Here is a 230,686-nt window from a genome sequence, read left to right on the forward strand (position 1 = left end):
TTGTTTTTTAGCTTCAAGTTCTTTTTTTCTTGCTTCTCTATCTGCTAATTTTTTTTGTCTTCTTTCTTCTAAAATTTGCTCTCTTGTTTTAGGAGTTTCTTGTTGCTTAGTGCTTTCGTTTTCATCAAAAGAAACTGGCTGTTCATCTTCCTCCTTATTACCTTTATTTCTTTCTTTTAATTTTTCTTCTCTAGCTTTTGCTCGCTCTTCCAATATCTTTGCTCTTCTTTCCGCAGCTTCTTTCTTCTTAGCTTCTCTAGCATCTAAAATTTCTTTTTTTCTAGCTTCGGTTGCAGCTGCTCTTTCTGCTTTTTTATCGTCTAATGCCTTTTGACGTGCTTCTTGTTCTTCATTTATCTCAACAACTACGTCTTCTTCTTTGGCTTTTTTACGTTCTGATTTGTTTTTTGCTTGATTACGTTTAGACGCTCTTGATATGGTTCTAATCACTTGGTCACTCATATCAAATCGCTCTGCAGAATATAACATCACGACATCTGCTGATTTGTCAAAAACAAAATCATATTTTTTGGCTTTAGCAATATCTTGTACTGCTTGAAAAATTTGATCTTGAACAGGTTGCATTAATTGCCTTTTCTGAATCATTAAATCTCCATTAGGACCAAAGCGTTTTTGTTGGTAATCTAATATTTCTTTTTCTTCAAAAATGATATCTTCTTCTCGCTCTTCTATTAACTCTTTAGTTAATAGCGCCTTTTCATTATTTAATGCTTCACGTTTTAACTTGACATCATTAAGTTTACCTTCTATCTCATTTTTCCATTTTTGAACCTTACTTTCTAGTTGGTTTGTAGCTTCTGTATATTCTGGAATGTTTTCTAAAATATATTCTGTGTCTATGTAACCAATTCTAACTCCACGTTGGGCATTAGCAGTAAAGCCTGCTGCAAGCATCACCAATACAATAAGAACTTTTAATTTCATTTTGGAATTTGTTATATTATTTCTTGATTATAAACTCAAATTACTGTTAAACATTGCATTATTGAGTTAGTATTTTCAAAATAACGAATTTTAATCTTAAAAATTTTAATTCTTTAATCAAATCCTTGAAATGTTATTAGAAAATATCGTGCCAAAAATAAAAAAATATAGAAACTAAAGGGATTAATTATTGATTTTATTGGGCTGAACCGTTATTAATTAAAACTGTTGTCCTATTATAAAATGCGTTTCCCAACCATTTTTAACAGAAGCTCCTGGTAAAGCATCGAAACCGTGTCCAAAATCTATTCCTAACAGCCCAAACGCTGGCATAAAGATTCTAATACCAAAACCTGCAGATCTTTTTAACGCAAAAGGATCATAATCTCTGAAGTTATTGTAAGATGCTCCAGCTTCCATAAACCCTAAAGCATAAATCTTAGCAGATTGCTTTAATGTAATTGGGTAACGTAATTCCAAAGAAAATTTATTAAAAATAGTTCCACCATCTTGAGTAGATAATCCTTGATTTGGATATCCTCTTAATGCTACTGCTTCTCTACCATCCAAACTTAAAGCTCCCAAACCATCTCCTCCAACAAAGAAACGCTCAAAAGGAATAATACCTCTATCTTGGTTATATGCACCTAGAAAACCGAATTCGACACTAGGTCTTAATACTAATTTGTCTACTAGTCTTGTATACCAATCTCCTCTAAATTTAATTTTATAAAATTCTAACCAGTTGAATCGTTGTTGGTCTATTTCACTTATTCTATCTGATGCTGCTGTTCTAACAATAACGTTAGCACTAGCATCATTAACTATTGCTTGATTTTGTGCTCTTTCATCGCTTAAAGCAGAATAGTCTACATCATTAAATAATGAATATGGTAAAGAGAATTTTGCTGTAGCTGTAAAATTAGATCCTCCCATTGGGAATATTGGATCATTAAACGTATTGTTTCTACTTAATCCTAAGGTATAAGACAGGTTATTTGAGTACCCATCTCCAAACGTAAATAATCCTGTGTTATAGTTTTTTAAATCATAATGCTGAAAACTAATAGCTTGTGATAATGTAAAATAATCATCTGGTACAGATAATCGTTTAGCTAAACCAACGGTAACACCAGTAATATTGAAGCGTCTATCTTTATCTGCATTCCTTGTCTGCGCATTGAATAAAAATTGCTTAGTATGAGAAATAGAGGTCGAAAATTGTACTGGTTTTTTACCACCTAACCAAGGTTCTGAGAATGAAAAACTATAGGTCTGAAAAAAACGACTGGCTTGTAAACGTAACGATAATCTTTGACCATCTCCCATTGGAATTGGTTTATAAGCGTCTTTTTTGAAGATATCTTTAATAGAGAAGTTATTAAAAGACAATCCTAATGTCCCAATAAATCCACCACCACCATAACCTCCTTGAAGTTCAATCTGACTTGATCCTGCTTCTACTAAAGCATACTCCATGTCAATAGTCCCTTCTTCTGGGTTAGGGTTTTTAAAGTTAGGGGTTAGTTGCTCTGCATCAAAAAATCCTAATTGACTTAATTCTCTAATGGTTCTAACAACATTTTCCTTACTGTATAAATCTCCTGGTCTTGTTCTAATCTCTCTGTAGATGACATGATCATTAGTTTTTTCATTTCCAGTAGCTGTTACTTTGTTGAAGTATACTGGTTTACCTTCGGTAATTCTAATTTCCATATCAATGACATTACCATCTGCATTAACTTCTACTGGATTGATTGTAGAAAACAAATATCCATTATTTTGATATAAATTGGTTAAATCGTTGGCGTCAGGTTTTGTATTATCAGCAATTCGTTTTTGCAGCTCTACACCATTATAAGTATCTCCTTTATTAATACGTAATAATCGTTTTAAAGCTTCATCTGTATATACAGTGTTTCCTATAAAAGTGATATCTCCAAAAGTATATTTTTCACCTTCTTCAACTTCTATTTGTAGTGATACTGTTTTGTTATTATTAATGATTAATGTATCTGATACAATTCTAGCGTCTCTATACCCAACTTCTTTATACTTGTCTACTATAGTCGATAAATCCGTTTTATAATCTGCTTCTATAAATTTGGAACGCTTTAAAAGTCTTATTGGATTTATCTGCTTGGTATTTTTCATAGCTTTTCTAAGTTTTTTATCACTTAAAACACTATTACCTTCAAAGTCTATAGATTTTACTTTTACTTTTTCTCCTTTGTCAATGTTAACCGTCATGTTAACTAAAGGCTTACTAATAGAGTCAGTAACTACTTCTGTTGTATTTACTTTAACTTTAGCATTTAAAAACCCGTTTTTCTTATACTTATTCTCTAAGTAATTTTTAGTAGTGGTAACTAAGTTTTCTGTTACTTTAGCACCTTTTAAAAGCTTGTTTTCTTTAATAATAGTTTCTTGCTTTCCTTTTTTTACACCAGTAATAGTCACATCTTTTAACTCTGGCAAATCTGCTAATCTTATTTCTAGATAAGCACTATCACCTTCAGTTTTTAATAAGTATACTTCGATGTCGCTAAACAAATTAGATTTCCAAAGTTTTTTTATGGCATTACTAATCTCTTCACCAGGAATCATAATTTCATCTCCTTTTCTTAGCCCAGAATAGGTAATTATGGTTTGTTCACTAAAGTTTGTGTTTCCTTTAACTGTAATTTCGGCAAGATTATATTTTTTACCGTCTTCGTAGCTTAAATCCTGCGCATTTATTGTCAATGCACTAAAAAACGTGATTGCTATTAAGCTGTATTGTAATACTTTTTTCAATGGTAATTGTTTAGCTAATTTGTTCACTGGTTTTCCCAAATCGTCGTTCTCTTTTTTGATATTCTATAATAGCTTCACTTAAGTGTTGCTTTGTAAAGTCTGGCCAAAGAACAGGTGTAAAGTATAATTCTGCATAAGCTATTTGCCACAACAAAAAATTGCTTATACGTTGCTCTCCACTAGTTCTTATAAGTAAATCTACATCTGGTAAACTCTGCGTGTAAAGATGTGCATTAAATACCGATTCGTCAATACTTTCTGTAGAAATTATATTATTTTTAACTTTAGTACTAATTTCTTTAACAGCATTTAATAGTTCCTCTCTGGATCCATAACTTAGTGCTAAAGTCAAGTCCATATGCGTGTTTTCCTTGGTTAAGTCTATAACTTCCTGCAATTCTCTGTACACTTTTTTAGGCAATGATGTTAAATTTCCTATTGCATTTAACCTGATGTTATTATCTAAAAGTGTGTTAATTTCTTTTTTAAGAGATGAGACTAAAAGCTTCATTAACGTATCCACCTCTAATTTGGGACGCTTCCAATTTTCTGTTGAAAAGGCGTATAAAGTAAGATGCTTGATTCCGATTTCGGCACAAGCCTCTACGGTTTGTCTTACAGATTTTGTTCCACTCTCATGACCAAAAGCACGCATCATACCTTTTTGTTTAGCCCAACGACCATTACCATCCATAATAATGGCTATATGTTTAGGTAGATGCTGTTTTTGTATGTGATTCTGTGTCTTCAAATTAAAATCCGCAATAACATGGGTTTTTCCCAAAAGTGTAAGTTAAGGTAACACCTGTAAAAGTGTACCAATCGTCATTATTTAAGTTTCCAAAACTTCTGCTTGCTAGCTCTTCTGCGTCTGGAACACTACCATCTATTTCATCTGTAAAAGTATAACGTGCGCCAACTTCAAAAGCCAAAATAATTTCTGGTGTTATAGATGTTTTAAATCCAATGACCATCGGAATACCCCAAGCAATGCTTGACGTATCTTCTTTTACTAGTGTACCAGCATTATTTAAATAAAAATTATCGTGCTGGGTAGCGCTAATACCTGTATATAGGTATGGTGTAGATACAAATCCGCCTTGATGTAAATTAAAATCGAAAAAAGTAAATTCTACACCAGCAGATAATTCTATAATTTGATTATTAAACTCTAAGCCTCTAATTTGTCTACTTGGATCGTCAGAATTTTTATCAATCCCTTCTAATTCGGTAAAAATTAAAGAAATCCTGTAAGAGTGTCTTGGGCTTCTATTCCATTTATAAATAGCACCTAAAGCTAATTGCTTTGGTGCAATATAGTCTGTAGCACCAACATCTCCAATAAAATTAGAACCACCTAAATACAACCCAAATTCGTTGATTTGTGCTGTACTAAATTGTAGGCTTAAACATGTTAGTATTACTAGTGTTAACTGCTTCATAAATCTTCAAAGTTTGCAAATATAATAAATAAGATTAGCCTATAACAATTTGATTGAAATAGTTACACTTTTAAACAGATTTACCTGCAAATTATTGTCTAATTACGTTTGTCTTCTCCCCAAAGTAGTTTTTTTCGGAGTGTATCTAGAAAAGTTTCGTTGTTTAGCACAATCATTTTAATTGTAAATGGTGCTTTTTTTATAGTAATTGTTGTTTTATTGGACAAGGTTGCAATTCTAGAATCCAAAGACACTAAATGCTTTTTTTCTCTACCACTTACCTTTAAGGTAATAATAGTAGAATCTTCAATTACCAAAGGTCTTGCACTTAAATTATGTGGAGCAATTGGTGTTAATACTAAGCTTGACGCATTAGGTGTTATAACTGGTCCACCACAACTTAAAGAATACCCTGTAGACCCAGTTGGTGTGGATATAATTAATCCATCACTCCAATAAGATGTTAAATACTCACCATTTAACTCGGTTTCAACCGTTATCATAGAGGTCGTATTTTTTCGGCTTACTGCTATTTCATTTAATGCAAAATTACAGCTTTCTATTTCTGCGTTTTTTTCTGAACTTTCAATGGTTAATAAACTACGTTCTGAAATAGTATATTTTTTATCAAGTATAGAATGAATAGCAGCCTCAATATCTTCATGTTGTATAGTTGCTAAAAACCCTAAACGTCCTGTATTAATACCAACTATTGGAATATTTAAATCTCTAACCAAAGTTATAGCTCTTAATATTGTACCATCACCACCAATACTAACTAAAAAATCATAAGTACTATCTAGCTTTGAGAAAGTGGCATATTCTTTTTTTATTTTTGAAGCAATGCCTTTATAAAAATCAGCTTCAATAACAACATCTATATTTTGTTTTTTAAGCACATCCAGAAGAACCTCTAAGGAGGCTAATGGTTTTTTCTTTTGAAACTGACTAAAAACAGCGACTTTTACCATTATATATCAAGATATTTTTTTAGATAGTCAGAGCGTTCTTTTAATCCATCAATATAGCTATCTTCCTCGTGACCAGACACGATATTATAACTGTAACGTCTAAAAGTCTGCATAATATCACTTAACCCAGAATTACCTATCTTAATTGTAATCTGAGCGACATCATTTTCAATTTTAGAAATAAAAGCACCTAAAAGCTTACCATCATTACTTTCAACTATTTGACTAACTTCACTAAAAGAGTAGTCCTGCAATCCTTTTTCTACTATCAAAATCGCACCATTTTCTGAAAAGAAAGGGGTTTCATTAAATAATCCAATAACATCATTAAGTTCATAATACCCAAGATATTTATTGGATACATTTAAAACAGGCATGATGTTAGCCGAATTTTGTGCAAAAGCCTCTAAAACGTCTAACCAATTGGTATTGTCTCTAACAAAAAATCCTTCACCAGCATGTCTGTAATCTTGCAGTGGCTTATTGGCATCAAAACAATGTGCATCTGTTTCAGAAATACAACCTAAATATGTTCCATGTTCATCTTTTACAGGAATATGTGAGTACGTTAATTGATTAAACATCAATTGTAAATCACTAACCAAATCTGTGTTTAACAAAGGTTTTATATCGTTTATGATATATTCTGAAAGATTCATAATATTAAAACTTAAGTTTATGCAAATTAACCAAAAATTAGTACAATAAAGGGGTTCTACTTTGTATTTTTGTGTTTTTAATAACCGATTGATATGACAAAATTAAGCGTAAATATTAATAAAATTGCCACATTAAGAAACTCTCGTGGTGGTGATATACCAAATGTTGTACAATTTGCAAAAGATGTACAGCGTTTTGGTGCAGAAGGTGTAACGATACACCCAAGACCAGACGAAAGACATATTAGATACCAAGATGCCTACGATTTAAAACCTGTGGTTTATACCGAATATAATATTGAAGGTAACCCTATCCCAAAATTTATGGATATGGTACTAGAGATACAGCCAACACAAGTCACTCTAGTACCAGATAGTATTGATACTTTAACAAGCAATGCAGGATGGGACACCATAAAACATAAAGAGTTTTTAGTAGATGTTATCAAACAAGTTAAAGACAAAGGAATCCGAACCTCAATTTTTGTTGACCCAGATTTAAAGCAAATTGAAGGTGCTAAAGCAACAGGAACCGATAGAATAGAATTATATACTGAAGCATTTGCGCATCAATTCAGTTTAGGAAATAAGAATGCTATAAAACCATATACAGAATGCGCTGAACTTGCAAATAACATTGGGTTAGGTGTTAATGCTGGACATGATTTATCACTAGAAAATATTCAGTTTTTTAAGCAAAATATACCTGGTTTATTAGAAGTATCAATAGGTCATGCCTTGATTGCAGAAAGTTTATATTTAGGTATAGAAAATGTAGTGAATATGTATAAAAATAAACTAAAATAAACTACATGTTATTACACTCTCAAATATTGGGTAAAGGTCAACCACTGGTCATTTTGCATGGTTTTTTAGGGATGAGTGATAATTGGAAGACTTTAGGCAATCAATTTGCAGAACATTTTGAAGTGCATTTAGTAGACCAACGTAATCATGGTCGAAGTTTTCATAGTGATGATTTTTATTATGATGTGTTAGCTGAAGACATAAAACACTATTTTGAAGCACATCATATAAAAGAAGCCATTTTATTAGGACATTCCATGGGTGGAAAAACAGCCATGTTGTTTGCTTCAAAATATCCAGAATTAGTTAACAAATTAGTTGTAGCAGATATTTCGCCACGTTTTTATCCTGTCCATCACGATACGATTTTAACTGGATTAAACAGTTTAGATTTTAATATTTTAAAAAGTAGAGGTCAAGCCGATAAACAACTAGCTAACTATGTATCTGATTTTGGTACACGTCAGTTTTTACTAAAAAACTTGTATTGGGTAGAAAAAGGAAAGTTAGCTATTCGAATTAATTTAGAAACACTTACTGAACATGTCAGCGAAGTTGGTGAAGCCTTACCATTGCATGCTAAATACGAAGGAGATACTTTATTTTTAAGAGGTGATAAAAGCGAATACATTGGCAGTCAAGATGAGGCGATTATAAAAAATCATTTCCCAAAAGCAGACATTGTAACCATTGTTAATGCAGGACATTGGTTACATGCAGAAAATCCTTTAGATTTTTATGATGCTGTAACAAATTTTGTAAATTAATGTCTTATAACTAAACACTTAACTTATGAATTTAATTATTAGATTACTACTTAACGCCATTGCTGTGTTTTTTTTAGCAGAAGTCTTAAAAGGTGTATATGTAGATAATTATATCACCTCAATAATAGTTGCAATTGTACTATCTATATTAAACTTATTAATTAAGCCTATTTTAGTTATTCTAACTTTACCTATAACTATTTTAACCCTAGGACTGTTCTTATTTGTTATCAATGGATTAATTATTTTACTAGCAGATAAATTTATTGATGGTTTTGCTGTTTCTAGTATTTGGACTGCAATTTTGTTTAGTATTTTACTATCCATATTACAGTGGTTATTCCAATCTTTCTTAAAGTCGGATTCAAAACAAAAGTAAATAGTAAAAATCTCTGTAATTCAAGACGTTAAAAAATTTGTTGTCGTCTAAAAAAGTAGTACTTTTGCACTCCTTTAAAATTAAAAAAACTAGTGTTAAATGCCTATTTAGGGCTTTATATCATTTATAATGAATATTACAAGAGAAAACATTGATGCATTAAATGCTGTCGTAAAAGTAGACATCGCTAAAGACGATTATAGCGATAAAGTTGAAAAAATCTTAACAGATTACCGCAAAACAGCAAACATTCCAGGATTTAGAAAAGGTCATGTACCAATGGGAATGGTAAAAAAACAATACGGAAAAGCTGTACTTGTAGATGAAGTAAACAAATTACTTCAAGATGCATTAAACAAGTATTTAACTGAAGAAAAATTAGATGTTTTAGGTCAACCATTACCAAAACAACAAGACGATATTAATTGGGATGCAGACTCTTTTACTTTTGAATTTGAATTAGGATTAGCTCCAGAATTTAAAGTAGATTTAAAAAGTAAAAAAGCTATTACACATTATAACATCATTGCTGATGATAAAATGATTAACGAGCAAATTGAACGTATCCAAAAGCAATACGGTAAAATTGTCTCTGAAAAAGAAGTAAAAAAAGATAGCGAAATTACTGGAACCTTTAAAAATGAAGACAAAGAGATAGATAATACAACAACTATCACTTTAGATAAGTTTAAAGGTAAAGCAACCGAGAAAAAGTTTATTGGTGCTAAAGTTGGTGACGTTATTACTTTAAAGACTAAAGGATTATTTGCTGATGACCATGAGCTTTCGAATGCTTTAAAAGTACCTCATGATGATGCACATGGATTAGATATTGAAGTTACGTTTACAGTTACCGAAATTAATAGTCGTGAGTTAGCAGATCTTGATCAAGAATTATTTGATAAGTTGTTTGGAAAAGATGTTGTAAAATCTGCTACCGAATTAAAAGCGAAGATTAAAGAAGATGCAGAAAAACAATTTGTACAACAATCTGACCAAAAGTTATTAAACGATGTAACAGAGTACTTGGTAGACAATACTAAATTTGATTTACCAACAGAATTTTTAACTAAATGGATGCAAGTTGCAGGTGAAACTGAAATGGATGAAGCCCAAGCTAAGGAAGAATACGAAAAATCTGAAAAAAGTTTACGTTACCAACTTATTGAAGGTAAGTTAATGGAAGAAAACGGACTGAAGGTAGACTTTGAAGACGTTAAAAACAATGCCAAAAACATGATTAAAATGCAAATGGCACAGTTTGGACAAATGAATCCTACAGATAAAGAATTAGACGATATTGCTGCACGTGTATTAGGAAATCAAGATGAAGTAAGACGTATATCAGAGCAAGTAGTAAGTCAAAAATTATTAAACTTATACAAAGAAAAAGCTAACATTAAGACAAAAGAATTGTCTTATGATGCTTTTGTAAAAGAAGTTTACGGAGATAAATAACTAGTTTTCAATTAGTTTTAAGTTAAGCTCTCAAAAATCTATTAGGATAGGTTTAACAAAATAATCATTATCTTTAGGCGTTGTTTAGCAAGACTAAACAACGCCTAATTTTTTCAATTAAAAGCATATTAAATCAAACTATGGATTACGGAAAAGAATTCGAAAAATTCGCTATAAAAGATCAAGGTATAAGCAGTACATATTACAACAAAATAATTAGTAGTATGTATCCAACCAACTTAACACCAAACATTATAGAAGAACGTCAAATGAACATTGCTATATTTGATGTATTCTCGCGTTTAATGATGGACCGTATTATTTTTTTAGGAACAGGAATAAACGATCAAGTTGCAAATATTATTCAAGCACAGCTGTTATTTTTATCTAGTGTGGATGCTTCAAAAGATATTCAAATATATATTAACTCTCCAGGAGGAAGTGTATATGCTGGTTTAGGTATATACGATACGATGCAATTTATAAAGCCAGATGTAGCCACAATATGTACAGGTATGGCAGCCTCAATGGGAGCTGTATTATTATGTGCAGGAGAAAAAGGAAAACGTAGTGGATTAGAACACTCCAGAGTGATGATACATCAACCTTTAGGTGGTGCGCAAGGTCAAGCTAGTGATATAGAAATTACTGCACGCGAAATATTAATTCTTAAAGAAGAATTATATAAAATTATTAGTAAGCACTCAGGTCAAGATTACGACAAAGTCTATGAAGATAGTGATAGAGATTATTGGATGAAAGCTGATAAAGCTAAAGAATACGGAATGATTGACGAGATATTAACTCGTGATTAAATCAATTAAAATTAAAGAAATCTTTATTAGTGAAACTTGGTAAAGTTTTTCACTTCTAAATATTCAAATTAAATAAAACAGATGGCAAAGGAAGAGTTAGAATGTTCATTTTGTGGAAGAAAAAAACCTGAAACCAATTTATTAATTGCAGGTTTAGATGCGCACATTTGTGACAGATGTATTCAACAAGCGCATGGTATTGTGGTTGAAGAATCTAAAGAAGAAGATTCTAAAGATCTGTCTGCCGAATTAATGCTGAAAAAGCCTCTAAAAATAAAGTCTTTTTTAGATGAATATATTATAGGTCAAGAACACACTAAAAAAGTGATGTCGGTTGCAGTCTACAATCATTATAAACGTTTATTACAACCACCAACAAATGATGATATTGAAATTCAAAAATCAAACATCATTATGGTAGGACAAACAGGAACTGGAAAAACATTAATGGCAAAAACTATTGCTAGAATGTTAAACGTTCCTTTAGCAATTGTAGATGCTACAGTACTTACAGAAGCAGGATACGTTGGTGAGGATGTAGAAAGTATTTTAACACGTTTATTACAGGCAGCAGATTATAATCTTGACAAAGCAGAAAAGGGAATTGTTTTTATAGATGAAATTGATAAAATAGCACGTAAAAGCGATAATCCTTCTATAACCAGAGATGTATCTGGAGAGGGTGTTCAACAGGCTTTACTTAAACTCTTAGAGGGTACCGTAGTTAACGTTCCACCAAAAGGTGGACGTAAGCATCCCGATCAAAAATTCATCGAGGTAAATACAGAAAACATCCTGTTTATTGCTGGTGGAGCGTTTGATGGTATAGAACGTGTAATCTCTAAGCGTTTAAATATGCAAGCAATTGGTTACAGTGCTTCTATTAAAGAAGATGTTGTAGACCACGATAATTTGTTACAATACATTATCCCAAAAGATTTAAAAGATTTTGGTTTAATACCAGAAATAATTGGTCGTTTACCTGTTCTTACTTATATGGATCCATTAGATGCTAATACGTTAAGAGCTATTTTAACAGAACCTAAAAACGCTATTATCAAACAATACAAAAAGTTGTTTGAAATGGATGACATCGAGTTAAACATTACAGATGGAGCACTAGAGTACATTGTCCAAAAAGCAATAGAATATAAACTTGGCGCACGTGGCTTAAGAAGTCTTTGTGAAGAAATTTTAACAGATGCAATGTTTGATTTGCCTGGAAGTGACACAAAAAAATTAAGTGTAACTAAAGCTTATGCAGAGCAAAAATTGAGTAAGACGACTCTTAAAAAACTGAAAGCCGTTTCTTAATAAGCACTATAAAATCTATAAACAATAAAAAACCACTTTGTACAGATTGTATAAAGTGGTTTTCTTTGATTAATTTCAATGTGACTTTCCCTTAAGTCAGATTAATAGCTTGACTAATATATGTAATATTTGTCTGACTTCCAAACAATTAGCTGTTTTTTATTCCATTATTACAAACTCAACTCGTCTGTTTGCTTGATGTTGTTCTTCAGTACATTTAGATTTACAATCAAATAATGGTTGAGTTTCTCCATATCCATTAGATAATAATCGGTTTTTGTCAACACCTTTAGAGATTAAATAATTCATAGCAGATGCAGCACGTTGTTTAGATAATCTTAGGTTATAGGCATTATTCCCTCTGTTATCTGTGTGTGCATTAATTTGAATTTTCATTTCTGGATGCTCTCTTAAAACTACAGCTATACTGTTAAGAGAAATTTGAGATTCGTCCTTAATTGAAGCCTTGTTGTAATCAAAATAGATATTGTTAACCACAATCATCTTCTTTTCTTCAACATCAGCAATGACTGCTTTTTCTGCAACTAGTTCTAAATCTTCATTGTATTCTGTTTGATTTACTTTGTCTGCTATAAAAGAGACTTTATTGTCTTCAAATCCATCTTTAGTAGCTGTTATTGTATAATTCTCAAATGGTAAGATTTCAAAATTATATTTAGCTTCATCATCAGAATTTACAACAGCTACTGGCTCTCCTTCATCATTAAATAAAGTAATTTTAGCATTTGGTAATGGTATTTTAGTTTCGCTATCAACGATGACTCCTTTTAATTGCTGAGGCACCAATTCCATATTAAATTTATAAATGTCATGTCTTCCTTTTCCTAAAGATTTGTCAGAAGATAAATAACCTCTTGTTCTAGACGCTAAAAAGAATGCAACCTCATCATACTGTGTATTAATAGTACTACCTAAGTTAACAGGTTGACTGTAACCTGATCTTCTAATTCTACTAGTAAATACATCAAAACCTCCTATATTAGCATGTCCTTTAGACGAAAAGTAAATTTGCTTTCCATCTTTAGATATAGATGGATACTTATCATCTTCTGCTGTGTTAATTTGGTCACCCAAATTTACAGCGTCATATAAAGTTCCATCAGGTCTAATTCTAGCTACGTACAAATCAAAACCTCCAAAGCCTCCAGGTTTGTTTGAAGAAAAGTATAATTTGTCTCCATTTGGATTTACAAAAGGGTTCTCTATAGAATAACCATCAACATTAATATCTAATAATTGCTGCTCTATCCAATTTCCTTTTGAGTTTTTCTCTAAAGTAGTTTTATATAATTTATAGATTGCAGAACCATCTTCTGTACTTCTTGTATAATACATAGTCTGACCATCTGGTAAAAAACTAACTTGATCTTCGTTATCTAACGTATTTATTAACCTTGAAAATAAAATTGGATTATCTAATGTACCATCTTTATTAATATCAACACAAAATAAATTACGGTAACCTTCGTCAGTTGATTTGTCTGTTTTTGCTAATCCACCTAGTTTTTTAGCAGAAACCATAATAAATTTATTCATAAAAAATCCAGAACCAAATTCTGAATATTTAGTATTGATACCTGTATCTAAGGTCACAAAGCTGTAACCATTGTTACCAATGACTTCAACATTAGAATCTGTTATATTAGAATCCTCTATATATTCGGCTGTATCTTGAGAAAAAGATAGTTGTGTTATAAAAAACACTACACACACATACAATGACTTCATAATTAAGGGCTTTAAAATGAATTAATACATTGTAAATATATACCAATGACTTATTTACAGCATAAGAATTAGATGAATTGCCATAATAATCGATATGGACAATGCATTTTGTCGAAAACTACTATAAAACAACTATTTAATAGTAATTGTTTAATAAATACTATAAAAATTAAGCGTATTATAAATTATTTGCAGTAAAAATTTAGATTTAATGAAGATTTTATTTTAGTATTAAAAGCTATTTTACACTTAGCTATTGAATTAGCTTTTTATCGGTAATTAAGTAAAGTATTGAATAAAATAAATCCGATAAACGGTAAATCATTATTTATTTAAAGCCAATAAATCATCAAGATATTGTCTAGTATTTGATAATCTTGGCACTTTGTGTTGACCTCCAAGTTTATCATTTAACTTTAACCAATCGTAAAATAGTTGTTCTCTAGCCACATTAATTTTTGGTTTATTAAGTGTCATATTATTGTAGCGTTTAGCTTCGTAATCTGAATTTAAGCTTTTTAACGCGTTATCAAATAGTTCATTAAAATAATTCAAGTCTTTTGGAGGAGTTTTAAATTCTATTAACCATTCATGAGCGCCTTTTTCTTTACCTTCCATAAATATTGGTGCTGCTGTATAATCTACAATTTCGGATTTTGTTTTTTTACATACCTTTTTTAAAGCATCTTCAGCATTTTCAATAATTAACTCTTCTCCAAAGACATTAATATGGTGTTTGGTACGACCAGATACTTTTATTCTATAAGGACTTATTGATACAAATCTTACAGTATCTCCTATTTTATATCGCCAGAGTCCAGCGTTGGTAGTTATGACTACAGCATAGTTTTTATTAAGTTCTACTTCACTAAGCGGAATAATTTTCTGATCTTTTGTTCCATATGCATCCATTGGGATAAACTCGTAAAAAATACCATAATCCAACATTAATAATAAGTCTCCAGAATAGTTTTGATCTTGTATGGCAAAAAACCCTTCTGAAGCATTATACGTTTCGTAATATTTAAATTCTTTTTTTGGTAAAATATTTCTGTATTGTTCTATGTAAGGATTAAAACTTACGCCTCCATGAAAATAAACTTCTAGATTTGGCCAAACATCAAACAAGTTTGTTTTTTCGGTTTTATCCAATATATTATTTAATAAAACCAACATCCAACTTGGTACACCTGCTAGACTGGTAACATTTTCATTTATAGTCTCATTAACTATCGCAGCCATTTTTGTTTCCCACTCACTCATTAAAGACACTTTACTACTAGGTGTACTACTAAATTCTGCCCAAAAAGGCATATTATCTATTAATATAGCGCTTAAATCTCCAAAGACGGTTCCGTTTTCTTTGTAAAGCTCCTTACTTCCACCTAAGCGTAAGCTTTTACCAGTAAATAGCTGCGAATCTTGATTATTATTTAAATACATACATAATAAATCTTTACTAGCTGCATAATGGCAATCTTCTAAACTATCAATACTTACAGGAATAAATTTACTTTTGGCACTTGTGGTTCCGCTAGATTTTGCAAACCACTTAATAGGTTTAGGCCAAAAAATATTATTTTCACCTTGTCTACTTCGTTCTATACTATCTTGAAAATCTTCATAGGTAGTTATTGGTACTCGCTCTGCAAATGTTGCATAATTTTTTATTGAAGAAAACTCGTAAGACCTTCCCATTTCTGTGTCTTTAGCGGTATCTAATAAACTAAATAATAACTCTTGTTGCACCTCGTTTGGGTACTTTAAAAACAACTCTATTTGATGAAATCGCTTCTTTAAAAACCAAGATGCAATAGAATTAACAAGAGGAATTGGCATAGTTATTTGTATCTTTAAGTTTTAAAAATAATACTTTTTTTTATGACCTACCAAGGTGTTTTAACAAAAATGCAAACCGAATTTTTAGAGCCTATTTCTTATTATCTAGTCTTTAAAAACGATTTTATAAATCTTAACCAATTATTAAACAAAACATTACAGTTTACTTTTATAGGTCATGAGTGTTTAAACTGCCATTTAAACAAACCTATATACCGTCAAGGATTTTGCAAAAGCTGCTTTTTTGACATTCCACAAGCTGCAGATTGGATTATGAATCCTGAGTTAAGTCAGGCGCATTTAGATATAGAAGACAGAGATTTAGCTTACGAAAAACAAGTGCAACTACAACCACATATTGTATATCTTGCCAACTCTAGTAATGTAAAAGTTGGTGTTACTAGAAAAAGTCAAGTCCCTACACGATGGATAGATCAAGGTGCACATGAAGCTATAGAAATTGTTGAAGTTCCTAACCGTTATTTAGCAGGCATTACAGAAGTTGCTTTAAAAAATCATATTGGTGATAAAACCAATTGGAGAACCATGCTAAAAAATGATATTGTTGATGAAAATCTAGTAGAATGGCGAGATAAGCTGAAGCAATACATTCCTGACGAAGCTAAACCATATTTTATTGAGGATAATCAAGAAACTAACATCCAGTTTCCAGTCTTAAACTATCCTAAAAAACCTAAGTCATTAAACTTTGAAAAAGCGCAACACTATAAAGGTATATTAAAAGGAATAAAAGGTCAATACCTAATTTTTGAAGATGATACAGTTTGCAACATTAGAAGTAATGAAGGACTTGTGGTTAAAATTGATGTTTTATAATTTTATTAACAGCACAAACGACTGATTATAAGTAAATTGAAATAAAAATTTACTATGAAAATTCCTGTTATGTTTTGGGTAGCTATTACGACGCTACTATTAGTTACAGTTATCATAATGGTAGCTATGGATATGGCTTTTAATTGGGTGTTTTACTTGACTGTTTTAGGACAAGTTTTAGTTGGCGTAATGGTCTATAAAGTTCTTAAAGACAATTATTTTACCGATAAAACTTTTGAAAATTTTTACGAGGACAGACCTATAAATTATCGTAAGTAATATTATTTACTATTTAAACCAGCTAGAGTATTTAATGTAATTTTCTGCAATTCTGTTAATTTCTCCATGGATTAGCTCTTTACTTATATCCTTTACTTTTTTGGCTGGGACACCTGCATAAATACTTCCAGATTCTACAACTGTATTCTGTGTCACTACTGCTCCTGCTGCTACAATGCTATTACTTTCTACTACACAATTATCCATGATAATACTTCCCATACCTATCAACACATTGTCTTGTATAGTACAACCGTGGACTATGGCATTATGACCTATTGAGACGTTATTTCCAATATTTGTTGGATATTTTTGATACGTACAGTGTACTACTGCTCCATCTTGGACATTTACTTTGTCTCCTAATTTTATATAATGCACATCACCACGTAAGACTGCATTAAACCAAATACTACAGTGTTTACCAAATTGCACATCGCCAACTATGGTAGCGTTTTCTGCTATATAACAATCTTCTGGAATTTGAGGTGATTTACCGTTTACGGATTTTATAATTGGCATGATTTATATTTAAGGTTTTTATTAATTTATTAAGTTAACTATCAATTAAAATAAGACAGTAAATCAGATTTTTTGGAGGCTGAAACCATAATTTCTTTACCATTACTTAATATTACGCTTCCTCCTTTTCCTTTAATGTACTTAACAACTTCGCCAACATTTACAAGATAGCTTTTATGTACACGTGCAAATCCTGAAGGCGTTAAAGCATCTTCAAAATATTTAAGTGTCTTACTAACTAACTTCTTTTTGTTATTTTTTAAATAAATCTCGGTATAATTGTCATCTGCTTTACAATACAATATATCCTTAGTATTTAAAACCTCAAAACCATCTTGTTGCGGTATTGTTATTTTACCTTCTACATTGTTGGTTTTTGGGATAAGCACCTGATCTTGTAACGCATCTTCTTTAGTTCTTATTTCCATGACGTAATCTACAGCTTTGATAAGCTCGTCAATATCAATAGGCTTCATTAAATAATAAGAAGCGTGTGCATTGAGTGCATCCATTGCGTAATTATTGTAGGCAGTAACAAATACAGTCTCAAAATCACGATCACCTACTTTGTCTAACAAATCAAATGCATTGCCATAAGGCATCTCTACATCTAGAAATACAAGATCTAAATCTAAGTTTCTTATTAGCTCTAATCCTTCGTTAATATTGGAAGCTTCTCCTAAAATGTTAACATTAGGACAATATTTAGCTAGATAATTTTTTAAAATTAATCTACTGTTTTCTTCGTCTTCTACTAGTATTGCATTTAGTTTCATAATCAATTTCCTGCGTAGGCAGAAATTTTTTAGTTATTTACTTTGTCTCTAAAATTGTAATCTCTTAATCTTTTTTCAAAGTCACCACAACCTTGGTCCCAACATCACCTTGGTTTCCATTATCATCAATAAAGACATCTACTTTATCCTTATACATTTCGTTTAAAATAGACACCCGTTTTTTAATGTTTCCTAACCCTTTAGAGTTATGTTTTTGTTGATTTTCGGTCTTTAAACTTTTTGACTTTTTACGTCCTATTCCGTTATCTGCAATTGTAATTTCAATTTCTCCAATACGTTTTTTGGAGATTGAAATAGCTAATACACCTTTTTCTTCTTTGTAGCGCAATCCATGCCATACAGCATTTTCTATATATGGCTGCAGTAACATTGGTGGAATTTTGTAGGCTTCTACATCTATAGTATTATCAACCTTAATGGTATAGTCAAATTTATCTTTAAATCTAAAATGCTCTAATTTTGTATACAACTCAATAAGCTCAATTTCTTTTTCTAACGGAATAAAATCTTCTTCAGAATTTTCTAAAACTGCTCGCATTAGCTTAGAAAAATCTGATAGATATTTGTTAGCTGTTCGCTCATCATTAGTGGCAATAAAACTGTTAACCGAGTTTAATGCGTTGAAGATAAAATGCGGATTCATCTGACTGCGCAAAGATTTTAAAGCCAATAAATTATTAGCTAACTTTTGTTGCTTAATATATTTATACATTAAGTAAGCGGTTAATGCTAATAGAAGTAAACCTCCAATTAAGGAATAAATTATTAATTGTTGGCGCTTGTTTTTCTCATCAGACAACTCGACTTGACTCAAGGTCAATTTTCTGTCCGTTTCTAAAGTATTTATGCGGTTTTGTTTTTCTACAATACGCTTATTAAATCTGGCTGCTTGAGCTATTTCTTGCTCTTTTTTAATGTATAACTCATCAACCGTTTTTGTGTATTCTTCAAATGCCAAACGTGCTTTATCAATATTTCCTGCTTCCAAATACACATCAGATATTTTTTTTGTAGCATCTTTTTTTACTATTAAATCTTCACGTTTATCTGCTTCAGCAATACTTTTTTCTAAATACGGAATGGCTTCCTCGTAATCTTTTTGAAGAAAATAAGCATTCCCAATTTTATAGTTTTGCTTTTGTTTGGTTATTGCGCTTTCGTTATCAATAATAGAATCTTTTTCTATTGCATCAATATCTTTAATAATTTCTTTTCTGGTCTGTATTTCCGCATCATAAGAGCGGTTTACATTCTGAAAATCTGCAAATTTAACCTTCTGCTCTACTTCTCTGGTTTTATTTTCTTTAGCAGCTAAAACTACTGAGTTTTCAAGTAAGTCTTCAGCCATTTCTTTTTCTCCTTCTTCATTATACACTTCACCTAATTTAGAGTTTAAGTCCGTTATTTTTGACTGTATGTTGTTTTCGGACGCTACTTTCAATCCGTCTTTATATGCGGTTGTTGCCTTTTTATTGTCCTTAGTTTTAACATACACATCACCTAACCCTTCTTGCCTCAATACATGTTGCCAGTTAGATAAATTTTCTGGCTTTAAACTGTTGTAAATAGCTAAACTCTCTTGATAATTTTTATTATTAAAATAAGCTTTAGCCAGTTTTAAACTAACGTCGTTAGACTTTACGTTATTTAAACTTATTCTATAATTGGTTACCGCTAAATCAAATTGTTTCCAATGCATGTAGACATCTGCTAACACTTCAAAAGCTTCTGCGTTTTGTTTAACTGAAGTGCTTTTTGGAATGCTCTCTGTAATAAATTGAATACTTTTTTCAGCAGATTTTTTCTTATAGAATATTGCCGAATCTATTGCACTTTCAAAACTGTTATCTTTTATTTTATTTTTATAAATGTATGATCTATCAATAACAGGTTCTACTTCAACCCTAATATCATCATCAGATTTCACTTTATAATAAATAGTTTCAAAGTCCTTATGACTTATCATAATTTCGTCACCCATTTGGACATCAATTCTAAATTCTCCACCAATATTTGTACTTGTGTAAGAGCCACCATTTACTTGGATGTTAACATCTGAAATTGGATCGTTATTATTACTTTCTCTTACCAAACCTTTAACGGTAAATGTTTCTCTTTTAGAATCATTTAATTGGTCTTGTGCGTACAAAGATTGCTGTACTATAAGACATAAAAAAAGAGGAATAATTAAATGTAGGTGTTTCATCAATAAAATTCTAAAACATAAACTTACGCACTTTAAATCATTTAATAAAATGTGATTTTCCTGTTTAAGAGTTAAAAGGAGAGTAAAAAGAAGGCTTTACTCATTTGTAAACTAACCTCACTCATTTATACAATGAGTTCCCTCATTTTGAATTTTGTTTTAATTAATATGCTTCTAGGTTTACCAAAACAAAATTTAAATAATTATGAAATACACAACATTCGCTTATCTATTACTTTTACTTTCATTTAGTGCTCAAGCACAACATAAAGGCAATTACAATGAAGGCATTTCTAGGCAAAATATTGCTACAGGCAATGCAGTAGTTTATGGACATTCACCTAAACATATGACTCCTAATTTAAATCCAAGCAGCACCATTATTATAGATGTTAGAGCATTGCAAAATGTAAAAGCCAATTCTTACACAGCTATTTTTAATGTCTCACAAATTGGCAAAACAGCTGATTCAACCAACCTATTAATGAATAATCGTATAAATAATATTAAAAGAGAATTAGCACAATACGGAATTTTTGAAAAAGACATTGCAATTGACGTCATTTCGTTTGTTCCAGTTTATGAAGTTGAAGTCACTAAAAAACTATTTAGCAAAACCTATACAGAAGTCCCTAAAGGATTTGAATTACAACAGAATATCCATATCCAATTTACCAAAACACAACAGTTTGAAAATATTTTAACTGCTTGTGCAAAAAATGAAATTTACAATTTAGTAAAAGTGGATTACTTTATTGAAAACATAGCAGAAGTCTACAAAAATTTACAAACCAAATTATTAGCCCTTATCGCAGATAAAAAAGAGTATTATTCTATTTTAGGTTTTGATTTAAAAGACTATAATTCTATAATGGCTGATCAAAAATATTGCTATTTCCCAAAAGATTTTTATCAAAATTATCAAGCTTATAATAGTATCTCGTTTCAAGCTTTAAAGCAAGACAAAGGTGTGACAGAAGCTAAAAAGCAAACGTCTTATTACTATCAACCTTTATCCTACGAAAATTATGATATAGTAGTCAATCCATCTATTTTAGAACCTGTAGTACAAATAGGTATGGAAATAAAATTACACTTTACACCAAAACCTAAAGAGCAAGAAGTAAAACCAGAGGTTAAAACTGAAATTAAACACAAATACTATGTAATTTCTCCAGACGGAAGCATAGATGTCAAAGAGTTAAAAACAGATAATTAAAAATTATAACTTAACCCATAAAAAAAGCCTCGCGATTGCGAGGCTTTTTTTATATCTTTTTTTGTGTTTAGTTAACTGCTGGACAGTTACAGCTATATCTTGCTCTACCACAATTAAAGTTATAACCTAACGTTAATTGATGAAATCCACCATTATTAAAAACCACCGAATTAGCTTGGTAACTATAAGTATAAGCAAATACAAAGTTATTAACTTCTACACCCAGTATTGGCGTTATATATTGTAATTTTTGACTACTTACTCCTGCGCCATCAACAAACTCAGCTCCATCTAAAGATCGTCTGTAAGACAATCCACCCCAAATTTTACCAAAATCAACAGTCTTATAAGCTTTCAAATTGATATCAAAAGAAGCTTCTTCAGTAGCATCTCTATACATGAACATTGCAGAAGGCTCGAAGCTCCAATCACTTCCGTAACTACCAAAAGTATTACCAACAGACAATAAATAAGTTCTTAAGTTGTCATAACTTAAACCTTGCTCATTAAAATTAATACCATCATTTTTAAGTAAGTTTTTTACCGTAGCATGTGCATAAAAATTATACAGAAAGTAAGAAAATCCTAAATCGACATTAAAATTTGTTGCAGATTGTTCGATACCAGCAATTATTGGGTCAAATCCATCTGCCAAGAAACTAGTTTCATCTAATTTATACTGTATAGCACCAGCACTTAAACCAAAAGATAATTGATTTAAATCTGTTTCACTTCTAGAAAACATAAGGTGATGCGCATAAGTTAGGTAAGCTCCTGTTTGAGAGTGGTACCCATTTTTATCACTATATACAATAGCTCCAATACCAGATTGTGAGTCGCCTATCCTTCCATTAATACTTGCAGTTATTAGTTTGGGGGCATTATCATCTCCAAACCATTGTTGCCTACCAGTAATTCTGAGTTTGGCGCAGTTTGCTGCACCAGCCATAGAGGGATGTATCAAATATAAATTATCCGATAAGTAATCTGAATAAATAGGTAATCCTTCTTGGGCTTTAGAAAATTGAGCACTAAATAAGGCTACAATTACTATTAAAAATATGTTCTTTAATCTCATAATCTCTTATTTCGAGGTAGATTGGTCTAAAAATAGCTAGGCTATCAGGTTAATAACTCTTTTTTTAGTTAAAAATTATAACCAAATTTCAAATATATAAATTTACAACTTATAAATTCAATCCTAAAAGTTAAAGCTTCCAAGATAAAAATGTTTTATCAGAAAAACTAAAATAAATCAAAATTGAAGCTTTTATAATGTTCAAATATAATAGATATCTATACTTTTCTTTAGTATTTTTGCAAAAAAATAGTAAGATGAGTAATTTCAAAGTTTCCATACAAGAGACCTCCAACCCAAGCATAATTAAATTTGAACTCAATCAATTTATAACCAAACATCAAAGTTTTGAGTTCAACAATATAGATGAGGCTAAAGATTCACCTTTAGCTCAACAATTATTTTATTTACCTTTTGTGAAAAAGGTCTATATTTCTAGTAACTTTATTGCTATAGAACGCTATAATATTGTTGAATGGAACGATGTTAAAACTGAAGTTGCAGAGCAAATCGAATCTTATTTAAACGAAGGTAATTCTGTTGTAAACGATACTGCAAAATCCAATAAAATTGCTGTTACTGTTTATACAGAAAGTACACCAAACCCTTCCGTTTTAAAGTTTGTAGCTAACAAAAAATTGGTTACATCTTCCTATGAATTTACGTCTATTGAAACCGCAAAACCATCTCCAATGGCGACTGCTTTATTTCATTTTCCATTTGTAAAAAGTATCTTTTTTGATGAAAATTACGTGTCAATAACTAAATATGATATTGCTGAATGGAATGATATTTCATTAGAATTAAGAGAATTTATTAGAACTTACATCGAAAATGGTAAAGAGATTGTATCTCCAAATGCTCCTGAAGTTGTTGAGAAATCAATAGAAAAAGTTGAAGCTCATTTTGAAACACTTGATGACACCTCAAAACAAATTGTAAATATTTTAGAGGAATACGTCAAACCAGCTGTTGCGAGTGATGGTGGAAATATTCAATTTGAATCTTATGATGAAACTTCTAAAACTGTAAAAGTTATTTTACAAGGTGCTTGTAGTGGTTGTCCATCTTCAACATTTACACTAAAAAACGGTATTGAAAACATGCTGAAAGAAATGCTAGCGGGTAAAGTAAATTCTGTTGTAGCCATCAATGGTTAATTTCAGCTTTTAAAAGTGACACTTTATCTATTTTAATACTGTATTAGAAGTTAGAATGCTTCAATTATTACTTTAATATTCGTAATTTTAGAAAAAGAAACATTAATTAAAAACCAATATTATGGCAGTATTAAAAGTAATTGAAGTTTTATCTAACTCTGATAAGAGTTGGGAAGACGCAACAAAAAAAGCAGTAAAACAAGCCTCTAAGAGTGTAAATAACATACGTTCTGTATATGTACAAGAGCAAAGCGCTATTGTTAAAGATGATGATGTTACTGAGTTTAGAGTAAATCTAAAACTTACTTTTGAAGTAAAGTAATTTTAGTTCTTAATGGTATTAAAAAAGCCTGAACGAGATGTTCAGGCTTTTTTATGTTTATGTTTTTAAGCAATCTTATCGTTTTAAAGTAAAGTGTGCTTTAAATTGTTTTTGCTGTGTTAAATCACTTGGTTCTTTATAGTCTATTGTAAACCAATAGTCACTGGTTGGCATTGGGTTACCATTAAAGGTTCCATCCCATCCTGGACTGGTTGGACTTAACTGCTTTAACAACTTACCATAACGGTCAAAGATGTAGATGACTGCATCTGGCTGGTTTTGGATTCCGTAAATATTCCAAGTGTCATTAAAGCCATCATCATTTGGTGTAAAGAAGTGTGGGTAGTCCATTACGGTTACTGGCACACTGGTTTCTCCACATCCATTGATGTCTCTTACCGTTATTATATGATCGCCTCCTGCAACATCTGTAAAGGTATAAGTGTAGCTGCCATCTGTATTTAATACACCTAATTCCCATACACCATCATCTAAGCTAAACTCGTAAGCTGAGACTCCGCTTCCTGTGGCTGTGACTAATATATTATGGACGTCTGCAAACGCTTCGGTGGTAACCTCTGCGTCTACCACTGGTGGTTCGCTTTCTTCTACAATAGTGGTATCTGAGTTTTGACACATCGTAACACTACTTGTGGTCACATCTGTAACAATCACAGTATAGTTTCCGCCTTGTGTTGGTGTTAAACTACTTCCGGTTTCTCCTGCAAGGGTAACACCTTCTAATAACCACTCAAAGGTATAGTCTGTAGTGTTTAATCCTGTTTCTATTACTGGTGGATTAACCACTTCTGTTCCGTTAGTATTGATACATAGCAAATAGCTATCGTCTATATCAAACTCTGGTAATGGGTTGACTTGCAAGGTGATTTCTGCAGTTTCATAACAAATAGAACTGTCTATCATGGTTCCGGTTCCTGTACCGTCATCTACCATCGTGTCGTTATCCACACGTACATAAATGACTTGTGGGTTGGTCGTATTTTCATACAAGAATGGTATTGGATTGGTACCTGCATCTGCATCTGCTTGTGTCGCATAGTAGCTAACAATGTAGTTGGCTGGATCTTGTCCATCTAACACGTCTGGGTTTTGAGTTAGTAAATCAAACTGAGCACTGTCGTTAGTCGTATCTCCATCAGTCTCCATATTATCATCACAAATCTCATATACGATTGGTACCATATCTGGATTGGCTTGTGCGGCTTCTTGAACTTCTATATTGAAGCTGGTCGTCGTGTCACAACCCGTTAGCGTATTGGTAATATTTACATAAATGGTTTGTGGGTTACTGGTATTGGTATACGGACTGCTTAATGCATTCATCGCTGTGTCTGCTTCACCTTGTGTTTCATGGTAGGTTACCGTGAATATACTTGGGTCTTGTCCATTTAATATCTCGTCTGTTTTACTTTCTAAATCAAATCCGTATTGTCCATCGTTAAATAGTTCGCAATAGATATAATCTTCTATTGGACTTACTACTGGTAATGGATTGACAATTACATCAAAACTAACAATGGTATAACATCCTGTTCCGCTTGTTCCTGTTGCATCTGTCCCGTTTGTAACACGTACATAGATGGTTTGTGGATTGATGGCTACGCCTGGATTGGCTGGATCCTCATTGGTATGCATCGTTGGATCTGCTATTTGATTGGTTCCTGATAAGGCGTCATTTAAATCTGTATAGTAGCTTGCGCTTACTCCTGCTTCGCCATTAATGGTTGCCACTTCATTGGTAGTTAAATCAAAGATTTCTATTAAATCGTTTGGACCAACGACGTTAACATCATCACACAACTCTAAATTATCTGGATTTGGTGTTGGTGTTGGGTTTGGTAACACACGAATAGTAAGTGTGGTAAAACTGAAGCATCCTGTGTCTTCATCTGTAACTCTAACATATACCGTCTGTGGATTGGCTGGATTGCCATTAACCATCATATTGGTATACATGGTTGGGTCTACTATAGCGTTGGTGTCTGCTTGTGCATCTGCTTGGGTTTCGTAATAGGTAACAATCCAACTGACGTTTCCTGCGGTGATTTCGTCATTCTTAACCGTTAAATCAAAGACTGCCATGTCATCATTATTTTCATAATAGTTAGCGTCTAGCTCATCACAAATGGCTAATGGTGTTGGTTGCACAATTACTGGTGGGAACTCTACACGTATAATAAACTGTCCTGTACTTACACATCCATTGGTATTACTAACTAGTCTGATATAAATAGTTTGTGGATTGGTAGCATTGGTATAGTTGCCTGTATTGACAATTGGACTGGTACCATTCTCTGCGTTTAATTGTGTAGTGTGATAGGTTAATGTAAAATCTGCTGGGTTTTGAGCTCCTAAGATTTGCGGTGTCATGACCGTATCAAAATCAAATTGATTGAAGCCATCACTATTATCATCACACACAATATAATCGTCTAAAGCTACTGGTACTACTGGTGAAGGTTGTACTTCTAGTGGTAATACAACAACGGTAATACAGCCTGTTAGATCGTTTTCTGCTCTAACATATATCATTTGATTGTTGGCTACAATATTGGTGTATGGACTGGTTAATGGGTTTAAGTCATTGGTCGCATCTGCTTGGGTTTCGTGGTAGCTAATGCTAACGTCTGGCTCGCCATTTAATATGGTTGCTGTTTGACTGTCTAAATCAAAGCTGGTAAACCCATCGTTATCGTCATCACATTCTACTAGTGCTGTTGGATTGGCTACTGGTGACGGGATAGGATTGACTCTTAAATCTAAGGTTATAGTACTAACACAGCCTGTTACATTATCTTCTGCACGTATATAAATTGTTTGTGGGTTTGCTGACGTTGCTGGAGCAACTATGGTATTGGTATAAGGGCTAAAAATCTGATTTGCTGCGATTGCATTGTCTGCTCCTGCTTGTGTGTCGTAATACGTTAATGTAATTCCCGTTTGTCCGTTTAATATTTGTGCATTAGCATCTTCTAAATTAAAAGCTTCTACCTCATCTCCTGGATTATTGTAATCGCATAACTCTAATGGGTCTGGTTGTACTAATACTGGTAATGGATTGACTATTAAATCCATAGTGGTTATGGTAGAACACCCATTAGTATTATCATCTACACGCACCCAAACGGTTTGCATGTCTGGTGTAGTATTGGTGTAGGCATTAGGTGTGGCTATAGCGTTTTGCGGTACTGCTGCATTGGCTGCAGTCTCATAAAACGTGATGGTATAGTCTGCTGCTGCTAGATCGTTAGTCGCATCTGTATCTAATTGGTTTAAAATCTCTGCATTGTTTAATTCTAAATCAAATATTGCTATACCATCTGCATCGTTATCACAAACTTCTAATGGGCTTGGGTCTGTAATCTGAGGTGTTGGGTTTACTATTAATACTAAATCGACAAAGCTAGCACAAGCTGTCGCTATTGTTGAACTTTCTACGCGTACATAAATGGTTTGCATGTCTACCACAATATTATTGTATGGACTAGCTAGTGCATTGACGTTGTTTTGGGCATCACTTGGTGTTTCGTGATAAGTAACCGTTAAGCCTGGTGCGCCTCCTGTGATTTCCGCTTCGGCATCACTTAATGTAAATACGCCAAAACCATCACTGTCTGGATCACAAAACTCTAAAGGGGTTGGTGTAAAGGCTACTGGTGCTTGCTCGACATCTAATTGTAAGGTTGTAGTTGTGTAACAGCTTGTATTAACATCCTCAACTCGTACAAAAATCACTTGTGGATTACTAATATTTGTGTAGGGAATTGGTAATGGATTAACTTCCATATCTGCATCCATTTGCGTTAGATAATACGTCACTGCATAGGCTGGATTACCTCCACTAATCTCATTGTTTTTTATGCTTAAGTCTATAGATGTGAATCCGTCTGGAATAGCATCATCACAAACTTCTAAGGGTGTGGGTGGTACTACAGTTGGTAATGAATTTACAACCAAATTAAACTGCGTAGAACCATAACATGTAGGATTAATATTGTCGTTTACTCTAACATAAATGGTTTGCTGCGGAGATGTCATATTTTGATATGCTCCAGGATTTAAGATTGGATTAGTCTCAGTAGCAACATCTGCCATGTTTTCATAAAAAGAGACTGTAAAGTTCATCGGATCTTGAGCTCCTAAAATAGTAGCTTCTTGACTAGTTAAATCAAAGATTTCAAATCCATCATTTGATATGTCATCACAAACAATCATATCCATAGGCTGATTAGCTGTAGCATTAGGATTTACAATAAGCGTAAAGCCACCATGCGGTAATTGGTTAGCAGAATAACAACTTGGGTCTATAGTACTTTCAACTCTAACAAAAATATATTCGTTATTGCTACCATTGTACGGACTTATTAATGGGTTGTTATCTGTATCTGCATCAGCAAATGAGTTGTGATAAGTTACAGTGTATTCTGATGGTAATTGAGTCCCTAAAATTGTTAGTGTTTGAGATTCTAAATCAAATAACTCAAACCCATCATTGGATGCATCATCACAAACTTCAATATTAGGAGCTTGATTTATAACTGACATAATTACATCTAAATTAAAAGGACTGATATCTGAACAAGTTTCAGATAAAGCATCTTCTATTCTAACATAAATAACTTCTGGATAAGTCCCAGAACCTACATAGTTAGCAGGATCTAAAATAGGGTTTACATCATTTTGAGCATCGTCTAACCTATTATGATAACTCACATTTACATCTGCTGCATTTTGGGTACCAATAACTTCCGTATCATTAACGGTTAAATCAAATATTTCAGGTCCAGCTGAGTTGAAGCATGCAAAAACATCAATAGTATTTTCTACCATAGGACCTGCAATAAATTCTATTAAAATAGAATCTGTAGCCTGACAGGTAGTAGAAAATACAACATCTACACTATAAACACCTGGTGAGGTAGCGTCTAAAGTAGAACCTGTTTCACCAGGAATAACATTTCCATCTAAATACCATGTATGTGTAGCAGTAGGCAAATTGGTATCCAATGGAATTATTCCTCCACTACAAATAGCGTTTCCTTGCGCGATAGTAATGTCATCGCCTAATTCTCCACCTAAATTAAAAGTTCCTGCTCCTAAAAATACTGCAGCATTATATGCTGTATCAAATGCATCTGCAATTACTAATTTTATATTATAAGTATTATTAGGTATTACGTTTGAAAATGCAGTCATTGATCTAGTGTACCCTCTAAAGTTGATAGGAGCATTAGCAACAGGTAAACCTGTAGCGCCATAATAAGAATCAAAAAACTGTGGATTAACTGATGCACAACTTGCGTTGTAAGTATCATCTCTTACCGTAAACACAGAAACTACGTCTGTAGTCCCAGGAACTATTGCTAAATTTGTTACGGTTCCTGTTGTTAGGTCTGTTAACAAAAAAGCAAAAGCATCTGTAAAACTACATTGAAATGTACCATACTCTTCAGAAGCAAATAAAAAGTCAAAACTTATGCTATTAGCTATTGGCACAAAATCGAATTCAATAAAAGAAGCATCATTTGAATCTCCTAAATTTAAGGTGGGAATAGCATTTTCTAAATCTGCATCACCAGGCCAACCTCCACTACTTTGTGTACCAGTTTCTGGACCCTCTGCTTCCATCGCATCTCCAGAATTTAGGACAATACCAGCTTCAAAAGGAAAAGCTCCAGGAACTGCTGAAAAGTATCCAATTCCATTTTCTTGACCAAAATTTGAGCCTGTACTCCAATTAATATTGGATACAGCTGCACACGGACTGTCAATCAAGACATCCTCAACCAATTCTGGGACGGTATAAGTTGTTTGATCTACATCTATATATGGACTCAAGACTTCTATTTGAATCGTGGTAGACTCTGAACATCCTGTTGGATTAGTATCAGTAACAGTTAAAGTAGCTGTAAACGTACCAATATTATTGTAGGTGTGATTTACTGTTTGACCTGAACCTGTAGTTGCATCGCCAAAGTTCCAAGAGTAGACAGCACCTGTCCCATCATCTTCGAAAGTAGCACTACCATTAAAGATTACATTACCACCTAAAGGGATTTGAACAACTCCAGCATTAGCTGCTGGGTCTGTAGAATCTATACTTGGTGTTATGGTTTGACAAGATTGAAGACAAGATATATTTGCTGCCCAACCTAATGTATTTGCACTTCCGTCTGATACAAACTGGATGGTTAAACATCCTGTTGAGCTTGTTGAAGAGGCTGAAACCGTCCCAGGGTTGTTAGCAGCTCCACCACCAGAATATACTCCAATTACTGCTGCTGTAGTATCATCACCATCATAAATCGTTAATTCATCAAGACCAATTTGGGTACTAAATAAAGTGAATTGTAATTGAACAAATTGATCTGGTCCGTCTGGACAAATTGTTACAACAAAATTTTCTCCATCTGCATAATTATTTGCATTACCTCCAGAATCGTAAAACACTCCAGAACATTGATTAAATGTTCCGTTTTGCATATTTATATCTTGAGAATAGACATTAATTAATGATCCTAAAAATGCTATAGTGAGTAGAAATTTTTTCATTTCTTTTTTTATAAGAGGGTTTAATAATGGATTAATTTACAATTATACTAAAATATCGCCTAATAAATCTGCTCATTTAACCATAAAACTCGTTGAAAAATACAAATCCAATAAAGGTTAAATATGAACAGCCAAACAGAAGTTTTAAGATTTCAATATTAGTATATCTAATATAACATCTCTGGTTTAATTTTTCCTACCCTAAATTATTAGTTGATTAGATATGTATATATTTGTATCAACAAATAATTTCAAATGGATTTACAACAATGGATTAATAGAGGTGTGGAGATTATGCTTGAATTTGGACCTAAATTATTAGCAGCTATTTTAATATGGATTATAGGTAGTATTATAATTAAACAAATATCAAGAGCCTTAAAAAGATTGATGTTGTCCAGAAACTATGATGTTAGTCTTCAAAAATTTCTATTAAATTTAATAAACTGGATTTTAAAAATTGTTCTTATAATAGTTGTTTTAGGCACTCTAGGTGTTGAAACAACATCTTTTGCTGCTATTATTGCAGCTGCAGGTTTAGCTATTGGCCTAGCCTTACAAGGCTCATTAGGTAATTTTGCTGGTGGTGTTTTAATTATGCTGTTTAAACCCTTTAAAATTGGTGACCTAATTGAAGCCCAAGGTGAAATGGGTGTGGTTAAAGAAATTCAGATATTTACAACTAAGATTACTGGGTTATCAAACCGAGAAATCATTATTCCAAATGGAGCTTTATCTAATGGAAATATTATTAATTATACCACTGAAGGAACTAGACGTGTGGATTTAATTTTTGGCGTTGGTTATGATTCTGATATTAAACAAACTAAAGACGTCTTAATGAAAGTCTTAACCTCTAACCCAAAAGTACTCCAAGAACCAGCACCAACAGTAAATGTAATAGAGTTAGCAGATAGCTCTGTTAATTTTGCTGTTAGACCTTGGTGTAAAGCTGAAGATTATTGGGCTGTTTATTTTGAGACGACAGAAAATACTAAAGACGCTTTAGATGCTGCAGGTATAGAAATACCTTATCCACATGCAGTAGAAATAAAAAAGAAGGATAATTTTATTTAGCTTTTGTACCAACAAAATCTTTTAAATAAAACGGTTCAAAATAAGCGACATCTTCCATGTCGTTTGTCTTGTATTTATCATAAGACAATGCACTCATTTGGTTTGCTGATGGCAACTTAGATTCAACAAAAATAGCATTTGTGCTTTTAATTAATGTTTTTGTTTTTTCTACACCGTTACCAATGAAATAGACCTTATTTACTTTTAACTCGTTACTAAAAGAATTATCGTCTAATATTTGCGCTTCGATTGCTCTAACAGATTTATAGTTAGCATCAAATATTGCAGAATATACTTCCATACGTCTTGCATCTAACATTGGTATTATCAACCCTTCTTCAATATGTACTTGATGTGCTAAAGCTTCTAATGTAGATACTGCAATTAAAGGTTTGTTTAACGCATAGCATAAGCCTTTTGCAGCAGATACACCAATGCGTAAACCTGTGTAAGAACCTGGACCTTTGCTAACAGCAATTGCATCTAGTTGATTAGCTTCTATTTTTGCCTCCTTTAAAACAGCTTCAATATAAACATGTAGTTTTTCTGCATGAGAAAAGCCATTACCATAATCTTCTTTTAAAACCAAAGTCTCTCCTTTGTTAGAAAGAGAGACTGAGCAGTTTGTTGTAGCTGTTTCTATATTTAATATAAATGCCAATTTTACTGAGTTATTGGTTTATCAAGATAAAAGTCTAAAACTTTAGTTTTGAATATAAAATCATACTTGGCATTAATCAAAGAGGATTCTGCGTTTACTAACCTAAGCCTAGTTTGCTCCAAATCGAAAGCATTCATTGCTCCAATATTATAACGCTCTTGAGAATTTTGAAATGCAATTTCTTGAGCTTCTAAACTAACTTTAGCAGCTTCATAAGACAAATATGCAGCTTTAGCATCGGTAAATGCACGCTGTACATTTGCCTCCACATTGAGTTTAGTTTGCTCTAAGTTTAAAGATGCATTTTCTTCTTGAATTTTAGATCTTGCAACATTTGTTTTATTTTGAAATTGAGAAAAAATAGGAATATTTACATTGACACTAAAACGATGTCCCTTTTGTTGATTTAATTGATCAAAGAATGATGCTTCAGTATCAAATAAGTTTGTGAAAAACACATTAGATCCAAACCCATAATTTAAAGAAACTATTGGTAAAAATCCACTCTTAGATATTTCAGTATTTAATTCTGCGTTTTCAATATTTTTTTCTGCAACCTTTACTTCATATCTGTTATCCAATGCATAATTTACTATTGGTTTAGCATTGTCATACATTAGCTCTGCAGTAGGACTATCAATTTCAATCACTTCTATTTGAAATCCCTCATATGGTAATTGTAGTAATTGAGATAAAGTTAACAACGCTAAATCATAATTATTTTGAGCTACAGTTACGCTTTGTAAATCTCTACTTAACGTTGCTTTTGTATCAAATATATTTGCTGCAGGTTGTACTCCTGCATCGACTAAATCTTCTACTTGCTTTAGCTGTTTTTTGGTAAACTCGTATTGTGCTTTGGCTATATCTAAATTTTCGATATTAAATAATACATTAAGATATGCGTTTACTACGTTTAAAGATATATCATCTTTAATTCTATTTAACTCTAACTGATTGGTCTCCAAATTTAATTGAGACTGTTTATATAGGTTTGTTAAACGGAAACCATTAAATACAGTTTGATTAGCGCTTATACTAACGCTAGTACTATTATCTGTTCTATCCACAAACTGACCTGGGAATAATTCTCTGTTTCCTAAAGATAAACTATGTCCTAAATTGGCGTTTACACTAGGTAAAAATTGTCCTTTAGATGCGATAACATCTTGCTCGTTAGACATTAAAGTATTTTGACCTTGTAGTACAGTAATATTATTTTCTAATGCATGTGCAACACACTCTTGCAACGTCCATTTTTTATCTTGTGCTGAAGCAGAACATACTACAAACAGCATTATTGTGCATAAAATCTGTTTCATATTAATTGTCGTCTTCATCGTTATCTTCTTTAGATGCTTTATTCCAAACTTTAATTTTGTCTCCTTCTTTAACACCTTCAGTAATTTCTACGTTAATTCCATCAGACAATCCTAGCTCTACATTTTGCTTTTCAAATTTCCCTTCCTCTTTTTCGATTTCAACAAATGGTTTCTCTGTAATTCTGTTAAACTGTAGTAAGGATTCTTTAATCACTAAAGTACTATCTCTACTTTCCATTTCAATTTCAGCATTTGCACTGTAACCAGCTCTAATTTTTGTTGATGGTTCAACATCTACGTCTGCTTTAATTGTAAATTGTACTGCTCCATTTTCTTCCATACCTTTAGGCGCAACAAATGTTAATTTTGCTGGGAATTCTTTTTCGTTAATAGCTCCTAAAATGACTTTTATCTCTTTTCCTTCTTCTAGTTTACCAACTTCAGCTTCATCTACTTTTCCTTCAAAAATCATTTTGCTCATATCAGCAATAGTTGCAATGGTTGTTCCTGCATTAAAGTTATTACTTTCAATAACTTGATCACCTTCACGTACAGGAATTTCTAAAATAGTACCAGGAATTAGTGCCACAATATTGGTGTTAGCAGAGCCACCACCAGATAGTGATCCACGTTTTATAATTTGATAATTGTTTTGAGCTTGGTTTAATGTCTCTTTGGCTTGATTTAAAGCCAACTCACTGTTTTCAAAATCTTGTCTTGAAATTACACCTTTATCAAATAGTTTTTTATTCCTATCGTATAATGTCTTTGCATTGTTATAAGATAATTTAGCTGTAGAAATTTGCCCACTAGCACCAACTAAGCTTTGCTCGTTAGGCACCACTCTAATTTTAGCAATAACGTCACCTTTTTTCACGATATCACCTTCTTCTACTAAAATCTTATCTATAATACCAGAGATTTGAGGTTTTAACTCTACTTCTTCTTCTGGGTTAAGTTTCCCAGTAGCTACTGTTTTTGTATTAATTGAGGTGTAAAAAGGCTCAGCTGTTTTAAAATCTTCAACAGATTTTTCATTTGAATCTTTAAAATATTTTAACACCCAAACTAGTGCTAAAATTAAGACAACTACGATAATTATTTTTATTATTTTTTTCATTTGGTTGTGGTTTATACTTTACTTGTACGATTATTAAATTTATTTTGATTGATTTTTTATTCTTCTCTTAACGCGTCTATTGGCTTTACGCTAGTAGCTTTAAACGCTGGTATTAGACCTATTAATGTTCCTAAAACAACTAATATTATTAATGCTATAAATACAACAGAAATGGATACAGACGCATTAACTAGAACTGCTTCTGGACCTTGCCCAAAAAAGGTGTCGACAAAAATAAGTAATAATCCACCACTAATAATCCCTAGTAATCCAGCTATTAATGTGATAAACACAGCCTCTAAGATAACTTGTCTTTTAATTTCAAAAGGTGTCGCACCTAAGGCTCTTCGTACACCTATTTCTTTGGTACGTTCTCTTACTGTAATAAGTAGAATGTTACCAATTGCAAATACACCAGCTATTAAAGTGGCTATTCCAACAAACCAAGTTAAAAACTGCATTCCTGTTAAAAATCCAGTGATTTTTGCGAACTCTTTACCTAAATTAAAGCTACCAAATGCACGATTATCTTCAGGATGTACTTGATTTAAATTTCTTAAAATTAGTTTAGCATCCAACTCTATTTGAGAAATGTCATATTCTGGCTTACCAGTAATCATCATCCAACCAATATTTTCTCCCATATTATAGATTTGCTGAAAAGTAGTGAATGGTATATGAATATCACTTGTCGGTCCCATATTAGCATTACCTGTTTCAAACATACCAACAACTTTAAAATTCATTCCGTTTAATTGAATGTATTCGCCAATCATTTCGGCATCTTTTTCAAAGAGCTGCTTATAGATTTCCTCAGAAATAACAACGACTTTTCGGTTTAGGTCAATGTCTGTTTGATTGATAAATCGTCCTTTAATCATTTTCTTTTTTTGAACCTGATCTAACAATGGATAATCACCATTAACACTAAAATTACCTGATAAAAAATTATGAATAACTAATGCAGAACTTTGATTACGTGGTACAACAAATTCGATACCTTCTACATTCTCTTCAATTTTTTTAGCATCACTAATTTTAAGTGGTACTTGACGACCTTCTTGAAACCCTTTAAATGGTTTGCTTGTACTTTGCGACCATACAAATACACTGTTTGTAGCAAAGCTACCAAACAGTCTATTAAACGAGTTTTCTATACCTCGAGCAGATCCTAATAATGCAATAAGTAGTAAAATTCCCCACCACACACCAACCATGGTGAGTGCTGTACGGAGTTTATTTTTCCCTAAGCTATCAAAAACCTCTTGCCACGTATCTCTTTCTAGTAAAAATCGCATAGTTAATCGTTTCTAAGTGCTACAATTGGTTTAATTCTTGATGCTTTTTTTGCAGGTAAATATCCTGCTAGTCCGCCTGCTATAATTAAGGTTATTGTGGCTCCAATAACTAAATTTAAACTTACGTAAGGGTCTTTAATAAAATATTGTTCTAAGCTAGGTCCTACTAATTCTAATATTCCCATACCAAGTAATAGTCCAACAAAACCTGCAATAATGGTAATTAAAATGGACTCCATTAAAATGATTAATACAATAGATTTTGGAGAAGCTCCAAGTGCTTTTCTAATACCAATCTCTTTGGTACGTTCTTTTACAATAAATATCATAATATTGCTAATACCAACAATTCCTGCAATTAAAGTTCCAAATCCTATAATAAGTACTAAAATACCTAAAACAAAAGTCATTTGATCTACTGCTTTAGACTCGTTTGCCAAATTACGTACTCTAATAGCGCGTTGATCGTTTTGAGAGACCATAAAACGGTCTTTAAGTTTTTTTGTTAATACGTTACTAAAACTTATTGCCGAGTCAAAATCCATATCTGGATTATACGTTAAATTGATTTGATCGATATGATCGTTATTACCATAGATTTGTTGCGCAGTAGATACTGGCATATAAATCATACGCTCTTCATTATCTCCACCATCATCAATGAAAGTACCAACAACCTTGTATTGAATTCCGTTAAGGTTTAAATATTTTCCAATAGCAGTGGTTTTTAAAAATAAATCTTCTTCGACTAAACGACCAATTACAACAACTTTAGTTTTATTTTTTATATCAGATTCATTAATATATCTACCATAGGTAACTTTAGTGTTTTCTAAGAATTGATGATCTGGATTTACAGCTCTTACTGAGTAGCTGTTTTTTTCGTTTTTATATATTGCTGTTACGTTTAGATAGATTCTAGAAGTAATGTACTGGACTTTATCTCCAAATTCTTCTTCTATCCATTCTTGGTCTTTGTTTTCAAATTGTATTTGTCGTCCTGCTTGCAATCCGTTACTAGCTTTAGAGGTTCTACCTGAAAAGACAAAAATTGAATTTTTTGCATCATCTACAAATGCAGAATCAAAAGTGTTAAGCAAACCATTGGTTATACCAAAAAGCAAAGCAAATAATAAAATAGCAAAAGACACTGTAAAACCTGACAGTAAGGTTCTGGTTTTATTTTTATTAATACTCTGAAATATTTCTCGCCAAAGGTCTTTATCAAACATGTGCTGAGGCTCTAACTTGATTTACAAATACATCTTCCATAATAACACCATCTTTTAATCTAACAATACGTTTACACATATTTGCGATGTCTTCTTCATGTGTTACCATAAGTATAGTTTTACCTTCATCATTTAAAGATTGGATAAAATCCATAATCTCATAAGACGTTGTGGTATCTAAAGCTCCTGTTGGCTCATCTGCCAATAATAATTTTGGGTTTGCAGCTAATGCACGTGCAATAGCCACACGTTGTTTTTGTCCACCAGACAACTCATTTGGTAAATGGTCTGCCCAATCTTTAAGGCCTACTTTACCTAAATGAAACATGGCTTTCTCAATACGATCTTTACGTTTTAAACCTTGATAATACAATGGTAAAGCAACGTTATCTAATGCATTTTTGTAATTAATAAGGTTAAAGGATTGAAAAATAAATCCTAAAAATTTATTACGATAGATGGCTGCTTTTTTCTCTGTTAAGTTTTTAATAGGTACACCATCCAATATGTACTCACCTTCATCAGCCTCGTCTAACATCCCAATAATATTAAGTAACGTTGATTTTCCTGATCCAGAAGATCCCATGATGGCTACCATTTCGCCTTCTTCGACAGATAAATCAATCCCTTTTAATACATGAAGACTAGAATCGCCAATTGGGTAAGACTTGTGTAGTTTACTTATTTTGAGCATAATTGGTGGTTTTTTTGATTGATGATTAACTCAATATCAATTAGACTACAAAGGACAGTATTTGTTACAATTTTTATTAAAAAATTTTGTTAAAAGAAAAATCAAATGTATTTCTACCCTTTTCTAGTCTTAAAGTATTTCCAATATATAAAAAAACCCAAACCAAAGACAATTATATACGGAATAGACATTAAATATACGATTCCATCATTTATTCCTTTTGCTGCTGCTTGCCCTTCTTCGTTTTCTAAAACTGCACGACACATAGCACATTGTGCATTTGCTTGTACAAATGATAAGATTAAAAATAGAAATAAAAAAACTTTAGTTTTCATACTTATAAGATTCTTCGCTACGTTCTGAACGACAATTACACATAGTAAGGCGAAATCATTAAATATACAACAACACCTGTTATGGCTACATATAGCCATAACGGAAATGTGATTTTAGCTATCTTTTTATGACGCTCAAAATTATTAGTGATAGCTCTGACATAGGTGATTAATACAAACGGAATAACTGCTATTGACAATACAATATGTGTAATTAATATAAAATAATACACATATTTTATAGCACCTTCTCCTCCAAATTTGGTAGAATCGCTAGTCATATGATAAGCAATGTACATTAATAAAAATGACACTGATAAAGCGATAGCTAACTTCATTAAATTTTCATGCTGTTTCCTTTTTCCTTTTTTAATAGACCATACTGCAACAAGTAATACTAATGCTGTCAATGCATTTATGCTAGCATAAATAGGAGGTAAAAAAGTTAAAGGTTGTACGTCAAAACCTAATCTTTTAAGATTGACTCCAAATAAAGCAGCTACTGCTAATGGTATAATTATGGAAAGTGCAACAATCCATTTATTATATTTCTTTTCGTTTTGTAGGTTTTCTGTGTTCATTCTAAATTATTATGAGATCCTGAAACAAGTTCAGAATGACGCATTATTTATTGATTTAATAGCTTTGCAATGTCTTCTTTTAGCATGGTTATTTCTTGCTCAATACCATCTTCATCTACTTTTTCTTGTTCGCTGACAACACCTTTATAAAAGATTTTTGGATTACCAAAATCATCTTTTCTAGAACGTAAATAGCCTTCTTTATCCACTAAAGCAAAGTCACCTGAATGTTCAAAATTTTCTGTATCTACAAAGATGTTAAACCCAATGTTTGATAATTTGTAAATGTCTTCTTTGGGTCCAGTCATTAGATGCCAATTAGGATTGGTTACACCATAGTTGTCAGCATATTCTTTTAACACTTCTGGTGTGTCATTATCTGGCATGATGCTAAACGAAGCAATTCCAAAATCTGGATTGTTTTTAAACGTATTTTGGATAGTAACTAAGTTACTACTCATCCTTGGACAAATGGTTGGGCAAGTTGTAAAAAAGAAATCGACTACATATACTTTACCTAAATAATCTTTATTAGTTATAGTGTTTCCGTTTTGGTCTGTAAAACTGAATTCAGGTACTTTTTTTCGTTCGCCATTTATAACTAGATATTCTAAATCAGATGTATTTGTCTTAGACTTTTGGTCGTTTACAACAATTCCCTTACTTCTGCTTTCGTCTGTACGGTTAATATCTTTATTGGTGATTCGATTAACTATCTTAGGAATAAAAATAATACCAAACAATAGTATAATAAACGAAATACCTATGTATGAATAATTTGGTTTTTTGCTCATAATATTTTTTAAAAGACACTTAAACTTGGCTTAGTGTGACATTATATTTGCAATTTAGTTAATTGGTTTGCTCTCCTTTTAAGTCGTCTGCACGTCGTGTTGTCGAGTTAAATTCGCCCTTACGCTTTTGTCTATATTCTGTAAACAGCACACGCAAATCGTCTGCTCCCATTTTATTTTTTAGTTCTGAAACTTCTTTACAATTGTAAGCTGTTAGCGGGAAAGCCTCTATCTTTTTTTCTATTTCTTTTTTAGTTCTGTCGTCCAAACGTCCTCGTTGATTGAGCTCTTTATCAACAATAAAGACTTTACTTGTAGCTAAGTTAAAATCTAGAACTTCGCTTGTTCTTAAACTATTAAATAGTTTTTTGGTGTCGGAATCATTAACTAGTACAAACTTCCAATACTTAAGCTCGCCATATTTAGTTAGCTCTTTTTTTAGTCTATCTGTCGCTTCTTCTGCACCTTCTGAGACCATCATGACTACCTGAAACTTTTTAAACCCTTGAAATTTATCATAGATTAACTCTTTTAAATTAGAGGTTTCTACAATTTTTGATTCTGGGTCTTTTCCTAAAAAACCTAAAACGGTTATGTGATCTGCTAGTTTTACCTCTGTAGTTGCTGAGGCTAAATTTTGAATATCCAATACCTCTGCTTTTACAACTTCAAGTGGATTGTAATTATTGGTAGATGGATATAAAAACAATAAAAATATTACAGGCAAGAAAAATAAAGCACTTAAAACTACTCCTTTTTTTACATTCTTTTTATCCATAATATCTCCTTCGTTTTTGGTTTTACAAAAATAAAAAAGGTGGCTTTAATAAACCACCTTTTAACTATATTTTATGTCTAATTCAATGTTAGAAATCTCTTTTAATAAATCCGTCTTTGTAGACATCAAATACATATCCACCTTCTTGTAGTAGTATAAAGATTAAGTAGCAAATTAAAAATACTGCTGTCCATACTACTGCACGTCTTAATCCTGCTGTTTCATCACGCATGTGCATAAAATCCCATGTAATGTAGTAGGCTTTAACTAAGGTAAGAATAATAAAAATCCAGTTCAATATTTTCATACCAAAAAATGACTTCATTGTCGATTCTGGTTTGTAGATACCTAAAACAACTTCAATAGCTGTTATGATAGATAATAGAATTAATACTCCCCAAATTTTTTGAGTGTTAGATTTAAACTTAATTAATCCTCTAAATATTTCTAATTTATGTGCGTCTGCTGCCATTTTAAATGTGTTCTATTTTAATTAAACTAAGTAGAAGAAAGTAAATACAAATACCCAAACTAAATCTACAAAGTGCCAGTATAATCCAACTTTCTCTACCATTTCATAGTTTTTACGTCTTTCATAAGTACCTAGAATAACATTAAAGAAAATAATGATGTTAATGACTACTCCAGAGAATACGTGAAATCCGTGAAATCCAGTAATAAAGAAAAAGAAATCTGCAAATAATGGTGAACCGTACTCATTAACCGTTAGGTTTGCACCTTGTACCACTAGTCTACCATTTTCTTTAATTTGCTGTAATGACTCCTCTCTTGATAATACCGTTTTTTCTCCTTCTTCGTTTATAATTTGTGTTCTCACTAAAATATTAGGGTTAGCTTCCATCCCTTTAACTATATCGCTAACTTGATAAGCAGGTAATGAAGCCTCTTCAACAAACCATAATCCAACGTCACGACCGTGTTGTACTCTTTCTGTTGGTGAAGCTACAGCAAAATCTGTAATAGACAAACGCTTAAATTTTTGTTCACCATCAACTGTTGCATATTCTCCAAACTGAAGGATATTACCACCTTTAGTTTGCACAGCTCCATAATCTCCTTTAATAAAAGTTGCCCATTCCCACGCTTGAGAACCAACGAAAATTAAACCACCAATAATGGTTAAAAACATGTACCAAGTTACCTTTTTCTTGTTCATGTGGTGACCAGCATCTACAGCTAATACCATAGTTACAGAAGACATAATTAAAACAAACGTCATAAACGCTACATAAATCATTGGGTAGTTACCATGGAAAAATGGTACGTGCGTAAATACCTCGTCTGCAATTGGCCAAGCGTCTATAAATTTGAATCTTGAAAAACCATAGGCTGCTAAAAATCCTGAGAATGTTAAAGCATCTGATACGATAAAAAACCACATCATCATCTTACCATAACTCGCCTTTAATGGTTGATTACCACCTTCCCAAGTTTTTCCTTCTGTATCAGTAGTTGCAACTGTAGTGTTCATATTGTTGAATTAGTTGTTTAAATGTGGCACAAAAATAATCATTTTATTCAGTTAAAAAAATAGCAAACTCTAAATTTTATAGTGTCTAAATAAGGTTTATTGACTTATTGGATTGATACTTTTTAATTTAGAAAAAAGTACAAGAAAAAAAACAGGTAAATCCAAAGCAAATCTACAAAGTGCCAAAAGGTTTCTGCTAGTTCAAATCCTACGATGTTTTCTGTTGAATATTTTCCTCTTAAATGGTTGATTAACACCACTAACACAGGAATTAGACCGACTACAACATGTACAATATGTACAACTGCAATTAAGTAGATATACGTTACTGTAACATTACTGGTTGGTCCTGTAAAATTGTATCCTAAGTCTATAATTTGATTAAAACCTTTAAATTGATTGTAAATAAAAAACAATCCTAATACAAACGTCAATCCTAACATTGCAGTGGTTAAACTGTTATTACCTTGTTTTAATGCTTTTTTGGCTATTATGAAGGTAATACTACTAACAATCATAATAATGATGCTAATCCAAAACGGTTGAGGCATTTCAAAATTTTGTAGCCAATCTGGTCTGCTACTGCTTACAATAAAAGCACTAGTCCAACCTGCAAACGACATAATTAACGATGCAATACCAAAGTACAACATCATTTTTCTTGCACGTCCATTTTTCTCTTCTATGGTTCCTTGGGTTAAATCCATTTTATCTTATAAATTTATCAATTACATATACAATTTGTACCAATGTGATATACAATACACTTGATAACATCAATTGTTTCGCTGCTTTTTCAGTCATTTTTTTATACAATAAAATCGCATAATACAACATGACTAGTCCCAAACCAAATACAATAATTGCAGCAACAATGGATAATTTTAATTGTCCTGTGACTCCAAAAACTGGAACTATGGATACTAAAATAGTCCAGATGGTATATAATATGGTTTGAACAGCTGTTCCTTTATCCTGTTTTCCTGTCGGTAGCATAAAAAAGCCTCCACGCTTATAGTCTTCGTATAAAAACCAACCAATAGCCCAAAAATGTGGAAATTGCCAGAAAAACTGTAAGGCGAACAACGTTCCTGGTTCTATCCCAAAATCGTTTGTTGCAGCTACCCATCCTAACATAAATGGTATAGCTCCTGGAATAGCACCAACAAACACAGATAAAGGTGTTTTTGTTTTTAAAGGCGTGTAAACACTTGTATATAAAAATATGGAAATCGCGCCAAACATGGCAGTTTGCGGATTAATTGTATACAGTATAATGATCCCTAAAACAGTAAATATACAAGCAATCATAAATGCTGTATTTACTGTCATACGTCCAGAAGCAACAGGTCTGTTTCTGGTACGATGCATTAAAGCATCTAAATCTTTTTCGATAATTTGGTTAAAAGCGTTACTAGCACCAACCATAAAATAACCACCTAAAGCCAGCAATAAAACGATTTTAAAACTGATGGTATCTGCTCCTAAAAAATAACCAGCAACAGACGAAAACACGACGCTTAGTGACAAGCGCATTTTTGTGATTTCTTTAAAATCTGATAGTGCTGTGTGTTTTATTGTAGGTGTTGCTGTTGTACTCAAACCAACGTCTTTTTTTGCTGGTGCAAAGATACTGCTAAAAAGGAATTTAGCATAAAAAAACCACAAGGTTTTTAGCTTATGGTTTTAATAAACGGTTGAGTCAATATTTATTTTGAATAGGTTGATTCAAATTATTACTATTTATTTGTTTTACGTTTTTATATTTTCCATTTCACTACCATTATCAAAATTATTTAATATGATATATTGGAGTATAATAGCGACAACAAATTGCCATATTTTAAAACTAAAATCTGAATGAATGTCATATGAATAAATAATTATCAAAGCCAAAGAGATAACAATAACTCCAATTAAGATTTTTCTCAAGTTATTGAAAAAGCTAATTTTCTTTATGAATAATGAATTTATATAAAAAAACAGCATTGGAGATATAATACCAACAACAAATAAATACGAAATATCTACAATGCGAAATTTTCCTATTTGAAATCTTTTTTCAAGGACTAGCTCTAATAAATTTCCTATTAAAGAGTAAACTAATATTCCAAGAATAAAACTAATATATGATGCAACAAAAAAATTAATAGCAGTTTTAAAATTAAATTCTTTTAGATTGCATAATGTAATTACCAAACAAAAAATTAATGGTATAATCCAAAAGTTCACAAAACTCAATGACAATACACAAAGTATAGGGACAATAATTATTTTAGCAATTTTAATCACAATTAATTTCTTCTATTATTTTAGATTAAAGCAAACTAGAAATTATTATCCTACAAATCAAAATACCAATTAAATAAGTCTGTTCGTATTCCAAAATTAATCCAAGCAGTACTATTATTAAATACAGAAAGCGTCTGCGCTTCTGGATTAAAATTACGATAGCTTACATTTATAAATGCTTTTAAGTTGGACGCTGGATTAACTAAATAACCCAATTGCGCACTGGCATTTACAGACGTTGTTTTAATACCTTGACCAATGGTTATTCCTGTATCTGATGGTCTATCACGCTCGTCACCAAAAATATCTCCTCCGTAAAAAAAGTTATCTGTACCATCGTTCACATCAAACCCTCTAACTCCTGTAATTACTTTTGCTTCTCCAAACCATCGGTCCTTTTGGTAACGTCCAATAAGAACCAACTCTCTAAAATTGGCTCCCCAAAGATGCGCCATAGGCTGATTGTTGTGGGCATAATTTAATACAATAGTATTGTGTGAATACGTGTAAGGTCGAACTTGGTTATATTCTGCTTGAAGCATTAAATTTTTAACTTTAAAGGCATCGTACCATTTTGCTCCTAACTGAAACCCAAATTTGTTTTTCCAACTTTTGTCTCCACCTGTAACATCACTTAGTGAAAATTCATCTAAAATAAATTGTCCGTAAACATTGACATTATCGCTATACTTGTATTTAGCTGATGCTCCTAAAATAGCATTTCCTGCGCCTTGACCAGTTTCAAACTCGATTGCTCTAAAAAATATTAATGGATTAAGGTAGTTGATATCAAAACCTCTGTCGTTAGTGTTTTCCCAAACTACAGACTCAAATAATCCTAAGTTAAATCGTTTAGATACATTCCAACTTAGGTAATGGTTGGCAATGTATTTTGTTCTAAAGGCTTTATCTACTGTTGCTTCGTCACGCACATCTTTTAACCAAGTCCATGTATTGGTATATTTTATTTTCCAAAATTTAGTATTGAGTTTTAAAAATGGATATGGACTAGCCACATCACTTTGCAGTAAACTTCTGTAACCATCACCAATAAATTGTTTTCCATGTCCAAATTGGATATTCATAAATTTGGTTGGCGAATACGATAAATAGGCTTCTGCAACTGGATAATCATAAGCATCTTCTTTGAAACGTTTAGCAATACCACGTCCAGGAATAATTGCTGGATCTGGTCCAAATGCTTTTAAGCTCTCGGCATATTGATTAAAATATTGTGCAAAACGTCCTTGGTTTTCATATACCGAAGCTGAAAAACTAAGCTTTCTACCTAAGCCTCCTTGTACATATAATCCACGTGTGTTATTGTAAGTGCTTCCAAAATCTGCATCTGTATCTTTTCCTAATTGTAAATCAAAAATGGGATCAATGGTAAACCAATAGTCTTTGCCTTGTAATTGCACTAAATGCTCATTCCATAATTTGCGTCCTGCCCAAGTTTGAGTGTCCTTTTTTAATGCATCGTTTTCAGCTGAAAAATCGTAGTAATTAGAAACATCTTCATACATATATGGTTTTGATGCTGTATGGCTATTAGTGCCCACTCGATTAATATCTTGATCAAACCTAAAATAGTTTTCATGTGAAAACGGAATATTAACTTGACTGGAATACGCTTTATTAGTGTACTTTAACATAGATTGTTGTACGCTATCAAACTCTTGTTTTGCTTTTTGTTGTAAAACTGTGAGTTGTTCAATCTCGTTTGATTTTTCAACATTTTCATTTTCTGTACTTGCTGTAATGGTAGGCAGATTAGTAGGTTTGTTTTTTTCATTTAATGGAAAATACAATACCATACTGTATTGTTTAAATGTTGGATTACCATTATATGTCGCTGGTTCTATTTTTGGGAATGCTGAAAATACCCTAATGGTTTCTTCTTTTAATGCTGCAGATTGAGCATCTACATAAATAGTTTTAAACTCTCCTTCTTTAGTGACTTCAAATACAATAGAGACTTCGCCTTTATAGTCTGCTTTAGTAGCTTCTGGAAGTTTAAATTCTGAATAGATTATATTATAAACTTCTTGATTAAAACAATTATGTAGTTGGTTGTTATCGGTCTCTTTACAATTTTCGAAACGAGGTGGTACTTGGTAAATAGTTGTGTCTTGTGCGTAGGTAAAAACAGAACAAGTTAATACTAATCCTAAAATGAAAGTCTTCATATTTAGTTTGAGGTTTAAATTTTGCTGAAAGATACTGCTTTTTTTTAAACGCTTTATAATAGAAAAAGTCGCTATCTTAAAAGATAACGACTTTAATTACTCTATATTTTATGTTAGTATTTAACTTGAAATACAATAGGTAGTGAATATAAAACCGACACTGGTTGTCCACCTTGTCTTCCCGGTTTCATTTGCGGTACTTTATCTACAACCCGATTTGCTTCTTTTTCTAAATCTTTGTGTGGTGCTCTTGTATTAATGATTTCGACATCTCCATTTTTATTAATTCTAAAATTCACATATATACGTTGGATTCCTTCTTTCAAACCTAGCTGTTCTCCTAAATCTCTGTCAAATTTATTTTTAACCAATTTGGCTAATTTATCTGACATACATTTTCTACGTTGGTCATTGTTTTTAGCCTTTTCACAACCAGGATAAATTGGTACCATCTCTACAAAATTTACATGTACTTCTTCATCCGGTTTTTTAATATCTAAATCTCCTTCATTTACTGGAGGCTTCTTGCCCTCTGGTTTTGTTGGTTGAACGATATCTGATACTAAATCATCTTTATTTACTTTAGTATCTGGAGTATCATCTGGAACTATAGTCGGATTGTCTGGTCGTACTGGTTGTTTCTGTAAAGGTTCTTTAGTAGTAACCGCATCAGGTTCTACTTTAAAAACTGGTGCAAACATATAATCCTTTTCTGGGTCGTCTATAATCCTTTCAGAAAGATTATACGTTTTATCTTCAAAACGCATTTCTAATGACCCATAGGTAGCCAGTAAACACATAATTAACCCAATCTGGAAGTAAAGCGATGAGTTTTTTCGTAAATTTACATCGTGTTTTTGTGATTTTTGCACGTTTTTCTCATTTTGGCGAGTGAGATTGTGCAATTCCTTGGAATTTTTCATAATATCTATAGTTTAAATGTTAATGTTATGAAGAAATCACAATAAACGTACCAAAAACAAAAATCCCGCTACTTAATTGTAACGGGATTTTTAATCTATATGGAATTGTAATTATTCTACTTTGAAAGTAATAGGTAATCCGTAAGGTACATTTACTGCTTTACCACGCTGTCTACCAGGTTTCATTTTTGGTAGTTTAGCTATAACACGTTTAGCTTCTGCCTCTAATTTTGGGTGTGGTGCTCTAGCTTGAATACCAACGATGTTTCCGTTTTTATCAATTTTAAAACCAACATTGATACGTTTAATACCACTATCTAAACCTAAATCTTGTGCTAAGTTAGAGTTGAAATTTTTTCTAACAAACTTTCCGATTTTTTCAGACATACATTTTTTCTTAGCATCATTGTTACCTGCATTTTCACATCCTGGATATACTGGCACGTTTTCAATAATAGAGAAAGGTACATCAATATCTTCTTCTACTTCTTCTACTTCTACATCTGCTACTTCTACTTCTACAACTTCTTCTTGTGTAGTTTCAGTTGACTCTATAATAGTTTCTTCTACATCCTCTTCGTCTTCTACTACCTCAATAACCTCTGGAGCTGCTGGAGGTGGTGGAGGTGGTGGAGGTGTATTTAATATTTCTGTGATTGGTACATCATCATCATCATCGTCGTCAAAAACTAATTGTCCTATATCAATATCAGACTTTTCTGTAGTTGTATAGTTAAGACCTGTGTAGGTTAAAAATAGCATTAAAGCTAAACCTACTGCGACGTATAGCGAACTGTTACGTCCTACATCTGCTTTTGAATTTTTTTTAGATTCCATATCTGTAAATATTAACTGAATGCTAAAATAACCATTTATTTGTCAAAAAAACAAAGTATTAATAGTTTTTAACTTTCATTTTTATAATTAAATTAATAACCAACACTGCTACAAGGGTACCAATAATATTAGCAATAACATCTTTAAAATCTGCTTCTCGACTTTGTGTTGCTGTGTGTTGTAATACTTCAATAATTATACCAAATACTAAAGAAATAATTATTGAAATAATTTGCGATTGTTTTACACTTTTATTGTAATAATAATGTAAAGTATAAAACCATAAACCTGTTAAGATTACATGTGCTAAAATATGCATAACCTTATCCGAATCGTTAGGAAAATCAGCTACACTTTTTACACTAATAAGGCTTAATACTAGTATAGTTATTGAATACCCAAAACTTAATATAGGTAAAAGTTTACGCACCAATTAGCGCTTTATAATCCTCTGCAGATAGTAAATTATCTAATTGAGAAGCATCAGAGACTTTAACCTTTACCATCCAACCGTCTCCATAAGGATCTGTATTAACTTTTTCTGGCTCGTCTTCTAAACTTTCGTTAAACGCAACAATCTCTCCAGATACTGGTAAAAATAAGTCTGAGACCGTCTTAACTGCTTCTACAGTTCCAAAAACTTCTTCAGCTTCAAGGGTTTCATCTAAAGTTTCAACCTCAACATAAACAATATCACCTAATTCGCTTTGCGCAAAATCTGTAATACCTACTGTTATTTGGTCACCTTCTATTTTAATCCACTCGTGATCTTTAGTATATTTTAAATCTGATGGTATGTTCATTTTATAATTTTTAAGTGAGTTACAAATGTATCTAAATGAACATTAATTTCAAACAATGCCCAATTAATTTCCGAAATTATATCTTAAGGTCAATCCTGAGCGAATAGTTGTTTGAGGAAATGCGGTAGATATTGCATATTCTGAGAAGGTATAATCAAAATAGAAAATACCTGTTAGGTTTTTGCTAAACGCATATTCTGCATTATACTTAAGTCCCCAAATAGTTTGACCATTAGTAATTTGATTATTATCTAAATCTAGGTATCTAATAATAGTTTTATTATCTCTTACAGATAAATCTGCAGACATAATTAAATCCGATACTATAGACTTTTTTGGACCTGCTAATTTAGATTTTATACGGACATCTTTAAGACGATATCCTAAACCAACAACATATTCGTTTCCTGCAATTTCTGTCATTAAGTTATTATCGAAACTTAATGAGAGCATACGGTCTTTTCTCATTTCTAGCAATACTCTAACCGAGTTTTTCATTTCCATATCAAAACGGAATAATGGACTAAACATTTCTGTTAAAGTTACACTACTGTATAGTTTTTCGCTTTTAAAATTTCCTGCTTGGTCTAAATCTTCATTAGGTTGCGCATCGTAGTCTAAACTATAGTCTATCCCATCAAAATCAAGATTTGTTCTAAATTGACCTATACTATAACTAGAACGGTAACCATGTGTTAATGAAAAACGTTTAAAATTCTTCTTAAACCATTTCATTTTCATGAAACCAGAATACTTGATATCCCAATTTGGTATTGGCATACTTCTTAAAGCTCCTAATTTAGTTTTACTAGCATTTTGACCAGTATAAGCACTAACAAATGCTGGTAACAAGACTTGTTGACTTGTTTTACCAAAACCTTTAGGGAAACCGTCTGCATCAACATCATTTGGATCTGCACCATTTTGTACTGCCAATCGTCTTGCAATTTCTAATCTATTAGCTCTAAAATTTTCAAATGCTTCAGATCCTGACTCATCACTTTTACCAAATGCAGTTGGTAATGTAAATGACGAAATACTAAAGTTTCCGAAAGTATTTGGTGTTAATGATAGATATTCACCATTTTCGACTCTATAGTTTTCAGTATAGTTTTCTGCGTAAGTCCTAAATCCAACTAAGTCTATTTTAAAGTCATTAATTGGCTCTAGATTTGCCGATAAATCTAACTGCTTAGTCTGGTTGGTTGTGTATTGCTGATTAAAATCAGGAAACGCAGTCAGCCATCCGTTTCTGGCAGCTAATTCTCTGACATCACTCTGGCTTCCAAACGTGTAACCTATAGTAGGTTTTGCTGTCCCTAAAAACCCTGGAGTTTGTAAATATCCTGGTAAGAATGTACCATTTGTTTCACTGTAAACAGCTTGTATACGCTTAATAGATGTTAATAGTCCTATACCAAAGTTTCCAATTTTTGAGCCAATACCATCTCCTTTCTTTTTAACTTTTGAAGCGTTTTCTTTTTTGGGTGTTGTTGGTGGCGCAGTTCTTCTGGATCCTCTTGCAACTTTATTCCCTCTTCTGTTAGTTTTTGAAGTTATACCTAAATATCGATACAACTTATTCATATCTAAAGTTGAATTGATATTGTGTGTATTACCATTAGAAATAGTGTTACCTAGATTGTAGGTATTACCATCATTACCAACTAAATTTCCAAATAAATCAGACCCTTTTTGCCACTGGAATAGTCCTGAGTAAGAATATGTTGCTTGTAGAAAACTTAGTGTTGGTATTTTATTTAAAGGTAATTCATAATTAATACCTATTTGTTGTTGTTGTCGGTTTGGATCTCCTAAATCAAAAAAACCATCCCAAACATCTAATAAAGGATCAGGTTCGCCATTTATAATATTGTCTTTAAAATAGTTTCTAACTATATTGTTGTTAGACGAAGAATAATTAACTTGAAGGGACTTTGATAAATTCCAATTTAGGTTATATTGATAATCAAAAGTATAGTTACGCCTGTACAATTCTTCTAATCCAATATTGTTACCTGTTAGGTCTAAATCTCTAAATTTTTGACGATTAAATTGTCTGTTTAAATCTGTATTAACTGTAAAGCTTGCTGGAAGTACATTAAAATTAAGTTCCTTTAAGAATTTCCAATATTTACCAGTAAATAGCGAATCGTTTTTCTTGAATGGTTCAATAATTTTTGGCTCAAAGTTATAAGCGTAATTAACACCTGCTCTGACTTGCTTGTCAACCGATCTTTCGATTTCGAAATCACGGTGTTCCATTTTGTTGTAAGAATAGTTTAGTGTTAAATTCTCAACATCATAAAATTGTGGTTTGCTATCTCCTGTTCTATTCTTTTTAACACCTATAAAGTTGATGCTTTTTCGTTTGGTGTATTCTTCAGATTGTTCTAAAATTTGATCGCGTTCTAAATCACTTGCAGCCTCATCTAGACGCGTGTCAAGCTCGATATCTTCATACTGCTGATCAAATTTAGGTGTAATAACCTCAACACCTTGACCATAATTAAATGGCATTTGAATACCCCATTTTTTTGGTAATAACTGTCCAACATTAACATTAGTAATAACATCGTATTGTTTACTGTCTTCTAAACTACGTTCACTAGGACCTTGGTTAACACTTCCAAAACCTGCTGTACTCATTCGTCCTGTTGCACTAACACTTGCAAAATCTGCTAATTGGGTATCTACAGTAACGATTGCAGCCCAACCACCTTCATTTTCTAATTCTGATAAACGCAACTCATTAAACCAAACTTCTCCACATTGTAGTAAGTTTGTTCCGTTTTTTACACCGACCATCAACGTTCTAACATCTCCAAAATTTGGATTACCTTTTATAGCTACACGTTGTTGTCCTGCAACATAGCCAGAAAACTCATCGGCTACAGGAACTAAATCGTTTCCAACGACATCATAAAAATTAGCTGTTCCATCGGTTAATGTTTGGTTAGCAATACCTAAAGATTTTATACGTTGTAAAATTTCCAACTCTAAATTAATCTCATTAGCTGCTGGCCAATAGGCTTCTGGTGTCGCACCACCAGTAAAAACTTGTAATGGCACTTCTATTTGATAATAATTCTGTGTCAAATCATTACCCATTCTAATAAAACCAACTAAATCGTTATCTGCCAAACCAGGAGTTTCTCCATCTCTGGCGTGCATAAACATTCTTAACTTTTTATATTGACGCATGTCAACACTAATATTTTTAAACACAGCACGTGAGTCTTTAGCTTTTAAATCACATACGTCTACTACTAAAGATTGCTCGTTTTGCCTAACGATAGTATTGTTATTGTTTAATCGCTCTGGCACGACACTAGGAGGTGATACATAACTACCATCGTTTTCTTGTGTACTAACTGCTCCAACTGTAAATGCTGTATCGTCAAAATCTAAAGGTGTTGGTCCTCCATCTAAAGCCAATTGAAAACGTCTCCAATCACTACGCACTAACTCTAAAGTACCAAATCGTAATGTTGTGTTTTGTTGGAAGTCGTTTAGATATAATCTTGTAAATCTAATAGAACGTAAATCTGTGATTCCGTTAACGACAAATTCATCATCTGTCCGAATTGGAATTCTAAATTGATACCATTTAGGAAATGCGGTGTCACCATTTGGTAAGACTCTTGGGTTGTTATTATCTGTTACGTTTTTAGTGTCGACAATATATTCATTATTAATGTTTAACGTTGCAGGTGTAATTTCTACTTCGTATTCAAAATAACTATCAATCGTATTCATGGTGTTATCACGATTGACATCCTCTACATCAGGTTGTGTAGTTGATCCTCTGTTGGTATCACTAAAGGCATCTGGAGAATTTCCATCAACACCATTATATAACTTATATCTATCAAAAATACTTCCCTCTGTATTTAGGTAATAATTGTAATTATCTTGAGCAGGATCTGTTAAACCAGAAAATCCTGGTGGAAAGTTTGCTGCTTCTTCACCATCGTCATAACCATCTAAACCAACATCTTGATTAGTTCTTTCTTGTCCAGTTGTATCAAACGCATAAATTAAGGCTTGGTTTTGTGGTACAACAGATTGAAACACGGTTTGTGGTAATAAACTAATATTACCATCTTGCGGTAGACCGTTTTCGTATTGCTTACGTCCATCCTTGAGGACATCTTCAGAAATATTTCCTAAGTTAATATAAAGTTTTCCGCCTGGATTACTTGGATCTTCTTGAAATGGGTCTTGTAACCAAAACTCTATGTATTCTACATTAGCTTGTTCAAAATCTGTAGAAGTGATTTGTCTTGTGATTCCTGCCCAACTGTCTTGCGGATTTACTGTTGTTCCATTTTCTGTTCCTGGTTCAAAGTTATATGGTCCACGTTCAACTGGATAATATGTTAAATCAAGAGTGTTTAATACAGATGTTTGACCTTGTGCAATATCTTGTTCTGGAAACAACTCATTTACAAACACACGACTGGTATATAAGCTTGACATATCGTCATCTGAAATACCACTTGGACGCTGACTACCGTAAAATATTGGATCAATAGTGTACCAGTTAAGCATTGCACGACCGTAACCGTTCTCTATTCCGTTATCATCAAACGTAGCAACACCATTTACATTTAATGGTCTACTAGATAAGTTCCATGCTTGAGCAGATTTTAAATCAATACCATTTTGAGTACCTTCAAAATCATCGATATAAGCGGTTGCTTCTCCATTAAAATCGGTTCCTTTTGGTGCTCCTGGTAATAAATACGCAAAATCACCTCTTACAGAAATGTTTGAAGGTGCGTCTGTATCTATATTTGGTAATTTATTTACTAATCGAGATAAGAAAGGTAACTCTGAAGAAAAATTAGCATTAAACCCGAGAATAGTATTATTAATAGGCTCGCTATTATAATTAGCTTTTTGTGTTATTGGTCTTTCGTTAAGGTTTAGGTATGTGGCTCCAATAACAAAATTTTCATTAAACTGGTGTTCTACGTTAATACCTGTGTAACGTTTAGTTTGCTGACCAAAAATAGAGTTGTTTTCAGTTGAGACTTCAATTGGAATATTAGATGCTCTAAGACCTTCGTCAATGATATAAACACGACCTAATTGATAATTAACGGTGTAATCTTGACCTTCTACTAACACACGTCCACCAGCAGTGACACGTACAGAACCTCTTGGCACATTGAAACCTCCAATTGGGATTCCATCTCCACCTGACGATTTATAGCGTCCTTTTATTTGAAATTTATTTTTATCTACTTCATCTAAAGCTGCAGTTTTAGTAGCTTTATATAGTAAGTCATATACGTATTTTTCTTGATTAGGATTGGTGTAGGTATCAGCTTCGTAATCTGTTGCATTGTTACCTGAGTTACCATCATTATCTAAAATATCGAAAAGATATCGACCAAAAGGTTCGACTTTAGTAAATACAATTTTACCGTTTTGAGGAATCACTGTAATCCCTGGAACAAAGTCGAAAAATCCATCTCCATTAGCTTGTGGATCGTTATTAAAGTTTAATCTGTCCAGATTAAATAAACGTAATAAAGTTGTTTCGCTAATTGGATTACCTTCAAAATCCACTCCGAATGGCGATCCTTCTACAGCAGTAATATAGTTTACTGGAGCAGATTCGTTATAAAAAATATTTAGTTTAAAATCTTCTTGAGTTAATTGAAAAGCGCCTGTGTCATAAATGTTTTTCATCATTAGGTCCCAAATAGGTTGAGACACACTGGTAATACTACTTTTTAATAATTTTAAAACTAATGCATTATTGGTAACACTAGTTACTTGACCTTGCGTATTTACATCAACATCTGTTGCACCAATCCCATCATTAGCAAACTCACCAACCTGAAACACTTGTCCACCAACTGTATATTGGTAAGCTACTGCTAATACCTCGTCGTTATTTAATCTTTGATTTAAGGATATGTATCCTAGTTGTGTATTGAGAGTATATTCTTGTCCTTCGGTTAATTTTCTGGTGTTTTCTTGTTTTGCAAAATCAAACCCTTCATTAAATCCAGGAATTAAAATTCCGTTTTGTACTGTTGCAATATCTCTAACTTGTTCTGTTAATTGCGAGCCAGCATTACCAATGTTTGTTGGGTCTAAACCATTATTTCCATTATCCGGAAATGCATTAGGTCCACCAAAAACATTTACTCCTGGATTACCAATAACAGCTGTTTCTCCTAAATCTTGAAATGCTACAAAGTTTCTTACATTTTCTGTACGATTACTTCTATTTGTTACCCAAACTTCTATTCTAGTAATCTGGATATTGTTGTTAATAAATGGGTAATTAGCTAAAGCTTGGTCGTAATTGTTACGGAAGTATTGTGCTAAGAAAAAGTGACGATTTTCATCATAATCTCTAATAAAAAACTCAAACTCATCTAATGTCCCACCACCTTCTGCTACAACAGACCTAGCGTCTGAACGTTGGTCTGAAAACACTCCAGTTATAGTTGTTTTACCAAATTTTAATTGCGTTTTAACACCAAATAAACTTTGTGCTCCAGAAATTAAAGAACTATTAATTGGCATATTAACATTACCAACTTCTATTTTTTGAATGATATCATCTTCTGTTGGTGTATATTCCAACTTTACTAAATTCTGAAAATCGAAGGTAGATTGTGTATCGTAATTTGCTGTGACTTGTAATCTTGAACCAACTTTACCCAACATACTTAAACTGATACGCTGATCAAAGTCGAAAGAAAAGTTACGCCTGTTTCTTGGGGAGAAAGAAGGATTATCTTGTTTAGTAAATAAGACACCTAAATCCATTTCTACTGTACCTTGAGGCACAATAGATATTGGTCCTTCTCCAAAAATACTTTCAAAAAAACTGGAGTTAACGTAAAATTCTGGAATTAGATTTTTCTGAGCCTCTTTAGCATTTCCTTTTTTACCATCATAGGCATCAATCTTATCTTTATAATACGATTTTAAATTTTGCCTAGACACTAAGTCTTGATACTCTTGAGGCGTTAAGATAACTGGATAGTTAATATTAAACTCGCCAACAGACTCTGTATATATGTAGCGGTCTGTAACCGGATCGTAAGTGTATTTAGATTCAATACTCGAAGGGTTAGGCATTTCTAGAGTCCCAAGACTATAGCCTGTTTTAGTACTATCTTGTTCGACTTGATTTCCTTCTTGTGCAAAAGAACCTACTGAAACTAATAATGCTAATAGTGTTAGTAAAAAATAATTCTGATATTTATAAAAGCTATGTTGATTAGTATTCAAAATAAACTATAAATTTTTTAGGGCTAATTTGATAATGGTTTCTACGTTAGCTTCTGGTTCTGAAGCAACAATTTTATCTATTACTTTTTCAGCTTGTTTTTTAGCAAAACCAAGAACTTCTAAAGCAGATAACGCTTCATCTTTATTAGTATTGTTTTGACTAACAGAAACTTCGTCTATATCATAAATTTTAAGGATTTTATCTTTTAAATCTATAATGACTCTCTGAGCAGTTTTTAACCCTATACCTTTTATAGATTTAATTAAAGCCACATCTTCTGTAGCTATACCTTCTCTAATTTGCTTAGGCGTTAAAGATGATAACATAGTACGTGCAGTATTTGTACCAATACCACTTACAGATATTAATAACCTGAATAATTCTCTTTCTGCTAATGAAGCAAATCCGTAAAGGGTATGTGCATCTTCTCTAACTTGAAGGTGCGTGTATAATTTTAAAGCTTCTTGATCTGGGATTTGAGAAAACGTATGCAACGAAATATTAATTAAATAACCAATACCATTACAATCTATAACGACGTCTGTAGGATTCTTCTCTACTAACTTTCCCTGTATGTGTGTAATCATGTAATTGTTGCTGTTAAACCTCCAAATGTAAGAAAATTAATTGTACTACAAATTAGCTTTTGTTTTTAAGGTTTTGCTCTTGCTTTTCCTTTTGTTGCGCATCAATTACAGCAATTGCAGTCATGTTAACAATTTCATCTACACTAGCATCTAATTGTAATATATGCACAGGTTTGCGCATTCCCATCATAATTGGTCCAATGGACTCAGCTTTATTTAATTCTTTTAGAAGCTTATAAGTGATGTTGGCAGACTCTAAATTTGGAAAAATAAGTGTGTTAACTTTTTTACCTGATAACTTCGAAAACGGAAATATATCCTGAAGCATTTTACTGTTTAAAGCAAAATCTGTTTGTAATTCTCCGTCTACTAATAAATCTGGATGCCTCTTGTGCAAGTAGGATACAGCTTCTCTAACCTTAGTTGCTGTTTGATCTTTTGAGGAACCAAAATTAGAATAGGAAGTCATTGCCATCACTGGTTCCATCCCAAACATTTTAACCACTTTTGCGGTCATTTGTGTAATCTTGGTTAAGTCTTGAGCTGAAGGATTTATATTGATGGAAGTATCACTTAAAAACATAGGTCCACGTTGTGTCATCATAACGTTAGTAGTCGCTATTCTTGTAGAACCAGGAGCGAGTCCAATAAGTTCTAACATAGGCTTTACTACTGATGGATAACTTCTAGAATACCCAGAAATTAAAGCATCTGCATCACCTTCATTAACCATCATTGCAGCATAATAATTACGTTCTCGCATTAATTTTTCTGCTAATAGTAGAGTAATTCCATTACGTCTGCGTTGTTCCCAATATACTTTTGCGTATTTATTTTTTTGTTGTAATTGTTCGTCAGACTTTGGATCTATAATCAACACATCTGCATCAAACTCTAATTCTTCTTTTAATCGTTCTATTTCTTCTTTTCTACCCAATAAAATAGGAGTAGCTATACCTTCTTCATATACTATTTGCGCAGCTTTTAATACATCTATAGAATCTGCTTCTGTAAATACCACACGTTTTGGGTTTAATCTAGCTCTGTTTAATAATAATCTAACAATCTTGTTATCACTTCCTAAGCGGTCCAGTAATTCGTCTTCATATTTTTGCCAATCCTCTATGGGTTCTTTAGCTACACCACTTTCCATAGCAGCTTTAGCAACTGCTGGTGGAACTGTTGCAATTAAACGTGGATCAAAAGGTTTTGGAATGATATATTCTTTTCCAAACGTCAGTCGTGTTTCGCCATAAGCAATATTTACTTGTTCTGGTACTGCTTCTTTAGCTAAATCTGCTAAGGCTTTAACTGCAGCCATTTTCATAGCTTCGTTTATTTTGGTGGCTCTAACATCTAAAGCACCTCTAAAAATAAACGGAAATCCAAGAACGTTGTTAACCTGATTAGGATGATCGCTTCGTCCAGTAGCCATTATAATATCATCTCTAGTATCAATTGCTAGTTGATAGTTTATTTCTGGATCTGGATTAGCCATAGCAAATACAATCGGATTTTTAGCCATAGTCTTTAACATGTCAGGTGTGACAATATCTGACGTAGACAATCCAATAAACACGTCTGCGTCCTTCATTGCATCCTCAAGAGTATCTATTTTTCTGTGTGTAGCAAACTCTGCTTTTTGTGAGGTTAGATTATCTCTATCATCTCTAATAACACCTTTACTATCTAACATCACCACGTTTTCGCGTTTAGCTCCAAACGCCAAATACAATCTTGTACATGATATTGCAGCTGCACCTGCACCACTAACTACGATGGTAACATCTTCAATCTTCTTATTAGATAATTCTAATGCATTTAATAAAGCTGCTGCAGAAATAATAGCTGTTCCGTGTTGGTCATCATGCATCACAGGAATATCCAACTCTTCTTTTAAACGTCTTTCTATTTCAAATGCTTCAGGCGCTTTGATGTCTTCTAGGTTTATTCCACCAAAAGTTGGAGCAATCATTTTAACGGTTTGAATAAACTCTTCAATATTTTCAGTATCCACTTCAATATCAAACACATCGATATCTGCAAATATTTTAAACAGTAAGCCTTTACCTTCCATAACAGGTTTAGATGCTTCAGGACCAATATTACCTAATCCTAAAACCGCAGTTCCATTAGATATTACAGCAACTAAATTTCCTTTAGCTGTATATTTATAAACGTTGTTAACGTCTTTTTCTATTTCTAAACAAGGTTCTGCAACACCTGGAGAATACGCTAACGCCAAATCGCGTTGGGTAGCATATTTTTTGGTTGGAACCACCTTGATTTTCCCTGGAGTTGGTTTGGCGTGATAGACTAAAGCTTCTCTTCTTTTGCTTTGCTTACTCATACTTTTTTTGATTACACTATGAAATACAAATGTAAGTTTTTATAAGAAAAGAATTAAGAAATTAAAGGGTGACTTTACTAATTTTTTGTTGCAGAAACTTAATCTTTCAAAAACTGAATATTACGTTGTAATCCTGAAAATTTAGTGCGCTTTACCGCAGATTTTTGAAACACTTTTTTAAATACATCCTCTGTAATCTCTTCCCAATCTTTTTTTGTCATTTCTAATAACTCTGGATGTGGATTAAATAAAGGCTCGTTGTGTGGTTTAGAGAATTTATTCCATGGACACACATCCTGACACACATCGCAACCAAACATCCAATCATCAAACTGTCCTTTCATGCTATTGGGTATTTGATCTTTAAGTTCGATTGTAAAATAACTAATACATTTACTACCATCTACTACATAAGGTTCAACAATTGCTTGTGTTGGACAAGCATCAATACAAGCTGTACAAGTACCACAATGGTCAGTAACTGGTGTGTCATATTCTAAATCCAAGTCAATGATAAGTTCGGCTATAAAATAAAATGAGCCGACTTGTTGTGTGAGTAAATTACTATGTTTTCCAATCCATCCTAGCCCAGATTTTGCAGCCCAAGCTTTATCTAATACTGGAGCAGAATCTACAAATGCACGACCAGAAACTTCACCTATTTCTTCTTGAATGAAATGAGTTAACACTTTTAGTTTTGACTTAATAACATGATGGTAATCGTTTCCATAAGCATATTTGGATATTTTATAGCTATTATCTGTTTGCTCTTGACTTGGATAATAATTTAATAATAACGATATCACACTTTTAGAATCATCCACCAATTTGGTTGGATCTAAACGTTTATCAAAATGGTTTTCCATGTATTGCATTTGACCATGCATATTATTATTTAACCATTTCTCTAATCGTGGTGCTTCTGTTTCTAAAAATTCTGCTTTGCTAATACCACATGACAAAAAACCCAAGCGTTTAGCTTCGGCTTTAATTTGTTTTGTGTATATGGCTTTGTTGTTCAATTGTATGTTATTGCTTCAAAAGTCTTCGACAGGCTCAGACTGACAGTTAAACTTCTTTTTGTCACACTGAGCTTGTCGAAGTGCTTTATTACTATAAATTTTATTTCTTCTCTCAATATAATAAATTACAAGACCCTAGTCTCAAATCTAAGATAAGCGTTTTTAGGTTTTAAGGTAATTAATGGTGTAATACCAATCTCCTCGAATTCCGGATGGATACTATAGTTTTTGATTAATTCTGTTACAGCTATAATCATTTCAAACATTGCAAAGTTATTACCTATACATTTTCGCGGACCTGCTCCAAACGGAAAGTATTGCGCAGAAAACTGTCGTCCACCATCAGCAAAACGTTCTGGTAAAAAGTGTTCTGGTTGCTTCCATAATTTTGGATGTCTGTGCATTTCGTAAACCGAAAATAACAAATTACAACCTGGTTCAAACTCCATATCATTAAAACTATCTGCTTTGATATTTACACGATCTATAAAATAAGCAGGTGGATACAAACGTAATGATTCTTCCAAAACTTGCTGGCAAATTTTGGTGGTGGAAATACGCGTCATCAAATCAGTTTCATATCCACCTAAACTTAGCCATTCTTTATAAATTTTGTCTTGCCATTCAGGATGTTTTGCTAATAATTGAAACGTAAATGTTAGTGCATTTGCTGTGGTTTCGTGTCCAGCTGTAAATATGATTAATATTTCATCAATTAGTTGTTGTTCAGACATGCCTTTACCATCATCATACTTTGTTTCTAATAGCATATCTAAAAGATCATCATGACGTTGTCCAGAAGATTTTCTGTCGTCAACAATTTTTTTTAAAATTGTTCTAGCTTCTTCAGAATAGTTTAAATGCTTTTTTAATTGACCACCTTTTTTAAACCACCAACTTAAGTAAGGTTGACGTAATTCTTTTACCAACATTCGTTGGTTGGCTTCTGTAATAAACTGAAGGCGCTCCATATGTTTAGTATTTGCAGCTTGCGTAAATAAAGATTTTACAACTGTTTGAAATGCTAAATCATTAAGTAATGGATAGATATCTATGGTCTTTTTAGTTTCAATTTTTTTAAATTCTGAAACTATGGTGTCTTGCATTCCGCTAAGTAAATTTTGTAATTGCTTTTTATGAAAAGCTGGTTGCATCATTTTACGTTGCTTTTTCCATTTTTCGCCTTCTGAAGTTAGCAAACCTTCTCCGACATACTTGACTAAATCTACTGTTTGAATTGAAGACTTAACGTAATTTTTTTGATTTTTTTGAAGTACATATTGGGCAAGACCTGCATCACGACAAAAATATATTTTAGAATTAAAGCCTACGTTCAACTTAAAAATATCGCCTTTTTGAGTAAAATTTTTGTTGTGAAAGGGTAATGGATTTTTAAGAATTTCTAGTGAATGCTTAATGAATTTTAGTAGTGAAACTTCTGGTATTTTGTTCTTCATTTATTCCTATCCTTAATCCTTTCCAAAGGAAAGGAAACTGATGTGTTAATATTACGTTTCAAAACTCTAATTATTTCTCCTTCCAATTGGGAAAGTCGGGATGGGATTTAAAACAATCCGCCTTGAATTGGTCCTTTTAATTTGCCTAGATGATTATATGCTAATTCTGTAACCTCTCGTCCCCTTGGTGTACGCATAATAAAGCCTTGCTGAATTAAAAAAGGCTCATAAACTTCTTCAATAGTTTCTGTGCTTTCTGATACTGCTGTTGCAATAGTACTGATACCAACTGGTCCACCTTTAAATTTATCGATAATGGTAGATAGGATTTTGTTATCCATTTCATCCAAACCATACGCATCAACATGCAAGGCTTCTAGGCTATATTTTGCGATTTTTATATCGATACTTCCATTACCTTTTATTTGAGCAAAATCACGCACACGACGTAATAAGGCATTAGCAATTCTTGGTGTCCCACGACTACGTCCTGCAATTTCTATTGCAGCTTCCATAGATATTGGTACGTCTAAAATAGATGCACTACGTTGAATAATGGTAGTTAGCAATTCTGTATTATAATATTGCAATCTGCTTTGAATACCAAATCGAGCTCGCATTGGAGCAGTTAATAAACCTGAACGAGTTGTGGCACCAACTAAAGTAAATGGATTAAGATTGATTTGTACGGTTCTTGCATTTGGACCAGATTCGATCATAATATCAATCTTATAGTCTTCCATTGCAGAATATAAATACTCTTCTACAATTGGGCTAAGCCTGTGGATTTCGTCAATAAATAAAACGTCTCTATCATCTAAGTTAGTTAGTAAACCTGCTAAATCTCCTGGCTTGTCTAAAACTGGACCAGAAGTAACTTTAATACCCACTTCTAGCTCGTTTGCTAAAATATTTGCAAGAGTTGTTTTTCCTAAACCTGGAGGTCCATGAAACAATGCATGGTCTAAAGCTTCGTCTCTTTTATTGGCTGCTTGAACAAATATTTTAAGGTTTTCCAACACTTGATCCTGACCAGTAAAATCATCAAATGATAAGGGTCTTAATTGCTTTTCGGCATCAAACTCTTCAGTAGAAAAATTTTCGTTTGTTGGGTCTAGGTTTTCGTTCATAGCATTTCCCACGTTAGTGGAAATCTTTTGATTATAAGTGGATTCCTGCCTATGCAGAAATAACTAATAGTTCTATAAAACAAATATAAAGAAAAAGCCTTTTAGTTTTATTAATTAACTAAAAGGCTTTTAGGTTTCTGTTTAAACGAAACTAAAATTTACTAATTCAAAATTTTAAATTCACTTCTACGATTAATATCATATTCTTCGTCTGTACATATTCCTTCTTTAACACATTGGTTTAAAGGTTGCATTTCTCCATAACCAATACTTCTAAGTCGGTTAGCAGAGACACCTTGACTTATAATATATGCTACAGTTGAAGCTGCACGACGTTTAGATAAATCTAAATTATATTGATCTGGTCCTCTTGCATCTGTATGCGAGGATACTTCCACTTCCATATCTGGGTATTTTTTCATGATATCTACCAACACATCAAGTGTTTTTGCAGCATCTGGACGAATATCTGATTTATCAAAATCAAAGTAAATTCTGTCTAACGTAATTAGCACATCGCCTTTTTCGTTTTCATTTACTCGTTCTTCTGCATCTGCATAAGACTCTAAAATCAATTCTATATTATGTTGGATTTTTCCTTTACTATCTGTTGAAAACTCGACATCTTGAGGAATATAAGCTTTACGTGTCCCACGGACTTTATATTTTTTATTAGGTTCTATTTTAAATAAATAGGTAGCATCATTACCAACTATAGTGTCTTGTAATACTCTATCTGAATCGTCAAATAATGTTACTAAAGCACCTACTAGAAGTTCTTTACTGTTTTTATCTGTTACCACACCTTCTACAAGATATTTTGTTAAGATGTTTTCTTCTCTACCAAAACCATATAACCTGTCGTAACCAGAACGATTAGATGAGACATATCCTTTGTCTACTTTTTCTTTGATGACATAGGCAAAGTCGTCTAGATTACTATTAATTGGCTCTCCTAAATTAACAGGTTTATCAAAATTATCGTTAACTGAATTGCTTCTAAACACGTCTAATCCTCCAAAACCTTGGTGACCATCTGAAGCAAAATACAGGACGTCTAAACTACTAATAAACGGAAACTGCTCTCTGTGTTTAGTATTAATTGTACTTCCTAAATTTTCTGGTGTACCATATGTACCATCCTCCATAATGGAAACCTTATAAAGGTCAAAACCTCCAAACCCTCCTGGTTGGTCACTTGCAAAGTATAATGTTTTTTGGTCATTACTTAATGCAGGATGCTCTGTACTAAATTTATCTGAAGTAAATGGTAATGGTGTTACGTTTGCCCATTGACCATCAATCAACTCGGCTTTATAAATTTTAATATGTGCTACACGCTCTTCATCTTTTTTGGTACGTTTTGTATTGGTTCTATTAAAGTACATGGTTTTACCATCTTTAGTAAACACCGCATTACTTTCATGCGTATCAGTATTAATAGCATCTGAAAAAGGTGTAATGTTTTCTAATGTTCCATTTTGGGTTAAAGTAGCATGGTATAAATCTAGGTATGGTAAATTATTCCATGCAAAAGCTGGATTATTGTTATTTCTACCAGAAGCAAAAGCCACTTTATCTTTACCATAGAAAGATAAACCAAAATCGTTTTTTGAGTTAGGGTTTTCTAATGGTTTTAACTTGAAAGTATGAGGAGTGGTTTTAGCCAATTGTTCAAAAAAGGCTAATGTATTTTGACTTTTACCGTAGTAAATATCTAAGTATTTATCTGCTTCTTTGTATTGTTTAACACCTTTTAAAACTTGACCGTATTTAAAATAGTATTCTATTTCTATTGAGTCTCCGTAAGTTAAAAATAACTCTCTGTAAGTTTTATTAGCTTTTTGCATAGCACTATTATAATAATAGCTATCTGCTAAATTTTGCAATACTTCTTGAGTTCGTTCTTTTGTTTCGTATAAATCTGCAGCTTCTGCATAAGCTTTCATTTCGAAAAGTTGATTAATACGTTTTAAACTTCCTTTTTGAGCAACAGACAAGGTGCTTATTAAAAAAGTTACTAATAGATATATATATTTTTTCATTGTTTTCAGTTTTTTATTAGAAGAAACGAGGTGATCTATCATATCCACCTTTAAATCCGAAAATATCTACATCAAATAGTAAAAATATTTCATGGGATCCTGAGTTATAATCGCCTAAGTTTGAGATGGTATAATCATAAGAATAACCTATTCTTAATTGAGGTGTTACTTTAAAATTAACCATTGCCATTATGGCATCTTCTAAACGATAACCTAAACCTGCTTCTAGTTTTTCATTAATTAAAACATTAGCATTTATGTCTATTGCCAATGGTGCACCTGTAACACCTTTAACCATAAAGGAAGGTTTAAATCTTAAATCTGTATTTATATCAAACACATATCCACCCGTTAAAAAGTAGTGTACATTTTGCACTCCTGTGGTTTTAATTCCGTTTTCTGTTTCAAGATGTTTGGTAGTTAACAGGTTAGGTGCTGATAATCCGATATAATAATTATCTGAAAAGTAAAATGCACCAATACCTAAATTAGGAAACGTTTTACTTGTATTTTCATTAAATGCTGTATCTGTAGATTGGTCACCAGATTGTAAGTTAAATCCGTTAAAATCTGTATTAAACAAGGTTACACCAGCTTTTAATCCAAAAGATAATTTGGCATCAAGTCCGACAGGTAATACATAAGCAAAGTCTGCATAAATATTGTTTTCGTTTACAACATCTCCAATATTATCGTTGGTAAAGGATAATCCTATTTCTATTTTTTCGTTGATTGGTGTATGTGCAAAAAAGCTTCCTGTAGTTGGTGCGCCATCTACACCAACCCATTGTGTTCTGTATAATCCTCCAAGATTTAGCATGCCTTCATCAGCTGTGGCATAAGCAGGATTAATAATACTCATATTATACATGTACTGTGTAAATTGAGGATCTTGCTGCGCTATACTTTTTAATGACACTAATGCCAGAACTAAAATGATAGCCGATTTATGATATATATTTAAATTTTTCATTTTTTTAAAATTTTGTTTATTTAAAATTATCTGCTTAGGTATAAACGTCCTTGCTTAGGCTTGTTTATTCCATCATTAAAGTTGAAAACATAGAAGTAAACACCAACTGGTAATTCTTCTTGATTTATTGTACCAGATTGGTTTGATCTTCCGTCAAAACGAGGAGAAGATGCATTTCCTTTATAAACTATGTTTCCGTAGCGATTAAAAATTTCAATTTCAAAATTAGGGAAGAGAATGTTAACATTATCTATATCAAAAGTATCGTTAGTTCCGTCTCCATTTGGCGAAAACCCATCTGGTATGACTAACAATCCACAACCTGTTAAATCTGGTGTTACTTGAAGTCTAACACTGCTTTCGCAACCTGTACTTACATCTACTAATACAGCAAAGTACGTTGACCCAACTGTAAGTAAAGCTGTACTATTATAAGCTGAACCTCCTGTTGCTGCATCATACCATATTACATTATTTAAAGTTGAATCGTATTCTGATATATTTAATGTTAAATCATTAATTGTTGGAGCATCGTTAATACACAACTCTTGATTTGGATCTATTAGAGTTGGAGTTGGTACATCATTAACTGTAGCATTAACTTGAATTCTAACAGACGACTCGCAACCTGAACCTGTAGATTGAGTTGCAAAATAATCTTCAGTTCCTAATGGTAATGCATCTGTCGCATCCAAAGGTGTGGTTGAATTGGCATCTTCATACCAAACAATATTTGTTCCGCTTACTGAAGCGTTTAAATCTGCAATTGTTGGATTTTCTGAGCTACAAAATTCTGGGTTAGCTTCTATTATAGTTACTGATGGACTATCATTAACTGTTACTGTAGCAACTGAAGTCGCATTAGTTGTACATGGTGACATAGCGGTAACAGTATATGCAAAAGTATAGGTTCCAACTGCAACTGCAGTTAAATCTAGTTGCGTACCCGAAAAGCCTGCTGCACCATCGTTGTTAACAAATGTTCCTGTTGCATTTGGTGTCCCTTGTAAAACGGTTAATAAATCTAAAGTACTGTTTGTGGTGTCTATATCTACTACACAAATATCAAAGCTACCATCTAAACCAGCGTTTGGAGCTTGTGTAATTGTAACTATAACGTCTGCAGAATCTATTCCGCAAGCGTTAATTAAACTATAAGTATATGTACCTTCAGCATCTAATAAAGGATCAAATATGCCTGTTCCACTAGTTAAAGTTGGTGACCATGTTCCACCAGTATCTGCTGTACCTAGTAAGGTAAATAAATCTGTTGTCCCACTATCATCACACACATCTAAAATAGCATCTATTCCTGCATTTAAAGGTTCGCTAACTGTTATTGTAATTGTTGTACTCTGATCTACACAAGGTGCTGTAGCTGTTACTAAATATGTAAAATTGTATGTGCCAGCTGTTAATCCAGTTGCATCCAAAATATTACCAGATAAAGCACCAGTAGCATCATCATCTTGCCATACTCCTCCTGTATCTTGTGTACCATCTAATCCTGTATTTAAATCTACAGCATTATTATCATTACACACAGATATTGGAGTTGTTGCAGGACTACCTGGATTAGGTGTTGCATTTATAGTAACTATAACTTCAGATCTTGTTGAAGATACACAACCTGTTACAGGATCTATTTGAGAAGCGAAATAATTTTCACCATCAACTAAAACTGTTGTATCTGCTAAAGCAACTCCTCCTGTTGCATCATCATACCACTGAATAGAATTTCCTGTTGCTGTTAAATCTGCTACAGTAGCATTATCACAAAAAGATTGATTAGCATTAACTGTAGGTGCAGGTGTATCGTTAATGATTATACTTACAGTAACTAACACGTCATCACAAGTTCCTATTGCATCAACATCAAATGTAAAATTAAAAGTCCCTGTAGATAATGCATCTAGAGCAACTGTATTTGCAGTTAAAGCACCTGTTGCATCATCGTCAGTCCAAGTACCTGTTTGGTCTTCATCTGTTAATACATCAAATAAATTAAAGGTTTGACCTGTAGTTATGTCTACCAAACAAAACTCTGCAGGTGCATTTACTGTACCGGATTCCGGAGCATCTTCTACCGTTATTACAACTGTACTACTATTAGTACATCCATTAGCCGTTATGGTATAAGTAAAATTATATGAACCTATAGTCAATAAAGTTAAATCTACATCTGTACCAGACAATGCTCCTGTAGCATCGTCGTCTGTCCAAGTTCCACCAGCATCTTGACCAGATAACTGACCCAATAAATCTAATGGCGAATTAGCTGCTAGGTCATTTTCACAAAACGTTGCAGGTGTTGGTACTCCTGTATTAGGTATAGGGTTAACTATAATTTGTACAGTTACATCTACATCGCTACAGGACCCAATAATTGGTACAGAATAGGTATAGTCATAAGTTCCAGTTGTTAAACCTGAAATATCAACTGGGTTAGATGCTACAGATCCTGATGTATCTGATCCAACATACCATGTCCCATTGTTATCTTGAGTTCCGTCTAATAATGTAAATAGATCAAAAGGTGAATTTACTGCTACTTCGTTTTCACAAAATTCTACTGGCATTAAAGCATTTCCAGATTCTGGAGCTTCTTCTACCGTAATGACAACTGTACTACTATTAGTACATCCATTAGCTGTTATGGAATATGTAAAATTATATGTACCTATTGTCAATAAAGTTAAATCTACATCTGTACCAGACAATGCTCCTGTAGCGTCGTCGTCTGTCCAAGTTCCACCAGCATCTTGACCAGATAACTGACCCAATAAATCTAATAGCGAATTAGCTGCTAAATCATTTTCACAAAAAATTGCAGGTGTTGGTACTCCTGTATTAGGTATTGGGTTAATTATAATTTGTACTGTTACGTCTACATCGCTACAGGACCCAATAATTGGTACAGAATAGGTATAGTCATAAGTTCCTATTGTAAAACCAGAAATATCAACTGGGTTAGTTGCTACAGATCCTGATGTATCTGATCCAACATACCATGTACCATTGTTATCTTGAGTTCCGTCTAATAATGTAAATAGATCAAAAGGTGAATTTGCTGCTACTTCGTTTTCACAAAATTCAATTGGCATTAAAGCATTTCCAGATTCTGGAGCTTCTTCTACTGTAATTACAACTGTACTACTATTAGTACATCCATTAGCATCTGTAATGGTGTATGAAAAATTATAAGAACCTATTGTTAATATTGTTAAATCCACATTAGTTCCAGACAATGCTCCAGTTGCATTATCATCAGTCCATGTTCCACCTGCATCTTGACCTGATAATTGTACTAATAAATCTAATGGTGAATTTGCTGCTAAATCATTTTCACAAAAAATTGCAGGTGTTGGTACTCCAGTGTTTGGTAAAGGGTTAATAGTTACTTGTACTGTAACTAAAACGTCATCACAAGATCCAATTGCATCTACATCAAAAGTAAAATTATATGTTCCAGCACTATATCCTGATAAATCTACTGGATTAGTAATTATTGAACCAGTATTATCTGTTCCTAAATACCATGTTCCTGTTTGGTCTTCGTTATCTAATAAATCGAATAAATCAAAGTTAGAGGGTGCTTCACCTTCACAAAACTCTGGGAAAGTTGCAACAGGTGTTCCAGATTCTGGAGCAGGTTCTACCGTTATTGTAATTGTTTCAGAATCCATACATGTACCATTGTCTATTGTATATGTAAATGAATATGGACTTCCTGCAACTGTAAATATTGAAATATCTATAGGATTAGAAACTACAGTATTTGCAACATCAGTCCAAACCCCATTATTATTATCCTGTGTTCCGTCTAATGCATTAAATAAATCGAATGGTGAATTTGCTACTAAATCATTTTCACAAAATACCTGATTAATTGCATTTCCGGCTTCAGGATCCTGTAGCACAACAACTTGTACAGTTGTTGATTCCTCTGGACAAGGATTTGGTGCTAAATTTTGAGTATATATAAAATCATAGTTTCCAGGTGTTAAACCAGTTAAATCTGCTGGAGAACTTATGTTTGTTCCATTTTGAGACCACTGTCCGTTAGGGTCTTCATTATCTAATAACAAAAATAAATCATAAGCAGCAGGTAAGTCGGCTACACAAAACGTCGCAGGATTTGCTGCAGAAGGCACTCCTGAAGATAATACAGGGTATATCGTTATTGTTACGGTTGACACACCATCTGGACAAACACCAGTGCTTGGTACAGTATATGTAAATACATAATCTCCAGGTGCCGTTAATGTAGAAATATTAACTGTTCCTAAATGTCCACCAGTGGTTGGTAATGGTCCTGACCAACTACCAGTTGTGTCTGGAGAACCACCTAAAATATCATACAAATTAAAATCTGAGGTTGGTATACTATCTTCGCAATACTCTAAGGTATTGGATATACCAGGATCTACTGGATCATTAATACTTACTATTACAGGAACAGTGTTACTATTACAAAATAAATCGTTTACTTGAACGTAGTATGTGTTTCCGTTTATCAAAGGTGTTCCAGGAGGTAATGCTGGTAAAATTGGATCTCCAGAGCCATTAATATTTTGATACCAACTAAACGACCCTGTAGTTCCTGGATCTAAATTTCCAATAGTTGGGTTAGTATCAGAACAAAACTCTTGTGGATCACTTGGTGCAGGATCTGCTGGTGCTAAAAATACAGCAGTACTTCCTGGTTCAATTTGACTTTCACAACCTGAGCTATCAATAAAAACTATAAAATAATTAGTAGCGCCTAATGGTATTACATCTGTACTATTTGCCTGACTTGTTAAATTTACATCATTAAAGACAGCTACGGAACCACCAATAGGTATATGAAACTGTAACTCCTGATCTATATAAGTTTGGATTGTAGCATTCTCATTATCACAAAATATGGCGTCTAGATTTTGACCTGTAGGTGGTACTTGAAAAGATACTGATATAGAGCTTCTAACACCACATGATCCGGTATTATCATCTGCATAATAAGTTCCCTCACTTACTAATTGACTACCGTTAAATGGGCTTCCATTTGAAACCTGATCATACCAAATAATGCCATTAGTGCTAGTAGCATAAACATTAAGGTCATTAAAAGTTAAACCTGAAGCATCACAAATTACTGGACTTGAATTTGTTATTGTAGGGCACTGAGCAAATGTATAAGATATACTACTCAATATAACTATAAGATAAGTTATAGTTACAGCTACCTTCCCAAAAAAGGTTTTTGTTTTCATAATTGTAGGTTAAGTTTATATTAGTTTTAAAAAATTATAATCAAATAAAATCGAATAATTACACTTTAAAGTATTCGTTGACTAAATTATTTTAACAGCGCAATTTAACTGATTTTTTTGTATTTCATCGATTTATTTTAAATTATTTTAACATTTGGCTAAAAAAAAGCGCATTTAAATATTAAATGCGCTCTTCTAAATTGATAAATATTATCTATTAATGTTGTAGTTCTTCTTCGCCTTCTTTTAAAGGTACTATCTGAGAGACCCAATCCTCATCATGTCCTGGCTTACTGTAGTCATAAGCCCATCTGTGTACATGTGGAATAGCACCTGGCCAGTTTCCGTGCATATGCTCTACTGGAGTGGTCCACTCTAAAGTATTAGATTTCCAAGGGTTTTGCTCTGCTTTCTTTCCGTAGAAAATACTAGAAAAGAAATTATAGATAAATACAATCTGGAAAATACTACCTACAATTGCAAATACTGTGATAACTACATTTACGCTTGCTAGGTCATCAAATAATGGGAAGTTTGTATTAGTATAATAACGTCTTGGTAAACCTGCCATACCTATAAAGTGCATTGGAAAGAAAACTCCGTATGCACAGACTGCTGTCACCCAAAAATGAACATATCCTAAGTTTTTGTTTAGCATGCGTCCAAACATTTTAGGGAACCAGTGGTATACACCAGCAAAGAACCCATAAAGTGCCGAAATACCCATCACCAAGTGGAAGTGAGCTACTACAAAATACGTATCATGCACGTTAATATCTAATGCACTGTCTCCAAGAATAATTCCTGTTAAACCTCCAGTGATAAATGTTGACACTAATCCGATTGAGAATAGCATAGCTGGGTTCATCTGAAGATTACCCTTCCAGAGTGTGGTTATATAATTAAATGCTTTTACTGCTGAAGGAATTGCAATTAATAGGGTTGTAAATGTAAATACTGATCCTAAAAATGGATTCATTCCAGAAATAAACATGTGGTGACCCCAAACAATGGTTGATAAAAATGCAATTGCTAAAATGGATGCAACCATAGCGCGATATCCAAAAATAGGTTTACGTGAATTTGTTGCAATAATTTCTGAGGTTATACCTAATGCTGGTAATAATACAATATAAACTTCAGGGTGACCTAAAAACCAAAATAAGTGCTCAAATAATACTGGAGAACCACCTTGATAATGTAACACTTCACCTTGAATAAATATATCTGATAAGAAGAATGATGTGCCAAAACTTCTATCCATTATTAATAATAATGCAGCTGATAATAATACAGGGAAAGATATGATACCAATAATAGCTGTTACAAAAAATGCCCAAATTGTTAAAGGTAGCCTAGTCATAGACATTCCTTTTGTACGTAAGTTAATTACCGTTACAACATAATTTAATGATCCTAATAATGAAGAGGCAATAAAGATAGCCATAGAGACTAACCATAAAGTCATACCTAAACCAGATCCACCTTGCGCCATAGGTAAAGCACTTAAAGGAGGATATATTGTCCAACCTGCTGCTGCAGGTCCAGCTTCAACAAAGAAAGAGCAAACCATTATAACACTTGATGTAAAAAATAACCAATATGAAACCATGTTTAAGAAACCTGATGCCATATCTCGTGCTCCAATTTGTAATGGAATTAATAAATTACTAAATGTACCACTTAAACCTGCTGTTAATACAAAAAACACCATGATAGTACCATGAATAGTAACTAATGCTAAATATATATCTGCACTCATTACTCCATCTGGTGCCCATTTACCTAACAATGCTTTAAATAATGGATTTGATTCTTCAGGCCAAGCAATTTGCATACGCATCATGATTGACATTACTACAGCTATGATTCCCATGATAAGTCCAGTAATTAAATACTGCTTGGCAATCATTTTATGATCTTGACTAAATATATATTTAGTTATAAACGTTTCTTTATGATGATGACCATGATCGTCATGTCCATGTTCTTCTACGTGTGCTGACATAATCTAAAATCTTTTAATTTGTTTTCTTTTTCTTTTATTTTTTTATTAGTGAGTCAACAAATAGCTTTTGTTCACTCATCCATGCATCAAAATCTTCTTGAGTATCTACTACAATTTTCATTTGCATGTTGTAGTGAGATGTTCCACAAATTTTGTTACATAATAGTAAATAATCAAATTCGTAAGGTTCTAAACCTTCTTTACCATCTGCAATTAATGCTTGACTCTTTTCTTTTCTAATATTGTTAATATTAGCAACTTTTTCTTGTATTTCCTGTGTTTCACGCATTTGATCTGTGGTTACTGTAGGCGTAAATCCAAATTGAGTAATCATACCAGGAACACAGTTCATTTGAGCTCTAAAATGAGGCATATAAGCTGAGTGTAATACATCTTGCGAACGCATTTTAAATACTATAGGTCTTCCCACAGGTAGGTGTAATTCTGTTACAATAACGTCGTCTTTAGCGTTAGGATCATTAACATCAACTCCTAACTCGTTAGCACTACCAATATCAATTAGTCTAACATTAGCTTTACCTAAAGTATTGTCTGGTCCAGAATATCTAGCTTTCCAATTAAATTGCTGAGCATACAATTCAATAACCATAGGATCTGCTTCTTCATCAATATTCATAATACTAGTCCAAGTAAATAATCCTTGAATGATTAAACCTGCAAGAACAATTACTGGTATGATGGTCCAAATGGCTTCTAACTTATTGTTATCTGCGTAGAATAAGGCTTTTTTTCCTTTCTCTCCTTTATATTTATATGCAAAATAGTGTAATAAAAATTGTGTGACTGTCTGCACAAAGAATATTACAATCATAGAAATTACCATTAAATTATCTACTCCTGGTCCATGTTCTGAAGCAGAATTTGACATTAGAGGTAAATCTCCATATTTAACAAAACAAACGATTGTGATTACATAAATGAAGATTAAAAAACCTATCATTAAATATCCATTTATTCTGTTGTCGTTATCGTTAGCAACTTGATTATTGTCGGTTGTTTTTCCAACTTGAGTTAAATCAAAGATTTTAACCATTTGCCAGATAGCAACGAAAATAAATACTAAAACTAAAATTGATAATAAAGTCGTCATTGTTATCGTTCTTCTTTATTTATTTTTTATTAATAATGGAAATGTTCACTTTCTTTTACAAAAGGATTTCCTTTTGCAGTCAACGATTCTTTGGATAATGCATAGAATACTAATAATAAGAATAGTCCTGCAAATAATAATATTGCACCTATTTCTGGCATACCAATAAACCATCTATCTCCTACTGTTGCTGGCATTATCATATTAAATACGTCTAAATAGTGACCTGCTAAAATAACTATCCCAGCCATAACTACAAACCAAGGTATACGCTTGTAATCACTATTCATTAATAGTAATAATGGGAATATAAAGTTCATGGCTACCATACCAAAAAATGGCAACTTGTAATCTTCAATTCTAGTCACAAAATAAGTTACCTCTTCTGGTATATTAGAATACCATATTAACATAAATTGAGAAAACCATAAGTAGGTCCAAAAGATACTAATACCAAACATAAATTTTGCTAAATCATGAATGTGACTATCGTTAACTGATGGTAACAACCCTTTTGATTTAAGATATATAGTTATTAATGCAATAACTGTTATACCGCTTACAAACATACTTGCAAAAACGTACCAGCCAAATAATGTTGAAAACCAGTGTGGGTCAACACTCATTATCCAATCCCAAGACATCATTGATTCTGTATAAATATAAAACACTAAGAATGCTGCTGCAATACGAAATGATTTTTTGAAATTTCTTATATCTCCTTCTGGTGCTTCATCTTGAGCTAAAGAAAATTTACGTGCAAAGAAACGATATAGACTCCATCCACCAATAAATATTAAAGCTCTAATGATAAATCCTGTTTTATTTAACCAACCAGATTTTCCTGCAACTAGCTTGTCATAATCTGCACTTTCTGGATTTACCATATCTGGATTCATCCATACAAAAATATGATCTCCTGCTAATACTGCAATTGCTAAAACAATTAATGCTCCTGGTAGTAAGTAATAGGTAATGGCTTCCATCACTCTAAATAATAATGGTGACCATCCTGCTTGAGATGCAAATTGAATAGCATAAAATGCTAAAACGCCTAATGAAATCATCATAAAGAAAAAAGCTGCAACATACAATGCAGACCATGGTCTGTTATGTATTTGGTGCATGACATGTTCTGCATGGTCATCTCCATGATGTTCTCCTGCATCAGCATGTGCCACATCACCATGAGAAGTATCAGCATGACTATTTTCATGATGAGCATCTTCTGTAGCATGCGTGTCACGTGAATCTTTTGTTGCGTGACTATCACCATGACCACCATGACTTGCTTCATTAGCTAGCATCGTTTTTACATCTTCTTTGGATACATGATGTGACGTATAATAACTTGTTCCCCACATAACTGCTCCTAAGATGATTAGGATAAGAGAAACTATTTTTAGTCTATTTGAAAGTGTGTACATATCTATATATAAACTTTATCTAAATCTTATTTTTCTAGGTCTGCTTTTAATTTCATAACATATGAAACTACTTGCCAACGTTCTTCTTCACTTAAAAAGTTAGCGTAAGAACCCATTGAGTTTTTACCGTAATACATTACGTGGTAAATACTTCCTTCAGTAATTGCTCGTCCAGCATCGTCATAACTAGGTACTCCAAGAATTTTCTCTCGTTTTACTAGCTTACCTTGACCAGCTCCTTTGTTACCATGACAAATTCCACAATAAATAGTGTATAATTCTTTGGCTCTTGGCTCGTCAAATTGAGTAGAGTCTAAAGGTGACTTTAATTCAGCTTTAGCTAAATCGTAACCTGCTATATCGTTAGCGTAATCAAACGGTGTGTAACCTCTAGAAATTGTCCCTTCTACTGGTAGACGAGCTTCCATGTCATTTTTGAATATCTCAGTTTGACCGATTGTTACATCTGCTTCCTGATAGGCTTCATAACCAACAGACTCATACATATTAGGCATGTATTGGTAATTAGGTCGTGACTTTTTATTACAAGACGTAAACGACACTGCAAGTAAGGCTATTATTGTTATTTTAATTAAATGTTTCATTATATCTAATTAATGTGCTTTATCTACTACGTTAATTTCTACTGCACCAGTTTGGGTTAACAAGTCGTGTAATTCTTGTTGATCACCATGAACAGGAATTTCCATTAGAAAATGATCATCTGTTGTTCTTGGGTCTGGATTTTCTGCTTTCTTAAAAGGCCACATTTTACTTCTTAAATAAAATGTAATTACCATTAAGTGTGCTGCAAAAAACACAGTTAATTCAAACATAATTGGTACAAATGCTGGCATGTTTTCTAGATAACTAAAGCTTGGTTTTCCACCAATATCTTGTGGCCAATCTTCAATCATTATAAAATTCATCATTAAAATAGCAACTGTTAAACCAACACAACCATACATAAATGCACAAATTGCTAATCTTGTAGGCGCTAATCCCATTGCCTTGTCTAGTCCGTGAACTGGAAAAGGCGTATATACTTCTTCGATATGATGTTTTGCAGCTTTCACTTTTTTAACTGCATGAATTAACACATCGTCATCGTTATAAATAGCGTGAATTACTTTTGAAGCTTCCATATGCTACCTTTAGTTTATTAATTTTTTAGCTTGTCCAGACCAATCGTCACGTTCTGCTCTTCCTGGGAAAGAACCAGTAATTTCGTCTAACAAGGTATATTCTCTTTTTGTCATTTTACTTACTTGAGCATAAGTATAAATACCAATACTATTAAGTGATTCCTCCATTTTTGGACCAATACCATTGATCTTTTTAAGATCGTCTGCTGTTTGAACGTTTGGATCAAAAGTACCTACACCTTTTAAGATGCTATCAACTTTATCCGAGTCTTTTGCAAACGTAGGTGTAAGAGTTGTTTCCTCTTTTAGTTTTGGTACAGATGTTCTAGCATCAGACCCTGTTCCTACTAGATTGTCTCCTCGTTCTCTAATATTTTTATAACGCTGTCCAGAGGATTTCAAGATGGTTTTAACCTCTGCTTGTGCTATTACTGGGAATGTACGAGAGTATAATAAGAATAATACAAAGAAGAATCCTATAGTACCTATAAATATTCCAATATCTACAAATGTAGGTGAGAACATTGTCCAAGATGATGGTAAGTAATCACGGTGTAACGATGTTACAATAATTACAAAACGCTCAAACCACATTCCGATATTTACTACAATTGAAATAGCAAACGAGAACATAATACTTGTACGTAATTTTTTAAACCACATAAATTGAGGTGAAAATACGTTACAAGACATCATTGCCCAATACGCCCACCAGTAAGGTCCTGTTGCTCTGTTTAAGAAAGCATATTGCTCAAATTCTACTCCAGAATACCAAGCTACAAACAACTCTGTGATGTAAGCTACACCAACTATAGAACCTGTAATCATGATGACTATGTTCATTAACTCGATGTGCTGTACTGTAATATAATCTTCTAAACTACATACTTTTCTCATGATGATAAGTAGTGTGTTTACCATCGCGAAACCAGAGAAAATCGCTCCTGCAACAAAGTAAGGAGGGAAAATAGTAGTATGCCATCCAGGTATTACAGACGTTGCGAAGTCAAAAGATACAATAGTGTGTACAGAAAGTACAAGTGGTGTTGCTAAACCTGCAAGTACTAAAGATACCTCTTCAAAACGTTGCCAGTCTTTTGCACGACCTGTCCAACCAAAACTTAATAAGCTATATATTTTCTTTTGAAAAGGCTTCACTGCTCTATCACGTAGCATTGCAAAATCAGGTAATAATCCTGTCCACCAGAATACTAATGATACTGATAAATACGTAGAAATTGCAAATACATCCCAAAGTAATGGTGAGTTAAAGTTTACCCATAACGAACCAAATTGGTTAGGGATCGGTAATACCCAATAGGCTAACCATGGACGACCCATGTGAATAATTGGGAATAAACCTGCTTGAACAACTGAGAAGATGGTCATTGCTTCGGCAGAACGGTTAATTGCCATTCTCCATTTTTGACGGAATAATAAAAGTACTGCAGAAATTAATGTTCCTGCGTGACCAATACCAACCCACCAAACGAAGTTAGTAATATCCCAAGCCCAGTTTACTGTTCTGTTTAGACCCCAAGTTCCAATTCCTGTTGAAATGGTGTAAATAATACAACCTATTCCCCAAAGAAAAGCTACAAGAGCGATAGAAAATACAATCCACCACTGTTTATTTGCCTTACCTTCTACAGGAGCTGCGATATCTACAGTTACATCGTGATACGATTTCTCGCCAGTAACTAAAGGTCTTCTAATAGGTGCTTCGTAATGAGACGCCATAATCCTTTTATAATTGTTTATTAATTAATTTTTTATGCTTTTGTCGTGTTTCTCACTTTAGTATGATACTGAACATTAGGTTTAGTACCTACACTTTCTAATAAGTGATACATACGATCGTCTTTTAAAAGTTTTGCAACTTTACTGTCTTTATCATTAATGTCTCCAAATACCATTGCACCATTGCTACAAGCAGCAGAACAAGCAGTTTGGAATTCGCCATCCTTAATTTGACGTCCATCACGTTTTGCATCCAGAATAGTTTTTTGTGTTTTTTGAATACACATAGAACATTTTTCCATCACACCACGTGAACGAACAGTCACGTCTGGGTTAATTACCATACGACCTAAATCGTTATTCATGTGGTAATCAAACTCGTCATTTCCGTTATATAAGAACCAGTTAAAACGTCTTACTTTATAAGGACAGTTGTTTGCACAATATCTTGTACCAACACATCTGTTATATGCCATATGGTTTTGACCTTGTCTACCGTGTGCTGTTGCAGCAACTGGACAAACGGTCTCACAAGGTGCATGGTTACAATGCTGACACATTACTGGTTGGAATGCTACTTGCGGGTTATCTGCAGGATCTTCTAATTCTCCAAATCCTCCTAAAGAACCATTATCTCCGAATAATCCAGAGAAACCTTCTTTTTTAGCATCATCTTGTTCAAATGTATCTTCAGATGAATAATATCTATCAATACGTAACCAGTGCATATCACGACTACGTCTTATTTCTTCTTTACCTACAACAGGTACATTGTTTTCTGCATGACAAGCAATAACACAAGCACCACATCCAGTACACGCATTTAAATCTATTGATAAGTTAAAGTGATGTCCAATAGAACGATCAAACTCATCCCATAAATCTACCTCTGGTGAAGTAACTGGTGTTTCTTCGTGGTTTAATGATACTACAGGAATTTTATTCCATCCATGCTTATGATCTTCTTTGTCATAAGTATTAAAGATTTCTAAAGTTGTTTCCTTTATAATGTCACCACGTCCCATTAAGGTATTTTGTAACTGTACACATGCAAATTCATGCATTCCAGCAACTGGCTCGATTGACACGTTTTGTATGGTATCAAAATCGTTGTAAAGTGCAAAAGCATTTACACCAGTTTTCATGTCATCTTTAAGACCAGCGTTTCTACCATATCCAAATGCTAAACCTACAGATCCTTTGGCTTGTCCTGGTTGAATAATTACTGGTACGTTTTTCAACTCAGCTTTTCCAACTTTAAGGTTTACATAGCTACCGTTTAATGCGCCTGTAGCATCATTAGTGTTAACTAAATTCCAAGCTTCTGCATCAGACTTTGAAACGGTTAAATAATTATCCCAAGACGTTCTCGTGATAGGATCTGGAAACTCTTGTAACCATGGGTTATTGGCTTGTTGTCCATCTCCCATTCCTATTTTAGAATATAATGTTAACTCTACTCCTTTTCCAGTTGCAGACGCTGCTAAAGCTCTAGCTGCATTTCCTGCAGGAGTTTCATCTTGTTCTACTTCTTCAGATGCAGTTTCTACAGTTGTTGTACTGCTAAATACACCGTCATGTAAAGCTTGGTTGTAAGAACTTCCGTTAAGGATTGTGTCTTTCCAAGTGGATTTAATATAATCGTTTAATGCAACATCATTCCCGTTCCACTTTAATAAAGCGTCTTGAAATTGTCTAGTATCAAACAAAGGACGAATAGTTGGTTGCATTAATGCAAAATGCCCTTTCTTTAATTCAACATCTCCCCAAGATTCTAAATAATGAGGTGCTGCTGCTATGTATTGAACTGCTGCTGCAGTTTCATCTTCTTTAGATGAGAATGCAATAGATAATGTTGTATTCTTTAATCCTTCAGCAAAGTCGTTTGCATTAGGTAGTGTATATAATGGATTAACACCACTCATGATAATTGCACCCACTTTTCCTGATTTCATATCAGAAATTAAAGTTTGTACCGCTTTGTTATTACCTTGACGTGTTTTTATTGGTGTTTTTGGATCAAAAGCTTTGCTTCCTAATGCCTTATTAATTTCTAAAGCTACCGTTTGGGCATTAACATCTTGAATTCCTGTTACTAAAACACCATTACTTCCTGCTTTAACTAATTCTGAAGCTGCTTGTTGTACTGCATCTTTTACCTTTGCAGGTAAATCGTTGGCATTTACAGAACCACCTACAATCAAACTGTGCAATTGTGCTAAAGCTAATTTTTGTTGAGTTGGTGTTAATGGTACACGTTTGTCTGCGTTTGCACCAGATAATGACATGTTAGATTCAAACTGAATATGACGCGACATTTTACCATTGGTAGGAATACGCATTTTTGAATATCCAGAATCAAATCCTCCGCCTTGCCAATCTCCTAAAAAGTCTGCTCCAACAGACACTATGGTCATAGCTTTAGAAAAATCATAATTAGCTAAACCACGCTCACCATACATAGCTTGATAAGCATCTAATGCTGCAGATTCTGAAATAGCATCATAAACCACGTGGATTACATTACCATATTTTTCTGTAAATTCAGCAACTAATTTAGATGTTGATGGGCTAGCATATGTTTGTGTTAATAATACAATTTGCTTTCCTGAGTCTTTTAAGCTATTTAAAGCTTGAATCGTTTCAGTATCAAAATCTGACCAAGAAATGGTTTTTCCACCTTTCTTAGGACCTTGTACTCTTAAACTATCATATAAATCTAAAACTGAAGCATTAACTCTTGCATTAGCGTGACCGTTAGTTTTAGCTAGTGTATTGTTTTCAATTTTAATTGGACGACCTTCACGAGTCTTAACTAAAACACTTGCAAAATCAAATCCGTTAGCAATAGTGGTTGCATAATAATTTGCAACACCAGGAATAATTCTATCAGGTTGTACTACGTACGGAATAGATTTTACCACTGGTCCTTCACAAGCTGCCAAAGATGCTGCAGCTGTACTAAAACCAACATACTTTAAGAAATCACGACGTGTTGTTGAAGAAGCCTCTAATGTATCCTTATCACCTAAGAACTCATCAGTTGGAATTTCTTGAACAAATTCGTTTTGTTTTAGCGTCTCAACAATAGAGCTATCTTTTAGCTCCTCAACACTTTTCCAGTATTTCTTGTTTGATGACATATTATATAATTGAATTTATTTCTTTATTAATTTAAACTACACTTCGACTACGCTCCGTGTGATACTTTTTATTAGTAATGACATTTACCACATTCTAAACCTCCCATTTGAGCTGCTGTAAAGTCTTCTTTCCCGTACTTTTTAGATAGCTGTTCATGTATTTTAGTGTAGTATGCGTTATCTTTAACTTTAACGTTTGTTTCTCTGTGACAATTAATACACCAACCCATAGTTAATGGTGAATGTTGGTACATAATTTCCATCTCTTCTACAGGTCCATGACACGTTTGACACTCTATACCTCCTACAACAACGTGCTGCGAGTGGTTAAAGTAAGCAAAGTCTGGTAGATTGTGAATTCTTATCCATTTTACTGGAGAGGTTTCACCTGTGTATTTTTGTTCTGCATCATCCCAACCTACAGCTTTGTATAGTTTTTTGATTTCAGCATTATAATCTACTCCGTATTCTGCCAATCCTTCTTGTTGAGTTTCTGCTGCTACTTCGTATATAGATTTGTGACAGTTCATACATACATTTAATGAAGGAATTCCTGAATGTTTACTTACTCTAGCAGAAGAGTGACAGTATTTACAGTCTATTCCGTTTTCACCTGCATGAATTCTGTGTGAGTAATGTATTGGCTGAACTGGTTCGTATCCTTGATTTACACCTACTTGCATAAAGTAACCATACACAAAATATGCGCTTGCTAACATCAAAGCAATAACAGTAACAAATACTAAAAATTGATTTTGTATGAACGCTTTCCAGATAGGTGTGCGCTTTGGCGCTTCTGTTAAAGCAACGCCTTTTGCATCTGCAAAACGACGCAACGTTTGATTAACTAAGAATAATGCTCCTGCTAATAAAGCAAATAAGACACCTAAAGCACCTAATATTAATTTGTTTGAGATTCCGCCCTCTGATGAAGTTGTTCCACCTTCTGGTCCTGGAGGAGGAGGTGGAGTAACAGTTGGTTCAGTAGCAGTATAAGCTAATATATTATCAATATCTGCATTAGTCAACGTTGGAAACGCATTCATCGCTGAAGGCTTATACTCATTCCAAATTTTGTTGGCATAAGCATCTCCTGACTTGATTAAGCCTTGACTGTTTCTAATCCATTCATACAACCATTCTCTATCTAAACCTTCTTCTTCTGCCAAACGTGCCTCTACATTACGCAATGCAGGACCTGTCATTTTCTTGTCTAATTTATGACAAGCAATACAGTTAGCATTAAATAAAGATTTTCCAACAACTGGGTCGCCTTCTTGAGCGAAAAGTGAGATTGAGAATGTTAGTAAAAAAATTAAGCTTAAACTAAGATTGTTACTGCTTAACTTACGGTGAATCACCTGTTTCATATTATATATTGAATTTACTTCTAAACTTTGGTATGATTTTTTCATCAGCATTACTAAAACATAGCTTAAAAAAACCTTATGCAAAAGTAATACTTAAAAGTCGATTTTAGAAATCTTAAGGAAGTCTTAATTGCTAATTTAGAGGAATTCTAAATAATAAAATTAGTCACTTTTAAGTTTAATACTTTTACATTTGCACTAAATACATCTTAAAATGAAAAAAACACCATTAAAAGCTCTTTACCTAACTGCCTTATTAACACTATGTTTTGGTGTTTTTAGCCATGCGCAGCAAGGTACTGTTGTTATAAACGAAGATCCTACTATTGATGAATTATTAGAAATTAAAAAAGACATTAATAGTGATGAAAAAAATAGTGACCGTTATAAAATACAAGTGTATTCTGGTAATTTAGCAACAGCTGAAAGGACTAAATCTAAGTTTGACAGTTCCGTTGGACAATGGCGATCTCAGTTAGTATTTGAAGCACCAAATTATAAAATTTGGGTAGGCAGTTTTAGAACTCGATTAGAAGCAGATCGTGCATTAGTTGCAGTGCAACGAAAATTTGGAGATGCCTTTATCTTTAAGCCTAAAAAAGAATAAGATTATATAACAAGTAACTAGAAAATAAAAAAGCGATTCAAAAATTTTGAATCGCTTTTTTTATATGTTAAACTAAAAAATTATTTCAGTTTTTTCTTAACTTCAACTTCATGGAATGCTTCAATAACATCACCAATAGCGATGTCGTTATAATTTTTAATTTGCATACCACAATCGTATCCTTTAGACACTTCTTTAACGTCATCTTTAAAACGCTTAAGTGACGCTAACTCACCTGTATAAGTAACCACTCCATCTCTAATTAAACGGATTTGTGAGTTTCTGAATATCTTACCATTCATCACCATACAACCTGCAATAGTACCAACTTTAGATACTTTAAATACTTCTCTAATTTCTGCAGTACCAGTAACTTCTTCTTTAACCTCTGGAGACAACATACCTTCCATCGCGTCCTTAAGATCGTTAATTGCATCGTAGATAATAGAGTAAGTTCTGATATCCACTTCTTCTCTGTCTGCAATTGTTCTGGCGTTTCCAACAGGACGTACATTAAACCCTATAATGATAGCATCTGATGCAGTTGCTAGTAATACATCACTTTCTGTAATGGCTCCAACCCCTTTATGAAGGATATTAACTTGAATTTCTTCAGTAGATAGCTTTTGGAAAGAATCTGTTAAAGCTTCAACAGAACCATCCACATCACCTTTAAGGATAATATTTAATTCTTTAAATGTTCCTAAAGCAATACGACGTCCAATTTCTGCAAGCGTTAATGTTTTTGTTGTTCTAACATCTTGCTCACGTTGTAATTGAGTTCGTTTTGTTGCTATTTGTTTAGCTTCACGCTCGTCTGCAAATACATTAAATTTATCACCAGCTTGAGGCGCACCATCTAAACCTAATATTGAAACTGGTGTTGATGGTCCAGCTTCTTCAATATCATGTCCACGCTCATCATGCATCGCTTTTACTTTACCACTATTTTTACCTGCTAAAACATAATCACCAATACGCAGTGTTCCTGCTTGTACTAAGACTGTAGACACATAACCTCTACCTTTATCTAAAAAGGCTTCCACTACTGTACCTACTGCTGGTTTTTTTGGATTGGCTTTAAGCTCTAATAATTCAGCTTCAAGTAATACTTTTTCTAATAATTCTTTAACACCTGTACCTACTTTGGCAGAAATATCATGCGATTGGATTTTTCCTCCCCAATCTTCTACAAGTAAATTCATTTGTGCTAAACCTTCTTTTATCTTTTCTGGATTAGCGTCTGGCTTATCTATTTTGTTAATTGCAAAAACAATAGGAACTCCTGCTGCTTGTGCGTGAGAAATTGCTTCTTTGGTTTGAGGCATGATATCGTCATCCGCAGCTGCTACAATAATAGCAATATCAGTAACTTGAGCACCACGAGCACGCATCGCTGTAAAGGCTTCGTGACCTGGAGTATCTAAAAATGCTATTTTCTGACCGTTATCTAAAGTAACACCATAAGCACCAATATGCTGAGTGATTCCTCCAGACTCTCCAGCTATTACATTTTCTTTACGAATGTAATCTAATAAAGAGGTTTTACCATGATCTACGTGACCCATTACGGTTACGATTGGAGCACGAGTTACTAAATCTTCTGGTTTATCAACCACTTCTTCAATAGACTCTTCAATATCTGCAGTAACAAATTCTGTTTTGTATCCAAATTCTTCAGCTACAATCGCTAAGGTTTCAGCATCTAATCTTTGATTCATTGTAACCATCATCCCTAATGACATACATGCAGAGATAATTTGTGTCACTGGAACATCCATCATGGTTGCTACTTCGTTTGCTGTAACAAACTCCGTTACCTTTAAGATTTTACTTTCTGCAGCTTCGATTTGTTGATCGATTTCTGTCTGCTCTCTATGCTGATCTCTTTTTTCTCTTCTATATTTTGCTCCTTTACCTTTAGACGATTTTCCTTGAAGTTTTTCTAAGGTTTCACGTACTTGTCTCTGTACTTCTTCCTCACTAGGCTCCTCCTTGATTACAGGACTTTTACGTCCTCCTGGTTTTTTACCTTTAAATCTATCATTACTTCTTGAAGGACCTGAGCTATTTCTATTATCACCAGGTTTAGATATACGACGACGCTTCTTTTTATTGGCGTTATCGTCTTTTTTAGTGTCTTCCTTTTTCTTTTTAGGCTTCTTGAACTGAGATAGATCAATTTTATCTCCAGCAATTTTTGGTCCTGAAAGCTTAGTGTATTTAGTTTTAAGCGTTTCTTCTGTTGGTTCGTCAGAATCCTCTGCTTCTACAACTGTCTCCTTTTTAGTTGCTGGTTTTGCTTTAGGCTTATCCTTAGATTTAGTTGTTTCTTTTGCTTTAGAAGTAGCTTCCGTTTTATCAACTTTAGGTTTAGCTTCAACAACTTTCTCTTCTTTAGATGCTTCAGTTTTATCAGCATCCAAATCTATTTTACCAACTTTTTTTGGTCCAGAAAGTGACTTTGAAGCTTTAATAACTTCTTGTTCTTTTTTAAGTTGATCAGCTTTGGCAGCTTCTTCTGCTTTTTGCTTTTCTTCTAGCTCCTTTTCGCGTTTAATACGCAACTCTTCTTTTTCTTTATTCTTAGCTTCATTAACTTCTTGCGACGCCATTTTTTTGTTCGCATCAGTTTCAAACTCGTCTGAAAGAATTTTGTAAGTTTCTTCTGAAATTTTGGTAGTCGGTCGCTTCTCAATCTCGACACCCTTAGAATCTAAAAACTCTACAGCGCGATCAAGAGAGATGTTAAGCTCACGTAATACCTTATTTAATCTAATTGTTTCAGCCATAAATTGCCTTTAACCTTTTCTTTTTTTTCTCAAATATATGTTAATCTTCGAATTCTTCCTTAAGAATTCTAATAACATCTAAAATTGTTTCTTCTTCTAAGTCAGTTCTTTTTACTAAATCTGCCACATCTTGTTCTAAAATACTCTTAGCTGTGTCTAGACCTGCTTTACTAAATTCTGAGATAATCCATTCTTCGATTTCATCAGAGAATTCTCTTAATTCTACATCTTCTTCAGCTCCTTCTCTTAACACATCTATTTCGTAACCTGTTAATTGACCTGCTAAACGAATATTATGACCACCTCTACCAATTGCTTTACTTACTTCTTCTGGTTTTAAGATTGCTTCTGCACGTTTGTTGTCTTCGTCAATTTTAATTGAAGTTACTCTTGCTGGACTTAATGCTCTGGTAATGTATAACTGTAAGTTATTGGTGTAATTAATTACATCTATATTTTCATTACCTAACTCACGTACTATTCCATGAATACGTGATCCTTTCATACCTACGCAAGCTCCAACTGGGTCAATTCTATCATCATAAGAATCTACAGCTACTTTAGCTTTTTCACCTGGAATACGTACCACATTTTTTATGGTTATTAAACCATCAAATACTTCAGGTATCTCAGATTCAAATAGTTTTTCTAAAAACTTAGGCGACGTACGCGACATAATAATTGCTGGCTTGTTTCCTTTAAGCTCTACACTATCAATAATACCTCTTACATTATCTCCTTTTCTGAAAAAATCTGAAGGAATCTGCTTGTCTTTTGGTAAAATAATTTCGTTTCCTTCATCATCTAACAAAATAACTGCTCTGTGACGTATGTGGTGCACTTCTGCAGTATATAAATCGCCTTCAAGCTCTTTAAATTGCTTGAAAATATTTGTGTTATCGTGCTCGTGAATTTTTGAAATTAAGTTTTGGCGTAATGCTAAAATGGCACGACGACCTAAATCTATTAATTTTACTTCTTCAGACACATCTTCACCTACTTCAAAATCTGGCTCGATTTTTCTAGCTTCTGTTAAAGATATTTCTTGGTTTGGTTCTTCAACCTCTCCATCTGCAACAACCACACGGTTTCTCCAAATCTCTAAATCACCTTTATCTGGATTTATAATAATATCAAAATTATCATCATCTCCAAACTTTTTCTTTAATGCATTTCTAAATACATCCTCTAAAATAGCCATTAAGGTAACACGATCTATTAACTTGTCGTCTTTGAACTCTGAAAAAGATTCAATTAACGCTATATTTTCCATAACTCTATTTGAATTAAAATTTTATTATAACTTTTGCTTCTACAACATCTTTGTAGGCAATATTTTCTTTTTTATTAACGGTAACTTTACCCTTACCAACTGGTTTTGGCTCTCTTGCTTTCCATTCTAAAGTAAACACTTCATCATTAGCAGCAGTTAAAGCTCCTTCTATTTTTTGCGTAGCTGTTTTAACCTCTAAAACACGTCCTACATGCTTAGGGTATTGTCTTGGCAGTGTCAATGGTGCAGAAGCTCCAGCTGACATGACCTCTAGAGCAAAATCATGCTCTTCTCTATCCATGTTATGCTCTATAGCACGACTTATAAAAATACAATCTTCAACTTTTACGCCTTGATCACCATCAATTATTATTTTGATATCTGTATTGTTGGTCACACTAAAATCTATCAGAAATAAATCCTGACGTTCTGCTAGTGCGTCTTCTAATAATGATTTTACTTGTTCTATAAACATTTTAAAGTATAAAAAGAGGGGACTTTAGGTCCCCTCAATTTTCGTTTTTCTCTTACAACGCTGCAAATATACATATTTTTATTGATTTTCATAACTTTTTAAAAGTCATTTTTTATTACTAACTTTATATATAAGTTCTTTATTAACTAACTATCTTCATTTATGAAAAAATTACTTGTACCAACAGACTTTTCTAAAGAAGCAGAAAATGCGGTTAAAGTAGCTGCTCAATTAGCCAGAAAACATGATTGCGAGATCATACTTTTACATATGTTAGAGCTTCCTTTTAACCAGTTAAACGCTGGTGGAATGCCTGCTGATTTACCTGAAGCTGTTTATTTTATGAAATTGGCGCACAAAGAATTTGAGACAGTCATGAAAAAAGACTATTTAAAAGGAATTACTGTGTATGAAACTGTAGATTTTAACGAAATTTCTACTGGAATTCTTGAAACTTGTAGAAAACATGATGTAGATTTAATAGTTATGGGATCTCATGGTGCAGAAGGATTGAAAGAATTATTTATAGGGTCTACTACTGAAAAGATTGTTCGTACTTCCAACACACCTGTATTAGTAATTAAAAATGAGCACGAAAATTTTGATATCAAAGAATTTGTTTTTGCATCCGATTTTAAAAATGATAATAAAGAAACCTATGTACAAGCTGTGAAATTAGCAGAGTTATTTGATGCTAAAATCCACTTGTTAAACGTTAATACACCTAGTAATTTTACAACTACTGCTGCTTCTAAAGTTAGAATGATGGAGTTTATTGAAAATAACCCTTTTGATAATTACACGCTAAATATCTACAATGATGAAACGGTAGAAAAAGGTATTTTAAACTTTTCTAGAATTGTTGATGCTGATTTGATTGGGATTAGCACTCATGGACGACAGGGAATTGCTCACTTTTTTAATGGAAGTATTAGTGAAGATTTAGTTAATCACGCTAAAAGACCAGTAATTACTTTTAAAATATAAACTAAATAATTACATAAAATAAAAAAGCTTCCCCTAAAAAGAAGCTTTTTTTTGTTGGCCTACTAGGTTTTACTTCGACTGCGCTCAGCATAAACTTCTCAACCCAATGTTTTTTAAAAAGAAAAATCCTAACTATAATTTATAGTTAGGATTTTATTGGTATTTGTTGGCCCACTAGGTTTCGAACCTAGACTCTTTGGTACCAAAAACCAACGTGTTACCAGTTACACCATAGGCCAATCTCGTAATGAGGACGCAAATTTAAAACAAATATTTATTCAAGCAAACATTTTTTTAATAAAATATGATTTAAAACTTAACGTTAACTTAAAAATCGTGACCATTACAATATAATTACTAAATTCGCCAACACATAACAAATTGATACTTTATGATGTCTTTTAACTTTAAAAAATGGAACTTAATTTTAAGTTGGTTCGCTTTTTTAATTGCTTTAATTACTTACACACTTACGGTTGAACCTACTGTAAGCTATTGGGATGCAGGAGAGTATATACTAACCTCATCTAAATTACAGGTTGGACATCCACCAGGAGCACCTCTATTTCAAATGTTAGGTGCAGTGTTTTCTGTATTTGCATTAGATCCATCTCAAATTGGTTTTGTTATGAATATGATGAGTGCAGTATCCAGTGCATTTGCTATTTTATTTATGTTTTGGACAATTGTTTTATTACTAAAAAAAATAGTCGGACAACCAGAAATACTTAATAAAGGACAACAAATCGCTATCTTAGGTAGTGCTTTTGTTGGTAGTTTAGCGTTTGCCTTTTCAGACTCATTTTGGTTTAACGCTGTAGAAACTGAAGTATACGCTATGGCGACTCTAATTATGACCGTCATGTTTTATTTAGGATTACGTTGGGAAAAAGACATGCACAATCCTAGAGGTAATCGCTGGTTAATTTTAATTGCATTTGTCGTTGGTTTGTCGTTTGGAATTCATTTTATGGGATTATTAACCATTCCAGCTATTGGTTTGATTTACTATTTTAAAAATCATTTTAATTTAAAAGCTCATTTTTTACATACATTTTTACTTTTTGTGCTTTCTATTTTTTTAATTCTTTTTGTATTAATCGAAATTACAACTAACAATCCTTTTGGTGACACCTCATCACTTTTATTGCTACTAACTTTGATAATTATCATTGGTTTAGGATTTTACACACTAATAAAACAAAATGAAAACTTTACAGTTAAACAGTTTCTTTTAGAAAATTTAGATTTTGCTAAAATCAATCTTATTGCTGTAGCCGTTTTATTGTTTGTTTTCAAATTAATGTTTCCTAACGTATTACGCTACTTTAGTGCGTTAGAGCTATTTTTTGTTAATCAAATAGGCTTACCTTTTAACTCTGGATCCATCATAGCAGCTATTTTATTAGCAGCAGCTTTTTATTTTGGATTAAAATATACCAGAGCAAAACAATTACATCATTTAAATACTGGTATTCTTTGCTTGTTATTTGTGTTAATAGGGTCTTCTACGTGGTTAATGTTACCAATACGCGCCAATGCTAATGTGGTGATTAATGAAAATAACCCATCTAGTGCAAGAGAATTATTAGCCTATTATAACTTAGAGCAATATCCTGAAACTCACTTGTTTTATGGACCGTTATTTACTGATCAATACACAGGTCTAGACGAAAACGAACCTTATGTAGATGACAAGCCTAAATATGAAAAAGATGAAGCTTCTGGAAAATACATTATAGTTAACAACTATAAACGTGCTAAACAAAATTACAATTCTGAGCAAGCTGCTATATTACCAAGAATGTGGAGTGGTGAAAATGCAGAAAATTACATGTTATTTACTGGGTTTTTAGACTTTAGCCTTAAACCAGAATATCAAGGAGAGCAACGCTTAGTACAATCCATGATGGATTTTAAAAGCGATGTTGCTAGTGGAAGAATAGATTATGAAGATTACCACAATTTTTTAAAACAATTCGGTCAATTTGTAAACATCAAAAAACCATCCCTAGCAGATAATATCTCTTACCTTTTTGAGTATCAATTAGGTTATATGTATTGGCGTTATTTTATGTGGAATTTTGTGGGTCGTCAAGACGATTTACAAGGTCGTTACGACCAACATGGTAACTGGATTAGTGGTATTAAACTTATAGACGAGTGGCATTTAGGACAATCTCAAGACAATTTACCTAGTGATGTTACGGAAAACAAAGGTCGAAATACTTATTATTTCCTTCCGCTAATATTAGGATTAATAGGTCTATTTTTCCTGTTTAATAGAGATAAAAAACTGTTCTGGGTGACCTTAGTCTTTTTCCTCTTTACAGGTTTAGCCATTCAAGTATATACCAATGTCAGACCTTTCGAGCCAAGAGAACGTGACTATTCTGTAGTTGGATCATTTTATGTATTTGCACTCTGGATTGGATTGGGTGTCTATGCTCTTTTTGACTTTCTTAAAAAATACACTTCTACTAAAGTTTTAGCTCCTGCAGTTACAGTTGTCTGCCTATTACTAGTTCCTGTAATTATGGCTGCTCAAAACTGGGATGACCATGATCGATCTGGAAAATACACAGCATTAGCTATGGCTAAAAAATATCTAGATTCCTGTGGTAAAAACGGAATTTTATTCTCTATTGGAGATAACGATACGTTTGCGTTGTGGTATGCTCAAGAAATTGAAAACTACCGTACAGATGTACGTGTGGTTAATACTAGTTTGTTTCAAACCGATTGGTACATTGACCAAATGAAGCGTAAAGCTTACAAAAGTGACCCTATTCCGTCATCCTTATCTCATGATAAATACAAACACGGAACACGAGATTATATTATGAAGCGTTTAAGGTTTAGCGATACACTAGACATTAAAACGTTTATGAATTTTGTAACCAGTGATGACCCTAAAACTAAATTAAAATATGCGTTACAACAAGAAGGTGAAAACTTTGAGGATTACCCTCAACAGTTTTTAAACTCTAATTACTTTCCTGTTGAAAATATTAAAATCCCAGTAGACAAAGATGCTGTATTAGAACATGGTATTGTAAAGCCTAAAGATGCAGATTTGATTGAAGACACCTTATACATTAACATTTCAGATAATGCCATTTATAAAAATAGATTATTGATGTTAGATATTGTTGCCAACAATAATTGGAAACGACCAATCTATTTTACAGGTGGTGCTTTTGGAAATGATGATTACATCTGGATGAAAGATTATCTACAATTAGATGGTATGGTCTACAAGTTAGTACCAATAAAGTCTCCAGTTGCAAGAGCTAATCCTTTTGATATGGGAAGAATTGATACCGAGTTTATGTACAACAAAGTCGTAAATTGGGATTGGGGAAATAGTGGAAGTGAAGACATTTACCACGATCCAGAAACTAGACGAAACTCGATTACCTACAGAGGAAATTTAGCACGATTAATTGAAAACTTAATTAATGAGAATCAATTAGAAAAAGCTGAAGAAATAGCAGACATTGCTATGAAAAATATGCCTGTTGATAAATTTGGACATTATACTTTACTTGAACCTTATATAAGTGCGTATTACGAAGTTGGTAAAAAAGATAAAGCAAGACAATTGTTTAAAGATGTAGCGACTAAGTATCAAGAAAATTTAAAATACTATAGTACGCTAACTCGAGATAATCAGGATAAAAATTTTACTGAAATTCTAACAGATATTGAACGCTACAAAGCTTTAGTGGATGTTTTAGTAGAGTACGATGAAGAATTTGCAAAAGACGAATCTATGATCTTTACCAATTATTTAGAATTGTTTAAACATTATATGGAAAGTGACCCAGAACCAGAAACATTTCCAATGCCAACAGACAACGACTTAATAAAACAGTTAGACACTGTTTTAAATTAAATAACTATAGATGCCTGTTTTTCCTGTAAAAACACCCAAAATTATACAACGCCTTTTTTCAAAATATATTTGGAAAAAGGCGTCGTCATCTAAAACCATATATTTAACTTTTGATGATGGTCCAACTCCAAAAATAACACAATGGACTTTAGATATTTTAAAACAATACCAAGCTAAAGCCACCTTCTTTTGTATAGGTCAAAATATTAAAAAACATCCAGACATCTTTAAGTCAATTGTAGAAGACAAACACACTGTAGGCAACCACACCTTCAATCATTTAAAAGGTTGGAAAACAAATACTAAGACATACATAGATAACACAGATATAACTCAAACTCTTATCGATTCTAAAATAAAAAATAGAAAATCTGAAATAAAACATCTCTTCCGTCCTCCTTTTGGAAAAATTAAGCGCAAGCAAGCAAAGATTCTAATAAATAAAGGATATAAAATTGTTATGTGGAGTGTCATTTCATATGACTGGGAGCAAAAACTTTCTCCTGAACAATGCTTGAAAAACGTCTTAAAACATACTACATCTGGAAGCATTGTTGTATTTCATGATAGTGTAAAAGCGTCAAGAAATATGCAGTTTGCGTTACCTAAAGTATTAGAACACTTTAGTCAAAAAGGGTATCAATTTAAAGCACTTTAAACAAATTGCTCCATGATTTCAATCAAGGTATTAGCGTCTTGCTCTCCACTTTGACGCCATTTCATTTCACCATTTTTATAAATAATTAATGTAGGTAGCCCTTTGACACGTAAAGCATCAGATAGTTCTTGATTTTTTTCAACGTCTATCTTAATCACCTTAGCCTTATCACCAAGTGCAGCAGCTACATCGCGCAATACAGCATGCATGGTTTTAGATGGTTCATTCCACTCTGTAAAAAAGTCTAGAAGTACTGGAATGTCGACATCTATTAATTCTCCAAATTTTGACATTTGATATCAGTTTAGTTCAAACTAGTTACTAAAATATAACATTTAGTTGAAATTAAGCAATTTGCGACCCTTTTTTAAGCTCTATTACAGTTATTTCTGGCCAAATTCCAACGCGTCCTGGATAAGCTAAATACCCAAATCCTCTGTTGACATTAATATACTGTCCTTTTTCTTGATAGATACCTGCCCAATGTTTATAACGCCATTTTACTGGACTCCATTTTATCCAACCTGGTATTTCAATACCAAATTGCATACCATGTGTATGCCCACTTAATGTTAAATGGTAGTGATAATCATCCTCAATAACCTTTTCGGCCCAATGTGAAGGATCGTGAGAGAGTAATATTTTAAAATCGTTTGCTTCTATATCCTGACTGGCTTTTTTTAAATCGCCTGCTTTTTTAAATCGACCAGCTCCCCAATTTTCAACACCAACTATTGCCATACGTTCGCCATTTTTTTCGATATATCGGTTTTCGTTTAATAATAAATCAAAACCTATTTCTTTTTGTATTGCTTTTAATTCTTCTAAATTATCGCTTTGATCTTTATCAGAAGCCCAATCTACATAATCACCGTAATCATGATTTCCTAAAACAGAAAATACGCCATCTGAAGCTGTTAATTTAGAAAAGGTATCTTTCCAATCGTACATTTCAGAAGCTTTATTATTGACCAAGTCGCCAGTAAATAAAATAACATTTCCTTTTTGCTGATTAACTAAATCAACCGCGTAATTTATCTTCTCTTTGTTATCAAAACTACCAGAATGTATATCGCTAATGTGTGTAATGCGATAGCCATCAAATGCTTCTGGCAAATCTTCAAAATGTAAAGTATAATTTAAAACTTTGTAATTATAACGTCCTTTGTACATTCCGTATAGTAAGGATGAAAACGGAATTGCTGCCAAACCTAAAGCGACTTGACTGATAAATTTTCGTCTTGATGGTAAATAAAACGAGTCTTTTGTTATAAAATACTTATCATATAAACTTATAAAAGACCTAACAATATCCTCACCAATAAGTATAGGTGCTATCACTAAGTTTAATGCCATAAACGATAGTAAAAAGCCAATTGCATAACCTCTACCACCAGATATTACTCTACCCTCTGATGGTGTAGAAAATTGATAAATTAAATTTACAGCAACCAAAACTGCTATTGTAATAAACACGTAGTGTATCCAAGCAGATTTAAACACCGTTTTTATAGCTTGAAAACCGTAAATAGTAAGGACTATATATATTATTCCTAGAATTATTAATCGCGTCATAAATAAACTTTAATGCACAAAATTAACCATTATTAAAGTGAAATATCTTATTATATTGTTAAACGTTAAACACAATAAAACTACCAGTAACTATTCTTTTTTGCTAAATTGTGACTAAAAATTTTTAACATATAATGAAGTTTAAAAACGTAGTACTATTTTTTATCACGTTGTTTGTGGTTTCCTGTAAAAAACAGATAGATAATACTCCAGTTACAAAACATAAGCCATTAATAGCTTACGTTAATCCATTTATAGGTACTGGTGGACATGGTCATACATATCCAGGAGCATCCTTACCATTTGGAATGATGCAACTTAGTCCAGACACACGTTTGGACGGATGGGATGGCTGTTCTGGGTATCATTATAGTGATAATTATATTTATGGATTTTCGCACACACACTTAAGCGGAACAGGAGTTAGTGATTATGGTGACATTTTAATTATGCCAACCAACAAGCAAAATTTTAACAACGGAGCAGATGGAAACGCTGGTTATCGTGCACATTTTTCTCATGACAAAGAAATTGCAAAACCTGGTTATTATAAAGTAACATTAGATAGTACAAATATTGAAGTAGAATTGACGGTATCTAAACGAAGTGGGATACATAAATATCAATTTCCTTCGGCAGACAATCAATTTGCTATTGTAGATTTAATTCATCGTGACAAGGTATTAGATGCTAAAATTGACAGGATATCTGACACTGAAATTGTTGGTTATAGGTTTTCTGACGCTTGGGCAAAAGATCAACGTTTATTTTTCGTAATAAAAACGTCTCATCCATTTAATGACGTCTTACAATCGCCTCCAAAACAAGGCTTAAAAGGCGCACAGAAAATAGCTTTACAATTTAACAATCCTAACAACCAGCCTGTATACATTAAAATTGGTATAAGTGCTGTAGATATTGAAGGTGCTCGTCAAAATTTAGAGCAAGAAATTGGAAATAAAACCTTTGCAAGAATTAAAAAAGAAGCAGAAATTGAATGGACTAAGCAATTAGCAAAAATTACTATTAAAACTAATAACGAAGACTATAAAACCAATTTTTATACATCTATGTATCATGTTGCTTTGGCTCCTAATTTATATCAAGATGTAGATGGAAGATATCGTGGTATGGATATGAAAATTCACACGACTAAAGACTTTGATTATTACACTGTGTTTTCGCTTTGGGATACCTATCGCGCTACACATCCACTCTACACCATTATTGAGCAAAACAAAACCAACGATTTTATAAACACCTTTATAGCCAAATATAATGAAGGTGGTATTATGCCTATTTGGGATTTAAGCGCTAATTACACTGGTTGTATGATTGGCTATCATGCAGTACCTGTAATTGCTGATGCGTATTTAAAAGGAATTAATAATTACGATGTTAGCACAGCTTTTGAAGCTATGAAACATAGTGCTACAAGAAACAAATTAGGCTTAAAAAGTTATAAAGCATTTGGTTTTATTCCTGTTGAAGAAGAAAGCGAATCGGTTTCTAAAACTTTAGAATATGCTTATGATGATTGGACCATTGCTCAAATGGCAAAAGTCATGAATAAAACTGAAGATTATAAAATATTTTCTGAAAGAGCTCAGTATTATAAAAACGTTTTTGACCCAGAGACACAGTTTATGAGAGGTCGTTTTAGAAACACTTGGTTTTCACCTTTTGATCCTTACGAAGTTAATTTTAATTACACCGAAGCTAATGCTTGGCAATACAGTAATTACATTCCGCAAGACATTAGTGGATTGATTAATCTATTAGGCGGAAAAGAAAAATTAGAAGCTAATTTAGATACATTGTTTGTCGCTAAAGCGGAAACCTCTGGACGTCATCAAGCAGATATTACTGGTTTAATTGGTCAATATGCACATGGCAATGAGCCTAGTCATCACATGGCTTATCTCTATAATTTTGTAAACAAACCACATAAAACTCAGGAGAAAGTCCACCAAATTATAACCGAACTATATTCAAACACACCAGATGGAATTTCAGGCAACGAAGATTGTGGTCAAATGAGTGCTTGGTACATTTTTAGTTCCATTGGATTTTACCCAGTCACGCCAGGAAGTAATCAATACATCATTGGAACACCACTTTTTGAAAAAGCTACTTTTAATTTAGAAAACGGAAAACAGTTTACTGTCTCAACAGAAAATTTAAACTCTAAAAATATTTATATCGCTTCTGCGAAATTAAATGGCAAACCTTTAAATCAATCTTTTATTGAACATTCTGATATTATGAATGGTGGTACCCTTAGTTTTAAAATGACTAATAAACCAACAGATTGGGCTACTAAAGACAGTGAAGCTCCAAAAACCGAAATCAAAGAACATCTGATCACTCCTGCTCCATATATTGCAAAAGGAGAAGTGGCTTTTAAAGGCGACACTGAAGTCGTGCTAAAGAATGCAGATGAGGATGCTTCAATATTTTACAGATTGGGTTATAAAGGTGACTTTAAATTATATGATAATCCTATTACGATAGATAAAGCTATTTCACTTTCGACATATTCAGAAAAAAAAGGAATTAAAAGTGCGGTTATCGAAACCCAATTTTATAAAATAGACCCAAACATGTCTATCAAATTAAATACAGACTATGCAAATCAGTATAATGGTGGTGGAAACAACGCACTTATTGATGGCATTTATGGCACAAAAGATTTTAGAACAGGAACATGGCAAGGGTATTTTGATACAGATTTAAACGCAACCATTAACCTAGGTAAAACAAAAATCATAGACACCATAAACGTAAACTTTTTGCAAGACCAACGCTCTTGGATTTTTTATCCAACAACGATAGAGTGTTGGGTGTCCATTGACGATAAAAATTATAAATCTATTGGTAAATACTATTTTGATGCTAAAAAACCATCTGAAGAAGTCAATATTCAAAACTTTTATTTCAATTTACCATCAGAAAAGGTTAAGTATGTAAAACTGAAAGCCACTAGATTAGGTCAACTTCCAGAGTGGCATTTAGGTTATGAGCATGATGGACGAAGTTGGCTTTTTGTGGACGAAATCACAATCAAATAACAATTATAACTATATTTAGGACAATAAAAAACTAACTAAATGAACAATCAAAACAACAAATCTGCTTTAACTACTTTAGTAACAGTATTCTTCTTCTGGGGATTTATAGCTGCCTCTAACGGAGTCTTTATTCCGTTTTGTAAAACGTATTTAATATAGATCAATTTCAATCGCAATTAGTAGATTTTGCATTTTATGGTGCGTATTATATTGGTGCGCTTTTATTGTTTATTATCTCTAGTGGATTAAAAAAAGACATCTTAAATGCTTGGGGTTATAAAAACGGGATTGTCTATGGATTATTACTGTCTGCAGTTGGTGCGTTTGTCATGTATCCAGCAACAGCAGGAGCAGAACAAGGACAAACCAGTGTGTTTTATTTTGTTTTAGTCGCCTTATTTATTGTTGGTTTAGGGTTTTCGTTACAACAAACAACCGCTAACCCATTTGCAATTGCTTTAGGTGATCCCAAAACAGGATCGCATCGTTTAAATTTAGCTGGTGGAATCAACTCGTTTGGAACCACCATAGGACCCATCGTAGTTGCATTTATCATCTTTGGATCTGCACCTTTATCTAGTGAAGAATTAGCGCTCATGATTAAAAATAACGACATTAAATTAACAACCGTCCAAATGTTGTATTTAGGTGTTGGTGTCTTGTTTTTATTAGCTGCTGCACTGTTTCATTTTTCAAAAAAATTACCAGCATTAAAATCGGAAACTGCTTTTGAACCAGCCAATAAAGCCAAAAATAGTCTTATTGTATTAACTATTATTATTGCTGGTTGTTTTGGGTATATTTTTAGTACTTACACAGGTGGTGAAGTTGTTACAGAAGCTTTAGAAAACAAACGATTGACTTTCTTAATCATAGCATTAGTTGCTGTTATTGGCTGCCTATTGTTTGCGTATTCAAGTTCGTCCAAAAAACCAGAAGGTTGGGGAGCCATGAAATATCCACAACTAGTTTTAGGGATGCTTGCCATATTTACTTATGTTGGTGTAGAAGTTACTGTTGGTAGCAATTTAGGCGAGTTACTTAAACAAGCTGTAGATAGAACCAATCTTAATGCACTTGGTTTACCTACGCTAAACGATGCCCAAATCGCACCTTTTATCTCGCTATACTGGGGAGGATTAATGATAGGTCGTTGGGTAGGTGCTATTACTGTTTTTAATCCAAGTAAAGGACTTAAAAAATGGCTGTTAATTATCGTGCCTTATGTGGCTTTTGGAGTGATTTTACTAGTGAATTTTGGCAAATACTCTACCAATCAAATTCTGTTTTTTGCTATTTGTGTGGCAGTTCAAATTGGAGGTTTCTTTTTAGCAAAAGACAATCCAGTAAAAACATTAAAAATATTCAGTTTACTAGGTGTTATTGCTATGACTATAGGATTATTAACCACAGGTAATGTAGCACTTTTTGCTCTCTTGTCTGGTGGTTTATTCTGTTCTATCATGTGGCCATGTATTTTTACTTTAAGCATTGCAGGATTAGGTAAGTATACCTCACAAGGATCTGCATTTTTAATTATGATGATTTTAGGTGGTGCTATTATTCCGCCTTTACAAGGTAAATTAGCTGATATTTTTGGGATTCAACCTTCTTATTTAATAGCAGTGTTATGCTTTGGATATTTGCTGTTTTATGCGTTCAGAACAAAAACTGTTCTTGACAAACAAGGCGTAACGTATTAATTAAGTTTAATGAAAAGAAGGACATTCATAAAAAACGCATCGATTTCAGGACTAGGTATAGCTGTAGGAAGTACTACCTTAAATTGTGACAAAAAACCAAAAAACACTTCAAATCCTGAAACCAAAAGCAATATTATGAAAAAACCTTCCATATCACCCATTGCCATTTGTACTTGGGGATTTGTTGATGCTAATGCCAAAGCAGGACAATCACTGGAAAACGGTAAAAATGCTTTAGATGCTGCAATTGCAGGGGTTTCAGTAGAAGAAGAAAATCTAAAAAACACAACCGTTGGAAAAGGCGGAACACCAGATAGAGCTGGTAACGTTACATTAGATGCTTGTGTCATGGATAGTACAGGAGATTGTGGTGCAGTGGTTTGTGTAGAAAACATTACCAATGTGGCTGCTCTAGCCAAACAAGTCATGACTGAAACGCCTCATGTGATGCTTGCAGGTCAAGGTGCAGAAGAATTTGCCTATACCCAAGGATTTAAAAAAGAACAATTACTTACAGAAGACTCTAAAAAAGCATGGGAAACATGGAAAAAATCACCAGAATACAAACCTATAATTAATATCGAAAATCACGACACCATAGGTATGCTATGTTTAGATAAAAATGGCGATATTGCTGGTGCTTGTACCACCTCTGGATTATCTTATAAAATGAAAGGTCGGATTGGCGATTCTCCCATAATTGGTTCAGGATTATTTATTGACAACTCTATTGGTGGAGCTGCAGCAACAGGATTAGGGGAAGAAATTATGAAAACAGTAGGTAGTTTTTTAATTGTCGAACTCATGCGAAACGGAATGCATCCGCAACAAGCTTGCGAAGAAGCTGTACGTCGAGTTACCTCAAAAAATCCAAGCTATAAAGATTTTCAGGTTGCCTATATTGCTATCAATACAGCAGGAGAAACAGGTGCTTATTGTATACATGAAGGATTTAGATACATGAAATATCAAGATGGTGTCAATCACAATATATTGTCTGATTGTGTTGTAAAAACCTAATGGGTCAAGTTTTATTTAAAAAACAACCAACTATACACAAAACAAGGTAATTCTTACATTAATACTATTATAACTAACTTTTAGTCTGTAACTTTAAATCTAAATCCATTAGTTATGAAACAACTTTACTTTACATCCCTCTTGCTACTAACTCTGTCATTCGGATTTGCTCAACCAGCAAACGATGATTGCTCAAATGCACAGATAATTACTGTTAGTACTACTAATTTAAATGTCCCTTTTGATATTAATACTGCCACTTTAAACAACCAAGAAGGCTGTTCTGGTACGACTGCAGATTATGCTGATGTTTGGTTTGAATTTACAATGCCAACCAATGGAAATCTATATATAGATGGTTCTTTATCTTGGAACCAATTTGCCATTTACGATAGTTGTGGAGGCACAGAATTAAACTGTTTCTCTAGCAATGGGCTTTTAGATAATTTAGTATCTGGAACGACTTATACACTCAGAGTTTTTAGAGCTTCTGGAACCGCTAACAATACGTCTTATCAAAGTTTTAGTATCATAGCTTATGATACGGTAACAAATGACGATTGTACTTCATCAGAAAATATTTCAGTAACTGCTACTAATACTACAGTAAATTTTGAAATTGCTGGTGCAGAAATAAACAACGAAGTAGGATGTTCCGGAACAATCAATGATTACTTAGACATTTGGTATGATTTTACTATGCCTTTTGACGGAAATCTTTATATAGAAGGCTCAATTAGTTGGAATAATTTTGCACTATATGACACATGTAGTGGTACAGAAATCCAGTGCGGAAGTGCTAACGAGTTTGTTGAAGGCTTAATATCTGGAACTAACTACAAACTACGTGTTTTCAGAACTGTAGCTACTGCAGATAATACAAGTTATAAAGCTTTTAGCATTGTTGCCTACCAATCCGTTGCTAATGATACTTGTGCTGCTGCGGAAAACATAACCGTTACAACAACAGGTTCTACAGTCAATTTTGAGATTGCTGGTGCGGAAATTAATAATGAAGAAGGTTGCTCAGGTACAACAAACGATTACCTAGACATTTGGTATGATTTTACAATGCCTGTAAACGGAAATCTGTACATAGATGGTTCCATCAACTGGAATAATTTTGCGCTTTACGATGCATGTAGTGGGACAGAAATACAATGTGGTAGTGCTAACGAATTTATTGAAGGTCTTACAGCTACTACCAACTACAAACTGCGCGTGTTTAGAACTATTGCAACCGCAGACAACAATAGCTATAAATCTTTTTTTATTAGAGCATTTGAGACCGTGACTAATGACGATTGTGCTTCTGCTGAAAATATAACAGTAACGACTGACCAACAAACCATTAATTTTGATATTGGTGGTGCCTCAATAAATAATGAAGAAGGCTGTACTGGTACAACAAACGACTATGCAGACATTTGGTATGAATTTACAATGCCAGTAAATGGTAATCTTTTAGTAAATGGAGCTATCAATTGGAATAATTTTGCTCTTTACGACGCATGCAGTGGGACAGAAATACAATGTGGTAGCTCAAGTGAGCAGTTTGACGGTCTTACCGCAACTACCAACTATAAACTACGTGTATTTAGAACACTGGCTAACACAGATAATAATAACTACCGTAGTTTTACCATACAAGCATTTGAAATAATAACTAACGACGATTGTGCTTCTGCTGAAACTATTAACGTTTTATCAGGAACACCAACTACAGTTAATTTTGGTATCGCTGGTGCTAATGTAAATAATGAAGAAGGATGTTCTGGCGGAACTGTTGCAGACTATGCAGATATTTGGTATGATTTTACAATGCCAGAAGATGGATTTATAATTATAGATGGCACAATTAATTGGAATAATTTTGCAGTATATGATGCCTGTGCAGGAACACAACTAGGATGTTTTAGTGCTTCTGGAAACGTTGGTGGTTTAACTAACGGAACAACTTATAAATTACGCTTATTTAGAGGTGCATCTACAGCAACTAACACTAATTATAAAAGCTTTACTATAGAAAGCAGTGCAACTTTAAGCACAGATGATTTATCATTAGATAAAAAAGTAACAATTTTTCCAAATCCAGCAGAAGATTTTGTTCAAATAAAGACAAGTTTAGATATTGATTTAATAAGTCTTTATGATATTAATGGACGATTGATTTTGGATATTCCTTATACTGAAAGACTGAGTTTAGAGCACTTAGATTCTGGAGTTTATTTCCTAAAATTAAAATCTAAGAATCTAATAACAACAAAAAAAATCATAAAAAATTAACATTAAAAAAGGCGAAACAAATGTTTCGCCTTTTTTAATAATTATAACGTTTGTTTATTGCTTTACAAAAACATTAGTAGCATCAGAATCTGAAAAAGTAGTGCTTGACACATCTCCATTGGCGTCAAGAAATACTATTTCATATTCAAAAAAACTAGGTCTTACTAATACATTATTTGAAGGTAAAGTAAAAATAACATCTTCTCCACCAGCGCTGGCAACAAAACTTCCATTAGCCGACTGAGTCCAAGTAAAATTAAATATAAAATTATCTTCTTCACATACGTAGCTAAAGGTTTCTACATTATTCTGGTTTGTAAGCGTAAGGTCTAAATCCGTAGTATAAGTAACACTACCTGTACCATCTGCATTAAAAACAATCGATTCTCCTTGATAGCAACCGGTTTCAGCAATAAGATCACTTGACTCAACTCCATCGTTATTCAAATCAAATGAATCATTTTCAACATTAAACTCAGATATTACCCAAGTACCTACAATAGCAGGTGTTGTATCAGTATTAGAGTCGTCATCACTTGAACATGATAGAGCACATAAACCTAAAAAAGCAAATAATATTTTTCTCATATTTTAAAATTTTAAACACAAACATACAATATATATTTACAATTGCAATTCAATTAATTTCTATTTAAAGCATAAGTTTTTGTAGTTTTATAATCTTCAAAAAACAAAATTCATGTCAGATCAAAAACGCCTTTTTTTAGTTGATGCTTATGCACTTATATTTCGTGGTTATTACGCCTTTATAAAAAACCCACGAATCAATTCTAAAGGAGAAGACACCTCAGCTATTATGGGTTTTATGAACTCGTTATTAGACGTTATTAAACGTGAACGTCCAGACCATTTAGCGGTATGTTTTGATAAAGGTGGTAGTACAGATAGAGTCGAAATGTTTGAAGCTTATAAAGCAAATAGAGACGAAACACCAGAAGGTATTCGTACCGCAATTCCGCATATCTGTAATATTCTGGAAGCCATGCATATTCCAATCATGGTAAAAGAAGGTTATGAAGCAGATGATGTCATTGGTACATTATCCCGTCAAGCGGAAAAAGAAGGTTATAAAGTCTTTATGGTCACTCCAGATAAAGATTTTGCGCAACTAGTTACCGAAAACATTTTTATGTATAGACCTGTTTTTGGTGGTGGTTATGAAACTTGGGGCATCCCAGAAGTACAGAAAAAATTTGAAGTCACAGACCCAATGCAAGTCATTGACTTTTTGGGTATGATGGGAGATTCTAGCGATAATATTCCTGGACTTCCAGGTGTTGGAGAAAAAACTGCGAAGAAGTTTTTAGCAGCCTACGGAAGTATGGAAAATCTTTTAGCTAATACACACGAGCTTAAAGGTAAAATGAAAGAAAAGATTGAGGCGAATGGTGAGTTGGGTTTACTATCTAAGAAATTAGCAACCATTATGTTAGATGTTCCTGTAACGTTTAACGCTAAAGATTTTGAACTCGATCATCCAGATGTTGAAAAAGTAAAAGAAATATTTCAAGAATTAGAGTTTAGACGACTCACAGATAATTTTGTAAAAACCTTTACGTCTGGTGCAGAAGCTACTTCCAAATCAAATACTAATGGAACTGTCACTTCGAGCACTTCGTCTTCGCTCAGTACAGGCTCTGTCGAGAAGTCTTCAAATTCAACCTCAGTTTCAAGTTCAAATTCTAACGCAGGTGCAGGACAATTTTCATTGTTTGGAGCAGAACCTTCATCTGCGACTGAAACCGTTTCAGAATACACTAGAAAAACCATTGAAACTACCTCGCATTTTTACCAAAGCGTTGCGCCAGGAATGGCAACCAAACTATTCATTAAAAATTTAATGAATCAAACTAGCGTATGTTTTGATACGGAAACCACAGGACTTAATCCATTAACTGCTGAGTTGGTAGGTATTGCATTTTCTTGGGAAGTTGGTAAAGGCTTTTATTTACCTTTTCCAGAAGACAGACAAGAAGCACAATCTATTATCGAAGAATTACGATGTTTTTTTGAAAGTGAAACCATCGAAAAAGTAGGACAGAATTTAAAGTACGATATCAAAGTACTTGCAAAATATAATGTCGAAGTTAAAGGTAAACTGTTTGACACCATGTTAGCGCATTATTTAATCAATCCTGACATGCGTCACAATATGGATGTGTTGGCAGAAACCTATTTAAACTACACACCAGTATCTATCACAGAACTGATTGGTAAAAAAGGGAAGAATCAATTGTCTATGCGTGATGTTCCGTTAGAGAAACAAACCGAATACGCAGTAGAGGATGCAGATATCACACTTCAACTAAAAGAGCATTTTGAAAAAGAATTAGGCGAAGCCAACACCCAAAAACTATTTAATGATATCGAAGTGCCTTTACTTCGTGTACTGGCTGCAATGGAACTAGAAGGTATTAATTTAGATGAAACATTCTTAAATAGTTTGTCTGAAGAGTTGGATAACGACATCAAAACCTTAGAAGCTAAAATTTACGATGTTGCTGGTGAAGAATTTAATATCGCGTCACCAAAGCAATTGGGTATTATTTTATTCGAAAAATTAAAACTCGTCGATAAGCCTAAAAAAACAAAAACTGGTCAGTACAAAACAGGAGAAGATATTTTATCCTATTTAGCCAAAGACCATGAGATTATCCAAAACATTTTAGACTATCGTGGACTTGCAAAATTAAAAAGTACCTATGTAGATGCGTTACCGCTTCAAGTTGAACCTACAACTGGTCGTGTGCACACAGATTATATGCAAACCGTTGCTGCAACAGGACGATTAAGTAGTAATAATCCTAATTTACAGAACATCCCAATACGAACTGAACGTGGTCGTCAAGTGCGAAAAGCGTTTGTACCACGTAACGACGACTATATTTTACTAGCAGCCGATTACAGCCAAATAGAACTGCGTATTATTGCTGCATTAAGTAAAGAAGAAACCATGATTGAAGCCTTTAAAAATGGTGAAGATATTCATGCGTCGACTGCATCTAAAGTGTTTAATGTGCCTATTGAAGAGGTGACTAGAGAGCAACGTAGCAATGCCAAAACCGTAAACTTTGGGATTATTTATGGTGTGTCTGCTTTTGGACTAAGTAACCAAACCGATTTGTCTCGTAGCGAAGCCAAAGAGTTGATAGATACCTATTACGAAACCTACCCTAAGCTTAAAAAATACATGAGCGAGCAAGTCGATTTTGCGCGTGATAACGGTTACGTAAAAACCGTTTTAGACAGACGTCGTTATTTAAAAGATATTAATAGTCGTAACGCTGTAGTGCGTGGAGCTGCAGAACGTAATGCGGTAAACGCACCAATACAAGGTAGTGCTGCAGATATTATTAAAATTGCCATGATTAATATTTATAATAAGTTATCCCACGGAAATTTTAAAACTAAAATGCTCTTACAAGTGCATGATGAATTGGTCTTTGATGTCTATAAACCTGAACTTGACGAAATGAAAACCTTGATTAAAACCGAAATGGAGAATGCTTTTAAAATGGAGGTTCCGTTAGATGTTGAAGTCGATACTGGTTTGAATTGGTTGGAGGCGCATTAACTAAAATTATAAGTTTATTTGATATTGAATTCTTTTATTTTTAATTATTGATTCTAACTCATCCATTTTGAGCAAACAATAAGAAAAAGAATCAGGATGTAAAGATATAAAGCAAAACCTAAATCTATCTCCAACTAATTTTGCGAAATTAAATTCATTCTCTGTAGCTCCAAAGAAAAATCCTTTTGGGTTTTCTGGCAGAAACTTTTTAGTTGTCTTTATCTCAATGAATTGAATTTCATCTAAATGTGTCTCTATATAATCTTCTTTAAATTTAATTCCTTTCAATTTAGGTATATAAATCATATCAAAAGACTGTTTAAAACTATATGGTAATTCAAGGATATCAAGCAAAGTTTTTTTCATTGGTAAATCAATCTTAAAAAAACCTGTTTGCTTTTCTAACATATATCTAATTCCTTCTTTCTCTGTAACATTATTAGATAATGTCAATTTAAAACTATGAGCTCTTGACATTATTCTTCGGTTTTCAATTGATAATCATTAAAGCTTAGTTTTGGGTTCTGATTTTCAAAATTCAGCAATTCAGAAATCTCGATTTCAAATGCTTTTGAAAAGACTGCAATATTAGTTAGTGAAATATTACGTTCACCTCTTTCAATCATACCAATGTATGTTCTGTGAAAACCTGTTTTAAAAGATAGTTTTTCTTGACTCAGTTTATTCTCAAGTCTTAACTCTCGAATTCTTAGCCCAAATTCTTTAAGAAGGAATTTATTTACCATTAATCGAAACTATACTTATTGTATGCAATAATCAACATACAATAAGTATCATTTCATTATATTTACTTTTAAAAAATATAATGATTTGGTATGCAAGGAAATCTAGCGATGATGGAAAGGGAATGAATAAAGGAGTTCTTTTTTATGAAGGTGAACATTATTCAAGGACAGAAGAACATGCAAAAAAATATGTAGAATCTCTAGGTTTAGTTTGGGAGGAAGAACTTAAGACTATCAACACAAAAGATGAATGGTTCTACTTTACTGATTGGGAAGAGCTAGATGAAGAAGAATTTTATGATTTTGAAGGTAACACATATAAAATATGTCATAACTGCAAAGGTGTAGTTAGAGTATTAACTGAATTAAATCTTTGCAAAAAATGTGGAATTTATACTTAAAATCTAACGTCTCTTCTTCCTAGACTTATACTTAACCTTCTGCTTCCTTTGATTAAAAGGTACAGCATCATTAAACGTGTCTTTGGCTTCACCATTAGGCTTGTTTTTACGCCATTTTTCTTTCTTTTCTGGTAAGAGTACTTTTAGTAAATCTTGACGACCAACTTTATTCAACGTCTTTTTTATCCACGCTTTGTTTTCGTCTTTATACCAAAAGAAAAAACGGTGTTGCTCGTCTTTTTCTTTTCGGGTTTTTGGCGTGTTTACTTTTTTAAGCGTGTAAGGATGGTAACCACTATAGTAAATAACAGTCGCTACTGTCATTGGTGTTGGAGTAAACCCTTGTACTTGCTCTAACTGGAAACCCATATCTTTAGTTTCGGCAGCGAGGTTTGCCATATCTTCAACTTCGCAAGCTGGATGATTAGAAATAAAATAGGGTATTAATTGAAGCTTTAAATTCTTCTTGATATTAATCTTATCAAAACGCTCTTTAAACTTATGGAAGTACGAGAACGACGGTTTCCGCATTAATTTTAAAACAGGATCACTCGTGTGTTCTGGCGCGACTTTTAAGCGTCCAGAAACGTGCTTGGTCATCACTTCTTCGGTATAAGCATCCAACTCTTTTGGGTCTGCATTTTTATTAAATTCTGGCACTAACATATCATGTCTAATTCCAGAACCTATAAATGATTTTTTTACTTTAGGATGACTGTCTACCGCTTGATATAATTCGGTTAACGGTTTATGAGACGTATCTAAATTACTACAAATTACTGGCGAAATACAACTAGGTGCCACACACTTATCACAGATAGCTTGCACTTTACCTTTCATTTGATACATATTAGCACTTGGTCCACCAATGTCGCTTAAATAGCCTTTAAAGTCTGGCATATTGGCAACTTTATCAACTTCTTTTAAAATCGATTCTTTACTACGACTTGCTATAAATTTTCCTTGATGCGCAGATATGGTACAAAAGCTACAACCACCAAAACAACCTCTGTGAATATTTATAGAAGTCTTAATCATCTCATAAGCTGGTATTGGTCCACGCTTATTGTATTTTGGATGTGGTAATCGTGTGTAAGGCAAATCAAAAGACGCATCAATCTCTGCTTCCGTCATGGTTGGATATGGCGGATTAATCATCAACGTCTTATTACCAACTTTCTGAAAAATTCGTCTTGCTGCCAACTTATTAGACTCTTGCTCTATGACTTTAAAGTTAGAGGCGTATTTTTTCTTGTCTTTTAAACAAACTTCGTGTGATGCGATTTCGACATCTTCCCAATTACTATTCTTCGGAATTTTTTCATCTTTATCCATCAACACAGCTGTTTGCAATACCGTGTTAATACTATTAAAAGGAACACCTTTCTCTAACAAACGCACTATTTCACGTAGAGGTTGCTCTCCCATTCCATACACCAGCATATCTGCTTTAGAAGTCTCTAAAATAGTTGGCATCAATTTATCACTCCAATAATCGTAATGCGTAACACGACGAAGCGAACCTTCAATTCCACCAATTAAAACAGGTGTGTCTGGCCATTTTTCTTTTAAGATATTACTATAAACTGTTGAGGCATAATCTGGTCTAAAACCAATATCTCCATTTGGAGTATAGGCATCTTTATCGCGACGTTTTTTGTTAGCATTATAATTGCTAATCATTGGATCCATGCAACCACCAGTAACTCCAAAAAACAATCTTGGTTTACCTAGTTTGACAAAATCCTGAAGATTATCATTGACATTGGGTTGAGGAACAATAGCTACACGTAAACCCATACTTTCTAACAAACGACCAATAACCGCAGGACCAAACGTAGGATGATCCACATAGGCATCACCACTAAATAGGATGACGTCTAGTGTGTCCCAACCGCGAATTTTCACCTCTTTGTTTGTGGTAGGTAACCAGTCTGACAGTTTAAGTTCTTGCATAACAGTGCAAAAATAGATAAAAAAAGACTGTTATCTATTATTATAAAAGGGTTTAGCATATAATTTAACTGGTTAGCTTAAATTAGAAACTTAACTAACAAAAAAAGGCTAACAATAATGCTAGCCTTTTTTACACAAAGTTATGGACTTATTGTTTGACTAAAACTTTATAAGTATTGGCGTCTAGAGCTATAGCATCACCTTTTAATTCTAAGGTGTTGTTTGACATATAGTCTAGATAGTTACCTTGTTGTGGTAAGCTTGTTTTTATGTTTTCTGAAGACACATTAGCAACAAAAAGTACTTCGTTTGTTCCATTAGTTCTAGAAAAAGCAATCACGTTTTTACCGCTATCTATTGGTGTAAAAGTGGCTGCTTGCTTCCCACCATGTAAAGCTGAATTAGTTTGTTTTAGTTGTGCTAACTTCTGTAACAATTTCCAAGTTCTAGCTTTGGTATGCGGAAAGCTATCTTTTTCAAAAAACAGTAATCTGTGGTCTAAATCATACTCTTGACCTGAATATATTAGTGGCATTCCTGGAGTTAAATAACTTAGCACAGTCATGATTTCTCCATTTTTACCCATACGTTCTTTGATGGTTCCATTCCAAGAGTTTTCGTCATGATTGGTCACAAAATTCATTAAAATATCATCTGCTTCGTAACGCTCTGCATCTGTTGTCATCATCTCTGTCCACGCTGTTGCGTCTTTTTCACCTTTAGCTATGGCATTCATCGCATGATGCCTGTCCCAACCATAAGCCATATCAAATAATCCATCTTTTAATAATTCTGGTTCCCAAGCTTCAGCTAGCATAAAAATATCTTTTTGAGCACGTAATTTAGGGATAGCTTGCTCCCAAAAATCTGTTGGTACAGAACCTGCTACATCACATCTAAATCCATCAACACCTTCTTTTGTAATCCAATAACTCATGTCTTCAATCATCTCTTTACGCATGTCTTGGTTGTCGTAATTTAAATCGGCAACGTCTGTCCAATCGGTACCTTCAGGATGCACGACTTCTCCTTTATCATTTTGTGTGTAATAGTCTGGATTAGTTTTTAACCATTCATGATCCCAACCTGTGTGATTAGGAACCCAATCTAAAATGACATAAATCCCATTATCGTGAGCTGTTTTTATTAAACTTCTAAAGTCTTCAATTGTTCCAAATTCTGGATTGATTTTAGTAAAATCTGATACTGCATAATAACTTCCTAAATATTTGGCTTGTTCGTCTTCTGGGAAATCGGTTGCAAATTTACTGTCTGCTCCACCTGTTGCTTTACGTTTGGTTTCTGAAATAGGAAATACTGGCATTAACCAAATGACTTTTACGCCTAATTGTTTTAACTGAGGAATGTCTTTAGTGAATTGCTCAAACGTCCCTTCAGGTGAGTATTGACGTATGTTAGCTTCGTAAATAACAGCAGTTTCTAGATCTGAATCTGAAATAGGTTGAAGCTTTTGTTTTTCTTCTGAAACTGGTTTTGTTTCCGTTTGTTTCTGCTCATCTTTACAAGCAAATGCTACAATTAATAAGGCTAATACAATTACTTTTTTCATGTGTTTGTTATTTTAATTCTTCTAATAAAATGATGTTTTGGTTTGATGTAATTTTGACTGTTCCATTTTTAACTTCAAAATGTTCTCCTGAATAAAAATCTCTTACTTTTTGTCCTTCTTTAAAAACTGAAGACACATTTAAGATTTGTAATTCTTTTGGAAAATCTATAGCAACTATAACTTGATCTTTAAAATCACCATTTGTATATACTCTACTAAATATGTAAGGTGATTCACTAATCATTAGATGTTGTCCTGCTCCAATTGCTGGATGATTAAGTCTAAACTGACCCAGTTTTTGCCAATGGATAAGCAAATCTTGGTGTTGTGACATCTCATTCCAATTCATAAAACTACGTAAGGTGGCATCACCAACTGTACCTTCAATAGTTAAGTCTCTTGCAGTTTCATCTCCATAATAGATTTGAGACGTACCAGGTGATAGTAATAATCGGGTTGCAGTTTCAAATGTTTTTTCTCTGTTTTTATCAAACGGTTGTCCATCGTCATGCGACGTTAAATAGTTTAAAACGCCATAACCTTTTAAGTCACTATTTAATATCGTATTATAACGATTAAACTGTTCTTCATAGGATTGTTGTTGTGCGTTCCATTTCATTTCAAAATTGATTAAGCTATTAAATGCTTTATCAAAATAATTGACTTTTTTGTCTCCAAAATCGAACGCTTTTCCAGCTGAAATTCCGTAATTATATACTTCTCCTGTTAAATAAAACCCATTATTATCTAAGACCTTATTTGGGTTTTGCTGCTTAAATTCTGCGAAAGCGTTATCACAAACCTCTCTAAATTCTTGCCACACAAATTCCTCAGTGTGCTTAACTGTATCGACTCTATAACCATCAATTCCAAAGTCTGTAATATAATCGCTTAACCACTTCATGATATAAAAACGAGGTGCACGTGGATAACCTGTTTTTTTGAAAAATGCGTCTAATTCTGCAACTTCTTGCTCATAACGACCTTCGTCTTTCCATTTTTGAACTAATTGAGGAGGTAATTCTACTGCATTGTTGCTTTCGGTTTTAATATCTGGAAGATTTTTAACCAGTGTACAGGTTATTGTGTTATCATAATTATCATAACGACATTGTGGCTGAGTTCTAACCCAATCGTTTGGCCAAACGGGATCCTTTTCTGTGACTGGACCTGTGTGATTAATAACAGCATCTAACAGAACCCTGATGCCTTTTTTATGCGCAGCATCTACCAAATTTTTTAAATCATCTTTTGTACCCAAATTAGCATCAATGTTAGTCCAATCTTTGGTCCAATATCCATGAAAACCATACGTCAATCCAGTTCCTTCATCTGTTCCGCCATGTATTTGCTCTACAATTGGTGACATCCAAATAGCGTTAACACCTAAATTGGTAAAGTAACCTTCCTCTATTTTTTGGGTAACACCTTTTAAATCGCCTCCTTCAAAACCACGTAACACTGCTGTTTCTTTAGTCCTACCGTAATTAACATCGTTGGTTTTGTCGCCATTATTAAAACGATCCGTTAATAAGAAATATACATTTGCGGCTTCCCAAACAAAAGGTGTTTGTGCTTCTTCTTTTTGTTGATGTTGTGCCAAATCTTGACTCGTCTTTTTATCTGATTTGCAAGAAAAAAGTACAATTATTAAAAGTGTTATTATTGGTTTTAAATTTTTCATGTTTCTATATTTAATGTGGATTCCTGCTTTCGCAGGAATGACAAAATCACTAATATTTTATTTGTGTTTCAACGTCATTTGAGGTATTCCAATTGACTTGAAAAGTCAATGTTTTATCAACCTTATTATAAGTGAATTCTATTTTTTTTCTATTGAATTTTATACGTTTTGGTGACTTCGGAAAATTGTGAATTATCACATCTATTGTTTTAGTTGATTCTACGTAATTTGCACCTGTTTCAGCCTCAAATTCTATATCTAAACGGTTTTTGCAAGATTCAGCTTCAAACTCTAAAATTTCATATTGTCCTTTTTCAAAAGCGTCTTTGGTGTTTCCATCATCATTGTAAAGTGTTTGAACACTTTCTTTTATTGAAGCATCAAAATAGTAGTGTAAATCGAAGTTGTTTCCGTTATATTCTGCTGTACTTTGCATTGGTTTTGCGGTAGGAATAAATGCACCACCACGAACGTAAGTTGGGATGTAATTGTCTTCAGTTTTTACTGAAAGACTTTGTCCTCCTTCCACTTTTTCATCTGTATAATAATTGAACCAGTTGCTGTTTTTTGGAAAGTATACCTCAGCTTCTGTTTGGTTGGCATTAACAATAGGTGTTACTAAAAAGTTATTTCCCCAAAGGTAGGTTGATGCTACAGTTTGTAACTTTGAATTATCTTCCTCTTCAAAAAATAATGGTCGCATTAAAGGTGCTCCTGTTTGATTATTTTCAAATACCAAATTGTAATTATATGGTAGTAATTGGTATCGCAATTCGATAGCTTGCTTGGCTAATGCTTTCGCTTTATCGCTTCTGTAAACAGGTTCTGCAGGCACATCTTCTTGTGCGTGAGGTCTGTAAATAGGTTGAAACACTCCATACTGTAACCAACGTGCGTACAGCTCATCATCTAGATTATTTCCTGCAAATCCACCTAAATCGCTATGCATATACGCCAAACCTTGCAGTCCCATTTGAAGCGCAATTTCTGGTTGAGATTGTAATCCTCCCCAAGTTCTGTTGACGTCTCCAGACCAAGGAATCATCCCAAAACGTTGTGAGCCAGAACTTCCTGCACGCATTAAAATAAATGGTCTTGTATTAGAGAAGTTTTTAACGTACATCTCCTGAACCAATTCTGCCCAATGGTGACCATAAATATTATGCACCTCATCTGCAGTTCCTGTTGCGTGAAGTAACCCTTCAGGATGCACTTCTGGCTCTCCTAAATCGCCCCAAACCCCTGACACACCTAAGTTTACTAAATCTTTATAAATATTCTGAAACCATTGTTTTCCTTTTGGATTGTAAATATCTATCAATCCTGTATTACCAAAATAGAAGTCGAAAGTATATGGATTACCTATAGAATCTTTAGCCAAAATATCGGCTTTTACAGCTTCGTCCCAACGCTTAGAAGTTGTTAACACAAAAGGTTCTGTGACTAAAACCGTTTTCACATTTTGGTCTTTTAACCCTTTAATCATTTGTTTAGGATTTGGAAACGAATCTCTGTAAAATTCTAAATTTCCCATAGTGCCTTGAATGGTTTTTCCGAACCAGAAAATATCAATGATTATAGCATCTAACGGAATGTTTTCGTCTCTAAATTTTTGAACTGTTGCTTCTACTTCTTTTTGTGAATGGTAACCAAATCGACTAGAAAAATTACCCATAGCCCAACGTGGTGGCATAGGTTGTCTGCCAGTTAGTTTTGTGTAATTTTTGGTTAAATCCAACCAAGACTCACCAACCACAATTTGATAGGTTTTTCTACCAGAAATGGTTTCGTAAGTGATGGTGTTATCTGCGTTGCTATCTAAATCTAAAAAGCCTATTGGTGCATTATCAAAATGAATAAGATACTTATTGGAAGATACTACCATTGGCATGGTGTAATTCATTAACTCGCTTCTTTCTTCGTAACCATAATGTGCTTTGTTGTATAGCTCTAAACGATTACCTCGTCGGTTCATACCTAACGCTCTAGCTCCACCACCATATAATACTTCCTTTGGTTTTAAGTTGAAACTAATGGTTTCGAAATCGTCTGTTTTTTGATAGCCATTTTTTATTGAAGTGATTTCTTTACCATCTTTCCAATAGGACATATGAAAAGGCGACTTGGTAATTTTTACTGTTAATTTTGCAGATTGAAAACTAATCTCTGAAGTTGTTTCATTAAACTTTACATTAGAAAGTGCTTTATATAAAACTACAGCATGTGACTTTTTATCAAATGTTTCACCTGTTGGTAAAAATGTGGTTTCGACAGTTTTAGGATTGTAAAATTGGATAGAATAGCTTCCATCAGAAACCTGAATATTTAATTGATTATTTTTAAAATCAGCAGAAACAAATTCTCTTTTTTGAATAGCATCTTCAAACAACCACGTAATGGCTTCTTCAAAGTTATTTCGCCATAATTCTTCATTATGCCTACCTTCTGGAACAACTTTAGATTGTATGTTTTCTTCTGGGAATCCATTGTCTTTTAATAAAGACGTTATACTTTTCATGTCTATAACAGTCTGACTAATTTCATTAAATCCAGCATTTTCTCCTTCTTTTCCACCTGCTAAAAAGTACATTTTGGTATTTTGAAGATTAGCATGCTTTTTGGTAAACTCATTTACTTCTGGAGCAAACCAAAACGCTGGAGAATACACTCCTACTTTACCAAAAACTTCTGGATATTTTAATGCAGCATAATGCGAAATTAATCCACCCATGGAGCTACCAAAAATAGCTGTATTGCTTCTATCTTTTTTGGTGTTGTAATTAGCATCAATATGTGGTTTTAGTGTATTGACAATAAAATCGACATACATATCTCCTTCACCTCCACCATATTTAGCATTGGTCCAAGGTGAATACTCATCTAAACGCTTAGATTCACCATTATCGATACCAACAACAATAAGCTTTAGGTTGTCTTTGAATAATTTGTCTAAGGTTTCATCCACATTCCACTCGCCATAACCAGAGGTTTTTGCATCAAAAATGTTTTGACCATCGTGCATATATACGACAGGATAATCCTGCTTTGAGGTTTTATAATCTGGTGGTAAATAGATCCAAACACGACGTTTTCTGTTTAGTTGAGGCATATGAAACTCTTCGGAAAGAATGGTAACATTTTTTGAAGCAGTTGAGGCTTCTTCATTATCAAACAAATGACTCCAACCAGCAATTTTAACCTTAAACGTGTCGTTTGGTTTTTCAAACTTGTAAATGCGATTATCTATAGCTTCACCTGTATTTGTACTTTCTGCAGTATTCCAATTGCCCAAAGTAAACTTAAATAAAATACGCTGTTCTGTTTTTGGAAGCGTGATTTGATATTGACCATCTACTTGTTGTAATTGATAGTCTTTATGTCCACCAGACCAACCTTCAAAATCACCTGAAATAAAAATAGAAGCGTCTTTTGGTGTGTCTTCAGGAAGTCCATCCACGATGATGGTGACTTGTGCAATTGTTACTTGGACTAGTAAAAAGGATAGTATGTAAATAATGTTTTTCATTTTATTATTTAAAAGATTCTTCACTTCGTTCTGAATGACAGATTGTTTCATTTAATTGAGACCTCTCGACTACGCTCGAGGTAACATTTGTTTATAATTTGGTAGTTAATAGTAAGCTTCCTCTTTCTTTTAATTGGATGTCATCTTGCCATACAAAAGTTTCACCAGTGATGATGTTTTTCAATGTTTTTCCGTTTAAACCGACTTCTTCATAGCGTTTTAAATCGATAGTAATTGGTTCATCATTTTTATTAATAATATGTACAACGGTTTCGCCTTCAACAACTCTAAACAAGAAATACGTTCCTAAAAATGGTGCAAAATGAATGGTTTTACCATCGTGAATGGCAGCACTTGTTTTTCTGTAATTCAGCACCTTTTTAAGATAGTTTTGCATATCTTTTTGGTCGTCTGTTAATCCTTCACCTGTAAATGCATTAACGGTATCACCTTGCCAACCACCAGGAAAATCCGTACGGATTAATCCATGATCGCCTGGTTTTTCAAAGTCATTCATTAAGATTTCTGTTCCATAATAAAGTTGTGGTGTTCTTGGTAGCATTAATAAATAACTTAGTGCCATTTTTGTATTTGGAATATCACCTTTTAATTGTGTAAAAATGCGGCTCATATCATGATTATCTGGAAAAATCATGATGTCTTTTGGTGAGGTATATGCAAAGTCGTTTGCCAAACCTTCGTACATTTTAACTAATCCAGTGTCCCATTTTTCTTCTTCATTTAAAGCGTCAACGATATGTCTTTGCATTGCAAAATCCATGGTTGATTTTAAATTGGATTTGTAACCATCTTTGTTTTTGTTTCCATCTTGCCAATAGGCTATTAGCAATGGGTTATAACTCCATTCTTCACCAACGATATTAAAATTAGGATATTCGTTCATGATTGCTCCTGCCCAATTAGCCATAAATGTTTTATCAGGATATGGATAAGTGTCTTGTCTTATTCCGCTTAGGTTTAGCGTTTCAATCCACCAAATGCTATTTTGAATAATATAGTTAGCCATAAACGGATTACGCTGGTTTAAATCTGGCATTGCACTAACAAACCAACCTTCTGCCATTTCTTTTTTATCACGCATAGCAGCATACAAATCTTGATTGCTTGTACGTCTATGATTGGAATTGTTTAATGGTTTATTATTTTCAAAATTGGCTTGTTGGTTTACCCAATCTTTAAATGGTAAATCTTGCATCCACCAATGCTCACTTCCGCAATGGTTAGCCACTTGGTCCATGATAATTCCCATTCCTTTTTCTTTGGCTTTTGTAGATAATTCTTCATACTCTTTTAAAGTTCCAAAACGAGGATCAACTCGATAAAAATCGGTCATTGCATAGCCATGATAAGAGGATTCAGGCATATCATTAATTAATAATGGACTAGACCATATTTGGGTAAAACCCATATCTTGAATATAATCTAAATGTTGAATGATTCCCTTGATGTCTCCACCATGTCTGCCATAATCATCTTGTCTATTAATAGTAGCTTCTTTTAAAAGGCTTACTTGTTCTCCATTTTCGTTAATACTAGAAGCATCTAAATAAATATCATTAGAAGTATCTCCATTTGCAAATCGATCTGGAGTAATCAAATAAATGACGTCACTGCTATCAAAACCTTGAAAATCTGTTGCGTCTCTTTCTCTATCTTTTAACTCATATGTTTGGGTTAGCTGCTTCCCATCTTTAAATTTGAAGTTGATATTAAATTGACCTGCTTTAGCACTTTCAGCAATAGCTAAATCAACAAACAAATAATTAGGACTATCAGCTTTATGTACTTTTTCAATTGAAACACCTTGGTAGTTGATGCTTAATTCTGCGTCAGAAATGTTTGGATGCTTCACTAGTAATTGAAACTGATTGTTATTAAAACCAATCCACCAATTAGGCGGTTCTACTCTTTCGATATCGTTTTTAGCTTCGGTAACTACTTCTGGCGCTTTAGTTTCTTGAGTTTTATTTTTACAAGACAAACTAACACTAACTAAAATTATTAATGCTACGTGTATTAATTTTTTCATTTTAATTAGTGTTTTCAAATTATATTTTAACTAAATTATTAGGTGAAATAGTGACTTGCTTATTGTTTACAATAATGTCTAAATTATTTTGTCCTTCTAACTCAAAAGCAGTTTCGTTTTGCGAAATAGTCACTTTTAAAATTTGATCTCTAAAATTTACTTTAAAGGAGTAGGCTTCCCATTGTTTAGGAATACGAGGTTCAAAATTTAGCATGTCGTTTTTAATACGCATACCTCCAAAACCTTCTACAATACTCATCCATGTACCAGCCATGCTAGTAATGTGCAAACCTTCTTCAACTTCTTTATTATAATCATCTAAATCTAAACGAGAGGTGCGCAAATAAAAGGTATATGCTTGATCCATTTGATCTAACTTAGCAGCTTGTATGCTATGCACACAAGGTGACAGTGAACTTTCATGCACTGTAAAAGGTTCGTAGAAATCGAAATGGCGTTTTAATTCTTCAGTTGAAAATTGATCTTCAAAGAAATAAAATCCTTGTAATACATCAGCTTGCTTTATGTAAGGTGAACGTAAAATGCGGTCCCAACTCCATTTCTGATTAATTGGTCTATCTGTTTTAGGCAAGTCTTCAACTGTAATTAATTCTTTATCTAAAAAGCCATCTTGTTGTAAATACACTTGGTGTTTTTCAGAATACGGAAAATACATATTTTCTGCTACTTTTTTCCAAGTGTGAAGTTCTTCATGCGTGATTTTAGTTTTACCTTCAATACGTAAATAGTCGTCGTGATAACCTTCTTTTACTTTATCAATAGTTTCTAACGCATATTCGATACACCATTTTGCTAAATAATTAGTGTACCAGTTATTGTTTATATTATTTTCGTATTCGTTTGGACCAGTAACACCTAAAATAACATACTGATTTTTATCTGTTGAAAACGTAGCACGTTGCTGCCAGAATCTAGCAATAGCAATTAAGACTTCTAGTCCCATTTCTGGGATATAGCTATAATCTCCTGTGTAACGATAGTAGTTAAAAATGGCAAATGCAATTGCTCCATTACGGTGGATTTCCTCAAAGGTAATTTCCCATTCGTTGTGGCATTCTTCACCATTCATGGTTACCATTGGATATAATGCTGCTCCATTTGAAAAGCCTAATTTTTCGGCATTTTCAATCGCTTTTTCTAAGTGGTTGTATCTGTATTTTAGTAAGTTTCTAGCGACTTGTTGGTCTTTGGTTGCCATATAAAATGGGATACAATAGGCTTCGGTATCCCAATAGGTACTTCCTCCATATTTTTCGCCAGTAAAACCTTTTGGACCAATATTTAAGGTTGAATCTTTTCCTAAATAGGTTTGATTTAATTGAAAAATATTAAAGCGAATCCCTTGTTGTGCCTTAACGTCACCATCTATGGTAATGTCTGACATTTCCCAAATTTTAGACCAAGCCTCTTTTTGATTATCTAAAAGTGCCTTAAAGCCCATTTTTTTAACTGTTTTTAAAGCTTCTTTAGCTACAGAAACTAGCTCTCTTTTATCATGATTTCTATCGACTGTATAACCTCCAAATTTATTGATGGTATAGGTTTCTCCTTTTTTTACAGGATACTCATAACTAAATGAAGCTAAACTTGCATCTGCATTTATATTAGGTTCTATCAATACCGATTTATCATTGATAAACACCTGTGATTCCATGAATGTACAGGTATAAAAATCTGTCTTCATGGTTTTAGCTTCAATAAATGCTTGGTGATTCTCGTGACTGACGTTTAAAGTGTCCCAAAATTTATCATCCCAATTGGTGTCTTCATTAGTAATTCCACTATCTAAATACGGTTGAAACGTGATTTTGGCATCAGTATTAATTGGAGTAATATCAAATTTAATAGCTCCAACCTCATCATACTCTAAACTTAAAAAACGCTTTACAGCAACTTTGACTTGTACTTTATTTTGAAGCGTTGCGTTAAACGATCTTGACAACCAACCTTCTTTCATGTTAAGTTCTCTTCTAAAGTCTGTAACTGAAGTGCATGAGTTTAAATCCAATTGTTCGTCATTAATCTGTACATTAATACCAATCCAGTTTGGTGCATTTAATACTTTTGCAAAATACTCTGGATAACCATTTTTCCACCAACCCACTCTGGTTTTGTCTGGATAATAAACACCTGCAATGTAACTACCTTGAAAGGTCTCACCTGTGTATTGTTCTTCAAAATTAGCACGTTGTCCCATTGCACCATTTCCGATGCTGAATAAACTTTCTGAAGATTTTACACGTTCAGCATCAAAACCTTCTTCAATTATAGACCAGTTGTTTGGTTGTATATAATCTTGATTCATTTTTTTATTAAGATATTAGAACATAGATGCTAGATTGCTTCGCTTTTAGACTGACTCTTGCTCTTTAATTATTTGTTTTATTATGAAAGACACTTCGACTGCGCTCAGTGTGACATTCAATTTATTTGTTTATTAATTTGTCGATGAAGCTGTTATCAATTTCAGTAAAATCTGAAAATATATAATCGGCTTCGTGTAATACATTTTTCTCTCCTATACCAATACTTATCATATTTGCTGTATTTGCTGCTTGTACTCCTGCTAAAGAGTCTTCAAATACTATACAATCTTCCGGCTTCATATTTAAGTGCTGTGCAGCAATTAAAAACACCTCTGGATCTGGTTTGGCTTTGCTAACGTCATTACCATCTACAATCGCATCAAACTTTGAAAGCAAGTTGACTTTCTCTAAAATTGGTCGTGCATTTTTACTTGCTGATCCTAATGATATGGGTTGTTTTTGCTCTATTAAATAATTCAAAACTCTTGGTATATCTGGCAAAATTTCAGACTCAGTCATTTTAGCAATGAAGCTTAAATACTCTTCGTTTTTTTTACCCATTAACAACGCAAACAATTCCTTTGAGATGGTTTTGTTTCCCCATTCTAATATTTTTTCTAACGATTTTACTCGGCTAACCCCTTTTAGTTGTTCGTTTTGCTCATGTGTAAAATCTATATCTATACTTTTTGCAAGGTTTTTCCAAGCTAAAAAATGATATTTTGCAGTGTCTACAATGACACCATCTAAATCGAATATGAATCCTTTTTTAGTCATTTTATACTTCCTCTGGTTGATAAGAAATTGCGTTTTTGTTTGTGATTAATAAGTTGCAAAGACCTGCAATTATTAAACTAATTCCTGCAATTGTCATTGCATGAATGGCTTCTTCACCTAATAATCCTGAAATAAAGTTTATACCACCAAGTGCAGCAATTATTTGTGGGATGACAATAAACATATTGAAAATCCCCATAATTACTCCCATCTTTTTTGGATCAACAGAACTAGATAACATCGCGTAAGGCATGGATAAAATACTTCCCCAGGCAAACCCAATAAGAATAAAACAATATTTTAATTGTTCTGGTGAAGCGTAATTCATAAATAAGAAACCTATTCCTCCTAGAATTAGTGATACCATATGCACTAATTTTCTATTGATATTTCTTTTAGCTGTATATAATACTAGTAGTAGTGCAAAAGCCATAGATGACAAACCGTAAACACCCATTGCAGATCCTACTAAGTTTGATGATTTTTGAAATGCTGTATTAACAACATCAAATTCTGCTTTCTGTAAAGCATCTGCCATATCGTACGCAGATTCTATAGGTGCAGGAGTTGCAAACACATGTTCTGTAAGTGCTGGATTAGCTAAACTCCACATAGTAAAAAATGCAAACCAAGAAAAAAACTGGATGATTCCTAATTTCTTCATAGTTAATGGCATATTGCCAATATTGTTTAAAATATCTGGAATAAAATTATTCTTTTTTGCTTTTTCTTTTTCGAACTCTTCCATATCCTCTGGTGGATATTCTGTAGTTGTGAAAACTGTGTAAAGTATACTTGCTAAAAAGACAAACGCTCCAATAGCAAATGCTATTTTAACAGAATCTGTGATTACACCAGAATCTGCAGAATCGCTAACTCCAAATTGAGACACCATCCATGGTAAATTACTGGCTACCCAAGTTCCTATTCCAATGATTAATGTTTGAACAACAAAACCATAAGATCGCTGAGAATCTGGTAGTTTGTCGGCAACTAGTGCTCTAAAAGGTTCCATTGAAATGTTTATAGATGCATCAAGTACCCATAAAAATCCTGCAGCAACCCAGAGCGCTGGTGAGTAGGGAACAAAAAATAATGCTAGAGAACTTAAAATAGCTCCTATTAAAAAATAAGGTCTGCGTCGTCCCCATTTAACACTCCAAGTTCGATCACTCATGTAACCTATTATTGGCTGTACCAATAATCCTGTTAAAGGTGCTGCAATCCATAATAATGGGATTTCATCCTTACTAGCTCCTAATGTTTGAAATATTCGAGACATAAAGCCTCCTTGTAATGCAAAACCGAATTGGATTCCCAGAAAACCGAAACTCATGTTCCAGATTTCCCAAAAACCTAGCGTGCGTTTTTTCATAATAGTATGTTATTAGTTTATACTATTTGATAAGCGAAAAAACCTATCAAAACTAAATTACCTGAGAAGTAAAAATTTACGTTTTGATTGCTGTAAAGATATAAAAGTTTTTAAATGGTGAGTGTTAAATTTTTATTTTGTGGAAGCTCGTTCTATTAATTCGGTTTCAATAACGACTGTTTCATAGATATCTTCTTCGTCTTCGCGTTCTAGGTTGTTGATTAATAATTCGGCTGCTTTTTCACCAATTTTTTGACCATGTTGACTGACTGTTGTTAGTGAAGGTACTGCATGTTTAGACAAAACACCATCTGTAAATCCTATAATTTGAATATCTTCTGGTATATTTAACCCAAGCTTTCTGGCTACTTTCATAGCAGTAATAGCATACAGCTCGTTAACTGCAAAAATCCCGTCAAGTTTTTTATTTTTTTGAAATAAGATTTCAATTTCTTTTTCAAGGGAATCTAAATGATCTTCAGACAATAATTCGTCATCAACCTTTAGAATCAGGCTTGCTTTAGGACTGATTTTATAATCTTCTAATGCTTCTAGATAGCCTTGTGTCCTAAATTTACCAACACTTACATAATCTTTAGTTGTAATGATAGCGATACTTTTACAACCGTTTTCTAATAATTTATTAACTGCTTTTCTGGCTCCTTCTGCATCATCAACAATAACTTTATCGCAATTAATTTCGTTAACCACTCTGTCAAACATTACTATTGGCATTCCTTGGCTAATGGTTTCGGTAAAATGATGATAATCTTGTTGCTGTAAGGTTTCTTTAGCAATAGATAATATAAATCCATCTATACTTCCATTAGCTAGCATTTCCATATTAATAACCTCTTTAGAAAACGACTCATTAGACAACCCAACAATTACGTTATATCCTCGTTTATTGGCAATTGCCTCGATACCACTAATAACTTTAGAGAAAAAATGATGTACAATCTCTGGAATGATAATACCTATAGTTTTAGTTTTCCGATTTTTAAGACTTAAAGCAATATTATTAGGTCTATAGTTATAAAGTTTAGCAAATGCTTGTACTTTTTGACGTGTGTCCTCACTAATCTCTATACTATTCCTTAATGCTTTGGACACGGTTGAAATGGATACGTCTAGCTCTCTTGCTATCTGTTTAAGTGTGATTTTTTTTTTCATAAGCTGATAAAAAACAAATCTAACATTTTAGATTTGACAATTATAAGGTGTTAAAATTATTAGTTTGAATGCAATAAGCTTTACAAAATGATGATTATTCATTATTTTTACGCTGTTTAAATTAAATACATAAAAAGTTTTCAACACGAAAACGTTTTCGCTGCTTATTATATAGGGCTCAGCAGAAATTTAACATAAATTTTACATAGATTTATCATCGAGAAGTAAAAATATACATTTAAAATTTAAACTAACTTAATATTATTGTATGAAAACAATTTTTAAAAGGCTACTATTAGCTTTACTGTTTATACCAACTGTTATGCTTGCACAAACAACAGTATCTGGAACAGTTACAGAACAAGCTACCGCCTTACCAATACCAACGGTAAATGTTGTTGTTAAAAACACAACCAACGGTACTGCTACTGATTTTGATGGTAACTATACACTTGACGTAAACAATGGAGATGTACTAGTATTCTCTTACATTGGATATTTAACTCAAGAAGTCACTTATACTGGACAGTCTAGGATAGATGTTTCTTTGGCAGAAGATGCTGCATTATTAGATGAGATTGTCGTAATTGGTTATGGAGGCGTTAAAAAAGAAGACTTAACTGGTACTACTGATTTATTAACCAGTGAAGATTTTAACAAAGGACCTATTGTATCTGCTCAATCACTTATTAGTGGTAAAGTAGCAGGTGTTAACGTGACTTCTGGAAGTGGAGCTCCTGGTGACGGTCAAAGCATCAATATTCGTGGTGCTGGATCTTTATCTTTAACAACACAGCCACTTTATGTGGTTGATGGTATTCCACTAGATAATGGAGGTGTTGGTGGTTCTAGAAACCCTTTAAACTTTATTAATCCTAACGATATTGAAACGTTTGTTGTTTTAAAAGATGCATCTTCTACCGCAATTTATGGGTCTAGAGCAGCAAATGGTGTTATTTTAATTACTACCAAAAAAGGAAAAAATAAAGATTTTAAATTTAATATAAGTTCTCAAACAACAGTATATAGTCCTGTAGATGAAATCGATGTATTATCTGCCAACCAATTTAGAGACTTAATAAACGACATAGGTACTCCAACACAGATTGCTTTATTAGGTAATGCAAATACAGACTGGCAAAATGAAATTTATACTACAGCTTTTGGACAAGATCATAATTTTAGTGCATTAGGTAATGCATTTGGTGTACCAATGAGAGCATCTTTAGGTTACTCAGAGCATGGAGGTATATTAGATGGAGACAATTTACAACGTACTACTGGTTCTGTTAGTTTGACTCCTACATTTTTTGAAGAGCATTTAAACGTAGAGTTAAATGCAAGAGCTATGTACACAGAAAACACCTTTGCAGATAGAGGTGCAATTGGTAGTGCTGTTGGATTTGATCCAACACAACCAATCTTTGACCCTAGCTCACAATACGGAGGGTATTTTGCGTGGTTAGATACCGGAACAGGAAATCAAAACAACTTAGCGCCTACAAACCCTTTAGCTCTTTTAAATTTAATTGATGATACAGCTGAAGTAAGACGATTTGTTGGTAATGCTAAATTAGATTATAAAATTCATGGGTTTGAGGATTTAACTGCTACAGTAAATGTAGGTTTTGATACTTCTAATAGCCATGGTAGAAGAATTACTTCAGAACTGATTCCAACATCTGATGCTACTTTTAATGGATCTAGAACTAGTTATGTACAAAATTCAGACAACAAGGTTTTTGATGCCTATTTAACTTATAGAAAATCATTTAACGATGTACATAACTTAACTGTTGCTGGAGGTTATGCTTATCAGTCTTTTGAGTTTGATAATTTCAGTAGCGACAGTGAAGCTCAAGAAGATGGAAATCAGTTTGAATTTATTGACAAATCTAAAAATGTATTACTATCATATTTTGGTAGAGCAAATTATGACTACGATGGTAAATATTATTTAACAGCTACTTTAAGAGCTGATGCGTCTTCAAAATTAAATCCAGATGATCGTTGGGGAATTTTCCCTTCTGTTGCTGCAGCTTGGAGTATCCATAAAGAAGATTTTATGCAAGACTCTTTCTTTAACGAATTAAAACTTCGTGTTGGTTACGGAGAAGTTGGTAACGTTAACGGACTTGGTGACTATCAGTTTTTAACAAGATATCAAGGAAGTACAGATACTGCTAACTACCAATTTGGTACTGGATTCTTCCAGACATATAGACCAGAACCAGTAAATAAAGATTTACGCTGGGAAATTGGAAGAACATTTAACTTAGGTTTAGACTATGCTTTTCTTAACAGACGTATCTCAGGTTCCATTAATGCTTACGTAAAAGAAACTAATGATCTTATAGCAAGCTCATTGGTAGATCCTTTTACAAATTTTGGAAATAGAATTAATGCCAATATTGGTAATATGGAGAATAAAGGTCTAGAATTAAACCTTAATGTTATCCCTGTAAAAACAGATAACTTTGAATGGTCTGTAAACTATAACGTGGCGTTCAACGATAATGAAATTACTAAATTATCAGTTGATCAACCTCAAGGTGGAATTTCTACTGGAGTAGGAAACACTGTTCAAGTACACAGAGAAGGAGAATCAGCTAATAGTTTTTACGTTTTTGAACAAGTATATGATGCTTCAGGAACACCTTTAGAAGGCGTATTTGTTGACAGAAATGGAGATAACATTATAAACGATGAAGATAAATACATCAAAGAAGATCCATTTGGTGACATCCTAATGGGCTTTAATACTAATGTGAGCTACAAAAACTGGGATTTCTCTTTACAATCTAGAGCAAGTTTAGGAAACTACATGTACAATGATGTAGAAGCTAATAGAGGTATCTTAGTAAATGCTACTAACAACAATATCCTATCTAATATTCATGCAGATTATTATAATAGTGGGTTTACAGTAATTAGTGATAGAACAGCTTTAAGTGATCATTTTGTACAGGAAGCATCGTTCTTCAAAATTGATAATATAACTATTGGTTACACATTAGATAAATTAAAAAATACGACGTTTAGATTCTACGGATCTTTACAAAATGTTTTAATAGTAACAGATTATAATGGATTAGATCCAGAAATTAATTTAGGAATCGATAATAATTTTTATCCAAGACCTAGATCTTTCGTAATGGGTGTAAACATTGATTTTTAATTAAAAAAAAGAAAAATGAAAAAAGAACTCAAACATTTAATTACTATCATGGTACTGTTTTTAGGACTAGTATCATGTCATGATGATTTAGATCAATCACCAATTGATCCAGACAGTTTTACTGAGGAAGACGTATTTGCTAATGCAACCGAAGCTAAAGGTGCTCTTGCAAAATTGTATGCAAGTTTAGCACTAACAGGACAGCAAGGACCAGCTGGTCAGGCAGATATTGCTGATATTGACGAGGGATTCTCTCAATACTCGCGTATGTTATTTAACTTAAACGAGTTAACAACAGATCATGCGGTTGTAGGTTGGGGTGATGCTGGATTACCTGATTTACACGGACAGTATTGGTCAGGAAGTAATGACTTTACAGAAGCAATGTATTATAGATTAGCTCAAGAAGTATCTTTTTGTAATTCATTTATAGAAAATGCTGGCGCTTTATCTGATGCTGAAGTACAATTTTATATAGCAGAAGCAAGGTTTTTACGTGCATTTGCGTATTATAACTTAATGGACTTATATGGTAATGTACCTCTAGTAACAGAAGTAACAACAGATTTACCAACACAAGCATCAAGAACAGAGTTATTTAATTTTGTTGAATCTGAGCTATTAGCAATACAAAACGATTTAAAACCAAGTGGATCTAACGAATACGGTAGAGTTGACCAAGTAGCTGCTTGGGCACTTTTATCAAAATTATATTTAAATGCTGAAGTTTGGACTGGAACACCTCGTTATACAGACTGTGTAACTTATTCTAGTAATGTAATGAACTCAACTTACAGTATTAATATGAATGATGCTAACGGAAACGGAACTGCTTATGATGAATTATTCTTAGCAGATAACGATACTAATGGTGCACAAAACGAATTTATTTTTGCATTAAACTTTGATGGTCTTAGATCTCAAACTTATGGTGGTACTACATTTTTAGTACATGCTGCAATAGGTGGGTCAATGAATGCTGCAGAATTTGGTGTAAATGGTGGCTGGGGAGGCTTAAGAACTACTAAAAATTTAGTAGAAAAATTCGCAACTGATATTAATGAGTTAAACAACGCGTTAGGAACTCAATCTGATTGGGGAATTGTAGGTGACGGAACTCCAAATGGATGGGGTGGACCAGACACAGAAATGTTTCAAACAGCTAGTAACGAATATGCTTTATATGCAGATTTAACTGACGGTTTCCTAAAATTTAGATTCAATGAAGATTGGGGAAATAATTATGGTGATGATGATCCCCAAGACGGAACTTTAGAACCAGGTGGTGGAAACATTCCTGTTACTGCTGGAACATATTACATTACTTTAGACTTAAATGCATTAACTTATAGCATTACACCATTTTCTGCAGACAGTAGAGGTATGTTTTATTCTGATGGTCAAAACTTAGAGATAGAAAGTATTCCACCTTTTGAAAACGGATATGCTGTAACAAAATTTAAGAATATTGATAGTAATGGAATGCAAGGAAGTGATTCTGCTGGAGATTTTGTAGATTCTGATTTGCCTTTAATCCGTTTAGCTGAGATATATTTAAACTATGCAGAAGCTTCAGTTAGAGGTGGTGGCGGAGATTTAAATTTAGCTGCAAATAAAATTAACGAATTACTAGAAAGAGCAACTGGTGGCACTTCAGCTAATATTTCAAGCGGAGACATCACATTAGATTTTATAATTGATGAAAGATCTAAAGAATTGTATTGGGAAGGTCAAAGACGTACAGACTTAATCCGTTACGATTACTTTACAACAAGTGCTTACTTATGGCCTTTTAAAGGAAATGAGCCTGCAGGTACATCTGTAGCTAGCTATAGAAATCTGTTTCCATTACCAACTAGTATTATAACAGTTAACCCTAACCTTTCTCAAAACGAAGGGTATTAATAACTTATTACAATGAAAAAAATAATTAATAATTCTATCTACTTATTAGGACTTTTACTAGTATTAGTAAGTTGTGATGACAAAGAATTAGTGACTTTAAACGCAGACGCTAATACTGTTTTAAGTGTTTCTGATCAAACACTTGTTTTAACAGAAGAGCTTGCAGAAACAGAAGTACTTACATTAAGTTGGTCAGATCCAGATTATGGTTTTGATGCAGCTGCTAATTACAAAATACAAATAGATTTTACAGGTGGAGATTTTAGTGCACCTCAATCTTTTTCTGCTGGATCAGACTTATCAAAAGTGTTATTAGGGCAAGAGTTAAATGGTAAATTATTATCTCTTGGAATAGTTCCTAACACTGCAACAGATATTGATTTTAGAATACAAACTACGCTTAGCGAATCTACTGTTATGTATTCAGATGCTAGAACAATAAATATTACAGCATATTCGTCTTTATTAGACCTTTCCACTAACTTAGGTGTTGTTGGAAGCGGAACTCCTGGAGGTTGGGACGCTGGGTCAGATAGACCTATATTAGATATTCCTTTTTATACAACAAGTACTACTAATCAATATGTAGCTTATGCTACATTACAAACTGGTGAAATTAAGTTTAGAAAAGATAACATGTGGACTGAAAACTATGGAGATGACGGTAACGATGGTACTCTGGAAGCAAATGGAGCTAATATTGCTGTTTCTGCTGGAAGCTATAAAATAACTGTTATGACTGATGATTCTGCTACGCCTTTATCATATACAATGGAACCATTTTCTTGGGGGCTTGTAGGAAGCGGAACACCAAATGGATGGGATGGACCAGATACACCAATGACATATAACTCTTACCAAGATAATTTTAAAACAGCAGTCACTCTAACTGATGGCGAAATGAAATTTAGATTTAACAATGATTGGGGAGTTAACTTTGGCGATGATGGTCTTGATGGAACATTAGAAGGTGGAGGAGCAAATATTCCTGTTTCTGCTGGACACTATATTATAACTTTAGATCTAAATACACAAACTTATGAGTTAGAAGCTATGGACGTTTGGGGATTAGTTGGAAGTGCTGCACCTAATGGTTGGGACGGTCCAAATCTTAAGTTTTTACCTGATTTTGGTATCAACGAAGGTTTCTACTACATTAATGGTGTAACCTTGACTGACGGAGAAATTAAAGTACGTCAAAATGACGCTTGGGGACTTAACTATGGAGATGATGGTAATGATGGTATGATGGAGCAAAATGGTGCTAATATTCCTGTAACAGCTGGAACTTATAATATTGTTTTTGATTTCTCAGGAGCAGCTCCGATGATTTCTCTTAACGCTTGGCAATAAAATAAGATATTGAATTAATTAAAAAAGTCTGCATTTATGATACATCATATGCAGACTTTTTATTTAAAAAAATTGAAAAATGAAAAGAATTTTATTCACTTTATGTTTGTTACTACCATTAATTGGTATATCACAAGTAACAACTAATCCAGATCCTATATTAATTGATCAACCTGTAACCATTACAGTTGATGTTACTGCAACGACATGTAATAGTATTGTTAATCCTACAAAAGTATACGCGCATTTAGGTGTAGGAGACGACTCTAATGAATATGGTATTAAGGTTGTTGGAAATTGGGGACAAGATGATGGTGTTGGAGAAATGACCAACAATGGTGATGGTACATGGAGCATTACCTTTACTCCAAACACATACTTTAACCTAACAGCAGCAGAAGAAGCTAACGTGACCAAAATGGGAATGGTATTCAGAAATCCAGATGGAACCCAAGAATTGAAACTTGATAATGGTGGATGCCAAAACTTTGTTTTTAATGTTGGTGCTTTTCAAGTAACAATGATTAATCCAGAATCAAACGGAACAGTTGCTGTTAACAATAACTCAGGTACGCAAATATTAGCACAAAACACAAATGGATCAGCTACATATGTACTTAAAGCCAATGGATCTGTTATAAACACTCAAACTACGACTTTTTACAGCTATTTCTTTCCTAACATCACAGAAAACAAATATTGTGAATTAGAAGTCACTCAAGGAGGTTCTGTAGTTACTAAAAAATTCATAATTCTAGTCAATGATACTCAATCTGCAGCTATGCCTGCAAATATGGAAAATGGTATTAATTATACTAGTAATACTACAGCAACTTTAGTCTTAGAAGCTCCATTAAAAGATTATGTTTATGTCGCGGGAAGTTTCAATAACTGGACACCAACTGCTAGTCACGCCATGAAAAAAGATCCAACTTCAGGAAAATTTTGGGTTGAAGTTACTGGTTTAACTGCTGGGCAAATAGAGACCTATCAATATTGGGTTGGCGCACAATCGCCTGTTGCGGACTCTCCTAGATTTGTAAAGGTAGCAGATCCTTTTTCGACTTTAGTGTTATCGCCTTTTGACGATCCATGGATACCTACATCATCATATCCTAATATACCAACTTATCCAACAGGTCAAGAAAGAGAAGTAACTGTACTTCAAACAGGTCAAATACCATACAATTGGCAAGTAACAAATTTTCAAAAACCTAAAAAAGAAGATTTAGTTATTTACGAGGTATTAATTAGAGATTTTGACAAAAATTCAGATGGTGGAAGAAACTTTCAACATCTTATAGATAGAATAGATTACTTTAAAAATTTAAAAGTCAATGCTATACAATTAATGCCAATCATGGAATTTGAAGGCAATGAAAGTTGGGGTTACAACACATCTTTTCATATGGCTTTAGACAAATATTATGGCACTGAAGATAAGTTTAAAGAATTTGTAGATTTATGTCATCAAAATGGAATTGCTGTCATTTTGGATATAGCATTAAACCACGCATTTGGTAGAAATCCTATGGTACGTATGTGGATGGACGATCCAGATGGTGATGGTTGGGGAGAGCCAAGTAGCGAAAACCCATACTTTAATGAAGTTGCACAACACAGTTATAGTGTAGGGTCTGACTTTAATCATACTGAACAGTATGATGCTCCAACTCCTGAAGCAACTACAACTAATCCAATAACAAACTATTATGTAGAACGTGTTATAAAGCATTGGATTGAAGAATTTAAAATTGATGGGTTCCGCTGGGACTTAACAAAAGGCTTTACCCAAAAAGCTGAATCTGGTGAATCTGCAACTAACAGTTACCAGTCTGATCGTGTCAATATTTTAAAAGCTTATGCTGATTACTCTTGGAGTTTAGATCCAACTCATTATGTAATTTTTGAACATTTAGGTGGAAATCAAGAAGAAAAAGAATGGGCAGATTACAGAGTTGGAGAAGACAAAGGGATCATGCTATGGGGAAAAATGACAAATCCTTACAACCAATTAACTATGGGTTACGCCTCAGGTAGTGACATTAATGGAATGGGACACAACAGTCGTAGTTTTATTGAACCAAGATTAATAGGTTACCCAGAAAGTCATGATGAAGAACGCTTAATGTATAGAAACCTTCAGTTTGGTAACACGACTAATCCAAGTCATAACGTTACTGACTTAAATACTTCAATTAAAAGAATGTCTCCTTTAGGTGCAGTATCATTAACTATTCCTGGTCCAAAAATGATTTGGCACTTTGGTGAACTTGGCATGGAAAATTCTATTTTTACATGTAATAATGGTACAGTTAACGAACCAGGTGGTGCTGACGGAGATTGTAAATTAGATACAAAACCACAACCTCAATGGGATAACAACTGGTTGACAGATGTTAATAGAAGTCAAGTGTATAATGATTGGTCTAGATTAAACGACTTAAAAATTAATGAACCCGTTTTTGAAGGCGATTATGCAATTAATTCTGGAAGTTTAACTCCTAAAATCTATATTTTTGATACTACTATACCAGCAAACGAATTACGCAATGTAGTCATATTAGCAAACTTTGATGTGACCACCCAAAATATAACTCCAGATTTCCCTTACACAGGAACTTGGTATGATTTAATGGATGAAACTAATACCACTTCAATTAACGTAACTAATACTACATCAACAATAAGCATTCCTGCTGGAGAATTCAGAATTTATGGTAATGCTGTACCACAAAGCTTAAGTAATGAAGAGTTTGATACAGTCGAATCATTTAAACTACATCCTAATCCAGCTTCAACGTCATTTTCATTAACTGTAAAGATGAAGACTATTAAGATCATTGATATCTCTGGTAAGTTAATAAAAGAGTTTAAAGGTAGTTTTGAGGCTGGTCATCAATTTGATATTGAAAACCTTTCTGAAGGGCTTTACCTTATTAAACTTGAAAACAATTTTGGTCAAACCAAAACAACTAAACTCATTAAAAATTAAAAATGAATCCATTTATTTATTAAATAATAAAAAAAGCTTCTCAGATTTGAGAAGCTTTTTTTAGTTTGTACAGGCGGAGAGACTCGAACTCTCACACCGTAAGGCACTAGATCCTAAGTCTAGCGTGTCTACCAATTCCACCACGCCTGCAACTTTCCATTTATAATGGGATGCAAATATAAACAATAGTTTCAATATTCATAATAACCGTAAACAAAATAATTTTCGTTTTTGTACTTTTACCTAAACTCAATTTTTAAGATGAAAAACATACAATCTTACGTTCAAGATAACAAACAACGTTTTATTGACGAACTTATAGAATTACTTAAAATTCCATCGATTAGTGCGGATTCTGCATACAAAAACGACACGATTAAAACAGCAGATGCAGTTGCAAAAAGCTTAACAGAAGCAGGCTGCGATGTGGTTGAAATATGTGAAACTGATGGTTATCCCATAATCTATGCACATAAAATAATAGATAAAAACCTACCAACCGTTTTAGTGTATGGACATTATGATGTACAACCACCAGATCCATTAAATTTATGGACTTCTCCGCCTTTTGAACCTGTAATTAAGGAAACCAAATTACATCCAGAAGGTGCTATTTTTGCACGTGGAGCTTGTGACGACAAAGGACAAATGTACATGCACGTCAAAGCTTTAGAATACATGACTAAGCATGGTGAACTTCCCTGTAATGTTAAGTTTATGATTGAAGGTGAAGAAGAAGTAGGAAGTGTTAACCTTGGTAAATTTGTTAAACAAAATCAAGAGAAGCTAGCAAATGATGTTATCTTAATTTCTGACACAGGAATGATTGCTAAAGATGTACCATCAATTACTACTGGATTAAGAGGTTTAAGTTATGTAGAAGTTGAAGTTACGGGTCCAAATCGTGATTTACATTCTGGTTTATATGGTGGAGCAGTTGCAAATCCTATAAACGTTTTAACAAAAATGATAGCGTCACTTCATGACGAAAATAACCATATTACAATTCCAGGTTTTTACGATAATGTTGAAGAATTAAGTCAAGACGAACGTGCACAAATGGCTAAAGCACCTTTTAATTTAGACAAATACAAAGAAGCTTTAGACATAGAAGCAGTTTATGGAGAAAAAGGATACACCACCAACGAACGCAACTCGATTAGACCAACGTTAGATGTTAACGGGATTTGGGGAGGTTATATTGGTGAAGGTGCAAAAACTGTTATTGCTAGTAAAGCTTACGCCAAAATCTCTATGCGATTAGTCCCTAATCAAGACTGGGAAAACATCACACAATTATTTAAAACACGTTTTGAAAATATCGCACCAAAAGGTGTAACTGTAAAAGTCACTCCACATCATGGAGGTCAAGGTTATGTCACACCAATCGATAGTATTGGCTATCAAGCAGCAAGTAAAGCCTATGAAGAAACGTTTGGCAAAACTCCTATTCCACAACGTAGTGGTGGAAGTATTCCAATAGTTTCATTATTTGAACAAGAATTAAAAAGTAAAACTATTTTAATGGGTTTTGGTTTAGATAGTGATGCTATACATAGTCCAAATGAACATTTTGGAATTTGGAATTATCTAAAAGGTATTGAGACCATCCCTTATTTTTATAAGCACTTTACAGCATTATCTTAATATAAAACCGCTCTTAAACGAGTGGTTTTTTTATAAAATATTACTCTACATTTGTAGAATTGATATTTTTACTCTACATTTGTAGAGAACATTCTAAATTTGTAGACATGCAATTATCGAAATCTGAAGAAGAATTAATGAATTATTTATGGAAGCTTGACCAAGCTTTTATGAAAGATTTACTAGAGGCTTACCCAGAACCAAAACCAGCAACAACTACAGTTGCTACCTTATTAAAGCGTATGACTGATAAAGGTTTTGTGGGTTATAAAACCTTTGGAAACTCAAGACAATACTTCCCTTTGGTTAAGAAAAAAGACTATTTTTCAAAGCATGTTAATGGATTGATTAAAAACTTTTTTAATGATAGTAGTTCTCAATTTGCGTCTTTTTTTACAAAAGAAACCGATTTGAGTAAAACAGAATTACAAGAGCTTCGCACTATCATTGATAACGAAATTAAAAACAAGTAGTTATGGAACTTATACTTTTAAAATCCAGTGCTTGTCTTTTAGTGTTACTAACGTTTTACAAATTCGCTTTAGAGCCTTTAAGTATCCATAAATTCAAGCGAATTTATTTGTTAACTGCTATTGTAGTAGCTGCTGTTATACCACTTATAACGTTTATTAAATATGTTGATCCAACTTTTACGTTTCCAGAATCGGATCCAAACGCAATAACTCCTCCTCCCTTTTTTGTAGCTGACGCTTCAATTGAAAAAGAAACTACTACTAATTATATGTCAACAATTTTATGGAGTATGTATGGCTTTGGAGTTGTTATTTTCTTAATAAGATTTTGTATTAATTTAGTTGGCATCATTTCAAAAATTAAAAACAATAACACATTAAAAAATAATCCTTTTGTAAATGTGTTGATAGAGCATTTACAAGTACCTCATACGTTTTTCAACTTTATTTTTTTAAATAAGGACAAGTTTGAAAACAATCAAATCCCAAAAGAGGTACTGTTGCACGAACAGACTCACGCCATTCAAAAACACAGTCTAGATATCTTGTTTTTAGAACTTGTTCAAATTGTGTTTTGGTTTAACCCATTATTATATTGGTTAAAAAAAGAAGTAAAACTTAATCATGAGTTTTTAGCAGATCAAGCTGTATTACATCAAGGAATAGAGACTAAAACCTATCAAAATATCTTGTTGTCGTTCTCATCAAACCATCAAGAATTAGCATTAGCATTAGCAAATGCTATTAATTATTCATCAATCAAAAAACGATTTACACTTATGAAAACACAAACACCAAAGTCAATAGTTTGGCTACGCAGTTTACTATTGCTACCACTTTTAGCATTGTTAATTTATAGCTTTAGTAGTACAAAAGAAATTGAAAAAGAGGTTGTACCTAAAATGGATATTGAAAATAATAACAATACATCTGCAATACTTTTTCAGGATGAAAAAGTAGCAAACACAAATTATGTAGGAAATAAAAATAATAAAGAAGCACATCAGTCTCCAGCAACACCAAAAGAGGTGGCAGATTATAATTCTTGGGCTAAAAAAATAAATAGTGAAACTATTAATTTAGGAAACAATGCAAAATCACTACCTATTGTAGAAGAAAAAAACTTAGTAAAATACATTGACATTTACAAAAGGATGACAATGGAACAAAAAGAGCAATCAGAGAAAATGCCTTTTGATGGTATTGAATTAAAAATTGATAATATAGATTTTTTAGAAAATCAAGATGGAGCAACAAAAAAACAGATTGCCGAATATAATGCTTTAGCTAAAAAGTATAATTCCATGTCAAAAGACAAGATGATTATAAAATCTAAAGATGTAGAACGTTTAAAATATTTATACAATGTCATGAGTGCAAAACAACGTGAAAAAGCAGAACCATTTCCTAATTTTCCAGAACCTCCAAAAGCACCTAAGCATAAAAAAGTAATAAAGGGAGAAGACTCAAGCATTCCTCCACTACCTCCACCACCACCTGCTCCAGAAGTTCCAGAGGAAAATACTACAGAAAGAAATAAAAAGCTAGCAGCTGCAAGAGCAAATATGGAAGCTAGAAGAGCAGAAATGGAGGCAAAACGTCAAGAGATGTTAGTTAAAAGAGAAGAAAAAATGAAAGAAAGAAACGAAAAATTAAAGGAACGATTAGAAAAAAGAGAGGCTCAATTAAAAGCTAATAAAACCAGAAGAGCAGAATTATCTGAAATGCCACCACCTCCTCCACCTCCAAAATCACCTATAGATCATGTGATTGATATGGCTAAAAAAGGCGCTTCTTTTTATTATAATGGAGAGGCCATTACCTCTGACAAAGCAATAGATTTACTTAAGAAAAATCCAGAATTAAACATTTCATCTCAGACTAATAATGGTGTATCAACTGTACACCTTTCAGAAAAACCAATTACAGTTAAAAATGGCAAAGTGGTAAATGACTAATCCTGTTCTAAATTATTTTAAAAAAGCTTCAATTACATTGAAGCTTTTTTTTGTTAAAACTGTAACAATATTAAACATTTAGCGTTCTAATAGATATCAATCAAAAATCAATCACATCATGTTAAAACAATTCTTTATGGTCTGCTCTGGTGCAGACACCAATCTTTTAAAAACTTCATCTTTAGGCGAACAAAATAAATATGCAGGAATTGGTGCAACTGTATTTTTCACAGCAGTTATGGCTTTTATAGCTTCTAGCTATGCACTATACACTGTTTTTGATAACCTCTATACATCTATTGGATTTGGTCTAATTTGGGGTCTATTAATTTTTAATTTAGACCGATTTATCGTTTCAACAATTAAAAAAAGAAATAGCTTTTTAGACGAATTTGTTCAAGCGACACCAAGATTAATTTTAGCTGTAATTATAGCAGTAGTCATCTCTAAACCTTTAGAATTAAAGATTTTTGAAAAAGAAATCAACCAAGTATTGTTAGAAGAAAAAAATGCAATGACGCTTCAAAATCAAGACGAAATTGCTTTACAATTTACACCTAAAGAAACCCAATTAAAACAAAGCATTGACGAACTTCAATCCGAAATTAAAACCAAAGAAGCAGAGGTGAATGCCTTATACGACACTTACATATCTGAAGCAGAAGGTACAGCAGGCACAAAACTGTTAGGAAAAGGTCCAGTGTATCAAGAAAAACGTGACAAGCATGATACCGCTTTAGCTGAATTACAGCAACTTAAAGCTACTAATAAAGAAAAGATTGCTACTATTGAAGCAAATCTACTTCAACTTAAAACAAATTATGATAACCAAGTAGCAACAACACAACCCATTATTGATGGATTTGATGGTTTAATGGCACGTGTTAATGCTTTAAGTAAATTACCTTGGTTACCTTCGTTTTTTATTTTTTTATTGTTTTTAGCAATTGAAACCTCACCAATTTTTGCAAAATTATTATCACCAAAAGGAGAGTATGATTTTAAATTAGAAGACCAAGAGACTGCTGTTAAAACTGTGGTAGAGCAACGTGTTGCAGAACGCCAATTAGCGCTTAAAACAGACTTTAAAATTAATGATAGGGTTTATTCTGATTTATCTGAAGAAGACGAATTGTATCAATCTAAACGTAAAAAAGCAAGAGAGTTAATGCAGCTTCAGGCTGATGCTTTTTACAAACAACAACAAAAAGCCTTATAAATTATATTTTTTTAGGTGTGCTTTGATGTCTTTAGGCTTATAAACAATAGTTGTAGAAGCTGGATATTTTTCTAATAAATGTGTAGGACGTATTGGTCTTTTAGAGAAATTACCACCACAATTAGGACAAACATTTTTAAATAACTCTGTTGCACATCTTGTACAATACGTACATTCAAATGTGCAGATCACAGCCTCTTCAGAATTATTAGGAAGAGATTTATTACAATGCTCGCAAGTGAGTCTAAGTTCTAACATTGTTACATTTTTTTTACATATTCTGTAATAATTACAATTTGGGTTGGACCTACTTTACCCTCAATATAATTAGCGTTCTCGTGGTCTAATCTAATGTTTCTAACTGCAGTCCCTTGTTTGGCAACCATACTGCTACCTTTCACTTTTAAATCTTTTACCAAAACTACATTATCTCCAGTTTCTAAAATAACACCATTGCAGTCTCTATGTATTATTTTTTCGCTTTCCTCTTTATGCTCACCAGTTGCTCTTGCTAATGCTAACGCGTCGTCATCTAAATACATCATGTCTAACAAATCTTTTGGCCAACCTTCGGCTCTAAGTCTTTGTAGCATACGCCAAGCCATGATTTGTACTGCAACGTGCTCGCTCCACATACTATCGTTTAGACATCTCCAATGGTTAGCATCCATGTCTATTTTACCTTCGATTTGGTCATGACAATTGGCACAAACTAATAAGCTTGTGTCAACCGTTTCGTTTAACGCAGGTGGAATGTTATATTGTTTAGTATCTGTTTTAGAAGTACACAGCTCGCAAGTTGAGTTGCTTCTGTCTTGTAACATTTGTAACACGCTCATATTTTATGTATTGAATGGCTACAATATTACATTTAATTAAAGCATAAAACAATTATTGCTATAAAGTATCTCTCAGTTTTTTAGGCATACCTTTTACTACCATATCATAAGAATGATCTATTAACTGTAGGATAAATTGCGGTTTTAATTCGCCCTTGTGAATATAAATAGTGTTCCAGTGGTTTTTATTCATATGAAAACCAGGCTCGATACTTTCGTATTCTGCTCGTAATTCTAATGAATAATCAGGATTTGCTTTAAGATTGATTGATGCTAAACCTTTTTCCCACTTGTCTAAAGGTGTTATTGCAAACATTTTTCCGGCTACTTTAAAAACAAGTGCATTTTTGTCAAACGGAAAATCTTCTGTAGCGTGTGGCTTACTTAAGCAGTATTCTCTAAGTTGTTCTATATCCATTACAGAACAAGATAAGAATTATTTTTTCTGTGACATCTTAATCTTATTAGATCCCTTTTTTAATCCTTTATAAGTTGGTTTGTGTTCCACATCAATTAATACAGGAATATCTAAGCTAATCAAAGTCTCATTAATGTATTGTAAAAATTTATTCATGGTTTGCGTTTTATACTTATATTAATGTAAAAAAACATAAATAGGTTAACACAAATATAGGCTTTTAAAAATTAAAATCAGTTTAAGTGTGTTATTTTTTCGATGAAATGCTTGATTATTCTAACTTTTTAGTTTCTGTGTCTGAAATTTTTAAAGCCGAATAATCTAATTTCCATCCAATAGTTTCAACAATATTCTCCACTAACAATAAAGATTCTAGTGCTTCTTTTTTTGCTACAGTATATAAACCGCTTTCAGGAACTTTGTCTCTAATATGTTGTTTTGCTTCTTCGCTTAAATTAGTTAGATCTGTTGCTTCAAACCTATTAAAATAACCGTCTTTTTTATCGTAATAGTTAATATTAGTCTCAATAGACAATATTTCAGGTTGAGGAAAATGACTTATAGTTACGGTCTTCTTTTTTTGATTTGCAGTTATTTCAATTTTATTAAAATCATAACCAACATAGGCTTTAGCATTAATTACTACTAGAGCTTTTTTCTTGCTAGACACTAATTTTAAAAAGCGCTCTTTAACATCTTGATAATGATATATCTCAGCAAAATCTCCTTCAACTGTAATAAATTTACAGACTTTTTTAATCTTGTCTAACAGTATTATAGATTGTGCAGAGACTTTCTTTTTAGATTGTAGATAATTATATAACGTATAAATACCTAATCCTAAAATCCCTCCAAATATTAATGTAAAAAATGTTTCCATCTACTATTCAATTTTATATAAAATGGGCTTACTTGGTGTCGCATCATTCTCAAAAGGTGCTATTTGAAGATTTAATATATACTTACCATCTTCTATTCTATTGGCTACGTAAATAAACTCTGTTATGGTGGCATCCTTTCTAATCTTTCCGTCCACATCCCAAAAGGCTTTGTGTGCTACTAATTTACCCTCATCTTTCTCTTTATCTACACTTGGCAAATCGATTAGTAAATGCTTGACTCCTATTTTTTTGATAAATACTGCAGCGTCTTCTGTTAAATAAGGCCAATTGGTATTGGAATATTGTCTATTTTTTTTCTCTTTGGTATTGGGCATAGTCCTAATAACAAGTGCTTGTGGTTTACGTTGTTTTAATAAATACTGCAATTGAGCTTTAGAGATAACCTCGTCTTCACCAATTAATTCTGGTGCTACTGTTATAACTTCTGCTATAAAGAAAAACTGTTTCAAACATTTATTGACACTGTAAAATTGCTCAGTAATATGACCCACACATTCTGTATGTGTCCCATGTGCATGTGGATTAAACTGAATAGTATTAAAATTAATCGAAGCACCTTCTTTGACACTTGCAGTCCAATCGTTAAGTACAACAGGTTCTATTTTTGGCTCATCAATATACCAAGCATTGACATTAGATTTTGATGCACGAAGTGGCATCGAAATGTCTAAGGGTTGCGCTAAATTTACTGTGTATTTTTTGGTGTTAATAGTTATTGTAGAAATCACGTTTAGATAATTTTAAACAAATCTGAAGCAATTCCATCGCTTAAAAATTTGCCTTTTTTAGTTGTTTTTAAATTGTTATCCTCAATATACAACAATTGTTTATTTATGTATTGCTTAGATTGGTGCAACAAGTATTCCAAAAAAGTTTTCCCAAATTGAATTTCTATTTTTTCAAGCGACACACCCCAAATAGTACGCAATCCAGTCATGACATATTCGTTGTACTTATCTGTTTTAGTTAGTGTTTCAATGTCTATTGGTAATTCTTCAGATTCAATTTTTTTGATATACATAGTATTGTTTTTGACATTCCAACCACGTTGTTCTCCATTAAAACTGTGTGCAGAAGGTCCAATACCCAAATACGGTTTGCCTAACCAATAGGCACTATTATTCTTACTGTAATAGCCTGTTTTACCAAAATTAGACAACTCATAATGGTCAAAACCTGCTTGCTCTAATTCCTCAATTAATATATGAAACTGTTCATGCGCCAAATCGTCATCGACATTATCTATAATTCCTTTGTCTATAAAACTTGCTAATGCTGTTTTAGGCTCTACTGTTAATGCATAACTTGAAATGTGTGGCACACCAAAGATGAGCGCTGTTTTAATATTGTCTAACCATTCTGAATTTGTGCTGTTAGGAATACCATAAATCAAGTCTATACTAATATTATCGTAATATTGCGTTGCTATTTCTAAGCATTGTTTTGCTTCTTGCACGTTGTGTGCACGATTCATGAGTTTTAAATCTTTTTCATGAAACGATTGGATGCCGATTGATAATCTGTTGATTCCTATTCTTTTATAGTTCTCAAAAACCGATTTGTACTTGTTTTGCACTTCGACTGCGCTCAGTGAGACATTATAGATAACTAAATCATCAGGATTCGCTTCAAGCGTAATTTCTGGGTTTTCTATAACCTGATAGTTTTTGTAGACTGTATCAATTAACAATTGTAATTCGTCAAAAGACAATAAACTTGGAGTCCCACCTCCAAAATAAATAGTTTCCACAGTGGTATTTTTAAACTCATCTTTACGTAGCTCTAACTCTTTTACTAACGCAAAAATCAGCTGGTCTTTTTTCTTTAAAGAAGTTGAAAAATGGAAGTCGCAATAATGACAAGCTTGCTTGCAAAATGGTATGTGGATGTAGATGCCTGACATTATAATTATGTGATAAGTTTGTCGTTACTTCTTAACGCGCTTCTCATTCTCCTTAACAAAAGCACTCCAACCTGTGTAACTTTTACCAATTGTAACTCGTCCTTGGTTATAAAAATGACAAACAGCAGCGCCAAGACCATCCATTGCATCTAAGTTTTTTGGTAATTTTTTAATTCCTAATAGACTTTGTAGCATTTTAGCGACTTGTTCTTTACTAGCATTTCCGTTTCCTGTTACAGCCATTTTTATTTTTTTTGGAGAATACTCGGTAATTGGGACTTCTCTGCTTAATCCTGCAGCCATAGCAACACCTTGAGCACGTCCTAATTTAAGCATACTTTGTACGTTCTTCCCAAAAAAAGGTGCTTCAATTGCAATTTCATCTGGATGATGCGTGTCAATTAATTCTATAGTGCGTTCAAAAATCAGTTTCAGTTTTAGGTAATGGTCGTCGTACTTTTTAAGGTCCAACTCATTTAGCTGCAAAAACGTCATTTTTTTGTTTTCGACTTTAATCAAGCCAAAACCCATTATGGTTGTTCCAGGATCTATTCCTAATATAATTTGTTCTTTACTCATTAATTACAGGTATAACAACCACTTAAAGACACTGCTACTCCAACAGTTACAGTCAACATATTTCCATTAAAAGACCCAAAACCCTCTGTGATGGGATCAAAAGTATCGCCAAATCCTAAAATATACGAGCCATCTACAAATGCAGAAACAGTTTGGCTTATTCCAACATGAAACTCTAATCCACCCATTGCATTTAAAAATGAGGTTTTATTATCTCCATAATTCCCTAAAGGCTTTATCATTGAGTAACCAGGTCCTACATGAAAAACGAGTCCTGTTCCAAAAGGTAAAAACGTAAAATCTCTTGTAGCATCATATATAAATTGAGCATTGATGCGTGAATAATTAGTTTTAAATTCTGGTGTGTTATCTGCATTGGCAAAACGATTATAACCAAAATCTACTTTAGCACCTAATTGCGGTGTAAACATATGCTGCACTCCTAAATTAATGGTTGGAAAATTCATGCTATTTGCTTCAAACGGATTAACTAATCCGTCTTGAGATGGACTATTAAAACCCACAGCAATTAAAGCTTTCCATTTACTGGTTTCAATTTGGGCATTTGCCAAAGTGAAGCAAAAAATAGCGATTAGTACAAAACAATAGTGTTTAATAGTCGATAACATTGTGTAATATTTAGTTTATTTTGCAAACGCAAAAGATGGCGTAACTATTATGTATAGCAACTTGCCTTACAAAACTAAACAATTCTTTTTTGTACTTATTAAATTAAGTATAGTTGTTGGTGCTTTTTATTTTATTTATCAAAAACTTTTGAAAAACGATACTTTAGATTTTAATCGTTTTTTGTCTTTTTTGAGCAAAAATGAGCTGTTTTCAGTTAAAAATGTCATTTTTTTGCTGTTTTTAACGATTTTAAACTGGTTTTTTGAAATAATTAAATGGCGATATTTAGTCTCTAAAATAAAACGACTATCTGTTTTAGAAGCAACAGAACAAAGTTTAGGTGCTTTAACCGCTTCCCTATTTACGCCAAACCGAATTGGAGAATATGGTGCCAAAGCTATTTATTATGCAAAACCACACAGAAAACGCATCTTACTATTAAACCTAATTAGTAACATGATGCAAATGAGTATTACCGTTATTTTAGGTGTGATTGGAGCTGCCTTTTTATTTCAAAATTATAAGATTGAATTAGATTACTTTAGGTTATCAAGAGGATTAATTGTTGTTTTTATAATAGCATGCCTTACTTTTTTTGGTGTTAAGCAAAACAAGTATAGAATTAAAGGGTTCCTTATTGAAAAAATTCGTGATTTTGTATTTAATTTAGGTGCTAATTTTTTAATTTTTGGGTTGTTTTTATCTCTTGTTAGGTACGCTATTTTTTCTTTTCAATTTTATGTAATTCTTTCGTTATTAGGACTTGATTTAGGATATTTTGACGCGATGATTATTATTACCAGTATGTATCTTTTAGCGTCCATCATTCCAACCATTTCTATTTTTGATGTGGTTATCAAAGGAAGCGTTGCCATTTATTTATTTGGTTTAGCTGGTGTTGAAGAACTTCCTGTATTGAGTTGTGTCTTTTTAATGTGGATTTTAAATTTTGCCATCCCAAGTATATTTGGTAGCTATTACGTGCTAAATTTTAATTTACCAAAAACTAAAAATTAATGATTATTGCTTTTATCATCGTCATTTTACTATATTTATTTTTAATAGGCAGTTTTGTATTAGGTTTTGATAAAGTAAAAACAATTAGACTATCAGATATAATACCCAAAACGAAGTTTACAGTTATCATTCCGTTTAGAAATGAAGCTGAGCATTTACCAGAATTATTAGAGTCTATTTTAAAATTAAATTATCCCAAAGACTTATTTGAAATCATTTTTGTGGATGATGCTTCAGAAGATGATTCAGTTGCACAAATCATGCGATTTCTCAGCTATGTTCAAAATGACTCAAAACTTTTAAATAATATACGTGTATCTTATTCACCTAAAAAAGATGCGATTGCTTTAGCGATACAACACGCAAAATCTAAATGGATTATAACTACAGATGCCGATTGTATTTTACCTAAATATTGGTTGGATAGTTACAATGAGTTCATCCAAAAAAACTCTGCTAAATTGATTGCTGGACCTGTAACCTACAGTCTTAATAAAGGATTTTTAAACGCGTTTCAAACCTTAGATTTTTTAAGTTTAATTGGTGCTACTATTGGTGGATTTGGATTGAATAAACCGTTTTTATGTAATGGAGCTAACTTAGCGTATCAAAAAGACTTTTTTGAAAGCGTCAATGGATTTGAAGGTAATACTACTATAGCTAGTGGTGACGACATTTTCTTACTAGAAAAAGCTTTAAAAACAGATAAAAACGCAGTACAGTATTTAAAATGTGAGCAAGCTATTGTCACCACAAAACCACAAGCCTCTTTAAAACTTTTATTAGCACAACGCTTACGTTGGGCAAGTAAAACCAGTAATTACAGTAATAATTTTGCTAAACTAGTTGGGTTAATAGTTTTGCTAGCAAATGCTTTAATAGTTGTTGGATTCGTTTTAGCGCTAATGGGTTTATTGAAAGTAAAAGCTTTTGCCTATCTGTTTTTTATTAAAATAGCGATTGATTTTTTATTAATATACAAAACCAGTCAGTTTTTTAATAAAGAAAATGTTCTGAAACATTATACTTGGAGCTGTTTAGCATATCCCTTTTTTAGTGTTTATATTGCTTTTATATCTATGTTTATGACCTATAAATGGAAAGGTCGCACGTTCAAGAAATAGTGTTTTAACTAAAAAATTTCTACATTAGCAGTAAACCAATCTACATTGTTATGAAAAAACTTGTTTTTCTTTTAGTCTTAACTATTTCAACCTATAGTTTTGCACAAAATACCTACACCGTAAATAATGAAACATTAGAGCTTAAAACAGAAGTTGAAGGTACTTTAGATTTATTATGGAATACTTTTGATAATCAGTTTAGATACTTTGTAAAAACTGAAGATGGTACTATCACAGAATTGACAAACGCTAAAGACAGCAATAACAAGTATGACAATGCTTATCAAAATACATTAAGCAATATAACTGGTCTTGATACATCCCAAACTAAACTTACGTTATACAGCTTAAAACAGTTTGTTAATGATTACAATGCTAGCAAAAATTCAAGTTATGATTACGATAATAGTAAACCTAAACTAAAAACTAGAATTGGTTTGTTTGGCGGACTCACTAACAACCCTTTTGTAGTTAATCCAAACAATAAAAAAGTAGCCTTTTTTGGAGCAGAATTAGAATTGTTTCAAGATAATCCAATGCCAAAGCATGCTGGTTTTTTAAATATTAGAACTACTGGAGATACGGACGATTTTAAATACTCGTCCACTCAAATTGCTTTGGGTTACAGATTTAGATTTATTAATACTTCTAATTTTAATGCGTATGCACAAACAAAATTTGCTACATACGTTAGTTCTAAATCATCATTTACTTATGAAGATTCGGAAAATCCTGGTACATTTTTTACTCAGGATTTAAGTAGTTCTGGATTTGATGTTCCGTTTATTTTTGGGCTTGGAGCCGATTTTAAAGTTGGTAATGGCTACGTTACTTTTGTTTACGATTCGTTATTTGCAGCATTTCAGGATACCGAAGACAATTTCCCTATGGATGTTGCATTAGGTTATAAATTCAATTTATAATATGGGTTATTTAGATAAGACTTCTAATCCTGCATTTTCTAATTATTTTTGGAATACTAGTAGTGGATCTTTTAAAAAAATGACCGTTACTGGTATTTTATTAAAAACACTATTCTGCTTATTAGTTATTACAAGTATTGTGGTTGCTATCTGGAAATTATACGCTAACGGAACCAATATTAAATGGTTTGCAACTGGTGGCATGCTTGGAGCAATAATAATTAGTATTGTGATTTCTGTGAGGCAACATTGGGCACACATTTTAGTACCATTATATGCTGTAGCTAAAGGATTTTTTCTTGGCGGAATTACTGCCTACGCACAAGCTAGTTTTCCTAATTTACCTTATCAAGCTATAGGTGTCACTCTAGTGACCTTTTTTGTGGTCTTATTTTTATATCAAACACGACTTATTGTTGTGACCAACAAAGTAAAAAGTTTGATTATAACCGTTTGTACCAGCATTTTTGTAGTTTACTTAATATCTTGGATTTTAGGCTTTTTTGGTATTAAATCTTTTATTTGGGGAACCTCTTGGTTAGCTATTGGCTTTAATATTTTTGCAGCCATTTTTGCAGCTTTATCTTTATTGTTAGATTTTGATTACATCGAAAGACAAAAAAACAGAGCGCCTAAGTATAAAGAATGGATGGCAACTTGGGGACTATTAGTGACAATCGTATGGCTATATGTAGAGATATTAAGATTGATGAAGAAGTTTGCTATTAGATTTTAACTTTTTAAAAAACAAATAAACTATGTTACATTTATTTTGGTCCTTAATTAACACTGTTATTGTATTATATTTTCTTTTTCTTTTAGTTCAATTTATAAGAAAAGGTAAAAAGATGTTTCAGTCTCAATTTAGATTAGTTTCTGTTTTTGTTTTAGTTATTGGTATTGTTCAAATTTTGGCTGCATCTAAAAGTGACGATAAAGTAAATAAAATTATAATTTCTGATAACTATAGTAAAAACAACACCTCTGAAGTAAAAAAGATGATTTTAGAAGACAATTTAACTTTTGAAATTAATTTATTAGTTAAATACCCTGATGTTCAACATAAATTTATTCCTACAGAAAGTTATAGTAATTTAACAGGTTTTGTCAGCGGTTATCAATGGGAATTTCTATCTATTGAAATCAATACTGAAGAAGAACATGAAGTTTTTGAAGTAAGTGGTATCCTAAAATGGAATCTGTTTGGAATTAACATTTATAATCAGAAAAAGCAATTTAAAAAAACCGTTAACTTAATTCACCTGTAAAATTATTGGTAATTTAAATTCAGTCTTAACTTGCTGTCCTCGTTTTATTGCAGGAAATATTTGAGGAAGCGTATTTAAACTGTCTGTAATTAAAGTCTCAATATTAGGGATTTCTTGAGAGGTTATACTATCCATTTTAATCGAGTTAATATCAAGTTTTCCTTTTTCTGAAATCAAAAAAGACAACATTATTGTGTCGTTAATATCTTGACTAACTATAATAGTTTCAGTTTGTAATGTCTCTGAAATATGGTTAGCTAAAGTCGTTTCAAAGCATTCCTTACTTTCTAATTTTGTTTGCAGAGAATCACAGATTTCAAAACTTGGGTAATTATCAACCTCATTCCAGTTAAAGGTTTTTAATTCTTCAGATAAAATAGCTTCAGGAGTTGTTTTTTTAACGTCAAAATATTGGCAGGACACCAATAAAAAAAAGACTAATAAAACAGCTATTTGCTTCATAATAAACTAATATAGCCGAAAAATACAACTTTTTTATATGACAAAAACGGGTATTTAATTAATTTCTTTTAACCACAAATAGATTAGAATAAGTGGCACTGTCTTTACTAATTTTTAAAACATACACACCATCTTCTAACTTGTCTACATTAATGTCTTCATTTAGATTTCCAGTAGAAAATCGCTTCTTATATTCTTTAACAAGTACGCCATTAGTCATATAAATTGCAAAGTCATACTCACCTTGTACAACTTGTTTAAAAGACACGTTAAGCTGACTAACAGCTGGATTTGGGAAAATAGAAATATTATCTTTAGATAAAGATGATGTTGCGTCGTCACAACAAATTTCTTCTTGTACAATTGTTGTGTTTTTTGCTCCTAAAACAATGGATTTATATATTGTTTTGCCTTCTCTGTTAATTGTAAAACGAACGGTATCAAAAGGGTTATATGCTTTTATAGCATTAATAGCATCACCACGTCTATTAACTTCTAAACCGTTTACAGCTAAAACTATATCATAAGCTTGTAAACTATTATCTGCTGCTGAAGTACTATCAATAACTTTTAATATTATGACTCCTTTATCAGTTTTGTTTTCTTTATCGCAAGGACTACCAAAATGCACACCCAAATAGGCTGTGTCATAAACTACTTTATCCATAATACATGTTTTTTTACAGTTAACTGTGTCTTGTGAAACAGACACATTTGTTATGCTTAAAAACAAGATGAGTACTGGTAAAATTCTTTTCATTTAATTAGCTTTTATTATATAAATATACCATTTTTCATGCAAATTCTATTTTTAATTAGTCCCTACAGTTATAGCTAGTAATTCATTAATAGCCTCTACATCTTTATCAGAGATGTTTCCTTTGATTTGTATAGCATCTAATACATTTGAAATTTTTTTCTCTAATTTAGTTTTGTTTTCCTGAGCAATAAATTTTTGAACCTTATCCACTAAAGTTGGGTCAAACGCTTTACCAGACATCACTTTTTTTAATAATTGTAAAGCATTGTCTTCCTGATCTGACACATGTCCTTGTACTGCTATTTGTTCTTTAATTTGATTGACTGTTGTTGGAATATCTTCAGCATAGCTTGAACTCTTTTTAGAGTCTAAACAAGATGAGGATACTAACATCAAAATAATTAAAGATATTATTTGTAATCTTCTTACAGTCTTATACTTTTTATTAAAAATCATATTGGTTTATATTTTAATTAATAACTATGAGCGAATAGCACCTATTGCATAAATATAACCATTAAAATTTTATACTTATAACTATTTTATAATATGTAACAAAGTTGAAAAGGAATCGTCCAATATATCAAATGGATATTTTTTTAACTATAATAGGTGTGTTTTTTATGGTTTTAGGCTTAGTTGGAAGTCTATTACCTGTTTTACCTGGTCCACCATTAAGTTGGATTGGTTTACTGTTTCTATACATGACAGATGCTGTACCTAATGACACTCTTTTTTTAGTCATCACTTTACTAGTAGCTTTACTTATTTTTACTTTAGATTACATAATTCCAGCAATAGGCACTAAACGTTATGGAGGTAGTAAAGCTGGAATGATTGGAACAACAATTGGGCTAATTCTTGGAATGCTTTTACCCATTCCTGGCGGTATAATTATTGGACCTTTTATAGGTGCATTTATTGGTGAAAAATCTAATAATGCTAATTCGGACAAAGCTTTAAGAGCTGCATTTGGTTCCTTTTTAGGCTTTGTAGCTGGTACATTTTTAAAATTTGTTATCGCTATTATATACTTTGGATTTTTTATTTCAACCTTCTGGAAATACAAACACCTAATGCTATAAAAAGCGTTAAGCAACATCGAGAGATGCTGCTTAACAGTGTGTAAATGTAAATGCTATTAACCAAACAGAAGTTTGAAGGGAAATATTAACTAATATTAAGTTATATAACAAATATATGTATTATTGCACTTTGCCTATGTGGTTAAAACCACAAGGCAATTGAGGTTAAAACCGCAAGTTTTAATTATGTGAAGCTATTTAAGATGTTTTTTTTGAAGAAAATAAAATAAATTTTAACATTTACCTTTAAATATAGCCCTTTTCTTTAGCTATTCTGATTAAGGTTTCGTCTTTTCCATCCTCAACTGCAAATAGTTCTTTTAGGTTTTTTTTACGTTTCTCAATTGCACTTAACGTTATGCCTAAATGTCCAACTAGATCTTTGGTCCTTACACCCAAGGATAAAAAATGTAGCATTTTGTGGTTTATTTCGTCCACCTCTATTGGGTTGAAAATACTGCGTTTAATAATGTTATTTATGGTTCCTGTGTAAAAGGGTGGTCTATTTTGTATAACTTCAAATGCACTAGCTAACTCACTAGACGTTAAATCACTTTTTATCAAAAACCCTTCAGGATTAATACTTCTTATAATACTGTGTATCCTATAAACTTCGTTAAACATGGTAAGTATTACAACCTTAGCTTCAGGCTGAGTCTGTTTGACATATTTTGCTAAATCTTCTCCAGATTTATAAATCCCATCTTTAGATTCTGGAATACTGATATCAAAAAAATAGATATTATATGGCTTACCAATGCTTTTTGATTTTTTAATGGCTGCTAAAGCCGAATCGCAATCTGTAGCAATATCTATCTCTAGCGTTTGATTCTCTTTTTTAGTGGCTAATAAAGTATGTTGATAACCCTCTATAATCATAGGATGGTCATCTACCATTAATATTTTTAAAACTGTGTTATCCATAGGTTAATTATTTAATGTTGGGACATTAATTATTATTGTCGTGCCTTGATTTTTCTGGGTTTTAATATCTAATTTACCGTTTATTTCTTGTATTCTGGAGTCTATATTTTTTAGACCTATACCTTTTTTAGCTTTTTGCAAATCAAAACCTTCTCCATTATCAGAGATAGTTAAAGTTAAAATATTTTTATCAAACTTAAACGAAATATCGACCATCGTCGCTTTTGCGTGTTTATAAGCATTTTGCATAGTTTCTTGCAAAATACGATACACGTGTATTTTTATTTTATTATTTAAAGCATCCCAATTAATAGTTTCGTCTGCTGTCAAAGTATACTTAATGTTATAAGCAGTCATTTGCGTATCAACTAACGTTTTGATGATGTCTAAATAACCTGATTGCTGTATAAAATCTGAATTCAGCTCGTGTGACACCTTTCTAATTTCTTCTTCAATATTTTTAAGCTCGCTTATGTAAGTACTTCGTTTTTGTGTAGCTTCTGGAGTTGTACTAAGGTTAAGACCATCCAAGCTTAATCGGACTCCAAATAATTTCCCTAAAATACCATCATGTATATCTTTAGAAATTCTATTTTTCTCTAAACTTCTGGCTTCATCTATTTTGTCTTGTTGAGAAAGCATGAGGTTATAAATTTCTTCGTTAGCCTCTTGTTGTTGACGTTCTAATTGAAGTTCTTTATTTTTTTCTCTTTGAGATTTTATAATGTATAGAAAAAATAGAGTTGCTAACAACCCGATTGAGGTAATAATTAACCATAATCGTTGCTTAGATATTTGCTGGTTTTCTTGGATTATTTCATCAGTTTCAAATTCTATTCTGGCAAATTTGTTTCTAATAGATCGCTCGGCTAAAACTAAACTATCACTTAGCTTTATATACTCATTTAAAAACACTCTTGAAGAGTCTTTATCTATTGTAGCTTTTGTTTTGAGAGTCTGAAGTATAAAATTGTTAGCTTTTGATTTCTTAGCAATATTATATGATAAGTTGTTATAATATTTTGCAGAGTCAATTTTTCCAATTGAGGTTAAATATTCAGCATAATAAGCTCCAGAAGACATTAAAGCGTTTACGTCATTCAATTCTCTTGAAACTTTTAAAGATTTTACAAATAAGTCATTAATACTTAAATCTTCTTTATCTATCAAAAATCTTGAATATGCTAAATTTGCAGTAATTATAGAAAATGAAGAAGGATCGCTAAGTTCTAATTCTTTATTTTGAAGAATTTCATTAAATTCTTTAGCTGCCTTTATAAAATCACCTTTTTTTCTATATGTAGAAGCAATATTACTGTTAGAATACAATTTGTAATATTGACCGTTAGTCATTTTATCTGCATATTCAATTGCTAATTTATGATAATCTAAAGCTTTATCATATAATTCTAGTTCACTTGAAATTACAGCCAATAAATTGTGAATTGACCATAAAGTATCTAAGTTATTTGGTGTTTTAGGTAATCTTTCAAAAATTTTCTTTGCTGTAATTGCATTTATTTCAGCTCCAATAAAATCTCTTTCAGATTTTTGTATATCTGCCATATTTAAAAGAACTTCACCTTCTTTAGTATAGTCCTTTATTAAATTATAAACTTTAGTTGCTTTATAATAATAATAATAAGCGCTATCAAGTTTTATTTCTTCATGAAATGCATAACCTAATATATAATTTGCGTCTGCAATTGAAGATGAATCTTTTATTTTCTCTGCTAAAAATAAATTTTCTTTGTTGATTGTTTTGAGGCTTCTAATATCATCTTGATAAAGATACAATGATGATAAAACTTTCTTACTTTTTAATAATGTAGAATCAACTCCATATGATTTAGATAATTTAATAGCTTTTTTTGCATTAGAAATTCTTAAATCAATGTTTAATGTATTATTTTTAGATATTGTTCTATAAATTAAAATCGAATCAAGAACAATGTTTTTTGACTTTACTTGCGCATAAGTTAAAGAGGAAAAAAATATTAAAACGAAGAATATTTTGTACAAAATTTGATGTTAATTTAAACCTTAATCAAATTTAAATAAATTATCCGTCTAAACATTCAATTAATTCCAACAAATAAAAAAGCTTTTAATTAAAAAATTAAAAGCTTTTTTCTGATATATAAAATAAAGACTATCCGTTTGTAGGTTTCTTTTTCTTTGTTATGTCTGTCATAACAATTAACTTTACTTCAGGTTTTTTAACTTCCTTGTTTGTATTGTCGTCACTTGACTCAGAACCATTAAAAGAGTTTACTCCTGTTAATAATGCGATTGAAAAGATTGCTACTAATGTAATTTTTAGGGATTTCATAATGTTATTTATTTATTGTTAATTTTTAGTTTATATTAATTTTATTTAAAATTTAAATACAAGGTTTATAGGTTAAGATTAATAACCTACTAAAAATCACATACTTCTATTTGATGTATGTCCAATAAGATAAATTAACTAACTTTAAAAAGAAGGTATTGTTAAGGGAATTTTTTAAAGCCAGACGAAAATATCATAACGGACGATAAAAATAACAATTTAATCGATGAAATGCAAATTTTGAGGATAAAATGCATTTAAAACAAAAAAGCATCCCAATTTTCTTTACAGAAAAAAGGAAAGCTTTCCATCGGTTCAAGCTATTTAACTAGCTTTCTACCAGTTTGATAGACTACTACATCTATCAAAACAACACAACTAAATTTTATTGCTAAAAAAAGCTCCAATTTCTCGGAGCTTTTAGCAATTTTTGCGGTCTGGACGGGATTCGAACCCGCGACCCCCTGCGTGACAGGCAGATATTCTAACCAGCTGAACTACCAAACCGTTGCATAATTGCGAGTGCAAATATACACTCCAAAATCAATATGACAAATATTTTTATACTTTTTTTAAAGAAATTTTTGACGCTCAACAAGGTAAGTCGTCAAAATTTTATCAAAAGACTGATTAATATCTGCTTCAACGTATTTTATTTTATACTGTAAGCATTTCATCTTCAATTCATCAAAGAAATCAACTATAGCCTTTTCGTAATTTTCTTTAACTTGATTGGCATATAAATTAATGTGCTCTCCTGTTTCTACATCAATAAAGCGTTTGGGTTTATTATCAAAATCAAACGTTAATTCTTTGTCTTTATCAAAGACATGAAAAAGCACTACTTCATGTTTATTGTGCTTTAAATGTTGCAAAGCTTCAAACAGTTTTACCTCATCCTCATTTGTTTGAAACATATCTGTAAATACAAATATTAGAGACCGTCTGTGGATTTTCTCTGCAATTTCGTGTAAATATTGATACGTTTCTGTTTGCTTATTTAAAGGTCTTGAAATTACAGATTCTTCTAACGTATTAAGTAGCATTTGATGGTGACGCTCACTCCCCTTTTCAGACGAATAAAAATCGTAAGCATCACTATAAATACTTAATCCAACAGCATCACGCTGTTTTTTTAAAATATGCATTAAAGACGCTGATGCTAATGCAGAAAAAGCTATTTTATTTAAGTAGTCTAAGCTGAATCTATCCATTTTAGGATAGTGCATCGAGCTACTATTGTCTATTATAATGTGACAACGTAAATTGGTCTCGTCATCATAGCGTTTAGTGTACAGTTTATCAGTTTTGGCAAACAACTTCCAGTCAATATGTCTTGTGTTTTCGCCTTGATTATAAATTTTGTGTTCTGCAAATTCTGCAGAAAACCCATGAAACGGACTTTTATGCATTCCAGAAATAAAACCTTCTACCACTTGCCTTGCTAAGTGCTCTAGGTTTTTAAATCCGCCTGCTTTATTTAGTTCGTTTTGAAGATTCATTATTTAGTAACTCCATCTACAATACCGTAAGCCACAGACTCGTCTGCTCCCATCCAATGATCACGATTAAAATCTTTCATAACTTTTTCAAAGGTTTGCCCACAATTTTCTGCTAATATACGTGCACTTAGCTCTTTAGTTTTTAGGATTTCTTGTGCGGTGATTTCAATATCACTTGCTTGTCCACGTGCACCTCCACTTGGTTGATGTATCATAACTCTAGCATGTGGTTGGATAAAACGTTTCCCTTTAGCACCAACAGATAATAAAATTGAACCCATAGATGCTGCTAAACCTGTACAAACTGTAGATACATCACTATTTAGTGATTTGATACAATCATACATGGCAAATCCAGAAGTGACATAACCTCCAGGACTATTAATATATAGTGTAATATCCTTGGTCTCTAAACTATCTAAATATAATAACCTATCTATGACATGTTTTGCCGATTTGTCATCTACCATTCCCCATAAAAACACTTTGCGTTCTTCTAATAATTTACTGTCAATTGCGTCTTGAACTTTTGTCTTTTTACTCATTGTATTCGTATTTCTTAATTTTTAACTAAAATAAAAAAAGGTTTGCCATTACAGCAAACCTTTATCAATTCTTTATGAATATATTTTACAATAACGCATCTATCGCGTCTGCATATGCTTTTTTAGGAGCCACTCCAACTTGACGTCCTACAACTTCTCCGTTTTGAAATACTAAAACCGTTGGGATGTTACGTACGCCATATTTAGCAGCAAATTCTTGATTTGCATCTACGTCTAATTTACCAACTACTGCTTTACCATCATATTCAGTGCTTAACTCGTCTATGATTGGTCCAACCATACGACAAGGTCCACACCAAGCTGCCCAAAAGTCAACCATTACTGGCTTGTCACTATTTAATACTGTGTCTTCAAAGTTTGCATCTGTAATTTCTAATGCCATAATATTGTGTTTTAATTGTGTTTACTACATGTTAATATGCAATATTAGTCAAAAAAAGTGCCAAAGCTTACAACCTGACAATTTGTTTTAACTATTGCTATATTGTTTGATTTTATATTATTCTGATAATACCAATAATTTAATTCAACTTAAAATACACCTGTTCACTTTCTAATTCATTCAATAACTCTTGGCTAACCTTTACTTTTTGTTTACGACTTGGCATGGTTAGTTTTATTTGGTCTCTGTTATCGTAAATCACAAAATTTAAAGATTGATTACCTGGATGCATTTGGATAAGTTCTTTTAACTTTTGAATTTTACCTGTTTCTAATTCTTTAATATTTAATTGAATGGATAGTTTTTTAGCATAGGTCTCCATAACGTCATGTAACAACTGGAAGTTGTTAAACTGCAATCGTGGTTCACTCTTCTTACCAGTATCACGATTAACCCAACCTTCCCTTATAAAAGCTTTGACATACACAAAATTGTTTTTTAGCAAGAAATGTCTAAACTTTAAATATTCTTCTCCAAAAATTCTAAACTCAAACGTATCTGTATAATCTTCAACAGTAAATAATGCCCAGCCTTTTCCTTGTTTACTTACTCTATGTTGTACATCTGTTACAACACCTCCAAAAGTTAATTCTCTATTAACATAAGTCTCTAAATCGTTAAACAAGGCTAAACTTGCATTACAGAATGTTTTCATTTCGGTTCTAAAATCATCTAAAGGATGTCCAGAAATATAGACACCAACCACTTCACGTTCTTTAGCTAGTTTCTCCATAGTTCCCCAAGTTTCACATTCTGGAATTATTGGTTCTTCAATTTGAACTTCACTTTCGCCACCAAACAGACTAACTTGAGCAGAATTCTCATTTTCTTGGTGTTTTGCACCATACTTAATGGCTTTTTCTAAAAAAGTTAAATCACTTCCGTCTTTAAAGAAATATTGTGCACGATGTGTATCTCCTAGCTCGTCAAAACCTCCAGCTAAAGCTAAATTCTCAAACGCTTTTTTATTAGCAGCACGCAAATCAATTCGTTTTGCTAAATCAAAAATTGAGGTGTAAGGTCCATCTTTTTTTCGGTTTTCGACTATAGTCATTACTGCGCCATGACCCACTCCTTTTATGGCTCCCATTCCAAATCGTACCGCATTATCTTTATTTACAGAAAACTTGTAAAAAGATTCGTTGACATCTGGACCTAATACAGATAATTTCATACGCTTACACTCTTCCATAAAAAACGTCACCTGTTTGATGTCATTCATATTATTAGAGAGTACTGCTGCCATATACTCTGCTGGATAGTGTGCTTTTAAATAGGCTGTTTGGTAGGCAATCCAAGCGTAACACGTCGAGTGCGATTTGTTAAAGGCGTAACTGGCGAATGCTTCCCAATCTTTCCAAATTTTTTCAAGCTTTTTGGCATCATGTCCTTTTGCACTAGCCTGCTCAATAAATTTGGGTTTCATTTTATCCAAAACCGCAATTTGCTTTTTACCCATTGCTTTACGCAAGACATCTGCTTCACCTTTGGTAAAGTCTGCTAGTTTTTGTGACAATAACATCACTTGCTCTTGGTAGACTGTAATCCCATAGGTCTCTTTTAAGTACTCTTCCATTGCTGGTAAGTCGTACTCGATATCTTCATCACCATGTTTTCTGCGCACAAAACTTGGGATGTATTCCATAGGACCAGGTCTGTAGAGTGCATTCATTGCTATTAAATCGTCAAAAACCGTAGGTTTTAAATCTTTTAAGTGCTTCTGCATTCCTGGTGATTCATATTGAAATACACCAACGGTTTCACCACGCTGAAATAACTCAAACGTCTTAGCATCGTCAAGCGGGAAGTTTTCTGGATCCAGTTGAATATCATGTTTTGCTTTTACAATCTTAACCGTATCTTTTATTAATGTTAAGGTTTTTAATCCTAAAAAGTCCATTTTAAGTAAACCAGCATCTTCAACAACCGAGTTATCAAACTGTGTAACATACAGATCGGAATCTTTTGCAGTAGCTACAGGAACAAACTTGGTGATATCGTCTGGAGTAATAATAACACCACATGCGTGAATACCAGTATTTCTAACCGACCCTTCTAAGGTTCTTGCTAGGTTTACTGTTTCTGCTTCTAGATCATCACCTTCAGATATATTTAACAACTGATTGACTTTTTCTAAATCTTCTGCTCTGAATTTTTGCCCTAATTCTTTTTCACTTAAACCAAATATTTTTCCAAGCTTAGACATGGTTGGAATCAACTTAGCTATTCTATCTGCATCAAACAATGGTAAATCTAATACTCGTGCAGTATCACGAATACTAGATTTTGCAGCCATAGTCCCATAAGTAATGATTTGTGCGACTTGGTTACTTCCGTATTTTTCAATAACATAATCCATGACACGACTTCGACCTTCGTCATCAAAATCGATATCAATATCTGGCATACTTATACGGTCAGGATTTAAAAAACGCTCAAAAAGTAAGTTGTACTTCAAAGGATCAATGTTGGTAATCCACAAACAATAGGCTACAACAGATCCTGCAGCACTACCACGTCCAGGACCAACAGACACATCCATATTTCTGGCTTCACGTATAAAATCTTCTACAATTAAGAAATAGCCTGGATATCCTGTATTTTCAATGACTTCAAGTTCAAAATCTAGTCGTTCTTTAATTTCATCTGTTAAATCTTCACCATATCGTTTTTTTGCTCCTTCGTATGTTAGATGTCGTAAAAAGGCATTTTCACCTCGTTTACCACAATCTTTTTCGTCCTCTTCATGTTTAAATTCTTCAGGAATGTCAAAAGCTGGTAATAAGACTTCTCTTGCTAATTGATACCCTTCTATTTTATCTACAACGTCTTGGATATTACTAATAGCTTCTGGTACATCTTTAAACAGTGCTTTCATCTCTTCTTGAGACTTAAAGTAATAGTCTTGATTAGGTAATCCGTATCGATATCCTCGACCTCTACCTATTGGAGTCGCTTGTTTTTCACCATCTTTAACACATAATAAAATATCATGTGCATTGGCATCTTCTTGTTTGGCGTAATACGTATTATTAGTTGCAACAAGTTTAATATTATGCTGTTCAGAAAATTTGATTAACGTAGGATTTATGCGGTTTTCGTCTTCTTGATTATGGCGCATCAACTCGATATACAAATCATCCTGAAATAATTCTTTCCACCATAGTAAAGCTTCTTCTGCTTGGTTTTCACCTACATTTAAAATCTTGCTTGGGACTTCGCCATATAAATTTCCTGTTAAACAGATTAAATCATCTTTATACTGTTCGATTAACTTTTTATCGATTCTTGGCAGATAATAAAAGCCATCCACAAAAGCATGAGACGATAGCTTCGCTAAATTATGATATCCATTTTTGTTTTTTGCTAATAACACTATTTGATAACCATTGTCTTTTCTGGTTTTATCTAAGTGATCTTCGCAAACAAAAAACTCGCAACCAATTATAGGTTTTATTTTTTTTACAGTTGTAGTTTCACCTTTTTCTTCTGCTTCTGCAATTTTAGCTTCAACAGATTTGTTGTGTTTATTTACTGCATTAACAAAATGAAAAGCTCCCATCATGTTAGCATGATCTGTTAACGCAACCGCTTCCATATTGTGGGACGCAGCTTCTGCAACTAAATCTGCAACACTCATAGTAGACTGTAAAACAGAAAATTGTGAGTGGTTATGAAGATGTACAAAATTAGCCGATTTTAGCTCTTGTACATTTTCTTTTATAGTTTCTGAAGAAATATCTGATGCTTCTTCCTTTTGAAGCCTTGCATTAATCTTAGCACTTTCTTTTTTAAGATTGATGTGCTTAAGACCTATTAACTGTATTGGTTGTGGGTTTTCACGATTAAACCTCTCAAAATAATCGGGTTGAACGTCTAGTTCTTCCTTTGTAAACTCTTTACGTCTAATTAATTCTAAAAAACAACGTGTTGTAGCTTCAACATCTGCTGTAGCATTGTGCGCTTCAGCAAATGGTTTATTAAATAAAAACTGATGCAACTCAGTTAACGTTGGTAATTTAAATTTTCCGTAACGTCCACCTGGAATTTTACAAAGCTCTGCAGTATGTTCAGTACAAGTATCTAAAACAGGAAGTTCCTGAAGTTGATTTGCAATATCCATTCGAACAAACTCGGCTCCCATGATATTTAAATCAAACTTGACATTTTGACCAACTACAAATTTGGTTTTGCTTAATGCAATATTAAATTTTTCTAAAACGTCTAAAAGTGGTACACCTTGCTCTTGTGCTAACTCTGTAGAAATCCCATGAATTTTCTCCGCATCATAAGGAATATTAAACCCATCAGGTTGTACTAAATAATCCTGACTCTCGATACAATTACCCATCTCGTCATGTAATTGCCATGCAATTTGAATACATCTTGGCCAATTATCTACGTCTGTAATTGGTGCATCCCAACGTTTTGGTAATCCTGTAGTTTCGGTATCAAAAATTAAATACATTGAAGAGTTTTAGTGATTTATTGCTAAAAAAATATGAGCTTATAAAAATACAGAGAATATTCCCTTTTTTAAAGTGAAGTTATAAACAGTTGTAAACAAAAAAAAAGCCAACTGAAAATCAGTTGGCTTTATTAAATATTTAGTTAGAATTATGACACTAATTCTTCGTGAACTTTCTCGGTATTAATTGCTGCTTGGATTGCATTTCTATGCTTCATTAATAAACTATCGATTGTTGGTGGCAAGTCGTTTTCTTTCATTAACTCGTCGTAAGTCTCAAGACTTGCTTCCTCACCTCTAATAGCTTCTTCCAAAATGGCTTCTTCATTATTAGATGAAAATGTTGATTTTAATGTCATCCAATTTCTATGCATCGCCCCTTTAAAACTTCCTGAATCTTCTGGGATTTGACCATATTGTAAGATTTCCGTTCTTAATTCTTTGGCAAATTCACTTCTTTCTGATGCACGTCTTTTAAAGAACATTTTTAACCTATCATTATCTACATTATCTACAGCATTTAAATATCCTTTTTCAGCATCGTAATTTTTGATTAGTAATTCGTTTAATTTTTTAGAAATTTCTTCTGTGTACTTCATAATATCTTTTATCATTTTTAAAATTTCAATATATTTTTTTAACGATGTGTATTGTTTCACATCTTCATACTTAATATAACAGATATAGACGCTTATGTCAAGTGATTTAACAGTGTTTATGATGCTTTTAAGAGTATTTAACAAAAAAGCCAACGCAAATGCGTTGGCTTTTTTATATAGTTATATTATAGTTTAATTTGAACAATCTCCAAGCGAATCTATTATAGTCTGTATTGACCCATCTTCGTCACCACAGGCTTGTTTTTTAACCTGAAGTGCTGTTTTGTAGGCCTCACAAAAACCTGTATAATCAGGTCCATCTGGATCTACATTATTTAAATTAGTTAATGTAGTTGCTGCAACAGCTGTAGCATTTAAGCAGGCTTGTGTTTGACCAGAGATATCAACAGCGCCAATGCTTAGTATTGGCACATTATAAAAATAACCTCTATTAAAATTTTCAGAATTTAATCCAGTGTTATCAAATGCATGAAAAGTAAATGTGCCAGATACTGTTCTCTCAATTAAATTGAACTCTGTAATGGTAATATTACCTTCTGAAGGATAAATTTGTACACTTGGATGTGGCACACTATTAGTTGAAAATACTGTTCCTAATTGGTTTTCATAAATTGCAGAAGACACTGTATTACCAAGAGCGTAAGAACCTTCAGTCGTGTTAGTAGCTTTTAAATTAATAGTTTCTAAATTTCTAATTCCAGTTACGGTTAAATAACCTTGATCATCAACATTAGCCCTATAATTTGTAGCTTCCCATAACTCGTCTCCATTATAACCAATAAATGCAGGCGTGTTAAATACAAGCTCCTCTCCACAAGAGGTAAGAGTTAATAAGACAGTTAATAAGATGATTATTCTTTTCATACTAATACATTTAACGACATCAAAAATAGAATAAATTAATTTTATTTGATAGAATTACTTTAAAAACTTGAAAATTAAAAAATTATAGTATCTTTGCAGACTTATTAATAATCGAGGTCGTGAACCTCACAAATTAATTATTTATGCCAGTAAAAATTAGATTACAAAGACACGGTAAAAAAGGGAAACCTTACTACTGGATCGTAGCAGCAGATGCTAGAGCAAAAAGAGACGGTAAATACCTAGAAAAATTAGGCGCTTACAATCCAAACACTAACCCAGCAACTATCGAATTAAACATTGATGGAGCTGTACAATGGTTACAGAATGGTGCACAACCAACTGACACAGCAAAAGCAATTTTATCTTACAAAGGTGCTATGCTTAAAAATCATTTAGCAGGAGGCGTTAGAAAAGGTGCTTTAACTGAAGAACAAGCTGAAGCTAAATTTAATGCTTGGGTTGAAGAAAAAGCAAGTAAAGTAGAAGCTAAAAAAGACGGTTTATCTAAAGCTGAAGCTGAAGCTAAAGCTAAAGCTCTTGAAGCAGAAAAAGCAGCTAACGAAGCACGTATTGCTGCAGCAGCTCCTGTAGAGGAAGAAGTTGAGGAAACACCTGAAACAGTAGTTGAAGGAGATCCTTCTGAAGAAGTTGAAGCTTTAGAAGCTGCAAAAGAAGAAGAATAAAAAATATTTTTTTATACTTTTAAACTCCGATAAGCACTTATCGGAGTTTTTTATGCAAAAAACTTACTATGGATATTAAAGATTGCTTTTTTTTAGGGAAAATTGTAAAAAAATATAGTTTTAAAGGTGAGTTACTTATAAAACTGGATACAGACGAACCTGAATTATACGAAAACTTAGAATCAATACTCGTTAATTTAAGAGGGACTCTGGTTCCATTTTTTATTGAAAGTGCACAGCTTCATAAATCTGAATTGCTTCGTGTGAAATTTGAGGATGTAGATACAGAAGCAGATGCTGATGCGCTAATTAAAAGTGAAACCTATCTACCTTTAAGCTTTTTACCAGAATTAGATGAGGATAAATTTTATTTTCATGAAATTATTGGTTTTAAAGTAGAAGACAAAAACTTTGGTACAGTTGGAATTATAAAAGGGGTGAATGATAGTACTGCTCAATCTTTATTTGAAATAGACAGAGATGGTATTGAAATATTAATACCCATGAATGACGAGTTTATCACTAAAGTCGATAAACCTAATAAAACCATTTTTGTAGACACGCCAGAAGGGTTGATTGATTTGTATTTAGAAAATGAATAAACCTTTTAAATTCAAACAATTTACAGTCCAACAAAATCAATGTGCTATGAAAATTGGCACAGACAGTGTCCTTCTTGGTGCTTGGACACCTATGGACACAAATCCATTTTCAATATTAGACATTGGTGCTGGAACAGGTATTTTATCCTTAATGTTAGCACAACGTAGTAATGCGCAACTTATCGATGCAATAGAAGTAGATGATTTAGCATACGAGCAATGTGTGGATAATTTTGAAGCCTCTCCATGGAGTGACCGTTTATTTTGTTATCATGCAAGCTTAGAAGAGTTTACAGATGAAATTGAAGATAAATACGACCTTATTATATCTAATCCACCGTTTTATTCTGAAGATTATAAAACAGAAAGTGAACAACGCGATTTAGCACGATTTACTGATGCATTACCCTTTGACCATTTATTAAACAGTGTCTCGCAATTACTTTCAGAAGATGGTGTATTTTCTGTAATTATTCCCTTTAAAGAAGAGGATGCTTTTATTGCGCTAGCTTCAAAATTTAAATTGTTCCCTAATAGCCTTTTACATGTTAAAGGCTCATCGGAATCAGAAATTAAACGAAGTTTAATAAGCTTTTCTTTCAGCGAAAGCGAAATAAAAAAAGAAACACTTATTATAGAAACTTCAAGACACCAATACACCAACGACTACATTAATCTGACTAAAGAATTTTATCTTAAAATGTAAGATAAAATTGTGTTCTGCAAACGATTTCGTTACTTTTGTTTTTCAATTAAAACAAGACTATGAAACCAGATTTATTTGAAGCTCCGGATTATTACAACTTAGACGAATTATTTACCGAAGAGCATAAATTAGTACGCGATGCTGCAAGAGAATGGGTAAAACGTGATGTCTCACCTATTATCGAAGAAGCTGCTCAAAAAGCAGAATTCCCTAAATCAATTATTGGTGGATTAGCAGAAATCGGTGCTTTTGGACCTTATATTCCTGTTGAGTATGGTGGTGCAGGATTAGACCAAATAGCTTACGGATTAATTATGCAGGAGATAGAGCGTGGTGATTCTGGTGTACGTAGTACAGCGTCTGTGCAATCGTCTTTAGTGATGTATCCAATTTGGAAATACGGAAACGAGGAACAACGCCAAAAATATTTGCCAAAATTAGCTAGTGGAGAATGGATTGGTAGTTTTGGTTTAACAGAGCCTGATCATGGAAGTAATCCTGGTGGAATGACAACCAATTTTAAAGATATGGGAGACCATTATCTGTTAAACGGAGCAAAAATGTGGATATCCAATTCGCCATTTTGCAACGTAGCAGTCGTTTGGGCTAAAAACGAAGAAGGTCGTATACATGGTTTAATTGTAGAACGTGGTATGGAAGGCTTTACAACGCCAGAAACACATAACAAATGGTCGCTTCGTGCATCTGCAACTGGAGAACTTATTTTTGATAACGTTAAAGTCCCAAAAGAAAACTTATTACCAAATAAATCTGGTCTTGGCGCACCTTTAGGTTGTTTAGATTCTGCTAGATTTGGAATTGCTTGGGGAGCAATTGGAGCTGCAATGGATTGTTATGATACTGCCCTACGTTACAGTAAAGAGCGTATTCAATTTGGGAAGCCTATTGGTCAATTTCAGTTGCAACAAAAAAAATTAGCTGAGATGATTACGGAAATTACCAAAGCACAATTATTAGCTTGGCGATTAGGTGTGATGCGTGAAAATGGTACAGCTACCTCAGCACAAATCTCTATGGCGAAACGTAATAATGTCGATATGGCTTTAACTATTGCACGAGATGCTAGACAAATGTTAGGTGGAATGGGAATTAGTGGAGAATACAGTATTATGCGACATATGATGAATCTTGAAAGTGTAGTCACCTATGAAGGGACTCATGACATCCATTTATTAATTACTGGTCTTGATGTTACTGGTTTAAACGCTTTTAAATAGATTACTAAGCGACACTTGGAGCACACTCAAATGAAAAATATATTAAAAATGCTTCTCTAATCGAGAAGCATTTTTTTGTTCTGTCCATTAGTTGTAAATTTAGTTTATGAAAAAGAACATTTACCTTAAGCTTATTGTAATTGTATTATTAACTATTGGTTGTAGTTCTAATTCCAGTAGCTTATCCAACTCGATGTCTCAAACTCAAGACAATCCAATAGATGACACTCCTACAGATAATCCACAGCATTTTAAAATATTGTCTTTAGGTGATAGTTATACTATTGGTCAAAGTGTTTGTGAGACGTGTCGTTTTCCGGAGCAATTAAAAGATAGTTTATCTACTGTCTTTAATAATGATACCTTTTCATTAAAAATTGTTGCTCAAACAGGTTGGACCACTACAAATCTAAAAAATGCTATAGCTAATACTGTTTTAATTGAAGATTATGAACTAGTTACTTTGCTAATTGGAGTTAATAACCAATTTCAAAGTAGACCATTTTCGTTATACGAAACTGAGTTTCCGGAACTTGTTAACATCGCTATTACACAAGCCAAAGGTGAAAAAAACAGAGTAATTGTGGTTTCGATACCAGATTATGCTTACACACCATTTGGTGGTGGTAACACCTATATTTCTCAAGGCATAGATACTTATAACGCTTTCGCGGAAAGCTATTGCGCATCCAACGATATTACTTTTGTGAATATTACAGACATTACTAGACAAGGCTTAGAAGATCCAGAACTAGTGGCATCTGATGGTTTACATCCTTCTACAAAAGCGTATAGTAAATTTGTAGAACGCATTTTACCATTTGCTATAGAACAACTAAATTAGTTACATGTTTTCAGGGAGAAAAAAATTAGATCGTGCTTATAAAAACGCTAAAGTTGTACCATTTGATGACAACTCTAAGTTTATTTTTTTTAGCGATTGTCATCGTGGTGATAATAGTTTTGCTGACGATTTTTCTAATAACCGAAACATCTACTACCATGCTTTAAAACATTATTATGTTGAAGGTTTTAGCTACGCAGAATTAGGTGATGGTGACGAGCTTTGGGAAAACATCTCTTTCAAATCTATATTAGAAGCACATAAAAATGTTTATGAACTGATGAGCTTGTTTCATAAAAAAGAGCGTTTACACATGATTTGGGGAAACCATGATATGGTCTATAGACATCCAGACTATGTTAAGAAAAATCTATCAACCTATTTTGATCCAAAGGTTGGTGAAGAAGTCGAGCTTTTTGGTGACATTAAATACAACGAAGCCATAATATTAAAACATAAAGACACTCAGCAAGAACTATTTTTAACGCATGGTCATCAAGCCGATTGGTGGAATTACACCTTCTGGAAATGGAGTCGGTTTATGGTTAGAATACTTTGGAAACCATTAAATGTTATGGGTATTGCAGACCCAACCAGTCCTGCAAAAAACTATAAGGAATTAATAAAAGTAGAACGCAGAACGAAAAAATGGATTATTGAAAACAACAATTTAATTACCATCATTGGTCACACACATAGACCGCGTTTTCCGGAACCTGGAGATATTGCTTTTTTTAATGATGGTAGTTGTGTCCATCCTAGAAGTATTACAGGTTTAGAATTAGAAAATGGAGCCTTATCACTTATAAAATGGCAGATAGCCACAAAAGAAGATGGTACTTTGCAGATTGTAAGAATGTTATTAGAAGGACCTAGACGGTTAGTTGATTATAAGACTGAGTAAACTCTACTCTTTAAGTAAAATATTTTTAGGATACATAGCTCTGATTATTTTTAAAGCCTCTTCATCTAACTCACTATACTCTTTATTAAAAACTTCTAAAGCATATTTTTTTCTTAGTTGATCAATCGTTTTAGTTATCTCATCTTCAACTTCAACAAAAATTTGGTAAGCTGTATCTAATTTGTAGTGTATATATACGACACTACTAAATTTGTTGTCTTCAAAATACTTAGATAAGTGGAGGTTTAAATCTTTGAAGTCTATTAATTTCTCATCAATAAATATTTCATTTTTGTTATTAATTAAGATGACCAAAGAATTATTTGACTTAATATCTTCACTAAAATTACCAGGTTCTGGCAATTTACTTTTTATTCCTAAATCCGTATTGAATGTATCAAACAACATAAATACGCTTAGTTTATACAAGGTCAACTCAAAATCTTCTTTATCTAAGAGTTCTAAAATCTGATTAGCAGTTTTTGAAGCATCAATAATTAATTCATAATCATTCTGTGATACTACTTTCTCAAGTCTCTTAAACTTTTTATAACCAAAACTTAAAGAATCGTCCAAAAACTCTCTATCACATTTAGTAATCTTAGATGTATCTGGTTGGTTAATATCTCTTACGTAAGTAACAAAAGATTGAGAAGGCATTTTTAACGATGCATTCTTAGCTAAAGATTCTAGAAAACCAATATAACCTTGACCACTAGAATCTTGCAATATATCCTCTTCAATTAATAACTGTTCAAATATTGAAATACTATTTTGTAACTCTACGCCTCCATCTTCAAATGCATCATATATGCAATGCATCATTTTTACTTCATATCTTTCTTCTTGACCATAGCTAAATAAACTAATACAATGAAAAAAAATAATTAAAATACAGTTTTTGAGTAGCATATTATTCTGTTGAAAAATCACTTAATAGATTAATTTTAAGACTCTGGCGCTAACTCCACAATCAAACCTTCCATGTCTGGCGTCATTTGAATTTGACAACCTAAACGTGAATTGTCTTTAACATAAAACGCTTCGCTAAGCATAGCTTCTTCGTCATCTTGCATCTCTGGGAGTTGGGTATCACTTAACACATAACATTGACAACTTGCACACATCGCCATACCACCACAAACACCAATAGTACCCTCTGGAGCTAGCTCGTAACTACGGACAACTTCCATTAGGTTCATTGCCATATCTGTAGGAGCCTGAATCTCATGAGTTACACCTTCTCTATCTGTGATTGTAATATTAATGTCTTGTTCCATAGAAAAAAGTAATTAGGAGTTAGGTGCTAGTAGTTAGTTTTTTATCGATTTAATTAAGCCATGAAGCATTTTTGAAATTTCATTTGTATTTTCAATAAGTAGTATTGCTTCTTCTTTATTTAAAAAATTTAGTCTAATAGATAAATATAACATTGATCTAACTTCACTATTTGATGCTAATGAAAAATACAAAAACCTAGAAAAATCTACATTGGAATTTCTATCAAATCCTTCAGCAATATTATTTGATATTGAGACTGCAGCTCTTTTAATTTGATCTCTGAAGGAAAAATCTTTATTATCTTGAAATAATTTATAAATAGTAACTGCTAGATCTTGTGACTTTTGCCAAACCAATAAATCCTCAAATTTTTGTACTGCCATTTTTACTTACTACTTGGTACTAACTACTCAATACTCTTTACCACTGCTTTAGGAGCTTCTTTACGTGTGCCATCAAATCCATCTATACCACTAACCGTTGTGTACTTTAATACATAACGCTTCCCTGGATTAATAATTTGATAAGCAGCTTGACACATTAATGTTGCCTCATGAAAACCACAAAGTATTAGTTTTAATTTTCCTGGATACGTGTTAACATCTCCAATTGCGAAAATACCAGGAATATTAGTTTGGTAATCTAATGCATTATTAACTTTTATAGCATTTTTTTCAATGTCTAATCCCCAATTTGCTATAGGTCCTAATTTTGGTGATAAACCAAACAAAGGAATAAAATGGTCGCATTCTATCTCAAACTCTTTTTCTATATGCTCAGCTTGTTTAACCACAACGCCAGACACTTTTTCGTCACCTAAAATCCCAACAACTTCTGCTGGTGTGACCAAGTTAATTTTACCCTTATTTTTAAGTTCTTGTACTTTCTCTACAGAGTCTAAATGCCCTCTAAACTCATTACGTCTATGTATTAACGTTACTTCTGATGCGACATCACTTAAAAAAATACTCCAATCTAAAGCAGAGTCTCCTCCTCCTGCGATGACTACTTTTTTATTTCGATAAATTTCTGGGTCTTTGATAATATACTCGACACCATTATCTTCAAAATCTGAAATATTATGTATAAGAGGTTTTCTAGGCTCAAAACTACCCAAACCACCTGCAATAGCTACTACAGGAGCATGATGTTTTGTGCCTTTATTTGTGGTAACAATAAACGTTCCATCTTCCTGTTTATCAATAGTTTCGGCACGTTCACCCAATGTAAAACCAGGTTCAAACTGTTTACATTGTTCTAATAATTTATCGGTTAAATCACCTGCTAAAATCTCTGGATAAGCTGGTATATCATAAATAGGTTTTTTAGGATAAATCTCTGAACATTGTCCACCAGGTTGAGGAAGTGCATCTATTAAGTGACACTTTAATTTTAATAAACCCGCTTCAAACACAGTAAAAAGACCAGTTGGTCCAGCACCAATAATAAGTATATCTGTTTTAATCATGAATTTTTAATTTCAGGAAGTAAAAGTAACGTCAAAACCATTGATTAATTATGACAAAAGTCAGTTTAAGCTTCAACATTAATAACTTGTTCTATTTGAGGCGCATATTTTTTTATAGTCATTTCTACACCAGACTTTAAAGTCATTTGGTTAACACTACAACCTACGCAAGCACCTTCTAATTGTACTTTGACTAACTTATCATCTTCAATAGATAACAATGAAATATCACCACCATCACTTTGCAAAAATGGACGAATTTCCTCTAGTGCTTTCTCTACGTTTAATCTTAGTTCTTCTGTTGTCATTTATTTTTTATTAACTGCAGAACATCCTGCCATAGTGGTTATTTTTATTGCTTCAGTTGCTGGAAGATTATCATTTCTATCCACTACTTGTTGCACCACATTTTGAGTTATAGTTTCAAATGCTTTTTCTAAAGGAGTTGCAGTTTGCATAGCTGCTGGACGACCAACGTCACCTGCTTCTCTAATACTTTGTACTAATGGTATTTCTCCTAATAAAGGCACTTGTAAATCTTCTGATAGATGCTTAGCTCCTTCTTTTCCGAAGATGTAATATTTATTATCTGGCAATTCTTCTGGAGTGAAATACGCCATATTTTCAATAATTCCTAAAACAGGTACGTTAATACTATCTTGCTGAAACATAGCTACTCCTTTTTTAGCATCTGCTAAAGCTACATTTTGAGGCGTACTGACAACCACAGCTCCTGTAATAGGAAGGGATTGCATGATGCTTAAATGAATATCTCCTGTTCCTGGTGGTAAATCGATGAGTAAAAAGTCTAATTCTCCCCAAGCTGCATCAAAAATCATTTGGTTTAATGCTTTCGCAGCCATAGGTCCACGCCAAACGACAGCTTGGTCTGGTTTAGTAAAAAATCCGATTGATAATATTTTTACTCCGTAGTTTTCTACAGGTTTCATTTTAGACTTTCCATCAACAGTCACTGATAAAGGACGTTCTAGTTCTACATCAAACATAATTGGCATAGAAGGTCCATAAATATCTGCGTCTAACACACCCACTTTAAAGCCCATTTTAGCTAAAGTCACAGCTAAGTTTGCTGTAACGGTCGATTTTCCTACTCCACCTTTACCAGATGCTACAGCAACTATATTCTGGATGCCAGGAATAGCTTCCCCTTTAATAACATTTGGAGCCGATTTTTCTGGAGCATCTACTTTAATGTTAACTTTTATTTTAGCTTTTTCATAAACCTGTTTATGAATAGCTTGTAAAATCTCTACCTCTGTTTTTTTACGAGCTTGAAGAGCAGGATTTTTTATTGTGATATCTACAATAACTTCGTCTGCAAACGTCACCACATTGGTTACTGCTCCGCTTTCTACCATATTTTGACCTTCACCTGGAACAGTTATGGTTTCTAATGCTTTAAGTATGTCTTGTTTGTTTAATTTCATTTAGTAATTTAGATTTATTCTAAAGTACAAATATACTACATAAACCTTGAAGAATGAAGTGCTTGGTTTGATGTTTTTTATACTGAAATAAGTATAACTTATAACAAATACTTAATCAGAAAACACCTTACTCAATAACAAGTTTTTTAATTTCTTGTTTTTGACCTTGTTTGAGTTTAAGTAAATAAATACCAGATTTAAGACTAGAAACATCAATTGATGTTTCCGCATCCTTTTTTAATACTGGCTTACCAAGAATATCATAAATGACTACAATAATCGACTCATAATTATTATTTGAATGTATGTTTACAATAGAAGATGCTGGATTTGGATAAATAGCCATCGTTTCAAATAAATAGTCTTCGTTTGATAATACATTATAATTCGAATCAACAGATATTGTTCTTGTTTCCACTATTGTGCAACCAGAAAGACAGTCACTACCATAAACCTTAAATCTGTAATTGTTACCATCTACAATAATATTACTAACTTCTGCTGGAGCAGTTAAAGTCATACCAAATTCTTGTTTCTGAACTGTATAAGGAATACCTATGTAATTAAATCTAAGTGAGAGGTCAGGATAGTTTACCTCAACATTATTGATTTCTGGTATCGAGGTAAAGTCTTCAACAAGTGCATTTAAATTCATGTAATTATAACTAGTTTCTATTTGAAAATAATAGGTGCTTGATCCATAATTATTAGAATCTACTAACGTAAATTGATATGTAGACATCAAACTATCTAATGCATTAATACCAGAAACACCTGTATTAATAAAATCTGTGATCCATGGGTCAGAAGCATCTGCTGTGATAATCATTTTTTTAAACTCAATTGGATAATTACTGCTACTATACACAGCATCATATTCTTGATTGGCGTGAATATCTAGTGAATTGAAAATAAAATCAATTTCAGGATTACTTCCTGAATTATCATATATAGCAGATAAGTCTTCTAAATAAGGGGTTAATCTTGAGGTTGGTATAATTGGAGTATCATAATCAGGATCTGAAGGATTACTCAAAATTTCTCTTAAGGTTAATATATAAACATCATACTCATAATTAGTTTGAATATATGGATTGATAGGATATTGAGCGAATAATTGAAAGTTAGCAACTAAAATTATTATAATAGATATTATTTTAGTTTTCATAGGTAGATGTTTAATTATAAATATATCTAAAAAAAAAGAATTACAACTATAAGGATTAGAATTTGAAGCTTCTAAATTAGAATTTGATTATAGTTTTTATAGATTATAGTTTTTATAGATTCTTTGATGGATCCCAAAACACCTTATCTAAATCTTGGATTTGGTTGTCTATAACTGTAACGCCTTCACTTTCTAATAATTGTTGCATAAGGTTAGTACCTTCAAAATGATGCTTTCCTGTTAGCAGTCCTTTACGGTTCACCACACGATGTGCAGGAACATCTTTACCAAAAGATCCATTCATAGCATAACCAACCATTCTGGCACTACGTTTGGCTCCTAAATAGTTGGCAATTGCTCCATAACTTGTGACACGACCATAAGGTATTAGCTTGGCTACCTCGTAAACTTTATCAAAAAAATTGAGTGTTTCAGGTTTCATGTGTGTGTTATATTATTTTTATTGTTCTGCTCTTTCTTCCACATTTAGTTATACCGTTTAAATTGAGAATTATTTATAAAAGTTTATAAATCTTTTATGATGTTTATTAACGTCACAATGGAAATAATTCCTGTTATGATACCAATGATATAATTCATGTTTTTTTGCGATTTGATTTTCTTGTTTTTTATGCGTTTAAAAAAGAAAACATACACATACAACATCACAAACGTCCCAGTTGCAGCTCCTGCTACATAAGATGTGATACTAACATTATCAAACGTTAACCACCCTAAACTAGCTAAAGTTATACTCATATACGCTTGATACGGAATAGGAAACACATTTAAAGCAGATAAAAAGATTCCATGAAATAATCTACTATGTTTACTACGTCGTTCTTGCTCTACTTTTAATTTTGGTTGTTGCTTTGCTAATACTAAAAAGTAAATGGTAATTAATACAAATAATACAAATGCTACACGTTGTAAAATTTGAACAATTTCTGGATGCATGCTTAAATATCTTGCAAAAATAACTGCTATTAGGGTTTGTATAATTACCACAATACACACACCTATAGAAAACATTAACCCACGAGAATAACCTTCTTTTATACTAATTTTTGCTGCTGTCATATTAAGTAATCCTGGCGGAATTACTCCAATTAATGCAATAAGCAAGCTTATAAAAAAGGTGATGGTAAGATTCAAAAGTTAGTTAATTTTAAATCTAATATACGTAATTGGTTTGTCTTTTTGTAGGTATTGGTTTTCGTAAAAGGTTTGTACGCTAGTCACTTCCTCTGGACTACCTTCTTGCCTATACACATCGTTATTAGCATATAACACCTCATGACCTTCGCCATGAAGTAAACCCAAGGTGTATCCATGCATAAACTCGGAGTCCGTTTTTAAATTCATAATTCCATCAGGTTTTAATACGTGTTTATAACGTTTTAAAAACTGAGAATTAGTCATTCTGTGCTTAGTACGTTTGTATTTTATTTGTGGATCTGGAAAAGTAATCCAAATTTCATCCACTTCGTTTTCTGCAAAAACGTATTCTATAAGTTCTATTTGGGTTCTAATAAAAGCTACGTTAGGAATATTTTCTTCAATTGCGGTTTTAGCACCTCTCCAAAAACGTGCGCCTTTAATATCTATACCAATAAAGTTTTTGTTTGGGTATTTTTTGGCTAGTGCTACACTGTATTCTCCTTTTCCACAACCCAATTCTAAAACCAATGGATTCTTGTTTTTAAAAACAATTTTATTCCATTGTCCTTTGTATTGATATTCGGCATCTACTAACTCTGCTCTAGTTGGCTGGAAGACATTGTCAAAGGTTTCGTTTTCTTTAAATCTTTTAAGCTTATTTTTACTACCCACGGTTACGTATTTCTTATTAAGGATGTAAAATTAATGAAATATAGTTTAGGGCTATAATAGTTACCTTTGAAATTAGTTTGATGAAACTATTTAAATGAAAAAACGAATTCTTGTTGCACCTTTAAATTGGGGAATTGGTCATGCCACACGGTGTATTCCGATAATTAATGGATTACTTGATGAGGGTTTTGACCCTATTATTGCTAGTGATGGCGAAGCTTTGCAATTATTGAAAAAAGAATTCAAAGATTTGATTTTTGTTGAATTGCCTAGCTATAATATTAGGTATTCTAAAACTAAAAGTGCTTTTAAATGGTTACTGTTTTTACAACTTCCAAAAATTAGAAAAGCCATTAATAGAGAACATAAACTTGTTAGAAAAATTATCCACGATTATGCTATAGAAGGTATAATATCTGACAACCGTTTGGGAGTTTACAGTAGTAAAGTTCCATCTGTTTTTACAACACATCAATTAACTGTTTTAAGTGGAAACACAACAAAATTTAGTACTTTTTTACATACCTGTTATATTAAAAAGTTTAATGAGTGTTGGGTTCCTGATTTTGAAGGCGAGCCTAATTTAAGTGGAAAACTAAGTCATAATTTTAAAAGTAAGGAACTGACTATAAAATATATTGGTGCTTTAAGTAGGTTGAAAAAGACTGAAACTAAACCAAAAAACAGGTTTATGGTATTACTATCAGGTCCAGAACCGCAACGTTCCATATTGGAGGAAAGATTATTAGATGAACTTAAAGTTTTACCAGGTTTGATAATTTTTGTGAGGGGTAAAATTGAGGTAGAACAAGTTATAGTAAATCAACCACCTTTTGCAATTTATAATTTTATGGAAGCTGAAGAATTACAAAAACATATTAATAATAGTGACATTATTATATCAAGATCTGGTTATACAACTATAATGGATTTAGCTAAATTAGGAAAACAAGCCTTTTTTATACCAACTCCAGGACAATTTGAACAAGAGTATTTAGCTAAATATCTGGAAAAAAGTAAGATTGCACCATATTGTGAACAAGATGATTTTTCTTTAAGTCAATTAAATAAGTCCGTTAACTATTCTGGATTTAAATCTTTTGAAAACGAGATAGACTTTAAACAGTTATTCAGCCTTTTCTAAAGTAAAAGAGAATTCGCTACCGATATTATATTCACTCTCGACATAAATTTTTTCGTCATGTGCTTCAATAATATGTTTAACAATAGCTAATCCTAAACCAGAGCCACCTTCTTTACGTGACCCGCTTTTATCGACTCTGTAAAAACGTTCAAAAAGCCTAGGTATGTGTTGTTTTTCTATACCTTCACCATTATCTGTAACACGTACAATAACCTTATTTTTAATTAATCTTTCTATACTTACTTCTGTAGTTCCTTTCTCCTGACCATATTTAATAGAGTTTACTATTAAATTAGTTAACACTTGTTGTATACGTTCTTGATCGCCTTTTACCAATATTGGATTGTTATAATCCATATCAAAAGTTAGGGTAATTTTCTTTTTAGCAGCTTTCATCTCTAACAACTCAAAAACGCTTTGCACTAATTGCACTATGTCAAAAGTTATTATATCTAGACTTAAGTCGCCAACTTCAAGTTTGGTGATCATATCCAAATCTTTGACAATATAAATTAGTCGTTCAACACCTTTATTAGCTCTGTTTAAATATTTTTCTGCAACATTATTATCATCTATTGCACCATCTAATAAGGTTTCTAAATAGCCTTGAACAGTAAATAAAGGCGTTTTTAGCTCATGTGAGATATTACCCATAAACTCTTTACGATACTCTTCTCTAACTTTTAGGGTTTCAATTTCTAGTTTTTTGTTTTTGGCAAACTCATCTATTTGTTTGGTAAGCGTAGCCATATCTGTGGTTATGCTATCTTTTCTAAAGCTTACTGATTCTAAAAGCGTTAAATCTTTGTAAATTTTATTAATACGTTTATATATAAATTTTTCGACACGAAACTGTATGACTAAAAATGAGAAAGAGAACGTCAACAAAGCAAATAACACTAACGGAAGTAAATTTACATGATACACAAAATATAAAAAAACACCCATGATGAGCGTTAGTATAATTGTTATTAAAAACGATGTTTTTAATGCAAATTTATATGTTTTTTTGAGTTTCAACTATTCTACAAATTTATAGCCAACACCTTTAACTGTTTTGAAGGCGTTATCTCCTATTTTTTCTCTAAGTTTTCTAATGTGGACATCGATTGTACGACCACCTACAATAACCTCGTTACCCCAAACACGATTTAAAATATCTTCTCTTTTAAAGACTTTACCTGGTTTGGACGCTAATAGATATAAAAGTTCAAACTCTTTTCTGGGTAGAATAATTTCTTGATTATTAAGTTCAATTTTATACTCTTCTCTGTTTATTATCAAGTTTCCTATCTTGATTAAGGATTGATTTTCTCCTGTTGGTTTTAATCGTCTTAATAACGCTTTTACTTTACTAACTAATACTTTAGGCTTGATAGGTTTGGTAATGTAATCGTCTGCACCAGCATCAAAACCTGCAACTTGAGAATAGTCTTCACCCCTTGCAGTCAAAAATGTAATTAGTGTTGCACTTAATTCTGGCAATTTTCTTAGTGCTTCACAAGCTTCAATACCATCCATTTCTGGCATCATGACATCCAAAATTATAAGTTGCGGTCTTTCTTTTTTAGCTTTTTTTACTGCCTCTATTCCGTTTTTTGCTGTAATAACTTGATATCCTTCATTAGATAAATTATAACCAACGATTTCTAAAATATCTGGCTCGTCATCAACTAAAAGAATTTTAATCTCTTTTTTATTCATAAAATTTTAACCCTAGATTATCTAACCTATTAATCCTGTAAAGATAAAACTATTAATAAAACTTTTAATTTTAATGTTATTAATAACATTAAGATAACATAAAAATTTTACTTTAAACCTTCTTAAATAACAGAAAACCAGTAGATAATTATAAATCTGAAAGTCAAAGCGTTAAAACCATGTTATTTTAATGTAAAGTTCCATTATTGTTAACTTAATAATTGGCTAAAAGTGATTTTTCTACGTATATTTACAGTCTAATTTTTACACATTATAATTATGAGAAAACTTTACTTTTTACTTTTAACAATTATGATAACTTCTGTGTCATTAGGTCAAGACCTTTTAATCTCAGGTGTTTATGATGGCCCATTGACAGGTGGTACTCCAAAAGGAGTTGAACTATATGTGGTAAATGATATCGCAGACTTAAGTTTGTATGGTATTGGTAGTGCTAACAATGGTGGTGGTACAGATGGAGAAGAATTTACTTTTCCAGCAGACGCTGCAACAGCAGGTGATTATATTTATATTACTAACAATTCTACTGAGTTTGCTAACTTTTTTGGATTTGCAGCTAATTATACCGATGGTTCTATGGGAATTAATGGTGATGACGCTGTTGAATTATTTTTTAATGGATCTGTAACTGATACTTTTGGTGATATTAACACAGATGGATCTGGTCAACCTTGGGATTATCTTGATGGTTGGGCTTATAGAGTTGACGGAACTGGACCTGATGGCGTAACTTTTGTATTAGCAAATTGGTCTTTTAGCGGTATTAATGTATTTGACGGACAAACATCAAATGCTACAAGTCCTAATCCATTACCAATTGGAACATATTCTCCAACTGCTTCAACAACTCCAACGATATCTATAACTGGATCTGTTTCAAGTTTAGATTATTTTGAGAATAATGGACCATCAGCAGAACAATCTTTTAATGTTTCTGGTTTGAATTTAACACAAGATATTACGGTTACAGCTCCAGCAAATTTTGAAGTTGCAGATGCAGCTGTTGGACCTTATGGACCTTCAACTACTGTCACACAAACAGGAGGTACAGCTAACTCAACACCTGTTTACGTTAGATTAGCTTCTGGTTTAACATCTAATACTTATACTGGAGATATAACAGCTTCATCTACAGGAGCAACTAACGAAACTTTAGCATTAACTGGAACTGTAAGTCCTGACGTACCTCAATTTAGCGTTTTTGGTACACCAGGAGCTTTAAATTATGCTGTAGGTGCTGGCCCATCTAATGAAGAGACTATCTCTGTTGAAGGGTTATTTTTAAATTCAAATATAACTGTTACAGCTCCAGCAAATTTTGAAGTATCATTAACTTCTGGATCTGGATATTCTAGTTCAGTTATTGTACCTCAAGCTGGTGGTACAGTCCCTAATACAGATGTTTTCATAAGATTGTCTGCTGGATTAGCTGTTGGACCTTATTCGGGAGATATTACAGTATCATCTCCTCCAGCTGCAGATCAAACAGTTGCAGTATCTGGAGACGTTTTTGGTGCAGCTACCAATGCATTAGTATTAGTAGGTGCTTACGATGGTCCTCTTACTGGTGGAACACCTAAAGGAATTGAATTAGTTGCTTTAGCAGATATACCAGATCTTAGTGTTTTTGGAATTAGCTCTGTAACTAATGGTGCTGGATCTTCTGCTGGAACTGTTGAGTATAACTTTCCTGCAGATGCAGTAACCGCTGGAGATAGAATTTTCTTAGCAACAGAAGGTACTCAATTTGCAAATTTCTTTGGTTTTGCACCAACATACATAGATAATGTTGTTGGGATAAATGGTGATGATGCTATAGAACTATATGAAGGAGCAACTATTATTGACACTTTTGGTGATGTAAATATGGATGGTACAGGACAAGCTTGGGAATATTTAGATGGATGGGCTTATAGAGTATCTAATACTGGTCCTGATGGTACATTTGTTGTAGCTAACTGGACATTTAGTGGTCCTAACGCATTAGATGGTGAAGCTGATAATGCTACTGCTGCAACACCATATCCAATTGCTGTATACACTAATGACGCGTTATCTGTTGAATCATTTAATCAATCTAATTTTAATGTGTATCCTAACCCAACAAATACTGGATTTGTAAACATTACAACTACAAATTCTGATGATGTTAACGTTACAGTGTTTGACATTTTAGGAAAACAAGTATTAAAAGAAACATTAAATAACAATACATTAAATGTATCTAATTTAAAGTCTGGAGTTTACATTTTAAACATTAAGCAAAATAATGCAACTGTTACTAAAAAATTAGTGATACAATAACTATATTAATTATAAATATTTAAAAGCGTTACTAATTAGTAGCGCTTTTTTATTTTCAATACTTTTGTTTTTTAATTCATTAATGATAAAAACAGACGATATATTCTCCATTTCTTCTGAAGCCGAATTTTTAGATTTGGCTTTAAAAGTATTTCGCTTTCAGTTTGAAAATAATAATGTTTATCGTTCGTATTGTGATTTGCTTTATGTTAATCCAAGTGATGTTAAACATTTACATGAAATTCCCTTTTTACCCATTCAGTTTTTTAAATCTCATACCGTTTTAAGTTCTCAAAACGATATTGAAACTACATTTACTAGTAGCGGAACAACTGGTCAAATAACAAGTAAACATCACGTTACTGATTTAAAAATTTACGAATCTAGTTTTAAAAATGGGTTTCAACATTTTTATGGCAATATTGAAGATTATACGCTTATAGCATTGTTGCCAAATTATTTAGAGCGTGAAGGATCATCTTTGGTTTATATGGTTAATCAATTAATAAATGACTCAAACAAACCAGAAAGTGGTTTCTATTTAAATAATTTAGATGAATTAAAAGACACATTAGTTCAACTAGATAAAAACAATAAAAAAGTTTTGCTAATTGGAGTCTCTTTTGCACTTTTAGATTTAATCGAATCTTATACTTTCAACCTCAATAACACTATAGTTATGGAAACTGGTGGAATGAAAGGACGACGTAAAGAATTAATTAGAGAAGAGTTACACAAACTACTAAAACAAGGGTTTGGTGTTGACACTATACATAGTGAATATGGCATGACGGAATTATTAAGTCAAGCCTACTCTAAAGGGCATGGTGTATTTAACTGTCCACCATGGATGAACATTCTAACAAGAGATACCGAAGATGCTCTTACAGTTTTTAATACGCCAAAAACAGGAGGTATTAATATTATTGACTTAGCCAATATAAACTCATGCTCGTTTATTGCAACACAAGACTTAGGGCGTCTATTACCAAATAATCAATTTGAAATCATTGGACGCTTTGATAATAGTGATATTAGAGGTTGCAATCTAATGGTACTGTAACTATTAAAAAATAATTTCTATTAAGTAAGGTTTTAAAAAAACTTACGACACATTAGCTGAAGACAATATTTAACTAAGATTATTTATTGTATGAAAAAGAAAAATTAGTTTTTAGTTGGTTAACTAATTTTCTTAAAAATAATGCCTGCTTTTTTAAGCAGGCATTTATATTTTAAAGACTTTACTTTAATATCGTTTAGACCACTTTTATAATGTAAGTGTTTTTTTTACCTCTATTAATAACAATGTATTTGTTGTTAATTAAATCGTCTGCGGTTATACTATAATCTTCTTTAACCTTGTCTTTATTAACAGACACCGAGTTTTCTTTTAATGCGCGACGCGCTTCACCATTACTTGCTAAAAAATTAGTTTCGGCAGATAGTGCTGCTATCATATCTAAGCCAGATTCAATTTTATCTTTAGAGATTTCTGCTTGTGGTACACCTTCAAAAACATCTAAAAACAGATTTTCATTTAGTTGTTTAATGTCGTTTTTAAAGTCTTTACTAAACAAGATACCAGATGCTTTTTCAGCATTTTCTAGTTCTTCCTTAGAGTGTACCATAGCTGTAATCTCTTCAGCAAGACGCTTTTGTAAGCCTCTTATGTGTGGTTGAGTTTTATGCTCTTCAATAATTTCATTAATAGTATTATGATCTAAAAATGTAAATATTTTAATATATTTTTCTGCATCCTCATCACTACTATTTAACCAATATTGATAGAATTTGTAAGGCGATGTTCTATTTGCATCTAACCACACGTTTCCACCTTCGCTTTTACCAAATTTAGAGCCATCACTTTTAGTTATTAATGGACATGTTATGGCGTAACCTTTTCCTTGGTCTATACGTCTAATTAACTCGGTTCCTGTGGTGATATTTCCCCATTGGTCGCTTCCTCCCATTTGAAGCGTACAACCAATGTTTTTATACAAATGTAAAAAATCATAGCCTTGAACTAATTGGTAGGTAAACTCGGTAAAACTCATACCATCTGATGAGTCTGAAGAAATTCTGTTTTTAACAGAGTCCTTAGCCATCATGTAGTTTACAGTAATATGTTTACCTACGTCTCTAATAAATTCTAAGAACGAAAACTCTTTCATCCAGTCATAATTATTGACTAAGACTGCTGCATTTTTTGCATCACTAGTAAAATCTAAAAAATGTGATAATTGTTTTTTTATAGCCTCTTGGTTGTGTCTTAGCGTGTCTTCATTCAACAAATTACGCTCGCTAGATTTACCAGATGGATCACCAATCATACCAGTTGCTCCTCCCACCAAAGCTACCGGTTTGTGTCCGCAACGTTGGTAATGCGCTAATAACATAATTGGTACTAAATTACCAATATGTAAAGAATCTGCTGTTGGGTCAAATCCAACATAGGCACTTCTCATTTGTTCTAAAAGATGTTCTTCGGTTCCAGGCATTTCAGTATGCAACATACCTCTCCAACGCAATTCTTCAACAAAATTATTTGCCATCATTATTTTTTAAAATTTAATACAAGCGCAAAGATAAAAATCATGCTATAAACTGCACACAATATCTAATATTTATTACCTTCGAGCTATGATTTTAGTTACAGGAGGTACAGGTTTGGTCGGTGCACATTTAATATTACATCTATTAAATGAAAATCAGCCGATTCGTGCCATTTATAGAAACGAAAAAAAGTTTGATACTGTCAAACGTATTTTTGGCTACTATACTGATTCTGCTGAAGATTTATTTAGTAAAATTGAATGGGTTAAAGCCGATTTAAATGATATTCCTTTATTAATTGAAGCTTTTAAAGGCATCACTAAAGTGTACCATTGTGCTGCATTTGTGTCTTTTGAGCCTGATAAGTTTGAATTACTCAGAAAAACAAATATAGAAGGTACTGCAAACATTGTTAATTTATGTTTATCTGAACGTGTAAAAAAATTGTGCTATGTTAGTTCAATTGCTGCAATTGGCACACCAACCATTGAAACAGATATAATTACTGAAGATAACGATTGGAATCCAGAATTTGACAATAGTGTGTATGCTATTACAAAGTATGGCGCAGAATTGGAAGTTTGGCGTGGTACACAAGAAGGGCTGGATGCTATTATTGTTAATCCAGGTATTATTATTGGTCCAGGTATATGGAATTATGGGAGTGGATCTTTAATTACAATGGTAGATAAAGGGATGCGTTATTATACAACAGGAAGTACAGGTTATGTTGATGTATTGGATGTTGTGAGTATCATGACACAACTAATGGAAAGTGATATTAAAAACGAACGGTTTATACTTGTTGCTGAAAACTTAAGTTTTAAAGATTTTATTTATAAAACTGCTTTGCATTTAGATGTGCATCCACCAAACAAAGAGGCTGGTCCATTTTTATTATCTATAGCTTGGCGTTTAGATTGGTTAAAGCACATATTAACTGGAAAACGACGAGTAATGTCTAAGCAAAATGCTAAATCTGCTATTTCAAAAACTATATATAGCAACCAAAAAATTCAGTCTGCTTTAGGTTATCAATTTAAGGATGTAGATTCTAGTATACTACACACCACGACTTATTTTAAATCGGATTTTAATTAACCTTTGTAGAGTCTAACGAAGTTTGGTTATCTAACTTTAGAGGTTTACGTTGTTTTTTAAGTTGATTCTGTTTTTTTTCAGATATCTTTTTTTCTTCAGCCTTATAAAATGTTCTCAATTTTTCTAAGCTATCTTTCACCTTAGTATATATATCTGTATATTTCTCGACATCATAGGCGTAATAATTATTACTATTGGCAAATTGTAAACTATCTATATTGTGCTTTTTGTATACAAAACTATCTGGTACAATACCTCTGTTTTCTAACTCGCGTTTATTTATTCCTTTTGCTGAAGACATTAATGTAAACTCTACTAATACATCCACCATTTTATCTTCGCTTAATAAATTATCAGGTTTGCTAGGTCTTTCAATTCCATAGCATGAGACAATCAATAATGCTAATAACAAATAAACTAGTGAGAATGATTTGAACATAATTATCTATTAAATGTTAAGCGTTTGGCATAATTAGTCTCATAAAACTTAAAATTTTTATAGGCTAAACCACCATTGACAAAAGTATGAGTAATTCTGGATTTAAAAGTTGTCCCTTCAAATGGCGACCATCCACATTTGTATAAGATATTGTCCTTATTAACAGTCCAAGGATTGTTTAAATCAATAAATACTAAGTCCGCATAGTAACCTTCTTTAATATATCCACGATTTTCTACTTCAAATAAGATAGCAGGATTATGACAAAATTTTTCTACTATTTTTTCAATAGAAATATCACCTTCATGATACATTTCTAATAAAGCTGGTAAAGCATGCTGCACTAATGGTCCACCAGAAGGTGCATTAACGTAATTATTTGATTTTTCTTCGATAGTATGAGGTGCATGATCTGTAGCAATTACATCTATTTTGTCGTCTAGTAACGCCTTTAAAAGTTGTGTTCTGTCGTTTTCGGTTTTAACTGCAGGATTCCATTTGATTAGTGTTCCTTTTTCTTCATAATCTTTATCACAAAACCACAGGTGATGTATACATACCTCAGCAGTTATTTTTTTATCTTTTAAAGGAATGCTATTATCAAATAAGGCTGTTTCTTTTCCTGTTGACAAGTGAAATACGTGCAGACGCGCTCCAGTTTTTTTAGCTAATTCAATTGCTTTTGAAGATGAAATATAGCAGGCGTCTTCACTTCTAATTACAGGATGAAAATGTACTGGTATATCATCTCCATAACGCTCCTTATAGATATCAAGATTTGCTTTTATCGTGGCTTCATCTTCACAATGTACAGAAATTAATAAGTCTGTACTCTTAAAAATTTTTTCTAAAACTTCTGGGTTATCTACTAACATGTTTCCAGTAGATGAGCCTAGAAATAGTTTTAATCCAGCAACTTCTTTTTTATTAACCTTTAAAATTTCTTCTAAGTTATCGTTTGTACCACCAAACATAAACGAATAGTTAGCCCAAGATGTTTTTGAAGCAATTTCAAATTTTTCGTTTAATTTTTCAATAGTCGTGGTTTGCGGATTAGTGTTAGGCATTTCAATAAAAGACGTAATACCACCTGCTATAGCTGCTCTAGACTCTGTCTCTATATTAGCTTTGTGTGTTAATCCTGGTTGTCTAAAGTGGACTTGATCATCAATTGCACCAGGAATGACATACTTACCTTCAGCATCAAAAACATTAACATCTGCAGATTTTGGGCTAATGGACTCAGCAATTTTTGTTATAAACTCACCTTCAATTAATATATCACCATTAAATATAGTTCCTTCATTAACAATTTTAGCATTTTTAATAAGTGTGATTTTTGATTGCATAAACTGCCTTATTTTTTTAATAAACTTTTAAATTTCATAGTTATTACACCAAAAATAGCTTCAGAAATAATACTAGAACTCAGTTTGGATTCTCCTTTAGTTCTATCTGTAAAAATAACAGGCACTTCTACTATTTTAAACTTTTTAAGATACGCTTTAAATTTCATTTCTATTTGAAACGCATATCCTACAAACTTTATTTGATCTAAATTTAATTGCTCTAGCACATGTCTTTTGTAACAGACAAATCCAGCAGTTGCATCTTTAATTTTCATACCTGTGATTAATCTGACATAAATAGATGCTCCGTAAGATAAAATAACTCTTCCAAGTGGCCAATTTACAACATTTACACCTTTTACGTAACGTGATCCAATTGCTACATCTGCACCTTCAATTTTACATGCATTGTAAAGACGTTCTAAGTCATTTGGGTTATGAGAAAAATCGGCATCCATCTCAAAAATATACTGATAATCTTTGTTAAGGCACCATTTAAACCCATGAATATAAGCGGTACCAAGTCCAGATTTTTGTTGTCTAACTTCTAAAAACAATCGGTTAGAAAACTCTTCTTGTAAGCCTTTAACTTTGTTTGCTGTTAAATCTGGAGAGTTATCATCTACCACTAAGACATCAAACGCTTTAGGAAGTGAGAAAACCGCTCTTAAAATAGCTTCTATATTTTCAATTTCGTTGTATGTTGGTATAATAACAACAGCGTCCTGCATGAATACGTATTAAAGTTTAGGCAAATGTACATTTTTATAAAATTACTTAATTATAAAAATTACTTAATTATTGATCGGTTTTACAGTTAAAAAATAATAATTTTAGACCATGCTTAGAGATATGTATAATGTAGATATTTTAACCCTAATTATTTTAGGATGTTTATTGTTAATTGCAGTTTCTAAAACATTATTTCCAAAACGATTTGACCAATTTACTTTGTTACTATTCAATTCTAGGTACTCGAATTTGTATATCAAAGATCAACGCTTTTTTGATATTTTTGAAGGCTTACTTTTTTTCAACTTACTTTTAAATATAGGACTATTAGTATATTCATATTTAAATTTTTATAATCTAACCTCCTTATCTCAACTAGACATTTTTAAGTACGCTATTTTAATAGGGTTATTTATTGTTTTAAAAGTACTATTTGAAAGACTACTATCAAGTGTATTGGACATTGAACACATAATAGACAAATATCTATTTCAAAAAATAAGTTTTAGAAATTTTATTGGATTGCTCTTATTACCTATAAATGCTTTTTTAATTTACACGTTCAAACCAGATCAAACAGTCTATTATATTGTGTTTAGTGTAATACTTTTAATACTATTTTTTGGATTGTTTTTATTTGTAAAAAACAATCTTAATACCTTTAAAAAGAGCTTGTTTTATTTTATTTTGTATCTTTGCGCACTTGAAATTGCACCTTACGTTGTTTTATATAAAATTATAGTAACACAATAGGTCTAAATTAAATGTAGCAACATATGAAAGTGAAAACCATTTTAGTCTCGCAACCAGAACCTAAAATAGAAAATTCGCCTTATTTTGATCTTTCAGAAAAGCAGAAGGTAAAAATTGATTTTAGACCTTTTATTCATGTAGAAGGTGTGGCTTCTAAAGAAATTAGACAACAAAAAGTTGATTTAAACAATTACACTGCTATTATCTTAACTAGTAGAAATGCTGTCGACCATTTTTTTAGAGTAGCAGAAGAGATGCGTTTTAAAGTACCAGATTCTATGAAGTATTTTTGTCAGTCTGAAGCTGTTGCTTTTTACTTACAAAAATATGTCGTGTACAGAAAGCGTAAAATTTATGTTGGTAAACGTAATTTTACAGATTTGTCGCCTTTAATTAAAAAATATAAAGACGAAAAATTTTTACTACCTACTACAGATAAATTAAAACCAGAAGTTCCGGAAACATTAAACGGATTAAACATTAACTGGAAAGAAGCTATATTTTACAGAACAGTAATTAGCGATTTATCAGATTTAGAAAACGTTACTTATGACATCTTAGTGTTTTTTAGTCCAAGTGGTATAGAGTCTTTATTTCATAATTTTCCAGAATTTAAGCAAAACGATACAAGAATTGCGGTATTTGGAAATACAACTATTAAAGCTGTAGAAGAAAAAGGATTACGTGTAGATATCGCTGCACCAACACCAGAAACTCCATCCATGACTATGGCACTTCAAAAATATATAGATAAAGTAAACAAAGGAAAATAATCCTTTAAATTTATAACATGCAAAAAGCGCCATTTGAAATATTCAAATGGCGCTTTTTTAATTAACACTGGTTGATTATTATTCTGCGTAGCGTTGTGGACCACCACGTCTAATTTCTTCGCTTGCATAAGACTCAAACTTTTCAAAGTTTTCCCTGAAAGCATTTGCTAATTTAAATGCTGTTTTATAGTATGCTTCATCATTATTCCAAGTTGCTCTAGGACTTAATACTTGTGTTGGTACTCCTGGACAGGATCTAGGTTGTGCTACTCCAAATACAGAGTGTATGTGATAATCATTATAATTATACAGTCCTAAATCACCATTTAGTACAGCACTAATCATAGCTCTAGTGTACTTAAGTTTTATTCTGCTTCCAACACCATAAGATCCTCCTGTCCATCCTGTATTAATTAGCCATACATTAACATTAGCTTCTTTCATTTTTTTACTTAGCATCTCTGCATATTTAGTTGGATGTAAAGGCATAAAAGGCGCGCCAAAACATGCTGAAAAACTTGGTACTGGTTCTGTAATACCAGCTTCTGTACCTGCAACTTTAGCAGTATAACCAGAAATAAAATGGTAAGCAGCTTGCGCTGGCGTTAACTTAGAAATTGGAGGTAGGACTCCAAATGCATCTGCAGTTAAGAAAAATATGTTTTTTGGATTTTTACCAATAGATGGCACTTGTATGTTGTCTATATGATGTATTGGATAGCTAACACGTGTATTTTGTGTTATCGAGATATCTTCAAAATCAACTTCACCAGCATCATTCATAATAACATTCTCAAGAATAGCTCCTTTTTTAATGGCACCATAAATCTCTGGTTCTTGTTCTTGTGACAAGTTGATGACTTTTGCATAACAACCACCTTCAAAGTTAAATACTGTATTTTCTGCAGTCCAACCATGCTCATCATCTCCAATTAAACTTCTATCTGGATCTGTAGATAACGTTGTTTTTCCGGTTCCTGATAATCCAAAGAAAATAGCTGTATCTTCATTTTTACCAACATTTGCACTACAGTGCATTGGCAACGTATTTTTAAATACTGGTAGGATAAAATTAAGAGCTGAAAAAATCCCTTTTTTAATTTCGCCTGTATAACCTGTTCCTCCTATTAATGCAATTTTTCTGGTAAAATCTAAAATAGCAAAATTATGTTGTCGTGTACCATCTACTTTAGGGTCTGCCATGAACTCTGGAGCATTCACAACTGTCCATTCTGGAGAAAAACCATTTAATTCTTCATCTGTTGGACGTAAAAACATGTTGTAAGCAAACATGTTACTCCATGGATATTCATTAATAACACGTATATTTAATTTATAATTGTCGTCTGCACAAGCAAAACAGTCCCTAACAAATACTTCTTTATTAGATAGATAACTTGTAACTTTATCATATAGTTTTTGAAACTTATCTGCTTCAAAAGGTATATTAATATTTCCCCACCATATTTTATCTTTAGTAATATCGTCTTTGACAATAAAACGATCCATTGGAGAACGTCCTGTAAACTCACCTGTATTAACAGCTAAAGCACCTGATGAAGCTTCTTTACCTAATCCCTTTTGGATGGTTAATTCGTGCAATTCGTCTGGAGATAATTGGTATTTAACTTGGGCATTTTTGATTCCGTATTGCTCTAACGCAATCGTTTTCGTAAATTGGGTATGGTCTACCATAATTTGTTTGTGTTGTTTAAAATGCAAAGTTAAAATTTATAAAAGATAAACACTAAACAAAACTTAATTATTCTGTTTCAGATTTATAAAATTTAACAATAATATTACCCAACTTGCTATTAATAATGCACCTCCAATTGGAGTTATAAATCCAATTATTTTAAAATTAAAAGACGTTAATGTGTTAGTTGCTAACAGATAAATAGATCCTGAAAAAAATAAGACTCCAAACAAAACTAAAAAATAAATAATCCGTTTAGTTTTTATTTCAAGATATTTATGATTTGCAACAAATAAAAGTAATAACGCATGATACATTTGATAACGAACACCTGTTTCAAAAGTTTGAATAGCTTCAACTGATATTAATTTTTTTAATCCATGTGCACCAAATGCACCTAAAACAACACTTAACAAACCTAATACACATCCTAAAATCAATACCTTTTTGTTCATATAAATATCATCTTTTGGTTTTTATCCCAACTAAAAATTTCTACATTCGTAAACCAAAAATACTCAACAAATCTCATTATGCGAAAGATTTTAGTCATAGGTTCTGGAAAATCAACCTCTTATCTTATAAAATATTTATTAGATAAATCGTCTTCTGAAAACTTACATGTAAGTGTAGGAGATTTAAATGTTGAAAATGCAAAAAAATTGGTTGGCAACCATCCAAATGCTTCAGCAATCGCATTAGATGTGTTTGATAAGATCTCTAGAGAAAATGCAGTTAAAAATGCAGATATCGTTGTGTCTATGTTACCTGCTAGATTTCATATAGAAGTGGCTAAAGATTGTATTACTTATAATAAAAATATGGTTACTGCATCTTATGTTAGTAAAGAGATGCAAGCACTTAATGACCAAGCCATATCTAAAGGATTGGTTTTTATGAATGAGATAGGTGTAGATCCAGGAATTGACCATATGAGTGCAATGCAAGTCATAGACCGTATTAGAGATAAAGGTGGTAAAATAATACTGTTTGAATCTTTTACAGGAGGTTTGGTAGCTCCTGAAAGTGATACTAATTTGTGGAATTATAAATTTACGTGGAATCCTAGAAACGTGGTCACTGCAGGACAAGGTGGTGCAGCAAAATTCCTTCAGGAAAACACTTACAAATATATTCCATACAACCGTTTGTTTAGACGTACAGAATTTTTAGAGGTTGACCATTTTGGTCGTTTTGAAGCCTATGCTAATCGTGATTCTTTGAAATACCAAAGTGTTTACGGACTAGAAAACATCAAAACTTTATATAGAGGAACTATGCGTCGTGTAGGGTTTTCTCGTGCTTGGCAAGTTTTTGTTGCTTTAGGGATGACTGATGATAGTTACACCATCGATGATAGCGAAAACATGAGTTACCGCGATTTTGTAAACGCTTTTTTACCTTACAGTCCAACAGATTCTGTAGAGCTAAAATTTAGACACGCCTTGAAGATAGATCAAGACGACATTATTTGGGACAAATTTGTAGAGCTTGATATTTTTAGTAAAACTAAAATGGTCGAGCTAAAAAAAGCAACTCCAGCACAAATACTTCAAAAAATACTTATGGACAGTTGGACCTTGGATCCAGAGGATAAAGATATGATTGTTATGTATCATAAATTTGGTTATGTGTTACATGGAAAAAAACATCAAATAGATGCTACAATGGTCACACTAGGAGAAGATCAAACCTATACAGCTATGGCTAAAACCGTAGGTTTACCAGTAGCTATGGCTACACTAGCTATTCTAAATAATCAAATAAGAACGCCTGGTGTACAGATACCTATAACTAAAGAAGTCTACACCCCAATTTTAAAAGAATTGGAAGATTATGGAATTGTTTTCAAAGAGAAAGAAGCACCCTATTTAGGCTACAATCCCTTAAATGTTTGAACTGAAACCTTAAAACTAATATCAGTCTAGAATAGTTTGTTTATTTTTATGTTTCAATATGAAACAATTTACCTTTGAAAACATCAAACAACACTATAATAATTGATGGTATAGATAAAAAAATCCTTCGTGCTTTAATGCAAGATGCACGCACACCTGTTCTAGAGATTGCGAGACAAGTAGGGATTTCTGGAGCAGCTATACATCAACGCTTGCGTAAATTAGAAAAGTCTAAACTGATTGCTGGTTCTAAATTTGTTATTAATCCAATAGTGTTAGGATATACCACTATGGCTTTTGTAGGTATTTATTTAGATAAAGCTGTTAGTAATCCTGATGCAGTCAGACAACTTAAAAAAATACCTGAAGTTTTAGAATGTCATTATACAACAGGAAACTGGAGTATTTTAATAAAAATTCTCTGTAAAGATAATGCACATTTAATGCATTTACTAAATAGCGAAATCCAATCTATTGAAGGAGTTTCACGTACTGAAACTTTTATATCTTTAGATCAGCAGATAGATAGACAAATCAAGATATAATTGAAAATAAAAAGCTCCTTTAGAAGGAGCTTTTTAAGTTTTTTTGATGTGCAATTATTTAATTCTTAATAATTCTAATACTCTTTTTAGTTTCATTTACTGTAACTTGGATAATGTAGGCTCCAGGTTTTAGATTAGACATGTCTACATCACTATTTAAAGTATTTGGTGAATTTTTATAAACTGTTTGTCCTAGCATATTAAATACAACTACACTAGAAATATAATTTTTTGATTTTAAATTTAATTTATCATTTACTGGGTTTGGATAATATGTAAATAGCGTGTCATTATTAAAATCTAGTACTGTAAGTGTAGCATCAAATACTGGTAAATCTGCAGGATATTCTGGTGCAATACCATCTGCTCCATTATCTCCAGCACCATCCTGTGTAGTCCAGTTAGAGGCTACATTAGTAAGTTGAGCAACAAAGTCATTAAAATCTGTAAATGCAGTTGGCCCACTATATACAGCGACATCTACATCGTCATCCACACCTTCAAAATTAATAATATAAGGACCTCCTAGTAATGAGGGTGGAGTGTTTGTGGCATCAGAAGGATTATCAGTCAAAAATACAGATATTGCTGTACCTAGTGTTTGAGCAGCTGGTCCTTGAAAAACAATAATTTCCTCATTTGAAGTACCTAAACTCCAAGTACCTATTCCTTCAAAGGTTGCTACACCTACGCTAGCAGAAAGTGGAGACCCACAAGAAGCTGTTTCTGAGTGTGTTACAATATTAATATTAAGCTCTGCTAAAATAATAGAACCTGTATTATTTAACCAAACTAGGTCGCCTTCAGTTGCTGATCCTCCCCATTGATTATAATCTTCCTCTGAAAATCTTATTTCAGTACCTGGTAATAAATCTACAAAACTAACAAATGAGAACGCCTCATTACAATTAGTGACGCCTCCAGGTGCACCATCACCATAATAACCGGTAATCATGACTTCTCCTGGTAAAAGTGTTGTTTGAGCTGAGCAAAATGCTGAGATCGTAAAAAATAAAAAGTAAAGTTTTTTCATAATAAAAAATTAGTTGTGAAAATCAGAGGTAGAGATAAGCTACCTCTACCTTTTGATTTGTCTTGTTGAACAATTATTTTAACTTCTTGAAGGGAAAATACCCTGTAGTGCAATAACATAGTTAATACCTACATAAGGTGTTCTTAAATTCATAGGTTGATTTCCTCCCTGATTTCCTGTATTACCAGAAACAGTGACTGTTCCTGTAGAACCTAAGGTTTCGTTTGCTGCTCCACTAACATAAGGTGTACCAGACGCTGCTGTTGCTAGAACATTTCCAGCTGGCTCCTCTGTTGTACCGTCATCTTCAGAACATGTCATTGTACTTACTCCTGTAAGTGAAGATCCATCATGAGCGTGTGTTGGCATCTCGTTAATTGTTATAGTATGTTGTTCTGCTCCACCTCTTTCTCCCCAAGTGATATTAGACAATCCAGGACCTTGACCTACACTTAAAGGTACTCTACCTCTTAAATCTGGTAAGCCAAAAGTGGTTCTACCGTCTCCACCATAGGTTGTTCCTATAAGAGAAAATAAAGCTGTGTTTTGACTAATTGGTAATAATTGTCCATGACAAAAAGCCCAACCGCGTGGAGCAAAGTTTCCTCCAAATAACATAATTTGTGCAATAAATGGTTCCATAATTTTTTTAGTTTTTATTGATTAATAGCGACTCCAAATGTATTTTCTTTATATCTTACATATAGCAGCACATATACTGTTATTATAAACCAAGTAAAAACCCCTGATTTGTGTTAGAATGTTTTTTATGTGGATAAGTATGACTAGCTTTAGGTACTATTAATCAATAAAAACAAAAAATTATGAGTTCACTAACACCACTTACAAGAACTATTGAAGAAGCAAAAACATGGACAGAAAATTGGCAAAAAAACAATCCAGACTTGCCAAAAGCTTTTTTAATTCCAGCAGATGACCTTATAGCCTGCTTTAACACTATGGATATTGATGTAACTGTAGATGCAAATGGTAAATTACATTTAAAAGTAGACCGATTTGAACCTGGAGTAAGATCTTACATTGGAATAGATGACAATGATGAAGCTCATCTTTTAATAGTAGGTACATCAACTTCTGACGGTAAAAATTATGAAGACCATCCAGAAAATGGAGTGTTTGATTTTACTAGACCGTGTCCAAGTAATTGTGACCCTAAAAGTATTATGTTTCATAAAGAAGTACATAAATTTTCAAAATAAATGAATGAGTTATTTAGATGACATTTTTCAATACATAGGGTTATTTCTAATACTTTTAAATGCAATATTATATACAAAGAGTTACATTACTAATAAAAGACATGTAACTCTTTTGTTTATTACTTTATATTTATGTTTTTCTGCTTTAATAATGATTACTGTAGAAATAATAGCAAACTACAGAGGTAATAATCTTTTTTTGTCACATATTTATTTTGTGTCGCAATTTGTATTCCTGTCATTTTTTTATAAAACTCTTTTTAATTACAGTCAAGGTAAAATAATTGTTTTAACTCTAATTATTGTTCTTTCAATTTTAACCTTTCAATATATTAGAAAGCCTTATTTAATTAATCAATTTAATTTATTTGAAATTTTTATTACATCATTTCCAATAATTATATATTCAATAGTACACATGTATAATTCATTAAATAAAAAAGGTAATTTTATGCTTATTAATTCTGGAGTATTAATTTACATAACAATTAGTACTCTTATATTTATTTTAGGAAATTATCTTTCTGAGTATAGAAGTGATGCCATAACTAAAATATGGATGATAAATAAGTTACTGTACATTGTGTATTTAATATTAATTTTAGCAGAATGGAAAAAAATGAATTTGCTACTCAAGAACAAATAATTGGAGCATTAGTGTATAGTATTATTTTTTTAGTACTTGTAACACTTGGGCTAATTTTATTTTTTTACTACTCTAGAAAAAAAATCATAGAAAAAGAGGTAGAAAAAGTTAACATAAAACTAGACCTTCAAAAAAAAATATTACAGACCACTATAAAGGTTCAAGAAAAAGAACGAAACAGAATTGCGCAAGATTTACATGATGCCATAAGCTCTAAATTAAATGTTATAAGTTTAACCACACATGTGTTATTAGATGATGAAACTATTAAGGGAAAGCAGAAAGAATCTTTAAACCACATATTGGATATCACAACAAGAACACTTGAAAGCTCAAGAAAAATAGCACACGAGCTAATGCCTCCTATTCTAGATAAGTTTGGTTTAAAAGTCGCATTAGAAGAACTTTTTGACGAGTTTACGTCCAATACGTCAATTAAAATAAAATATAATATAGATGAATTAGACGATGTAGAAAAAAGTAACGAGCTACATATTTTTAGGATTGCACAAGAACTTATAAATAATTCTCTAACACACGGAAAAGCAAATCTATTAGAAATGAAGTTAGTTAAAGAAAAAGAAGGTTTTAAACTGGTTTATAAAGATAACGGAAAAGGATTTGACGTTAATAAAACGAGTAAAAAATCTGGAATTGGATTACAAAATATTAAGAGTAGAGTTTCTATTTTAAATGGTCAACTGTCTATTGAAAGTTCAAAAAATAAAGGAAGTCGCTTCATTATAAATTGTTATAATTATGGATCATGAAATTACACTAGCCTTAGCAGATGATGAGTTATTGTTTAGACAAGGACTAATCTCTATACTTAGTCAAGAAAAATCTATTACTGTTTTTTTTGATGCAGAAGATGGAAATGATTTGATGCAAAAACTAAGAACCGCACAACAATTACCAGAAATTGTTATAACAGATTTGAAGATGCCTGGTCTTAATGGTGTGGAAACTACCAAACTTATAAGGAAAGAATTTCCTGATATTAAGATTATTGCACTAACTAGCTACTTCAGCAAACCATTTATTGTTAACATGATATCAATTGGAGCAGTCGCCTATTTGGCTAAAAATAGTACTCCAAAGTTAATGCTTACCACTATTAAAGAAGTTGCTGAAAAAGGATTTTATTATGATGATCAAGTTCTAAAATTTATACATGAAGGATTACTTAATCCAAATGATAAAATGGTAAAGTCAAATTTTGATACTACCTATTTTACAAAACGCGAAAAAGAAGTATTACATCTAATTTGTAAACAACTAACTACGTCTGAAATTGCCGAGAAACTATTTATAAGCCCAAGAACAGTCGAAGGACATCGTAACAATTTATTACTTAAAACTGAATCTAAAAATGTAGCTGGTTTAGTAATTTATGGTCTCAAGAATAAGCTTGTGTCATTAGATAGTGATACGTTTTAAAACTAAAAAGGCTCTAATTAATTAGAGCCTTTTTAATATTTTGTTTTAATTAAGTTAATCTCTAGACATAAATATTCTAAGAATATACCAAAACAATAACATTAAAGAGGCAAATAAGCCTAATGCTGCAGGTATGTAATCTTCTGTGGTATACTTTTCTTTAATTTGAGAGGTTTGATATAAAATAGAGCCTCCAGCTAACAAACACATTGCACCAGAAAACCAAAGTCCTAAATCAAAACCAAATATTACACCAGCTATAATTAACCCTAAGGCTATAAAAAAACCAATAGTTAATCCTGCTTTTAAAAACGAAAAATCTTTATTTGTCAGCATGACAACTGCTGTTAAACCTGTAAATAAAGCTAAGGTTACCAATGCTGCTTGTTGTAGGATTTCTGCTCCAGAGTCCATGTAATAAGCTGCAATAAAAATCATAGGCACAAAAATGATGGCTTGTGCTAAAATGTAAAGACCAAATGCAAGGTATTGTTTACTCTTATCTGCTGTTTTCATAGCAGTACTTTCTGCATAAGTGGTAATAAGCATAAATCCGCCTAAAAGTAATAGCCATTTATAACCCTCTGTCATAGATAACATAAATTCTACAATGGATTGACTTTGAAGTAATAGGTATTCAAAAATGATAAATACTAATACACCTCCAGCAACATGTCCGTAAGTTTTTTTATAAAACGCAGTTCTATCTGCTTCAGATGCTGCTCTAACTAAAGTGTTACCTTCAAAGTTTTCAAAGGAGTTTTCTAAATTGTTTTCCATAAATTATTGATTGTTTTGTTGGTTACTCAAATGTAAAAAAAGAAACCGAACTTTAATTAAGTTCGGTTTTAAATTATTTTTTAATCTCGACTTCCTAAAATTTGCACTGCCCAATAGAGCAAAGATGCTAAAGCACCAATTGCTGCTACTAGATAGGTCCTAGCTGCCCATTTAAGTGCATCTTCAGATCCTTTATATTCTTCTGGTGTCACCATATTTTTAGCTTTAAGCCAAGCTAAGGCTCTGTTACTAGCATCATATTCTACTGGTAAGGTAATAAAGCTAAATAAAGTTGCAGCTCCCATCATAATTAATCCAGCTATGGCAACGTAAAACCCTTTTCCTCCTAATGCATTTGATGCCATTAAAGCTATACCTCCAATAATAACCCATTGTGACATATTAGAAGTAACTTGTACAACTGGTACTAATTTAGATCGCATAGTTAACCATTGATAAGCAGTTGCGTGTTGAACTGCGTGTCCAACCTCATGTGCTGCTACTGCAGCAGCAGCTGCATTATCTTGGTTATAAACTACTTCGCTTAAATTAACAGTCTTGTCTACTGGATTGTAATGATCTGTTAATTGTCCTTTTACTGAAATGACTTTAACATCTCTAATACCATTGTCAGCTAGCATTTTTTCTGCTATTTCTGCTCCAGTCATACCATTGCGTAATTTGACTTTAGAGTAATGTGCAAATTTTCGTTTTAATTGCCCACTTACTAAACTACTTACTAGCGCTATTGCACCAATAAGTATATAATAACCCATATATCCTGTAAACATATCTTTTTTAAGTTTTAAAGTTTGAGATATAAATATAGCAAAAAGTAAGCCAATTTGGTGTTAAGAAAATTTGTCAGTCGGAATCAAAAATGGTAAAAAGCATCTTTTAGATGCTCTATTTTAAACTGCTTTCCCTCTTTTATTATAGCAATAATATCAAAACGCACCTCAACATCTAATCCATTAACGGTAACATACTCATCTACTGCTTTAACTAATCGCTGAATTTGTTTTGGCTTGACAAAATCTTGAGGGTTTCCAAAGTCTGCAGTAGATCGTGTTTTAACCTCAATTATGGCTAATATATCTTCTAATTGAGCTATTATATCAACTTCTGCTTTATCAAATCTATAGTTACGTGCTATGATACTGTAATCATTTTCTAATAGAAAATCTACTGCTAGTTGTTCTCCTTTTTTACCTAATTCGTTATGGTTAGCCATGTTGTTTATAATTAGCTTCAATATATGCAATTGCTTGTTCTTGCGTCAGTGCTGCAAATTTTTTATATCTGTCATGTACATCTACTATTTCATTCAACGCTTGTTGTACTAAAAATTTATTTTGCCAAGTATTTAAATGAGTAACAACCGTTTTTAAGCATCCATTTTTATATGCTATTTGTCCTAAAACGTGAATTAAAGTATCTGTCACACGTTTGGTGTCATCAAACTCTAATACTTTCAACAAAGGTAAAATATCTTGTGGATGTGTGCGTCCACGCAACTCTATACCATGACAAATCTCTCGTCTAATTTCTTTATCATGATGATATAAATACGATGTAGCCCAAGCTAAAACAGGTGTTGGGTTCTTGTCTCCCATTTTTTTAATAGAACCAATTACTGCATTTCTGACACGATGATGTTTGTCAAACAAGCCTATATCCATAAAGTTTTGGATTTTGTCAAAATGATATTTACCAATCTCACCAGCTGCATTTATTACTGTCTGACGTATAAACTCATCTTCAGACTTCAACAACTTTTCTAAAGTCAAAAGTATTGAAGCTTGTAATTTTGGTTTAGAGTAAAAAATCTTACCTATCGCTAAATATCCCGTTTTACGAACATAGGTATCTTCATCTGAAAAATATAAGCAAATATTGTCTGAAACGTTTACCAATAAATCTGCTTCAATTTGTTGATTTATTGTTACAACTAATTGGTTTCTTTCTTCTTTAGACAAATCATAAAAAGCCATGATTTACTCTTCAAACTTGATTGTAGATTGCTCGATTGTAACTGTTAAATCGACATTTCTACCCAAAATAAGTGCTCTGTTATCGTCTTCATGTCCTGCAGGCATATTAAAGGCAATCGGAAAATTATATTCTGACAAAGCATCTAAAACAAGTTGCTCAATAGATGTTCCCCAAAGCGTGGTGTTTTTTCTAAGTTTAGACATATCGCCAACAATAACACCTTTACAATGTTCAAAATAACCTGCACGTTTTAAGCTTTGAAGCATACGATCTATATGATATTTGTATTCGCCTATTTCTTCGATAAAAAGAATTTTTCCAGATGTATCGATACTTTCTTTAGAACCTAACATGGTGTGTAGCATGGTTAAATTGCCTCCTACCAAAACTCCAGAAGCTATTCCAGTTTTATTATACTTAGAGCCTTTTAAATTATAATTTAGGGGTTTCCCGAAAATAGCCTCTTTAAAGGTCGAAATACTGACTTCAATCTCGGACAAATCTTTAGGCAAACTCACACACATAATGGCATGTAAACTTTGTACACCTAAATTATGAATTTGATTGTGTAACGCTGTAATATCACTATAACCTATAATCCATTTTGGTTGCTCTAAAAATTTAGTGTAATCTAACTTATCTAAAATTCTAACGGTTCCGTAACCACCACGAGCAGACCAAATAGCCTTTATTGTTGGGTCGTCTAATGCATTCTGAAAGTCTTCACAACGCTCTTGATCTGTTCCAGCAAAATGATCGGCTTGATTAAAAACATGTTTTCCAATAACCACATGTAATTTCCAACTTTCTAAAAGTTTTTTAGCGCGATTAACTTCATCGTTTCTGTTTTTCAAAACTCCAGAAGGTGCAACAATAGCAACTGTATCTCCTGCTTTTAAATAAGGTGGTTGTATCAAATTAGTTTCGGTTTTAATCGTGTTATTTTGCGAAAAGCTTACACTACATGCCAATAATAATAGTTGTAGAAAAAAAGCCTTTATTTTAATGGTAATATTAATCATAAGGTAAAAATACACTATTTAAATAAATTTCATTTTAAACTTTTTAAACTATTAAAAGTCTAAAATATAGGTTTAATACGTATATAAATAACTTTAAATTAAGAAATTACATACAAATACTACATCTTATTTGTTAGTTTATTAGTAATTTAGAGTCTCCCTTAAACCAAAAATTGATTAATAACCAAACCATATAGCTTATGGAACAAATGACGTCTTGTAATACAAGTAGCCTATCTGTTTATACACCTAATACTTCTAACCCTTGGAACGCACAAAAAGTGAGTCATGTTTATAGACGCTTAGGGTATGGAGCAACAAAAACACAAATAGATGCTGCTTTAACTCAAACACCTTCTGCTTTTATTGACAATTTAGTGGATGCTGCGATAGCAGTAGCACCAACACCTGCTCCAAGTTGGGCTAATATGTCTTATAACGATTTTATGAATGCTGGTTTGGATCCGGACGAACAAATACAAAACGCACATTACGAATGGCGTTTAAATGCATTTGATAATCTATTAGATCATGGTTTAAAAGGAAGAATGACTCTATTTTGGAGTAACCATTTTGTCACAGAACTTGATGCCTACTATTGTTCTAGTTATTTGTATGAATATTATAATATCCTACAAACGCATGCACTAGGTAATTTTGAACAGTTTGTCAGAGATATTGGATTATCTAACGCAATGTTAGTATACCTAAATGGTTATCAGAATCAATCTTATAACAATGATGAAAATTCTATAAACGAAAACTATGCAAGAGAACTTTACGAGTTATTTACACTAGGATTAAATAATGGTTACACGCAACAAGATATTGTTGAAACCTCTAAAGCACTAACTGGATGGAATCATGCGACAGGCTTTTGTGAGAACATCACCTTTAATTCGGTAAGTTTTTACAGCGGAAATAAAACAATTTTTAATCAAACTGATAATTTTGATTATCAAGGTGTAATTACCAATTTGTTTGCACAACGCTCTACAGAAATTGCAAATTTTATTTGCGAAAAACTATATAAATATTTTGTAAGCCCAACAGTTAACAATACAGTTGTGTCTGCTATGGCAGCAACATTTGTTACAGATTTCAATATTGCTAACGTACTTAGAATATTGTTTAAAAGCGAACACTTTTTTGACGAAACAGTATTTGGTACCCAAATTAAAAGCCCTTATGATTTATCTCATAATTTTTTAAAAACTATTGGTATTACAATTACCACAGAATATAAAGAGGGTATTTTTTACCTTAATGGTATCGCTGGACAAGATATTTTTCAACCAGTAGATGTTGCTGGATGGCAAGGTGACCATGACTGGATAAATTCTAGTACACTAACTGGACGCTGGCAAACTATAGAATATTTAGTTTGGTTTATGTGGAATAACAATCAAGAGCTACTAAGAAATTTTGCTATCGAATCCTCTGGCAATAGTAACGATCCTTACGTAGTAGCAAAAAGTATGATAGACCGATTTGTTCCAAAAGAACTACATTCTATTACAGATTATGACATTGCAACAGATGTTTTTAAACACGATGTCCCACAAAATTATTATGATGATGGCTATTGGGATTTAACTTGGGGAAGTGTACCATATCAAGTGGTTTTACTTTTACTTCATTTAATTAAGATGCCAGAATTTCAACTTAAATAAAATATTATGTGCGAGACTCCTTCAAATAAAAAATTGACACAAGCTGAAATTCATGACCAAGAGCACAAAAAGTGGAACAGACGTTCTTTTTTGCAAGCTTTAGGTTTAGTAGGTGGTGGAACTATCATGTTAGGTGGAACACCTATAACAGCATCTAGACCTTCTAATTTAGCTTCCGCTTTAAGCGCAAGCGAAAGTGATAGAATATTAGTTTTAATTAGACTTAAAGGTGGTAATGATGGTTTAAATACCATTGTCCCAATAGACCAATATGACATTTATGCTAACCTCAGACCAACGTTAAAACATAACCTTAATAGCTTATATAACTTGTCCGCAGATGTTGGAATACCAACTTCTATGACCGATTTACAATCCCTTTGGGGAAATGGAGCCATGAAAGTAGCACATGGTGTAGGTTACCAATATAATAGTCTATCGCACTTTAGAGGGTCTGATATTTGGGCATCTACAGACGCTATAAATGAAGAACCTACAGGATGGTTTGGTCGTTATTTTGAACAATTATACCCTGATTATTTAGTCAATCCTCCTACTATTCCTGCAGCAGTACAAATTGGAAGTATTGGTAACTTAATTTTTGATGGAAACGATAGTAATTATGCATTTTCTGTTGCAAACCCTCAACAATTAGAAACTATAGCACAAAATGGAACCTTACACGACATGACTAATTTACCACCTTGTACTTATGGTGATCAATTACAGTTTATGCGCGGAACAACCAATACAACATTTAATTATGCAGGTATAATCCACAATGCTTACACCAACTCTACTAACGATGTTACGTATTTAAATAATCAATTTGGAAGACAGTTAGCAAATGTCGCTAGAATGATTAAAGGTGGCTTGGGTACAAAAGTGTATATGGTTACTCTAGGTGGTTTTGATACACATGCCAATCAAGCTGCAGATCATGATAATTTAATGATGACCTTGTCCAATAGCGTGAAACAATTTTTTGATGATTTAGCAGTAACTGGTCACGATCAAGATGTATTGGCTATGACAATAAGCGAGTTTGGAAGACGTCCAGACGAAAATGGATCATTAGGGACAGATCATGGAGCTGCATCACCACTATTGTTATTTGGTCCTGGTTTACAAGGTAATGGGTTTATTGGCAATCATCCTAGTTTGACCACTTTGGATAATGATGGTAACCTAATTTACAACGTAGATTTTAGACAAATTTATGCAACCGTGATGCAAGAATGGTTATGTATTGATCCTTCAGTAGTTAATCAAGCATTATTAGGTCAAAATTACAATACCATTGATCTAGGTTTTAATTGCGCAGCATTAAGTGTCGACGATTATAATTTAGCAGAAGGTTTTACTCATTATGTGCAAATGACAAATAATCAAACCATAATTAAGTTTAAAAACCCGAGTACACAACACACAGTGGTAAAATTATATGATATTTTAGGAAAAGAAGTGGCAACACTTAAAAACGATATGTTGTTTGCAGGAGAGCACGAAATAAATGTCAAAGAAGCTGCTCAAACTAGATTAAGTACTGGTCAATACATTTACCGTATTTCTATAGGGCAACAACATTATAGTAAGTCTATCATAATTAGGTAATTTGACCTACTTTAATTTGAAAAGCCTTTAGCCCTCACTAAAGGCTTTTTATTTGTCATTACTTCGTCTAAAATCCTTAATTTTACGCCTTCAAAACAAATCTGTTTACTTTAGACAACTAATGTCTCCTCGAGTGCAGTCGAGAGGTATATAGTTTTATAAGAGAGGTCTCGACTGCGCTCGACCTGACATTTTAAATAACAATGAGTACTACAAAAAGATACACTATTACTGCAGCATTACCTTATACAAATGGACCCATTCATATTGGTCATTTAGCAGGTGTTTATGTCCCTGCAGATATTTATGCAAGATTTAAAAGATTAAAAGGTAACGATGTAGCCTTTATCTGTGGAAGTGACGAACATGGTGTACCTATTACCATTAAAGCAAAAAAAGAGGGTGTTACACCTCAAGAAATAGTAGATCGCTATCATAAAAATATCAAAGAGTCTTTTGAAGACTTTGGGATTAGTTTTGACAACTATTCGCGTACCTCTGCGAAAATTCATCATGATACTGCTTCAGAATTTTTTAAAACCTTATATGATAAAAATGAATTTGTAGAAGAAGTCTCAGAACAATTATACGATGCAGAAGCTAATCAATTTTTAGCAGATCGTTTTGTAATTGGTACTTGTCCGAAATGTGGTAACGAGGAAAGTTATGGTGATCAATGCGAAAAATGTGGAACGTCACATAATGCTACAGATTTAATCAATCCTAAATCGGCTATTACAGGAAATGTTCCGAGTTTAAAAGAAACTAAACACTGGTTTTTACCATTGAACAAACACGAAGATTTCTTAAAAGAATGGATTTTAAAAGGTCATAAAAAAGACTGGAAATCTAACGTTTATGGTCAAGTTAAATCTTGGATTGATGATGGTTTACGTCCACGCGCTGTAACACGTGATTTAGATTGGGGAATTCCAGTTCCTGTTCCTGGAGGCGAAGGAAAAGTATTGTACGTTTGGTTTGATGCTCCAATTGGTTACATCTCTTCAACTAAAGAATGGGCAGCTAGAGAAGGTAAAGATTGGGAACCCTATTGGAAAGACAAAGACACCAAATTAGTACACTTTATTGGTAAAGATAATATTGTATTTCACTGTATCATTTTTCCAGCCATGCTTAAAGCAGAAGGCAGATATATTCTACCAGATAACGTTCCAGCAAACGAATTTTTAAACTTGGAAGGTAACAAATTATCGACCTCTAAAAATTGGGCAGTTTGGTTACCAGACTATTTGCAAGATTTTCCTAACCAACAAGATGTATTGCGTTATGCGTTAACAGCAAATGCTCCAGAAACTAAAGACAACGATTTTACCTGGAAAGATTTTCAAGCCAGAAATAACAACGAGTTGGTAGCTATTTTCGGAAACTTTATTAATCGTGTAGTCGTTTTAACCAATAAATATTATAACGGTATTGTACCAACACCTTCAGAGTTTTCTAAAATAGACGAAGAAACGTTAGCAGCAGTAAAAGCGTATCCAGCAGTTATTGAAAGCTCTTTAGAGCGTTACCGTTTTAGAGAAGCTAGTCAAGAGTTAATGAATTTAGCAAGACTTGGAAATAAGTATCTTGCAGATGAAGAACCTTGGAAACTAATAAAAACAGATGAAGCACGTACCAAAACCATCATGTACGTTGCGCTTCAAATTGCAAGTGCATTAGCCACTTTATCAGAGCCATTTTTACCGTTTACATCGACTAAATTAAAAAACATACTTAACGTCAGTTCGAGTGATTCGACGCAGGAGAATAGTATGGAGAACCAGTGGGAAGACATTTCAAATAAAAATGTATTACTTCCAGCTAATCACCAAATTAGTAAAGGCGAATTATTATTTAGTAAGATAGAAGACAAAACCATTCAAGAACAATTGGATAAATTAGAATCCAGTAAAAAAGCTAACGAAGTAGCTAATAAAGTTGTCGAGCCTCAAAAAGAAGAAATTACGTTTGACGATTTTACAAAACTAGATATTCGTGTTGGTACCATTCTAGAAGCTACAAAAATGCCAAAAGCTAAAAAATTGTTAGTTTTAAAAGTGGATACAGGTATTGATGTTAGAACTATCGTTTCTGGAATTGCAGAAAGCTTTACAGCAGAAGAAGTGGTTGGCAAAAAAGTAACCGTTTTGGTTAATTTAGCACCAAGAGCTTTACGTGGAGTAGAAAGTCAAGGTATGATTTTAATGACCGAAACTGCAGAAGGAAAATTAGTATTTGTAAATCCCGATGATGCAACTGTTAGCAATGGGTTGCATATAAGTTAAATTATCATGAAGTATTTTTTAGTTATTTATATCTTTTTTTTTATCACAGCTTTAAATGCTCAAGATAAATGGTTAATTAGTGATATTAAAACTGAAACAGAAAGTTTTTATCCTAAAGATATTATTCCAATAGTAAATCAAGACAATAACAATATTGCTTTACTTTTCACAAATAGAAAAGTAATTTTTGGAAAACTTTACAACAATAAAAAGGAATTAATAGGAACATTAAACAATATAAAAATTCCTAAAAAAGGTAGAATTATAATAGGAGCCATCTATAATAACCATAACTACACTATATTTTTTAGCAACAACAATAAAACACATTTTAGTAGTGTTACTGTAAATTTTGAAACTCGAGATTTTAGTATTACTGAAGATTTAGAAATAGAATTAAAAAAAGAAAAAATATTAGAATTTCTAATAAGAAAAAACAAACTTCAAATACTTTCGGTAAGTAAAAATAGTGACATTTTAAAAATTAGAACATTAACTAGTAAAGGAGTAAGTGACACCTTTGATTTTGACTTATCCAACCAAACAATCACTGATAATTTAGATAATGATTATCCATTATACCCTTTATTATATGGTAATCCAAATTATTCCACAGTTGAGATTATTAATAATGAAGTTCCTAACAGTTTAGAGCAATCCAATGCATTTACTAAATTATATTTAAATGAAAACAAGTTAATTATTACAAATAATATTTTTAATAAATTCACCTATATTATTACTTTAGATTTAGAGAATAAGTCCTATTCTTTTCAAAGCCTAAAAAATAAAGGTTTTGGTAAAAATCAATATGGATCAAATTCTAATTCTTTTATTTATAATGATAAATTATTTACTATTCATTCCACTTTGGATAGTTTGAACTTTAGTGCTTACAAATTAAAAAATTTAGAATTTTTAAAAAGCTTCAAAATTATTAAAGGTCAAAAAATTGACTTTAAAAATACACCTATAATTCAAGAAGGCGGAGAGCTTGATAGCTACAGAGAATTAGAGAAAACCTCGAAATTTTTAAGAAAAATCACTCAATCAAAAATAGGTATCACTGCTTATTCTAATAATGATGACTTAATCATAACACTAGGAGCTAGTAAAGAAATTTATGGTAATAGTTTTTCTATGGTAAATTTTGGCTTAATTGGTGGAATCGCTTATGGCTTACTAACTAATAATTTTTACAATTATAATCAAACTAAATCCACAAGAATCCAATGTTTATTTGATAAAGAATTAAATCATAAACAAGGAATCATACCTTTAAATAGTTTTGATAAGATCCAAGATTTTAAATTAATGAACAAAGATTTTATTAATCCAATTTTACAATCTTTATTTAAATATAAGTCAAGTTTTATATTAGGTAATTATGATAAAAAAACTGGCGAATATATCCTTTATAAATTTGATTAGAATTTAAAATGTCTGTTCTTTTAAAATACTTAACCTCAAAAACAAATCTACCTGAAAACTCCGTTAAAAATACGGTAGATTTACTAAATCAAGATTGCACAATTCCTTTTATTTCTAGATACAGAAAAGAAGCAACTGGTAATTTGGACGAAGTACAAATTGGAGCTATTGTAAAATATAAAGACCTATTCGAAGCTTTAGAAAAACGAAAAGTCGCCATTTTAAAAGTTTTAGAAGAGCAAGACGTTTTAACCACAGAATTAAAACAAAAAATAAACGCTTGTACAGATTTAATAACCCTTGAAGACCTTTACTTACCGTATAAAAAAAGCAGAAAAACCAAAGCAGAAACTGCTAGAAAAAATGGATTAGAACCATTAGCAAAAATCATCATGTCTCAAAATGCTAATGATGTGGAATCTATAGCGTTTAAATATGTAAAAGGTGACGTTAAAACGGTTGATGAGGCTTTAGAAGGTGCACGACACATTATTGCTGAGTGGATAAATGAACGTACCGACATACGTAATAATTTACGAAAGCAATTAGAGCGTTATGCTATGATTGCCACGACAGTGGTAAAAACAAAAAAGGACGATGAGAACGCACAAAAATTTAGAGATTATTTTGATTGGGAAGAGTCATTAAATCGCATTCCGTCACACAGATTACTAGCTATTTTAAGAGCCGAAAAAGAAGGTTTTATTCGTGTTAAAATAGAAATAGACAAAATAAAAGCTTTAGAAAACATTGATAGACGCATCATTAAAAGCGACAATGCTTGTGCAGACCAATTACAATTAGCCATTAGTGATGCCTACAAACGATTATTATTCCCATCGTTAAGTAACGAAGCTTTGCAAAAAGCAAAAGAAAAAGCAGATGAGTCTGCAATTACTGTATTTGCTAAAAACTTAAAACAACTATTATTGGGTTCGCCTTTGGGCGAAAAACGCGTACTAGCTATAGATCCTGGATTTAGAACAGGTTGTAAAGTGGTTTGCCTAGATACGCAAGGTACTTTATTGCATAACGAAACTATTTATCCTCATCCTCCTAAAAGCGACAGTGTTGGCGCAATAAAAAAACTATCAACGCTAACCGAAGCTTATAAAATTGAAGCAATTGCTATTGGAAATGGTACTGCATCGCGAGAAACTGAAGCTTTAGTTAAAAAAGTACATTTTAAAAACGATATGCAAGTGTTTGTGGTTAGCGAAGCTGGAGCAAGTATTTATTCGGCTTCAAAAATTGCACGAGATGAGTTCCCTAATTATGATGTAACTGTTAGGGGTAGTGTGTCTATTGGACGACGTTTGCAAGACCCATTAGCAGAATTGGTAAAGATTGACGCAAAGTCTATTGGTGTTGGACAATACCAACATGATGTAGACCAAAATAAACTGCAAAAACAATTAGATATAGTTGTAGAAAATTGTGTAAATAGTGTTGGTGTAAACATTAATACAGCAAGTATACCATTATTAAGTTATGTGTCTGGAATTGGCCCAAAATTAGCCGAAAACATTTATAATTACAGAAACGATAATGGTGGTTTTAAATCCAGAAACGACATTAAAAAAGTACCTCGTTTAGGCGAAAAAGCGTTTGAACAAGGTGCTGCTTTTTTAAGAATTAAACAGTCTAAAAACCCATTAGATGATTCTGCAGTACATCCAGAAAGTTATAACATAGTTCAAAAAATGGCTAAAGACTTAAAAGTGTCTGTAGATGAATTGATTGGTAACACTACATTACTTAAAAAAATAGAATTAAAAAAGTATTGTACAGATTCTGTTGGGTTGCTTACACTTGAAGACATTTTAAAAGAGTTAGAAAAACCAGGTTTAGATATTAGGGAAGAAGCTAAAGTTTTTACTTTTAATCAAAATATAAAAACTATAAACGACTTAGTATCTGGTCAATTACTTCCAGGAATAGTCAATAATATTACCAATTTTGGGTGTTTTGTAGATATTGGGATTAAAGAAAGCGGTTTGATACACGTCTCAAACTTATCAGACAGTTTTGTAAAAGATGTAAATGAACATGTTCATCTACATCAACAAGTAATTGTAAAAGTTTTAGAAATAGATGTTCCGCGAAAGCGAATCCAATTAAAATTGCATAAGTAGATGTTAAAAATTGCTTATCATCCTATTTATTGTCATCCTTTACCTGAAGGTCATCGTTTTCCGATGCTAAAATATGAGTTGCTTCCTGAGCAATTAATACATGAAGGTACATGCACATCAAATAACTTTTTTGAACCTATTAAGATGATTGATGAAGTACCTATACTAGCGGTTCATGATCCAGAATATTTCTATGATTTACTTAATTTGACGTTGGACCAACGTGCAGCAAGAAAGATTGGTTTTCCATTAAGTGAAGTTTTGATTGAGCGTGAAATTACTATTGCAGATGGTACGATAAAGGCTAGTAAATTTGCTTTAAAACATGGAATAGCAATGAATATTGCTGGTGGAACACATCATGCTTACACCAATCGTGGCGAAGCGTTTTGTATGTTAAATGATCAAGCAATTGGCGCACGACATCTTCAAAAAAAAGGTTTTGTCAAGCAAATTTTAATAGTCGATTTAGATGTGCATCAAGGTAATGGTACTGCACAAATATTTCAAAATGATACTTCTGTTTTTACATTTTCAATGCACGGTAAACATAATTATCCGTTTAAAAAAGAACAAAGCGATTTAGACATTGAACTAGATAATAATATTGGTGATGTCGAGTATATGACAATTTTGCAAAAGACCCTCCCAAACTTAATCAATCAAATACAACCTGATTTTATTTATTATTTATGTGGTGTAGATGTCATAGCAACAGACAAGTTAGGTAAATTAGGATTGAGCGTAGCTGGTTGCAAAGCACGAGACCAATATGTGTTAGAAACCTGCAAAAACAATAACATTCCTGTAATGTGTAGTATGGGTGGAGGCTATAGTCCTGATATTAAAACTATTGTAGAAGCGCATGCTAACACTTTTAGGTCAGCTCAGGACATCTTTTTTTAGCCTTTTAATTTTTCTAAAAAGTCTTGTCTACGGTTGCGTGAGACAGGTATTTTTTTATTTCCTGTTAGGATAACGTAACCCTCATTTAAGTATTTTTCGATATAACTAAGATTGATTACATGTGATTTATGTACTAAATAGAATTCGTTATTTTCTAGAAGTCTATTAAAATGACCTATGCTATTTGAGCTTAGTAATGGCTTACCTTCTTTTAAATGAATTTTAGTGTAACCTGCTTCACCTTCGCAGTGTAAAATATCTTCAATTTTTATAAACTCCAAACCTTCAATACTGGGAATAATAATTTTCTTTTTTTGAAAGGTTTGAATACCTAAATTTTCAATAAGTTGCTTGTTTTTAAATAAAGCTGATTTTTCTTCAATATTGTTTTTTGCATTGGTAACTGCTGTTATTAAGTCTGTATTATCTATTGGTTTCACCAGATAACCTATAGCACAATGTTTAATAGCTTCAATTGCGTAATTGTCGAAAGCAGTTGCGAATATAATCTCGAAATCTGGTTTTTCGAAATGTTTTAAAACATCAAACCCACTTAATTCTGGCATGGCTATATCTAAAAAAACTAAGTCAGGATTATGTGTTTTAATCAATTCAATACCGTCTTTTGGGTTTTGCGTTTCGGCTATGATTTCTATATCTGGACATAAACGTTCTAACTTGTTTTTTAAAATGGCAAGTGCTTTACGTTCATCATCAATTAATATGGTTTTAATTGTCATAATCTTCTGTATTAAAGTCATCTTTAAATACTAAAGTAACTATAGTTCCTGTTTGGCTTGTGGTTTCAGAGCGATCTGTAATTGTAAAATCGATATTCCATTGCTTACTGTCTTTTAATAACGCTAATCGTTCTTCGAGGACAAAACCAGAATGCTCTGTGTGTGTTTTAGCTTTAGAATTATTCATGGTTTTGGCTTTATTAATACCAATACCGTCATCTGTTACTGTAACTTTAAAACTGCTATTAGTTATAGTTGAAAACTCTATTATTACATGTCCTTTTCCTTTTTTATGAAAGATACCATGATTAATAGCGTTTTCTAAAATAGGTTGTAAAATCATTGGTGGTAAAAACAAATCTTCTAAATCTAAAGTTTTATCTATTTTAATTTTAAATTCAAAATCATCTTCAAAGCGCAATTTTTCGATATCTAAATAGTTTTTTAATAACGCAATTTCATTTTTTACAGAAATATTTTGCTTGCGCGAATATTCGAAAAATTGTCGCATAAGTTTTGAGAATTTAGCCAAATAATCTTCACTTTTTTCAACTTCATTTAACTGAATATAGTATTGTATTGCATTAAGCGAATTGTGAACAAAATGCGGATTCATTTGGGCACGTAATGCGTTTAATTCTAACTCATGTTGACGTTTTTGGTTGCTTAATTTAGTTTCTAATTGGTCCTGTATAAGTTTGTTTTTACGATTATTAAAGGTGGTAAATAAGAACACCGTCGACAGTACTATAAGCAATGCTATAACACATAATATTATGACTATATTATTGATATTTAATTCTGTTTCAAGCATAAAAAACTTTTGATATAAAATCCATATAGTAACAAATTAAGTGTCATTATTATTAATCTAAAAGGAACAGAGCCTTTATCAATTAAGTCCCAAGTTAAAGCAATTGGTAAAAAACCAATATAAAATATAAGCAATCCTGCAACTATCCAGAATTTTTGTGAGTTTATATAATTGATTGCACTTTTATGGTTTAAAAAAGAATTAAAAAACATAGTTGAGCAAATTATAATAATAATACTAGAAGGTATAAATGGCAACACCCATAAATTAGTCCAAAAGTCTAGTTTGATTGCCGAATACATTATAGTAGACAAAAATACGAGACCAAACACTTTAATAATCCATTTGTTGTCCAGAATTTGATGAAACCAAAACAAGTAAAATGAAATAGATAACACTGTATAAATATTATATAGGTATAAATTGTTACCTCCTATGACGTATCCAGCAATTTCATTTAATACAATATATATTAAAAAAAACAGAAAATATTTTTGAGTTGAGTTACTGTATTTTTTCCAACTCAAAATTGCAGCAACTAGTGCTGCAATTTGAACGGTCATTATTATTATACTTGTTAATTGTATCATTATTTAATTTCCTCCTTCATATTCAGTTGGAGGCATTCCTGCATTTCCATAATTATACGATTGTATATCATAATTATTTTTATTTTCAGAAGGTTCTGGGTCTCTTTCACCTTCTCGATAAGTTGGTGAGAAAAATACTGTATTTTTAAGCTGTCCATCAATTTCTTTTGCTCCAAAGTATACTCTAATTCCAGGGTTTTCTTTACCTTGATTTTCAGACTCCTCTTTAACATAGTTTAAATAATCTTGCATAACTTTTAAATCAAACCAAACATCTCTTACATCTTCTGGTATAACTCCATTATTTGCTGCAATTATTTCGGGTAAGTTTTGATATTTAGTTTTATAGGCCTCTTCATAAGTATTTGCTTCTGCGTTAGTAATTAAATCTGTTGGAGGATCAAAATTACAATCTGCTGATTTTTCACATTCTTTAAAAAGTAAAAAGGATAAAATTAGCACTATAATTAATAGTGTAGTTGATGTTACATTTTTCATTGTTTTTAGTTTTAGTTAAAGTTAGGGTTACTAAGGTAGCATTTTATTGCTTCATATTAATTTACACTTATATAAAGAGGTTGTTGTTATTGTTACCCATTTATCGAACAAATATCTTTTTTAGTAATTTATTATTACAATAGCATTAAATGACTTGTTGATTTGAATCTATAACCTGTAACTTATAATACATAAAATAAAAAAGCCTGCTATTAAGCAGGCTAAGTATATATTTTAGTAATATTAAAATTATAAACTTTGAAGCAATATCAATGCTAAAACAACACAGACTATTGGTAAACACAATAGTAATATTATATTATGTTGCTTTGATTTACTTCTGTTGTACTTAGCATTCAAAACCTTTCTGGTTTTACCATTATATTTTAACCAGTTTTTTAAATGAATGATAACTGCAGAGATAAAAAACAAGATCCACGCTTTATCACTAGAGATTGTTGACACATTCATTTTATCTAAAAAAGTTGCAAAAAACACTCCTAGTAAAAACAATAAGGCTATTTGTAAAGCAGAAATATAAACTAACGCTATAGCATTAGCCTTTTGTTTAAATCGTGCTTTAAACGTAGTAAAAACTGAAAAGAAAAATTGGTCGAATGTTGTCATAAACTGAATAAAAAAAACCTGCCACAATGTAGCAGGTTTTTTTATTATTTGGTTAGCAAAATAATAATAATTATTCTGCTGAAACTTTAATATTATCTACTTCCCAAGTCGCTGCAGAAGAGCTTGAAGACGTATACTTAAATGCAATAAATAAGTTACCACCAGCTGCAGCAGACACGTCTAATTGACCAGAATCTGTCCAAGAAGACCAACTTCCAGTATTAGTGTCTAAAGTTGGTGATAAAGTTACCCAAGTACCGTCTGTTGTTGGGTCGCCTCCAGCATAATCTGTTGCATATAACACTTCTAAATCTGGACCACTAAAACGTTTAACGGTTTGAAATGTTAAAAAAGCACTTGGTACTGATGACAAATCGATTGGTAAAGAGATTAACCAGTCCTCATTAGGTTGGGCTCCACCTGAAAACCCAGACATTGTTGCACTATCACTTGGATTACCAAATGTATTATAGTACCATTCTTGAGTTCCGATCACACTATAAGGTGTCCATTTGTTCAAGTTTCCTTGAGAAAAATCATCCTCAAATAAAGGGTCACATCTTAAAGCGTTATCAAAATTTATTGCTTCTGGTGTATTGATATAAATGGTGTAAAAATCATCAAAAAAGTCTCTTGTTAAAATACCATCAATAGTTCCTCTATTAGCAGGTAATGTTAACCCTTTAAAGTCTGAAAACGTACTAGTACTTAATACTACACTTCCTCCAGTCGCACAACTTTCTAGTGTACGCTCTCCATCGAAACTATCGTTAGATTCAGATGCAAACGTTAACCCAATTAAATTGCTGTTAAATTGCATATCTGTTAGTCTAATGTATTGGCTTTCTAAATCATCGTTAAAATCTGAAATAGATACTTCTTTTGCAATAATTGTAGCTACCTCATCAGCTCTAAGGATGTGTTGTGATACAAGCGTGCTTGGTATTCTTTCTATATCTTCACCTTCTAAACGTCCTAATTGGATGACTCCATTACTTTCTCCAACACTTAATCCATTAAGTTTAATAAATACTTTACGTCCAAACTCATATTGAGTAAACATAGGATTTTTATCTACTTGTACAACAATAGCAGCAGTAGGGTTTTCTGGTTTGTCTTGTATTACTAATTGCTTGTAGAAGTTACCACCTTCATCACTTGATACTACATAACCTTCTGTATATTTTTCAGTTACAGTTGGGCTTGCTTCGTCATAAGTTACTGCATCACCATTACCAGTTCCAAAGTTACCTAGAACAGCACTTATTGAATTAAATTGAGCATCTGCATTTGGGTATGATGTAATACCTGCAATCGCTTGTGTTGGTACATCAAAATTATCGTCTTCAACACAACCTGTTAGTAAGACTAAACTTACTAAAAGTATTGTAATTTGGTTTAAATTGAATTTTTTCATCTTTTCTTGAATTTATTTTTTCTATAAATATAATTAAAATCTTACGTAAACATTTAAATAATAAGTAGTTCCGTTACCAAAAAAGTAACGATTACCAAAAACAGGTCCATTAGCATTGGTTTGCTCGTCTAATTGACTTCTATAATCTACTCGTCTTGACTGCTCAAAACCACCTGTTTTATACTCTTGATCAAATATGTTGTTAATTGTTGCAAAGAAACCAACAAAATAGTCGTCTATTTTCCAAGATTTACCTCCAACAACGTTAACTAGCATATAATCATCAAATTGCTCTTGTTGTAATAATTGTTTTGCAATTGTAGGGTCTATGTCATTAATTTCTCCACCGGATACTACATATAGATCTCCTCCAGCAGTTGCATCTTGAAATTGTGTGTCTGTATATAACTCTGGATCAATTACAAAAGCTGCACTTCTTTTTAGTGCACTTGGATCAACATAAGCGTTAGAAAATTGATTAAAAGTTACCCCAATATTCCAGTAATCTGGGTCACGATATTCAAATCCTAATTGGTAGGCACGCTCTGGTCCACCAGCAACATGTAAATTTTTAAGATTTGTTGTTCCGTCTCCAAAAATAGCTCTACCTGTACCAAACTCTTGACTGTAATACGTTAAGTTAGGGTTATTAGTGTAAGTATATTGTCCAACAGAAGCAGCACCTTTTAATTTAATTGTTGGTGTTACTTGTGCTTCAATACCAAATTCTGCACCTATGTGCTGTCTCTCTATACCAGTAATGGCTTCTTGGACTAAATTGCTACCTGCTCCTTCACTAAAGAAAAACCCTGTTTCTGTAGCATCTTCAAATTTAGAATAAAAACCAGTTAATCTCGCTTTGACAATTGGAGATCTAAAAATATAACTAGCATCAACACTTTTTATAGTTTCGCTATCGACGTCATCTAATAGCATATTTGACTGTCTTACGTTAGCAAACGTATTTCTAATGTTTGGTGCTTTAGTCATATAAGCTCCATTAAAGTCTAATAAGTGTTTACCAGAAATCTTGTAAGTCGCTCCTGCTTTAGCTCCGAAATTTTCAAATTCTGCTTTTGGTCCTTGTCCTAAAGAATTACCTACAAAATATCCGTTTTCAAAAAGTCCAGTACGTTGGTAGTCTGTTTTTGATACATTACCAGCTAAGTAAAAATCTACTTTGCTGTATTTAAATACGGCTTGAGCAAAACCACTAACAACGTTAGCATCAATCTCATAATTATATTTGTATCGGTCACCTTCTTGAGCGATTCGATTAGGATTTCTAATATCCGATTGAGCAGTTGTTAATACTCCGTCAGTAGATTGAATATTCTCATCAGAGAAAAAATCGACATCTAAATACCCTGATCCACCTAATAAATCTGAAACTTCAGCAAAGTTCTCACTACTCAATTTTCTATAATTTACAGCTGCATTTAAACGAATATTGTCATTTAATTCTGTATCAAAAATTATGTTAGCCATTAACTGTTTGTCATCTATTCTATCTTCTTGTATAGCATATACAGAGTTTTCAAAGCTAGCGTTAGCTGTGTACAGTTCATTCCAGTTAAATTGTCCATCATTTAAAAAAGATTGCTGTGCTTGATAAGCCAGCTCATAATCGTAAGCGGTTGGACCACCATCTACATTTAGATGATAACTTGGTAAATTTTGGTAATACGTTGGATCTGTATTACGTGCTCCACCAATGTAACTATCTTGTCCTTGAAAAGTAACTAAACGTGTACCTCCATTATCTACTCTTGTGTTTCCAGTTTCACCAAACTGGTATCCAATATTGGTGTTAATAGATGTTTTTTCAGATATGTCCCAATAATGATTTAACATTAAAATTGGCTCTTCAATTCTTCTTATTCTAGAATTTCTTATTTCGCCATCTAATTCTCCCCAAAATGGATTGTATTGTCTTCCTTTTAACTCAAACACTTCTTGTGTTAAAGCAGTACCTCTACCTCTTCTATTTTGAGCATAGATTGATGTAAAATTTATGCTGTGATTATCATTAATCTTTTTTTCTACAGAAGCAACAAATGAATTTGCATCATATAACGTTCCTTCTATATAACCTCCATCTCCAAAACGTCTAGATGCCAATAAGCTGTAAGCCCATCCATCTTCCATTAATCCAGAACTATAACTAGCCATTAAACGCCCTTCATAACTTCTGTTGGCAGAAGCAAAAGATAAGCGTCCACCTTCACGGTATTTAGAGGCTCTCATTATAATATTATTAGTACCAGCTAAATCACCAAAATTGTAATCGTTAGGGGAAATTCCCATTGAAAATTCTTGGTTACGTTGTAAGTCATTAATTCCTCCCCAGTTTCCCCATTGTGGTCTACCTGTAGATTGTTTATTTAATTCTAAACCGTTAATTAATACTTTACCGTTTGCATTATCTAAACCTCTTGGTCTAAAAAATGTTGCACTAAAATCAAATGCAGCTGCATTTAAAAAGACGTCTCTTGAAGATTGTAATAATCCTGACACATTACTTGTTAATCCATCATCTTCACTGTTTAATTGATCGTCTGAAATAGAAATAATGTACAAATCCTTTTTATCGCTTGCATTGTATGCTAAAGTCATATCCTGTATGTCTACGGTTTGACCTTGGTTAACAATAATTGGATAACGTTTTGTTGTATAATCTACTTGCTCAATTTTAAGGATTTGCTCTCCTAAAGGGATTCCTTTATTGAAGATAAATTGACCCAAAGCATCCGTTTTGGTGGATAGTCCAGAATCTTCAATAGTTACTGTTACATTAGGAAGTGGCTCATTAGTAACTGCATCTTTAACACTACCTTTTACAATAGTGCCTTGAGCTAAGACCGTACATGTTGAGAAAATTCCTAATAAGAAAAATAAAAAACTTTTTTTCATACTATAAATTATAGTTAATAAATGATTGCTGCGTTAAATAATTATTATTTAAGGCGTGCAAATTTACATTATTTATAATAAATATCTACTTTTGGCAAGAGTTTTGTAAATAACATAACAAAAACGTAACACTCAAAGTTAATGAAACACCTAAACTACTTGCTTACAACACTATTATTGCTAGTTTATGTAAGCGTAAATGCACAAGAAAAAAAGAAATTTAAAGTTCATACTGTAGCTTTTTATAATCTAGAAAATTTATTTGATACTATTAATGATCCAACAAAAAACGATGAGGCTAGTCCAATGATGGAAATTAAAGCGGATCGTGCTGAGATTTACAAGAAAAAAGTACACAACATGGCTCGCGTTATTGCAGATGTTGGTAGCGAAGTGACTAATAATACACCTGCTTTAGTTGGCGTTTGTGAAATTGAAAATGTAAATGTACTTGAAGATGTGGTCAATGATCCCTTATTATTAGCAAAGGATTATGGTATTGTTCATTTTGATGGACCTGATAATAGAAGTATTGATGTTGGATTATTATATCAGAAATCTTTATTTCAAGTAGTCTCCAAAAGTACACACACGCTAAAGATTTATGATGACGAAACCAGAGAGCGTATTAACACCAGAGATCAATTATTAGTAACTGGTCAACTAGAAGGAGAAACTGTACATATTATAGTTAACCATTGGCCATCTAGACGAGGTGGTGAGGCAAGAAGTAGACCAAAACGTGTTGCAGCTGCAAAGCTAAACAAACGTTTGATGGATAGTTTACAATCTATTGATCCTTACGCTAAAATTATAACCATGGGTGATTTAAACGACAACCCAAATAATGCTAGTGTAAAAGATGTTTTAAAAGCTGAACGTAAACAGAAAAAAGTAGCTTTTAAAGGTATTTACAATCCATTTATTGATATGTATAAAAAAGGATTGGGAACAACAGGATACAGAGATGCATGGAGTTTATTTGATCAAATTATGGTTACAAAACCATTTCTTGAAAAAGACTACACTAATTGGACTTATTTTAAAGCAGGTATTTTCAATAAAAACTATTTAGTAAATAAGAAAGGGCGTTATGAAGGTTATCCGTTTAGAAGTTTTGCTGATGGTGGATTTACAGGTGGATTTAGTGATCACTACCCTGTTTATATCTACTTAATCAAAGAAGTTAAAGACTCGATGACTCCAAATACAAAGAAAACCGAGGATACGGAAGATTAAATTTATTTTCTCATATATAAAAAAAGCGACCTTTTTGGGTCGCTTTTTTTATATTATAGATTTAGCCATGTTTTCCATGGTATTTTTGCTAATACTAGTATTAAAGCCAAGGTATAAAATATAGCAATGGTTTTTAATTTTTTTTCAGAAGTAAGCTTCTTTTTATGCTTAGAGTAGCCAATAGTAATTAATACTACTGCAATAATCATGGTTAGTGGATGTTCAACAACATTTGATCGCATGGTTGCATTTTTCATGATATCTCCCATACTCATTTCAGAAAAATAATCTGATGCAAACCATAAGACAATTCCTATTAGTAAATGGATGTGTGACACTATTAAAGTAAATAATGAAAGTCTAAAGTCTCTAGCCTCATATTCTTTTTTAGCAATTGTTTTATACAGAGCATTAAAAGTAGCTACAACAATCATAAACAATACTAGATACGCCCAATACGAGTGTAACATTTTTACAGTTGAATACATAGAATTTAGTTTTAATTTGTGTTAAAGGTAGTAATTAATTTAAGTTTTATAAATGACCTGAGTATTACATTTTCAGCAACCATTCTTTAACATCTACCTCTTTTTTAATAATATCTCTTAATTGGTCTATTTTAACACGTTTTTGATCCATTGTATCTCTATGTCTAATAGTAACTGTGTTATCTTTTAGACTATCACCATCTACTGTAACACAAAATGGTGTTCCTGCTGCATCTTGACGTCTGTAACGTTTACCTACTGCATCTTTTTCGTCATAAAACACATTAAAATCCCATTTTAAATCATCTACAATATCTTTTGCCATTTTAGTTAAAGCTTCATCTTTTCGAACTAGAGGTAAAATAGCTGCTTTAGTAGGTGCTAAGACTGCTGGCAATTTTAATACGGTTCTTTCACTTCCGTCTTCTAAGGTTTCGTCCATTAGAGAATTTGAAAACACTGCTAAAAACATACGGTCTAATCCAATAGATGTTTCTAACACATATGGTGTATAACTTGCATTGTCTTCGTGATCAAAATATTGAAGTTTTTTACCAGAGTGCTCTTCATGTTGTTTTAAATCAAAATCTGTACGACTGTGTATACCTTCTAATTCTTTAAAACCAAACGGGAATTTAAACTCGATATCTGTAGCTGCATCTGCATAATGTGCTAGTTTTTCGTGGTCATGAAAACGGTAATTGTCTTCTCCTAGACCAAGTGATTTATGCCATTTTAAACGAGTGTCTTTCCAGTAATCAAACCATTCTTTTTGTGTGCCTGGTTTGATAAAAAATTGCATTTCCATTTGCTCAAACTCACGCATTCTAAAAATAAATTGTCTTGCTACAATTTCGTTTCTAAAGGCTTTTCCTGTTTGAGCTATCCCAAATGGAATTTTCATACGTCCCGTTTTTTGTACATTTAAGAAGTTTACAAAAATACCTTGAGCAGTTTCTGGACGTAAATATAAATCCATTGCAGTCTCTGCTGAAGCACCTAATTTAGTGCCAAACATGAGGTTAAATTGTTTTACATCTGTCCAGTTTCTAGAACCTGACAAAGGATCTGCAATATCTAATTCTTCAATCAGTGACTTAACATCTGCTAAATCTTCATTTTCTAAAGATTTTCCTAAGCGCTTTAATATGGTATCTATTTTATCTTGGTAACCTAAAACTCTGCCATTTGTTGCTAAAAATTCGTCTTTATTAAACGCTTCACCAAATCGCTTTTCTGCTTTGGCAACTTCTTTGTCTATTTTGGTTTCGATTTTAGCACAGTAATCTTCTACTAAAACATCAGCTCTGTAACGTTTTTTAGAATCTTTATTATCGATTAATGGATCACTAAATGCATCCACGTGCCCAGAAGCTTTCCAGGTTGTTGGATGCATAAATATTGCTGCATCTAACCCTACAATATTGTCATTTAATTGTACCATTGCTTTCCACCAATAGTCACGTATATTTTTCTTTAATTCTACTCCGTTTTGTGCATAGTCATAAACAGCACTTAGCCCATCATAGATCTCGCTACTTTGGAATACGTAACCATACTCTTTAGCGTGAGAGATTACTTTTTTAAATTGATCGTCGTTGTTTGCCATAATGGCACAAAGATAAACGATAAATAAAAGTGTACAACCAAAAAACGATTAGTCTTTTTGACAAGAATAAATAAACGCTGGAGGAATATTAAATGGCTCAAAACCCAATGTCACGTTGCCGTTAAAAACCTCTTTTAAAGCCGAGTAATAGGTTAAACTGTATTGGTATTGAAAAAAATAGCCTTTAGGCTTAAGGCTTTTATATGTGTTTTCAAGAATAGTATCTGTTATTGGTTTAGGGATATTGGTAAGCGGTAAACTAGAGACCACATAATCTACAGCTTCAAAACCATGTGTTTTAATAATATCTAATATTGAGTTTGCAGACTGATTAACTACAACTAGCCGATTATCTTGTATTTTTAATAATTCGTCGTAAAAATTATCATTAATTTCAAAAATAATAAGCTTGCTTTCTGGATGTAATTGTTTTAAAATGTCTTTGGTTATTTTACCATTGCCAGGTCCAAATTCTACAATAAGATTTGCCTTATCAAAGTCAATTCCTTTTAATAATCTGTTGGTTAAGAATCTTGAGCTTGGAAATAAAGTTCCGGAGGTTTTCAAGCTTTTAAGCGATTCTTTTAAGAAATTGATTTTGTTCAAAAAAAGTAATTTTTAAAAAATTTAAACGAATATAAGGTATTTATTATTTGATATAAAGTCAAAAAAAACCATTACTGGTGTAATGGTTATTTTTTTAATGCTGTATTACAAGTTATTTAAGTGTTATTGAGGTACTTCCTAATCTAGTATTATCGTAAAAAATATTTACAAAATATATTCCTTCAGTTAAAGGCTCGTCAATATCAGTAGTAATTAATGCGTTTATGTTAACATCTTCGTTTTTATAATCGACTTTTATTTTCTTACTATAAATTAGAGATTGTTTGCCAAAGGACACAGAACCTTGATCGGCAATAACATTGTTATTGGGATTTAGGATTTGAATATAAATGTCTTTTTCTCCGTCTTGTACTAATTTATTTTTAGAAATAGTAAACTCTACAAACAACTTGTTGGCTTTGCTAGAGTTATTAGTACTAATCATCCGTTTTGAGGTAATACGCTTAACTGCTTTGGCGCTTATCTGTTCAATTTCTAGATTACTAGCACTTTTAATTTTTTCTACTAAATCCGAATTTGAAGATACCAGATCTTGATTCTTAACTTTTAAAGTAGTTGTTAAATCTCTAGTATTGATAAGCTCTTTTTCAACATACTCTGCTTTTTTAGAAAGACGTTGATTTTCTTGTTTAAGATTTGATACTAAATTTAGAACTTCTGCTTTTTCTTCCTGCAAAAGTTTGATTTTAGAACGATAAACAGTTAATAAAGATGCACTAGGTTTTAATGTTTTAATCGAATCTAAAATACGTTCTATCTTTATTTTAGATTGTTCAAGCTTATTGTTAAGCATTTTACTATCCACTTGAACACTTTCGTAACGTGCTATCATTTCTGATAATTCGTTCTCTAAAAGCTTTTTTTCTTGAGTGATGTATGTTTTATAATTTTCTAATGTATTATAATTAGAATAAGTATATGACCCTAAAATCACTAAAGCTATAACCAATGAACCAATTATTAATCTGTAGTTGTAAGACTGAGGGAAAACTATCATGATTAAATTAATTACGGACTAAAAATATATATTAATTATATAGTTGACTGATTATAATCGATAAAGAGGTAAAAAAATTGTTGAACTTTATTTTAATGCAAAAAAAAACGCTTAAGGTATGGTTAACCAAAGCGTTTTTTAATAAATGGATTAATATTTATGCTTTACTATTTAAGAGACATTGTTGTTTTACCAATCATTGTATTATTATGATAGATATTTATGTAGTAATTACCTTTTACTAATGGTTCATTTTCTAAAGGCTCTACAAAAATACACTCTTGTAAACTGTTGTTATCATAGTTTACTACTAGTTTTTTACTGAAAATTAAAGAGGAATCTCCTTGCATTTTTATTTCACCCTTATCTCCTACAACATTGTTTTTAGGATCTAAAATCTGGATGTATAACACTTTGTTTCCCTTATTTGTAAACTTATTTTCTGGAATGGTAAAACATACGTTTAACTTTTTTGCACGTTTAGCTGTTGTGGTGCTTTTGATGCTTCCACTACTAGTAATACGCCTTACGCCTTCTACAAATACATCTTTAACATTTAAGGCTTTTGCCCTATTGATTTTTTCTGCATATCGCTTGTTAATCCTTGATAATGTAGAGTTTTCAACCTTTAACGTTTCAGATATTGTTATCGTTTCATTAAGTTCTTCTCCAACTCGTAACGATTCTTCTCTTAAAAACTCGTTTTCAGCATTTAATTGATCTACTAATTGTAAAATCTTTTTGTTTTCACTTTTTAACAACTCTAGTTGTTTTTTATAATGAGATACTAGATATACATCAGGTTTTAAATACTTAACAGAATCTAATATTCTTGCAATTCTAATTTTAGAATCCTCAAGCTTAGATTGCACATCTCTATTATCTATTTGTAGAGCGTCATAATTAAAAGCCAATTTGTTGAGCTCTGCTTCTACTGAAGCATTCTCATCTAATAAAAATTTGTGATACTCGTTTAAGGAAGTATAATTGGTGTAACTAAAATAACCTAAAGCGCAGATTAATGTTGAAAGCGCAACAATAACTAACTTTAGATTATAGATTTGGGGTTTTATAATCATCAGTTTAATATTTTGATGTAACAAAAATAGATGTAGTTTTTTAATTTGTAAGAAATTTTCGATAAATTGAATAAAAAACTGGTTAAAGTATAATAATTAATCACTTTAAAGTAATTATGTACCTTTTACCGAAGTTTAATCTATGTATTTCAGCACATTATGAAGATTAAATCTTTAATTAATCTATTTTTCCCTGAAGTTTGTGTAGCTTGTAAAGACTATTTATCGGACAATGAAACCTTTTTATGTACCAATTGTAGACACCAATTACCAACGACTAACTTTCATGTTAACAACGACAATTTTGTAAAAAATGTATTTTATGGAAGAGCAAAATTAGAAGCTGCAACTGCATTATTACGATTTGAAAAAAAAGGAATGGTACAACATCTGCTACACCAGTTAAAATATGGTAACAACGAAGATATTAGTAGGTTTTTTGGTGACTGGTTAGGCGAAGAACTTAAATTGTCCAACCAATACAATGACATAGACTTAGTTATTCCTGTTCCATTACATAGTAAAAAACTAAAAAAGAGAGGCTATAATCAGGTCACACAGTTTGGTCAAAAAATAGCCAAAGCCTTAAATACGTCTTTTAGTGAGGACCTTTTAATAAAAATTACTAATACCGAAACATCACAAGCCAGTAAATCTAGATTAGAACGATGGCAATTAGATAATGAAACCTTTTCTGTAACACAATTAGATACGCTAAACAACAAACATATCTTGTTAGTTGACGATATAATTACTACAGGAAACACCTTAGAAGCATGCATATTAGAACTTAATAAAGCACATAATATTAAAATAAGTATTGCTGCTATGGCAATAGCATAAGGCATTTTTCGTTAAACGATAAATATGTTGTTAATTTGTAACTTCATTTTAAAATTGGTATGCAAAATCGTCTGATAAATTATTGTTTTTGGTGTGTTTTAACACTCACATTTATTAATTGTGCTAACCGAGGAAGTATTACAGGAGGTGAAAAAGATGTTACACCACCAAAGATTATTAAGACCATTCCAGAAAACTATTCTACCAACTTTAATAGTAAAGAAATTATAATTTATTTTGACGAGTATGTAAAAACCAAAAACTTGTCTAAACAGTTAATTATTTCGCCTCCAATGACTAGCACTCCAGAAATAACACCTCTTGGAACTGCCAGTAAGTACATGACCATTAAGATTTATGACACCTTAAAACCTAATACAACTTACGCTTTTAATTTTGGTAATAGTATAGTGGATAATAATGAAGAAAACCCTTATCCTTTTTACAGATATGTATTTTCTACAGGTAGTTATATTGATTCGCTTAAACTAAAAGGACGCATTATGGATGCTTTTGACAGAGAACCGGAATCTTATGTTTCGGTTAATTTATACGAAGTAGATTCAACTTACACAGATTCTGTTGTCTATAAACAGGCTCCTAAATACGTCACTAACACCTTGGATAGCACTACTAATTTTACTATAGAAAATTTAAAAGCTGGAACTTATAAATTAGTAGCACTAAAGGACAATAACTCTAACAATACCTTTGAGCAAAAGTCTGATAAAATAGGATTTTATGAAGAATTTGTTACTGTATCTGAAGACAGCTCTAAAATCTACGAATTAAAACTATTTAAAGAAGCTTTAGATTATAAAGCTGAAAATGCAAGATTAGTGTCTGGCGAAAAAATAGCGTTTGGATTTCAAGGAAAAGACTATAAAAATATGTCTATTAATTTGTTGTCAGAAGTTCCTTCAGACTTTGACTATAGAGTGATTAAGGATCAAGAAAAGGACTCGTTAAACTACTTTTATAAACCTAAATTAGAAGTTGACTCTTTATTGTTTACAGTAACAAATAAGACGAAAATTGATACATTTATGGTTAGAATTAAGGATAACAAAAGGGATTCCTTATTATTAAAAGCTAACCCAACTAATACTATTGATTTTTTTGAAACGCTTAAAATTTCTGCTAATATCCCAATTATTACGTTTGATAGAAATCAAATAAATATTATGGATAAAGACTCAACAGATGTTGTATTTACTACTAAACTTGATACGCTAGAAAATACCGTTGAAGTTTTATTTGATAAAGCAGAAAACAACCAATATAAAGTCCAATTGTTACCAAATACAGTAACTGATTTTTTTGGAAAATCTAACGATACTATTAATTATAGTTTGAGGACACCTAAAGAATCTAGTTTAGGTAGTGTTAGAATAAATATAAGTAATGGTACCTACCCTTTAATTGTACAATTAGTCGATGAAAAAGGTGAAATGAAATATGAAAAATACTCGACTAAACCAGAACCTCTTGATTTCTTCTTTTTAAAACCAGGTAAATATTACATACGTGTTATTTTTGACACAAATAATAATAAGGTGTATGATTCTGGAATCTTTTTAAAAGGTATCCAACCCGAACGAGTAAGCTATAGCAAAGAGGCTTTTGAAGTAAGAATTGGTTGGGATATTATACAAGATTTTATTTTAAACTAAACGCATCTGCATCGTCTAAAAAGCGGAGTTTTTGTCTTGTCGACTCAATATGTGATTTTGATAATACAACCTGTTCTATACCTGCCTTATTTGGTTTTAAATTGGTTAATTGCTCTCCCAATGTATTATAAACTGCAGAATGTCCTGGATACTCATAATTATTAGCATCTAAACCCACTCTGTTTACTCCAACGCAGTAACTCATATTTTCAATTGCTCTAGCTTGTAACAGCGTATCCCAAGCTTGTATTCTGGCTTTTGGCCAATTGGCAACATATAAAAGCACATCATAGTCTTCTGTAATTCTAGACCAAACCGGAAAACGTAAATCATAACATATTAAGGGTCTAATTTTAAAGTCTTTATAGTTTATAATTAGTTTTTCATTGCCTTTTGTATAGACTTTATCTTCTCCTGCTAAAGTAAAGGTATGACGTTTATTATAAGTATCAATTAACCCATTAGGATGTACGAAGACTAATCTGTTGTAGTAATTATTGCCTTCTTGTATAACCAAACTTCCAACTATTGCAGCACTTTTTTCTTTGGCTAAAGTGGTCATCCATTGGATGGTGTTACCATCCATAGTTTCTGCAACAGATTGTGGTGACATAGTAAATCCAGAAGTAAACATTTCTGGTAAAACAATAACATCAACAGTATTATCAATTGACTGTATTTTGGCTGTAAAATTGTTTTTGTTTTGAACAGGGTTTTCCCACACTAAATTAGATTGAATGATGGCAATATTTAGTTGGTTATCTTCCATTTTTACAGTCTATTGGCTTTTTGCTGAGCTTTAGCAACATTATCTCGAAGCTTTTCAAGCTTATCTTCCCATTTTTCAATGTCGTTAGGAGATAATTTACCCTTAGATTTTAGCTTCTGATACTTTTTAGTTTCTTTATCTAACTTATCATTTGCTTTTTCCAAAGCTTTTTGAGCTTTTTCTTTTTTAGCAATCGCTTTTTCTGCTCTATTGCGCTCTTTTTCTGCTTGTTTTCTTTCTTTTTCAGCTCGTTTACGTTCTTTCTCTGCTGCTTTACGCTCTCTCTCTTGTGCTTTTAGTTCTTTAGCTTCTTGTTTAGCTTGCTTCTCGCGTTGCTTAGCATATTTTTCTTCTTGTTGCTCTCTTTTTTTTGCGTCTTTTAAGGCTTTTTCTTCCTGCTTTAAAACGTCTCTTTTGTCTTTAGCAAGGTTTAGTATTCTCTCCTTTTGTTCTTCGTTTAAAGTCTCAGAAACATTTTCTCCATTTAGTAAAATCTTTTTGTTTTTTACTTCATAGATTTGATTGTCTACATTGACTTCTTGCGCATAACTAAAGCTTAATGCTATTAAAAGGAAAAAAGGTAATAGTATTGATTTCATTTAATTAAGATTTAGGGTTTAAAATTAAATACAATTTAAGCAAAAATAGTGTATTTAAATTATTCTTAACTTTTTTAGTAAGTCGGCTTTATACGTCCTTCCAATTGGTAAACGATGAGTATTAATGTAAATCTCGTTTCCAGAAATTTTGCTAACATAATTAGTATTAATTATATACGATTTATGAATCTGTATAAATTGCTGTTTTGGCAATTTTTCGATCCAATTCTTAAGTGAGTCTAAATAAGATAACCGTTGTGTTGTGGTTACCAAAGTCATATAATTACGGTCAGATTCTAGATACAAAATATCATCTAATACTATTTTATGAAGCGTTTTATCTACGTTTAAAAAAATGGAGTTTTCTGAAGCAACACTCTTTTTAATTTCTTCTTTTTTTGTTACGTTTTCTGCTTTATTAATAGCTTTTAAAAAGCGATCAAATCCAAATGGTTTGACTAAATAATCTACAATAGTCTCTAACTCAAAACTACTAACCGCATAATCTGGATAAGCAGTAGTCATAATGATTGCTGGTGGGTTTTTAATAGTTTTAATAAAATCTAAACCAGAAATACTAGGTAAATTAATATCTAAAAAAACGATACCTGCTGTTTGTGTTTTAAAAAAAACATGAGCCTCTAAAGCCGATTGAAAAGTTCCAATCAACTCTAAATTTGGCAACTTACTTATATAGTTTTTTAGTAAGTTTTGTGCAGGTTTTTCGTCTTCAATAATAATACAAGTCATGCTAATTTTAAGGTTAAAACCACTTCAAATTGATTGTGTTTTGTAATGACTAATGTGTGTTTGTCTGGATATAGTAAATCTAATCTCTTTTTTAAGTTATTTAGTCCTATTTTAAATTCTGTGGTATCTGTATTTGCGCTGTCAAAATCATTTTTACAACTACAGGTTAACACCTTATTTTGTTCTTTAATATCTATTGAAATTACACTATTTAACGTACTATGTTTAAAAGCATTTTCAATAATAGTAATCAATAATAAAGGTGCAATTTTTAGTTGCTGATTATCAATTTTAGTATGGTAATGTATTTGCTTAACACCTTCTGTCCTAATGTTCTGAAACTTGATGTAATTATCCAAAAACTGAAGCTCTTTCTCTAAAGACACAAATTGAGAATTACTCTCGTACAACACGTGCTTTAAGTTATCGGATAACATCAAAATAAGCTCTGGAGTTTCGTCAGGTTTTTCAATAGAATACGAATAAATCGTGTTTAGATTATTAAACAATACATGAGGATTTATCTGAGATTTCAAAAACTTTAACTCCATTTGGGTGTGCTGTTTTATCATGTCTTCTTTTTGGTTTTGCTCGTCTAAAAACCGAAATAACATCCATATAAACGAAAAAAATATTAATGGCACTAAAGTTTGCCAAAGATAGTCGCTTAAGCATTTCATTATAGAACAACCACATTGTGCAAACACATTACAATACAGTTGCGTAGCAAAAAACGAAATAGCTATAAAAAGCAAACTGTAAAGCAAGTACCATTTTCGTTTTACAAAAAAAGGCAACAACACAAAATTATTGACATAAACCAATACAACAAGTATAGATAAGTATTGTAAAAATGGGTTTTCAGCCCAATAGTATCTAGAAAAAATAAATAGAGATACCAAAATAAACAGCATCCAAAAAAGGAGGTGTACTAATATTTGAGAGGTATGTTTTTTAAGATTTACCATAATTAGTGTTGAAAGTAAATATAAAAGCTAAAACCATCAAAAAACAAAGTACAAAAACCATAAAAAGCGTTACAAACAACATATTTGATGTAGTTAGTAACCCTAAGTCTGTCGTTGGTTAATATTTTTTAAAATTAATACGACTTACAATTAAGTTTGATATCATCAACCTAAAAACTAATAGATTATGAAATCCATTGCAATCCTTTTAACTATCATTTTAAGTATAACTTACAGCATCGCTCAAACAGAAATAAATACAGAAGTTTTTGACGATAAAGGTAAAGCAAAATTATTGGGTCCAATTAACAAGGAAGGTCTTCAAAAAGACACCTACAAAGATTGGTTTAATAAAAATTATAACGATTATATCGTAAACGAAAAATTGGTAGAAACTTTTAAAGACTCGCTTAAAGATTATAAGATAAAAGTGTTTCTAGGAACTTGGTGTGGAGATAGTAAAAAAGAAGTACCACGTTTTTATAATGTATTGGAAACTGCAGATTTTAATATGGAAAACCTTGAAGTTATAGCTTTAGATAATGAAAAAGAGCACTACAAACAAGGTCCAAATAGTGAGGAAAAAGGATACAACATCCACAGAGTACCTACTTTTATTTTTTACAAAGACGACAAAGAAGTAAGCAGAATTGTTGAGCATCCTGTCGAAACGTTAGAACGTGATATAGAAAAAATAGTTACTAACCAGAGATACACTTTTAATTACATTGCTGCAAACTACGTGCAATACTTACTTGCAGAAAAAACCATTGAAGAGTTACATAAAGAAAATAACA

The 230,686-nt window shown here is 32.5% G+C and carries 190 protein-coding genes, 3 tRNA genes and 1 pseudogene (2 of these 194 only partly in view); 63 read left to right on the top strand and 131 right to left on the bottom strand.

Going from position 1 to position 230,686, the window contains the following annotated elements; all coding sequences use genetic code 11:
* The 6 genes from Ollyesu_RS03090 to Ollyesu_RS03115 all read right to left on the bottom strand — a co-directional run.
* Positions 1 to 945: the 5' portion of an OmpH family outer membrane protein gene (locus Ollyesu_RS03090; RefSeq protein WP_279302334.1), read on the bottom strand. It extends 66 nt beyond the left edge of the window; the window shows 945 of its 1,011 coding nt (coding positions 1–945); its start codon is at positions 943 to 945; its stop codon lies off the left edge, out of view.
* Positions 946 to 1,164: 219 nt separating this feature from the next.
* Positions 1,165 to 3,741 (bottom strand): POTRA domain-containing protein, encoded by a 2,577-nt coding sequence (locus Ollyesu_RS03095; protein WP_279302335.1) that lies wholly within the window; start codon positions 3,739 to 3,741, stop codon positions 1,165 to 1,167.
* Positions 3,742 to 3,751: 10 nt separating this feature from the next.
* A complete protein-coding gene (locus tag Ollyesu_RS03100; protein ID WP_279303058.1) occupies positions 3,752 to 4,435 on the bottom strand; it encodes an isoprenyl transferase in 684 nt (227 codons plus the stop codon).
* A gap of 58 nt (positions 4,436 to 4,493) precedes the next feature.
* On the bottom strand, positions 4,494 to 5,183 hold the full coding sequence (locus Ollyesu_RS03105) for a DUF6089 family protein (protein WP_279302336.1): 690 nt from the start codon (positions 5,181 to 5,183) through the stop codon (positions 4,494 to 4,496).
* 98 nt (positions 5,184 to 5,281) lie between these two features.
* Positions 5,282 to 6,154 (bottom strand): NAD kinase, encoded by an 873-nt coding sequence (locus Ollyesu_RS03110; protein ID WP_279302337.1) that lies wholly within the window; start codon positions 6,152 to 6,154, stop codon positions 5,282 to 5,284.
* On the bottom strand, positions 6,154 to 6,813 hold the full coding sequence (locus tag Ollyesu_RS03115; protein ID WP_279302338.1) for an acetoin utilization protein acuB: 660 nt from the start codon (positions 6,811 to 6,813) through the stop codon (positions 6,154 to 6,156). Before Ollyesu_RS03115 ends, Ollyesu_RS03110 begins: the two co-directional genes overlap by 1 nt.
* Before the next feature lie 93 nt (positions 6,814 to 6,906).
* Between Ollyesu_RS03115 and Ollyesu_RS03120 the strand changes: the two genes are divergently transcribed.
* From Ollyesu_RS03120 to clpX, 6 genes are all read left to right on the top strand, one after another.
* Positions 6,907 to 7,620 (top strand): pyridoxine 5'-phosphate synthase, encoded by a 714-nt coding sequence (locus tag Ollyesu_RS03120; protein ID WP_279302339.1) that lies wholly within the window; start codon positions 6,907 to 6,909, stop codon positions 7,618 to 7,620.
* A gap of 5 nt (positions 7,621 to 7,625) precedes the next feature.
* A complete protein-coding gene (locus tag Ollyesu_RS03125) occupies positions 7,626 to 8,387 on the top strand; it encodes an alpha/beta fold hydrolase (RefSeq protein ID WP_279302340.1) in 762 nt (253 codons plus the stop codon).
* Between the two features lie 25 nt (positions 8,388 to 8,412).
* Positions 8,413 to 8,766, top strand: coding sequence for a phage holin family protein (locus tag Ollyesu_RS03130; RefSeq protein ID WP_279302341.1), 354 nt, complete (start codon positions 8,413 to 8,415; stop codon positions 8,764 to 8,766).
* 129 nt (positions 8,767 to 8,895) lie between these two features.
* Positions 8,896 to 10,224 carry a trigger factor gene (tig, locus tag Ollyesu_RS03135; protein WP_279302342.1) on the top strand — a complete coding sequence of 443 codons (1,329 nt, stop codon included), beginning with the start codon at positions 8,896 to 8,898 and terminating at the stop codon, positions 10,222 to 10,224.
* A gap of 140 nt (positions 10,225 to 10,364) precedes the next feature.
* A complete protein-coding gene (clpP, locus tag Ollyesu_RS03140) occupies positions 10,365 to 11,039 on the top strand; it encodes an ATP-dependent Clp endopeptidase proteolytic subunit ClpP (protein WP_279302343.1) in 675 nt (224 codons plus the stop codon).
* Between the two features lie 81 nt (positions 11,040 to 11,120).
* On the top strand, positions 11,121 to 12,353 hold the full coding sequence (clpX, locus tag Ollyesu_RS03145; RefSeq protein WP_279302344.1) for an ATP-dependent Clp protease ATP-binding subunit ClpX: 1,233 nt from the start codon (positions 11,121 to 11,123) through the stop codon (positions 12,351 to 12,353).
* Positions 12,354 to 12,512: 159 nt separating this feature from the next.
* Here clpX and Ollyesu_RS03150 read toward each other — a convergent pair whose 3' ends face one another.
* Both Ollyesu_RS03150 and Ollyesu_RS03155 read right to left on the bottom strand, forming a co-directional pair.
* Positions 12,513 to 14,102 (bottom strand): OmpA family protein, encoded by a 1,590-nt coding sequence (locus tag Ollyesu_RS03150; RefSeq protein WP_279302345.1) that lies wholly within the window; start codon positions 14,100 to 14,102, stop codon positions 12,513 to 12,515.
* Positions 14,103 to 14,426: 324 nt separating this feature from the next.
* Complete coding sequence (locus Ollyesu_RS03155) at positions 14,427 to 15,941, bottom strand: GH3 auxin-responsive promoter family protein (RefSeq protein WP_279302346.1); 1,515 nt, start codon at positions 15,939 to 15,941, stop codon at positions 14,427 to 14,429.
* Between the two features lie 42 nt (positions 15,942 to 15,983).
* Here Ollyesu_RS03155 and Ollyesu_RS03160 point away from each other — a divergent pair, with 42 nt between their 5' ends.
* Entirely contained in the window at positions 15,984 to 16,778 is a 795-nt protein-coding gene (locus Ollyesu_RS03160) for a DUF2797 domain-containing protein (RefSeq protein WP_279302347.1), read from the top strand.
* Between the two features lie 54 nt (positions 16,779 to 16,832).
* A complete protein-coding gene (locus Ollyesu_RS03165; protein WP_279302348.1) occupies positions 16,833 to 17,057 on the top strand; it encodes a hypothetical protein in 225 nt (74 codons plus the stop codon).
* A gap of 9 nt (positions 17,058 to 17,066) precedes the next feature.
* Here Ollyesu_RS03165 and Ollyesu_RS03170 read toward each other — a convergent pair whose 3' ends face one another.
* The 3 genes from Ollyesu_RS03170 to Ollyesu_RS03180 form a co-directional block, all read right to left on the bottom strand.
* Positions 17,067 to 17,579, bottom strand: a complete 513-nt coding sequence (locus tag Ollyesu_RS03170; protein WP_279302349.1) for a gamma carbonic anhydrase family protein — start codon at positions 17,577 to 17,579, stop codon at positions 17,067 to 17,069.
* A 41-nt stretch (positions 17,580 to 17,620) separates the two neighbouring features.
* Positions 17,621 to 18,355, bottom strand: coding sequence for a LytTR family DNA-binding domain-containing protein (locus Ollyesu_RS03175; protein ID WP_279302350.1), 735 nt, complete (start codon positions 18,353 to 18,355; stop codon positions 17,621 to 17,623).
* Positions 18,356 to 18,419: 64 nt separating this feature from the next.
* A complete protein-coding gene (locus Ollyesu_RS03180; RefSeq protein ID WP_279302351.1) occupies positions 18,420 to 20,582 on the bottom strand; it encodes a histidine kinase in 2,163 nt (720 codons plus the stop codon).
* Between the two features lie 205 nt (positions 20,583 to 20,787).
* Between Ollyesu_RS03180 and Ollyesu_RS03185 the strand changes: the two genes are divergently transcribed.
* The gene (locus Ollyesu_RS03185; RefSeq protein ID WP_279302352.1) at positions 20,788 to 21,801 is read left to right on the top strand and encodes an SIMPL domain-containing protein; all 1,014 of its coding nucleotides are present in this window, start codon (positions 20,788 to 20,790) and stop codon (positions 21,799 to 21,801) included.
* A gap of 67 nt (positions 21,802 to 21,868) precedes the next feature.
* Here Ollyesu_RS03185 and Ollyesu_RS03190 read toward each other — a convergent pair whose 3' ends face one another.
* Positions 21,869 to 22,879 carry a type IX secretion system membrane protein PorP/SprF gene (locus tag Ollyesu_RS03190; RefSeq protein WP_279302353.1) on the bottom strand — a complete coding sequence of 337 codons (1,011 nt, stop codon included), beginning with the start codon at positions 22,877 to 22,879 and terminating at the stop codon, positions 21,869 to 21,871.
* 257 nt (positions 22,880 to 23,136) lie between these two features.
* On the opposite strand from Ollyesu_RS03190, the gene Ollyesu_RS03195 reads away from it, so the two are divergent.
* Complete coding sequence (locus Ollyesu_RS03195) at positions 23,137 to 24,039, top strand: NifU family protein (RefSeq protein ID WP_279302354.1); 903 nt, start codon at positions 23,137 to 23,139, stop codon at positions 24,037 to 24,039.
* 121 nt (positions 24,040 to 24,160) lie between these two features.
* A complete protein-coding gene (locus Ollyesu_RS03200; RefSeq protein WP_279302355.1) occupies positions 24,161 to 24,361 on the top strand; it encodes a dodecin family protein in 201 nt (66 codons plus the stop codon).
* 75 nt (positions 24,362 to 24,436) lie between these two features.
* On the opposite strand, the gene Ollyesu_RS03205 is transcribed toward Ollyesu_RS03200, so the two are convergent.
* Positions 24,437 to 30,934, bottom strand: coding sequence for a choice-of-anchor L domain-containing protein (locus Ollyesu_RS03205; RefSeq protein WP_279302356.1), 6,498 nt, complete (start codon positions 30,932 to 30,934; stop codon positions 24,437 to 24,439).
* A 255-nt stretch (positions 30,935 to 31,189) separates the two neighbouring features.
* On the opposite strand from Ollyesu_RS03205, the gene Ollyesu_RS03210 reads away from it, so the two are divergent.
* Complete coding sequence (locus Ollyesu_RS03210) at positions 31,190 to 32,011, top strand: mechanosensitive ion channel domain-containing protein (RefSeq protein WP_279302357.1); 822 nt, start codon at positions 31,190 to 31,192, stop codon at positions 32,009 to 32,011.
* Here Ollyesu_RS03210 and tsaB read toward each other — a convergent pair.
* The 37 genes from tsaB to Ollyesu_RS03395 form a co-directional block, all read right to left on the bottom strand.
* A complete protein-coding gene (gene tsaB, locus Ollyesu_RS03215; protein WP_279302358.1) occupies positions 32,004 to 32,672 on the bottom strand; it encodes a tRNA (adenosine(37)-N6)-threonylcarbamoyltransferase complex dimerization subunit type 1 TsaB in 669 nt (222 codons plus the stop codon). The genes Ollyesu_RS03210 and tsaB overlap by 8 nt on opposite strands.
* A gap of 2 nt (positions 32,673 to 32,674) precedes the next feature.
* On the bottom strand, positions 32,675 to 34,012 hold the full coding sequence (locus Ollyesu_RS03220) for a TolC family protein (protein WP_279302359.1): 1,338 nt from the start codon (positions 34,010 to 34,012) through the stop codon (positions 32,675 to 32,677).
* Positions 33,996 to 35,114, bottom strand: coding sequence for an efflux RND transporter periplasmic adaptor subunit (locus tag Ollyesu_RS03225; RefSeq protein ID WP_279302360.1), 1,119 nt, complete (start codon positions 35,112 to 35,114; stop codon positions 33,996 to 33,998). Before Ollyesu_RS03225 ends, Ollyesu_RS03220 begins: the two co-directional genes overlap by 17 nt.
* A gap of 56 nt (positions 35,115 to 35,170) precedes the next feature.
* The gene (locus tag Ollyesu_RS03230) at positions 35,171 to 36,412 is read right to left on the bottom strand and encodes an ABC transporter permease (RefSeq protein WP_279302361.1); all 1,242 of its coding nucleotides are present in this window, start codon (positions 36,410 to 36,412) and stop codon (positions 35,171 to 35,173) included.
* A gap of 2 nt (positions 36,413 to 36,414) precedes the next feature.
* The gene (locus Ollyesu_RS03235; protein ID WP_279302362.1) at positions 36,415 to 37,644 is read right to left on the bottom strand and encodes an ABC transporter permease; all 1,230 of its coding nucleotides are present in this window, start codon (positions 37,642 to 37,644) and stop codon (positions 36,415 to 36,417) included.
* Positions 37,637 to 38,338: an ABC transporter ATP-binding protein gene (locus Ollyesu_RS03240; RefSeq protein ID WP_279302363.1), complete on the bottom strand. Its 702-nt coding sequence runs from the start codon at positions 38,336 to 38,338 to the stop codon at positions 37,637 to 37,639. Before Ollyesu_RS03240 ends, Ollyesu_RS03235 begins: the two co-directional genes overlap by 8 nt.
* 113 nt (positions 38,339 to 38,451) lie before the next feature.
* Positions 38,452 to 38,673: a hypothetical protein gene (locus tag Ollyesu_RS03245; protein WP_279302364.1), complete on the bottom strand. Its 222-nt coding sequence runs from the start codon at positions 38,671 to 38,673 to the stop codon at positions 38,452 to 38,454.
* Between the two features lie 35 nt (positions 38,674 to 38,708).
* Positions 38,709 to 39,254 carry a DUF420 domain-containing protein gene (locus Ollyesu_RS03250; RefSeq protein WP_279302365.1) on the bottom strand — a complete coding sequence of 182 codons (546 nt, stop codon included), beginning with the start codon at positions 39,252 to 39,254 and terminating at the stop codon, positions 38,709 to 38,711.
* A 47-nt stretch (positions 39,255 to 39,301) separates the two neighbouring features.
* Positions 39,302 to 40,048, bottom strand: coding sequence for an SCO family protein (locus Ollyesu_RS03255; protein WP_279302366.1), 747 nt, complete (start codon positions 40,046 to 40,048; stop codon positions 39,302 to 39,304).
* A gap of 58 nt (positions 40,049 to 40,106) precedes the next feature.
* The gene (locus Ollyesu_RS03260; protein ID WP_279302367.1) at positions 40,107 to 40,826 is read right to left on the bottom strand and encodes a hypothetical protein; all 720 of its coding nucleotides are present in this window, start codon (positions 40,824 to 40,826) and stop codon (positions 40,107 to 40,109) included.
* Between the two features lie 88 nt (positions 40,827 to 40,914).
* Positions 40,915 to 41,298, bottom strand: a complete 384-nt coding sequence (locus tag Ollyesu_RS03265) for a cytochrome C oxidase subunit IV family protein (RefSeq protein ID WP_111658862.1) — start codon at positions 41,296 to 41,298, stop codon at positions 40,915 to 40,917.
* Between the two features lie 21 nt (positions 41,299 to 41,319).
* On the bottom strand, positions 41,320 to 42,318 hold the full coding sequence (locus Ollyesu_RS03270) for a cytochrome c oxidase subunit 3 (protein ID WP_279302368.1): 999 nt from the start codon (positions 42,316 to 42,318) through the stop codon (positions 41,320 to 41,322).
* A gap of 122 nt (positions 42,319 to 42,440) precedes the next feature.
* Entirely contained in the window at positions 42,441 to 43,025 is a 585-nt protein-coding gene (locus tag Ollyesu_RS03275; RefSeq protein ID WP_279302369.1) for a cytochrome c oxidase subunit 3, read from the bottom strand.
* 1 nt (position 43,026) lies between these two features.
* Complete coding sequence (gene cyoE, locus Ollyesu_RS03280; protein WP_279302370.1) at positions 43,027 to 43,920, bottom strand: heme o synthase; 894 nt, start codon at positions 43,918 to 43,920, stop codon at positions 43,027 to 43,029.
* Between the two features lie 150 nt (positions 43,921 to 44,070).
* On the bottom strand, positions 44,071 to 44,610 hold the full coding sequence (locus Ollyesu_RS03285; RefSeq protein ID WP_279302371.1) for a hypothetical protein: 540 nt from the start codon (positions 44,608 to 44,610) through the stop codon (positions 44,071 to 44,073).
* Between the two features lie 50 nt (positions 44,611 to 44,660).
* A complete protein-coding gene (locus tag Ollyesu_RS03290; RefSeq protein ID WP_279302372.1) occupies positions 44,661 to 46,799 on the bottom strand; it encodes an energy transducer TonB in 2,139 nt (712 codons plus the stop codon).
* Between the two features lie 113 nt (positions 46,800 to 46,912).
* Entirely contained in the window at positions 46,913 to 47,722 is an 810-nt protein-coding gene (locus tag Ollyesu_RS03295; RefSeq protein WP_279302373.1) for an energy transducer TonB, read from the bottom strand.
* Between the two features lie 111 nt (positions 47,723 to 47,833).
* On the bottom strand, positions 47,834 to 48,559 hold the full coding sequence (locus tag Ollyesu_RS03300; RefSeq protein ID WP_279302374.1) for an energy transducer TonB: 726 nt from the start codon (positions 48,557 to 48,559) through the stop codon (positions 47,834 to 47,836).
* 58 nt (positions 48,560 to 48,617) lie between these two features.
* Complete coding sequence (locus Ollyesu_RS03305) at positions 48,618 to 48,989, bottom strand: VanZ family protein (RefSeq protein ID WP_279302375.1); 372 nt, start codon at positions 48,987 to 48,989, stop codon at positions 48,618 to 48,620.
* Positions 48,982 to 49,362 carry a glycine cleavage system protein GcvH gene (gene gcvH / locus Ollyesu_RS03310; protein ID WP_279302376.1) on the bottom strand — a complete coding sequence of 127 codons (381 nt, stop codon included), beginning with the start codon at positions 49,360 to 49,362 and terminating at the stop codon, positions 48,982 to 48,984. Before gcvH ends, Ollyesu_RS03305 begins: the two co-directional genes overlap by 8 nt.
* A gap of 63 nt (positions 49,363 to 49,425) precedes the next feature.
* Positions 49,426 to 56,628 (bottom strand): cell surface protein SprA, encoded by a 7,203-nt coding sequence (gene sprA / locus Ollyesu_RS03315; protein WP_279302377.1) that lies wholly within the window; start codon positions 56,626 to 56,628, stop codon positions 49,426 to 49,428.
* Positions 56,629 to 56,634: 6 nt separating this feature from the next.
* Positions 56,635 to 57,216: a Holliday junction branch migration protein RuvA gene (gene ruvA / locus Ollyesu_RS03320; RefSeq protein WP_279302378.1), complete on the bottom strand. Its 582-nt coding sequence runs from the start codon at positions 57,214 to 57,216 to the stop codon at positions 56,635 to 56,637.
* A gap of 52 nt (positions 57,217 to 57,268) precedes the next feature.
* Positions 57,269 to 59,566: an NADP-dependent malic enzyme gene (locus Ollyesu_RS03325; protein WP_279302379.1), complete on the bottom strand. Its 2,298-nt coding sequence runs from the start codon at positions 59,564 to 59,566 to the stop codon at positions 57,269 to 57,271.
* A 98-nt stretch (positions 59,567 to 59,664) separates the two neighbouring features.
* A complete protein-coding gene (queG, locus tag Ollyesu_RS03330) occupies positions 59,665 to 60,588 on the bottom strand; it encodes a tRNA epoxyqueuosine(34) reductase QueG (RefSeq protein ID WP_279302380.1) in 924 nt (307 codons plus the stop codon).
* Between the two features lie 125 nt (positions 60,589 to 60,713).
* On the bottom strand, positions 60,714 to 62,045 hold the full coding sequence (locus tag Ollyesu_RS03335) for a cytochrome P450 (RefSeq protein WP_279302381.1): 1,332 nt from the start codon (positions 62,043 to 62,045) through the stop codon (positions 60,714 to 60,716).
* 107 nt (positions 62,046 to 62,152) lie between these two features.
* Positions 62,153 to 63,175 (bottom strand): Holliday junction branch migration DNA helicase RuvB, encoded by a 1,023-nt coding sequence (gene ruvB / locus Ollyesu_RS03340; protein WP_279302382.1) that lies wholly within the window; start codon positions 63,173 to 63,175, stop codon positions 62,153 to 62,155.
* 161 nt (positions 63,176 to 63,336) lie between these two features.
* Positions 63,337 to 65,220, bottom strand: a complete 1,884-nt coding sequence (locus Ollyesu_RS03345) for an OmpA family protein (RefSeq protein ID WP_279302383.1) — start codon at positions 65,218 to 65,220, stop codon at positions 63,337 to 63,339.
* A 16-nt stretch (positions 65,221 to 65,236) separates the two neighbouring features.
* Positions 65,237 to 66,193, bottom strand: a complete 957-nt coding sequence (locus tag Ollyesu_RS03350; protein WP_279302384.1) for a type IX secretion system membrane protein PorP/SprF — start codon at positions 66,191 to 66,193, stop codon at positions 65,237 to 65,239.
* Between the two features lie 26 nt (positions 66,194 to 66,219).
* Entirely contained in the window at positions 66,220 to 71,448 is a 5,229-nt protein-coding gene (locus Ollyesu_RS03355; RefSeq protein WP_279302385.1) for a gliding motility-associated C-terminal domain-containing protein, read from the bottom strand.
* A 217-nt stretch (positions 71,449 to 71,665) separates the two neighbouring features.
* Positions 71,666 to 73,456 (bottom strand): cbb3-type cytochrome c oxidase subunit I, encoded by a 1,791-nt coding sequence (locus tag Ollyesu_RS03360; RefSeq protein WP_111658833.1) that lies wholly within the window; start codon positions 73,454 to 73,456, stop codon positions 71,666 to 71,668.
* Positions 73,457 to 73,490: 34 nt separating this feature from the next.
* Positions 73,491 to 74,567 carry a cytochrome c oxidase subunit II gene (locus Ollyesu_RS03365; RefSeq protein ID WP_279302386.1) on the bottom strand — a complete coding sequence of 359 codons (1,077 nt, stop codon included), beginning with the start codon at positions 74,565 to 74,567 and terminating at the stop codon, positions 73,491 to 73,493.
* A gap of 29 nt (positions 74,568 to 74,596) precedes the next feature.
* Positions 74,597 to 75,994, bottom strand: coding sequence for a quinol:cytochrome C oxidoreductase (locus Ollyesu_RS03370; RefSeq protein ID WP_279302387.1), 1,398 nt, complete (start codon positions 75,992 to 75,994; stop codon positions 74,597 to 74,599).
* 26 nt (positions 75,995 to 76,020) lie between these two features.
* A complete protein-coding gene (locus Ollyesu_RS03375) occupies positions 76,021 to 76,599 on the bottom strand; it encodes a cytochrome c (protein ID WP_279302388.1) in 579 nt (192 codons plus the stop codon).
* Positions 76,600 to 76,608: 9 nt separating this feature from the next.
* Positions 76,609 to 77,139 carry a DUF3341 domain-containing protein gene (locus Ollyesu_RS03380; RefSeq protein ID WP_279302389.1) on the bottom strand — a complete coding sequence of 177 codons (531 nt, stop codon included), beginning with the start codon at positions 77,137 to 77,139 and terminating at the stop codon, positions 76,609 to 76,611.
* 9 nt (positions 77,140 to 77,148) lie between these two features.
* Positions 77,149 to 78,879, bottom strand: coding sequence for an NrfD/PsrC family molybdoenzyme membrane anchor subunit (gene nrfD, locus Ollyesu_RS03385; RefSeq protein WP_279302390.1), 1,731 nt, complete (start codon positions 78,877 to 78,879; stop codon positions 77,149 to 77,151).
* Between the two features lie 32 nt (positions 78,880 to 78,911).
* Entirely contained in the window at positions 78,912 to 82,022 is a 3,111-nt protein-coding gene (locus Ollyesu_RS03390) for a TAT-variant-translocated molybdopterin oxidoreductase (protein WP_279302391.1), read from the bottom strand.
* A 71-nt stretch (positions 82,023 to 82,093) separates the two neighbouring features.
* Positions 82,094 to 83,392 carry a c-type cytochrome gene (locus Ollyesu_RS03395; RefSeq protein WP_279303059.1) on the bottom strand — a complete coding sequence of 433 codons (1,299 nt, stop codon included), beginning with the start codon at positions 83,390 to 83,392 and terminating at the stop codon, positions 82,094 to 82,096.
* Between the two features lie 214 nt (positions 83,393 to 83,606).
* On the opposite strand from Ollyesu_RS03395, the gene Ollyesu_RS03400 reads away from it, so the two are divergent.
* Positions 83,607 to 83,999 (top strand): SPOR domain-containing protein, encoded by a 393-nt coding sequence (locus Ollyesu_RS03400; protein WP_279302392.1) that lies wholly within the window; start codon positions 83,607 to 83,609, stop codon positions 83,997 to 83,999.
* A gap of 80 nt (positions 84,000 to 84,079) precedes the next feature.
* Here the strand turns inward: Ollyesu_RS03400 and infB are convergent, their stop codons facing one another.
* The 3 genes from infB to rimP are packed head-to-tail and all read right to left on the bottom strand — an operon-like array spanning position 84,080 to position 88,539.
* Complete coding sequence (gene infB / locus Ollyesu_RS03405) at positions 84,080 to 86,791, bottom strand: translation initiation factor IF-2 (protein ID WP_279302393.1); 2,712 nt, start codon at positions 86,789 to 86,791, stop codon at positions 84,080 to 84,082.
* A gap of 40 nt (positions 86,792 to 86,831) precedes the next feature.
* Positions 86,832 to 88,064, bottom strand: a complete 1,233-nt coding sequence (gene nusA, locus Ollyesu_RS03410; protein WP_279302394.1) for a transcription termination factor NusA — start codon at positions 88,062 to 88,064, stop codon at positions 86,832 to 86,834.
* A gap of 13 nt (positions 88,065 to 88,077) precedes the next feature.
* Positions 88,078 to 88,539 (bottom strand): ribosome assembly cofactor RimP, encoded by a 462-nt coding sequence (gene rimP / locus Ollyesu_RS03415; RefSeq protein ID WP_279302395.1) that lies wholly within the window; start codon positions 88,537 to 88,539, stop codon positions 88,078 to 88,080.
* A 162-nt stretch (positions 88,540 to 88,701) separates the two neighbouring features.
* On the opposite strand from rimP, the gene Ollyesu_RS03420 reads away from it, so the two are divergent.
* Positions 88,702 to 89,526, top strand: coding sequence for a universal stress protein (locus Ollyesu_RS03420; protein ID WP_279302396.1), 825 nt, complete (start codon positions 88,702 to 88,704; stop codon positions 89,524 to 89,526).
* 166 nt (positions 89,527 to 89,692) lie between these two features.
* Here the strand turns inward: Ollyesu_RS03420 and Ollyesu_RS03425 are convergent.
* Positions 89,693 to 89,765, bottom strand: a tRNA-Gln gene (locus Ollyesu_RS03425).
* A gap of 152 nt (positions 89,766 to 89,917) precedes the next feature.
* Here Ollyesu_RS03425 and Ollyesu_RS03430 point away from each other — a divergent pair.
* Together Ollyesu_RS03430 and Ollyesu_RS03435 are read left to right on the top strand one after the other, a co-directional pair.
* Positions 89,918 to 93,424 (top strand): DUF2723 domain-containing protein, encoded by a 3,507-nt coding sequence (locus Ollyesu_RS03430; RefSeq protein WP_279302397.1) that lies wholly within the window; start codon positions 89,918 to 89,920, stop codon positions 93,422 to 93,424.
* 10 nt (positions 93,425 to 93,434) lie between these two features.
* Positions 93,435 to 94,082: a polysaccharide deacetylase family protein gene (locus tag Ollyesu_RS03435; protein ID WP_279302398.1), complete on the top strand. Its 648-nt coding sequence runs from the start codon at positions 93,435 to 93,437 to the stop codon at positions 94,080 to 94,082.
* Here Ollyesu_RS03435 and Ollyesu_RS03440 read toward each other — a convergent pair.
* Together Ollyesu_RS03440 and Ollyesu_RS03445 are read right to left on the bottom strand one after the other, a co-directional pair.
* Positions 94,079 to 94,375, bottom strand: a complete 297-nt coding sequence (locus Ollyesu_RS03440) for a thioredoxin family protein (protein WP_279302399.1) — start codon at positions 94,373 to 94,375, stop codon at positions 94,079 to 94,081. The genes Ollyesu_RS03435 and Ollyesu_RS03440 overlap by 4 nt on opposite strands.
* A 52-nt stretch (positions 94,376 to 94,427) precedes the next feature.
* Complete coding sequence (locus Ollyesu_RS03445; RefSeq protein WP_279302400.1) at positions 94,428 to 95,657, bottom strand: metallophosphoesterase; 1,230 nt, start codon at positions 95,655 to 95,657, stop codon at positions 94,428 to 94,430.
* A 134-nt stretch (positions 95,658 to 95,791) separates the two neighbouring features.
* Here Ollyesu_RS03445 and Ollyesu_RS03450 point away from each other — a divergent pair, with 134 nt between their 5' ends.
* The 4 genes and pseudogenes from Ollyesu_RS03450 to Ollyesu_RS03465 all read left to right on the top strand — a co-directional run bounded on the left by Ollyesu_RS03450 (position 95,792) and on the right by Ollyesu_RS03465 (position 103,737).
* Complete coding sequence (locus Ollyesu_RS03450) at positions 95,792 to 98,728, top strand: GH92 family glycosyl hydrolase (protein WP_279302401.1); 2,937 nt, start codon at positions 95,792 to 95,794, stop codon at positions 98,726 to 98,728.
* A 39-nt stretch (positions 98,729 to 98,767) separates the two neighbouring features.
* Positions 98,768 to 100,431: pseudogene (locus Ollyesu_RS03455) on the top strand (MFS transporter).
* A 9-nt stretch (positions 100,432 to 100,440) separates the two neighbouring features.
* Positions 100,441 to 101,451, top strand: coding sequence for a N(4)-(beta-N-acetylglucosaminyl)-L-asparaginase (locus Ollyesu_RS03460; protein WP_279302402.1), 1,011 nt, complete (start codon positions 100,441 to 100,443; stop codon positions 101,449 to 101,451).
* Between the two features lie 114 nt (positions 101,452 to 101,565).
* Positions 101,566 to 103,737 carry a T9SS type A sorting domain-containing protein gene (locus Ollyesu_RS03465; RefSeq protein ID WP_279302403.1) on the top strand — a complete coding sequence of 724 codons (2,172 nt, stop codon included), beginning with the start codon at positions 101,566 to 101,568 and terminating at the stop codon, positions 103,735 to 103,737.
* Positions 103,738 to 103,791: 54 nt separating this feature from the next.
* Here the strand turns inward: Ollyesu_RS03465 and Ollyesu_RS03470 are convergent, their stop codons facing one another.
* Complete coding sequence (locus Ollyesu_RS03470; RefSeq protein ID WP_279302404.1) at positions 103,792 to 104,325, bottom strand: lipocalin family protein; 534 nt, start codon at positions 104,323 to 104,325, stop codon at positions 103,792 to 103,794.
* Positions 104,326 to 104,437: 112 nt separating this feature from the next.
* On the opposite strand from Ollyesu_RS03470, the gene polA reads away from it, so the two are divergent.
* Complete coding sequence (gene polA, locus Ollyesu_RS03475) at positions 104,438 to 107,332, top strand: DNA polymerase I (RefSeq protein ID WP_279302405.1); 2,895 nt, start codon at positions 104,438 to 104,440, stop codon at positions 107,330 to 107,332.
* A 6-nt stretch (positions 107,333 to 107,338) separates the two neighbouring features.
* Here the strand turns inward: polA and Ollyesu_RS03480 are convergent, their stop codons facing one another.
* Both Ollyesu_RS03480 and Ollyesu_RS03485 read right to left on the bottom strand, forming a co-directional pair.
* Positions 107,339 to 107,809, bottom strand: coding sequence for a hypothetical protein (locus Ollyesu_RS03480; protein WP_279302406.1), 471 nt, complete (start codon positions 107,807 to 107,809; stop codon positions 107,339 to 107,341).
* The gene (locus Ollyesu_RS03485; protein WP_279302407.1) at positions 107,809 to 108,078 is read right to left on the bottom strand and encodes a helix-turn-helix transcriptional regulator; all 270 of its coding nucleotides are present in this window, start codon (positions 108,076 to 108,078) and stop codon (positions 107,809 to 107,811) included. Before Ollyesu_RS03485 ends, Ollyesu_RS03480 begins: the two co-directional genes overlap by 1 nt.
* A gap of 80 nt (positions 108,079 to 108,158) precedes the next feature.
* Between Ollyesu_RS03485 and Ollyesu_RS03490 the strand changes: the two genes are divergently transcribed.
* Positions 108,159 to 108,479, top strand: coding sequence for a hypothetical protein (locus tag Ollyesu_RS03490; protein WP_279302408.1), 321 nt, complete (start codon positions 108,159 to 108,161; stop codon positions 108,477 to 108,479).
* A gap of 3 nt (positions 108,480 to 108,482) precedes the next feature.
* Here Ollyesu_RS03490 and Ollyesu_RS03495 read toward each other — a convergent pair whose 3' ends face one another.
* The 9 genes from Ollyesu_RS03495 to Ollyesu_RS03535 all read right to left on the bottom strand — a co-directional run bounded on the left by Ollyesu_RS03495 (position 108,483) and on the right by Ollyesu_RS03535 (position 124,917).
* On the bottom strand, positions 108,483 to 110,435 hold the full coding sequence (locus tag Ollyesu_RS03495) for a YgiQ family radical SAM protein (protein ID WP_279302409.1): 1,953 nt from the start codon (positions 110,433 to 110,435) through the stop codon (positions 108,483 to 108,485).
* Between the two features lie 148 nt (positions 110,436 to 110,583).
* On the bottom strand, positions 110,584 to 112,005 hold the full coding sequence (locus Ollyesu_RS03500; RefSeq protein ID WP_279302410.1) for an alpha-amylase family glycosyl hydrolase: 1,422 nt from the start codon (positions 112,003 to 112,005) through the stop codon (positions 110,584 to 110,586).
* A 7-nt stretch (positions 112,006 to 112,012) separates the two neighbouring features.
* On the bottom strand, positions 112,013 to 113,689 hold the full coding sequence (locus tag Ollyesu_RS03505; protein WP_279302411.1) for an alpha-amylase family glycosyl hydrolase: 1,677 nt from the start codon (positions 113,687 to 113,689) through the stop codon (positions 112,013 to 112,015).
* Positions 113,690 to 113,738: 49 nt separating this feature from the next.
* Positions 113,739 to 117,215 (bottom strand): TIM-barrel domain-containing protein, encoded by a 3,477-nt coding sequence (locus tag Ollyesu_RS03510; RefSeq protein WP_279302412.1) that lies wholly within the window; start codon positions 117,213 to 117,215, stop codon positions 113,739 to 113,741.
* Between the two features lie 91 nt (positions 117,216 to 117,306).
* On the bottom strand, positions 117,307 to 119,265 hold the full coding sequence (locus Ollyesu_RS03515; protein ID WP_279302413.1) for a glycoside hydrolase family 13 protein: 1,959 nt from the start codon (positions 119,263 to 119,265) through the stop codon (positions 117,307 to 117,309).
* 19 nt (positions 119,266 to 119,284) lie between these two features.
* Positions 119,285 to 121,591 (bottom strand): glycoside hydrolase family 65 protein, encoded by a 2,307-nt coding sequence (locus Ollyesu_RS03520; protein ID WP_279302414.1) that lies wholly within the window; start codon positions 121,589 to 121,591, stop codon positions 119,285 to 119,287.
* Between the two features lie 121 nt (positions 121,592 to 121,712).
* Positions 121,713 to 122,369, bottom strand: a complete 657-nt coding sequence (pgmB, locus tag Ollyesu_RS03525) for a beta-phosphoglucomutase (protein WP_279302415.1) — start codon at positions 122,367 to 122,369, stop codon at positions 121,713 to 121,715.
* A gap of 1 nt (position 122,370) precedes the next feature.
* Positions 122,371 to 123,744 (bottom strand): MFS transporter, encoded by a 1,374-nt coding sequence (locus Ollyesu_RS03530; protein WP_279302416.1) that lies wholly within the window; start codon positions 123,742 to 123,744, stop codon positions 122,371 to 122,373.
* A 132-nt stretch (positions 123,745 to 123,876) separates the two neighbouring features.
* A complete protein-coding gene (locus tag Ollyesu_RS03535; protein WP_279302417.1) occupies positions 123,877 to 124,917 on the bottom strand; it encodes a LacI family DNA-binding transcriptional regulator in 1,041 nt (346 codons plus the stop codon).
* 268 nt (positions 124,918 to 125,185) lie between these two features.
* Here Ollyesu_RS03535 and Ollyesu_RS03540 point away from each other — a divergent pair, with 268 nt between their 5' ends.
* The 4 genes from Ollyesu_RS03540 (at position 125,186) to Ollyesu_RS03555 (ending at position 134,348) form a co-directional block, all read left to right on the top strand.
* Positions 125,186 to 128,095 carry a TonB-dependent receptor gene (locus Ollyesu_RS03540; RefSeq protein WP_279302418.1) on the top strand — a complete coding sequence of 970 codons (2,910 nt, stop codon included), beginning with the start codon at positions 125,186 to 125,188 and terminating at the stop codon, positions 128,093 to 128,095.
* Positions 128,096 to 128,110: 15 nt separating this feature from the next.
* Positions 128,111 to 130,000 (top strand): RagB/SusD family nutrient uptake outer membrane protein, encoded by a 1,890-nt coding sequence (locus Ollyesu_RS03545; protein ID WP_279302419.1) that lies wholly within the window; start codon positions 128,111 to 128,113, stop codon positions 129,998 to 130,000.
* Positions 130,001 to 130,012: 12 nt separating this feature from the next.
* On the top strand, positions 130,013 to 131,353 hold the full coding sequence (locus Ollyesu_RS03550) for a SusE domain-containing protein (protein WP_279302420.1): 1,341 nt from the start codon (positions 130,013 to 130,015) through the stop codon (positions 131,351 to 131,353).
* Positions 131,354 to 131,432: 79 nt separating this feature from the next.
* Complete coding sequence (locus Ollyesu_RS03555; protein ID WP_279302421.1) at positions 131,433 to 134,348, top strand: alpha-amylase family glycosyl hydrolase; 2,916 nt, start codon at positions 131,433 to 131,435, stop codon at positions 134,346 to 134,348.
* A 68-nt stretch (positions 134,349 to 134,416) separates the two neighbouring features.
* Here Ollyesu_RS03555 and Ollyesu_RS03560 read toward each other — a convergent pair.
* A tRNA-Leu gene (locus Ollyesu_RS03560) sits at positions 134,417 to 134,498 on the bottom strand.
* 111 nt (positions 134,499 to 134,609) lie between these two features.
* Here Ollyesu_RS03560 and Ollyesu_RS03565 point away from each other — a divergent pair.
* From Ollyesu_RS03565 to Ollyesu_RS03580, 4 genes are all read left to right on the top strand, one after another.
* The gene (locus Ollyesu_RS03565; RefSeq protein WP_279302422.1) at positions 134,610 to 135,995 is read left to right on the top strand and encodes a dipeptidase; all 1,386 of its coding nucleotides are present in this window, start codon (positions 134,610 to 134,612) and stop codon (positions 135,993 to 135,995) included.
* Positions 135,996 to 136,102: 107 nt separating this feature from the next.
* Positions 136,103 to 136,468 (top strand): BlaI/MecI/CopY family transcriptional regulator, encoded by a 366-nt coding sequence (locus Ollyesu_RS03570; RefSeq protein WP_279302423.1) that lies wholly within the window; start codon positions 136,103 to 136,105, stop codon positions 136,466 to 136,468.
* Between the two features lie 2 nt (positions 136,469 to 136,470).
* Positions 136,471 to 138,426 (top strand): M56 family metallopeptidase, encoded by a 1,956-nt coding sequence (locus Ollyesu_RS03575; RefSeq protein ID WP_279302424.1) that lies wholly within the window; start codon positions 136,471 to 136,473, stop codon positions 138,424 to 138,426.
* Between the two features lie 118 nt (positions 138,427 to 138,544).
* The gene (locus tag Ollyesu_RS03580) at positions 138,545 to 139,645 is read left to right on the top strand and encodes a DUF4407 domain-containing protein (RefSeq protein ID WP_279302425.1); all 1,101 of its coding nucleotides are present in this window, start codon (positions 138,545 to 138,547) and stop codon (positions 139,643 to 139,645) included.
* On the opposite strand, the gene Ollyesu_RS03585 is transcribed toward Ollyesu_RS03580, so the two are convergent.
* The 8 genes from Ollyesu_RS03585 to Ollyesu_RS03620 all read right to left on the bottom strand — a co-directional run bounded on the left by Ollyesu_RS03585 (position 139,640) and on the right by Ollyesu_RS03620 (position 144,858).
* Entirely contained in the window at positions 139,640 to 139,903 is a 264-nt protein-coding gene (locus Ollyesu_RS03585) for a DUF1272 domain-containing protein (protein ID WP_279302426.1), read from the bottom strand. The genes Ollyesu_RS03580 and Ollyesu_RS03585 overlap by 6 nt on opposite strands.
* Before the next feature lie 2 nt (positions 139,904 to 139,905).
* Entirely contained in the window at positions 139,906 to 140,484 is a 579-nt protein-coding gene (locus Ollyesu_RS03590; protein ID WP_279302427.1) for an alkylphosphonate utilization protein, read from the bottom strand.
* A gap of 58 nt (positions 140,485 to 140,542) precedes the next feature.
* Positions 140,543 to 140,902: an MmcQ/YjbR family DNA-binding protein gene (locus Ollyesu_RS03595; protein ID WP_279302428.1), complete on the bottom strand. Its 360-nt coding sequence runs from the start codon at positions 140,900 to 140,902 to the stop codon at positions 140,543 to 140,545.
* Positions 140,903 to 141,173: 271 nt separating this feature from the next.
* A complete protein-coding gene (locus tag Ollyesu_RS03600; protein ID WP_279302429.1) occupies positions 141,174 to 141,782 on the bottom strand; it encodes a DUF4230 domain-containing protein in 609 nt (202 codons plus the stop codon).
* A gap of 3 nt (positions 141,783 to 141,785) precedes the next feature.
* Positions 141,786 to 142,532 carry a cyclase family protein gene (locus tag Ollyesu_RS03605; protein ID WP_279302430.1) on the bottom strand — a complete coding sequence of 249 codons (747 nt, stop codon included), beginning with the start codon at positions 142,530 to 142,532 and terminating at the stop codon, positions 141,786 to 141,788.
* Positions 142,533 to 142,534: 2 nt separating this feature from the next.
* Positions 142,535 to 143,707 carry a radical SAM family heme chaperone HemW gene (hemW, locus tag Ollyesu_RS03610; RefSeq protein WP_279302431.1) on the bottom strand — a complete coding sequence of 391 codons (1,173 nt, stop codon included), beginning with the start codon at positions 143,705 to 143,707 and terminating at the stop codon, positions 142,535 to 142,537.
* A 24-nt stretch (positions 143,708 to 143,731) separates the two neighbouring features.
* Positions 143,732 to 144,286, bottom strand: a complete 555-nt coding sequence (gene ruvC, locus Ollyesu_RS03615) for a crossover junction endodeoxyribonuclease RuvC (RefSeq protein ID WP_279302432.1) — start codon at positions 144,284 to 144,286, stop codon at positions 143,732 to 143,734.
* A complete protein-coding gene (locus Ollyesu_RS03620) occupies positions 144,286 to 144,858 on the bottom strand; it encodes a cell envelope biogenesis protein OmpA (protein WP_279302433.1) in 573 nt (190 codons plus the stop codon). Before Ollyesu_RS03620 ends, ruvC begins: the two co-directional genes overlap by 1 nt.
* A gap of 106 nt (positions 144,859 to 144,964) precedes the next feature.
* On the opposite strand from Ollyesu_RS03620, the gene Ollyesu_RS03625 reads away from it, so the two are divergent.
* Genes Ollyesu_RS03625 through Ollyesu_RS03645 form a run of 5 tightly spaced genes read left to right on the top strand, consistent with a single transcriptional unit; the run spans position 144,965 to position 149,248 of the window.
* Positions 144,965 to 145,933 carry a lysylphosphatidylglycerol synthase domain-containing protein gene (locus Ollyesu_RS03625; RefSeq protein WP_279302434.1) on the top strand — a complete coding sequence of 323 codons (969 nt, stop codon included), beginning with the start codon at positions 144,965 to 144,967 and terminating at the stop codon, positions 145,931 to 145,933.
* A complete protein-coding gene (locus tag Ollyesu_RS03630; RefSeq protein WP_279302435.1) occupies positions 145,933 to 147,057 on the top strand; it encodes a glycosyltransferase in 1,125 nt (374 codons plus the stop codon). Before Ollyesu_RS03625 ends, Ollyesu_RS03630 begins: the two co-directional genes overlap by 1 nt.
* Before the next feature lie 50 nt (positions 147,058 to 147,107).
* Positions 147,108 to 147,980: a hypothetical protein gene (locus Ollyesu_RS03635; protein ID WP_279302436.1), complete on the top strand. Its 873-nt coding sequence runs from the start codon at positions 147,108 to 147,110 to the stop codon at positions 147,978 to 147,980.
* 1 nt (position 147,981) lies between these two features.
* Positions 147,982 to 148,716: a Bax inhibitor-1/YccA family protein gene (locus Ollyesu_RS03640; RefSeq protein WP_279302437.1), complete on the top strand. Its 735-nt coding sequence runs from the start codon at positions 147,982 to 147,984 to the stop codon at positions 148,714 to 148,716.
* A gap of 22 nt (positions 148,717 to 148,738) precedes the next feature.
* Positions 148,739 to 149,248, top strand: a complete 510-nt coding sequence (locus Ollyesu_RS03645; protein WP_279302438.1) for a hypothetical protein — start codon at positions 148,739 to 148,741, stop codon at positions 149,246 to 149,248.
* Here the strand turns inward: Ollyesu_RS03645 and Ollyesu_RS03650 are convergent.
* From Ollyesu_RS03650 to Ollyesu_RS03660, 3 genes are read right to left on the bottom strand one after another with little or no spacing between them, the layout of a single operon-like run.
* Positions 149,234 to 149,710, bottom strand: a complete 477-nt coding sequence (locus Ollyesu_RS03650) for a hypothetical protein (protein ID WP_279302439.1) — start codon at positions 149,708 to 149,710, stop codon at positions 149,234 to 149,236. The genes Ollyesu_RS03645 and Ollyesu_RS03650 overlap by 15 nt on opposite strands.
* 58 nt (positions 149,711 to 149,768) lie before the next feature.
* Positions 149,769 to 150,470 (bottom strand): PDZ domain-containing protein, encoded by a 702-nt coding sequence (locus tag Ollyesu_RS03655; RefSeq protein WP_279302440.1) that lies wholly within the window; start codon positions 150,468 to 150,470, stop codon positions 149,769 to 149,771.
* 51 nt (positions 150,471 to 150,521) lie between these two features.
* Positions 150,522 to 150,926 carry a hypothetical protein gene (locus tag Ollyesu_RS03660; protein WP_279302441.1) on the bottom strand — a complete coding sequence of 135 codons (405 nt, stop codon included), beginning with the start codon at positions 150,924 to 150,926 and terminating at the stop codon, positions 150,522 to 150,524.
* A 131-nt stretch (positions 150,927 to 151,057) separates the two neighbouring features.
* Between Ollyesu_RS03660 and Ollyesu_RS03665 the strand changes: the two genes are divergently transcribed.
* Entirely contained in the window at positions 151,058 to 151,555 is a 498-nt protein-coding gene (locus tag Ollyesu_RS03665; RefSeq protein ID WP_279302442.1) for a DUF456 domain-containing protein, read from the top strand.
* A 246-nt stretch (positions 151,556 to 151,801) separates the two neighbouring features.
* Here Ollyesu_RS03665 and Ollyesu_RS03670 read toward each other — a convergent pair whose 3' ends face one another.
* The 10 genes from Ollyesu_RS03670 to Ollyesu_RS03715 all read right to left on the bottom strand — a co-directional run bounded on the left by Ollyesu_RS03670 (position 151,802) and on the right by Ollyesu_RS03715 (position 163,273).
* A complete protein-coding gene (locus Ollyesu_RS03670; RefSeq protein ID WP_279302443.1) occupies positions 151,802 to 152,479 on the bottom strand; it encodes a response regulator in 678 nt (225 codons plus the stop codon).
* A 3-nt stretch (positions 152,480 to 152,482) separates the two neighbouring features.
* Positions 152,483 to 154,276 (bottom strand): sensor histidine kinase, encoded by a 1,794-nt coding sequence (locus tag Ollyesu_RS03675; protein WP_279302444.1) that lies wholly within the window; start codon positions 154,274 to 154,276, stop codon positions 152,483 to 152,485.
* Positions 154,277 to 154,631: 355 nt separating this feature from the next.
* On the bottom strand, positions 154,632 to 154,811 hold the full coding sequence (locus Ollyesu_RS03680; RefSeq protein ID WP_279302445.1) for a hypothetical protein: 180 nt from the start codon (positions 154,809 to 154,811) through the stop codon (positions 154,632 to 154,634).
* Between the two features lie 433 nt (positions 154,812 to 155,244).
* Positions 155,245 to 155,318, bottom strand: a tRNA-Asp gene (locus Ollyesu_RS03685).
* A 65-nt stretch (positions 155,319 to 155,383) separates the two neighbouring features.
* Positions 155,384 to 156,313 carry a DUF58 domain-containing protein gene (locus Ollyesu_RS03690; protein WP_279302446.1) on the bottom strand — a complete coding sequence of 310 codons (930 nt, stop codon included), beginning with the start codon at positions 156,311 to 156,313 and terminating at the stop codon, positions 155,384 to 155,386.
* On the bottom strand, positions 156,313 to 156,858 hold the full coding sequence (locus Ollyesu_RS03695) for an ATP-dependent Clp protease proteolytic subunit (protein WP_279302447.1): 546 nt from the start codon (positions 156,856 to 156,858) through the stop codon (positions 156,313 to 156,315). The genes Ollyesu_RS03690 and Ollyesu_RS03695 overlap by 1 nt, the downstream gene beginning before the upstream one ends.
* 85 nt (positions 156,859 to 156,943) lie before the next feature.
* Complete coding sequence (trxA, locus tag Ollyesu_RS03700; protein WP_279302448.1) at positions 156,944 to 157,261, bottom strand: thioredoxin; 318 nt, start codon at positions 157,259 to 157,261, stop codon at positions 156,944 to 156,946.
* 139 nt (positions 157,262 to 157,400) lie between these two features.
* Positions 157,401 to 161,789 (bottom strand): DNA polymerase III subunit alpha, encoded by a 4,389-nt coding sequence (gene dnaE, locus Ollyesu_RS03705; RefSeq protein ID WP_279302449.1) that lies wholly within the window; start codon positions 161,787 to 161,789, stop codon positions 157,401 to 157,403.
* Between the two features lie 149 nt (positions 161,790 to 161,938).
* Positions 161,939 to 162,403: a PA2169 family four-helix-bundle protein gene (locus Ollyesu_RS03710; protein ID WP_279302450.1), complete on the bottom strand. Its 465-nt coding sequence runs from the start codon at positions 162,401 to 162,403 to the stop codon at positions 161,939 to 161,941.
* A gap of 177 nt (positions 162,404 to 162,580) precedes the next feature.
* A complete protein-coding gene (locus Ollyesu_RS03715) occupies positions 162,581 to 163,273 on the bottom strand; it encodes a DUF6252 family protein (RefSeq protein ID WP_279302451.1) in 693 nt (230 codons plus the stop codon).
* Positions 163,274 to 163,416: 143 nt separating this feature from the next.
* Here Ollyesu_RS03715 and Ollyesu_RS03720 point away from each other — a divergent pair, with 143 nt between their 5' ends.
* The 6 genes from Ollyesu_RS03720 to Ollyesu_RS03745 all read left to right on the top strand — a co-directional run bounded on the left by Ollyesu_RS03720 (position 163,417) and on the right by Ollyesu_RS03745 (position 168,253).
* Positions 163,417 to 163,959 (top strand): 30S ribosomal protein S16, encoded by a 543-nt coding sequence (locus Ollyesu_RS03720; protein WP_279302452.1) that lies wholly within the window; start codon positions 163,417 to 163,419, stop codon positions 163,957 to 163,959.
* Between the two features lie 68 nt (positions 163,960 to 164,027).
* Positions 164,028 to 164,561: a ribosome maturation factor RimM gene (gene rimM, locus Ollyesu_RS03725; protein ID WP_279302453.1), complete on the top strand. Its 534-nt coding sequence runs from the start codon at positions 164,028 to 164,030 to the stop codon at positions 164,559 to 164,561.
* The gene (locus Ollyesu_RS03730) at positions 164,554 to 165,267 is read left to right on the top strand and encodes a methyltransferase (RefSeq protein ID WP_279302454.1); all 714 of its coding nucleotides are present in this window, start codon (positions 164,554 to 164,556) and stop codon (positions 165,265 to 165,267) included. Before rimM ends, Ollyesu_RS03730 begins: the two co-directional genes overlap by 8 nt.
* A 59-nt stretch (positions 165,268 to 165,326) precedes the next feature.
* Positions 165,327 to 166,505: an acyl-CoA dehydrogenase family protein gene (locus Ollyesu_RS03735; protein ID WP_279302455.1), complete on the top strand. Its 1,179-nt coding sequence runs from the start codon at positions 165,327 to 165,329 to the stop codon at positions 166,503 to 166,505.
* A gap of 106 nt (positions 166,506 to 166,611) precedes the next feature.
* Positions 166,612 to 167,349, top strand: coding sequence for an SGNH/GDSL hydrolase family protein (locus Ollyesu_RS03740; RefSeq protein ID WP_279302456.1), 738 nt, complete (start codon positions 166,612 to 166,614; stop codon positions 167,347 to 167,349).
* Positions 167,350 to 167,353: 4 nt separating this feature from the next.
* On the top strand, positions 167,354 to 168,253 hold the full coding sequence (locus Ollyesu_RS03745) for a metallophosphoesterase family protein (RefSeq protein ID WP_279302457.1): 900 nt from the start codon (positions 167,354 to 167,356) through the stop codon (positions 168,251 to 168,253).
* Between the two features lie 3 nt (positions 168,254 to 168,256).
* On the opposite strand, the gene Ollyesu_RS03750 is transcribed toward Ollyesu_RS03745, so the two are convergent.
* The 10 genes from Ollyesu_RS03750 to trmB all read right to left on the bottom strand — a co-directional run bounded on the left by Ollyesu_RS03750 (position 168,257) and on the right by trmB (position 175,451).
* Positions 168,257 to 169,165, bottom strand: coding sequence for a biopolymer transporter ExbD (locus tag Ollyesu_RS03750; RefSeq protein ID WP_279302458.1), 909 nt, complete (start codon positions 169,163 to 169,165; stop codon positions 168,257 to 168,259).
* A 35-nt stretch (positions 169,166 to 169,200) separates the two neighbouring features.
* Positions 169,201 to 169,533 carry a 2Fe-2S iron-sulfur cluster-binding protein gene (locus tag Ollyesu_RS03755; protein ID WP_279302459.1) on the bottom strand — a complete coding sequence of 111 codons (333 nt, stop codon included), beginning with the start codon at positions 169,531 to 169,533 and terminating at the stop codon, positions 169,201 to 169,203.
* Between the two features lie 33 nt (positions 169,534 to 169,566).
* Positions 169,567 to 169,917, bottom strand: coding sequence for a four helix bundle protein (locus Ollyesu_RS03760; protein WP_279302460.1), 351 nt, complete (start codon positions 169,915 to 169,917; stop codon positions 169,567 to 169,569).
* 23 nt (positions 169,918 to 169,940) lie between these two features.
* The gene (locus Ollyesu_RS03765) at positions 169,941 to 171,002 is read right to left on the bottom strand and encodes an NAD(P)/FAD-dependent oxidoreductase (RefSeq protein ID WP_279302461.1); all 1,062 of its coding nucleotides are present in this window, start codon (positions 171,000 to 171,002) and stop codon (positions 169,941 to 169,943) included.
* Positions 171,003 to 171,067: 65 nt separating this feature from the next.
* Positions 171,068 to 171,310: a NifU family protein gene (locus Ollyesu_RS03770; RefSeq protein WP_279302462.1), complete on the bottom strand. Its 243-nt coding sequence runs from the start codon at positions 171,308 to 171,310 to the stop codon at positions 171,068 to 171,070.
* Positions 171,311 to 172,450, bottom strand: a complete 1,140-nt coding sequence (locus Ollyesu_RS03775) for an Mrp/NBP35 family ATP-binding protein (RefSeq protein WP_279302463.1) — start codon at positions 172,448 to 172,450, stop codon at positions 171,311 to 171,313.
* Between the two features lie 127 nt (positions 172,451 to 172,577).
* Positions 172,578 to 173,618: a T9SS type A sorting domain-containing protein gene (locus Ollyesu_RS03780; RefSeq protein ID WP_279302464.1), complete on the bottom strand. Its 1,041-nt coding sequence runs from the start codon at positions 173,616 to 173,618 to the stop codon at positions 172,578 to 172,580.
* 112 nt (positions 173,619 to 173,730) lie between these two features.
* The gene (locus Ollyesu_RS03785) at positions 173,731 to 174,060 is read right to left on the bottom strand and encodes an MGMT family protein (RefSeq protein WP_279302465.1); all 330 of its coding nucleotides are present in this window, start codon (positions 174,058 to 174,060) and stop codon (positions 173,731 to 173,733) included.
* An 83-nt stretch (positions 174,061 to 174,143) separates the two neighbouring features.
* Positions 174,144 to 174,773, bottom strand: coding sequence for a LysE family transporter (locus Ollyesu_RS03790; RefSeq protein WP_279302466.1), 630 nt, complete (start codon positions 174,771 to 174,773; stop codon positions 174,144 to 174,146).
* A 3-nt stretch (positions 174,774 to 174,776) separates the two neighbouring features.
* A complete protein-coding gene (gene trmB / locus Ollyesu_RS03795) occupies positions 174,777 to 175,451 on the bottom strand; it encodes a tRNA (guanosine(46)-N7)-methyltransferase TrmB (RefSeq protein ID WP_279302467.1) in 675 nt (224 codons plus the stop codon).
* A gap of 94 nt (positions 175,452 to 175,545) precedes the next feature.
* Between trmB and Ollyesu_RS03800 the strand changes: the two genes are divergently transcribed.
* Positions 175,546 to 176,595 (top strand): glycosyltransferase, encoded by a 1,050-nt coding sequence (locus tag Ollyesu_RS03800; RefSeq protein WP_279302468.1) that lies wholly within the window; start codon positions 175,546 to 175,548, stop codon positions 176,593 to 176,595.
* Here the strand turns inward: Ollyesu_RS03800 and Ollyesu_RS03805 are convergent.
* Positions 176,578 to 177,543, bottom strand: coding sequence for an ATP-binding protein (locus Ollyesu_RS03805; RefSeq protein WP_279302469.1), 966 nt, complete (start codon positions 177,541 to 177,543; stop codon positions 176,578 to 176,580). The genes Ollyesu_RS03800 and Ollyesu_RS03805 overlap by 18 nt on opposite strands.
* 72 nt (positions 177,544 to 177,615) lie before the next feature.
* Positions 177,616 to 178,299 carry a response regulator transcription factor gene (locus tag Ollyesu_RS03810; RefSeq protein ID WP_279302470.1) on the bottom strand — a complete coding sequence of 228 codons (684 nt, stop codon included), beginning with the start codon at positions 178,297 to 178,299 and terminating at the stop codon, positions 177,616 to 177,618.
* Between the two features lie 279 nt (positions 178,300 to 178,578).
* Here Ollyesu_RS03810 and Ollyesu_RS03815 point away from each other — a divergent pair, with 279 nt between their 5' ends.
* Positions 178,579 to 180,624, top strand: a complete 2,046-nt coding sequence (locus tag Ollyesu_RS03815; RefSeq protein ID WP_279302471.1) for a T9SS type A sorting domain-containing protein — start codon at positions 178,579 to 178,581, stop codon at positions 180,622 to 180,624.
* Positions 180,625 to 180,706: 82 nt separating this feature from the next.
* A complete protein-coding gene (locus Ollyesu_RS03820) occupies positions 180,707 to 181,687 on the top strand; it encodes an acyl transferase (protein ID WP_279302472.1) in 981 nt (326 codons plus the stop codon).
* A gap of 196 nt (positions 181,688 to 181,883) precedes the next feature.
* Here the strand turns inward: Ollyesu_RS03820 and tyrS are convergent, their stop codons facing one another.
* Positions 181,884 to 183,179 (bottom strand): tyrosine--tRNA ligase, encoded by a 1,296-nt coding sequence (gene tyrS, locus Ollyesu_RS03825; RefSeq protein ID WP_279302473.1) that lies wholly within the window; start codon positions 183,177 to 183,179, stop codon positions 181,884 to 181,886.
* A gap of 88 nt (positions 183,180 to 183,267) precedes the next feature.
* On the opposite strand from tyrS, the gene Ollyesu_RS03830 reads away from it, so the two are divergent.
* Positions 183,268 to 184,281, top strand: a complete 1,014-nt coding sequence (locus Ollyesu_RS03830; RefSeq protein ID WP_279302474.1) for an NAD-dependent epimerase/dehydratase family protein — start codon at positions 183,268 to 183,270, stop codon at positions 184,279 to 184,281.
* On the opposite strand, the gene Ollyesu_RS03835 is transcribed toward Ollyesu_RS03830, so the two are convergent.
* The 3 genes from Ollyesu_RS03835 to Ollyesu_RS03845 are packed head-to-tail and all read right to left on the bottom strand — an operon-like array spanning position 184,274 to position 186,800.
* On the bottom strand, positions 184,274 to 184,720 hold the full coding sequence (locus Ollyesu_RS03835) for a DUF4296 domain-containing protein (RefSeq protein ID WP_279302475.1): 447 nt from the start codon (positions 184,718 to 184,720) through the stop codon (positions 184,274 to 184,276). The genes Ollyesu_RS03830 and Ollyesu_RS03835 overlap by 8 nt on opposite strands.
* A gap of 2 nt (positions 184,721 to 184,722) precedes the next feature.
* Complete coding sequence (locus Ollyesu_RS03840; protein WP_279302476.1) at positions 184,723 to 186,069, bottom strand: dihydroorotase; 1,347 nt, start codon at positions 186,067 to 186,069, stop codon at positions 184,723 to 184,725.
* Between the two features lie 8 nt (positions 186,070 to 186,077).
* Positions 186,078 to 186,800, bottom strand: a complete 723-nt coding sequence (locus Ollyesu_RS03845; protein ID WP_279302477.1) for a polyprenol monophosphomannose synthase — start codon at positions 186,798 to 186,800, stop codon at positions 186,078 to 186,080.
* 109 nt (positions 186,801 to 186,909) lie between these two features.
* Between Ollyesu_RS03845 and Ollyesu_RS03850 the strand changes: the two genes are divergently transcribed.
* Both Ollyesu_RS03850 and Ollyesu_RS03855 read left to right on the top strand, forming a co-directional pair.
* The gene (locus tag Ollyesu_RS03850) at positions 186,910 to 187,554 is read left to right on the top strand and encodes a DUF4271 domain-containing protein (protein ID WP_279302478.1); all 645 of its coding nucleotides are present in this window, start codon (positions 186,910 to 186,912) and stop codon (positions 187,552 to 187,554) included.
* Positions 187,555 to 187,577: 23 nt separating this feature from the next.
* On the top strand, positions 187,578 to 188,327 hold the full coding sequence (locus Ollyesu_RS03855) for a uroporphyrinogen-III synthase (protein WP_279302479.1): 750 nt from the start codon (positions 187,578 to 187,580) through the stop codon (positions 188,325 to 188,327).
* 78 nt (positions 188,328 to 188,405) lie between these two features.
* On the opposite strand, the gene pckA is transcribed toward Ollyesu_RS03855, so the two are convergent.
* Positions 188,406 to 190,022: a phosphoenolpyruvate carboxykinase (ATP) gene (pckA, locus tag Ollyesu_RS03860; RefSeq protein ID WP_279302480.1), complete on the bottom strand. Its 1,617-nt coding sequence runs from the start codon at positions 190,020 to 190,022 to the stop codon at positions 188,406 to 188,408.
* A 63-nt stretch (positions 190,023 to 190,085) separates the two neighbouring features.
* Positions 190,086 to 190,478, bottom strand: coding sequence for a DUF423 domain-containing protein (locus Ollyesu_RS03865; protein WP_279302481.1), 393 nt, complete (start codon positions 190,476 to 190,478; stop codon positions 190,086 to 190,088).
* A 78-nt stretch (positions 190,479 to 190,556) separates the two neighbouring features.
* Between Ollyesu_RS03865 and Ollyesu_RS03870 the strand changes: the two genes are divergently transcribed.
* Positions 190,557 to 191,921 (top strand): saccharopine dehydrogenase NADP-binding domain-containing protein, encoded by a 1,365-nt coding sequence (locus Ollyesu_RS03870; protein ID WP_279302482.1) that lies wholly within the window; start codon positions 190,557 to 190,559, stop codon positions 191,919 to 191,921.
* 74 nt (positions 191,922 to 191,995) lie between these two features.
* Positions 191,996 to 192,466, top strand: a complete 471-nt coding sequence (locus Ollyesu_RS03875; protein WP_279302483.1) for an Lrp/AsnC ligand binding domain-containing protein — start codon at positions 191,996 to 191,998, stop codon at positions 192,464 to 192,466.
* A 58-nt stretch (positions 192,467 to 192,524) separates the two neighbouring features.
* Here the strand turns inward: Ollyesu_RS03875 and Ollyesu_RS03880 are convergent, their stop codons facing one another.
* A complete protein-coding gene (locus Ollyesu_RS03880; RefSeq protein ID WP_279302484.1) occupies positions 192,525 to 193,499 on the bottom strand; it encodes a T9SS type A sorting domain-containing protein in 975 nt (324 codons plus the stop codon).
* Positions 193,500 to 193,577: 78 nt separating this feature from the next.
* The gene (locus tag Ollyesu_RS03885; protein WP_279302485.1) at positions 193,578 to 194,141 is read right to left on the bottom strand and encodes a tail fiber protein; all 564 of its coding nucleotides are present in this window, start codon (positions 194,139 to 194,141) and stop codon (positions 193,578 to 193,580) included.
* 182 nt (positions 194,142 to 194,323) lie between these two features.
* Between Ollyesu_RS03885 and Ollyesu_RS03890 the strand changes: the two genes are divergently transcribed.
* The 3 genes from Ollyesu_RS03890 to Ollyesu_RS03900 all read left to right on the top strand — a co-directional run bounded on the left by Ollyesu_RS03890 (position 194,324) and on the right by Ollyesu_RS03900 (position 196,805).
* Positions 194,324 to 194,719 carry a hypothetical protein gene (locus Ollyesu_RS03890; RefSeq protein WP_279302486.1) on the top strand — a complete coding sequence of 132 codons (396 nt, stop codon included), beginning with the start codon at positions 194,324 to 194,326 and terminating at the stop codon, positions 194,717 to 194,719.
* A 609-nt stretch (positions 194,720 to 195,328) separates the two neighbouring features.
* The gene (locus tag Ollyesu_RS03895; RefSeq protein ID WP_279302487.1) at positions 195,329 to 196,135 is read left to right on the top strand and encodes a sensor histidine kinase; all 807 of its coding nucleotides are present in this window, start codon (positions 195,329 to 195,331) and stop codon (positions 196,133 to 196,135) included.
* On the top strand, positions 196,125 to 196,805 hold the full coding sequence (locus tag Ollyesu_RS03900) for a response regulator transcription factor (protein WP_279302488.1): 681 nt from the start codon (positions 196,125 to 196,127) through the stop codon (positions 196,803 to 196,805). The genes Ollyesu_RS03895 and Ollyesu_RS03900 overlap by 11 nt, the downstream gene beginning before the upstream one ends.
* 54 nt (positions 196,806 to 196,859) lie before the next feature.
* Here Ollyesu_RS03900 and Ollyesu_RS03905 read toward each other — a convergent pair whose 3' ends face one another.
* The 5 genes from Ollyesu_RS03905 to Ollyesu_RS03925 form a co-directional block, all read right to left on the bottom strand.
* Positions 196,860 to 197,585, bottom strand: a complete 726-nt coding sequence (locus tag Ollyesu_RS03905; protein WP_279302489.1) for a Bax inhibitor-1 family protein — start codon at positions 197,583 to 197,585, stop codon at positions 196,860 to 196,862.
* 80 nt (positions 197,586 to 197,665) lie between these two features.
* Positions 197,666 to 198,376, bottom strand: coding sequence for a zinc metallopeptidase (locus Ollyesu_RS03910; protein ID WP_279302490.1), 711 nt, complete (start codon positions 198,374 to 198,376; stop codon positions 197,666 to 197,668).
* Between the two features lie 83 nt (positions 198,377 to 198,459).
* Complete coding sequence (locus Ollyesu_RS03915) at positions 198,460 to 198,819, bottom strand: YraN family protein (protein ID WP_279302491.1); 360 nt, start codon at positions 198,817 to 198,819, stop codon at positions 198,460 to 198,462.
* The gene (locus Ollyesu_RS03920; protein ID WP_279302492.1) at positions 198,812 to 199,579 is read right to left on the bottom strand and encodes a HEAT repeat domain-containing protein; all 768 of its coding nucleotides are present in this window, start codon (positions 199,577 to 199,579) and stop codon (positions 198,812 to 198,814) included. The genes Ollyesu_RS03915 and Ollyesu_RS03920 overlap by 8 nt, the downstream gene beginning before the upstream one ends.
* Before the next feature lie 3 nt (positions 199,580 to 199,582).
* Positions 199,583 to 200,551 carry an LD-carboxypeptidase gene (locus Ollyesu_RS03925; RefSeq protein ID WP_279302493.1) on the bottom strand — a complete coding sequence of 323 codons (969 nt, stop codon included), beginning with the start codon at positions 200,549 to 200,551 and terminating at the stop codon, positions 199,583 to 199,585.
* Between the two features lie 251 nt (positions 200,552 to 200,802).
* Between Ollyesu_RS03925 and Ollyesu_RS03930 the strand changes: the two genes are divergently transcribed.
* The 6 genes from Ollyesu_RS03930 (at position 200,803) to Ollyesu_RS03955 (ending at position 210,649) form a co-directional block, all read left to right on the top strand.
* The gene (locus Ollyesu_RS03930; RefSeq protein ID WP_279302494.1) at positions 200,803 to 202,275 is read left to right on the top strand and encodes a DUF1800 domain-containing protein; all 1,473 of its coding nucleotides are present in this window, start codon (positions 200,803 to 200,805) and stop codon (positions 202,273 to 202,275) included.
* A 6-nt stretch (positions 202,276 to 202,281) separates the two neighbouring features.
* Positions 202,282 to 203,889, top strand: coding sequence for a DUF1501 domain-containing protein (locus Ollyesu_RS03935; RefSeq protein ID WP_279302495.1), 1,608 nt, complete (start codon positions 202,282 to 202,284; stop codon positions 203,887 to 203,889).
* Positions 203,890 to 204,092: 203 nt separating this feature from the next.
* Positions 204,093 to 206,177: a methionine--tRNA ligase gene (metG, locus tag Ollyesu_RS03940; protein WP_279302496.1), complete on the top strand. Its 2,085-nt coding sequence runs from the start codon at positions 204,093 to 204,095 to the stop codon at positions 206,175 to 206,177.
* A 6-nt stretch (positions 206,178 to 206,183) separates the two neighbouring features.
* Positions 206,184 to 207,608 carry a hypothetical protein gene (locus tag Ollyesu_RS03945; RefSeq protein WP_279302497.1) on the top strand — a complete coding sequence of 475 codons (1,425 nt, stop codon included), beginning with the start codon at positions 206,184 to 206,186 and terminating at the stop codon, positions 207,606 to 207,608.
* 8 nt (positions 207,609 to 207,616) lie between these two features.
* The gene (locus Ollyesu_RS03950; RefSeq protein ID WP_279302498.1) at positions 207,617 to 209,743 is read left to right on the top strand and encodes a Tex family protein; all 2,127 of its coding nucleotides are present in this window, start codon (positions 207,617 to 207,619) and stop codon (positions 209,741 to 209,743) included.
* A complete protein-coding gene (locus tag Ollyesu_RS03955; RefSeq protein WP_279302499.1) occupies positions 209,744 to 210,649 on the top strand; it encodes a histone deacetylase in 906 nt (301 codons plus the stop codon).
* Here the strand turns inward: Ollyesu_RS03955 and Ollyesu_RS03960 are convergent.
* The 7 genes from Ollyesu_RS03960 to Ollyesu_RS03990 all read right to left on the bottom strand — a co-directional run bounded on the left by Ollyesu_RS03960 (position 210,646) and on the right by Ollyesu_RS03990 (position 218,248).
* Positions 210,646 to 211,389: a LytTR family DNA-binding domain-containing protein gene (locus Ollyesu_RS03960; protein ID WP_279302500.1), complete on the bottom strand. Its 744-nt coding sequence runs from the start codon at positions 211,387 to 211,389 to the stop codon at positions 210,646 to 210,648. The two genes, Ollyesu_RS03955 and Ollyesu_RS03960, sit on opposite strands and share 4 nt — an antisense overlap.
* The gene (locus Ollyesu_RS03965) at positions 211,379 to 212,203 is read right to left on the bottom strand and encodes a histidine kinase (protein WP_279302501.1); all 825 of its coding nucleotides are present in this window, start codon (positions 212,201 to 212,203) and stop codon (positions 211,379 to 211,381) included. The genes Ollyesu_RS03960 and Ollyesu_RS03965 overlap by 11 nt, the downstream gene beginning before the upstream one ends.
* Positions 212,185 to 212,793, bottom strand: a complete 609-nt coding sequence (locus Ollyesu_RS03970; RefSeq protein WP_279302502.1) for a hypothetical protein — start codon at positions 212,791 to 212,793, stop codon at positions 212,185 to 212,187. Before Ollyesu_RS03970 ends, Ollyesu_RS03965 begins: the two co-directional genes overlap by 19 nt.
* Before the next feature lie 3 nt (positions 212,794 to 212,796).
* Complete coding sequence (locus Ollyesu_RS03975) at positions 212,797 to 213,291, bottom strand: hypothetical protein (protein WP_279302503.1); 495 nt, start codon at positions 213,289 to 213,291, stop codon at positions 212,797 to 212,799.
* 249 nt (positions 213,292 to 213,540) lie between these two features.
* A complete protein-coding gene (locus tag Ollyesu_RS03980; protein WP_279302504.1) occupies positions 213,541 to 213,918 on the bottom strand; it encodes a hypothetical protein in 378 nt (125 codons plus the stop codon).
* 70 nt (positions 213,919 to 213,988) lie between these two features.
* Positions 213,989 to 215,335, bottom strand: coding sequence for a DUF5689 domain-containing protein (locus Ollyesu_RS03985; RefSeq protein WP_279302505.1), 1,347 nt, complete (start codon positions 215,333 to 215,335; stop codon positions 213,989 to 213,991).
* 33 nt (positions 215,336 to 215,368) lie between these two features.
* Positions 215,369 to 218,248: a TonB-dependent receptor gene (locus Ollyesu_RS03990; RefSeq protein WP_279302506.1), complete on the bottom strand. Its 2,880-nt coding sequence runs from the start codon at positions 218,246 to 218,248 to the stop codon at positions 215,369 to 215,371.
* A 141-nt stretch (positions 218,249 to 218,389) separates the two neighbouring features.
* On the opposite strand from Ollyesu_RS03990, the gene Ollyesu_RS03995 reads away from it, so the two are divergent.
* The gene (locus Ollyesu_RS03995; protein ID WP_279302507.1) at positions 218,390 to 219,487 is read left to right on the top strand and encodes an endonuclease/exonuclease/phosphatase family protein; all 1,098 of its coding nucleotides are present in this window, start codon (positions 218,390 to 218,392) and stop codon (positions 219,485 to 219,487) included.
* A 53-nt stretch (positions 219,488 to 219,540) separates the two neighbouring features.
* Here Ollyesu_RS03995 and Ollyesu_RS04000 read toward each other — a convergent pair whose 3' ends face one another.
* The 5 genes from Ollyesu_RS04000 to Ollyesu_RS04020 form a co-directional block, all read right to left on the bottom strand.
* On the bottom strand, positions 219,541 to 219,975 hold the full coding sequence (locus tag Ollyesu_RS04000) for a hypothetical protein (RefSeq protein ID WP_279302508.1): 435 nt from the start codon (positions 219,973 to 219,975) through the stop codon (positions 219,541 to 219,543).
* Positions 219,976 to 220,039: 64 nt separating this feature from the next.
* Positions 220,040 to 221,584: a glycine--tRNA ligase gene (locus Ollyesu_RS04005; RefSeq protein WP_279302509.1), complete on the bottom strand. Its 1,545-nt coding sequence runs from the start codon at positions 221,582 to 221,584 to the stop codon at positions 220,040 to 220,042.
* A 48-nt stretch (positions 221,585 to 221,632) separates the two neighbouring features.
* On the bottom strand, positions 221,633 to 222,190 hold the full coding sequence (locus Ollyesu_RS04010; protein WP_279302510.1) for a methyltransferase: 558 nt from the start codon (positions 222,188 to 222,190) through the stop codon (positions 221,633 to 221,635).
* Positions 222,191 to 222,302: 112 nt separating this feature from the next.
* Positions 222,303 to 223,208, bottom strand: a complete 906-nt coding sequence (locus Ollyesu_RS04015; RefSeq protein ID WP_279302511.1) for a hypothetical protein — start codon at positions 223,206 to 223,208, stop codon at positions 222,303 to 222,305.
* A 167-nt stretch (positions 223,209 to 223,375) separates the two neighbouring features.
* Positions 223,376 to 224,287 carry a hypothetical protein gene (locus tag Ollyesu_RS04020; RefSeq protein WP_279302512.1) on the bottom strand — a complete coding sequence of 304 codons (912 nt, stop codon included), beginning with the start codon at positions 224,285 to 224,287 and terminating at the stop codon, positions 223,376 to 223,378.
* A gap of 159 nt (positions 224,288 to 224,446) precedes the next feature.
* Between Ollyesu_RS04020 and Ollyesu_RS04025 the strand changes: the two genes are divergently transcribed.
* On the top strand, positions 224,447 to 225,130 hold the full coding sequence (locus Ollyesu_RS04025) for a phosphoribosyltransferase family protein (RefSeq protein ID WP_279302513.1): 684 nt from the start codon (positions 224,447 to 224,449) through the stop codon (positions 225,128 to 225,130).
* A 59-nt stretch (positions 225,131 to 225,189) separates the two neighbouring features.
* A complete protein-coding gene (locus Ollyesu_RS04030) occupies positions 225,190 to 226,803 on the top strand; it encodes an Ig-like domain-containing protein (protein ID WP_279302514.1) in 1,614 nt (537 codons plus the stop codon).
* Here the strand turns inward: Ollyesu_RS04030 and Ollyesu_RS04035 are convergent.
* Genes Ollyesu_RS04035 through Ollyesu_RS04050 form a run of 4 tightly spaced genes read right to left on the bottom strand, consistent with a single transcriptional unit; the run spans position 226,790 to position 229,889 of the window.
* Complete coding sequence (locus tag Ollyesu_RS04035; RefSeq protein ID WP_279302515.1) at positions 226,790 to 227,572, bottom strand: amidohydrolase; 783 nt, start codon at positions 227,570 to 227,572, stop codon at positions 226,790 to 226,792. The two genes, Ollyesu_RS04030 and Ollyesu_RS04035, sit on opposite strands and share 14 nt — an antisense overlap.
* Before the next feature lie 2 nt (positions 227,573 to 227,574).
* Complete coding sequence (locus tag Ollyesu_RS04040) at positions 227,575 to 228,171, bottom strand: hypothetical protein (protein WP_279302516.1); 597 nt, start codon at positions 228,169 to 228,171, stop codon at positions 227,575 to 227,577.
* Between the two features lie 54 nt (positions 228,172 to 228,225).
* Positions 228,226 to 228,921 (bottom strand): LytTR family DNA-binding domain-containing protein, encoded by a 696-nt coding sequence (locus Ollyesu_RS04045; RefSeq protein WP_279302517.1) that lies wholly within the window; start codon positions 228,919 to 228,921, stop codon positions 228,226 to 228,228.
* On the bottom strand, positions 228,918 to 229,889 hold the full coding sequence (locus Ollyesu_RS04050) for a histidine kinase (RefSeq protein ID WP_279302518.1): 972 nt from the start codon (positions 229,887 to 229,889) through the stop codon (positions 228,918 to 228,920). Before Ollyesu_RS04050 ends, Ollyesu_RS04045 begins: the two co-directional genes overlap by 4 nt.
* Positions 229,890 to 230,076: 187 nt before the next feature.
* Here Ollyesu_RS04050 and Ollyesu_RS04055 point away from each other — a divergent pair, with 187 nt between their 5' ends.
* Positions 230,077 to 230,686, top strand: the 5' portion of a protein-coding gene (locus Ollyesu_RS04055; RefSeq protein ID WP_279302519.1) for a tetratricopeptide repeat protein. 290 nt of this gene lie beyond the right edge of the window; the window shows 610 of its 900 coding nt (coding positions 1–610); the start codon lies at positions 230,077 to 230,079; the stop codon falls past the right edge of the window.

Source organism: Olleya sp. YS (assembly GCF_029760915.1).
Taxonomy (GTDB): Bacteria; Bacteroidota; Bacteroidia; order Flavobacteriales; family Flavobacteriaceae; genus Olleya.

What these genes read in the sequence shown, in the direction of transcription:
- Ollyesu_RS03485 (WP_279302407.1), bottom strand. Translation starts at nt 108,078, where the DNA reads ATGGTAAATAAATTCCTTCTTAAAGAATTTGGGCTAAGAATTCGAGAG.
- hemW (WP_279302431.1), bottom strand. Translation starts at nt 143,707, where the DNA reads ATGTCAGGCATCTACATCCACATACCATTTTGCAAGCAAGCTTGTCAT.
- Ollyesu_RS03835 (WP_279302475.1), bottom strand. Translation starts at nt 184,720, where the DNA reads ATGTTCAAATCATTCTCACTAGTTTATTTGTTATTAGCATTATTGATT.
- Ollyesu_RS03290 (WP_279302372.1), bottom strand. Translation starts at nt 46,799, where the DNA reads ATGAAGACTTTCATTTTAGGATTAGTATTAACTTGTTCTGTTTTTACC.
- Ollyesu_RS03520 (WP_279302414.1), bottom strand. Translation starts at nt 121,591, where the DNA reads ATGAATCAAGATTATATACAACCAAACAACTGGTCTATAATTGAAGAA.
- Ollyesu_RS03150 (WP_279302345.1), bottom strand. Translation starts at nt 14,102, where the DNA reads ATGAAGTCATTGTATGTGTGTGTAGTGTTTTTTATAACACAACTATCT.
- Ollyesu_RS03500 (WP_279302410.1), bottom strand. Translation starts at nt 112,005, where the DNA reads ATGAAAAAAGTAATTGTATTAGCCTTATTAATTGTAGCATTTGCTTGT.
- Ollyesu_RS03655 (WP_279302440.1), bottom strand. Translation starts at nt 150,470, where the DNA reads ATGAAAAGAATTTTACCAGTACTCATCTTGTTTTTAAGCATAACAAAT.
- Ollyesu_RS03530 (WP_279302416.1), bottom strand. Translation starts at nt 123,744, where the DNA reads ATGAAAAAACGCACGCTAGGTTTTTGGGAAATCTGGAACATGAGTTTC.
- Ollyesu_RS03235 (WP_279302362.1), bottom strand. Translation starts at nt 37,644, where the DNA reads ATGTTTGATAAAGACCTTTGGCGAGAAATATTTCAGAGTATTAATAAA.
- Ollyesu_RS03635 (WP_279302436.1), top strand. Translation starts at nt 147,108, where the DNA reads ATGAAAAAACTTGTTTTTCTTTTAGTCTTAACTATTTCAACCTATAGT.
- Ollyesu_RS03650 (WP_279302439.1), bottom strand. Translation starts at nt 149,710, where the DNA reads ATGAAGCAAATAGCTGTTTTATTAGTCTTTTTTTTATTGGTGTCCTGC.
- Ollyesu_RS03480 (WP_279302406.1), bottom strand. Translation starts at nt 107,809, where the DNA reads ATGTCAAGAGCTCATAGTTTTAAATTGACATTATCTAATAATGTTACA.
- Ollyesu_RS03630 (WP_279302435.1), top strand. Translation starts at nt 145,933, where the DNA reads ATGATTATTGCTTTTATCATCGTCATTTTACTATATTTATTTTTAATA.
- Ollyesu_RS03785 (WP_279302465.1), bottom strand. Translation starts at nt 174,060, where the DNA reads ATGAAACCTGAAACACTCAATTTTTTTGATAAAGTTTACGAGGTAGCC.
- Ollyesu_RS03845 (WP_279302477.1), bottom strand. Translation starts at nt 186,800, where the DNA reads ATGCAGGACGCTGTTGTTATTATACCAACATACAACGAAATTGAAAAT.
- rimP (WP_279302395.1), bottom strand. Translation starts at nt 88,539, where the DNA reads ATGTTTATAGAACAAGTAAAATCATTATTAGAAGACGCACTAGCAGAA.
- polA (WP_279302405.1), top strand. Translation starts at nt 104,438, where the DNA reads ATGTCAGATCAAAAACGCCTTTTTTTAGTTGATGCTTATGCACTTATA.
- Ollyesu_RS03435 (WP_279302398.1), top strand. Translation starts at nt 93,435, where the DNA reads ATGCCTGTTTTTCCTGTAAAAACACCCAAAATTATACAACGCCTTTTT.
- Ollyesu_RS03740 (WP_279302456.1), top strand. Translation starts at nt 166,612, where the DNA reads ATGAAAAAGAACATTTACCTTAAGCTTATTGTAATTGTATTATTAACT.
- Ollyesu_RS03265 (WP_111658862.1), bottom strand. Translation starts at nt 41,298, where the DNA reads ATGGCAGCAGACGCACATAAATTAGAAATATTTAGAGGATTAATTAAG.
- Ollyesu_RS03960 (WP_279302500.1), bottom strand. Translation starts at nt 211,389, where the DNA reads ATGACAATTAAAACCATATTAATTGATGATGAACGTAAAGCACTTGCC.
- Ollyesu_RS03130 (WP_279302341.1), top strand. Translation starts at nt 8,413, where the DNA reads ATGAATTTAATTATTAGATTACTACTTAACGCCATTGCTGTGTTTTTT.
- Ollyesu_RS04045 (WP_279302517.1), bottom strand. Translation starts at nt 228,921, where the DNA reads ATGACTTGTATTATTATTGAAGACGAAAAACCTGCACAAAACTTACTA.
- Ollyesu_RS03105 (WP_279302336.1), bottom strand. Translation starts at nt 5,183, where the DNA reads ATGAAGCAGTTAACACTAGTAATACTAACATGTTTAAGCCTACAATTT.
- Ollyesu_RS03975 (WP_279302503.1), bottom strand. Translation starts at nt 213,291, where the DNA reads ATGAAAAATGTAACATCAACTACACTATTAATTATAGTGCTAATTTTA.
- Ollyesu_RS03755 (WP_279302459.1), bottom strand. Translation starts at nt 169,533, where the DNA reads ATGGAACAAGACATTAATATTACAATCACAGATAGAGAAGGTGTAACT.
- Ollyesu_RS03695 (WP_279302447.1), bottom strand. Translation starts at nt 156,858, where the DNA reads ATGAGTAAAAAGACAAAAGTTCAAGACGCAATTGACAGTAAATTATTA.
- Ollyesu_RS03120 (WP_279302339.1), top strand. Translation starts at nt 6,907, where the DNA reads ATGACAAAATTAAGCGTAAATATTAATAAAATTGCCACATTAAGAAAC.
- Ollyesu_RS03170 (WP_279302349.1), bottom strand. Translation starts at nt 17,579, where the DNA reads ATGCCAATTATAAAATCCGTAAACGGTAAATCACCTCAAATTCCAGAA.
- Ollyesu_RS03750 (WP_279302458.1), bottom strand. Translation starts at nt 169,165, where the DNA reads ATGCTACTCAAAAACTGTATTTTAATTATTTTTTTTCATTGTATTAGT.
- Ollyesu_RS03125 (WP_279302340.1), top strand. Translation starts at nt 7,626, where the DNA reads ATGTTATTACACTCTCAAATATTGGGTAAAGGTCAACCACTGGTCATT.
- Ollyesu_RS03890 (WP_279302486.1), top strand. Translation starts at nt 194,324, where the DNA reads ATGAGTTCACTAACACCACTTACAAGAACTATTGAAGAAGCAAAAACA.
- Ollyesu_RS03505 (WP_279302411.1), bottom strand. Translation starts at nt 113,689, where the DNA reads ATGAAAAATTTAAAACCAATAATAACACTTTTAATAATTGTACTTTTT.
- Ollyesu_RS03470 (WP_279302404.1), bottom strand. Translation starts at nt 104,325, where the DNA reads ATGAGAAAAATATTATTTGCTTTTTTAGGTTTATGTGCTCTATCATGT.
- Ollyesu_RS04005 (WP_279302509.1), bottom strand. Translation starts at nt 221,584, where the DNA reads ATGGCAAACAACGACGATCAATTTAAAAAAGTAATCTCTCACGCTAAA.
- Ollyesu_RS03350 (WP_279302384.1), bottom strand. Translation starts at nt 66,193, where the DNA reads ATGAAAAATTTAAATATATATCATAAATCGGCTATCATTTTAGTTCTG.
- Ollyesu_RS03710 (WP_279302450.1), bottom strand. Translation starts at nt 162,403, where the DNA reads ATGATAAAAGATATTATGAAGTACACAGAAGAAATTTCTAAAAAATTA.
- Ollyesu_RS03900 (WP_279302488.1), top strand. Translation starts at nt 196,125, where the DNA reads ATGGATCATGAAATTACACTAGCCTTAGCAGATGATGAGTTATTGTTT.
- Ollyesu_RS03460 (WP_279302402.1), top strand. Translation starts at nt 100,441, where the DNA reads ATGAAAAGAAGGACATTCATAAAAAACGCATCGATTTCAGGACTAGGT.
- Ollyesu_RS03970 (WP_279302502.1), bottom strand. Translation starts at nt 212,793, where the DNA reads ATGATACAATTAACAAGTATAATAATAATGACCGTTCAAATTGCAGCA.
- Ollyesu_RS03905 (WP_279302489.1), bottom strand. Translation starts at nt 197,585, where the DNA reads ATGGAAAACAATTTAGAAAACTCCTTTGAAAACTTTGAAGGTAACACT.
- Ollyesu_RS03775 (WP_279302463.1), bottom strand. Translation starts at nt 172,450, where the DNA reads ATGAAATTAAACAAACAAGACATACTTAAAGCATTAGAAACCATAACT.
- Ollyesu_RS03190 (WP_279302353.1), bottom strand. Translation starts at nt 22,879, where the DNA reads ATGAGATTAAAGAACATATTTTTAATAGTAATTGTAGCCTTATTTAGT.
- Ollyesu_RS03915 (WP_279302491.1), bottom strand. Translation starts at nt 198,819, where the DNA reads ATGGCTAACCATAACGAATTAGGTAAAAAAGGAGAACAACTAGCAGTA.
- gcvH (WP_279302376.1), bottom strand. Translation starts at nt 49,362, where the DNA reads ATGAACATACCATCAGATTTAAAATATACTAAAGATCACGAGTGGATT.
- Ollyesu_RS03445 (WP_279302400.1), bottom strand. Translation starts at nt 95,657, where the DNA reads ATGACGCGATTAATAATTCTAGGAATAATATATATAGTCCTTACTATT.
- Ollyesu_RS03395 (WP_279303059.1), bottom strand. Translation starts at nt 83,392, where the DNA reads ATGAAACAGGTGATTCACCGTAAGTTAAGCAGTAACAATCTTAGTTTA.
- Ollyesu_RS03645 (WP_279302438.1), top strand. Translation starts at nt 148,739, where the DNA reads ATGTTACATTTATTTTGGTCCTTAATTAACACTGTTATTGTATTATAT.
- Ollyesu_RS03200 (WP_279302355.1), top strand. Translation starts at nt 24,161, where the DNA reads ATGGCAGTATTAAAAGTAATTGAAGTTTTATCTAACTCTGATAAGAGT.
- Ollyesu_RS03430 (WP_279302397.1), top strand. Translation starts at nt 89,918, where the DNA reads ATGATGTCTTTTAACTTTAAAAAATGGAACTTAATTTTAAGTTGGTTC.
- Ollyesu_RS03715 (WP_279302451.1), bottom strand. Translation starts at nt 163,273, where the DNA reads ATGAAAAGAATAATCATCTTATTAACTGTCTTATTAACTCTTACCTCT.
- Ollyesu_RS03100 (WP_279303058.1), bottom strand. Translation starts at nt 4,435, where the DNA reads ATGGATGGTAATGGTCGTTGGGCTAAACAAAAAGGTATGATGCGTGCT.
- Ollyesu_RS03595 (WP_279302428.1), bottom strand. Translation starts at nt 140,902, where the DNA reads ATGGATATAGAACAACTTAGAGAATACTGCTTAAGTAAGCCACACGCT.
- Ollyesu_RS03240 (WP_279302363.1), bottom strand. Translation starts at nt 38,338, where the DNA reads ATGCTCAAAATAAGTAAACTACACAAGTCTTACCCAATTGGCGATTCT.
- Ollyesu_RS03420 (WP_279302396.1), top strand. Translation starts at nt 88,702, where the DNA reads ATGAAAAAATTACTTGTACCAACAGACTTTTCTAAAGAAGCAGAAAAT.
- Ollyesu_RS03490 (WP_279302408.1), top strand. Translation starts at nt 108,159, where the DNA reads ATGATTTGGTATGCAAGGAAATCTAGCGATGATGGAAAGGGAATGAAT.
- Ollyesu_RS03765 (WP_279302461.1), bottom strand. Translation starts at nt 171,002, where the DNA reads ATGATTAAAACAGATATACTTATTATTGGTGCTGGACCAACTGGTCTT.
- Ollyesu_RS03980 (WP_279302504.1), bottom strand. Translation starts at nt 213,918, where the DNA reads ATGACAACATTCGACCAATTTTTCTTTTCAGTTTTTACTACGTTTAAA.
- Ollyesu_RS03745 (WP_279302457.1), top strand. Translation starts at nt 167,354, where the DNA reads ATGTTTTCAGGGAGAAAAAAATTAGATCGTGCTTATAAAAACGCTAAA.
- nrfD (WP_279302390.1), bottom strand. Translation starts at nt 78,879, where the DNA reads ATGGCGTCTCATTACGAAGCACCTATTAGAAGACCTTTAGTTACTGGC.
- Ollyesu_RS03965 (WP_279302501.1), bottom strand. Translation starts at nt 212,203, where the DNA reads ATGCTTGAAACAGAATTAAATATCAATAATATAGTCATAATATTATGT.
- Ollyesu_RS03540 (WP_279302418.1), top strand. Translation starts at nt 125,186, where the DNA reads ATGAAAACAATTTTTAAAAGGCTACTATTAGCTTTACTGTTTATACCA.
- Ollyesu_RS03205 (WP_279302356.1), bottom strand. Translation starts at nt 30,934, where the DNA reads ATGAAAAAATTTCTACTCACTATAGCATTTTTAGGATCATTAATTAAT.
- Ollyesu_RS03855 (WP_279302479.1), top strand. Translation starts at nt 187,578, where the DNA reads ATGAAAGTGAAAACCATTTTAGTCTCGCAACCAGAACCTAAAATAGAA.
- Ollyesu_RS03930 (WP_279302494.1), top strand. Translation starts at nt 200,803, where the DNA reads ATGGAACAAATGACGTCTTGTAATACAAGTAGCCTATCTGTTTATACA.
- Ollyesu_RS03935 (WP_279302495.1), top strand. Translation starts at nt 202,282, where the DNA reads ATGTGCGAGACTCCTTCAAATAAAAAATTGACACAAGCTGAAATTCAT.
- Ollyesu_RS03600 (WP_279302429.1), bottom strand. Translation starts at nt 141,782, where the DNA reads ATGGAAACATTTTTTACATTAATATTTGGAGGGATTTTAGGATTAGGT.
- Ollyesu_RS03760 (WP_279302460.1), bottom strand. Translation starts at nt 169,917, where the DNA reads ATGGCAGTACAAAAATTTGAGGATTTATTGGTTTGGCAAAAGTCACAA.
- Ollyesu_RS03535 (WP_279302417.1), bottom strand. Translation starts at nt 124,917, where the DNA reads ATGAAAAAAAAAATCACACTTAAACAGATAGCAAGAGAGCTAGACGTA.
- Ollyesu_RS03985 (WP_279302505.1), bottom strand. Translation starts at nt 215,335, where the DNA reads ATGAAAAAATTCAATTTAAACCAAATTACAATACTTTTAGTAAGTTTA.
- tyrS (WP_279302473.1), bottom strand. Translation starts at nt 183,179, where the DNA reads ATGGCAAATAATTTTGTTGAAGAATTGCGTTGGAGAGGTATGTTGCAT.
- Ollyesu_RS04025 (WP_279302513.1), top strand. Translation starts at nt 224,447, where the DNA reads ATGAAGATTAAATCTTTAATTAATCTATTTTTCCCTGAAGTTTGTGTA.
- Ollyesu_RS03865 (WP_279302481.1), bottom strand. Translation starts at nt 190,478, where the DNA reads ATGAACAAAAAGGTATTGATTTTAGGATGTGTATTAGGTTTGTTAAGT.
- Ollyesu_RS03450 (WP_279302401.1), top strand. Translation starts at nt 95,792, where the DNA reads ATGAAGTTTAAAAACGTAGTACTATTTTTTATCACGTTGTTTGTGGTT.
- dnaE (WP_279302449.1), bottom strand. Translation starts at nt 161,789, where the DNA reads ATGTATTTAATTTTTGATACCGAAACTACAGGATTACCAAAACGTTGG.
- Ollyesu_RS03580 (WP_279302425.1), top strand. Translation starts at nt 138,545, where the DNA reads ATGTTAAAACAATTCTTTATGGTCTGCTCTGGTGCAGACACCAATCTT.
- Ollyesu_RS03805 (WP_279302469.1), bottom strand. Translation starts at nt 177,543, where the DNA reads ATGGGTGTTTTTTTATATTTTGTGTATCATGTAAATTTACTTCCGTTA.
- Ollyesu_RS03270 (WP_279302368.1), bottom strand. Translation starts at nt 42,318, where the DNA reads ATGAACACTACAGTTGCAACTACTGATACAGAAGGAAAAACTTGGGAA.
- Ollyesu_RS03115 (WP_279302338.1), bottom strand. Translation starts at nt 6,813, where the DNA reads ATGAATCTTTCAGAATATATCATAAACGATATAAAACCTTTGTTAAAC.
- Ollyesu_RS03400 (WP_279302392.1), top strand. Translation starts at nt 83,607, where the DNA reads ATGAAAAAAACACCATTAAAAGCTCTTTACCTAACTGCCTTATTAACA.
- Ollyesu_RS04035 (WP_279302515.1), bottom strand. Translation starts at nt 227,572, where the DNA reads ATGGAAGATAACCAACTAAATATTGCCATCATTCAATCTAATTTAGTG.
- Ollyesu_RS03440 (WP_279302399.1), bottom strand. Translation starts at nt 94,375, where the DNA reads ATGTCAAAATTTGGAGAATTAATAGATGTCGACATTCCAGTACTTCTA.
- Ollyesu_RS04000 (WP_279302508.1), bottom strand. Translation starts at nt 219,975, where the DNA reads ATGTATTCAACTGTAAAAATGTTACACTCGTATTGGGCGTATCTAGTA.
- Ollyesu_RS03550 (WP_279302420.1), top strand. Translation starts at nt 130,013, where the DNA reads ATGAAAAAAATAATTAATAATTCTATCTACTTATTAGGACTTTTACTA.
- Ollyesu_RS03210 (WP_279302357.1), top strand. Translation starts at nt 31,190, where the DNA reads ATGGATTTACAACAATGGATTAATAGAGGTGTGGAGATTATGCTTGAA.
- Ollyesu_RS03355 (WP_279302385.1), bottom strand. Translation starts at nt 71,448, where the DNA reads ATGAAAACAAAAACCTTTTTTGGGAAGGTAGCTGTAACTATAACTTAT.
- Ollyesu_RS03155 (WP_279302346.1), bottom strand. Translation starts at nt 15,941, where the DNA reads ATGCCAATTCCTCTTGTTAATTCTATTGCATCTTGGTTTTTAAAGAAG.
- Ollyesu_RS03185 (WP_279302352.1), top strand. Translation starts at nt 20,788, where the DNA reads ATGAAATACACAACATTCGCTTATCTATTACTTTTACTTTCATTTAGT.
- Ollyesu_RS03670 (WP_279302443.1), bottom strand. Translation starts at nt 152,479, where the DNA reads ATGGATAACACAGTTTTAAAAATATTAATGGTAGATGACCATCCTATG.
- Ollyesu_RS03255 (WP_279302366.1), bottom strand. Translation starts at nt 40,048, where the DNA reads ATGAGCAAAAAACCAAATTATTCATACATAGGTATTTCGTTTATTATA.
- Ollyesu_RS03545 (WP_279302419.1), top strand. Translation starts at nt 128,111, where the DNA reads ATGAAAAAAGAACTCAAACATTTAATTACTATCATGGTACTGTTTTTA.
- Ollyesu_RS03390 (WP_279302391.1), bottom strand. Translation starts at nt 82,022, where the DNA reads ATGTCATCAAACAAGAAATACTGGAAAAGTGTTGAGGAGCTAAAAGAT.
- Ollyesu_RS03885 (WP_279302485.1), bottom strand. Translation starts at nt 194,141, where the DNA reads ATGGAACCATTTATTGCACAAATTATGTTATTTGGAGGAAACTTTGCT.
- clpP (WP_279302343.1), top strand. Translation starts at nt 10,365, where the DNA reads ATGGATTACGGAAAAGAATTCGAAAAATTCGCTATAAAAGATCAAGGT.
- Ollyesu_RS03895 (WP_279302487.1), top strand. Translation starts at nt 195,329, where the DNA reads ATGGAAAAAAATGAATTTGCTACTCAAGAACAAATAATTGGAGCATTA.
- Ollyesu_RS03920 (WP_279302492.1), bottom strand. Translation starts at nt 199,579, where the DNA reads ATGGCTTTTTATGATTTGTCTAAAGAAGAAAGAAACCAATTAGTTGTA.
- Ollyesu_RS03990 (WP_279302506.1), bottom strand. Translation starts at nt 218,248, where the DNA reads ATGAAAAAAAGTTTTTTATTTTTCTTATTAGGAATTTTCTCAACATGT.
- Ollyesu_RS03680 (WP_279302445.1), bottom strand. Translation starts at nt 154,811, where the DNA reads ATGAAATCCCTAAAAATTACATTAGTAGCAATCTTTTCAATCGCATTA.
- Ollyesu_RS03295 (WP_279302373.1), bottom strand. Translation starts at nt 47,722, where the DNA reads ATGAAAAATTCCAAGGAATTGCACAATCTCACTCGCCAAAATGAGAAA.
- Ollyesu_RS03640 (WP_279302437.1), top strand. Translation starts at nt 147,982, where the DNA reads ATGGGTTATTTAGATAAGACTTCTAATCCTGCATTTTCTAATTATTTT.
- Ollyesu_RS03850 (WP_279302478.1), top strand. Translation starts at nt 186,910, where the DNA reads ATGCTTAGAGATATGTATAATGTAGATATTTTAACCCTAATTATTTTA.
- Ollyesu_RS03245 (WP_279302364.1), bottom strand. Translation starts at nt 38,673, where the DNA reads ATGAAAACTAAAGTTTTTTTATTTCTATTTTTAATCTTATCATTTGTA.
- nusA (WP_279302394.1), bottom strand. Translation starts at nt 88,064, where the DNA reads ATGGAAAATATAGCGTTAATTGAATCTTTTTCAGAGTTCAAAGACGAC.
- Ollyesu_RS03625 (WP_279302434.1), top strand. Translation starts at nt 144,965, where the DNA reads ATGTATAGCAACTTGCCTTACAAAACTAAACAATTCTTTTTTGTACTT.
- Ollyesu_RS03160 (WP_279302347.1), top strand. Translation starts at nt 15,984, where the DNA reads ATGACCTACCAAGGTGTTTTAACAAAAATGCAAACCGAATTTTTAGAG.
- pckA (WP_279302480.1), bottom strand. Translation starts at nt 190,022, where the DNA reads ATGGTAGACCATACCCAATTTACGAAAACGATTGCGTTAGAGCAATAC.
- Ollyesu_RS03690 (WP_279302446.1), bottom strand. Translation starts at nt 156,313, where the DNA reads ATGAATCTTCAAAACGAACTAAATAAAGCAGGCGGATTTAAAAACCTA.
- rimM (WP_279302453.1), top strand. Translation starts at nt 164,028, where the DNA reads ATGGATATTAAAGATTGCTTTTTTTTAGGGAAAATTGTAAAAAAATAT.
- Ollyesu_RS03345 (WP_279302383.1), bottom strand. Translation starts at nt 65,220, where the DNA reads ATGAAAAAATATATATATCTATTAGTAACTTTTTTAATAAGCACCTTG.
- Ollyesu_RS03510 (WP_279302412.1), bottom strand. Translation starts at nt 117,215, where the DNA reads ATGAAAAACATTATTTACATACTATCCTTTTTACTAGTCCAAGTAACA.
- Ollyesu_RS03180 (WP_279302351.1), bottom strand. Translation starts at nt 20,582, where the DNA reads ATGAAACACCTACATTTAATTATTCCTCTTTTTTTATGTCTTATAGTA.
- ruvA (WP_279302378.1), bottom strand. Translation starts at nt 57,216, where the DNA reads ATGATTACACACATACAGGGAAAGTTAGTAGAGAAGAATCCTACAGAC.
- ruvC (WP_279302432.1), bottom strand. Translation starts at nt 144,286, where the DNA reads ATGAGTAAAGAACAAATTATATTAGGAATAGATCCTGGAACAACCATA.
- Ollyesu_RS03175 (WP_279302350.1), bottom strand. Translation starts at nt 18,355, where the DNA reads ATGAAACTAAATGCAATACTAGTAGAAGACGAAGAAAACAGTAGATTA.
- Ollyesu_RS03945 (WP_279302497.1), top strand. Translation starts at nt 206,184, where the DNA reads ATGAAGTATTTTTTAGTTATTTATATCTTTTTTTTTATCACAGCTTTA.
- Ollyesu_RS03575 (WP_279302424.1), top strand. Translation starts at nt 136,471, where the DNA reads ATGGAACTTATACTTTTAAAATCCAGTGCTTGTCTTTTAGTGTTACTA.
- Ollyesu_RS03110 (WP_279302337.1), bottom strand. Translation starts at nt 6,154, where the DNA reads ATGGTAAAAGTCGCTGTTTTTAGTCAGTTTCAAAAGAAAAAACCATTA.
- infB (WP_279302393.1), bottom strand. Translation starts at nt 86,791, where the DNA reads ATGGCTGAAACAATTAGATTAAATAAGGTATTACGTGAGCTTAACATC.
- Ollyesu_RS03225 (WP_279302360.1), bottom strand. Translation starts at nt 35,114, where the DNA reads ATGAAAAAAATAATAAAAATAATTATCGTAGTTGTCTTAATTTTAGCA.
- Ollyesu_RS03840 (WP_279302476.1), bottom strand. Translation starts at nt 186,069, where the DNA reads ATGCAATCAAAAATCACACTTATTAAAAATGCTAAAATTGTTAATGAA.
- Ollyesu_RS03810 (WP_279302470.1), bottom strand. Translation starts at nt 178,299, where the DNA reads ATGAATAAAAAAGAGATTAAAATTCTTTTAGTTGATGACGAGCCAGAT.
- Ollyesu_RS03365 (WP_279302386.1), bottom strand. Translation starts at nt 74,567, where the DNA reads ATGACGACTTTATTATCAATTTTAGTTTTAGTATTTATTTTCGTTGCT.
- Ollyesu_RS03665 (WP_279302442.1), top strand. Translation starts at nt 151,058, where the DNA reads ATGGATATTTTTTTAACTATAATAGGTGTGTTTTTTATGGTTTTAGGC.
- Ollyesu_RS04040 (WP_279302516.1), bottom strand. Translation starts at nt 228,171, where the DNA reads ATGAAATCAATACTATTACCTTTTTTCCTTTTAATAGCATTAAGCTTT.
- Ollyesu_RS03590 (WP_279302427.1), bottom strand. Translation starts at nt 140,484, where the DNA reads ATGAGCGTGTTACAAATGTTACAAGACAGAAGCAACTCAACTTGCGAG.
- Ollyesu_RS03275 (WP_279302369.1), bottom strand. Translation starts at nt 43,025, where the DNA reads ATGGATTTAACCCAAGGAACCATAGAAGAGAAAAATGGACGTGCAAGA.
- Ollyesu_RS04050 (WP_279302518.1), bottom strand. Translation starts at nt 229,889, where the DNA reads ATGGTAAATCTTAAAAAACATACCTCTCAAATATTAGTACACCTCCTT.
- tig (WP_279302342.1), top strand. Translation starts at nt 8,896, where the DNA reads ATGAATATTACAAGAGAAAACATTGATGCATTAAATGCTGTCGTAAAA.
- Ollyesu_RS03380 (WP_279302389.1), bottom strand. Translation starts at nt 77,139, where the DNA reads ATGGAAGCTTCAAAAGTAATTCACGCTATTTATAACGATGACGATGTG.
- Ollyesu_RS03325 (WP_279302379.1), bottom strand. Translation starts at nt 59,566, where the DNA reads ATGAGTAAGCAAAGCAAAAGAAGAGAAGCTTTAGTCTATCACGCCAAA.
- Ollyesu_RS03770 (WP_279302462.1), bottom strand. Translation starts at nt 171,310, where the DNA reads ATGACAACAGAAGAACTAAGATTAAACGTAGAGAAAGCACTAGAGGAA.
- Ollyesu_RS03335 (WP_279302381.1), bottom strand. Translation starts at nt 62,045, where the DNA reads ATGAAGAACAAAATACCAGAAGTTTCACTACTAAAATTCATTAAGCAT.
- Ollyesu_RS04030 (WP_279302514.1), top strand. Translation starts at nt 225,190, where the DNA reads ATGCAAAATCGTCTGATAAATTATTGTTTTTGGTGTGTTTTAACACTC.
- Ollyesu_RS03195 (WP_279302354.1), top strand. Translation starts at nt 23,137, where the DNA reads ATGAGTAATTTCAAAGTTTCCATACAAGAGACCTCCAACCCAAGCATA.
- Ollyesu_RS03720 (WP_279302452.1), top strand. Translation starts at nt 163,417, where the DNA reads ATGCCAGTAAAAATTAGATTACAAAGACACGGTAAAAAAGGGAAACCT.
- Ollyesu_RS03565 (WP_279302422.1), top strand. Translation starts at nt 134,610, where the DNA reads ATGAAAAACATACAATCTTACGTTCAAGATAACAAACAACGTTTTATT.
- Ollyesu_RS03515 (WP_279302413.1), bottom strand. Translation starts at nt 119,265, where the DNA reads ATGAAAAAATTAATACACGTAGCATTAATAATTTTAGTTAGTGTTAGT.
- Ollyesu_RS03360 (WP_111658833.1), bottom strand. Translation starts at nt 73,456, where the DNA reads ATGTCAGCACACGTAGAAGAACATGGACATGACGATCATGGTCATCAT.
- Ollyesu_RS03780 (WP_279302464.1), bottom strand. Translation starts at nt 173,618, where the DNA reads ATGAAAACTAAAATAATATCTATTATAATAATTTTAGTTGCTAACTTT.
- Ollyesu_RS03370 (WP_279302387.1), bottom strand. Translation starts at nt 75,994, where the DNA reads ATGTACACACTTTCAAATAGACTAAAAATAGTTTCTCTTATCCTAATC.
- Ollyesu_RS03950 (WP_279302498.1), top strand. Translation starts at nt 207,617, where the DNA reads ATGTCTGTTCTTTTAAAATACTTAACCTCAAAAACAAATCTACCTGAA.
- ruvB (WP_279302382.1), bottom strand. Translation starts at nt 63,175, where the DNA reads ATGAACGAAAACCTAGACCCAACAAACGAAAATTTTTCTACTGAAGAG.
- Ollyesu_RS03910 (WP_279302490.1), bottom strand. Translation starts at nt 198,376, where the DNA reads ATGTTTACAGGATATATGGGTTATTATATACTTATTGGTGCAATAGCG.
- Ollyesu_RS03660 (WP_279302441.1), bottom strand. Translation starts at nt 150,926, where the DNA reads ATGATTTTTAATAAAAAGTATAAGACTGTAAGAAGATTACAAATAATA.
- Ollyesu_RS03220 (WP_279302359.1), bottom strand. Translation starts at nt 34,012, where the DNA reads ATGAAGACGACAATTAATATGAAACAGATTTTATGCACAATAATGCTG.
- Ollyesu_RS03800 (WP_279302468.1), top strand. Translation starts at nt 175,546, where the DNA reads ATGAAAAAACGAATTCTTGTTGCACCTTTAAATTGGGGAATTGGTCAT.
- Ollyesu_RS03250 (WP_279302365.1), bottom strand. Translation starts at nt 39,254, where the DNA reads ATGAACACAGAAAACCTACAAAACGAAAAGAAATATAATAAATGGATT.
- Ollyesu_RS03870 (WP_279302482.1), top strand. Translation starts at nt 190,557, where the DNA reads ATGCGAAAGATTTTAGTCATAGGTTCTGGAAAATCAACCTCTTATCTT.
- Ollyesu_RS03465 (WP_279302403.1), top strand. Translation starts at nt 101,566, where the DNA reads ATGAAACAACTTTACTTTACATCCCTCTTGCTACTAACTCTGTCATTC.
- Ollyesu_RS03375 (WP_279302388.1), bottom strand. Translation starts at nt 76,599, where the DNA reads ATGAAACATTTAATTAAAATAACAATAATAGCCTTACTTGCAGTGTCG.
- clpX (WP_279302344.1), top strand. Translation starts at nt 11,121, where the DNA reads ATGGCAAAGGAAGAGTTAGAATGTTCATTTTGTGGAAGAAAAAAACCT.
- metG (WP_279302496.1), top strand. Translation starts at nt 204,093, where the DNA reads ATGAGTACTACAAAAAGATACACTATTACTGCAGCATTACCTTATACA.
- Ollyesu_RS04020 (WP_279302512.1), bottom strand. Translation starts at nt 224,287, where the DNA reads ATGATTATAAAACCCCAAATCTATAATCTAAAGTTAGTTATTGTTGCG.
- Ollyesu_RS03570 (WP_279302423.1), top strand. Translation starts at nt 136,103, where the DNA reads ATGCAATTATCGAAATCTGAAGAAGAATTAATGAATTATTTATGGAAG.
- Ollyesu_RS03880 (WP_279302484.1), bottom strand. Translation starts at nt 193,499, where the DNA reads ATGAAAAAACTTTACTTTTTATTTTTTACGATCTCAGCATTTTGCTCA.
- Ollyesu_RS03820 (WP_279302472.1), top strand. Translation starts at nt 180,707, where the DNA reads ATGATAAAAACAGACGATATATTCTCCATTTCTTCTGAAGCCGAATTT.
- Ollyesu_RS03735 (WP_279302455.1), top strand. Translation starts at nt 165,327, where the DNA reads ATGAAACCAGATTTATTTGAAGCTCCGGATTATTACAACTTAGACGAA.
- Ollyesu_RS03955 (WP_279302499.1), top strand. Translation starts at nt 209,744, where the DNA reads ATGTTAAAAATTGCTTATCATCCTATTTATTGTCATCCTTTACCTGAA.
- Ollyesu_RS03260 (WP_279302367.1), bottom strand. Translation starts at nt 40,826, where the DNA reads ATGGATAAAAAGAATGTAAAAAAAGGAGTAGTTTTAAGTGCTTTATTT.
- Ollyesu_RS03495 (WP_279302409.1), bottom strand. Translation starts at nt 110,435, where the DNA reads ATGCAAGAACTTAAACTGTCAGACTGGTTACCTACCACAAACAAAGAG.
- Ollyesu_RS03830 (WP_279302474.1), top strand. Translation starts at nt 183,268, where the DNA reads ATGATTTTAGTTACAGGAGGTACAGGTTTGGTCGGTGCACATTTAATA.
- Ollyesu_RS03585 (WP_279302426.1), bottom strand. Translation starts at nt 139,903, where the DNA reads ATGTTAGAACTTAGACTCACTTGCGAGCATTGTAATAAATCTCTTCCT.
- pgmB (WP_279302415.1), bottom strand. Translation starts at nt 122,369, where the DNA reads ATGACTAAAAAAGGATTCATATTCGATTTAGATGGTGTCATTGTAGAC.
- Ollyesu_RS03995 (WP_279302507.1), top strand. Translation starts at nt 218,390, where the DNA reads ATGAAACACCTAAACTACTTGCTTACAACACTATTATTGCTAGTTTAT.
- Ollyesu_RS03300 (WP_279302374.1), bottom strand. Translation starts at nt 48,559, where the DNA reads ATGGAATCTAAAAAAAATTCAAAAGCAGATGTAGGACGTAACAGTTCG.
- Ollyesu_RS03165 (WP_279302348.1), top strand. Translation starts at nt 16,833, where the DNA reads ATGAAAATTCCTGTTATGTTTTGGGTAGCTATTACGACGCTACTATTA.
- Ollyesu_RS03555 (WP_279302421.1), top strand. Translation starts at nt 131,433, where the DNA reads ATGAAAAGAATTTTATTCACTTTATGTTTGTTACTACCATTAATTGGT.
- Ollyesu_RS04015 (WP_279302511.1), bottom strand. Translation starts at nt 223,208, where the DNA reads ATGATAGTTTTCCCTCAGTCTTACAACTACAGATTAATAATTGGTTCA.
- Ollyesu_RS03815 (WP_279302471.1), top strand. Translation starts at nt 178,579, where the DNA reads ATGAGAAAACTTTACTTTTTACTTTTAACAATTATGATAACTTCTGTG.
- Ollyesu_RS03230 (WP_279302361.1), bottom strand. Translation starts at nt 36,412, where the DNA reads ATGCGATTTTTACTAGAAAGAGATACGTGGCAAGAGGTTTTTGATAGC.
- Ollyesu_RS03730 (WP_279302454.1), top strand. Translation starts at nt 164,554, where the DNA reads ATGAATAAACCTTTTAAATTCAAACAATTTACAGTCCAACAAAATCAA.
- trxA (WP_279302448.1), bottom strand. Translation starts at nt 157,261, where the DNA reads ATGGCATTAGAAATTACAGATGCAAACTTTGAAGACACAGTATTAAAT.